We start from the raw sequence: 224,760 nt of genomic DNA, 5'->3' as shown, positions 1-224,760 counted from the left end.
TGCCGGTGGCCTGGGCGGCCTGGCGGTCGATCCAGTCGCCGCCGCGGGCGATCGAGAACTTCATCACCGGGACGGCGTAGTACGCCAGGCAGATGTTCGTCATCCCGGCGCCGAAGGAGACGCCCAGCCCGGTGAAGTTGTTGTCCGAGAGCTCGCTGTAGATCACCCCCATCCCCTCGTTGATGGGTTCGGGATCGAACCCGGTGTCCGACAGCATCGACTCCAGCGTCTTCTGGTGGTACAGCGTCGAGAGCTCCGAGTCGACGGGGTCCGCCGGCGACGAGAAGAAGATCTTCTCGCCCGGCTCCTCCGGCGCGCCGACCACCTGTTCGGTGATGAGCTTGATCATCGGGATCGCCGAGGCCTCCTCGCTGGAGAGGATCCCCTGCTCCATCGGGCGCCGGGTCTCCTTGTTGAAGATGTTCGCAAAGTTCAGGGCGTCGTCGCCGACGACGTACACCTTGTCGTCCTTCCGGATGTGGAGGACTTCGCTCCGGGACAGCATCTGCTCGGCCATATCGCTGTACTCGATCTCGACGAACGAGTTCCGCTGCTGTACGAAGGTGGTTCCATCCCCCTCGGGGCGGGAGGAGATGATGTTCATCGTACCGACGTCTAGTCCTCGGGCCATACGTCACCCTCAGAAGGCGTGGATAAAAATGTTCAGTGCCATCTGTGAACGCGATGACAGCAGCGCGCCGGGCCCACGGTCCCCGCCTCGGCGGCCGGTACGCAGTCGGTTACCGGAACAGCGACCGGACGGTATCGACGATTCCCCCGTCGTCGTCCGTCGATTCGGACTGCTCGCGGGTCGCTCGAAGCTCCGCCAGGGCGTCGGCCTGCTCGTCGGTTCCGGAGGAACTGCTCTCGGTCTTCGGCCCCTCGCCGCGGAGCCCCTGGAGCCCCGCGACCGCGTCGTCGACGCTCTCGCCGCGGGACTCGGTCGCTTCGACCGTGTCGGGGTCAGGGGCCTCGAACTCGTCGCCCTCCGAGGAGCGGATCGTGATCGACCGCCCCGAGTCGCGCTCGACGCCGCCCCAGTTGACCTCCGCGCCCGACATCGCCTCCTCGATGTCGGCCTGGACCTGCTCGTCGGTGACTGTCTCGCCGCTCGACGAGCCGTCCGCGTCGCCGCCAGCAGTCCCGTCGTCGTCGAGCTGTTCCCGTGCGACCCGCCGCCCCGTCAGTTCGGCGTGGTAACTGGAGAGTGCGGTGCCGGCGGTCGCGACGACGACGACCGCGCCGAGCGCGTACACGCCGACGACGGCGCTCGCGTTGGGGTACCACGCCGCCGGATACACCTGTGAGAACCACGCTGTTCCCGCGATACAGACCACGACGCCGATAGTTCCCGCCGCATCGACCCGACGCGAGACGGGCAAAAGCACCGTCACGCCCAACAGAACTGCCGGGATCCCTGAGGCTCCGGTCAGGACCGCCAGCTCCCAGAGGACGAACTTGAACCTCCCCGTCGGGTCGGTGGTGGTGCTCCAGAGGAAGGTCGCGATCGAGACGACGATCAGGCCCACGCCCGCGAAGAAGAGCGCAAAGCCCGCGTACACCGTTCGACTGTCGGTCACCGGCCCGATGAACTGCCGGTGCCACTCGTGGAGGAGTTCCCCGAGACCGTTTCGCTCCATACCTGTACGATTGTGACGAAGCGCAAATAGCTTCGCCCCGCGACAGTCCTCGGACGGGGGACCGTCCCCGTCGAACGGACGGGCCCGTCCGTCCTCCGCCGCCACGACCGCCCCGGTTCCGGGACGCTTTTCGGCGCCGTCCCCCAACTGGGCGTGTGTTCACCGGAATCATCGAGACCACGGGCACCGTGGTCGAGGCGACCGAGGACGAAGGCGGCCGCCGGCTCCGCATCGCGGTCGACGCCGCGGGAACGGCGGCGGCGTCCGATGCCGACGACGACACCGACGCGAGCGTCGCGGACGCTGCGGTCTCCTACGACGACCTCCACCACGGCCAGTCGATCGCCGTCAGCGGCGCGTGTCTCACCGTCGAGGCGTTCCGGACGGAGCCGACCCCCGAGTTCGAGGTGTTCCTCGCGGCCGAGACAATCGAGAAGACCTATCTCGGCTCGGTCGCGGCGGGCGACGCCGTGAACTTAGAGCGCGCGCTCGCGGCCGACGGCCGGTTCGACGGCCACCTCGTCCAGGGCCACGTCGACACCACAACCGAGATCACCGGGATCGAGCGGGTCGGCGACGACTGGCTCTTCGAGTTCGACCTCCCCGAGGACGTCGAGCGGTACGTCGTCTCGAAGGGGTCGATCGCGATCGACGGCATCAGCCTCACCGTCGCGGAGCGCGGCGCCGACCGGTTCGCGGTTGCGATCATCCCCACCACCTACGACCTCACCAACCTCTCGGAGAAGTCCGTCGGCGACCCGGTCCACGTCGAGGTCGACGTGATCGCGAAGTACGCAGAGCGGATGATCGAGGGCTACGCCGACCGCGTCGCCGGCGAGTCGGATTCCTCCCACGGCTAAAGCCGTGGGCTTTCCTCGCATCTCTGTGAGTCGCTTCGGCGGCCTCGCTCACTCGAACTCGGTCAACTCCGACTCGAAGTCGGACTCGGTCGGCGCCGGCCGGTGGGCCTCCCGGTAGCTGTCGCGGTACTGCTGGATCTTCCCGAGTAAGAACAGCGCCAGGATCCCGTCGTAGATGACCACGTAGATCAGGAACGGCGCGAACCCCGAGAGGCCGGTGATCAGCCCGATCACCCCCGACCCGATCCCGACCGTGGCGTTGTACGTCGCGTGGACGAACGCCGCGATCAGGATCCCCTTCACCACGATCGGTCCCCGACGCCCCGGGTTGAACTTCGCGAGCCCGAGGTAGTAGCCCGCGATCGCGGAGTAGATGACGTGTCCCGGACCGGCCAGCGCCCGGATCGCAGTGATCCCGCCGCCCGCCCCGATCAGCCCCAGTCCGAGGTCGAGTTCGGTCGCGGGCAGCTGGCGGGTGATGTACAGCGCGTTCTCGATGACCGCAAAGCCCAGCCCCGCCATCGCGCCGTAGACCGCGCCGTCGAGGACGGCGCCGAACCGGTCGTCGGTGTAGGCGTACAGCCGGACTGCGAGCAGCTTTACGCCCTCCTCTGCCGGCCCGACGACGATGAAGAAGAACAGTATCATCCCGATCCCGCCGAGCCCGCCGAAGAACGGCCGGAGGGCGGTGTTGAGCAGCGCCGCGAAGTTCGCGGTCAGCACGCCGAGCAGGAACGTCGCAACGAGAAGCGACACCGGCTCGCTCGAGGTGACGTCGGTGGAGTAGACGTACGCCGCGAGCCCGACCGCCGGTACGGCCGAAAGCACTGTGAGTAGTCCGATCTCGGGGTCGGTGATCGCCGCGAACCCGCCGATCCCGACGAGGAGGAGGAAGGCGACCCCGATGACGGCCAGCCGGGCGGAGCCGGCGGCCGCCCACCAGAGGATCTCGGCGACCCTGTCGAGTCGGCTCCGGGCCTCCCAGGTAGCGACCTCGTAGAGGTCCATCGAGTCGTCCGCCGCCTCCTCGATCGGATCCCGCGGCTGGCTCATTGCGAGCGGGTTACGCCCCCGCCGCCTAATGCTTTCGGCCCCGTCCTCGGAGTACAGTTCGGATAAGCACGGAGTCGTCACGACTCGGGGGAAGCGGAGACCGGAAGCCCCCGTCGGCCTCCTCCGAGCCCACCCGACGGTGGATCCCCGACCGGCCATCGCCCATCCGAACACCGCGTGCCCTCGTGATCTCCACAGGTTATATATGATCCACCACGGCAGAACAAACAGTGACAGGACAGTTCGCCGGTCGGGGCGGTGGTGTGGTGCGGCCGTCGACGGCGGGTAGGTCGTGATCGTATGGTCTTTGGACTCCCGACCCCGGCTCTCATCCTCGGACTGACCGTGGTGTCGGTACTGCTCATCGTGACCGACAGGCGGACCGCCTTCGAACGGCGGGTTCGGCAGCGGTTCAACATCGACCGCGACTGGTGGGTGCCCGTCGTCGCGTTCGCGGTCGCGGTGGGGCTCTCGATCGTCGGTACGTCGGCGGTCCGGACCGCCTTCGCCGAGAAACTGGACATCATCGTCCTCATCTTCTCGTTCGGGATTATGTCCGAAGGTCTCGGCGTGTCCGGCTTCTTCAGCTATCTCGCGTACAAGATCGTCGCCATCTGCGAGGGCAACTCGACGCGGTTGGTGCTGTATATGTTCACGATGACGTCGGCGGTCACGCTGTTCACGACAAACGACATCGTCGTGCTCGTGTTGACGCCAGTCATCGTGGAGATCTGCTTCCAGGCCGGCATCAGAAACACCAAACCGATCCTCCTGTCGCAGTTCGTCGCCGCGAACACGCTGTCGATGGGGCTGCTGATCGGGTCGCCGACGAACATCATCCTCGCCGAGGAGTTGGGCATCAACTTCTTCGATTACCTCGCGCTGATGATCCTGCCCGCGGTCGTCGCGTTCGGGTCGTCGTTCCTGCTCATCACGCTCATCATCCGGGCGACCGAGAGCGAGCGCACGGGCCTGTTCGACGACCTGCACATCCAGCCGGAGTACTCGATGCCCGACCAGGTCCCCGAGCCGTACTTTACCACTCAGATGCGCAACTGGATCCTCATCTTTGCGACGTTCGTCGTCCTCGTCGCGGTGGTGACGTTCGTTCGGCTGTCGCTGTACTGGTGTGCCATCCCCAGCATCCTCATCGCGCTGCTCTACTGGCAGCGCGCGGATGTCCACGAGGAGCCGGTCACAGAGCCGCTCAAGCGACTTCCCTACGGGGTGTTCTTCTTCGGGATGACGTTCTTCGTGTTCGCCGAGGCGTTCGGCGGGACGCCGTTCGTCGAGACGACAATCATCCCCGCCGTACAGTCCTTCTTCGGCAGCTCGCCGGTACGGTCGGCGGTCGTGGGTGTGTTCGGCTCGGGCGTTATGGTCAACATCTTCAACGACCTCCCCGCCGCGGCGCTGGTGGCGACGGTGCTGTCGCAGGTCGAGTTCGCATCGTCGGTGACCCGAACCATCCTCATTCAGGCCTCGCTGGCCGGCCTCAACATCGGAACCTACGTGACCCAGGTCGGTGCCCTCGCGGGGCTCATCTGGTTCAACCAACTGCGCATCCAGCGGCGTCGCCAGCGGGACACGTTCCCGGAACTCGTCGAGGAGATGTCGTTCCCGGGTCGGGGTGACCTCGTCCGGTACGGCATCCTCCACTTCGTGTTCACCGGCCTCTCGATCGGCCTGTTCCTCGTGTTCCTTTGGGTGTTGCTGTCGGTGTTGATCGGGCCGTACTGACTTCAGTGGCGCCGGGACACGCCGCGGTCGGCGCACCCGTCCCGATCCGGTCGCTCCGCCCCGGTTCGTGGCTCGCTCAGATCCGTGGGAACGACAGGAGGTATTGTCGTCGGTGATCCGGTGGTCACGGGTCGGTTCGTCGAGCCGAACCGACAGCGGAGCGCTGGCGTCGGGGGTTCGATCGAGCGTCAGCGTCGTGAACGGGATGATGTCGTGGCGGCCGTACTCGCGCTGTTCGTCGACGATATCGCGCAACTCCGTGTCCGCCACCCGGTCGGTCGTCGTCTCCATCTCCTCGAGCGTGGCGAGGTCATCGACCCTGAACTCCCGCAGGTAGAACGCGCTCTCGACCGCCCAGTCGACCGCCTCCCGGCGGTCCCACCTGCCCTCCTGGATCAGCTCCTGCGCCGGCCGACTCGTCCGGAACTGCACGAGGTTGTGGAGGAACAGCCGCTGGGTCTGTTTGGTCTGCAGCACCTTGTCCACGGCCAGATACCGGTACTCCTCGTTGCTCGACCCCGGATCGGCCTCGACTCCGAGGAGCACGTCGTTGTGATCGATGTCGGTCGTCGGCCGGTCCAGTCGGTTGTCGATCGCGTCCAGGATCCGGAGGAGCTCCACGCTGGGGTCGGCGCTCGTGTGGTCCAGGAACAGCAGGATCTTGTCGCCCGGTTTCACCTGCCGCGGACTGTCCGCCGTCTCGGAGAACAGCATCTCCAGTAGGTGTTGTGTCGAGCGGTACTCCGCGTAGTTGATATCGCCCTCCGCCTGGGGCGTCACCTGGTTGCTCGAGGTGTACACCGTCAGGTGGCGGTCCGCCTCCGCGGCGTGATCGCCAAACGAGAGGACGAACGCCTCGGCGCGGGCGTTGTAATTGATCATAAATATGTCGCCGCCGGAGGGCTCGGCCTCCGTCCCGTCGAGCGCGTCGTCGCCGCGTTTGGTCAGTTGGACGGTCGCCGTCGCGGTCTCCATCTGCTGGTTGAGATACGCCGAGGAGAAGTCGATCGGGATGCTCGACCCGGACACGTCGGTCAGCAGCCCGTACAACACCCCGATTTCGGACGTCGGTCGCTCGGCGATCGTCCCGGCGAGCCGGAGCCGGATCTCCTCTAAGGCGGCTCGCTTCCGCTCGGCCAACTCCGTCTGGGTGACGGCGTCCCGCCGGTCGAACCGGCGCTCCCGGAACGTCCGGACGTCCTCAAGAGCGGTCAGCTCCGACTCGGTGAGCGGCGCGGCGTCGAAGGTGTAGTTTTCGAGCCCGTACCCGTCGACCCACGCCGGCACGTCGGCGGCGTCGGTGAGGTTGAAGTACTCCTCCAACTCCCGGAGCGGGTCGCCGACGTTCAGCCGGATGAGGTCCCGGACGTCGTCCTGGAAGCTCACCGCGTGGAGGTGGTCGCGGAACTCCGTCGGTTTGAGGCTGTGGGAGACCCCCGTGAGCTTGCGGCTGTCCGACAGCCACACCGTACTCGGCGGGTCGGCCGTTCGGTTGGGGTTGTTCTCGATGTCGTCGATGTGCTGGTTGAGTTGCGTCACCAGCCGGAGGTTGGCGTAGTCGGTCTCCCCCTCGGTGTCCGGGAAGATGTACAGTTCCTCGCTTTCGAGGACGTCGTACTGCTCGAACAGGAGATCCTCGGAGTAGGACAGCTGTTCGATGGCCGTCCGGTAGTCGCGGGTGTCGGTCTCATCGAGCCCCTCGACGAAGCTCCTTGCGTCCTGGAGGTGATTCTCCTTTGCGAACAACACGACGAAGGCGTCCGACTGGTCCAACAGCACCTCGATGAACTCGTCGTACATCTCCCGATAGTTGAACACGATGACCCGGTGGGAGCCGATGTTCCCCTCGGCCATCTGCGTAATGAGCGTCTCGTGGGCCCGCTCGGAGGTGAACCGCACGATCGTGAACACGGACCCGATGACGACTACCGGAAACACCCCCGAGAGGACGAGCGCGACCAGGCTGTTCGGGTAGGCCCCCTGTTGGAGGCCGGTTACGACGAAGACCGCGATCCAGAGCGCGTAGTCGACGAGTCCGGTGAACGCCTGTTCGGTCCCGTACAACGACGTGTGTAGCGTCTCCGCCCAGTAGACGGCGACCAGGAACACCACCGCCAACACTCCGGTGATGATGACGGTGTACGTCTTCCGGTAGCGGATGCTCCAGACGCGGAGGTCGGTCAGAAACCGGAACAGGTCGTCGAGGTGCCCGATGACGATACCCTTCCGCTTGAACGTCCGCGAGAGACTGTACCCGCCCAGACACAGCAGCAGCAGATAGAGCCAGAAGAGACTCCAGGCGAGCAGCCCTGGGGACTGCAGGAAGCCGTGGGTTGTCACGATATGCTCCGTTTGGGCCGGGCGTATGCTTGAAACTTTGTCATACGTTCGGAGATCACCGCGGGGAACCGTCCCGGACGCTGTCGTCGCCGACGCCGATTCCGGGACAGCAGTCGCCGGTTGCCTGCCGTCGGGAGGTTGGGACGGTTCTCGGCGCCGACGCGACTGACGGGATTCAAACCCCGCCGGCCCGTACGCCCGCCCACGATGCATTTCGACCAGCGAACCCAGGCGGCGCTCCGGGACGTCGGCCTCGACGACGCGGCGATCCGGGAGGCGTCCGACGCCGTCGCCGCGGCCGTCGAGCGCGACGCCGACCGCTTGCAGGACTTCTTCGATCGCGACGTGATCTACTCGGATATGGAGATGGCCCACTCGGCCGGCGGGATCAACGAACACGCCGTCGAGTATCTCGACCTCTTCACCCACGGCAGCGACCTCCGCGGCTACCTCCGGTTCGGGACGTGGGGCGTCCCCGTCGAGGGCGGCCGGGTGCTCTCCGAGGAGGTCGTCGAACTCTCGCTCGGCCCGACGGTCCACGACCGGGTGCGGTTTGCGGCCGACGGGGACGCCCTCCGATGAGCGGCGCGGGGACGGGCGATCCCCCCGACGCGGCCGACGGCGGGGTCCCGAACGTCCGCGTCCGCGGGATCTACGCCACCGCCGTCACCCGGCTACTCCTCGACGCCGGCAACGACGTCGTGGGCGCCTCCGAGCCGATCCGCGAGCGGTTCGACGCCGACTTCGGCGACGACCCCCACGACGCGACGGTCGCGACCACCGACGACAGACAGGGCGTCGGCGTCCACGGCGGCGACGACGCGGTCGCGACGGTCGGGTCGGTCCTCTCGGACGTCGGCCGCGACACCTTCCTATGGGACGACCCCACTCCGACCGGCGCGGTGTTCGACGCCCGCGTGACCGACACGCGCGGCTCCGGGGCGGTCTGTAACCTCGGCGACGTGGAGGGGTTTCTCCCCTACGACGCCACCGACGCGTACCTCGAATCCGGCGACGCGGTCCGCGTCCAGGTGCGGGAGAGCGCGCCGCCGTGGGCCGACCGCCGCGCGGACCTCGGCACCGGGATCCGCGCCGCGAGCGGCTTTGCGACCCTGATACGGGGTCGGGAGGGCGTCACGGTCGACACCCGCGACGACGCCGCCGGCCGGGAGCTCGCGGGGATGACCGACCTCGTCGGCGTCGACGTGCCCGACGGGTGGGGCATCGAGTGGTCCCACGCCGCCACCCGCGCCGGGATGGACGCGCTTGCAGCCGCCCTCGACGGCGCGGCCGGCCGGGCGGCGGCGCTGGACGCCACACTCGGCACGGACGCGGGCGACGCTTCGGACGCCGACCCCGACTCGGCGCCCCGGCGCGTGGCCGCCCCGGCGACCGGCCGGTGGGTGTGGTTCGGCCGGGAGTCCCGCGGTGCGCTCGACGACGCCCGCCGCCGGGTGACGCCGACGATGCCCGGCCACCACCGCACGAAGGCTGCAAGCGAGGCCGCAAGCGCCGGCGTCGACCTCGCGGAGGCGCTGTGTGGGTCGGCGCTGGGCGGCAGTTCCGACCGGGATGGCTCCGACGGCGACGACGGCGCGGCCGACGCCGACGCCGGCGAGTTCCCGTTCGACGTCGTGACCCGGCAGTTCGGGCCGCGGGAGGGCGACACCGTCGCGATCACCCACGGGAAGCCGGACGGCCGGGCGTTCCCGCTGGGCCGTGGCGAGGTCACCGACTGGGCGGCCGACGGCACGATCGAGATCACCCGCACGATGTCCGGCAGCGGGACTTACGACGGCCTGGGCACCGACCGCGCGGCCGGCGACACCGCAACCACGAAAGTCCGGGAGGGGCGGTGGTGGTACCCCACCGTCTACCGGAGCGAGGAGGGGGAGTCGAAGGGCACCTACGTCAACGTCTGTACGCCCGTGGAGTGTTTCCCGGATTCGATCCGGTACGTCGACCTCCACGTCGACGTGGTGAAACGCCCCGACGGCACGGTCGAACGGGTCGACGACGACGAACTCGACGCGGCAGTCGACGCCGGGAACGTCCCGCCTGCCGTTGCGGAGAAGGCCCGGTCGGTGGCGGCGAGCCTGGTGCGTGCGCTCTCGGAGTGATACGGAGTACTGTGGTCAGTTACCGGTCATCGCTCACGCGGGATCGCCGATGATCGGTAATTCGTTACAATAATCCGTATGAGGCGGGGAGACGCCCCGCCGGTCCGCTGGCGCCCGCGCCGGCCTCCGGCAGGACGCTCCGCGACCCCGTCGCGCCCCGAGAACAGCAAGTTTATCACTCGCTCGCGGCGAAAGATTCCCCAAGATTCTCTCTAGGAGGTCAATGGTGACACAACAAACACAGCAACCGGAGGTGAACATCGGACTCGTCGGCCACGTCGACCACGGCAAGACGACGCTCGTCCAGGCGTTGTCGGGGTCGTGGACGGACCAGCACTCCGAGGAGATGAAGCGCGGAATCTCCATCCGACTGGGCTATGCCGACGCCACGTTCCGAACGATCCCCGGCGTCGACCCGCCGGAGTGTTACACGGTCGAGGAGACCGGCCCCGACGGCGAGGGGACCGAACGGCTCCGGACCGTCTCCTTCGTCGACGCGCCGGGCCACGAGACGCTGATGGCGACGATGCTCTCGGGCGCCGCGATCATGGACGGGGCGGTCCTCGTCGTCTCCGCCACCGAGGACGTCCCGCAGGCCCAAACCGAGGAGCACCTGATGGCGCTTGACATCATCGGGATCGACAACATCGTCATCGCCCAGAACAAGATCGACCTCGTCGACCGCGAGCGGGCGGTCGACTCCTACGAGCAGATCGAGGAGTTCGTCTCCGGCACCGTCGCCGAGGGGGCGCCGATCGTGCCCGTCAGCGCCCAGCAGGAAGTCAACATCGACCTCCTGATCGACGCCGTCGAGCGGGAGATCCCGACCCCCGAGCGCGACGAGACCGAGGACCCACAGCTGTTCGCCGCCCGGTCGTTCGACATCAACCGCCCGGGCACGACCTGGGAGAACCTCGCCGGCGGCGTCGTCGGCGGGTCGGTCGTCCAGGGCAAACTCGAAACCGGCGAGGAGCTCGAACTCCGCCCCGGCCGGGAGGTCGAGGAGGGCGGGTCCTCGGAGTGGCGCCCGATCACCACCGAGATCCGGTCGCTGCAGGCCGGCGGCCGGAGCGTCGAGGAGGTCCGCCCCGGCGGGCTCTGCGGCATCGGGACCGGGCTCGACCCCAGCCTCACGAAGGGCGACGCCCTCGCCGGCCAGGTCGCGGGCGAACCCGGGACGCTCCCGCCGACCCGCGAGGGGTTCACCATGAGCGTCGAACTCCTGGACCGGATCGTCGGCGAGGACGAGGGGTCCGTCGAGGAGATCTCGACCGGCGAGCCCCTGATGCTCACCGTCGGCACCGCCACCACCGTCGGGTCCGTCACCAGCGCCCGCGGCGACGAGGCGGAGGTCAAACTGAAACGCCCGGTGTGTGCGGAGTCGGGCGCACAGATCGCCATCAACCGCCGGGTCGGCGCGCGGTGGCGGCTCATCGGGATCGGGACGCTCCAGTGAGCCCTCCCGTCCGTGTCACGGAGCACAGTGACCGATCGTGACGCGGACGCCGGCGGACGCGCCGCGACGTCGACCGACGCGACGGTTTCGGCGGACGGCACGATGTCCGAGGACGCCCCGACGGTGATCCTCGACACCAACGCGCTGATGATGCCGGTCGAACTCGGCGTCCGGGTGTTCGACGAACTCGACCGGCTCGTCGGCGACGCCGACCTCGTCGTTCCCCGAGCAGTCCTCGCGGAGTTGGAGAAACTCAGCGAGGCGGGCAACGGCGAGGCGGCGACCGCCGCCGCGGTCGGCCGCGACCTCGCCGCGCGGTGCCGGGCGGTCGACACCGAGGCGTCGTACGCCGACGACGCGGTGGTCGAACTCGCGGCCGGCGACGCCGCGGCCGACTACGCCGTCACCAACGACAGGCCGCTCCGCGACCGGTTGCTCGAACGCGGCGTTCGCGTAATCGGTTTAAGGGGCCGAACCACATTGGAGATAACAGAACCATAACGTATGTACAAACGGGTACGACTCACAGACACGGTAGAGGTGCCCCCGCGGCACCTCGCGGACGTGACGCCACAGCGGGTCAAGCGGCTCCTGCAGGACAAACTCGAAGGCCGGATGGACGAGGAGGTTGGCAGCGTCGTCAGCGTCGTCTCCGTCCGAGATGTCGGCGAGGGGACGGTGCTGCCCGGTCGCGCCGGCGTCTACTACGAGGCGGAGTTCGATGCCATCACCTTCGACCCCTCGATGCAGGAGGTCGTCGACGGGGAGGTCGTCGAGGTCGTGGAGTTCGGCGCCTTCGTCGGTATCGGACCGGTCGACGGCCTGCTCCACGTCTCCCAGATCTCCAACGAGTATCTGGCCTACGACGAGGAGAACCAACAGTTGGCCTCCACCGAGTCCAACCGCACCCTGAGCGTCGGCGACTCGGTCCGGGTCCGGGTGGTCACGAAGAGCATCGACGAGCGCAACCCTCGCGACTCGAAGATCGGGCTGACCGCCAAACAGCCGGGGCTCGGAAAACACGGGTGGCTGGAGGACGAACGGCAGTCCGCAGCCGCCCCCACCGAGGCGGAGGGTGGGTAGATGGCCGAGTCCCGCATCGCCTGCCGGGAGTGCCACTACATCAACCACGGCGACTCGCAGGCGTGTGAGAACTGCGGCTCCAGCAGCCTCACCGAGGACTGGGCGGGGTACGTCGTCATCACCCACCCCGAACGGTCGGAGATCGCCGAGGAGATGAACGTCGCCGAGCCCGGCGGCTACGCGCTGAAAGTCCGCTGACCCGATGCTCTCGCTGCCGTCGGACCTCCGCGAGTCGTTCAAAGAGCCGCTCGGCCCGGTCTACACCGACGCCGGCGCGCTGCTCTCTGACGCCGGCCGCCCCGTGATCGCGGTCGGCGACGTCGTGGCCTACCACCTCCGGGAGGCCGGCTTCCGGCCCGCGGTCGCGGTGATCGACGGCCGGACCGAACGCGAGGCCGTCGACGACGAGGTCCGGGCGGCGCTGTCGGACCCCGAGCGCCGCCGCGACGTCGAAAACGCTCCGGGGACGCTCGGGGAGCCGCTGCTCTCCGCGCTTGCCGACGCCGTCGACGACCACGACTCGGAGTCGGACCCCGTCACGATCGTGGTCGACGGCGAGGAGGACCTCGCGACGCTTCCCGCAGTGCTCGTCGCGCCGCTCGGGGCGACGGTCGTCTACGGTCAGCCCGGCGAGGGGATGGTCCGCGTGGCGGTCACGCCGGACACGAAGGCAGAGATGCGGTCGCTGCTCGAACGGATGGACGGCGACGTCGCCGGGGCACTGGCAGCGCTCGGCGTCGACGCGTAGTCGGCGCACGGAGCCGCGGGATTTAATCCCGTTCCGGCGCCGATCCGGCGTGTGTCCCTGCCGAGAGACGTCCTCCTGTTCAGTACCGTGTTGATGCTGTGGGCGGTGCAGATCGAAGCGAGCGGCTACGGGCAGTCCGGAACGATCGTCCTCACGTCGCTTGTGGTCGGCGTGATCGGACTCCTCGGGAGCGTCGTCGCCACGTTGCGGGCGACGGAGCCGGCCGCGAGGGCCGACGCCGACGAGTCATCCGGACGGCCGTGTTCCCTCGAACGAAATCCTTTTACTCCTTTCCGGTGGAAGGTAGAGTAACTGAACGATGGAAATCGACATCATCTCCGAGGACGACAACCCGATGCTGCATCGGTCCGACGTCCGCTTCGAGATCGCCCACGAGGAGGCGACCCCCTCGCGGCTCTCCGTGCGCGACAGCCTCGCGGCGAAACTGAACAAGGACGCAGACGAGGTCGTCGTCCACGACCTCGACACCAAGTTCGGGATGCGCAAGACGGTGGGCTACGCGAAGGTCTACGAGTCGCCGGACTTCGCCCGCGACATCGAGCAGGAGCATATGCTCGACCGGAACAAGATCGAAGCCGACGCCGACGCCGAAGAGGCCTGAACCGGCTCCTTCTCGATGCGAATCGTCGGACTCGAGGGCACCGCGTGGGCCGCGAGTGCGGCGCTGTACGACGCCCGAACCGACGAGGTCAACGTCGAGACCGACGCCTACGAACCCGACAGCGGCGGGATCCACCCCCGCGAGGCCGCCGAGCATATGGGGAACGCCGTCCCCGAGGTCGTCGCCGCGATCTTGGACGTTGCCGCCGAGAGTGGCGAGAGTGACGCCCCGGACATCGATGCCGTCGCGTTCTCCCGGGGCCCCGGCCTCGGTCCCTGTCTCCGGGTGGTCGGCACCGCAGCGCGGGCCCTCTCGCAGACGCTGTCGGTGCCGCTCGTCGGCGTCAACCACATGGTCGCCCACTTGGAGATCGGCCGGCACCGCTCGGGGTTCGATTCGCCGGTCTGTCTGAACGCCTCGGGCGCCAACGCCCACCTGCTCGGCTACCACGACGGCCGGTATCGGGTGCTCGGCGAGACGATGGACACCGGCGTCGGGAACGCGATCGACAAGTTCACGCGCCACCTCGGATGGTCCCACCCGGGCGGCCCGAAGGTCGAGACGTGCGCTCGCGATGGCGAGTACCACGACCTCCCGTACGTGGTCAAGGGGATGGACTTCTCGTTTTCGGGGCTCACGTCGGCCGCGAAGGATGCTGTCGACGAGGGCGTGCCGGTCGCGGACGTCTGTGCCGGACTCCAGGAGACGGTCTTTGCGATGCTGACGGAGGTTTCCGAGCGCGCGCTGTCGCTGACGGGAACCGACGAACTGGTTTTAGGCGGCGGCGTCGCCCAGAACGACCGCCTCCGGGAGATGCTCCGATCGATGTGCGAGCAGCGCGGCGCCGACTTCCACGCGCCCGAACCCCGCTTTCTCCGGGACAACGCCGGGATGATCGCGGTGCTGGGCGCGAAGATGTACGCCGCGGGCGATACGATCGCCGTCGAAGAGTCGGCCGTCGACCCGAACTTCCGCCCCGACGAGGTGGCGGTGACCTGGCGGGAGGGCGAGCGGTCGGTGGCCCGCGACCCCGCGGCCGCGGGGACGATCCGCGGCGCGGAGGCGACCGTGACGATCGAGGGCGACCGCGTCGTGAAGCGCCGCGTGCCGAAGGCGTACCGCCATCCCGACCTGGACGACCGGCTCCGCGGCGAACGGACCCGCGCGGAAGCCCGGCTCACGAGCGCCGCACGCCGGGTCGGGGTGCCGACGCCCGTCGTCGCCGACGTCGACCCCGAACCCGGCACCCTCGAACTCCGGCGGGTCGGTTCCGACGACCTCGCCGCCGGGGTGACGCCGGACCGGTGTCGGGCGGTCGGCCGCCATCTCGCGACGATCCACGGCGCGGGGTTCGTCCACGGCGACCCGACCACCCGGAACGTCCGGATCGGCGACGGCGACGACGAGGTGTTCCTCATCGACTTCGGACTCGGCTACTACACCGACCACGTCGAGGACCACGCGATGGACCTCCACGTCTTCCGGGGGAGCGTGGCGGGGACGGCGACCGATCCCGAGCCGTTGCTGTCGGCGTTCGAGGCGGGCTACGCCGAAGCCGGCGACGACGACGTCCTGGCTCGACTGCGGGAGATCGAGGGCCGCGGCCGGTATCAGGGGTAGGGTGCGGCGGTCGTCGCTCCCTTCCGCTCTGCGTCCGCCGTCGATCGCCGTCCACCCCTCCCCGCTCCGGCCGCCGATTCCGGGGGTCGGCCCGCAGTGACAAACGATTTACTCCTGCCTGGCGTACCGTCGGGTATGGCAGACAAACCGAAGCAAGGCGAGATCCTCGGCATCCCGTACAACTTCGAGCGCCCCTCGATCGGTCGGCTGCTGTCCTCCCACTGGCAGCCCGGCAACGGGATGCTCGTCCGGAAGCCGTTCGGTATCGGCTACACGCTCAACCTCGCCAGTTGGCGGTCGTGGGTTGTGCTCGCGGTCGTAGGTGTGCTTCTGTGGCAGGAGAACGGCGCCGGCGACGCGGAGGCGGAGCCCGACGACGGCGACGAGGACGATCCGGTCGAAGTCGTCGTCGACTGAGCCGCGGCCGGCGCGGCGCCGACGCGATGCTGACGCCCCGTTCTCAGGGCTCCCGTCCCGACGCGGAACCGACGGGGCTTTCTCCGGCGCCGTCGCAGATCCTCGCGGATGCTCCGCTACGTCACGACCAACTCGGGGAAGGTCCGGGAGGCCCGGGAGTACCTCGACGGCGTCGAACAGCTGGACTACGACTACACCGAGGTCCAGGCCTCGGAGTTGGGGCCGATCGCGGCCCACGGCGCCCGGGAGGCATACCGCCACGCCGGCGAACCAGTCGTGGTCGACGACTCCGGGCTGTTCGTCGACGGCTTCGACGGCTTTCCCGGCCCGTACACCGCCTACGTCGAGCATACGCTGGGGATCGAGACCGTCCAGCGCCTCGCGGCGAGCGAACTCGACGCCCCGCAGCGGGCGGCGTTCCGTTGCGTGCTGGCGTACTGCGACGGCGACGCGTTCGCGGCGACGCCGGACCCGGTCGACCGCGCGGACCGCAGCGCCGCGGCGGCCGCGGGTGCAGAGGACGCCGACGGTGACGGCAACGACCCCGCGGCCGACGACGCCCTCCCGGTGAAGCTGTTCTACGGGTCGGTCCGGGGCCGGCTGGTCGAACCCCGCGGCGACGGCGGGTTCGGCTACGACCCCATCTTCGAACACGACGGGCGGACGCTCGCGGAGATGAGTCCCGCCGAGAAGAACGCGGTCTCCCACCGCGGCCGCGCGCTGGCGAAGTTCGCGGAGTGGTTCCAGAACCGATCGGCCGGGGAGTAGGCGGTCCCTCGACCGTCAGGGCCGGCGTCACTCGCGCCACGGAGGACCGCTGCCGCCGCCCCAGGCGCCGAGTCTATAGCCTTATCAGTCCGACGACCGAACCTCCGGGTATGCATATCGTACCGGACACGAGCGCGGTCATCGACGGTCGCGTGTCCGAGCGGGTCGAGTCGGGCGACGTTGCGACGGTGTCGGTTCCGGAGGCGGTCGTCGGCGAGCTCGAATCCCAGGCCAACGACGGCCTCGACGCCGGGTGGGAGGGGCTCGAGGAGCTCCAGCGGCTCGCCGACCTCGCAGACGCGGGGGCCGTGGAGGTCCGGTACGTCGGCCGGCGGACGAAACCCAGCGAGTCGAGCGGCGCCCACGAGGGCGACATCGACGCGCTGATTCGGTCGGTCGCCGAGGAGGAGGGCGCGACGCTGCTTACCAGCGACGTGGTCCAATCCGAGGTTGCGAAGGCGAAGGGCCTCGACGTCGACTACGTCGAACCCAGAGTCAGAGGCTCCGGCGGGCTCGTCATCGAGGACTTCTTCGACGAGCGCACGATGTCGGTCCACCTCAAGACCGGCACGCGACCGAAGGCCAAACGCGGCGCCATCGGCGAGATGAGCTACCAGACGATCGACGACGAGGTGACCGACGAGGCCACGATGAAGGAGTGGGCCGACGACATCGAGGAGACCGCCCGGAGCAGCCCCGACGGCTTTCTCGAACTCTCAGAGCCCGGAATGAGCATCGTGCAGTTCCGGGACTACCGGATCGCGGTCGCCCGGCCGCCCTTCGCCGACGGGATCGAGATCACCGCCGTCCGGCCGATCGTCAAGACCGACCTGGAGGACTACGAGTTCGCCGACGAACTGAAGGACCGCCTGAAGGAGCGCCAGCGCGGGGTTCTCATCTCGGGGTCGCCCGGCGCCGGGAAGTCGACGTTCGCGCAGGCGGTCGCGGAGTTCCTGACCGACAGCGACTACGCGGTGAAGACGATGGAGAAACCCCGTGACCTCCAGGTCGGCGCCGACATCACCCAGTACACCGCCCTCGGCGGGGATATGGAGAAGACCGCCGACTCGCTCCTCTTGGTCCGCCCGGACTACACCATCTACGACGAGGTCCGGAAGACGAAGGACTTCGGGGTGTTCGCGGATATGCGCCTGGCGGGCGTCGGGATGGTCGGCGTCGTCCACGCCACCCGCGCGATCGACGCGCTCCAGCGGCTGGTGGGCCGGGTCGAACTCGGGATGATCCCCCAGGTCGTCGACACCGTCGTCTATATCGAGGACGGCCGCGTCGACACCGTCTACGACGTCACGACCGAGGTGAAGGTCCCCGAGGGTCTCACGGCGGAGGACCTCGCGCGGCCGGTGATACAGGTCGCGGACTTCGAGACCGGAAAGCCGGAGTACGAGATTTACACGTTCAACCGCCAGGTCATCACGGTGCCGATCGGCGACACTCAAGAGGAGGAAAGCGGCGTCAGCCGGCTGGCCCGCCAGGAGGTCGAACGCGAGATCAAATCGATCGCCCGCGGCCACGTCGACGTGGAGCTACAGGGGCAAAACACCGCGATCGTCTACGTCGACGACGACGACATCTCCAGCGTGATCGGGAAGGGCGGCGGCCGCATCTCCGACGTCGAGGACCGGCTCGGCATCGACATCGACGTCCGGACGCACGACGAGCGACCCGGCGGCCACGGCGGCGGTTCCGGCAGTCCCGGCGGGGGCGGCGCTCCGAGCGGCGGCGACGACGGCATCACCGTCACCCCGGAGGTCACCTCCCGCCACGTGGCGATCCGGCTGGACGAACACGTCGGCGAGACCGTGGAGGTCCGCGCCGACGGCGAGTACCTCTTTACGGCGACGGTGGGTCGCGGCGGCGAGGTCCAGGTCTCCCGCGGCAGCGCCATCGCCGACGAACTCGAAGCCGCGATCGACCGGAAACAGCGGATCACCGTCCACCCGGCGTAGTCGGCCGGATCAAAAACCCGGGGCTACCGCACCTCAGTGGAACATATCGAGCAGGAAGATCGAGAGAAAGCCGACGAAAAACAGCGTCGTCGACACCGGCGTCTCGGGCACCTTCCCGGCCTTCACGAGGAGTTCCTCGGTGACGAGATACAGCAGCGCCGCCGAGCCGAACGCGAGGATGACCGCGATCGGGGCGCCGGTCACCCCCTCAAGCAGAAGCACGCCGCCGGTCACGCCCGACGCGAGCAGCAGCCCGAACACGGCCGGAACCGAGAGCTTCCGGAGCACGCCCATCCCCTGCGGGAGCGCGACGACGCCGGCGACGCCGAGAAACAGCACCTCGATCGCCAGCGCCACCGCGATGATGACGCCGGTGTCGGGGTTGTCGAGGAAGGTGACCCCGATCAACACCCCGTCGATGAGCATATCGATCCCGACGGTGATGAGTAGGCCGGCCGCGCCCGCGAACTGGCCGCCCACGTCGCGCTTCTCGATCGTTTTGCTCAGTCGGTGGATCCCGAGCATCGTCACGACCCCGATGGCGAACCCGAGGACGACGACCTGCGGCGCCCGCTCGTGGACCTCCGGCAGCAACTCCGCGGCGACGGCGGCAGTGACGACCCCGGCCGCGAAGTGTTGGACGTTGCTCTCCATCTGCGGGCCGGGCGGCCGGTAGACGGCGACCACGCCGCCGACCAGGGCGGCCACGACCGCCAGCGCCGTGTACGACAGCGCCTGCACCAGTACCATACGGTCCGATCCAGACCGAAGGCGTATCATCCTGACGGGCGGCGGTCGGGCGGGCCCGCCGCCGGGCCCGCCCGAATCGGTCGATTCTTCCGCCGACCGCGGCATCTGGTGGTATGGACGCAGACACTCCCCCGCCGGAGGTGCTGGACGAGCTGTTCGACACGATCGAGGATCGGAAGGAGACGCTCCCGGAGGGCTCCTACACCGCGTCGCTGTTTACCCACGAGAAGGGCGAAAACGCCGTCTTGGAGAAGCTCGGCGAGGAGACGACCGAGACGATCCTGGCGGCGAAAGACGACGACCGCGAGGAGTTGCTGGCGGAAAGCGCGGATCTGGTCTATCACCTGCTCGTAGTGCTCGCGATGGAAGAGGCCTCGCTGGATGACCTCCGTACGGAGCTCCGGGATCGGTTTTGAGCGTCTACCGGGGATCTGTCGCTTCGTCCACGATGCCGGGTTCGACGGCGACGACGTCCCGTCCGCATAGCCGCCCGAACGTGGCGGCGTTCCATTGCGGTCAGGTCAGGTGTCCGGGCCGAGGGCCGTGACGGGGCATCAACGGCACCGAACGGCCGTCACGCGTTGGAGAGCCGGCCTCGGTCGAGTCCGGGTAATCAGTTTCGTCCTGTTCGTCTGGGTCGGCGTTGTCGTGTGTCGTCATCGGATGGTTGGTGTGCGGCAGTCTGGAGGCTGTGCCACCGTCGGAGTGCTATCCGAGACGTACCAGCGCCATCATCGGCTGAACGACGGCACCCAAACATAATAAAAGTTTATTATCAATTGCGCGCCACACGACCGTCGCCCACTCCGGGTGCAACGGTGCTCGCAACCCTTCGCACCCGAACTCCGGTACTGCGAGCGACGGCCGCACAGCGTCCCATCGGTCGTTGCCGCGCGGCACCGCTGTCCGCGCGGGTGCAGGAACGTTCGGCTATCGGAACCGCACGCCGAGGTCCGACAGGCCGTCGTTCCGCTGGGCGACGTTGATGAGCAGCGGCGTCAGCGACTCCACCTCCGCGGCGTTCGCCAGCCCGCCGGCGTCGAGCGGGCGGATCCCGTCGATGTCCGCCGCCAGCCCCGCGACCGTGTCCTTCGCGTCCTCGTCGTCGGCGAGCAGCAGGGTGTCGACGTCGAGGTCGGCGTTGAGGTCGGCGAGCCGGCCGGCCGCGAGCGAGTGGAACGCGCCGACGACCGGGACCTCGTCGGGCGCAGCGTCGGCAACGAGGGCCGTGACGCTGCCGGCGCTCGGCGGGTGGTAGTGGAAGCCGTCCTCGTCGCGGGTGAGCCCCGCGGCAGGGGTGACGAGGATGTCGCCGGCGCCCACGTTGTCGGCGACGGCCTCGACGGTGTCGGCGACGTGGTACGGCGGGACCGCGAGCACGATCACGTCGGCGCGGTCGGCCGCCATCGCGTTCTCGAAGCCGGTGATCTTCGCGTCGCTGCCGTGCGATTCCAACGTCGCCTCGTAGTCGTCGGCCGCGGCGTGTGCGGCGTCGGGGTCGCGGGAGCCGATCACGACGTCGTGGCCGGAGTGATACCCCCACCGGAGCGCGAGCCCCTCGCCGATGTCGCCCGTCCCGCCCAGAAGTGCGATTCGCATACGTGTCGGTGTGGCTGCGCGCCGCTAAAGGGTTGCGTGACCGGGTACCCCTGCCGGTGTCTCCGGGATCACCGCGTCACCCGCCCGCTCGCGACGCCGACGGTGCGTACACGAGCAGGAATCCGAGCAGCGGCGCGACCACGAGCGTCCCGAAGAGGACGCCGGTCCGGATCCCAGTCCCCACCGGGAGGAGTGACCACGCGCCCAGCCCCACGGCGTCGGCCACGACGACGACCGTCGCGAACCGGAGGAAGTTCCGCCGGACGTCGGTCATCCCGCCACCCCGTTCACGCCGGGCGCTCCCCGCGCCGCCGTGGGTTCAGCCGCTTCGCCCGGGCCGCGACCAGCCACCCGGCGGCGAACGCGGCCAGCCGGGGGCCGAACCCCTCGTACCCCAGCGTCGCCAGCCCGACCTGCCCGCCGGCCGCGACGACGAAGAAGACCACGAACTGGATCGTCTGATCGCCGAGTTTCGCACTCGGCGACGCCGCGTTCCGGGCGAGCCGAGCGGCCACCGGTCCGACGAGGGCGAAGACGACCGCCGCGACGACCGGCCGCGGGACGCCGGTCCCGGCCGGAAACAGCGCGTACGCGACCACGAGCGCCACCACGGCGGCGAAGACGGTCGCCCACCCGAGGCGTTCGACGCGGAGCAGGTCCATCGGTCGTCGTTTGGCGAGCCGAGGAATAAGGGTGTCCGTCGCCACCCACGGCGGTCACGTCTCCTCGCCCCCGAACACGACCCCGGGAAGGTCGTTGACCGTCTCGACGACCGCGTCGGCACCGACCGATTCGAACGCCTCGCGTCCCGATTCCCCGGTCAGCCCGCCGGTGAGCACGCCGATCCCGTGGTAGTCCCGGTCGGGGTCCTCGGCGGCGGCGTTGACCGCCGTCCGCACGTCGTCGAGGGTGTCGCCCGCGAACGCGACCGCCGCCGCGTCGAACCGTTCGGCCAGCGTGACAAGTGCCGCGGGGTCGGGCTTGCCCGCCGCCCAGTCGTCCATCGTGAACCGGTGGCGGTCGGGGACGTCGAGGTCGACGCGGTCCAGCGCGATGTCGGCCTCGGCGGCGGGCCGGCCGGTGAGGACGCCCACCGCTGCGCCCGACGTCAACCGGTCGAGCGTGTCGGGGTCGACCAGGACCGGCTCGTCGTGGATGTAGCCGGGCGCGTCGAACGGCGGGTCGCCGCCCTCCAACTCCCGATACAGGTCGGTGCCGAGATACAGCGCCTGGAACGCGTCGCGGAGCGCCTCCGAATCCCACGCGTCGCGGACGGCCGCGAGGTCGTCGGAAGAGAGGTCGTCTTCGAGGACCGACTTGGCGGCGGCGAGACCGCCACCTGCCTCGCGGATCCGCTCGGCGAACGCCGGGAGGTCCAGCGGGTCGCGCTCGTCGGCGAGGACGTACAGCGCGACCGCGTCGGTCACGTCCCAGTCGTTGTTGAACCCGCCGGCGTCCTTGAAATACTGGACGTCGGCGCGGTCGACCGTCCGGCCGTACAGCCGCTCGACGGACTCGACGATCGCGCGCCGGTAGGAGTCGGCCACGTCGATCAACACCCCGTCGATGTCGAGGACGACCGCGTCCGCGTGCATACCGGCGAGCCGTCGGCCGGCGGCTTTACGTTTGCGTCTCGGCGGGATTTCGCCCGCCCCGAGTTAGGAGATATTTTACCGCGGCGTCGCCAGGGGACAGGTATGAGCGACTACGACCCGCAAGCGCTCGAAGCCCGCTGGCGGGAGCGGTGGGCCGAGGAGGGCCGCTACGAGGCCGACCCCGCCGACGCGGCGGGCGGCGACGACGACCCCACGTTCATCACCGTCCCGTACCCGTACCCCAGCGGCGGGATGCACATCGGCCACGCCCGGACCTACACCGTCCCGGACGTCTACGCCCGGTACCGGCGCCAGCAGGGCGACAACGTCCTCTTCCCGATCGCGTGGCACGTCACCGGTACGCCGATCATCGGCGCGGTCGAGCGGCTGAAGAAGGGCGAGGAGGACCAGCTGTCGGTCCTCCGCGACACCTACAACGTCGCCGAGGACACCCTCGAAGAGCTGGAGACCCCGATGGGGTACGCCCGGCACTTCATCGAGAACCATTACAAGAAGGGGATGCGCGATCTCGGCCTCTCGATCGACTGGCGCCGGGAGTTCACCACCAACGACGACCGCTACTCGAAGTTCATCACCTGGCAGTACGAGACGCTGAAAGAGCGGGGCCTCCTGGAGAAGGGCCTCCACCCCGTGAAGTACTGCACCAACGAGGAGCAGCCCGTCACCACCCACGACCTCCTTGAAGGCGAGGAAGCGGAGTTCCAGGAGTACACCCTGATCCGGTTCGGCCACGGCGACACCGTGGTCCCGATGGCGACGCTTCGGCCCGAGACCGTCCGCGGCGTCACCAACGCCTACATCGACCCCGACGCCAGCTACGTGCTCGCCGACGTCGACGGCGAGGAGTGGTTCGTCTCCGCGCCCGCCGTCGAGAAGCTCCAACTCCAGGGCCGGGAGGTCACCCCGAAGCGCACCGTGGCCGGCGACCACCTGGTCGGCCGGCGGGTCGAGAACCCCGTGACCGGCGACGACGTGCTGGTGTTGCCCGCCGACTTCGTCGACGCCGACAACGCCACCGGCGTGGTGATGTCGGTGCCGGCGCACTCACCCGACGACTACCTCGCGCTCCAGGAGGCGAAGGCCGACGACGACCGCCTGTCGGCATATGGGATCGACCCCGCCGCCGTCGACGAAATCGAGCCGGTGCCGATCCTCTCGGTCGAGGGCTACGGCGAGATTCCCGCGAAGACCGCGGTCGAAGCGGCGGGAATCGAATCCAGCACCGACCCCGACCTGGAGGCGGTCACCCGCGAACTCTACAACAGCGAGTTCCATTCCGGGCGGTTGAACGAGGAGTACGGCGAGTTCGCCGGCGAGGTCGTCGAGGCGGTTCGCGGGCGGTTCCGCGACGCCCACCGGGAGTCGGGGGCGTTCGATTCGATGCGGGAGTTCTCCGAGGAGGTCGTCTGCCGGTGCGGCGGCGACGTCGTGGTCGCCGAACAGGACACGTGGTTCCTGCGGTACAACGACGAGGCCTGGAAGGCGAAGGCCCACGACGCCGTCTCCCGGATGGAGGCAATCCCCGAGAACACCCGCGGGGAGTACGACCACACCATCGACTGGCTGAACGAGTGGCCCTGTATCCGGAACTACGGGCTGGGGACCCGGCTGCCGTGGGACGACGAGTTCGTGATCGAGCCGCTGTCGGACTCGACGATCTATATGGCGTACTACACCATCGCCCACCGGCTGGGTGAGATCCCGATCGAGGACCTTGACCGGGAGTTCTTCGACGCGCTGTTCTACGGCGAGGATGCGGTCGAAGACCCCGACGAGCGGGCGCTGGACCTCCGCGCGGAGTGGCAGTACTGGTACCCGGTGACCTACCGGTTCTCCGCGAACGACCTCATCTCGAATCACCTCACGTTCTACCTGCTGCACCACGCGGAGCTGTTCGATCCCGAGGAGTGGCCCGCGGGGATCGTGATAATGGGGATGGGGCTGCTCGAAGGCGAGAAGATGTCGTCGTCGAAGGGCCACGTCGTCCTGCCCGACGCCGCGATCGAGGAGTACGGCGCGGACACGGTCCGCTTCTTCCTCTTGAACTCCGCGGAGCCGTGGCAGGACTACGACTGGCGGACCGAACAGGTCGAGTCGGTACGGGCGCAGTTGGAGCGGTTCTGGAACCGTGCGGCGGCTATCATCGACGACCCCGGTCCCGACGAGCGGCCGGAGCCGTCCACCGCCGACCGGTGGCTGCTGTCGCGGCTCCAGCGCACCGTCGCCGACGTGACCGAGGCGCTTGACGGCTCCGAAACCCGGACTGCGAGCCAGGCCGCCTTTTACGACTTCGAGGAGGATCTGCGGTGGTACCGTCGACGCGCGGACCTCTCGGCGCCAAGCGCGCGGTGGACGCTACGGGAGGTTCTCGAAACCCGGCTGCGGCTGCTCGCGCCGTTCGTCCCGTTCCTCGCGAACGAACTCCACGAGCGGCTGACGGGGACGCCCGCGGAGGACGCGCCGTGGCCCGAGGCCGACGACGCGTTCCTCGATCGGGGGGTCGAGGCCGCCGAGACGCAGGTCGAGCGGCTGGTCGACGACATCCAGGGGATCCAGCAGTCCCTCCGGAACGCCGACGATGACGTTCCGGAGGCCGACCCCGACCGGATCCGGGTGACGGTTGCGGCCGACTGGAAGCACGGCGTGTTCGGCACCGTCGCCGCGGTCGGCACAGACCAGGGCGCGGTGATGAGCGAGGTGATGAGTGACCCCGACCTCCGGGACCGGGGCGACGCGGTCAACGATCTGGTGTCGGAACTGATCGAGTTCGCACGAGCGCGTGACGCCGACGAACTCGCCGCGCTGTCGGACCTCGACGAGGCGGCGGTCTACCGGGACGCCGCGGACTTCCTCGGCGCCGAGTTCGACGCCGAGATCGTCGTCGACGTCGAGGCCGACGACGAGGCCGGCGCGGTCCCCTTCCGGCCGTCGATCGAACTCGAAGCGGCGTAACCGCCGGCCGTCCCGGGTCCTCCTCCGGCGGACGTGCTCGCCCCGACTCACGAAGGTTTATCACCGTCCGGATAATGAATTTCCACGATGGCAGAGGCAGAACAGGAGAGTCTCGGCGACCTTCCGCCGAGCGCGAAGTTGGTATTCAAGGTGCTCGAATACAACGGCCCGCTGACACAGAAGGGGATCGTCCAGGAGTCGATGCTGTCGGCTCGGACGGTCCGCTACGCGCTCGAACGGCTCGAGGGGATCGACGTCGTCGACGAGGACGTCTACTTCGCCGACGCCCGACAGAACCTGTATCAACTCACCGACGACGCGCCGAAGACCCACCCGGCCGAGGGCGACGCCGACGAGGCGGAAGCCTGCTGCGCCGAGTAGGCCACGTTCCGACCCGCTCGTTTCTCCGGTGAGCCGGCGGCACTGGCTCCGAACAGCGGTGCCTCCGATCACTCAGGATCGCTATCCCGTATGACAGCCACAGCCGAACGCCGGTGGGTCAGACCGGCCGCGCAGGAGCAACGCGAGTTCGGCTAAGCCGAGCGGGAGTGGATCAAGCCGGCGTTGGATGACGCCTTCCGCGACGGGATCGACCCGACTGACCCCGACGGCTCGCGAAAAGTTAACCCGGTCCGGAACCGACTACGGATATGTCACTCTCGCTCGACGCCACCCAGCTGGATCGGTACTCCAGACACATCATAATGGACGAGGTCGGCCCGGATGGACAAAAGCGGCTGCTCGACTCGCGGGCGCTCGTCGTCGGGGCGGGCGGGCTCGGCTCGCCCGTGATCCAGTATCTCGCCGCGGCCGGGGTCGGTCACCTCACGATCGTCGACAACGACGTCGTCGAGCGGAGCAACCTCCAGCGGCAGATCGTCCACGCCGACGCCGACGTCGATCGGCCGAAGGTCGACAGCGCCGCGGCGTTCGTCGCCGATCTGAACCCCGACGTCGACGTGGTAACGCACCGGACGCGACTGGAAAAGGGGAACGTCGCCGACATCGTCCCCGGGCACGACGTCGTGGTCGACGCCTCCGACAACTTCCCCACGCGGTATCTCCTCAACGACTTCTGCCGGCTGGAAGGGGTCCCGATCGCCCACGGCGCGATCTACAAGTTCGAGGGGCAGGTGACGACGCTCGTTCCGGAGGGCCCGTGCTATCGGTGTCTGTTCCCCGAGGCACCCGAACCCGGGACCGTCCCCGACTGTGCGGCCACGGGCGTGTTGGGCGTTCTCCCCGGAACAGTGGGCTGTCTTCAGGCCACCGAGGCCGTGAAGCTCCTCCTCGACGCCGGCGACCCGCTCGTCGGTCGACTGTTGTTTTACGACGCGATGGATCTGAGTTTCGAGACCGCCGAGTACCCGCAGAACCCCGAGTGCCCGATCTGCGGCGACGACCACGTCGACTCGATCGAGGGCATCGAGTACACCTCGGCGTGTGCGGTCAGCGCCGACTGATCTTCGAGGGCTCACGCCCGCCGCCCGCGCGGCACCGATCTAACGCACCGCCGGAGCACCGCCGCCTCTGCCTTCCGAAGGTGCTCGGCCGCGGTCCCGACCGAACAGTCGAGTTCTTCCGCGACCGCATCGAGCGTCGTCTCTCGCGGGTCCGCGTAGTATCCGGTCTCGACCGCGACTTCCAGCGCCGCCAACTGCCGCGGTGTGAGCGCGGCTGTCGGGTCGGATAGCCGTCCGTCGTAGGGACGCACACGCCGAACGGTCACGTCGATCCCGTCGGGCAAGCCGTCGAGCGCCGTGGTCAGTTCGTCGTTCGCCCCGACGAGCGAGACGTCGATCGTACGGTCCGCCCGGTAGATGACCGGCGGCACGACAACGACACCCGTGTCGAGGAACGACGCTGTGAGCCGTGCGTCGGCGGATCGCTGGTTTTCGGTGAGCGCCAGGTGGAACCCACGGCGGCCCTCCGCCGCCGCGGTCTCGTACTCGACGATCGACGGCTGCTCCGCCAAGGCCTCGGTGTAGGCGGCCTCGTCGTCGCCGTCGACGAAGAACACGAGCGTGTTTCGGTCGCCCACCGACGGGTTCCAGTGTCGCAGTCGCGTCTCCCGGAACCCGGGCGTATCGGCCACGAACGCGTGCATCGGGTGGACGTACGTCGGCGAGGGAGCGAGCCGGAGCCGGACCGAGCGCATCAGGCCTGCCCTGACGCGCTACGATTATAAATCACCCTCACAGCTACGGCAGTAGTTCCAGGCGATGTCCCCGCGAACACGTGCGTATGCGACCGCCCTCCACGACCGTTGACGAATCGGTCCCGGCCGACGCGCGGGTCCACCGCTCCGCCGAGGCCGCGATCGACGGACTCGAACAGCAGTTCTCGATCCGCCGCGATGATCACCGCCACGCCCCGGGTGTCGTCGTCCGCGCTGACGCCGTCCGAGACGTTCTCGGGTTCCTCCGCGAGAAAGCGGGGTTCGATCACCTCTCGTGTGTCACCGCCCAGCAGTACGCGGACCGATACGAGACGATCTACCACCTCAAGCGGTACGACGATCCCACGACCGAGCTGAGCGTCGTCGTGCCCACGCCGCTCGGGGAGCCGACGAGCGAGTCGGCGGCGCCGGTCTTCCCGACCGCCGGATGGCACGAGCGCGAGGCCTACGACCTGATCGGCATCGAGTACGAGGATCACCCGGACCTGCGGCGGCTCCTGCTGCCGGAGACGTGGCAGGGACACCCGCTCTCGAAGGGGTACGACAAGGACCGGCCGCAGATCGTTCCCTACACCGAGAACGCCAATCCGATCCAGGACGATGACCGCGCCGGTGACACCCTACATTTGAACATCGGGCCGCACCACCCCGCGACCCACGGTGTCCTTCACCTGGAGGTGACGCTCGACGGCGAGCAGGTCGTCGATGTCGAGCCCGACATCGGCTACATCCACCGCTGTGAGGAGCAGATGTGCCAGACGAAGACCTACCGCCACCAGATTATGCCGTACCCCGACCGCTGGGACTGGGGCGGCGCGGGCCTCCTGAACGAGTGGGCCTACGCCCGCACGGCCGAGCTGCTGGCCGACATCGACGTGCCAGAATACGCACAGATCGTTCGGACGATGGCGGCGGAGCTCTCGCGGATGCTCTCGCACTTCCTGGCCGTCGGCGCGTACGCGCTCGATGTCATCGGCGACTTCACCGCGACCTTTATGTACGCGATCAGGGACCGCGAGCGGGTCCAGAACATCCTCGAAGACCTCACCGGCCAACGGCTGATGTTCAACTACTTTCGGCTCGGCGGCGTGGTCTGGGACCTCCCCGAGCCCCGCGAGGAGTTCTTCGAGCAGGTCTACGACTTCGTCGACGACCTGCCGGAGCGACTGGCGGAGTACCACGACCTCCTCACCGGTAACGAGGTTCTCCAGATCCGGACGGTCGACACGGGCGTACTCCCGGCGGAGACGGCGAAAGCCTACGGCTGTACCGGCCCCGTCGCCCGCGGTTCCGGGGTCGACTACGACCTCCGTCGCGACGATCCCTACGGCTACTACGACGAACTCGAGTGGGACGTGATCACTCAATCCGACGGCGACAACTTCGCGCGGCTCCTCGTCCGACTGCGCGAGATCGAGCAGTCCGCGCGGATCGTCGAGCAGTGTGTCGAGTTGCTCGAAGACTGGCCCGAAAGCGAGCGGGATATCCAGGCGAACGTCCCCCGCACGCTCAAGCCCGACGACGACACGGAGGTCTATCGGGCGGTCGAGGCCGCCAAGGGCGAACTCGGGATCTACATCCGTGCGGACGGCACCGAGACGCCGGCCCGGTTCAAGATCCGCGGCCCCTCCTTTTCGCACCTCCAGGCGTTCCCGGAGATGACCCGCGGTGGCTACATCCCCGACCTGATCGCCACGCTCGGGAGCCTCGACACGATTATGGGCGAGGTGGACCGATAGACCGGGTCGCGCCGCTCCATAGTTGTGGGCGAACAGCCGGCACCTGCGTTCGCTCCCCGCATCGACGTGCCGGGCAACCGCTGACCGACGCGGGGCGGACGTTACGTCACGGCGACGGTGGCCGCGTCATCGTATATAAACGATCGCGGCGAACTCGATGTCGCCGTCCACACCGTAGCGTTTTATCCGCCGCCCGTCCAGGTGCGGATATGGCCTCCCAGGGGATCGTCGAGGAGTTCCTCTCTCTGAAGTCCGACACCGACGCCGACGTCCTGACGATGCAGTGCGGCGACTTCTACGAGTTCTTCGCCGAGGACGCCGAACTCGTCGCCGACGAACTGGACCTGCAGGTCTCACAGAAGTCCTCACACGGGTCGTCGTACCCGATGGCGGGCGTCCCGGTCGACGACCTCACCCCGTATCTGAAGGCGCTCGTCGAGCGGGGCTACCGCGTCGCCGTCGCCGACCAGTTCGAGGACGGTGGGGACCACTACCGCGAGGTAACGCGGGTCGTCACCCCCGGAACCCTGCTCGAAACCGACGACGCCGACGCGCGGTACACCGCGGCCATAGCCGATGGCTCGGCCGACGGCGATCGAATCGGAGTGGCGCTGGCGGACGCGACCACCGGCCAGTTCCTGGTCGCCACCGCCGCCGACGCCGACGAGGCGCTCTCGGAGCTGTACCGGTTCGGGCCCGTGGAGATCCTCCCCGGCCCCGCGGTCCGCGACGACGACGCCGTCGTCCGGCGACTCCGGGAGGAGACCGACGCCACCGTCTCGCTGTTCGAGGCCGACGCGTTCGCCCCCGGACGGGCGGCCCACCGACTTGAAGCCCAGTTCGGCGCGGAGACGCTGTCGAGCGTCGGCCTCGACACCGACGCCGCGGTCCGGGCGGCGGGCGCGGTGCTGGCGTACGTCGAGGAGACCGGTGCCGGCGTGTTGCCGTCGATGACGCGGCTCCGAACCTTCGAGACCGACGACCACCTCGACCTCGACGCCACCACCCAGCGCAACCTCGAACTGGTCGAACCGATGCAGGGCGAGTCCGGCGACACCCTGCTGGGGACGATCGACCACACCGTCACCAGCCCGGGCGGACGGCTGCTCCGGGAGTGGGTGACCCGCCCGCGCCGGGACCGCTCCGAGCTCACCCGCAGGCTCGATTCCGTCGAGGCGCTTGCGTCGGCGGCGCTGGCCCGCGAGCGCGTCCGGGAGGCGCTCGACGGCGGCTACGACCTCGAACGCCTGGCGGCGCGGGCGGCCTCGGAAAGCGCCGACGCCGCCGACCTGCTTGCGGTCCGCGACACCCTCGCGATCCTCCCGGCCGTCGCCGACGCGATCGCGGGGTCCCGGCTCTCGGGATCGCCACTCGCGGCCGTGGTCGACCGCCCGGACCGCGACGCCGCGGCCCGCCTGCGCGACGAACTCGAAGGCGCCCTCGCCGAGGACCCCCCGAAGACGGTGACGCAGGGCGGGCTCTTTCGGGAGGGATACGACGAGGACCTCGACGAGCTGCTGGAACAACACCGCGAGGCCCGCGAGTGGATCGATACCCTCGCCGAGCGGGAGGCCCGGAAACACGGCCTCAACCACGTCACGGTCGACCGGAACAAGACCGACGGCTACTACATCCAAGTGGGAAAGTCCGCCGCCGACGGGGTGCCCGAGCACTACCGCGAGATCAAGACGCTGAAGAACTCCAAACGGTTCGTGACCGAGGAACTCGAGGAGCGCGAGCGGGAGATCCTCCGCTTGGAGGAGGCCCGCGGCGACCTGGAGTACGACCTGTTCTGTGCCCTCCGCGAGCGGGTCGCCGACCGCGCGGCACTCCTCCAGGACGTCGGCCGCGCCCTGGCGGAGGTCGACGCTCTCGCGTCGCTTGCAACCCACGCCGCCGGCAACGACTGGGTCCGGCCCGACCTGGTCGAACCGGGGCCGCTCCGCATCGAGGCCGGCCGCCACCCCGTCGTCGAGCGGACCACCGAGTTCGTCCCCAACGACCTCCGGTTGGGTGGCGCGGGCGGCGGTGACGGTGGCGCGGCAGGCGACGCCGACCCGGGCTTTCTCATCGTCACCGGCCCGAACATGAGCGGGAAATCCACCTACCTCCGCCAGGCCGCGCTGATCACGCTCCTCGCCCAGATCGGGAGCTTCGTGCCCGCCCGCTCGGCCACCGTCGGCGTCGTCGACGGGATCTACACCCGCGTGGGCGCGCTCGACGAACTCGCACAGGGCCGGTCGACGTTCATGGTGGAGATGCAGGAGCTCTCTAACATCCTCCACTCGGCGACCGAGGAGTCGCTGGTGATCCTAGACGAGGTCGGCCGCGGGACCGCCACCTACGACGGCATCTCGATCGCGTGGGCCGCAACCGAGTACCTGCACCAAGGTAACAATCTACTGGTAGATGGGGGCGGCGGCCCCAAAACGCTGTTCGCAACCCACTATCACGAACTCACGGAACTTGCCGAACGCCTCTCGCGGGCAGCGAACGTTCACATAGCCGGTGAAGAAAACGACGGTGAAGTAACGTTCCTGCGGACGGTAAAGAAGGGACCTGCAGATCGGTCCTATGGGATCTACGTTGCGGAGTTGGCAGGCGTGCCAGACCCGGTTACCAGTCGAGCACGCGAGGTTCTCGAATTACTTCAACAGGACAAGGCAATCGACGTACGAGGCGGATCGAAGGGAACAGAGCAAGTCGTATTCGATCTCGGGAGCGGACAGCTCAAGACCGGCGACGACTCAGAGACGACAGCGGAAACCGCCAGTAACGGTGGAGGATTCGACCCCGAAATCGAGGCCGTAGTTGATGAGATACGCGCAACCGATGTGAACGATATCTCACCGCTGGAACTGATGAGCCGCGTGCAGGAGTGGAAGCAAAGGCTCGACGGGAGCTAATAGAGGGTGTTCATATCCGATGAATATGGAGTGTATAGCGGTGATGATAATCGATTATATGTGTCGGCTCAGAGGAGGCCTCGGCGAGCGCGGATCAGTCGGCAGCCACTCTGAATCTACTACTCCGACATTGGCAAGTCTATCGGAGCCGAATTATCAATTTCCCGAATATATACAGCTCCAAGCGATACGTTTACCAGAGCCGGTAAAGTCGTTTGCTGAAGACCCTTCCCGACGTAATATAATATGCCTGATCAAAACCTTTTCATTTGGTTGAACAAAACACGGCACGTGGATGGGTGCAGAGGAAGTCGCGTTCGGTGTAGGAGCAAATCTCATAGCCGCGGGGCTGCTCCGAATTGAAAACATAACCCGTGATGCCCTCCGCGACACGTTTCGGGAGGCAGAGTTCTCGGCGGAACTCGACGACGTGGAAACAATATTCATCGGCGAACTACAGAACCAAGTCGCCGAAATCGACTCGCAACGAGACACCGGAGAGATTGCTGGTGTCGTCGAACGATGGGATTCGGTTGTCCGCGAACTCTACGGGCTCGAAGAAGCGGCAGAGGTGGATGGCGTCGATCAGATACTGTTCAGTAGTGAGCAAGAGGCCGTAGAGGAGATCAGCGCGGCAATCGCCCGTGCTGCTGGCTTTGACATCGCAGACACTCCGCAACTGGAAACAGATCTGATGGCTGCGGTCGCAAGAGCATACCGTAACGCGATAGAAGAGTGCCCTGAAGTGTTCGGTGACTCAATTGCAGAGCAGTTCCTCATTTCATCCGCGATAAAGCTGCACGACCGTCTGTCGGACGTGCAGCGGAAATTGGATGACCTGCACCGGCGGTTCTCCCGACGAGCGTACGACCTGCATCCTGGCAACGAAGCGGGAAAACAACGGGTTGCCGAGAAGGTGCGACAGGAGAATCCACACTCGTCCGAAAACGTCCGGACCGAGTATGTCGACCGACCGGAACTGAAGGACGTCGCGGACGACGAGAGTCTGCTGCTACTCGGGCCGGGCGGATCAGGAAAGACCCGGTCGCTCGTAGAACTCGTGCGCTCACACGAAGGCATCGATCACATCGTTTATCCACGCAGCGTGTTCCAGAACCCGGAGCAAGCCAGCGCGTTCGTCACGGAGCGATTCGAGGGCGACGTGCTTCTCGTGTGGGATGACATCCACAAGGCTAATCCCGAAGAGGATAACACGGTCGTGCGGAGGGTGGTCGAGGAACTTCGCGACCTGTTGGCTCCGGAGCACGAACTGCATATCCTTGCAACCGGCCGAATCAAACAAAAGGATCAGATACCCGGCGATCCGGATGTCGACGACGGACTGTGGCGCGGCGTTACCCCAGTCGAACTGGCGTATCTCGATATTGAACCTCTTGTACAGCTAATCCAGAAGGCAGTGGATGCGTACGAGGTCACCGTGAGTGACGAATCGAGACGAGCTTTTCTTAAAAAGACGCTAGATTCGGAGCCGACGCCGTTGTTCGTCACCTCGGTGCTTGAAAACGCCGGGGAGGAGCTAACCGAGGAGGACGTCGAAGCGCTCCCGGAGACTGCCGTCGAGATTTGGGAGAAGGGGTATCAACGGACCGCCAAGGAGCCACGGAGGGCGCTTCGCTCGATGAAAACACTCGGCGAACTCGCTCCGGGGAGCGTATTCCCCAAGTCGCTGCTTCGTGGCGTGTATTCGGAGGTATTCGATGGCCCCGAAGCCGATTTCGATCAACCGTTTCAAAAGGTTCTCAACGAATACTGGCTCTTCGAGGCGGAAGCCGACGGGGAAACCACCTACGGAATGCACGACGTGAAGCAGGCGGCAGTGGAGGCCGAATCGGATGAGTTCCTCCTGGATAGGCTTTCGACGTTTTTGATCGAGAGCCAGGAACAGTACTTTCGATACGTCTCTCCTCCGACTCGACGAGTTATTCACGGGAACCTCGCAAAACGTGCGGAGGATATCGAATGGGCAGTCAATATAGCGAGAACGCACTACAACTACATTCTCGATCATATCGACGAGGAGGATGAAGTAACGCTATTTAACCTCGGTGTCCTGCTCGACGAGGAGGGTGAGACAGACGAGGCAAAACGCCGGTACAAAGAGGCGATTGAGGCCGACCCTGACTACGCCGAGGCGTACTCAAATCTCGGTGTCCTGCTGAAACAGGAGGGTGAGACAGACGAGGCAAAACGCCGGTTTGAGCAGGCGATTGAGGCCGACCCTGACTACGCCGAGGCTCACGCAAACCTTGGATTCACCCTACTGAGCGGATCCGAGTACGCTCCTGCAATCAAGAGGTTCGAAACATCGGTTCGCCTCTGGCTCAATGCGGGCTCCATCGAGAACGTCATCAACGATATGGGGGCGCTCACTACTGCGCTCGAAGGAGCCGAAGAACGGTCGAGGGCGATCGAATGCTGCGTAACTGCACTCGGAATAGCCGCGAACGCCGGTCTTTCAGAGGATGCTGTCGGATGGGCGTGGAACTATCTCAGTGACAACGCGAGTGAGAAACCATCGGTAACGGTTCGATGCGCCGGTGTAGAAACGATTAGCGGTCGTCTGAACGTTGGATACAATCTATTCTACTTGCTGAGAGAAACCGAGAGAGAAATTGACGGGGAATATGCTCGAATTGCCGACGTGGCCGTCGCTGCGTTCCACAGACTGTCCGAAGCCGGAGACGAGAACGCTGAAACGATCCTGAGCGACGTCGATCCGGACACCCTCTCAGATGCTGCGTACGCGGTGTACTCGTATCTACAGAGCGGTGAGTCCGATCGACGGACCAGTGACGAAGCTTCTACACAGGAATTTGCCCCGTATCCGTTTGCGGCCGATGATCACGACCGGCGGATCGCGAACATATCCCTCGACGAGATCGAGCAGCGGCTGTTCGATACGCTCCTCAGACAGCTCCGAGAGGAGACGTAGCCGTTATTCTCGATGTAGTCCTAACGAGGAAGATCACAAATGAACCGACACCAGTAGATCGTCGTCTCGATCAACGAGGTGCGCGCGAAGACGCTGTTTGCGACCCACTATCACGAACTCACCGCGTTGGCGGACCACCTCGACCGCGTCGAAAACGTCCACGTCGCGGTCAACGACTCGGGCGACGACGTCACGTTCCTCCGCACGATCGAACCGGGGGCGACAGACCGGTCCTACGGGGTCCACGTCGCCGACCTCGCGGGCGTCCCCGACCCGGTTGTCTCCCGGGCCGACGACGTGCTGGAACGGCTCCGCGGCGACGAGGCGATCGATGTCCGGGGGAGCGAGGGCGGGGGCGGAACCGACGCCGGCGACACCCACCAGGTCGTCTTCGACCTCGACGCCGGCGGGTTTCGGACCGACGCCACTGCGGACGGCGGGGAAGCGTCGGCTGACGGGGCCGAAACCCCACCCGACGCCGGCGACCCCGGCGGACCCGACCCGGACCGTGCGCCCGACCCCGCCGCCGAGTCGGTGCTCGCGGAACTCCGCGAGCTCGACGTCGACGAGACCCCGCCGGTGGAGCTGATGGCGCGGGTCGCCGAGTGGCAGGCGGAACTCGACGGGGAGTGACTGCGGAGCCGGCGAGCCGGAACGCCACCGGTACTGATTAGGGACTCACCGACGACACACAGTTAACGGATGTGTCTCGCCGAACGACCGGCCCGCGGTCCCGACGGGAGCGGGCGCGCGGATCACCGACCGACGGCCCCGCACCGAGGGGGGCGCGCGTGACCGACGTCCACCTCGAAGCCACGATCAGCCTCCGGGGGGTCGTCTTCGCCCCCTGCGGCGACGTGCTCGTGGTGCGGCGCGCGACCGACGGCGGGTGGGAGCTTCCGGGGGGACGGCTCGCACCCGACGAGGGGGCACTCGAGGGCGTCCAGCGGGAGATCGTTGAGGAGACCGGGCTCGACCCCGACGTGGGCCGCCCCGTCCACGCGGTGTCGTGGCGGAACGAGGCCGACGAGGGTCGCTTCGCGGTCTACTACTGGTGTGTGCTCGACGACGAGAGGATCGATCCCCGTTCCGGCGTCGATCCGGTGGAACTCAGCCACGAACACACCGACCACGTGTGGCTCCCGCCCGGGCGGGCGACCGAGCGGTTGAGCGACCCACAGGAACAGGCGGTGTCGGCGGCAACGGGGGTGTACGACCCGTGAGCGGCGACGGCGACGCCCCAGGCGGCGACGGCAGCGCCGCCGATGCCGACGACCCGGCGTCGACGCCCACGATCCGCGAACTCGACGACCGGACCGTCCGGCAGATCGCGGCGGGCGAGGTGGTCGAACGCCCCGCCTCCGTGGTGAAGGAACTGGTCGAAAACAGCCTCGACGCCGGCGCCGACCGGATCTCCGTCGCGGTCGAGGCCGGCGGCACCGAGGGGATCCGCGTCCGCGACGACGGCGTGGGGATGGACCGCACGGCGGCCGAGCGCGCGGTCGAGGAACACACCACGAGCAAGATCGATTCCATCGACGACCTCGAAGCCGGCGTCGGGACGCTGGGGTTCCGCGGCGAGGCGCTCCACACCATCGGCGCGGTCTCGCGGCTCACGATCCGAACCAAGCCCCGCGGCGGCGGGGCCGGGACCGAACTCCGCGTCGAGGGCGGCGAGGTGACCGAAGTCGGGACCGCCGGCTGTCCCGAGGGGACCGTCGTCGCGGTCGAGGACCTCTTCTACAACACCCCTGCCCGCCGGAAGTTCCTGAAGACGACCGCGACGGAGTTCGACCACGTCAACACCGTGGTCACCCACTACGCTCTCGCGAACCCCGACGTCGCGATCTCGCTCGAACACGACGATCGGGAGGTCTTCGCCACCGAGGGCCGCGGGGACCTCCGGTCGGCGGTGCTGTCGGTGTACGGCCGGGAGGTCGCGGAGGCGATGATCGAGGTCGGCCGCGGCTCCGATATGGGCGACGGCGGGTCGGCACCGACAGCGGAGGGCGACTCCCCACCGGTCGAGTCGGTAACGGGGCTCGTCAGCCACCCCGAGACCACCCGGAGTACCCGGGAGTACCTCTCGACGTTCGTGAACGGCCGGTACGTCGCTGCGGGCGTCCTCCGTGAGGCCGTCCTCGACGCGTACGGCGGCCAGTTGGCGTCGGACCGCTACCCGTTTGCGGTGCTGTTCGTGGCTCTCCCCGCAAATGCGGTCGACGTGAACGTCCACCCCAGAAAGATGGAGGTCCGCTTCGACGACGAAAGCGGGGTCAAGCAGGCCGTCACCGCCGCGGTCCGCGAGGCGCTCTTAGAGGCGGGGTTGATCCGATCGGCCGCGCCGCGCGGGCGGTCGGCGCCCGACGAAACCGAGATCGACCCCGAATCGCCGGCCTCGGAGGTCCGGGGCGGAGCCGGGCACGGGAGCCCCGATACGCCGTCGCCGGGCGGGGGACGATCGCGTCGCGACGGCGTCGACATCGACGCCGAGGGCGCCCCCACCTCCGATTCCAGCTCTGCGGACGCGGCTGCCGTGGACGACGGCCACGCGCCGCCATCGGGGACGGATCGCTCCGATCCCGACGCCGGCTCCGGGAGCGACTCCGCCCCGGACGGCGACGATCCGGCTGACGACGGCGGCGACGCCCGGACTGTCGACCCCGACAGCGACGACGCCCGGACTGTCGACCCCGACAGCGACGACGCGTGGACGGTGTCACCGGGCGGCTCGGGCGGGGACGACACCGAGCGGGGCACCGGGACGGATCGGGGACTCGGCAGCCAGTCGAGCGCACGCGGGGACGACCCCGGACGGCCGCACGTCGATGCCGAACAGTCAGGCGTCGGATCCGGAGCCGACTCCGCGTCCGCGCCGCAAGAGGACCGATCCGCCGGGGTGCCGACCGGCGTCGTCGGCCCGACGATCCAACGCGATCTCACCGGCGACGCGGCCAGCCTCGACCCCGAGTTCGACTCGTTGCCGTCGATGCGGGTCCTCGGGCAGTTGCACGACACCTACGTCGTCGCCGAAACCGACTTCGGACTGCTGTTGATCGATCAACACGCCGCCGACGAGCGGGTGAACTACGAGCGTCTGCAAGCCGAACTCGACGGCGACGTCGCCACCCAGGCGCTGGCGGAGCCGGTCGACGTCGAACTCACCGCGCGGGAAGCGGCGCTGTTCGGCGAGTACCGCGACGCCCTCGCGGAACTGGGCTTTCGGACCGAACGGGCCGCCGACCGCACGGTCGAGGTCCGGAGCGTGCCCGCGGTGTTCGCCTCGGCACTGGATCCCGAACTCCTTCGCGACGTGCTGTCGGCGTTCGTAGACGACGGGGGCGACTCGGCGGTGGCGTCGGTCGCTGACGAACTGCTCGCGGACCTGGCGTGTTACCCCTCGGTGACCGGCAACACCTCCTTGACCGAGGGGTCGGTGGTGGAACTGTTGAACGCGCTCGACGGCTGTGAGAACCCCTACGCGTGCCCCCACGGCCGCCCGGTGATCATTCAAATCGACTCGGACGAAATTGACGAGCGATTCGAGCGGGATTATCCCGGCCACTGACACCTCGATGCCTCAGATTCGAAGTCCGTGACTGTTCCCCCGACACCGGTTCTCGATATCCCCGGAACAGGGGTGTGGCTCGGAGTCGCCCGCCCCGTCAGTCACGACCGCCGGCCCCAGGCGAGGGCGGCCACGAGGAGCGCAAGCGCCGCGACGAGCGCACCGAACCCCGGAACACTCCCGTCCGTCCCCGTCGACGTCGCGGCACCACCGCTGTCGGCGAAGAGGTCGACCGATCCGACCTCCTCGCCTTCGAGCGACACCGATCCACTCTCGCGCGGCTCGAACGTGATCTCGACAGTCGTGGTCTCGCCGGGATCGAGCGCGACGACGGCAACGGGCGTGGTACGTGGCAGCGTCGCGGTGTGGGTGGCGCCCGCAATCCCGTGTGTGACGTTCGCCGCCGTCCACTCGCCCCCGGCGTACCGCATCACCTGCTGTTCCGATCCCTCCGGCGCCCGGCAACGACACCCGGGCTTATGTGGTCCCTCGGAGAACGGTGGCGTATGACCGACATCGCGACCTTCGGCGAGACGATGCTGCGGCTCTCGCCGCCGCGGGGCGAGCGCCTCGAACGGACCCGCGACCTCGACGTCAGGGTCGGCGGCGCCGAGAGCAACGTCGCCGTTGCGGCCGCGCGGCTCGGCCGCGAGACCACCTGGCTGTCGAAGCTCCCAAAGTCCCCGCTCGGCCGGCGCGTCACTGCCGCCCTCCGGAGCCACGGGGTTCGCCCGGCGGTCGCGTGGGACGGCAGCGAGTCGGCGCGGCTCGGCACCTACTACCTCGAACACGGCGGCGACCCACGCGGGAGCGACGTGATCTACGACCGTCAGGGGGCGTCGATCACGACCGCGACGCCGCCCGAGTTGCCGGTGGGGGCCATCGAGGGCGCGGACCTCTTCTACACCAGCGGGATCACACCCGCGCTGTCGTCGACGCTCGCGGAGACGACCGCGGAACTGCTCAAAGCCGCCGGGGGGACGGGGTCGACGACGGCGTTCGATCTCAACTACCGCTCGAAGCTGTGGTCGCCCGAGGCGGCTGGGGAAGCGTACGAGTCGCTGTTTCCGTACATCGACGTGCTGGTCGCCGCCGAGCGCGACGTGAACACCTGTCTGGACCGCGAGGGCGACGCCATCGAGATGGCCAACGGCCTCATACACGAGTTCGACTTCCGGACGGTCGTACTGACCCGCGGGGAGCACGGGTCGGTTGCGGTCCACGACGGCGAGGTGTTCGAACAGGACGCCTACGCCGCCGACACGTTCGACCCCGTCGGGAGCGGCGACGCCTTCGTCGGAGGGTATCTCGCCCACCGGGTCCACGGCGGCGGCGTCGCCGAGGCGCTCGCGTACGGCGCCGCGGCAGCGTCGCTGACACGCACCGTCGACGGCGACGTCGCGGTCGTCACCGCCGACGAGGTGGAGTCGGTCGTCGACGAGGACGGGGGCGGGCTCTCCCGGTGAGCCGATGACCGGATCCGACCCGACCACCGAGGGGCGGTACCGCGTGCTCGGCCGGCCGCGCGACCCCGCCGAACTCCTGCTCGTGACGGTCGACGGCGGGACCGACCCGGGCGGCGGCCCCGACGCCGGGGAGTCCGACGCGGCGTTCGAACCGGTGTACGTCGACACGACGGGGTACGAGGGTGACCTGGCGGCGACGGTCGACGGGCTCCACGCGGGGATGCTGGTGGACGCGACGTTGGTGTGGCGCGACGGCACCCCGCGGTTCCGTGAGCTCGACGTCGTCGCCGACACGGCCTTCGAGTTCCACGACGGCGTCACCGGGATCTTCGAGGCCGCGAAGAACGCGTGGATGGTCGCGGAGGCCGACAACGAAGGGATGAACGCGCGGGTGACCCGGAACACCGACGGCGAGCCCAACGGCGCGCTCTACGTGTTCGCGAAACAGTCGGGCGCCCGCGACCTCTTCGAGGAGTTCCGCACCGGGGTCACGCCGCTGTCGCCGCTCGTGACCCGGGTCGACGAGGCGGAGTCGGTGCCGCCGGAGGCCGACCAGCCGCGGGCCACCTTCGTGCTCCGTCCCGCCGACGAACCGTTTCTGGTTGTCTACGTGGCCTTCCGGCGGGACGGCGTGCTTGCGGAGACGATGCGGACGACATACGGGGACGGGTCGATCGTCGGCTGACACCCCGTCACACGCCGCGTTCGACGCCCACAGCCACCGGGTGGCGTTATCCGCTTCCCGCGACCGAATTCAGTTTTGACACCGTATTTTTCGTTCCATACCGCTTTTCGCCCGCTGAATATCTCCTTCGATAATCGGTGGCGAGGATACATTACGCGCGCAATCGAACACGTACTCGTGTCGAACTCCGCCGAAACTCCGGGCAGTCAGCCCCCGTCGCACGGCGACCACCGCGGGGAGCGCTCGGCGGAGGCGCCCCCATCGCGCCGGATCCGGCCGGTCGATGTTGCGCTCGTGGCGGTGATTCCGGCGATGCTCGTCGGGGTGTTTCTCCTCCCGATGGAGCTCCGGCGCGACCTGGCGCTGCTCTACACTGAGCCGTCGGTGGTGACGATGTACGCCTCGCACTTCGTCCACCTCGATCTCCCGCATCTGACGGCGAACCTGCTCGTCTACCTGCTTGTGGTTCCGTTCTCGCTCGCCGTGAGCGTCTGGAGCGGGCGGCGGCGGCGGTTCTACGCCGTCGCCGCCGTCGTTTTCGTCGCCTTTCCGCTGGCGCTGTCGGGGCTGAACGTCCTCCTGCCGCGTCCGCGGATCGGAATGGGGTTTTCCGGGATGAACCTCGCCTTTGTCGGGTATCTGCCGCACGTGCTCGCGGACCGCTTCGAGGCCGAGCGCCCCGAGTGGGAGCGGAGCCGTGCGGCGCTGCTCGCGCTGCTGTTTTTCGTCGGCACGGCCGTCGTCACGGTCCGGATCACGGCGTCGATCTACCACACCGCACAGCCGGGGCTCCACTGGCTCGTGGTGGCCGGCGCCGGGAGTCTGGCCGCGGCGGTGGCGCTGACCCGGCCGCTCGTCTCCTGTCTCCGGTCGCAGGGGGTCGCCGGCGCGACGATCCCCCCGCTTGCGGCGCTCGGGAGCCTGCTGTTCGTGCTGCTGATGACCGTCGCGTTTCCCGACGTTTCGCCGGCCGACGGGAGCGTGGTGAACCTCTTCCTGCATTTCCTGGGGTTCAGTTTCGGGTACATCGTCCCGTATGCCGCGTTTCAGGTACTCGGGCTCTCCTTGGGGAGCCGATCCGAGCCGGCGACGGCGCGGAAATGATAGCCTAACGTCCAGTTATAGAATCATTATTGATACTTGGGGGCGTATATTTATATATCCGAAGCACAGACACCACTGGTATGCGGCTGACAGTACCCACCGACTTCGACATCCTCGACGCGTTCGCGGACGGCCGGCGCAACAACGCGGCGAACCTGGCCCACGAACTCGACCGCAACCGGTCGTACATCAACACCCGGCTGCCGGTGCTCGCGGACTACGGGCTGCTCGAACGGGTAGGGCCGGCACCGAAAAGCGGGCTCTACGCGATCACCGAAAAGGGGCTCGCGGCGGCGGAGCACCGCGACGACTACCGGACTGACGGCGTCGACTTCGACGCGCTGGTGGACCAGGCGGTCGAGGCATCGTCGTCATCCTCGCGACCGGCGTCGCCGGCGGACGACTGAGGCGGGGTCGTCGGGGTCGACGTCCCGTTTCTCGATACCGTCGCTTCCGTCGGCGCTCTTGCCGCCCGGTCGCCACGCCTCGGCGAGAGCGTCCAGCGGCCCGCGTCGATCGCCCGCCGGAGTTCGCGGTCGCGCTCGGGCTGATACTGTCGGCTATCACTACGTGACGGGTTTCCACACCCCCGGGGTGTCGAAATCCGTCACGCGACGATAGCCGACAGTCCGAACCACACGCGGCTCGCTCCGCGGGCAACCAGAGATCACGGCGGGGACCGACGGCGACCCGAACGCGTCGGTGGTGACCGTCAGCGAGCCCGCGGCCTTCGACGTGGCCGTGATCGAGGTCGACTCGAAGCTCGGCGTCGTCACCAGCGAGACCACGATCCTCGTCGCCGAGGTGGAGAGCGCCGGTGACCTCGACCTGAACGGAGCGGTCGAGATCGACTACGAGGACGGCACGGCAACGGACACCGCCGACATCCAGGAGGTCAACCTGACGTTCGAGGACGTCCCCGACCCGACGACGGTGACGACTCCGGCGAGAACACCGAGGAAGGCGACGGGAGTGACGCTGGCGGCGATGGTAGCACCGCCGGGAGCGACGAGACTGTCGAACGGGAAACGTTCGGCGTCGCCCCTTCCGTCCGGATCCTGGGGATCGGCGCGGTCTTCGTTGCCGTCGTGCTGGGGCTGACGGTCGTGTTCCGGCGTGACGACTCCTCGCAAGAGCGGCTGTAGGACTCACGGCTGTTCGTCCCGCGTCCCCCGTGCCCGCCTCCATAGCTATCTACCGCTTGCTTTCCTCGTCGAGCCGCGTGGTACACCACGGACAGAAGTCGAGCTCCGGATCCAGTTCCTTGCCGCACTCCGGGCACTCGGTCGCCCCCGCCCCCGTCCCGGTGACGCCGCCCGCTGCGACAGCGGAGCCGCTTCCGGACTCCGACGCCGTCGACGGCCGTTCGCCGTCGCTGTCGCGGGCCTCCCGGTGGCTCATCCGTGCGAGAACGTACGCGTCGGCTACGCTCGCGACCGCGACCGCCAGCAGCGGCGCCAGGGTCGCCACGTCGCCGCCGGAGCCCGAGAGCAACGCCCGCGCGGCCTCCGGCGGCACGAACAGCGCCGACATCGCGACGGCGACGGCGAACCACCCCAGGCCGCGCTTCCAGCGCCGGAGGTAGATGTGACCGAGTCCGGTCGCGAGCGTCCCGAGCAGCGCCGCGAGCCACGGGCGCTTCCCCGACGCCTTCGATCGGCCGACCATATCCCATCGTTCATACGCCGCCGATTAGGCTTTGGGGGCTCGGGCGTCGCAGCCGCCCTGAGGTTTATCATCGAAACCGGGACCACGCCCTGCGTGATCTGAGGCGTGCCCCGCGTCGGGCAGCGGTCGTCCGGCACGTCGGCGCGGGGACCGCGGTGTGCCGGCTGTTTGCCCTCCATTCGGTGCGGTATGATCCTCACTCCGATCCCGCGACTCGAACGCCCGGGAAGTACCGGCCGTGGAAGTCGAACGGCACCTGGTGGGGCAGGGTGGCTCGGGCCCGCTCCTCGAACGTCGACCCGTCGAGAACGATCAGCCGGGAGGCGTCGGCGCCGTCCTCGAGCGCGACCGTCAGCACTACGCCGTCGTCCTCGGCGTCGCCATCGGGGTCGGGCACGAAGATCGGCTCCCCGAAGTAGTCGCCGCCGGACCGGTGTTCGACCGCGTCACCGGCCTCGGCGTCGATCTTCAGTACCCCGTGGGCCCACCCGCTGGCGGGCTGGTCCATACTCATCGCGTAGACGTAGCGGTGGGACCGACACCACCGCGCGGGCGAGACCGTCGGTAGCGCTGTCCCGTCGTCGTAGACGGTCGCACGCTCGACTGTGGCGTCGCCGGGGCCGTATCGCCCGTCGCCGCCGAGCGAGATCGTGAACCGGTCCAGCCGCCCCGCGAGCGTGTCGAGTTCGCCCGCCCGGAGCTCGTCGAGGTACAGCGAGTCGATAGTGGTCGCGTCCGGAACCGTTTCGAGATCGAAGACGATCTCGCTGCCGCCGGCCCGCTCGAAGGCGTTGACGTGGTGGAACCCGAAGATCGGTTCCGCCGTCGGGGTTGCGACCGTCTCGCCGGTGGTTCGGTCGACCACAACCACCCGGGTTCCCCTGTCGGGCTCCCACTCGAACTGCTCGATGAACGGGCCCTGCCGGCCGGGTTTGAGGAACCGCCGGGGATCCAGCCGGAGCGGGAACTCCGTGAGGACGACGTATCGCGGGGTGAGCGCGAAGCTGTGCATATACGCGGGCTTGTCCGTCTCGACGGTCCCGACGTGGACGCGGTCCTGCGGGCCGTCCATCGCGTAGATGTGGTATTTGCTGGTCCGGCCGAACTCGGTGGCGACGTTGAGGAGCCGTCCCGTGGCGGGATCCCGCTTGAGATGTGCACACGAGAGCTGTCCTGTCGGCGCCGACCCATCGTAGGTGACGTGGCCCGTCATCGTGAGGCTGTTCGGGTCGACTGCGATCCACCGCGGCGATTCGGTCAGCGCGAGGAACTCCTCGCCGACCCGCTCGACGATGATGTTGGTGTTATCGTAGGGGCTCGTGAGAAACGTCGCCAGCCGGGAGCGGAGCGTGGTCTCGCCCGTCGCGAAGCCGCCGTCGAACTCGCCGGCTCGGGCGGCCTCGTAGGCCTCGGTCCGGAGAAAGCGGTTCCGGTAGTGAACCTCGCCCCCTTCGGGGTCGAAGGTGAACCGGTACAGCATCGCGAGGCCGTCGAACCAGTGGTCGACGGCGCTGCCGTCGGGAAAGGAGAACGCGCCGGGGCCGTTCCGGATGAGGCTCCCCGTCAGCCACGGTGGAAGCGAGCCTTCGACCGACAGCGACGCCGCGACCTCGTCGTGTAGCGAGTGGAACCCTGGATGCTGCGCCATACCGGACGGTCGGTCCCGACCGGGAAGTAGCCGGTGGCCCCTGTCCCCCGAGACGGTCGGGACCATCGACCGGAAATACGGTAAGAGTTAACACACTCCAGCACACTTCTCGGGTCGTGATGAGCGGCCGGCAATCGTTCGTCTGTCAGGAGTGCGGCTGTCGCGTCTCGCCCGGATCGTTCCGCGCACGGTGTCCCGAGTGCGACGGGAAACTCGGGATCGGCGAGACCGCGCGAGACTGCACAGAGTGAGATGACCCGCCGGGATCGCGCCGGCGACGACCCGTCTGACCGGACTCGTGAGTCCGATCGTGAGCGGCCGCCGAGCGACGACACCTCGGACACCGATACGTCGCCGGACGGCGGACCGGCGTCGGCTGACCCCGGGCGGATCCGGTCGCTGGCGGTGACCGAGAGCGATGTCGTTGACGCGCTCGAAGCCGCCGCGCGCGGCGGTCGCGAGATCGTGCTCCGGGTCACGCCGCCATTCTCCGGACGGATGCGGGCGCGACTCCACGACGCGGGTGCCGTCGACGCCGAGGGCGACTCGGGGACGGGCTATGAGGGAACGACCGAACCGGGAGACGGGAGGGACGCCCCCGACGCGGCGGCAGCGGTGCACGTCCCGCCGGAGCGGTTTGTCGAGGACCCGCCCGCGTACCCCACCGTCGACGACACGGAGGACGAACTCCGAGGCTCGGAAGCGCCCTACACCCGCGAACGCCACCGGGAGCGCCATCAGGCGGCCGTCGCGGAGTGGCGGGACACCGTCCGTCGACGGCTGGCCGAGGAGGTCACACTCCGAACCGAGAAGGGGCCGACGACGGTCGCTGTCGCGTACCTCGGGTGAGTTCGGACCCGCGGTTTTAATCCCGCCCGAGCGGGAACTGGGTGTGATGGTACTGAATCGCCGGGGGGCCGCGGTCGTTGCCGTCGCGCTGTTATTGCTGACCAGCGGGTGTATCGGGTTCCTGACCGGCAGCGAACCGCTCGAGTTCTCCGCGGAGCCGGCTGCCGCCTCCGGCTCCACGGCGACGGACGCGGGCTACGAGTACAACGGCACGCGCGAGCTCACGCTCAATCGAACCTTCGAGGTCGGCAGTCAGGAGCGCCGGGTGATCGCGACGAACCGGATCGCCGACTACAGGAAGAGTATGGAGCTCGGACCGCTCGGCGAGGCGGAAGTCGGCGTGTTCAACGTCGTCACGACGCCGGCCGTCGAGGTCGCCGGCCAGACGCTGAACCCGATCGGGAGCTACTCCAACGCCCGGCTGGTTGAGTTCGTCCAACAGCAGTACTCCGGGCTGGGCGACATCCGCCGGGTGAGCGAGCGGAACATCACCGTCCAGGGCACCGAAACCGCGGTGACGAAGTTCTCCGCGACCGCGACCATCCAGGGCCAGGAGGTCGACGTCTTCATCCACGTCATCAAGTACCGCAACGGTGACGACTTCGTCGTCGCGATCGGGGTCTACCCGCAACAGCTCGAAGGCTCCGAGGAGTCCAACGTCCTCTCGATGATGCGCGCCCTCGAGCACCCGGTCGAGGCGTAGTCGCAGTCCCGCCCGCAATCGGAGGGGACCGTCCGCCGACGAACGGTTTTGTCGCCGCTCGGAGAAGCGTCCGGTATGGCGTCCACGCGACGGATCGGGATCGGACTGGCCGCCGTCTCGGTGCTCGGCTACGCGACCGGCGTGGTCGCGCCGCGAGCATCGTCGGACTGATGATCGGTGTGACGCTGTACGCGATCGGCCGCGAGGACGGTGAGTCAATATGACGCCACGAAGGGCCACCGGAGGGTGTCGCGGGTGATCTCCGCAATCGTCTACGACGCCGACAGCGTCGAACGCTACGCCGTCGACGGCGAGGCCGACCTCGAGGCCGCACGGAACGCCGCCGGCACCACGTGGGTCCGGGTGAGTTCGGCCTCGGAAGCGGAGCAACGCGCCGTCTCCGAGACGTTCGGCCTCCATCCCCTGGAGACCGAGGACGTCCGGAACGACGTTCGACCGAAGACCGAGGAGTTCGCCGCTCACGCCTTCGTCCTCGTGAAAACTGCCGCGCTCGAACGTGGAGAGACCACCCTCGAGGAGGAGATCCGGACCCAACCCACCGGGCTGTTCCTGGGCGACGACTGGATCGTGACCCTGACCGTGGAGGACGACCACGTTCCGGCGGTCTCCGACGTCTGGCAGTCGGTGGAGAACCAGGAGGGTCGGAGGCTGAAGCAGGGGCCCGACTTCGCCGCCTACCGCGTGATCGACCACGTCGTCGACGACTACTTCGACCTGCTCGACAGCGTGGGCGACACCATCGAACTCCTCGAAGACGAGATCCTCTCGACCCCCGACGAGGGGCTCAACGCGGTCCGACGGGACCCCCTCTCGTTCCGGAAAGTGGTCCGGCCGATGCGGGAGGCCGTCGGGGTGTTGGCACGGGGTGACCTCGCGGAGGTGGGGGAACCCACAGAGAAGTACTACCGCGACGTCTACGACCACCTGGTGGAGATCGTCGACCTCACCGAGACCTACCGCGACCTCACGCGGGCCACGCGCGATATCCATCTCAACGTCGTCTCCCAGTCCACGAACGAAGTGATGAAACGGCTCACCGTCGTCGCGACCATCTTCATCCCCCTGACGTTCGTGGTCGGAATCTACGGGATGAACTTCGGCGAGCACGGCACGGACCTCCCGGGGCTGTCGTGGCCCTGCGCGCACCCGGCGGTAATGATGGGGATGGGACTGGTCACCGGCATCCTGCTCGTCCACCTCCGGCAGGAGGGATGGCTCTAATCCCCGCCGGCGGAAGTGATATATATCCTCGGAGTTCCCGTCCTGCTCCGGGTTTACACGTGCTAAACGCCGTTCATTGGCGCCCGTGCATTGATTTTGATGACATTGCTTGAGCGAAATATTTAAATACACGAGACGCTTACAGCTGGTAAGGTCAACCCCGGCTATTTCGTCTCGGATATCGGTTTCTCTCCGGCGGGGGCAAACCGCTTCCAACCATGAGCGACACACAACTCAGAGACCGAACGGAGGGGTACAGCGCGGCACGAACGGACACCGTCGAACACGAACACGAGGCGGAACGCGAGGAGCTCGTCTGCCCGGAGTGCGGCGGCAACGTCGTCGTCGACGAGTCCCGCGGCGAGACGGTGTGTTCGGACTGCGGGCTGGTCGTCGACGAGGACTCGATCGACCGCGGGCCGGAGTGGCGCGCCTTCGACAGCGCCGAGCGTGATCAGAAGTCCCGCGTGGGTGCGCCGACGACGAACCTGATGCACGACAAGGGGCTGTCCACCAACATCGGGTGGCAGAACAAGGACGCCTACGGCAACTCCCTGTCGTCGCGGCAGCGCGAGCAGATGCAGCGGCTCCGGACCTGGAACGAACGGTTCCGGACCCGCGACTCGAAGGAGCGGAACCTCAAGCAGGCGCTCGGCGAGATCGACCGGATGGCGTCGGCGCTCGGACTGCCGGAGAACGTCCGGGAGACCGCCTCGGTCATCTACCGCCGCGCCCTCGACGAGGATCTGCTCCCCGGCCGCTCCATCGAGGGCGTCGCGACCGCGGCGCTGTACGCCGCCGCCCGACAGGCCGGCACGCCGCGCTCGCTCGACGAGATCGAGCGCGTCTCGCGGGTCGACAAGATGGAACTGACGCGGACGTACCGCTACGTGGTCCGCGAGCTGAAGCTGGAGGTCGAGCCCGCCGATCCCGCACAGTACGTCCCCCGCTTCGCCTCCGACCTCGATCTCTCCGACGAGGCCGAGCGCCGGGCGCGGGAGCTGCTGGAGAGCGCGAAGCGCGCCGCGATCCACTCGGGGAAGTCGCCGGTGGGGCTCGCCGCCGCCGCGGTCTACGCCGCGGCGCTGCTCACGAACGAGAAGGTCACCCAGAACCAGGTCAGCGAGGTCGCCGACGTCTCCGAGGTCACGATCCGGAACCGCTACAAGGAGCTTCTGGAGGCCAGCGACGCCGGAGTGGCGGCGTAGGCGACGCCTGCCCCTTGGCGGTACCGTGCACCAAGGTTTATTGACGTACCGACAGTGACCACGCGTATGGTCGAAGCGTTCGTGAGACTGCTGTGTCCCGAATGTTCAAAGAGCTGGCAGGACGAGCCGTCGTCGCTGCCGGGCCACCGGAACAACTTCACGTGTTCGGCCTGCGGCGCGACCCGCCGCCTCGCGGAGTTCATGCGGACCGAACGCGACCTCAACGCGGTCAAACAGTTCGAGTAGCGGTCGGCGTTTACAGGTCCGGAATCGACGAGATCGCCCCGCAGGCGTCACATTTCAGCACCGTCGTGCCCCGCTCGTCGACAAGCTGGGTGTCCGGCGAGCGACACTCAGAGCACGTCACAAAGCCGTCGACGTACGACTCCACGGCGTCGGCGATCCGGCGCTGCTTGAAGTCGCCGGTGAACCGCGCCCGCCCCCGGTCGTCGATCTGTGCGCTGGTGCCGAGCTCCGACTGCAGGAACCGCATCACGTGGTCGGGCTCCCGCGCCAGCCGGTCGTGGACCGCCCCGAAGTTCTCCCAGACCGTCCTGTTGCCCTCCGCACGCACCTCCGGGTCCGGGACCTCGAAGCGTCCCCCGGCCTCGGCGATGTCGGGCGACCGTTCGAGTGCTCGATCGAGTTGATCCTCGTAGTCCATACGCGACCCAACGGACAGCGCCGTGTAAAACGTTCATGTTCCCGACTCCCGACGGCCGGCCGCGCCCGTCGCTGCGGGCCCCCGGGTCGGCGCGTGATACTGTCGGCTATAGTCGCGTGAAGGATTTCGACACCCTGGGGTGCCGAAAATCTTCACGTACTTATAGCCAACAGTATGACTCGGCGCTCCCGATCCTTCATCATCGAACACGGTTAATCGGTCGAATTGGGGCGTTTCGGGCCGATATTCGGGAGAAGCGTGTTAACGATACTCAGGATAGTAATATATCCCTCCAGTCTTAACTACGGATGCTTATGAAAAAGCAGGAGCTCATCCACCTTCACGGCCTGCTTGCGGAGGTACACACACAGGTCGAATCGTGGGACGAAGAGGAAGTACCGCTCGAAGCGTACAACGAACTCGGCGTCCGGCCGACATCGATCCACAAATCGAAAACTGATCACAAGGACGCAGTGTTCCGACTGATTACCGGGATCACCGGATCCTTCGACGAGGAAGAACGGACCCGCGTCGCCGCGACCGCCGACTGACTTCCCACGCGCCGTTCTGCGGACTCCTTACCCCGTTAGCCGTGGTACCGTCGCTCGACGGTAGTCCTCCGGAACCCGCTCCCGCCGACGATCGCCCCTCCCGGCGGCGGTGCCGCGATCCCGTCACCCGTCTTCGACCAGCTCGTCGAACTCCGGGATGAGGTCGTCCTCGCCCCCGTCGGAGGTCGGGTCCTCGTCTCCGGTGTCGGTCCCCGCGTCCGCGTCGTCGCTGTCGTCGGAACCTTCGATCTCCTCGACCGAGAGTACCTTCAGCGGGACGTTCTCCAGCCGCTGGCCGATCTCCTTCCGGGCGATTCGGGAGGCGTGTTCCTCCTGTTCGACGTTGAACACGGTCATCTCCAACTCCAGGGCGACGAGCGCCTCGTCGGCCGCGATGAACGCCGGGGGAAGCTCCTCGCCGTCGGGGGAGGTTCGGGAGCCCATCGAGATCTCGACGTAACTCAGGTCGGGGTTGAGCATCCCGCCGGTCTTCGAGATGGCGATCCGGATGGCCTCCTCGGGCGTCGTCACGTCGTACACCGGAATGGCGGCCTCGACGACGACTCTGCAGTCCATACGGGCAAGTACGGTCGCCGGCGGCATCAAAGGTTCGCCGGTCGTGACAACGTCGTGGGCGATAGACGGGGGCCGGCTGGGCGGTCGTCCGGATCCCGACCCCCTTCGAGACCGCTACGGCGATCGGTTCCGCCGAACGGTGTCACGGAGCTTCCCGCGCATCGCCTCGACGACGGTGCTCCGGTCGTTCCCGCGGCGCTCCGCCACCAACAACGCCCGGAGGTCGTTGGCGCTGGTGACGTTTTCGAGCTGTGCCTCGACCTCGCGTTCGGAGAAATCGGCGGGCTCGAACGGCACCACCGATCCGACCGTGAGCGTCGGCGACCGGCGACCGACCTTCGTGGGGCCGACGTCGTCGCCGGCGCGCTCGTCGGCGGCGTCGAGTTCGACCACGATCCGTGCCGGCGCCTCTATCAGGAAGCTCACCCCCCGAGCGGGGTCCAGCTCGATCGCCTCGGCGTCGAATCCCTCGTCGTCGACGGTGACGAGCTCGGCGTCCTGCCGGGCGGCGTCGATCCGGCCGTCGGGGTACCGGACCGTGACGGCCACCTCGGCGCCGTCGACCTCGTTCCGGGCGGTGTACCGGCCGGGGCGCAACAGCAGCACCGAGAACAGGTCGTCCTCGACCAGTTCGTCGCTGTCGAACTCCCGGCGCTCCCGGCGCTCACCCACCGGATCCACGGTGATCGAGTAGCCGCCGGGGCCGCTCCCGACGTGGAAGACCGCGACGCCGTCCTCGCGGATGCAGTCGAACTCTCCCTCACAGGAGCAGCCCTCCGGGTCGGATCCGGCGTCGGCGTCGTCGAACGACGCGAGGTCGTAAGTCGCCTGGATGGTGTGGTAGTCGTCGCTCACGGCCAGGAGCCGCGAGCCGACGAGTTCGCCGTCCCGACGAACCCTGATCAGGTAGTCGCCCTCGTCGGGGAACCGGTGGACGAGGGTTCCGAGCACGTTCACGGCGGCGCTGTCGGCGCCCGTCTCGGTGAACAGATAGCGGTTCAGCCCGGGTGCGGTAGTGGTGGTCATTGGTACACTCCGACGGTCGCCGTGAGAACGACCTCGGTTTCGGTGAGGTCCAAGTCGAGTGCCTCGATGGGCACCGTGACCGGAATGAGTCGCGGTTCGTTGCCCATCGTCGGGTCGCCCAGCGGCGGCGACCAGTCCAGCACCGGGAACGGGTCCTCGATGCGGAACACCGGGTAGTCGATGAAGTACTCGTCGAGCATTTCGATGATGATTCCGGGGACATCCAGGCTCACCCCGATGATGTCCGAGAGCCACTCGGCGGCGTCGTCGCCGATGTCGAGCGCGTCGCGGATGAACCCCACGAGCGAGCCGGCGATCCCCTCCAGCACGTCGATGGCCCAGTCCGGCAGGAAGCCGACGAGCGCGTCGACGGCCCGGTCGAGCAGATCCTCGACCAGGTCGCCGACGATGTCGGCCACGTCGAAGACGTCGACGTCGAACGTGTCCGGCAGGAGGCTCACGTCCCAGGAGTTCACGAGCGGGGGATCGACCGGCCCGGACTCGCCGGCGGCTTCGAGCGCCTCCAGGGCGTCGTGTTCGTCGACTTGGGCCTGCAGGTAGTCCGTCGTCCGGTTGGTGCTGTACCCGACCAGGAGGTCGGCCAGTACCGATATCTCCGACCGAACCCACCCGAGATCCAGCGTCAGCGACAGGTCCGGATCGGCCTCGAAGAAGCACTTCCGGGGCGCGCGGACGCAGTCGCCGAACCACCCCGGCGTGATGCAGAACCCGCCGATGCAGACCTCGGGGATGTCCAGCTCGAAGTCGAGGTCGAAGGTGTCCCACACCACGTCGAGTTCGTCCAGCTTCACCTGGTCGGGGGTGTCCCGGAAGTCGACCAGCCGGTCGCCGTGTTCGAGGTGGCCATCGATGTCGGCCGACACCGAGAACGCGCCCCCGGCCGTGGACGGCTGTGCCCGGATCCGGGTGACCGACGGGTCCAACAGCGCGGCGACCACGTCGTTGACGCCCGCCTCGGACACCGCCAGCGTGAGGTGGGTCACGGCCCACCTCCCGTCGCGTCGACGTCGAGATCGACGTACACGCGCAGTTCGTCCGCCTCGATGGCGGGGTTGTACGGCACCGCCCCGGACGTGGGCAGTTCGACCGTCGCGGTCAGCCCGCCCAGCGTCAACACCGGGTTCTGCATCGCCAGCGCCTGCTGGACGGTTCGTTCGATGGTGTCGGCCAGCGACGGGAACACGCCCAGCCGGAGGAACACCTCGATGTAACACTCCAGCGAGTGGACGAACCCCGCCGGCAGCGGAAACTCCTCTATCGTCTCGAGGTCGGTCAGCCGGATGTCGTCGATCCCGAACGTCGGGGACTGCGGCACCGTCAGCGGCCCCTCGACGGTCGGCCGATCGACCATCGACACGGTGCCGACGACCTTGACGTCGAGACAGAAACAGCGGAGGCGGTCCGCCTGTGGGACCGCGGGTAACCCGAACTCCGCGAGCAGCGCCTCGTCGTCCATCGCCGCGTCCATCTCGAAGTCCTCGCGGCGCTCGACGTACGACCGGAACTGTTCGATGGCTTCGAGCGCCCCGTCGAGCTCGACGTCGCCGGGACAGCCGAGCCCCGCACACACCGACGCGTTGGCGGCGTACTGCTGGTCTTTGAACGATAGCTCCTCGGTCGGCGGCGCGAAGTCGATGCCGAGGTCGGTCACCTGGACCGCGTAGTCCATCCCGACCAGCCCGTCGGTCCCCACCACCGGGAGCGGCTCCTCCTCTGTCATCAGGGGGTTGTCCCACCGACGGTCGCGCACCTCGGGGGCGTACGGGATCGCCTCGCAGGGCGGGAGGCTCCCGTGACGTACATCCACGTACTCGGGTGGTGGTACCTCGGCGGCGGCGTAGGCTCCGGCGACGACGCGGGCGGTCCCGTAGTTGAACAACGACGGGCGCTTGTGTTGCAGGTGTGTGACGACGCGGTTGATACCCTCCTCGTGGAGCGCACCGTACACGTCGCTGTGGTCAGTGTATGCCATAGTTGCGTACCGGCTGTGTTCCCGATACGCTGTCTCGGACGACAGCAGTAGTAATAACATTATTGATTATTCTGAACTGACGTGAACGGAAATACGGCTATATTGTTGAATTAGCCACTCAAACAAGTGATTCTAAAAATAAAATACGGTACGTTTTATATATGAGATTCGGTATTATGGCCAGCACTGTGTACTCCCACACCCCTCGCGCGGGCGCTTCAGCCCCACCGGTGGCGGGTCGTCGACCCTCCGGTACTGACGCCGGCCGGTGGCGTCCCCCGGACGTTCACTCGTCGCCGCGGGCCCGGAGGTAGTAGAACAGGTACGTCTGGGCGTACCCCGCGTACTCGCCGCCCAACTGTTCCCGGAGCGCCCGCGAGGTTTCGGCGTAGCCGCCGCGGTCGCAGTCGGGGTAGTACTCCGCGACCGCGGTTCGGATCCACGTGTCCAACGGGATCGCCTCCAGGGAGCCGAGCGAGAACAGCAGCACGCAGTCGGCGATCTTGTCGCCGACGCCGACGAACTGGGTCAGGTACTCCCGGGCGTCCTCGTACTCGAGTCCCGTCGCCTCGCTCGGGTGGGCCTCGCCGTCGGCGACCATCTCCGCGGTCCGCTTGACGTACGGCGCGCGGTAGCCGAGTTTGCGGTCCCGGAGTTCGGCCTCGGTCCGCGCGGCCAACTGGTCGGGGGTGGGGAACGCGGGCACCGCCTCGCCGGCGAGTTCGTACTCGGTGCCGAACGACGCCGCGAGCGCGACCGACATCCCGTGGACCCGGGCGACGCGCATCTGTGCCGAGCAGATGAACGAGATCAGACACGGGAAGGGCGGGTCGCGGACCAGCCGCAGCCCGCGATAGGCGTCGATCGCCCGCTCGATCAGGTCGTCGTCGGGCGCAGCATCGTAGATCGCGTCGAGGTCGTCGTCGAGCCGGAGCAGGTGAGTCAAAAGCGGGACGGGGTCGTCGGTCGCGACCCACTCCAACCGGCCCTCGCGCTGCCGCACCCGGACCGCGATCGGCTCCGTCGTGACGCCGTCGATCGGCGGCGCGACCGTGTGGTACCACGCGTCGCCGCCCCGGTTGTCCATTGACTCGTACATCCGCCCGTCCGGGCGGTCCCACAGGTACGACTGGCCGCTCTCTAAGGTCGCCTGGAGGTCGAACGGCCCCGCGATTTCCGAGAGGGGGATCGCCCCCGACTCCGTCGCGGCGGCCGCGTCGACGCCGGGTGCGGATCCGGAATCGGCTGTCATTGGTTCGGGGAGGGACGGGGCGGGTATTGGGGTTTCGGTCGCGTGGGTCCGTCACGACCTCGCCGTCGGGAGCCGATGCGCTCGGGTGTCGATGCGACGGCCGTCTCAGAGCCGGGTGATCCGCCCCTCGGTCTCCGGGGAGATGGGCGTCCGCTCCCGGATCCGGTCGATCACGAGCTGTGCGAGTGACGTCTCACCGCTGCCAGTCCGCGCCGCGTCCGGCAGCATCCCGTACCCGTCGCCGCCGTCGGCCATGAAGTTGTTCGTCCCGAGGGTGTATGTCGCCTCGACGTCCAGCGGCTCGCCGTCGACGGTGACATCGGCCGGGTCGATCCGGTCGCCCGATTCGGCGTCGGGGTCCCACGCGAACTCCATCCCGCTGACCTGCGGGAACCGCCCCTCGAGGCTCTCGACCTCGCTGACGCCGTTCTCCAGGGCGTCGTGGAGGGTCCGGCCGCTCACCTCCAGTTCGATTGTCGTGTTGCCGAACGGCAGGATCTGGCGGATGAGCAGGTCGGTGATGTCGCCCGGCGGGTACAGCGTGCCCGTCCGGATCCCGCCGCCGTTCTGGATCACGACGTCGGAGTCGACGTCGGCCCTGATCGCGTCGGCGACGAAGTTGCCCATATTGGTCTCCCCCGTGCGGAGGTCCTCGCCGACGCAGTTGAGCGGGACCGTGCTCTCGCCGATCACCTCGCTGTCGACCTGGCGCCGGTAGAAGTCGGCGACCGCCTCGACGGCCTCGTTCGGCTCGATCTCCTCCTCGCTGACGTCGTAGACGGTGCGGTCGTACGACTGGATCTCCCCGTCGCCGACTTCGAGGGTGACCTCGCCCAGGAAGTCGTACTCGTCGCCGACGAAGGAGAGGACGGTGTCGTTGACCTCGACCGCCTCGTCGAACTGCTCGGCGGCGTCGTCGCCGACGATGACGTCGATCCCGTCGACGTTGGGGGCGATCTCGTTGCGCGCCAGGTCGTTTGCGACGTGTGACATCACGATCACCACTTCGGCGCCCTCCTCGCGCATCTCCGGGACGACCTCGCTCAACGCCGCTGTCGGGTCCCGCACTTCGGCGTCGCCGAGGCTCGTCACCTGCCTGGCCCGCGGGGTCAGGACGCCCGTGATCCCCACTGAGACGCCGGCGATCTCGACGATGTCGTAGCGTTCGGCGCCCTCCGCGCCGGCGAACGCCTCGCCGGAGGGCTCGTCGACGTTGGCGCTGACCCACAGGAAGTCCTCGGTCTCGGAGACCCGCGTCCGGAGGACGTCCGGTCCGAAGTCGAAGTCGTGGTTGCCGAACGTGTCGTGGGTGAGGTCGCCGGCCTCGAAGGGGTCGACGACGTGCTGGCCCTCGAACTCCGAGGACAGCGCCGACGAGCCCAGGTCGTCGCCGGCGCCCAGCCGTAACGTCCGATCCGGCTCGGCGAGGTCGTCCATCAGCCCGAAGTAGCTCTCGATGTTCTCGTTGTCCTCGGCGCCGGCGGTCCCGAGCCGCCCGCCGACGTGGGTGTCGTGGAGCAGCGTCAAAGACTCCGTCGGGACCGGCGTCGCCGTCTGTGTCGCTGTCTCGGTCGGCGTCTCGGTCGGCGCCTCGGTGGTAGCGTCTCCGTCGCCGCCGCCGCAGCCGGCGAGCGTCGCGCTGATACCGGTGGCGCCGAGGTACTTGAGCAACGACCGCCGTCGCATCTCGTCGTCTGACATTACGGATCGAACGAATCCGGGGGTACTGGTTGTAGTTCGGATTGCGGAAAGAATTGCTAAAAAGTTGAAATAATCGGGGCGATCCGTCGTCTCCCTCGCACGAATCGGTTAATTCATCCAACGATCGGTAACCGCCGAAGACGGACCACCGCCGACGCCGACGACCTGCGACGCCCACCGGGAACTGCACCCGACCGGGGGCGTCGTCGACCCGCGCGAGGATCCGCTCGTAGAGCGCGTTCCGGGTGATCGCGAAGCCGACAACGCCCGGGGAGAACAGGACGCCGGCCGACTGGTCCGTGAGGGCGCCGGCGATCCCACCGGCGGCGACCGCGCCGCACACGAGCCGGAACAGGTTCCGTGCGTCGCCGCTCCGCCGCGTGTTCGACGGCCAGGCGGGGTGACCGTCGCCTCGATCACGAGGTACGCGCCGGCCGCGGCCGACCCCCCGCAAGCGCCGGCTAATTCCGGATCTGCTCGTCGGTCAGCCGGGCGAGCCGCTCGGCGTCGGCCTCGCGGAACGCGGCCTCCGTACACCGCCACGTCCAGTTGCCGGTGGCGGTGCCGGGGCGGTTGAACCGCGCCTCGGCGCCGAGTCCGAGCACGTCCTGGACGGTCGTGAACGCCAGCACGGCGTCGGAGCGCCACACCGCCTCGATCACCGACCAGTTGATCTCCGAGCCGTCGGCGCCGACGTTGTAGTGGAGACAGTCACGCTGGCGGTCGGACAGCGACTCGTAGTAGCCCACGAGGGTGTTGGTGTCGTGGGTCGAGGTGTAGCCGACGCTCCCCTCGGGGTAGTGCATCGGCTGGTACATATCCCCCTCCCGGCACCAGTCGGCGTAGTGGGGCACCCGCATCGACGGGAACCCGAATCGCTCGCGGAGGTCGACGACCCCTTGATCGAGGAACCCCAGATCCTCCACGATGAACGGCAGTTCGCCCAGCTCCCGTTCGACGGTCTCGAAGAAGTCGTGGCCGGGCGCCTCGCGCCACTCGCCGGCCGCGGGGTCGTCGGCGCCGGCCGGGATCGCCCAGAACTCGTCGAACCCCTTGAAGTGGTCGATCCGGGCGACGTCGACGAGGTCGAGCAGGCGATCCAGCCGGTCGAGCCACCACCCGTAGCCGGTCTCCCGGAGGGTGTCCCAGTCGTAGACCGGATTTCCCCACCGCTGGCCGTCGTCGCCGGGGTTGGGCGGCACCCCCGCGACCGCCGCGGGATCGTGCTCGGGGGTCAGGTCGAACGCCTCGGGGCTCGCCCACACGTCGGCGCTGTCGAGTGCGACGTAGATCGGGAGGTCGCCGACGAACTCGACGCCGCGCTCCTCGGCGTACGCCCGGAGCGCGCGCCACTGCCGGTCGAAGACGAACTGGACGAACTCCCGATACTGGATCTCCGCAGCCAGTTCCTCCCGGTGGGCCGATAGGGCGTCGGGGTCGCGGGTCCGGATCGACTCGGGCCAGTCGGTCCACGCGCCGTCGTACCGCGTCCGCAGCGCCATAAACAGCGCGTAGTCGTCGAGCCACGCCGACTCCCGCTCGCGGAACGCCTCGAACGCCGCGCGGTCGTCCGCGGCGGCCTCCTCGCGGAACCGCGCTGCAGCCGTCCGGAGCCGGTCGGTCTTGTACGCCCTGACGCGGTCGTAGTCGACGCGGTCGCCGGGGAAGTCGGGGACCGCTTCGCCTTCGACCGCTCCGGCGTCGAGGTAGCCGTCGTCGACGAGCCGGTCGAGGCTGAGCAGAAGCGGGTTGCCCGCGAACGCCGAATACGACTGGTAGGGGGAGTCGCCGTGGACCGATGCGGTCGGCCCCAGCGGACAGAACTGCCAGTAGGACTGCTCGGCGGCGGCGAGCCACTCGACGAACGCCCGGGCGCCCTCGCCGAGGTCGCCGATGCCGTGTGGGCCCGGCAGCGAGGTGAGGTGGCAGAACACGCCCGCCGATCGGTCGAATCGCATACTCGACCCACCGCCGCGGGGGCATTAAGACTGTGGCACTCGGCGGCGACCGGCCGGACGTCGCTCCGACGGGGACCGCCCGCCGCGCCGAACCGCCCACAGTTAACACCGCCCGGGGCGTTCCCCCGAGCGTGCACCCGAAGACGGTCCTGATCACCGGCTGTTCGTCCGGGATCGGTCGCGCGACGGCGCTTGCGTTCTTAGAGGAGGACTGGGTCGTCTACGCCACCGCGCGCAACCCGGCCGACATCGAGACGCTCGGCGAGGCGGGCTGTCGGATCGCGACGCTCGACGTCACCGACCCCGACGACGTCGGGCGGGTTGTCGAGCGCGTCGTCGACGAGGAGGGCCACCTCTCGTGTCTGGTCAACAACGCCGGATACGCGCAGTTCGGTCCGGTCGAGGACGTCCCGACCGAGAAGGTCCACCGGCAGTTCGACGTGAACCTCTACGGCCCCCACCGGCTGCTGCGGGCGGCGCTGCCGCAGATGCGCGACCAGGAGGAGGGAACGGTCGTGAACGTCTCCAGCGCCGCGGGACGGCTCTCCTTTCCCGGCGGCGGGATCTACGCGGGCTCGAAGTTCGCCCTGGAAGCGATGAGCGACGCGCTCAGAAACGAGGTCGACGAGTACGGCATCGACGTGGTGTTGATCGAGCCGGGGCCGGTCGAGACGTCGTTCACCGAGCGTGCCGAGTCCGAAGTCTACGGGGATGGCGGCGACGACGCGGACGGTGCCGATGTAGACGGCGACGCCGGCGACGGCGACATCCCCGGAATCGACCGCTCCGGCGCCTACGACTCCTTCTACGACCTGTTCTCCGACACCCGGCTCGTCGGCGGCGGCGGACTCGGCGCCATCCCGCCGGAGCGCGTCGCCGAGGACATCGTCGACGCGGCCTCCTCGACGAAGCCGAAGGCGCGCTACCAGCCGGGGACCGCCGCGCGGGTCGGCGCACTCGCCCGCCTTCTCCCGTCGCGGTGGCTGGATACGGGTTATCGGTACCTCCGGAAGCTCTGAGACGGCTTGTTCCGGTGGATTACCCGCACGGGTCCGCGATGACCGGCAACCGAATCGAGGGCGTCGTAGCACTCGTTCAACATCAAACATCGGCCGTCCGAACCAGACGGGCGCTCTACCGCATCGAGTGACGGGTTTCGACACCCCGAGGTGTCGAACGTTCCCACGTAATCATAGTACCGTTTGCAGGTCTTCGCTCACTCGATCGCACGACGGCGTGCGATCGGACGTGCAACCAGTTGCAAACGCCACTATAACCCGCCCGGGGAAGCGTTCTCTAACACCCCCGATTACAGCGGGGTCGACGGCCTACCAGCGGCCCCTTACCCCAGACACGCCGCCACGACGCGCAACGCTTCCTCGCCGCGGACCTCCTCGGCGAGCAGCGGCACCCGCTTTACCTCCCGGCCGCGGAACAGGTCCGTCGCCCGCCGGATCGCGTCCTGTTGGACCTGCCACCGGCGTTGACAGAACTCACACGCCTCCGGGTTCGGCGAGACGACCCACCGGTCGTCGACCGTCGACGCCGTCGCGTCGCCGGGATCCGCCATCACCCGGTTGACGACGAGGGTCTGGACCGGGATGCCGTAGCCGTCGAGTCTGTCGACCAGCCGCTCGGTCTCGACGACGCTCATCTCCTCGGGGATCATCACGACCCGGAAGTCGGTCTTCGCGGGGTCACGGAGCACGGTTCGCAGGCGCTCGATCCGCTCGCGGAGTTCCTCGAGGTCGGGCCCGCCGGCGTCGTCGCCGCCCATCCCGAACATCCCCTTGACGCCCTCCATCACCCCGGAGAACTGCTGGCGGAGCTTCGCGATCCGGCCGAGCATCGAGTCCATCATCTCCGGGAGTTCCAAGAGTCGGAGGGTGTGGCCGGTCGGGGCGGTGTCGACGACGACCCGGTCGAACCGCGGGTCGTCGAGGTACTCCAGGAGTTGCTGCATCGCCGCCGCCTCGTCGGCGCCGGGCATCGCCCCCGGATCCATCGCCCCCCCGAGGAGGTCCTCCATCCCCCCGAGGTCACCGAACGGCGACGTGTCGCCCGGCCCGTCCGCGCCGAAGGGGTCGTCGTCCGGGCCGACCCCGCCGGAGCCGCCGTTCCCGCCGAAGCCGGCTTCCGGCCCGTCCGCGTCCCCACCGACATCGCCGGCCGCGCCCCCGCCGAACGGCCCGGCAACGGCGGTATCGGGGTCGATCTCGGCGGCGTAGAGCGGCATATCCTCGCGGATCCGCGTCGGCTGCGCCGGGACGTCGTAGTCGAGGGTGTCGGACAGCGAGTGCGCGGGGTCGGTGGAGACGACGAGCGTCGCGGTCCCCGCGGCCGCCGAGGACAGCGCCGTCGCCGCCGCCATCGTGGTCTTGCCGACGCCGCCCTTGCCGCCGTAGAGGACGTACTCGGGCGCGTCGATCCCCTCCGGCAGCGTCTCGGCGTCCGTGGCGGTCTCCGGAACGCCCTCGCCGTCGGTCCCGCCGGCGTCCTCGACGGGTTCGACGTCGATGGTGGTGTCCTCCTCGCCCGGGTCGGCGTCTACGCTCCGGTCGTCGGGGTCGGCGGCCTCGACGTCGGATCCTGACATACGGGACGCGAGGCGGCGGGGACTTGTGTACTTCCCGGTCGACGTCAGTACTGTGCAGTTAGAAACGAGATCGTCGGGATACGTGCGAGGACGACCTCGGAAGTCCCCGCCCGACGGTGGACCCTCGGTCAGCCATCGCGTACCTGAGCACCGGCCTGCCATCGGGCAGTGGCCGTCGACTGTCGCGGCGATGGCTACCCAGTCGTCGGAGCTATCCGAACCCGCCGATCCACAGCACCGCGCCGAGCGTGGCGAACACGACGCCGAGAACGATTCCGACGGCGAGTCCGAGGTTACCGCCGATTCCGAGCATCAGGACGAACGCCACCGCCGCCCATCCGAGGACGATCTTCGATTTCCCGAGGGTCGTCAGCGAACGGAACTCGTCGGCGGGGAGCCATCGGCTGCTCATCTCGTCTCCCCGATCGCCGCACGGACGCAAAGACCTGATGGAATCCGGTCGGCCGGTCCCGGACGCGGCGTTACCCACCCTCGAAGTACGCCGCCAGCCGACCTGCAGCCTCGTCGACGCGGTCGGTACACAGCGTAAAGCGGATCCACTCCTCGTAGGTCTCGCCGAACGCCGCCCCGGGCATCGCGGCGACGCCGGCGTCGTCGATCAGCCGCTCGACGTTCTCAAGCGTCCCCGGGAAGCCGTCGAACCGAGCGAGGACGTAGAACGCGCCCTCGGGCGTCGTGTACTCGGCGCCGGCGGCGTCGAGCGCGGCGGTGAAGTCGTCGATCCGCCCGCGGAGGGTGTCGCGGATCGACTCGTAGTACGACGGCGGGGTCTCCCGGAGCGCGGCCGCCACCGCCGCCTGCGCCGGGCGGCTGACCGCGACGTTCACAAGCGTGTGTCTGGTCAGCGCCGCCTCGATCTGGTCCTCCGGAAACACCGCGTAGCCGACGCGGAACCCCGTGATCCCGAGCGACTTCGAGAACGACGTGGTGACGACGACGTTGTCGCGATCGAGCGTGAGCGCGCTCTCGAAACGGCCCGAGAGGTCGAAGTGGTCGTACACCTCGTCGGCGACGAGCAGGGCGTCGAAGTCGGCCGCGACGTCCGCCAGCGCCGCGACCGCGTCGGGGCTGTAGACCGCGCCGGTCGGGTTGTTCGGGGTGTTGACGACGATCGCGGCGGTGTCCGCGGAGGCCGCATCACGCATCGCCTCGACGTCGACGTGGCCGTCCGCGGCGACGGGGACGCGGGTCACCTCCCCGCCGAGCATCGTCGTCCGGCCCGGGTAGTACGGGTAGACCGGGTCCGTCACGAGGACCTCCGACCCCGGCTTCCGGTCGAGCGCCTCCGCCATCGCGAGGTAGTTGGCCTCCGCGGCGCCGTTGGTCACGACGACCCGCGATTCCGCGACCCCGCGTCGCTCGGCGATCTGACTGCGAAGTTCCGGGAGTCCCTCCCGCGGGGGGTACTGGAAGCTCTCGGGGTCGCCGTCGGCGTACTCCTTCAGCCCCTCCCGCAGCGCCGCCGGCGGCTCCCAGTCGGGGTGGCCCGAGACCATCCGCACGACGTCGGTGTCGGCCGCCGCGGCGTACTCGATGACCCGCTGGAAGAGCGGTTCCTCGTAGGCGTCGTCGTCAGTGTCTGTCATCCCGTCTACGTCCGCGGTCGGTCGCGGCCGACCTGTGTCTTTCGACACGCTGCCGGGGGGAGAAGGCTTTTGATCGGAACGCCCTAACACCTACTCGATGAACGACGACCGCGACGACCCGTTCGACGACTTCTTCGAGGGGATCGAGCGGATGATGGACGAGATGACCAGCGACGACGCCGCCGGGTTCGCCTCCGAGACGCACGTCGACGTCTACGACGAGGGCGAGGAGCTCCGATTGGTCGCCGACCTCCCGGGCGTTCGGAAGGAGGACGTCGAACTGAAATGCGACGGCGAGGTGCTCACCGTCACGGCCGCGGGCCAGCGCCGGGAGTACGACGAGCGCATCCGGCTGCCGGTCCGGGTCGACGAGCACAGCGCCGCTGCGACGTTCAACAACGGCATCCTCCAGGTCACGCTGGATAAGATCGACGACTCCGCGTCGATCGACCTCGACTGACGACTCCTCATACGGATTATTGTAGTCAATTGCCGGTCATCGCCCACCCCGTCTCCGGCGATGACCGGTAATTAGTTACGATAATCCGTATCAGTCCCCGTCGGCGGTTCTGCGGATCACTCCCGCCAGCCGGTCCCAGAACCCGGTGTCGTACTTCCCGTCGTCGATGGTCGGCCGCGCGTTGGTCTCGGAAACGACCGCCCGGCCCTCCGAGACGAGCAGGTCGACTCCGAGGTAGTCGATCTCCAGCACGTCGGCCGTCTCGACCGCCAGTTCGCGGAGGGTGTCGTCGACGTCGGCCGCGACGGCGGTCGCCCCGCGGTGGACGTTGTGCTTCCAGCCGCCCCCCGCGTCGTCGGGGTCGCCGTTTTTTCCGTTCACCGCGCCGTCGGGCCGCCGGCGCTCGACCCCGCCGACGACCGTCCCGTCGACCACCATCAGCCGGTAATCGCGGGCGTCGGGGAGGAACTCCTGGAGCAGATACGACTTGTCGCCGGTCGCCCGGAACTCGTGGATCAGATCCGCGTAGTCGCTCACCCCGAGCAGGGAGTCGCGGTCGTGGACCTTCGCGACGCCGATCCCGCGGGTCGCGGAGTTCGGCTTGATTACGATCGGAAACCCGATATCGGCGGCCGCCGCCGCGACCGCGTCGTCGTCAGCGGGGTTCGAGACGACCCTCGTCTCCGGGACCGGGAGGCCGGCCCGCGAGAGCCGCGCGATCACGCCCGCCTTGTTCCGGGAGGTCGCCACTGCGGCCCGCCCGTTCACCCACGGGAGCCCGCGACGGCCGTCGACGACGCCGCCCGCCATCAGCCGCGCGGGATAGACGAACCCCGCGTCGAAGCGCCGCTCCGGGGACGAAGAGAGGTCGACCACTCGTCCCGTCGTGTCGAGGTGCTCGACCGCGATGTCGCGGGCCGCAAGCGGGTCGCGCATTCGGTCGAGCGTCTCGGCGGCAGTGGTCACGGCGAGCCGAAGCATCACTCACACGACGTGGCGGCGGGACAAAAAGCGAGCGGGTGCGGGGGGCTCCGATCCTTACGAGACCAGCAGCTTCTCGCCCTTCTCGACGTCGACCCGGCAGGGTGGCGACATCTTGTTGTACGCGCGACGGAGCGCGTCCTTCGCGACGTCGGCGTCCTCGGGATCGCAGTAGATGGTGAACACCCGCTCGCCGTCCTGGACGCGGGCGGCGGTGCCGACCGGCTTGCCGAACGCCTGGCGCATCCCGTCGGAGACGCGGTCCGCGCCCGCGCCGGTCGCCTGTTTGTTCTCCCGGAGGATCTGGTGGGGGAACTTCCGGAGAACCATCTTGTAGTTGTCCTGACCCACCTCCTTGAGCATCACGCGGTTCGCCGAGAGGCGCGCCGATTCCAGCGAGCCGTGGCGGACCTGACACTCCTCCTCCAGGCGGAGGCTGATGTGGACCGGATAGTCCTGCGGATCGGACTGGAGGTTGCCCATATTGTGCTGTGCGATCTTCGAGCCGGGGATGCCCGTGACGTAGTCGCGTCGGGTGTAGGACGGCTTCGAGAGCTCCCGGTACATCGAGGCGGGTTTTTCGGACATAGTTACTTGTGAAGGACAAGGCAGATTCGGCGTAAAAGCGCTTCGAAGCGTGCGTCGGTTCCGGCGATTTCCCCTCCCCCGAACGCCCGTATCCCGGCTGCAACGCTTATATCGGATCATCGCATAGGTTCGGCCGTGATCCTCGTCCTCCAAAACGAGGTCGACCCCGACAACCGCTACTTCGTCCCGGAGATCCGCCGCCACCTCGCCGCCGCGGGTGCGACCGTCCGGGTCCACCCCTACGCCGACACCGGCGGCCGCCCCGACGCCCTCCGTGACGCCGACGCGGTCGTCCTCTCCGGCAGCACCGCGGGCGTCTACGAGACCGACACCTACCCGTGGATGGACGATCTCGGGGCACTGGTCCGGGAGCTCCGCGACGACCGCGTTCCGATGCTCGGCATCTGCTTCGGCCACCAGCTCATCAACGACGCCTTCGGCGGCCGCGTCGAACACCGCGGCCTCCGGAAGGGGATCGAGACGGTCCGGTTCGGCGACGACCCCCTCTTCGAGGGCGTCGGTTCCCGCGTTCCGATGGTTCACGGCGACTACGTCGTCGAGTTGGGCGACGGACTCCGGCCGATCGCCGACGCCGACTACCACGAGCACGTCGCCACGCGCCACCGCGAGGCGCCCGTCTGGACCGTCCAGTACCACCCCGAACTCACCGAGACGCTGCTTCCGCAGATCGACACGGACTTCGGGTGGCCGACCGACCCCGCCGACCGTGACTTCTCGACGGTGACAGTCGAGCGGACGCTCGCGAACTTCGTCGACCTCGCGAGCGAGGCCTGAGCGGGACGAGCGTCACTCCGCGGCGTCGTCGGTATCAGGCTCGACCGCAGCCCCGTCGCCGTCGGGCGGCGACAGCGCCACGAACTCCAGGCCCTGCTCGTCCAGCAGCGCGGCCGTCCGGTCTGTGACCGACGGCGCCACCAGGATCCCGCGCACGCCCTCCTCGGGGAACTCCTCGTCTATGGCCTCGACGTACCGGCGGAGCTGGCTGGCGGCCGAGGGGCCGACCCGCCGGCGCTTCAGTTCCACTACCACCGGCCGGCCGTCGGCGTCGGCGCCGAAGACGTCGACGGGACCGGCGGCGGTCTCCCGCTCGGTCGCGGTCGGCTGAAACCCCGGTTCGACGAGCTCCGGTTCGTCGAGGATCCGGCTCCGGAGGTCCTCCTCGCTGCCCGTCAGCGCCAGGTCGCTGCGGTCCTGGATCTCGTAGACGGTCAGCTGTTCGAGCCGGCGGAAGTCGACGTCGAGGCGTTCGGCGGGCGAGGACCGCTCGCTCCGGATCCGGAGCCGACCGTCGCGCAGGCTGGCGTACTGCGTACACCCCGGCGGTTGCCAGTTGACCGGCTCCCGGTTCTCGTCGGTGTGGACGAGCACCGTGCCGTCGGGCTTGCAGACGACCAGCCGGTCGCCGGGGCCGAGATCCGACGACGCGCGGCCGTCGTAGTCGACGGTACACCGCCCGAACGCCGTCACCATCCGCCCCTCCTCGAAGGCCGTCTCCAGAAGCGAGAGGGCGTCCCGGTGGGCGGGGCGGTGGAGCGTCGTGACCGACATCGGAGTTCGGCCTGGCGTTAACACCAGCCGGGTAAAAACCGCGCGTCCGGTCGGGTGCCGGTACCGACGCCCGACTGTCGCCGCTACCGCCGCCGCAGGCGGCCGACCGCCGCACGCGACCCCGCCCCGAGGGCCGCGCCGACCGCGTTGACGAGGGCGTCGTTCACGCTCGCCGTCCGGGCGGCGACGGGCGCCTGGAGGAGTTCGACCCCGACGCCCGCCGCCGTCGCGACGGCCACCGTCACGAGGACGGCGTTCGACCCGTCGGGGCCCAGCCCGTCCACGAGGAGCCACGCGAGGACGCCGTACGCCACCAGGTGGGCGACGGCGAACGCGGCCGCGCCGCCCGCGCCGGCCGCCGTCGTCGACGCCCCGAGCAGTTCGAGGATCGCGGCCGGATCGACGAGCGACGCCGCCACGACGGCGAGCGTCCACCCGACCGCGGCGCGGCGCACGCGACGGCGGGCCGGCCCCGTCGCGGCGTCGCCCGACTCCTGGGCGCCGTCGTCGCCGGTCATCGGCTCCCTGCGGGATCGATCGCCCCGGTCACCGGAGTTCGCCGAGCATCCCGTCCAGCATCGCCCGCCCGGATTTGAGCAGCGACGGCTTGGTGAGTTCCTCGACCTCCGAGCGGGTGAGTTTGAAATCGAACAGCGCGATGTTCTCCGCGAGGTGGTCGGGGTCCGTCGTCTTGGGGATCACCGCGACGTTGTGGTGCTGGGTCGCCCACCGGAGCACGACCTGTGCGGGGGTCCGGTCGTACTCGGCGGCGAGCCGCTGGACCGTGTCGTCGCCGAGGACGGTGCCGCGGGCCAGCGGGCTGTAGGCGGTCAGGACGAGTCCCTCCTCCTGACAGTAGCCCAACATTCCGCGCTGGGGCTTGTAGGGGTGAAACTGGACCTGGTTCGTGAGGATCGGCGCGTCGGCCGCGTCGCGGGCGCGGTCGAGGAAGACCCGTGGGAAGTTGCTGACGCCGATGTGAGAGACCCTCCCCTCGTCGACGAGGTGGTCCATCGCGGCCATCGTCGACTCCACCGACACGATCGGGTTCGGCCAGTGGAGGAGCAACAGGTCGACGTAGTCGACCCCGAGCCGTTCGAGGCTGGCCTCCGTCGAGTCGATCAGGGCGTCGTGGCTCGCGTTTCGGGGGGAGACCTTGGTGGTCAGAAACACCTCGTCGCGGTCGACGTCGGCGTCTTCGATCGCCCGGCCGACCTCCCGCTCGTTGTCGTACAGTTGTGCGGTGTCGACGTGGCGGTAGCCGAGGTCCAGCGCGGTCGACACCGTCTCGTAGCACTCCGTCCCCGTGAGTTGCCACGTTCCGAGCCCCACCGCCGGCATCCGTGCGCCGTGGGTTTCCACGTACTCCATCTCGACGCCGTCTCCAGTCATACCCCGATTTGGCACGCCGCTGCCGAGAACGTGTCGGGTGTCGACGACGGGAGCGTCCCCGGATCTCCGGCCACGACGGGCGTTTCGACTCGGAAGGATGAAAGAACGCCGCGTTCGGTCGCCGCCCGGTACGTGACGAGGGGAGCGCGGCAGGGCGCCGCGGTCCGCCTTACAGGCGCTGGAGGTTCGTCGCTCGCGGGCCCTTGTCGGCCTGCTCGATGTCGAACTCGACTTCCTGTCCCTCTTCGAGGTCAGGACCGCCGATGTCCTCCATGTGGAAGAACACGTCCTCGTCAGCGTCGTCCGTCTCGATGAAACCGTAACCGCCCGTATCGTTGAAGAAGTCCACAGTGCCGTTTGCCATTGCACCCGTATCGAGTCCGCCCGGGGGAATAACCCTTGTGCGAGACGGGGTATCACGGCTGATGCGGCGCCGTCGACGGTCGGGCCTCGCCGTCCTCCGGGCGACGATCGACCGCTCGGCGGACCGAACCGCCGGATGTCCCACCCCCGGATCACAACAAATTTCACCGGAAAGGTCGAACGCGCCTCGTATGACAGCCCCGATCCGGGTGCTCCACGTCGACGACGACGCCGAGGTCGCGGACCTGACCGCGACGTACCTCGCCCGGGAGGGTGACGGGATCACCGTCGCGACCGCCACAAGCGCCGACGAGGGGCTCGACCGCATCCGGACGGGATCGTTCGATTGTGTCGTCTCCGACTACGAGATGCCCGGGATGGACGGCATCGAACTCCTGGAGGCCGTCCGCGAGGAGTATCCCGATCTGCCCTTCATCCTCTACACCGGGAAGGGTTCGGAGGCGGTCGCAAGCGACGCCATCTCCGCGGGCGTCACCGACTACCTCCAGAAGGCGTCCGGCACCGAACAGTACCAACTCCTCGCGAACCGGATCAGAAACGCCGTCGAACGGACCCGGGCCGAACGGTCCCGCAAGCGCCACCTCGAGGCCATCGAGACCGCCCGCGAGGGAATCAGCATCCTCGACAGCGACGGAGAGTTCATCTACGTCAACGAGGCGTACGCCGAGCTGTACGGTTACGATCCCGAGGAGATGATCGGGGAACACTGGGAGCTCATCTACCCCGACGACGAGGTCGAGACCGTCCGCGGGGAGGTGCTCCCGCTCGTCGAGGACGAGGGGTACTGGCACGGCGAGACCTCCGGGCTCCGGGCGGACGGGACCACGTTCCCGGAGGATCACGTCGTGTCCCGGACCGACCGCGGTGACCTCGTCTGTACGGTGCGTGACCTCTCGGACCGGCGGAGCCGGCAGGCCGAACTCCGGCTGAAGGACCGGGTGCTCGACGAGGCGCCGATCGGGATCACGGTCGCCGACCCCGCCGCCGAGGACAACCCCCTGATCTACGTCAACGACCGCTTCGAGGAGCTCACCGGCCACGACGCCGAGGAGATCATCGGGACGAACTGCCGGTTCCTCCAGGGGGAACACACCCGCGAGGAGCCGGTGGCGGCGATGCGGGAAGCCATCGCGAAGGGCGAGCCCGTGACCGTCGAACTCCGGAACTACCGGAAGGACGGCACGGAGTTCTGGAACCACGTCACCATCGCGCCGCTCCTCGACGACGACGGGACCGTGGAACGCTGGCTCGGGTTCCAGGAGGACGTCACCGAGCGGAAGGAACGGGATCGGGAGCGCGCGGCGCTGGAACACGGAATCGAGCACATCGGCGTCGGCGTTGCGAGCTACGACGCGGACGGCCGGATCCGGTACGCCAACGAGCAGTACGCGGAGATGCTGGGGACCACACGCGCGGAACTCACCGACAGCTACGTCTGGGAGCTCAACCCGGAGCTCGACGCCGAGCGGTTCGAGGCGTACTGGAACTCCTACGACCTCGGCGAGACACGCGTCCACGAGACCGTCCACGAGCGGGTCGACACCGGCGAGCGGATCCCAACCGAGACCACGACCACCCACGTCCGGATCGACGACACGCCGTTCCACATCGGCACCATCACCGACATCACCGACCGGAAGGCCCACGAACAGCAGCTCCAGCGGGAGGTCGAACGGCTCGACAAGTTCGCGAGCATCGTCAGCCACGACCTCCGGAACCCGTTGAACGTCGCGCAGGGCCGCCTCGAACTGCTCGCCGAGGAGTACGACAGCGATCACATCCCCCCAGCCCGGAACGCCCTCGACCGGATGAACGAACTCATCACGGACACGCTCACGCTCGCCAGAGAGGGCCGGATCGTCGACGAGACCGAGTCGGTCTCGCTGGGGCGTCTCGCCGAGGAAAGCTGGCGGAACGCCGACACCGGCGGCGCCGTCCTCGACGTCGTCGACGACCCGACCATCCACGCCGACCCACAGCGCCTCCGGAGCATCCTCGAGAACCTGTTCCGCAACGCCGTCGAGCACGGCTCGACGAGCAATCGGACGGAGTCCGATGACGCCGTGGAACGCGGTTCCACGAGCAGTCGGACGCAGTCCGACGACGCCGTGGGACGCGCCGGCGACGTCGCGGTCCGCGTCGGCGCGACGGACGGCGGCTTCTACGTCGAGGACGACGGACCGGGAATCCCCGAGGCGGACCGCGAGGGGATCTTCGAGGCGGGCTTCTCGACCGCCGACGGGAGCAGCGGCTTCGGGCTCACGATCGTCAGGGAGATCGCGGAGGCTCACGGGTGGACGGTCACCGTCACCGACGGCGCCGACGGCGGTGCACGCTTCGAGTTCACCGGCGTCACGGTCGAGACGTAACCTTCCCCGGCGGCGTCGGGACGTACCCTCCTGTCTGCCGGCGCCGGGGCCGGGACGGACCTTCCCCACTGACTGGCGTCGAACCGCCGATCCGTCGACTACTCGATTGTACAATAGCAAATACGCGAATTAATTGCCGGTTTTATTGTTAGATATTTCACTCTCGACGCAAAAAAATGGCATTTTGGCGACTGACTCGGGCTCGAACTCGAATCGTATATAAACGACCGTCAGTTGCCGGCAGAATGTTGATAGAGCGTTCTTCGATTTGTTTTGGCATACCATACTGCTCGCCCGCGAGGCGACACTCGTCGTCCGGCGGCGGGGCTATGGGGAACCCAGAATGTCACGAGAAAATCCGTTCACGCGGCGGGCGTATATGAAGGCGGCCACGGCGACGGCCGGGCTAGCCACGATTGCAGGCTGTACCGGCGGCGACGGCGGTGGCGGCGGGAGCGGCGACGCACCGTGGTACGAACAGGAACTCGCGGAAGTGCCGGCCGCGCCGGACGGCGCGCTCTACGAACCCGGCGAGGAGGACACGACCGGAGAGACTATCAACCACCTGACGTGGACGGGCTACGACGCCTCGAACGTTCAGGACCCCTTCCGAAACCAGTTCAACTGCGACACGCAACTGGACCTGTTCACCTCGAACCCCAAGGCGTTCAACAGGCTGGAGTCCGGGGAGTGGCAGCAGTTCGACCAGGCAACGTTCGACATGGCGTGGCTCCCGAACCTCGCGGAGGCGGGCCTGATCCGGCCGATGGACTACGAGGAGTGGAAGCCCTACACGTTCGACAAGTACATCGATATGTTCACCAAAGAGGAGGACTACGCCTTCGCGTTCCTCAACGAGGACGACTACTCCTTCGACCTCGACGGGACGATGTACGGCGCACCCCAGCGGTTCGGGTGGGCGTCGTTCGTGGTGAACAAGGACACCGTCTCCGAGTCGGACTACAGCAGCTACGACGCCGCGTGGATGGACGAGTACGACGTCGGCGTCTACGACCTGTTCTTCTGGGGCGTCCAGATCATCATGCTCCGGGAGGGCATCGAGCCCTACAAGGAGCACACCGACGAGGAGATCGAACAGGTGCGGCAGGCGACCTTCGACCTCTTCGACAACGCGAAGACGCTGTTGCCGGACTTCGCGTCGATGAACCAGGCGATGAAGTCCGGCGAGATCGACATCGGGTTCATCTCCGGGAGCTGGATCAACGGCACCCTCCGGCGCGGGGGCGGCCTCAACTTCCAGGCCCACGTCCCGGAGGAAGGTGGCGTCATCTGGGTGGAGACGACGTGTATGCTGAAGGGTGACCACCCGACGGTCTCCGACAACTATCTCGCGTATATGCAGCAGGGCGAGACCGCCAAGAACCTGATGTGGCCGACCTCCGGCGGGACGAACGTCGTCCCCCACCAGACGGCGATCGACGAACTGAACGACGAACAGCGGGAGGTGCTTCGGGTCGACGAGGTCCCCGACATCGTCGACAACTCGGTCTTCTACACCGGGATCCCGGATCTCGACAAGTTCGAGCCGATCTGGCGGGAAGCCAAATCGCGGATCTGAACCGCGGGACGAGGGTTTCGAGCCACTTCAAATGCTACAATCAACGAATCTCAGGGCGGAATACGGGTCGCTCGTCGCGGTCAACGACGTCGACCTCCGGATCGAACCCGGCGAGTTCGCGACCATCGTCGGTCCGAGCGGGTGTGGGAAGACGACGCTTCTCCGGATGATCGCGGGCCACCAGGAGCCCACCGCCGGGCGGATCGAACTCGACGGGGTCGACATCACCGCCGTCGAGCCGCAGGACCGGCCGACGAGCCTGGTGTTTCAGTCGTGGGCGCTGTTCCCGCACATGACCGTCAGGGAGAACATCGAGTTCCCGATGCGGAACAACGGGCTCGAGGTCGGCGACCGCGTCGAGGACCTGCTCCGGCAGGTGCGGCTGGATCCCGACGTCCACGCCGACAAGAAGGCGACCGAGCTCTCCGGCGGGCAGAAGCAGCGCGTCGCCCTGGCGCGGTCGCTCGCCTACGAGCCGGACATCCTGCTCCTCGACGAGCCGCTGGCGTCGCTGGACTACGTCCTCCGGAAACGGCTCCAACGGGAGCTTGCGGACCTCAACGAGGAGTTGGGGATGACGTTCATCTACGTCACCCACTCGCTCGAGTCGGCGCTTCTGATGAGCGACAAGCTGTTCGTCCTCGAAAACGGCAACGTCATCCAGACGGGGTCGCCCGAGGACATCTACCGGGCGCCGAGCACCAAGTTCATCGCGGAGTTCATGGGCGACGCCAACACCTTCGAGCTCGACGGCGCGACCGAACGCGACGGCAGCTACGAGGTCCACGCCGCGGTCCTCGATCAGACGACCACGGTGCCGTACGATCGCGGCCGCGACACGCCGGCGTACCTGGTCGTCCGCTACGACGACACGACCGTCGGCACGGAACTGACCGCGGACCTCGGGCTCGAGGTCGCAGTCGAGAACGTTCTCGTCCGGGGGAACACGGTGTTGGTCGAGTGTGAACCGGTCGACGCCGGCGGGGAGTACGTCGCGGAGGTGCCGGTCGACGAGTTCAGAACGACGGGCATCGGGAAGGGCGACACGGCGTACCTCCAGTGGGACGCCTCGAAATCCATCCTGGTGCCGGAGTGATCCCGATGTCGACGCTACAGCGGCTCCGAACGCGGTTGGATCGGTCCGACGCCGCCTGGAGCGGGCTCGCCGAGCTGCTCGCTCCGCCGTGGATCCTCCTCGTCCCGATGAGCCTCCTACTTCTGGTGATGTTCGTCGGCCCGATGGTCGCGATCGTCGTCTTCTCCGTTCAGACGGGCAACAGCATCGTGGCGAACCCCCTCCAGTGGTCGATCGCGACATACCAGGAGGTCGTCGGCGGGATGATCTCGGGAGAGGGCGTCTACGGCGACGTCCTCGTCAACACCGTCGCGGTGAGCGTCACAACGACGGCCCTGACGCTCGTGGTGTCGTATCCGGCGGCGTACGCGCTCGCACGGCGCATCGAACGGTACAAGCTGGTCTTCCTGATGCTTTTGATCATCCCGCTTTTCACGAGCGTGAACATCCGGGTGTTCGGGTGGGCGCTGTTTCTCGTGCAGAACGGCGTCCTCGACAGCATCGTGAGCCTGTTCGGCGTCGAGGAGTACGCGTCGCTGATGTACCAGCGCTCGACGATCATCCTGGGGACGACGTACATCTACCTGCCGTTCATGCTGTTCCCGATCTACCTCTCGCTTCTCAGCGTCGAGGACACCACGATCGAGGCGGCGAAGGACCTGGGTGCGAGCAACTACACGCTGTTCCGCCGGATCCTGCTGCCCCTGAGCAAGCCCGGGATCGTGATCGGGTCGCTTTTCGTGTTCGTGCTGAGCCTGGGTGCGAACGTCGAAGCCGAGATCCTCGGCGGCGGGTCGATCTTCACGATCGCGAGCAACATCCAGTACTCCTTCGGCTACTCGCAGAACTGGCCGCTGGGGTCGACGCAGGCGGTCGGACTGCTCATCATCACCGTGGTGTCGGGGATCGTGATCCTCCGGACGATCGACCTGCGTGAGATCGCCGAACGGGGGAACTGAGCATGTCGACACGCACCTGGAGCCTGGACGGCCGCTCCCCGGGGTGGATCTGGTACGGCTACGTCGCCCTGGTGGCGCTGTTCCTGATGATCCCGCTCGTGAGCCTCGTGATCGCGTCCTTTTACGACGGCCGGTTCTTCTCGATCGTCGACTACCAGTTCACCCTCGGGTGGTACGACGCGGCGCTCACCTCCGGCAGCGTCCGTGGGGCGTTCGAGAACACGCTGTTGATCTCGATTCCGGTGACGATCCTGAGTACGGTCATCGGGACCGCCGCGGCGCTGGCGTACACGCGCTATGAGTTCCCGTACCGGGAGACGTTCAAACTGGTCGCGTTGCTTCCGATCTTCTTCCCGCTCATCCTGCTGGGGCTCGGGATGTCGATATGGGCGAGCCAGATCAACCTCGGCTACGGGATCGTGCCGTCGATCGTCGGCGAACTCGTCTGGATCTCCCCGATCGTGATGTTCGTGGTCTCGATCACCGCACTCGGGATCGACCCGAACCTCGAGGAGGCGGCGCGGGACCTCGGTGCCGACACCGTCACGCTCTACCGGAAGGTGCTCCTGCCGCTCGTCGCCGACGGCGTGATCTCCGGGGCCATCTTCGCGTTCGTACTGTCGTGGAACAACTACTACATCGTGTCGTACCTCTCGGGGCCACAGAGCACGATCACCACCTGGATCCACGGCCGGATGACCCAGGGGTTCACGCCGGTGGTGCCAGCGGTCGCGTCGTTGATCTTCTACGTCTCGATCCTGCTTGTCGTCGGTGCGGCGGTGATCGAGTACCGGGAACCCGACGATCAGGCGTGACCGTCGCGCCGGATCCACCTCGAATATAAGGACATACATATCCACTCTAGCACCCAATACACACCCCCCGATACGCATATGTACGCAACTGTGGTTTGTTGCCGTACCTACGGACGGGCCAACATATGCTCGAATACACGTTCAGTATCAGACACAACGGGTGCTGGACCGCGGACCTGGCCGAGTCGTACCCGGGCGTCCGGGCGACGATCATCTACTCCTACCGGATCACCGGCACCAGTATCACGATGATCGAGACCGCCGGCATCGACGAGGACCGGCTCGACGGGCTGGTCGAGTGGCTCCAGGCCCACCCGGTGATGAACTCGAGCCAGCTGGTCACGTACGACGAGACGCGGCGGAAGGCGTTCATCAGCCTGGCGGGCGATTACGACACCGATACCGAGCCCGTATTGAACGTGCTCCTCCGGAACGACTGTTTTCCGACGATTCCGGCGACGGTGGCCAACGGGCGGGAGCACTGGAGCGTCCTCGCGTCGAGCCACGAACAGGTCAGCACGGCCCACGAGGAACTCCGCGAGATCGGCTCGGTCCACGTCGATTCGCTGTGTTCACCCGACCTCGACGTGCTGTTGACCGACCTCACCGGCGTCAAACAGGCGGTGCAGGACCTCTCGCCCCGCCAGCTCGAAGTGCTCTCCCGGGCGATCGAGGAAGGATACTACGACTCCCCCCGGTCGTGCAACATCGAGGAGCTGGCGGCCCTCGACGACGCGAACACCTCGACGGTCGGCGAGCACCTCCGCCGGTCGGAGGCGAAGATCCTCCAGGCGGTCGCCCCGATGCTCGACCGGCCGGCGTCGCCTTCCCGACAGCGGCGACGGAACTAGAACTCCTCGAAGTATTCCTCGCGTTCCCACGCCGACACCTGGTCCATCGAGCGGTCGAACTCGTCGCGTTTCAGGGTCACAAAGGAGTCCACCAGCGCGGGGCCGAGCGCCTCCCGTAGCACCTCGTCGTCCGCTAGGTGGTCCAGGGCGGTCCACAGGGTCCGGGGCAGCCGCTCGTAGGGCTCGTCGTAGGCGTTCTTCGTGGTCGGCTCGCCCGGGTCGGTCCCGTTCCGGACCCCGTCGAGTCCGGCTGCCAGCGACGCCGCCAGCCCGAGGTAGGGGTTGCACGCGGAGTCCGGCACCCGGTGTTCGATCCGCGTTGCCGCCCCCAATTCCGGCGGGAGCCGCAGCACCGTCGAGCGGTTGTCGGGGCCCCACGCGACGTTGACCGGCGCCCAGATCCCGGGCAGGAGCCGCTTGTAGGAGTTGACCGTCGGCGCACAGATCGCGGTCAGCGCCTTCATATGGTCGAGCAGGCCGCCGACGAAGTGGCGACCGGTCTCCGAGAGCCCCGCCCCGTGGGGATGTTTGCCGGCAGGGAACCGGACGTCGTCGTCGTCGCTCCGGAAGACGTTCTCCGATTCCTCCAGGTCCCAAAGCGAGAGGTGGAAGTGGAGGCCGTTCGCGTCTTCGCCAGAATGGGGCCGCGGCATCAGCGACGCCTTGTGCCCGTGTCTGCGGGTGACCGCTTTGAGCATATGCCGGAAGAAGCAGATCCCGTCGGCGGTGGTCAGGGCGTCGTCGTACGCGAGATTCACCTCGTACTGGCCGGGCTGGGACTCCTGGTGGACCCCGAGGACGTCGTGGCCCGCCGCCTCCATCGCCGTGGTCCAGCCGTCGATGAGCGCCGACGCCTGATCGACGGCGCCGAGGTCGTAGGAGCACCGGTCGTTGTACGGCTCCCACCCGCCGTCGCCGTCCGGCGACAGCAGGGAGAACTCGGTTTCGACGCCGGCCATCGCGTGGTACCCCTCGGACTCCAGGTCGTCGAGGACGCCGCGGAGCGCGCTCCGGGCGCAGAGGTCGAAACGCTCCCCGTCGACGGTGGTCAGGTCGGCGAACACGGCCGCCGTGTCGTCGGCCCACGCGACGGGCCGCACCGAGTCGGTGTCCGGGACCGCGAGCATATCCCCGCTTTCGGCGCCGTACCGCGGGGAATCGAGCAGTCCGGGTTCCAGCGTCAGTTCGACGACGCCGTTCGCGAAGCCGACCCCCTCCTCGCGGGCGTCGGCCGCCTGCTCGCCGGGCAGCGTGATGCCGCGTGCGACGCCGTTGAGATCCGTCCAGACGACGCGGACGTCGTCGTACTCCGAGAGCGTGGTCATCGACCCATCCACGTCGCCGTCGGGGTATAGTAGTTCGCCCGTGGGTTTGCGGCCAGTTATCACGCCCCGCCCTGCTGGCTCGATATAGTAGCGTTTGCAACTGGTTGCACATCCGATCGCACGCCGTCGTGCGATCGAGTGAGCGAAGACTTGCAAACGCTACTATAGCCGCGACGCCCGGCGTCGACCGTCCGGAGACGGAGGCGGACGCCTGCCGCCGGACGGCGTCGCGGATTTAAAAGCTCACACATCCCCCGGGTAAGGTTTAGGCGGCGGCTCCGAGAGGGTGGTGTGTGTACTCCTACGATCTGTTCATCGACGGCGGGACGCGATCGACCGCCGACGGGATCGACGTCACGAACCCGGCCACGGGCGGGAGGATCGGCCGGGTCGCACGCGGCGACGCCTCGGACGCCGAGGACGCGATCGCGGCCGCCAGCCGCGCGGCCGACGGGTGGGAACGGACCGCCCCCGCCGACCGCGAACGGGCGCTCCGGACGGTCGCCGACCGGATCGAGGCCGACGCCGACGCCATCGCGACGCTTCTGGCCGAGGAGACCGGCAAGTGCCTCGCGACGGCCGAGGGAGAGGTCGCCGAGACCGCCGCGCAGTTCCGGTTTTACGCGGGCGTCGCCGACAAGGTCCGCGGCGACACGGTCCCCACCGCCGAGCACCGCCTGAACTACACCCGCCGCGTCCCCTACGGCGTCACCGCCCACATCATCCCGTGGAACTACCCGCTACTCCTGGGGACCCGGGGGATCGCCGCGGCGCTCGCCACCGGGAACACGGCGGTCGCGAAGCCGCCGACGCACGCCCCGCTGACGACGATGTGGATCGGGGAGTACCTCCTCGAGGCGCTTCCGGCGGGCGTGGCGAACGTCGTTCCCGGCCCCGGCAGCGAGGTCGGCGCGGCGCTCACGACGGACGCCGCCGTCGACGCGATCACGTTCACCGGGTCGACCGACGTCGGCCGCGGCGTGCTCGAAGACGCCGCCGAGCACATCACCCACGTCGACGTCGAACTCGGGGGAAAGTCGCCCGCGATCGTGCTGCCGGACGCGGACCTCGAGAACGCCGCCCGCGGGATCGTCGCGGGGATCTTCTCGAACGCGGGCCAGAACTGCGTGGCGACCTCGCGGTGTCTGGTCCACGAGTCCGTCCACGACGACCTCGTGGCGAAACTCGTCTCAAAGACCGAGCGCATCACCCTCGGCCCCGGCGCCGACCCCGGGACGGATATGGGGCCGGTGATCTCCGAGAGCGCCCGCGAGGAGGTCCTCGGGTACGTCGACGGTGCGCTGGAGGACGGCGCGACCCTGTTGACCGGCGGCGGCGTCCCCGACGACCCCGCCCTCGCCGACGGCACGTTCGTCGAGCCGACCATCCTCGACGGCGTCGATACGGAAATGGCGGTCGGCCGCGAGGAGATCTTCGGCCCCGTGCTCTCGGTCATCCCCGTCGGGTCGACCGACGAGGCGATCACGGTCGCCAACGATTCGCCGTACGCCCTTGCGGCCGCCCTCTGGACCGAGGGGTTGGACGCGACCCGGCTCGCACGCCGGCTGGACCACGGCCTCGTCGCGATCAACACCTACCCGGTGTCGATGCCGCAGAGCCCGTGGGGCGGCAACAAGGAGAGCGGACTCGGACGGGAAGGCGGCCTCGAAGGCGCCGAGGCGTTCACCACGGTCGACAGCGTCGTCGTGGAGTTCGACGAACTGGCGGAGCCGTACCGATGACCGACACCGTCCTTTTCGCCCGGTTGAAACACGAGACGAACACGTTCTCGTCGCTGTCGACCGGCCGGGAGGCGTTCGCGTCGACTTCCCTCTTTCGGGGTGCGGAGATCGTCCCCGAGTTCCGCGGCACCAACACCGACCTCGGGGGGTTCCTCCGGGTGGCCGACGCTGAGGGCTGGGACGTGGTTCCGACCGTGGCCGCGAACGCCACCCCCGGCGGCGTCGTCACCGCCGACGCGTTCTCGGCGTTCCTCGACCGGATCCTCGACGGAATCGAGGAACACGACCCCGACGCGGTGCTTTTGGGACTCCACGGCGCGATGGTGACCGAGCGGCACCGCGACGGCGACGGCCGTATCCTCGACGCCGTCCGGTCGGCGGTCGGCGACGACGTCCCGGTGATGGCGACGCTGGACCTCCACGCAAACGTCTCCGACCGGATGGTCGCAAACGCCGACGGCCTGTTCGGGTACGACACCTACCCTCACGTCGACATCGGCGACACCGGCGAGACGGCCGCCCGCGCGATGGCGGCGACCCTCCAAGGGAACCTGGAACCGACGGTGGTGATCGAGCGGGCGCCGGTGCTCCCGCCGTTGCCGCCGTTGCAGACCGCGGCGGAGCCGATGGCGTCGCTGCTCGCGACCGCGGCCGACGCCGAGTCCGAGCCGGTCCCGGACGTGTCGGTGCTCGGCGGGTTCGCCTACGCAGACGTGCCGGAGGCGGGGGTCAGCGTCGTCGGCGTGGCCGACGAGTCCGTCGCGAGCGAGGCAGCTGCCGCGTGTGCCGACCTCGCGGGGGCGGCGGACGCGCGGCGCCACGAGTTCGATCGAACCTACACGGGCGTCGACGACGCCGTCGCGGAGGCCGCGGCGTGGGACCGCGACGCTCCCTTGGTGCTCGCCGACATCGCCGACAACCCCGGCGGCGGGAGCGCACAGGACGGGACCGTGCTCCTCGAAGCGCTGCTCGATGCGGGCGTCGAGGACGCTGCGGTCGCCGCGATACACGACCCGGCCGCGGTCGATGCCGCGACGGCGGCCGGGGTCGGTGAGACAGTCACGGTCGACCTCGGCGGCCACACCGAGGAAAACGGCGACCCCATCGCCGTCGAGGGGACGGTTCGACTCCTCTCCGACGGCACCTACCGGAACCAGGGGCCGATGTCGACCGGGCTGGAGGTGTCGTTCGGGCGGACGGCGGTCCTCGCGGTCGACGGGATCGACGTGATCGTCGCCTCCCACCGCCAGCAGCCGTACGACCCCGAGGCGTTCCGGAGCCACGGGATCACGCCCGAGCGCAAGCGGGTGCTGGTGCTCAAAAGCACCGTCCACTACCGCGCGGCGTTCGAGCCGATCGCCGGCGGGGTCAGGGAGGTGTCGGCGCCGGGGCTGTGCAGTCCCGACCTCTCCGCGTTCACCTACGACCACGTCGGGCGGCCGACGTATCCGCTGGATTCCGAGTAGGGGCCCCGGAGCCGGAGCGGCCCGTGGCGTCATTTAAGATCCCATCCATGTGAGACGGAACAGTGATGTGGCGAACCGACGACGGGTCGGGTACGACGCGCCGGGTGGGGGTCGCTGGGGCTCGGCCGCCCGGCGCACGGAGACACGTACGATGACAGAGTCACTCGAATCCTGGAACGCGCCGAACCGGATGCTGTTCGGCTGGGGCGCCGTATCGGAACTCGGAAGCTATATAACGGAACTCGGGGCCGAACACCCGTTTCTCGTCACCGACGAGGGCGTCCTCGCGGCGGGCGTGCTCGACCCCATCGACGAGTCGCTGTCGGCGGCCGGCTTGGACTACGAGGTGTGGTCCGGCGTCCGACCCGACCCGACCGATGAGGTGGTCCACGCCGCGGCCGACGCCTACGCCGCGGCCGGCAGCGACCTGATCGTCGGCGTCGGCGGCGGCTCCTCGATGGACACCGCCAAGGCCGCGAGCATCCTGGCGACCAACGACGGCCACATCCTGGAGTTCGCGGGCAGCGGCAACGTCCCGACCCCGACGCCGCCCAGCGTCTACGTCCCCACGACGGCGGGCACGGGAAGCGAGGTCGGCCACTGGGCGGTGGTCACCGACAGCGACACCGCGATCAAAGAGGAGATCGGCGACCCCCACCTGCTTGCGGACCTCGCCGTGGTCGACCCGGAACTGACCGCGAGCGCGCCGGCGCCGGTCAAGGCCGCCACCGGAATGGACGTTCTCACCCACGCCGTGGAGGCGTACGTCTCGATCAAGGCCCAGAGCCCGACGTCGGCGCTGGCGCTCGACTCGATCGAGAAGGTCGGCGCCCACCTGCCCCGCGCCGTCGAGTACCGCGGTGAGGACCGCGAGGCGCTCACGAAGATGGCCCGGGCGAGTATGCAGGCGGGGATGGCGTTCAACGGCGCGGGGCTCGGCGCCGTCCACGCGCTCTCACATCAGGTGGGCGCCACCTTCGGCGTCCCGCACGGCCTCGTGAACGCGATCATCCTCCCCTACGTGATGGAGTACAACCTCCCGCAGGTCCCCGATCTGATGGTCGACGTCGCCGCGGCGCTCGGCGAGGACGTCGACCGCGCGAAGCCCGCCGACGTCGAGGGACGGAAGGCGGTCGCCGCGGTCCGGCGGCTCGGGGACGCGGTCCGGATCCCCGGGACCCTGGCCGAGACGGACGCCGAACGGGCCGCGACGAGCCGGCTGGCCGAACAGGCGCTCGACGACGGCAGCCTCACCGGCAACCCCCGAACCACCGACGCCGCCGACCTCGAACGCATCCTCGAACGCGCCTTCGACGGGGAACTGGCGCACGTCGACGACTGAGGCGGGGCGTCGCGGTCGACGCTCGCTGCCGGCGACGAGAGCCACGTAACACTCAAGTCGGCCTGTGGCCACCCTCCAAGGGAATGCGCGTGTTCTCGTCGCGACGCGACAGGTGGCGCGGGATCGCCCTGATCGTCGCCGTGTCCGTGGCCTTCCTCGGCCTCTACGTCGCGGCCCGACGCTACGCGCCTTTCGTGTTCGACGCCGCGGAACTCCGGCTGTGGATCGCGCAGTTCGGGATCTTCGCGCCGTTGGTGTTCGTCTTCCTCCAGGCGCTGCAGGTCGTGGTCGCGCCGATCCCCGGCCAGGTGGTCGCCCTGGTGGCCGGCTACCTGTTCGGGCCAGTCGCCGGTACCGTCTACAGCCTCACCGGCGTCCTGATCGGAAGTGCGGTGGCGTTCAGCCTCTCGAAGCGGTACGGCCGGTCGTTCGTCGAGGACATCCTCCACGAGGACGTGGTCGCGCGGTTCGACGACTTCGTCGACACCGTCGGCGTCCCGGGGCTGTTCGCGTTCGTCATCATCCCCGGCCTTCCGGACGACGCGATCTGCTTTCTCAGCGGCCTCACCAAGTGGCGGCTCCGGACGTTCATCGCGGTCCTCGCGGTCGGCCGGTTCCCCGCGTACGTCATCACCGTCTACGCCGGCGGCGAACTCGCCTCCGGCCGGTTCATCGAGGGGCTGGCGCTGATCGGCGTCGTGGTCGCGCTCTCGGCGATCGGCTACTACAAACAGGAGACGGTCCGGGACCTGGTGCAGCGGCTGGAGCCCCGGCTACCGTTTTGAGGCGACAACGGCCGGCTCCCGGCCGTGACCCGCACCTCGAACCGTGGGTCGTCGAACGTGCCGTCGCCGTCGCAGACGACGGTGTACTCCGGGGTGTCGCCCCCGAGGTCTCAGCCGTACGTCTCCTCCAGATACTCGACGATGTCGTCGCTCTCGGGCATCCCCTCGATCCCGTGCTCCGGATCGACCAACACCGGGACCTTCGATTGGCCGCTCACGGACTTCACCCTGAACCGGAGGAACCGGAACGGGAGCACGACGTGGGACTCGTATTCGAGGCCCAACTCCGCCAGCTTCCGCTCCACCTTCGCACAGTACGGACACCCCGGGAGCCGATAGAGTTCCAGCATCCGTCCATCGGACGTGTGGGGCGCTCCCGACAAAAACTCGACGCGGGTGTTCGTACGTATCGACGCTCGGCGGGTGTTCCAACTACCGACGTCCGGCGGATGTTCACAACTGCCGGCGTTCGTACCCGGCGTCGTCCGTCGCGTCGGCGAGCCCCGCAGACCGGCCGAACGTGTCTATACCGTGGCGCCCGAAGCCCGGGTGATGCTGGGCTACGCCGCGATGAACCGGACGCTCCGCGAGCGCGACCCGCCGCGGCGCTGCAACCGCGACATCCGCAAGGCGACGTGGGAGCGGGAGGGCATCGAGCGGGTCGCCGAACTGGCCGAACGCAACTTCGAGGATCTCTATGCGATCCTCCAGTGGAACCGCGAGCACGGGATCGGGTTCTACCGGTGTAGCTCGACGCTCGTGCCGTGGAACTCCCAGTTCGAGCTGTCCGAACTCCCGAACTACGACCGGATCGCCTCGCTGGCCGCCGACTGTGGCGACCTGATCCGCGAGGCGGGGATGCGGCTAACCTTCCACCCCAGCCACTGGTGTAAACTGGCCAGCGAGTCGACCGACACCGTCGAGCGGTCGGTCGAGTCGGTCGAACATCACGGCCGGTGGCTCGACCTGCTGGGGCTGCCACGCTCCCCGCGGCACGCGATCAACGTCCACATCGGAGCGCACTACGGCGACAAGGCCGCCACCGCCAAGCGGTTCCGCGCGGTCGTCGACGGCCTCGCGCCGCGGGCCCGCGACCGGTTGGTCGTCGAGAACGACGACAAGAACTCGCTTTGGGGCGTGACCGAACTCGTCGCCGCCGTCGCCGACCCGGCCGGGATCCCGGTGACCTTCGACTACCACCACCACGGTTTCACGGCCCGCGGGCACTCCTACCGGGAGGGGTTCGCGGCGGCCCGCGACACCTAGGGCGACGTGCGCCCGATCACCCACTACTCCGAGCCGGCGTTGCTCTACGGCGACGCCGACGCCCGGCCACAGGCGCACGCCCACCACGTCGCCGCCGTGCCCGAGTGGCTCCGCGCGAACTCGGACGTGATGATCGAATCCGGCGGGAAGGAGCGCTCCGTGCTGGGGTTGCGGGACTGATATTGTCGGCTACAACTACGTGAAGATTTTCCACACCCCCCGGGGTGTCGAAATCCGTCACGGGACTATCGCCGACAGTATGACCCGCCGGCCGCAGCGGGGACGCTCCGGCGCGGCCGCCGACCTGTCGGGACTCGATGCGATTACCCCCCGCCGGCCGCCAGCAGTTCGAGCCACCCGAGCGGCGCCACGAACCCGACTACGGCGACCAGCCACAGGAGCCACGCCGTCACCGGGAGCCTGTGGGCGCCGATCCGAACGACCACGGCCGCGAACCCGCCGACCACGACCACCTTGGTCGCGACCCACGCCGCCGGGTGGATGCGGAGGAGGGTGCGTACGAGCGCGGCGTCCTCCTCGGCGATCCCGAACGTCGCGACGCCGACGAGCGTCAGTGCCGGATCCCACACGAGGTGAGCGACAACCGCCGCGACGAGGCCTGCGGTTCCGATCCGTGAGGTCCTCTCTGCGGTCCCGTCCATTGTCGGCGTTACGCACGCATCCACATCACCTCGTCGGGCCGACGGCCGCGCCCCCGTTACCCGTCGGCGCGACGGACCGCGAGCGCCGCCTCGCAGACGCACGGCGTCCCGCACTTCGGACACGGGCCGTCGGTGTGGCCGGCGATGGAGCGGGTGGAAACGACGTCGTACCCGTGGGCGGCGAGGAGCCGCTTCGGCGAGTCGGGGCCGCCGTGGACCCACGCGTCGGCGACGAAGGCCGTTACCCCCTCCTCGACGCCGATCGCGTGGAGGGCTTCCAGCAGGCGGCTCCCGATCCCCTCGCCGGTGTGGGCCGGCGCCACGTAGCCGGCGTGGACGAGCCCGTACCGCGACGCCTCCGGGAGCGGCTCGACGGTGTCGAACAGGTGCATCGCGTCGCGAACGGCCGCCCGGTCCCCGGAGACGCTCAGCGCCATCACGCCGACCACCGCCCCGTCCCGCTCGGCGACGCGCACGAACGTGCCGCTCGCCGGATCGTCCGCCGGGAGGTCGTACGACCACCCCTCGGCGAAGTGGGCCGCGACGATCCCGGCAACAGTCTCCCGGTCGGACTCCCGCAGCGGGCGCACCGTCACCATCCGGTTTCCCGGTGGTGCCACAGGGGTATGGCTCTTCAGGTCCGGCCGGCTCGGATTCAGTAGGGATCGAACGCCGGCCGGGTGTCGGCGTCGAGCGGGCAACCGTACTCGGCCCGGAGCCGTTCGGCGAACGCCGTCTCCGGCCGGGTGAACAGGAAGGCGACGCCGTAGGGGCGGGAGTACGACGACGCGTCCGGGGGGTCGGGGTCGAGGAACACCGCCTCCACCGCCGGGTCGCCGATCTCGGGGACGGCGTCGAACTGGGGCTCAAGCGGCAGCAACCCGGTCAGCACGTTGGGCACGAACGCGCCGTTCGGCAGCGGGTCGCGCGGCTGGACGCCGCAGACGCCGATCGGGGTCCCGTCCTCGGTCACGACGGCGTACGCCGGCTCGGTCCGGCCGGGGCCCCAGGCCTCCCGGGCGAGATCGGGGGGATCGACGTCGACGGCGAAGGCGGTGTCCACCCCGCCGACCACGTCGACGGCGGTCAGCCGCCACGGTTCGGCGTCGTCGTCGGGGTCGCCCTCGATTGTCGCCTCGACCAGATCGCCGGTCTCCAGGTCGTCGACCGCGGCCTGGCGTTCGGGGTCGGCGTAGCCCGACTGATAAACCGAGTACAGCGTCGGCGACGCGACCGCCTGGAGGTTGATCTGCGGCACCGACTCGACGACGCGGTAGACGCGGAAGCGACCGGATCGGTCCATACCCACCGACCGCCCCGCGGCGGGCTATGGGTTTCGCTCCGGGGGCCGGAACCCCCATACGACTCGCGCCCCTTCGACCGGTATGGACGCACGCCGGATCGAGACGGCCGCCGACCCGGAGACGCTCGCGGCGGCGTTGCCCGCGACGCCGCCCGCGGGATGGCAGCGGACGGACAACGCCGGCGGCATCGTCGAGTATCGGCTCCCCGACGACGACGGGCTCTGTGCGGCCGGCAAGGTAACCGTCAGGCCCGACATCCTCGGCGACGCCGCGGTCCGCGTCGACCTCGCCAGAGGGTGTCAAAGCGCCGGCACCACCTACTACGACACCGTCGCGGCGGCCGCCGAGGGGGTCGCCGAGACCCTCGAAACGGCGCCCGAAGATCCGTAGTCCGTCCGCCGGGCGGCCGAAGCGCGGGGCGGTCACGCGGCGGTGCGTTGATCAAAACCTATTGCAGTCCCTCGACTGGAGGGTGGTATGGCGAAGTACGTCGGGCTCGAGTGGGCCTCGACCGGGTGGTTCGGGGTGGTCCTCGACGACGACGGGGGGTGGGACACCGGCGTCTACCCGTCGGTCTGGAGCGCCTGGAAGTACCACAGCGACGCCGATCGGATCCTGATCGACGCCCCGATCGGCCTCCCGGCCGACGAGCGGCGGACCTGCGACGTGGCGGCGAGGCGGGCGCTCGGCCGCCGCGGCAGTAGCGTATTCTACACCCCGGTGCGCGAGGCGGTCTACCGGGAGACCCTCGAGGAGGCCAAGGCGGTCAACGAGGCCGCCGCCGACTTCAGCATCCAGAATCAGGCCTGGAGCGTCGTCCCCCGGACCCGCGAGGTCGACGAGTTCCTGGATATGTTCCCCAGCGCCCGCGACCGGCTGGTCGAGACTCACCCGGCGGTCTGCTTCTACGCGTTGAACGGCCGCCGGCCGCTCGACGCCTCGAAGCGAACCCGCGACGGCGTCCACCGGCGGATCGAACTCATCGCCGAGGAGTATCCCGACGCCGGGGCGCGCTGCCGGGCGGCCATCGAGCGGTACACGACGCCGAGTTACGCCCCGAGCGTCGGTAGCGCCGCCGACGTCGTCGACGCTGTCGCGGCGGCCGTGACGGCGCGTCGCGGGCCGGACGGGTGGACGACGCTGCCGGAGACGCCGCCCGCAGACGACCGCGGGCTCCCGATGCGGATCGTCCACCCCGCCGACACCGCCCAGACCCGGCTGACGAACCTGTCGCCGCCGGAGTGAGCCGCCGTCGGGCGAGCCGGAACTGTTTTTCCCTGTCGTGTCGGTCGTTCACACGGAACGATGAACGTTCTCTGTCTCGACATCGACTCCCTCCGGGCGGACCACGTCGGCGCGTACGGCTACGATCGGGAAACGACCCCGAACGTCGACGCCCTGATCGACGACGGCGTCGCCTTCGAGCGCGGCTACGTCGCGAACTCCCCGTGTATGCCGTCTCGGGCGGCGCTCTCCTCCGGGCGGTACGGCATCGCCAACGGCGTCGAAACCCACGGCCGGCAGTCCCAGCAGATGAACCGGCCGGCCGCCCGGACCGACTGGGCGGGGTCGTGGACCGAAAACGAGCCCGACAGACCGTGGTGGACGCTCCCGGAGCTGTGCTTCCAGCACCGGATCCGGACGATCGGGGTCTCGTCGTTCCCGCGGCACCCGGCGCCGTGGTTCTATCACGTCTGGCACGAGTTCCACCAGCCCCAGGAGCCCGACGAGGAGATGACCGTCGAGTGGGGCCACGTCTCCTTTCAGACGCCGCGGGCCGCGGCGGTCGTCGACCGGTCGATCGACGCGCTCGACCGCACCGACGACGACTTCTTCCTGTACGCGCAGTTCTGGGACCCCCACGCCCCGTACAACCGCTCCGCGGACGAGATCGACCGGTTCCGCGGCGGCGACCCGCCGCCGTACCCGACCGCCGATCAGCTCGCGGAACACCGGACGTGGGACGCGGTGCGGTCGGCGACCCATACCGACATCGAGTCCCGTGCGGACCTCGCGGAGTTGATCGCGACCTACGACGCCGAGATCCGGTACGCCGACCGCCACGTCGGCCGGCTGCTCGACTACCTTCGGGAGACCGGCTTGTACGACGAGACCCTGATCGTGCTGACGGGCGATCACGGCGAGGAGTTCGGGGAACACGGCCTCTACCGCGAGCACTGGTCGACCCACGACGGCACCCAGCGCGTCCCGATGGTGATCAAACCGCCCGCGGACGCCCCCGTCGAGGCCGGGAGGCGCAAGCAGCTCGTCACCAACGTCGACTTCGCGCCGACGATCGCTGACTACCTCGGCGTCGACCCGCCAGAACGGTGGCAGGGCCGGTCGCTCCGACCAGTCGTCGAAGACGCCGACGCCGAGGGCCGGGACGCCATCGTCGTCGATCACGGGCTCTACACCGCCCAGCGGGCGGTTCGAACCGACCGCTGGAAGCTGATCCACACGCTCCACCCCGGGATGTGGGGCGGGGTCCTCCCGGAGTACCAGCTGTACGATATGCACGACGACCCCTGGGAGCAGACCGACGTGAGCGACGGCCACCCCGACGTCGTCGATCGGCTGGACGAGCGGAAGCGGGCGTGGGCCGACCGTCACCGTGAGGGCGGTGCCGACACCTTGGCGCGCGTCGCGGAGCACGGCCCCTCGGGATACCTGTCGTTCGCCGACGACTTCGCGGGGGTCTGATTCCGCCCCCCGCGGCCACCGGACGGGGTCTCTCGCGTCCGTCCCCGACGGCACGGGCGTCGTCGGCCGGATATTATCGATAGTGATTTCGCCGCAACACCCTTTTACGCCGCGGGGGAGACCGATCGACATCGCAGGACTGCTGGGTGAAACCGTTGACACGGGAGACTGACGGGGGGCTACGGACCGCTGTCGTCGCGTTCGTGGGCGCGCTGGTCGTGCTGTCGGCGACTGCGCCCGTAGCCGCGGCCACGACGGCGGAGCCGAGCGTCACCTTCGTCGAATCCGGGATCGAAACGGACACCACCTGGACGCCGGCGGAGGGCCCCTACCGGATCATCCAGGACATCGAGATCGCGCCGGGCGCGGCGCTCACGGTCGCGCCGGGCACGCGGGTCGAACTCGCCGAGGACATCACCGTCACCGTGAGCGGCTCGTTCCGGGCGAACGGCACGGCCGCTCGCCCCGTTGCGATCACGCGGTCCGCCGGCGCGGCGGCGGAGCGGCGGTGGGGGAGCCTCCGGTACAACGGGAGCGAAGACAGCTCCCTCCGCCTCCGACACACGGTGCTTCAGGGCGGCACCACGGGCGTCACCGTCGCGAGCCGCGAGGGGACGGTCGAACTCGTCGACTCGACGGCCCGGGACTTCACCACGGCTGGCCTCGCCGTTGCGGGGGCGACCGCGACGCCGCAGATCACGGTCAGGGAATCGACGTTCCGCGACATTGGGGGCCACGCGATCCGGGCGAGTCCGGGCGCGGGCACGACCGATCGGGTCTCGCTGACGGCCGGTCCGGATAGCATCGACGCGGCGGCGGCCCACACTCTCGCGCTGCAGCCCGGCGTCGGCGTGTCGTTCGACTCGATCAGCCTGACGTACAGTTCCGACGGCTCCGTCGCGTCGGTCGGCAACGGGAGCATCGAACGCATCGGGCTCGACCGGAACCGGAACGGCAGCATCGAACGGTCGTTCGGCGAGTCGGTGGCGTCCGTGTCGTCGACGGACTCCCGCCTTGAGATCGCCCTCTCGGACACCGTCGAGCTCCCGAGCGACGGGCAGCTGATCGTCGAATACGACGACGCGGTGAACCCGACGACGCGCGGGATCTACCCCGTCGGCGTCCAGCTCCGCGACGGATCGATCCCGCAGATCGCCGCCGGCGTCGAGGCGAACTTCGTCGTCGGCGGCGTGACGTCGCCGACCGAATTGGCCCGCGGTCCCGAACCCACTGTGGTCGCCGTCGGCGAACCGCCCACCGTCGTGTACCGTCGCGACGCCGACCAGCCCTCGACGAGCGTCCGCCGACTCGTGGTCCTGGGGTCGACGTTCCGCGGGATCGACGGCGCCGGCGTGTTCGTCGCCGCCGATCGCGTCACCCGGCTCTATGCGTCGCGAAACCGGATCGCGGGCGTCGCCGGAAGCGGCGTCGCGGTTCGCGCCGAAACGAGCGAGAGCTACTTCCGGAGCAACGAGATCACGGCCGCGGGTGACGGGATCCGGGTCTCCACCGACGGCACCGCGTCGGTGACGGCAAACGAGAACCGGATCCGAAACGCCCGGACCGGAATCCGGCTCCGGCAACTGGGGGCGGGCAGCCTCGCCGACGGCGACGTCACCCTGCGACGCAACCGACTCTCGGACAACCGGATCCACGGCGTCGGGATCGACACCGAGAGCCTCGAGGTCGCGGTCGCGGCCACCAACAACACCGTCGCCGGGAACGGCCGCGACGGGATCTATGTGTCGGGCTGGCGAGTCCAGCGGGCGGCGATCCGCGACAACGAGATCGTCGGCAACGACGACGCCGGGGTGGCGATCCGGACCGACGCCGCGGCACGTGGCCTCGCCATCCACGACAACACGATCGCCGACAGCGGCGGACACGGGCTCGAAATCCGCTCGGACCTGATCGTCCACGGCGGTACCCTGACCGACAACCGGCTCGCGAACAACGCCGGCGCGGGACTCGTCGTCGCCAGTCCAATCACCCACCGCGCGAACCTCTCGGTCGCCGACAACGTCGTCGCCGCGAACACCTACGGGGTCGTCCTCCGCGGGGTGTTGGGTTCGACGGTCCGCGACAACGCCATCGTCTTCAACACCAACCGCTTTGCGGAGCCGGTTTCGCTCCCGGACGTCGAGCCGGGGACGGGCAGCTACGTCGCCGAGGGCGCCGCCGGCGTGATCCTCGATCAGCGGGCCACCGAGATCCCGCTTTCGGAGCTCGTCTCCGACCCCGCAATCGACGAGCAGCTCAGGGCGGTGACCGTCGACGACGGGGTCGTTGCTCTCCTCCGGACCGACGGGTCGGCCTCCACGCGGAGCGTCGACGCGAGCGCGATCACGATCCGGGCGGCGAGCGGCGAGGTTCCCACCGGGATCGGGGTCCCGAAGACGGGGTCGCCGAACAGCAGCTACCGGTTCACGGGGAACGGCCTCTACGGCCACGAGCGGGGGCTGACGGTCGACGTGGCACCGCTGGTCACGACCAACACCACGGCGCTGGTCCTCACCGATCCGATCCGCACCGTGCACGCCGAGGCCAACTACTGGGGCAACCCGACCGGCCCGTACCACGCCTCGATCCTCCCGGCGGGCGAGGGTAACGCGGTCGTGACGGCGCAGGGCTGGGTCGACTTCGTCCCCTTCCGCGAGACGCCGTCCGGCCCCGAATACAGGCGCCCGACCGCCGCGATCGACGCCCCGACGACCGCGCCGCCGGGCGCGGACGTCCGACTCTCCGGGGACGCGTCGAGGAGCGCACAGGGACCGATCGTCCGGTATCACTACCGGACCGACGGGACCGACCGGTCGGTTCGGGAGCGCCCGACGTACACCTTCGAGATGCCGAACCGAAGCGCCGAGGCGGGACTCGTCGTCGAAGACTCCCTCGGGATCGAGAGCGACGGCACCGCCGTCGCGATCGAGCCGGGAACGGCGACGCCGTCCCCGACGTCGACAGCGACGCCGGCGACCGACACGCCGACTGCGACGACGGCCGCCACGTCGGCGTCGACGCCGCCGCCGACGGACTCCGAGCCGACGCTGCTCGGGAGCCTGGGGTCGATCTGGGGGCTCATCGGCGGCCTCTGTTACCTCCTGGCGCTGGCGTTCGGCGTGTACGGCATCGCACTCACGATCACGAACCGCTCGCCGCCCGTCGACGGGTTGCGGATCCAGGGGCTCGCGGGGGTCGGGATCCTGACGTGGGTCGTCGCCGGGACGTTCGGCCCCGGGCCGCTTCTCACCGTCGGCATCGCGGCCGCCGCCGGGTGGGTCGCGCTGACTGGCGCCGCGTACGTAGTCGTGACGCGGGGGCTGCTCGACGACCTCGTCGGGTGAGAGCGGCGGACGCTGTCCGTCCGCCGCCGAAACGAGCGGGGGTTCGTCTCCAGTAACGTGCCCTCGGGTCGTGGCGGACCGTCGCGTTCGTCCCCGACGGCGTCACTTCCGGCGTCGCCCCCGGCCGAACAGCCGATCGACGAACGACCGGTCGCTCGGGCGCTCCGCCAGGAGGACCGACGCCCCGACCTCGTCGACGACCCTCAGATGCAACGAGTCGGTGACGAGCCGGGCCAACAGCCCGCGCTCGGTGGCCCCGAGCATCACCATCGTGTTGTCGGCGGCGGCGCGCTCGATCGCGGCCTCGACGTCCCCGGAGTCGTCGATTGTCGCGGCCGCCCCGGCGAGGTCGTGTTCGGCCGCCCACTCCCGGAGGAACGCCTCGCCCGCCTCGCGCTGCTGGGGGCTGTCGACGACGTGTAACAGCGAGACCTCCGACCCGACGGTCGTGCCGAGCGCGCGGGCGATCTCGGCGCTCAGATCCGAGTCCGGGCCGCCAGCGGTCGGCAGGAGGATCCGCGAGTAGTCCAGGTCGCGGTCCTTCACCACGAGGAAGTCACACGGCAGTTGGTTCGTGAGTTCGTCCAGCGGCCGTTCCGCGCGGGCCGACGCCCACAGTTCGTTGCGTTCCCACTCCATCACGACCAGGTCGGGGCGGGTCCGGTTCGCCCGGTCGAAGACGTCCTCGAACGACCGGTGGGTGACGATCGTGGAGGTTTCGAGGTCGACGTCGTACCGGTCGCCGATCCCCTCGACGTCCTCGAGCAGGCGTTCGGACTCCGCAGTGATACGGTCACGCTGGTCGTGGCCCGCCGCGCGCCGTCGCTGTTCGGGCGCCTGGACGACGTGGACGACGTGGACGGTGCCGCGGTCGCGGTTGCTGGCGATCGCACACGCCAGGTCGACGATCCCGGTCTCGGTCCGAGGGTTGGCGATCGGGACCAGAATGCGGTAGGAGTCGGGATCCCGCACGATCTCCTCGACGGTGTCGACGAGGGGGACGTACGAGCGTCCCGCGAGCCCGCCGAGCAGCCACTCGCGGACCGACAGCTGGCGGACGTCCTCGAACCGCGCGGTTTCGAGGCGCTGTTCGGTGGTCTGGTAGTAGTTCACCACCGTGACCAGCACCACCCCGCCGATGGTGTTCCCGAGCAGGACGGGGATCACGAAGTCGGTGAACGCGACGAGGACCCCGAGGTCGCCGACGAGGACCAGAAACACCGCCTCGGTGAAGGAGACGACGACGTGGAACAGGTCCCCCAGGGGAATGACGAGGAAGGCGAGATAGACCGTGAGAAACCGGGTGACCGTATCGCGGGCCGCAAAGTTCACCCACACCACGCCGGCAACGACCAGCCCCGCGAACGCGCCCTTGAAGAACAGCTGGAGCCGGGTCACATCGTAGACACCGTGGCGGGCGAACTCCGCCGCCGCGGCCGCGGCCTCGGGTTCGAGCACCCCGCCGAACGCGAGCACGACAGCGCCGATTGCGCCGCCGGCGAAGTTACCGGCCAGGACGATCGACCAGTGGCGGAACAGCGCCGGGATCGACGCCAGCCGTTCGAGCGTCAGCGCCACCGGCGGGAGCGTGTTCTCGGTGTAGAGCTGGTACCCGCCGATGATGATGTAGATGAAGCCGATGGGGTACAGAAGCGCCGCGGCGACGCCGCCGTCGGTCTTCGGGTACATCGACGCGTACACCAGCAGGGTGACAGTGATCGCGAACCCGCCGGCAAGCGCGCTGAAGAACAGTTCCCGGCCGCCGGAGGTGATCTCGTGGTCGGCGTCGGCGACGATCCGCTGGAACACCTCGTCGGAGGAGAACATGTCCGCGATGACGTCGCCGGCGGTCGGGACGCCGTTGTGTTCCCCGCTCTCGCTGCCGCCGTCGGGCGACCCCCTGTTCCCGCTGGAATCGGCCATTGGTTCGTGTACCGTCACACGGGGTGAAATGATTTTGTCTTCGGGATCGGGAGAACGCGAGACGGCGGCCGATCGGGCGGGGTTCAGTGCGGGGGACGGGTGGCGCCCGCGCCGCCTACCCGCGTTCGTCGGCGTGGCGTTCGATGTTCTCCCAGACGGTCGCCATCCGCTCGGCGGTCAGTTCGACGAGGTCGTCGACGGTGGCTTCGGTCCCCTCGGGGCAACACCCGAGATCCCGGATCGCCTTCGTCGCCGAGACGTGATGGACGTGCACCCGGTCGTCATCCTGCTTCTCGTAGACGACGGTCGTACACGGGAGCATCCCGGCGAGGGTGCGGTCGATTGCGAGCGCGTCGCGGGCGATCTCCGGGTGGCAGACGACGAGCAGCGCCGTCCGCTCGACCGCCTCGCCGAGCATCCCTTCGATCATCTCGTCGAGGCGGGTCACCTTCACGGTCTCGAAGTCGGCCAGTTCGTGTTCGAGTTGGACGTGCGGGACGGCGTCCTCGAAGTCCATATCCAGCGTCAGGTGCAACGCCTCCTCGCTTGTCGGCGTGCGGGCGTGGCTCATTCTATCCCGCCGTACCCGGACGCTCCAAATAATCTTTTTTGACCGCGTGGCTCGGTGCGGGGCGTCGACAGCGCCACTCCTTCTCCCGACGGTATGTCTACGGCCGGGGACGACCGCCGGCAGTTGTGACGACCGTATCCAGACCCGGCTCAGCGGTGCGTTCGAGACCGTTCGGTGGCGACGTGCTGAACCGCGTGAAGCCGGCCCGTACCGGGTCGTCGCTGAGGTAGACCCACGCCAGTTCTTTGGTGACGACGAGTACCCGGTGACGACCGCGCGGATCGAGATCGGGTTTCAACTGCAGACCGGTGAGCCACACGAGTACTATTGGTTCAACTGGATCGAGCCAGACCGAAGTCTGCTTGTCGGCTGGCATCAGGACGACACGCACGACGACCTCGGCCCGGTTCACTTGCAGGTGAACGACGGTGCGACACCCGTCGCGCACGAATCAGCGGAATTCATCGACTCACATCCACTGGATGTCGTCGAACGCAGACTCCACTCGCTTCGAGACGCAGCCCTCGCTGTCGAGTGGGAGCAGGGACGACCCGTCGGATTCGATTCCGCTGCCACGGAACGTGAGAGGCCCGTGTTTTGCTGAGTTCTGAGCGACACGAGAAGTCAGGCGGTCACCTATGTACCTGAATATCACACAGGTACGTACGCGAGTACGTTTCGAGATCCTCTACGCAGTCACAACTGAGTGGATCGAAGTGCGGTCACAGTTCCGGCTCGTGGTCGGTAACTCGGTTCCAAGAACCGGCTGGGCGGCTTAGATATTTGAGCAGAGCCAAATTATTTGAATGGGGCAGTGCAAGACCTAATAGAATGGCTGAATCGAACCAGGGATCGTGGACGGAGAGTATGAGTGGGCGTGAGCGCGTCCGGCACGTCGTGGAGCTGCTGGACGAGCCAACTCCAGTGCAGGAGATCGCAGACCGGGCAGACGTCTCGCGCGCAACGGCCGACGATGAACTCCAACGACTCCAGAGTGACGACTGGGTCACGGAAACGACTGTCGACGGGACGAAAGCCTACGATCTGAACCCGGTCCGGATGCTCTTCGATGAGGTGACGGACCTGATTGAAGCCCACTCGCGTGACGAACTGGAAAGTCAGCTCACGGAACTGAAGGAGGAACAGGAAGAGCTAGCGACGGAGTACGACGTGAGTTCGCTTGACGAGTTCCGAGGAGAACTTGCTGACGAGGAGTTCTCGGCTGAGGAGCTTCGTGAGCGTCGCAACGTGACCGCCACGTGGGAGACGATCAACACGGAACTCGGGCTCGTAAAGCACGCCCTCCAACTGTATGACGATGTCATCGAACTCTCGTCACCGCGGACTGACTCCCCCTCGACACTCGCCTAATGGTCGTCTTCCTCGCTAACCGGGCGAACTTACAGAGCAAGCGGCTCCACGACCGCATCCAGAATCGACTCAGCGGCACGTTCGAGAATGTTCGACGACGGCGTGCTGAACCCCGCGAAGCGGGGACGTACCGTGTCGTCGCCGACGTAGACCCGCGGCAGTTCCTTGGAGATAACGAATACCCGGTGAGTGATGCGCGGGTCGAGTTCGGGTTTCAATTACGAACCAGTGACCCGTACGAGTACTACTGGTTCAACTGGATTGAGCCAGAGCGCAGTCTGCTCGTTGGGTGGCATCAGGATGATACGCACGACGACCTCGGGCAAGTTCACCTGCAAGTGAACGATGGGGCAACGGCTGTCGATCATCAACGTGCGCAGTTCATCGACTCGCACCCGCTTGATGTCGTAGAACAGCGACTCAACTCGCTTCCCGATGCAGTCTTCGCTGTTGAGTGGGAGCAGGCACGCCCTGTCGGACTCGATACGTCCGCGTCAGTAGTTGCGTAGTTTCCTACTGCGGGCCGATCTGACTCGATTCAGAAGATGAGTCCTGACTCACGTACATAGGATATGAGTGCGTACACGGGCACGTACCTCGGTCGGAGCAGGATTTTAGGGAGACAGTCACTTTGTCGACGGCATATTTCCACGGGCCTTCCTCGACGCACTCTCGGCGATCCCGAGAATCCCGCTTATCCCCGACCGATTCCAACCGGAGTACCCACCGAAACTTCCGTCCGAGGGAAGCCTCATATTTTGGTTCCATTTCTACGCCGCGACTCAGCGCGGCACGCTGAGTACAAAATGGGCACGCGAAACGGCAGTAGATGAGTTGGAACTCGACACCCTCGGTGAGGACGAGGCAATCCACATCTTGCGATTGGCGAGCAAAGGTGTGTACAATGCTGAGGATATGCCAGGGCAGTGGCTCGACATCTTCGAACGGATGGACAGAGAATCAGTCCCTGGCCTGGACACCGACACCTGCCCTCCTAATATCGCCAGTGGGCACGATCCCTCCAACCGCGCGTAGCTTGCGTCCCCCCCAGATGCTGCAGAAAATCCACTCTCCTGAGCCTCGAAGGGTTCGTGAATAGTCGCTGCTGGAATGTGGATGTTAGTATACGCGGTGATGGAGTGAGTAGCGGATCGAATTCAACGAGTTGGTCGTGAGAAAATCCCGGAATTCTCGCCCGCTCAGCGCCGCAGGCATTTGAACTCTGAGTCTAATGCCGCCTCCCGGATTTGAACTTCCGAAAGACTTCGCGCTGCTCGTCTTTCGACCCCCCGCTCGCTCCGCTCGCGGGGGCGGGGACAGCAATCCTGACCCAGACAGGCGCTTCGGAGAACGCCTATGACGAAGAACGAACTCGAACCCATCTCGCCTGTTGAGGCGAAGGAGATGTACCTCGATGCACGCAAGCACGAGGTATCGAAAAGCACGCTCGACGGCTATCACTATCGGCTCAAACACTTCATCCGATGGTGCGAGCAGAAAGGCATCGACAATATGAACGAGATGAGTGGCCGGAAACTCCAGAAGTTCAAAACGTGGCGACGCGATGACGGCGATCTCAAGCCGATCACGCTTGAGGGGCAACTCGACGCCCTCCGCGTATTCATTCGATGGTGTGAATCCATCGACGCAGTTCAGGAAGGCCTTCACGAGAAATTTGAGGCCTTGATGTCCGATCTCAAGAAGACCGACGAACAGAGCGAAGCCATCCTCGATGGAGAGGAGGCAGAGGCACTGATCGAATATCAGCGGAAGTTCGAGTATGCCTCTCGCCCTCACGTGATTCTTGAGATTCTTTGGCATACCGAGATCCGACTCGGGGCACTTCACTCTCTGGACGTATCCGATTGCGATCCCGAAGCGGAACCTCTCGAACTGACTCACCAGCCTGACTCAGGAACTCCCCTCAAGAACGGCGACGAGGGAGAGCGAATGATCGCGCTCAACGCCGAGGTTTGCCGTGTAATCGAGGATTGGATCGAGCAGAACCGTCACTCGGTTGAGGATGACTACGGGCGAGAGCCCCTTCTCACGAGCCGTAACGGGAGGATGAATCCATCGAGCATTCGGGATACCATCTACCGCGTGACTCAGCCCTGCTACTATTCCGAATGCCCGAAGGGTCGAGATCGGGATACCTGCGACTATGCCGATTATGGGAATTATAGCAAGTGCCCAGTGAACGTATCCCCTCACGCGATCCGCCGGGGATCAATCACTCACTTCTTGACTGAGGACGTGCCGGAGAAGGTCGTTTCTGATCGGATGAACGTGAGGCAGGATGTTCTGGATAAGCACTATGACAAGCGCGATGAGGAGGTGAAAGTAGAGCAAAGACGCGACTACATCAACGGGATTTAGACTGCTGCTCCTGCTCTTATCCAGAACCTTCCAATTCCTGTATTCGTTGCTCTAATCGAGCGACACGGGCTCTAAATTCTCGAAGTTTGGCTTCGGTTTCCTCCATCTCAACTATTCTGTCTTTGATAGCCGCTAATTGACGTGGGCTGAATTCTGTTGGTTTGCCCTCTGATTCGGTGAATCCACTCACTTTGTCGCTCAGTAATCTCACCATCTCTTCGGAACTCATTGGTTTTGCTGAGCGGGCCTTACATTCAGGGCACCCATCAAGGAAATCACCGGGGTCGTTACCGGTTCGAGTGTCTTCATCTTCTAACGATAGCCCACAGAGAGTCTCATCCGCGTCATCCGTTTCGAGTAGATGGTAGGTAAATGAGCTGCCAATCACCACGTAAGTCTCTTCAGATTCCCCATCTAGGGATGACTCCTCTTGACCTGTGAGGGTCTCCTGCATCTCCACACCAGTAGCCGTGGGATTTTCGTTAGTCGCTTCTATCCAGAACTCAATCTCATCGCCTGCCTCGAGATCTAGTTCTCTTCGCTTTTTGTATGGAATGGTTAGGGTATTCCCGCTATTGTGGATCTTTCTCTCCATTGTAGCGGTTTCCCCATTCGCTTCGACTCTGACGCGGACGTTCTCTTTTGGACCAGCGCCAGCTGCTTTGACTTTCGACTGGGGAACAACAATAGTTCCATTAACTTCGTCGCCTCCGTGGGTCTCGGCGCTCCCCTCGCGCATTTCGTACTTTCCGCAGGGGATCATATGCTTGTATGCCTCATCATCCTCACTTTTATTGGCTTGAGCATCTAACGTACTCATTGGCTCTCTCCGTCGGGGGCCCCGTAGGCGGGCCAGTTGGACGCCGGTGCCGCCTACGGTTGTGTTGATTCCCGACAGTCTATATTGTGTGTGACATCACTAAAGTGTTTCCCGCCAACCATCCATCAACCACCACCAGCCCATAGAGAAGATGCCTCGGCAATCTCCATATCCATCAACTCAGGCGAGGATTGAGAATTTGGATGGTGGTTAACAATCTTAACGACACATTGGACTACTCAAAAATATATGTCGGTGATGCTTTCTGTCTGAGTAGATTCAGTTGTAACAGCCATTCACAGCCTTTGATGATTGATTCAATTTTACGGCTCTCTACGCGAGTCTCAGCAATCCCACTATCTGTTGAGCGGGAAACATTTGATCAGAAACTACTTCGCATTCACTCGCGCTCAGCCGCCATAGACTCGATCAGGAATCAGAAGCCGACCACGGATCAAAATCCTCACTCAACTCCTCGAAGGGTGGGATCTCCGAATCAGGTTCAGCACTCTGTTGCGATGATATCCGAGGCCCCCCGGCACTCGAATTCCGGGAATCGCTCTCCTCGCGTCGCCAAGATTCGAACAGGGAATAGCTCGCTATTTAGTCGAGCCCTACCGCGACGAGCGGAGCGAGTCGCGGTTTCACCGGACGCGACCGAAGGGAGCGTCCGGAGGTTTTTCCCCAAGTTTTTACGAGGAGTGGTTCGCCAGAGGCGAACCCGACGAAGTAAAAAGTGGGTGTATGCCGCCTCCCGGATTTGAACCGGGGACAGCTCGATCTTCAGTCGAGTGCTCTCCCAGTCTGAGCTAAGGCGGCGCGCATTCCAGCCGAAGTTGAGTGTATCAAAAAGCGTTTCGATAGCCGAGTAGTCGGGTTGCGGGCCCCCCGTCGACCGGCCTTCCTCCCGGAAGACTGCCTGACACAACCGTCTGTGATGCGGCCCTCAACGCAGTCAAACGACCCCGTTTCGCCGCCGCATCGAACGGAAACCGACGACGGGGGACGTCGAAGCGGATGCCGCCCGCCCGCGAATCACCCCGGACGGGCAGGCCGCCCCGGCGTGGGCCGGACTCGGATGTCGGTCGAGATACGGATGAGTCACCTGCCGCGCCTCGACGCGTTCGTCCCACGATACTTCCGGGAGGTATGTACTTGCAAGCTATCCGATACGGAACAAAACGGGAGCGTTATGTGACCCACGTTCACACGGTGGCATATGTCAGACGCCGACGCGGACGTCGTCGTTGTCGGTGCCGGAGTCATCGGCTCGGCGATCGCCGCCGAACTCGCGCCCGACCACGATGTGCTCGTGCTCGACAAGGAGGTTCCCGGCGGCGAGGCATCGAGCTTAGCCGCCGGGCTCGTTGCGCCGACGCTGTTTATGCATCGGGAACCCGAGGCCGCCGCTCACGCGAACCAGTTCTTCCGGTCGTTCAGCGGGACGGGCGAGTTCGAGTTCACCGAACGTCGCCGCGTCGAACTCGTTCGGCCGCTGGCCGCCGATGGGGCGCGCAGCCAGGCGGCGGAGATGGCGCAGAAGGGCTTTCCCGTGTCCTTCGTCGACGCGGCGGAGCTGGAAGCGGACCACCGGGCGTTCGACCTCTCGGGGTTCGCGGGCGCTATCGAGATCGCCGACGCCGGGTTCGTTGACGATCCCCACGTGTACGCCCGGGCACTTGCGGCGGACGCCGAGCGCAACGGCGCGGCGATCGAGAGCGGGGTGGAGGTGACGGGCGTCCGGATCGACGGCGACTCGGTCGTCGGAGTCCGGACCGACGCGGGGGCGTTCGACGCGCCGAACGTCGTGGTGGCGGCCGGCTGGCGGACGCGGGACCTCGTTTCGGAGCACGTCGACCTGCCCGTCCGTCCGTTCCTGCTGCAGAGCCTCACTATCGAGCCGCCGACCGACCTCGGCGACGGGTTCCCGCTCGGCCGCCTGCCCGCGGACGAGGTGTACTTCCGCCCGCAACACGACGGGAACCTCCGCCTCGGCGGCGGCGAGTTCTTCATCGACGACGCGGAATCGCGGACCCGCGGGGTGGCCGAGATGGCGTGCGACGGCGGCCCCGGACAGACCTTCCAGGAGACCGCCGACACCAACGACGCCAGCGACCGGTTCACCGACCACGTCGCGGACCTCGTGCCGACGTTCCTGCACGGCGTCGACGATCCGGAGGCGGTCAGCTTCGTGGAGACGTGGGAGGGCGTGGGATCGGCAAATCCCGATCCAGCCCCTATCGTAGACGCACCGACGACACCCGATGGACTCGTCGTTGCCGCCGGATTCAACGGACTCGGCATCACGAAATCGCCGGTGGCCGCCGCCGCCGCGCGGGCGCTCGTCACCGGCGAGAGCGCGCCGTTTTCGCTCCAGCCGTACGCCATCGGGAATCGGTCGACGACTTCCCTCGGGTTCACGCTTCAGGACACGTTCGCGATGGGCCGCGAGTGAGCCCCGCATCGACGATGTCGGTCCAGTCGGTGACGTCGACGTTCGACCGTTAGAACAGTTCGGTTGGTGTGGGGTATGGCTCGGGCGGGGTCGAACCTGAGGAAGACGGTCCGGGCTGCTCACTCCGTTGCGCTGCCGGGCTGCGACTTCCAGGGTTCGAACCGCTGCTCGGGACATCGAACACGACTCGCTTCGCTCGTCGGTTCGAGTGGGCTCGGGCGGGTTCGAACCGCCGGCCTCTTCCTTGTAAGGGAAGCGTCATCACCACTAGACCACGAGCCCGCACCTCCAGTCAGTCCGCACACGGGTATAACGGTTTTCAATCGGGGGGAATCCTTTCGTCGGCCACGCCCGAACTCGCCGCTATGATCGACCGGAGGCGACTCGCTACAGCCGCGTTCGTCGTTGTCGCCGTGCTCGTGGCCGGTGCCGTCGTGGTCGCCACGAACCCCGGGCTCGTTCCGACCGGGGAGTACGACCGGACGACCGTCACCGCCGTCGACGGGGAGAGCGGCGAAACGCTCGCGACCGTCCGGGTCCGGGTCGCCGACACCCAGTCGAAGCGCTACACCGGCCTCAGCGACACCGAGTCGCTCGGCGAAAACGAGGGGATGCTGTTCGTCCACGACCGGGAGGGCGAGTACGCCTACGTGATGCGGGAGATGGCGTTCCCGCTCGACATCGTCTTTGTCGCCGCCGACGGAACCGTCACCCGGATCCACCACGCCGAACTCCCCCCGGAAGGCACGAGCGGCGCCGACCTCACCCGCTACCCCGGCCGCGGGAAGTACGTCCTCGAAGTCCCCTACCGCTACACCGACGACCGCGGGATCGAGGTCGGCGACCGCCTCCGGATCCCGGCGCCGTGGGGACCGACGGCCGAGTCCTGAGGCGGGCGAGCCACGCGGGACCGAAACACCGACAGTCCGACCGGCCAATCCGATCGTATGGACGGCCCGACCGCCGACCTCGGCGCGCTCGACGGCTGGCACGCCGAGGGGTACGCCGCGCGCGTCCACTACCGCGGCGCCGACGACCGCTACAGCATCGAGTTCTACGGCCCCTCCGAGTGCGTGCTCTACTGGAAGGTGAAAGGCGACGGCGAAACCGCCGTCCCCGTTGGCCGCGAGACGGTCCCCGACCCGCTTCGGGAGCGCATCCGCAACGACCTCGAGACGGCCGGGATCGACCCCGGGGCCGAACGGCAGTCGTTGTGAACGACGCCCGAAACCCTCCGGCTGTGGAACCCTTTAGTAGCGACAGCACTAGGATACGGTGATGGTCACCCACGCCGACGAGGACGACCCGTTCGAGGAGCAACGCGAGCGGGCGGAGAACCCGATGCGCCGGCTCTTCGACGAGTACGGCCGGGAGAACGCCGTCGCGTTCGTCGTCGGCCTCGCCTCCAGCGTCGTCGCCCGCCTCCTCGATCTGCTTCCCCCCGTCCTGCTTGCGGTCGCGGTCGACTCGATCTTCTTCGACGAGCGGCCCTTCTCGCTGTGGCTCGTCCCCGACGCGTGGCTACCGACGACGCAGGTCGAACAGCTGTACGTCGCGACCGCGTTGATCGCGCTCTCGTTTTTCGGCGGCGCGGCCTTCCACTGGACCAGAAATTGGGGCTGGAACTCCTTCGCCCAGAACATCCAGCACGCCATCCGGACCGACACCTACGACAAGATGCAGCGGCTGAACATGGACTTCTTCGCCGACAAGCAGACCGGCGAGATGATGTCGACCCTCTCGAACGACGTGAACAGATTAGAGCGCTTCCTCAACGACGGGATGAACTCCGCGTTCCGGCTGGGCGTGATGGTCCTCGGAATCGCCGGTATCCTGCTGTACTGGAACTGGCAGCTCGCGGTCGTCACCCTCACCGTGGTCCCGCTGATCGGATTTTTCACCTACCGGTTCGTGCGGACGATCCAGCCGAAGTACGCCGACGTGCGGTCGTCGGTCGGCAAGCTCAACTCCCGGCTGGAGAACAACCTCGGCGGGATCCAGGTCATCAAGTCCTCGAACACCGAACCCTACGAGTCCGACCGCGTCGACGACGTCTCCGAGGAGTACTTCGACGCCAACTGGGACGCGATCGGCACCCGGATCAAGTTCTTCCCCGGGCTCCGGCTGCTGTCGGGGATCGGGTTCGTGCTCACGTTCGTCCTCGGCGGCGTGTGGGTGCTGACCTACCAGGCCACCGGGTCGGCGCCGCTGTTCTTTTCGGGGGGCCTCTCGCCCGGCGAGTTCGTCGGGTTCATCCTCTTTACCCAGCGGTTCATCTGGCCGATGGCGCAGTTCGGCCAGATCATCAATATGTACCAGCGGGCCTACGCCTCCGCTTCCCGCATCTTCGGACTGATGGACGAACCCGCACGGATCACCGAGGACCCCGAGGCCGAGGACCTCGACGTCGACGCGGGCCGGGTCGTCTACGACGGCGTCTCCTTCGGGTACGACGACGGCGAGACGATCATCGAGGACGTCTCCTTCGCGGTCGAGGGCGGCGAGACCCTCGCCCTCGTCGGCCCCACGGGTGCGGGTAAATCGACCGTCCTCAAGCTTCTTCTCCGGATGTACGACGTCGACGAGGGGTCGATCGAGATCGACGGCACCGACATCCGGTCGGTCACCATCCCCAGCCTCCGACGGTCGATCGGGTACGTCAGCCAGGAGACGTTTATGTTCTACGGCACGGTCGCCGAGAACATCCGGTACGGCACCTTCGGCGCGACCCACGCGGAGGTCGTCGAGGCCGCGAAGGCCGCGGAGGCCCACCAGTTCGTTCAGAACCTCCCGGACGGGTACGACACCGAGATCGGCGAGCGCGGCGTGAAGCTCTCCGGCGGCCAGCGCCAGCGGCTCTCGATCGCCCGGGCGGTCCTGCGGGACCCCGAGATCCTGGTCCTCGACGAGGCGACCTCCGACGTCGACACCGAAACTGAAATGTTGATCCAGCGGTCGCTCGACCGTCTCACGGCCGAGCGGACCACCTTCTCGATCGCCCATCGGCTGTCGACGATCAAGGACGCCGACGGGATCGTCGTCCTGGAGGACGGCCGGATCGCCGAGCACGGCACCCACGAGGAGCTCCTCGCAAACGACGACCTCTATGCGCACCTGTGGGGCGTCCAGGCGGGCGAGATCGACGAACTCCCCGACGAGTTCGTCGAGCGCGCCAGCCGGCGGGCCTCGCGGACGCCCGTCGAGGGCGACGCCGACGACTGACGACTCCCCTGTTCACCGAACCGACAGTCCACTCCCACATCTTGACGCGCGTCAGAACCGTTTAGTTGGAAAAGCCCGAAACACACGCCAATGCCTGAACAGACGTTGTACGACCGGCTCGGCGGCCACGACGGGATCCGGGCGGTCGTCGACGACTTCTACGACCGGCTCGTCGACGACGAGATGATCGGGCCGTTCTTCGAGGGATCGGACATGGAACTGCTCCGGCGGACGCAGACGGAGTTCCTGTGTGAAGCGGCGGGCGGGCCGGAGACGTACGACGCCGCGCCCGTCCGCGAGGCCCACCTCCACGTCCCCTTTACCCCCGAGCACATCCAGCGGGCGGTCGAACTCTTAGAGGAGAGCCTCGACGCGTTCGACGTGCCCGAGGAGGACGCCGAGACGGTCGTGGAGGCGGTCGCCGCATACGAGGCGGACCTGCTTGCGGAACCGGACGACGGCTGACCGCCCGGCGCGCCCCGCCGACCCGTCCGGGCCCGGATATCAGTCCCGATACTACCGGATAAAGGTTTAATGGATTCCGGCACGAGCAGCCGGTATGGCCCGTCGGCTCGGCTGCTCGCGCCGCGGCATCTCGCCGGTGGTCGGCACGGCGTTGCTTTTGGCGATCGTCGTCGCCCTCGTTGCGGTCTTCGGCGGGGTGCTGCTCGGGATCGAGATGCCGAACGACCCCGCGCCGCAGTACAGCCACCAGACGGCGTACGTCGCCGACGGCGAGGGCAACACCGCCAACCGCCCGTACGTGAACATCACGCTCACCGGCGGGCGGATCGAGCCCGGCGAGGACTTCTACATCGTCGACAGCGACGGGAACAGCGTCCGGTGGGACGTCGTCTGGACGACGAGCGGCCCGCTCGTGGCCGGCGACTACGCCCACATCGACGGGTTCGGCAGCGACGGAGCGCTCAACCCGGCCTGCGAGGGGGAGATCTACCGGATGGTCCGCCGGCCGGGCGACGGCCAGTCGTCGACGCTCATCGAGGTCGAGATTACGAGGCCGGCCACCGGGCCCGCGACGACGCACTGCTGAGTCCCGGCCGCCCTGCCGTCCCCGCGGCACCGCGGCCGACCTACGCCAATTCCGCCCGTAGCGCCTCGTTCATCGCCGCCACCGGCGCGTCGCGGCCGGTCCACCGCTCGAAGGCCGCCACGCCCTGGAACAGCAGCATCCACGCCCCGTCGACCGTGGTCGCACCGGCCGCCGATGCCTCCCGGAGCAGCCGCGTCTCGACCGGCGTGTACACCGCATCGAGAACCGCCAGCTCCGCGTGGAGGTGCGCCGCCGGCACCGGCGTCTCCTCGTCGTCGGGTTCCATCCCGACGCTCGTCGCGTTGACCAGGATCCCGGCGTCGGCGACGCGATCGAGGGTGTCGAGCCCGCCGGCGGTCGCGCCGGGGACGTCGGCCGCAAGCGACTCCGCACGCTCTTCGGTCCGGTTTGCGATGTGGACCGCGGCACCGGCGTCTGCCAGCGCGAACGCGACCGCCCGGCCCGCGCCGCCGGCGCCGACGACGACGGCGTCGCGGCCCTCGATGGCGACGTCGTGGTGGGTGAACGCCCGCCGCACGCCCGCGACGTCGGTGTTGTAGCCGCGCGGCGGCGACGCCGAGAAGTCGACCGTGTTCACCGCGCCGACGCGGCGCGCCATCCCGTCGGGCTCGACCGCGTCGAGGACGTCCTGTTTGAACGGGATCGTGACGTTCAGCCCCGCGATCCCGAGCGTCTCCGCCGCCGCAACCGCGCCGGCGGCGGCGTCGCGGTCGGGCTCGAAGGTGACGTACCGGGCGTCCATCCCGAGGGCGTCGTACGCCGCCTCGTGCATCGGCGGCGACAGCGAGTGTTCGACGGGGTTGCCGAGGAGGCCGAAGACCTGCATACCCGTCCGTGCCGCCGCGGCGGAATAAAACTCCCTCGCGGGGTGGCCCCGAATCGGCCGGGACCGTTCCGCATCGAACCACAAGAACTACCCTCCGCAGTCCCCGACCCGTAGCCGATGAACCGCCGGCTTCGCCACCCTCTGGTGGCGCTCGTCGTCACTGTCGCCCTCACGGCCCCGTGGGTGGTGTCGTGGGCCACGGGCGCCGCCGAGGGCTTCGGGACGATCACGGTCGTCGGGGTGAGCGGGCTCGCGGTCCTCGGGGCGTCGTTCCTGCTGGCGTGGGGCGCCGAGACCGCCGAGAAGGACGTGCCGCGGGCGTTCGCGATCGCGGTGCTCGCGGTGCTGGCCGTCGCGCCGGAGTACGCCGTCGACGCCCTCTACGCGTGGCAGGCGGCGACGGACCCCGCCCGGGGGAACCTCGCGATCGCGAACATGACCGGGGCGAACCGCATCCTCATCGGCCTCGGGTGGTCCGGCATCGCGCTGTTTTCGGTGTACAAGGCAACCTCGGGCGGCCGCGACGACGACAGCGTGGTCACCCGCGACGGGCGGCTCCGGGATCAGGTAAAACTCGACCCGAGCATCTCGACTGAGATCCTCTTTCTGTTCGCCGCGACCGTCTTCGCCTTCCTCGTCCCGCTGAACGGCGGGATCGACATCATCGACACGGTCGTGCTTGTGGGCCTCTACGTCACCTACATCGCGATCATCGTCCGCGGCGACGTCGAGGAACCCGAGGCGAACGTCGGCGTCCCGGCGTACTTCCAGGCGAAGCGGCAGCGCGTGCGGATCCCGGTCGTCCTTGCGCTGTTCGTGTACTCGGGCCTGCTGATATTCACCGCGGTGGAGCCGTTCGCCCACGGCCTCGAGGACATCGGGTTGCAGTACGGCATCCCCGAGTTCTTCATGATCCAGTGGATCGCGCCCCTGGCATCCGAGAGCCCCGAACTCATCGTGACCGCCTACCTGGTGAACAAAGCGCGGTCGACCGCCGCGTTCAACGCCCTGATCTCCTCGAAGCTGAACCAGTGGACGCTGCTGATCGGGACCCTCTCGGTCGTCTACAGCATCTCGCTCGGAGCGTACGGGGTGCTGCCCTTCGAGTTCAAACAGGCCGCGGAGATCTGGCTGACCGCCGGCCAGAGCTTCTTCGCGCTCGCAATCCTGGTGAACTTCCGGATCAGCGTCCGGGAGTCGCTTGCGCTGCTCGTCCTGTTCGCCTCGCAGGTCGCCCTCGAGTTCACGTTCATCCGGCTGTACCCCGCGGCGGTCGCGGAGACGTACTCGATCTACCTCCTTCTGATCTACACCGCCGTCTACATCGTCCTCGGCGTCGGCCTGCTCGTCTCCCGCCGCCGTGACCTCCGTCATCTCACCCGCGTCACGGTCGCGAACGTCCGCGGGGCGCCGGTTCCGGAACCGCCGGAGCCGGAGCGCGCCGACTGACGCGGCGTCGCCGGGGTCGCGCTCCGCTCCGAGGGGTTTTATACCGAGGAGCGGCCACCCCAGCCCGTGATCGGACTGGTAGTCAGCCGCGCCGACGACGCCTCGGTCGCCATCGGCGAGGCAGTGACGTCGCTCGCCGAGTGGGACGAGTACGAGGACGCAGGTCGGGCCGACGCCGACGGCGGCGGCACCTACCGCCGGCACGGCGACTTCGAGCTCCGGACCTTCGCGGAGTTGCATCTCGAACTCGAGGCGGTCGCCGACGCCTTCTCGGAGCCGCCGGCGTTCGTGGCGTTCCTCTCGCGACACGCCGGCGAGACCGGCCCCCTCCTGACGGCACATTTCACCGGGAACTTCGGGCCCGCGGAGTACGGCGGCGGCCCCAACGAACTCGCGCAGGCGTGCCCGAACGTCCAGCGGGCCGTCGTCGACGCCTTCGACCGGCACGCCCCAGAGCGCTACGGGGTCGGGATCGAGTGCACCCACCACGGCCCCACCGACGTCGGCGCGCCGTCGTTGTTCGTGGAACTCGGGAGCAGCGAGGCCGAGTGGACCGACCCCGAAGGCGCCCGGGCGGTCGCCCGCTCGGTGCTGGAACTCTCGGGTGTGCGGTCGGATGCGACGCCGGAGGCCGGCAGTCCCGCCGGCACCGGCGCGACGCACGGCGGCTCCGGCGACGCCCCGGACCGGACCCGCCACGTCGTCGGCTTCGGCGGCGGCCACTACGCTCCGCAGTTCGAGCGGATCCTCCGGGAGACCGACTGGCGGGTCGGGCATATCGCCGCCGACTGGGGGCTGTCGTCGATGGGCGCTCCGGAGTCGAACGCGGAGGTGGTGGCGGCGGCGTTCGAGCAGTCGGCGGCGACCCGGGCGCTCGTCGTCGACGACGACCCCGAGGTGACGGCCGTGATCGAGGACCTCGGCTATCGCGTCGTCGACGAGACGTGGCTCCGGGAGACCTCCGGCGTCGACCTCGACCTCGTGGCGGCGCTGGAGGCCGAACTGGAACCGATCGACGAGGGGCTCAGGCTCGGGAGCGCCGCGGCCGCCGAGGCGCCAAGCCCCGGCGCGTTCGAGGTGGTCTCCCTCCCCGACGACCTCCTGGCGGAGGCGTCGGGGATCGACCGCGAGGCGGCCGCCGACGCGGTCCGGACGCGGGCGGTGGCGTTCGAGACGGTGGAGGGCGGCACCAAACCCCGCGGCCGGGCGGCCGTCACGGACTCGACGGCCCTCGATGGGGTCGTGACGGCGCTGGCGGACGTTCTTCGGGAGAAGTACGAAACGGTCGCTCGGAACGACGACCGGGTGGTCGCGACCCGGCAAACGTTCGATCCCGCGGCGGCAGCCGAGGCCGGCGTTCCCGAGGGCCCGGCGTTCGGCAGGCTCTCCGCGGGCGAACCCGTGGCGGTCGACGGCCGGACCGTCGCACCCGAGGAGGTCCACGCCGAGGAGACGGTGACGTTTCAGATCTGATACTCGGCGGAGGGTCGTCGCCGTCGCGGGAGACGGGTCGTTCCGTCGAGACGCCCGTATTCGGGTGGCTCAGCGTCAGACGCGCGTCAGACACGAGGGGGAACAGTAATGAGGCTGTGTTTGATACGAAGCACCATACTATGGACTCCATCGTCGACGACGCGATTGACGAGGCCGAGGAGCCGGGTGCGGAGGGTGCGGTCGATCCGACCGAAGGGGACGAGACGGGGGGAACCGAACCGACCACCGACGAGGAACTCCAGGAGATGCTGGTGGACCTCCAGACCGACATCACCGTTGTGGGCTGCGGCGGCGCCGGCGGCAACACGGTCAACCGGATGTACGAGGAGGGCATCGAGGGGGCGACCTTGGTCGCCGCCAACACCGACGCTCAGCACCTCTATCAGATCGACTACGACCGGATGATCCTGATGGGCAAGGAGAAGACCCAGGGCCGCGGCGCCGGGTCGCTCCCGCAGGTCGGCGAGGAGGCCGCCTTGGAGTCACAAGACGAGATCTACGACGCCGTCGAGGGGTCGGATATGGTGTTCGTCACCGCCGGGCTGGGCGGCGGCACCGGGACGGGGTCGGCCCCGATCGTGGCGAAGGCCGCCCGGGAGTCCGGCGCGCTCACCATCGCCATCGTCACCACGCCGTTCACCGCGGAGGGGGAGGTCCGGCGGACGAACGCCGAGGCGGGGCTCGAACGCCTCCGTGACGTGGCCGACACCGTGATCGTGGTCCCGAACGACCGGCTGCTCGATGCGGTCGGGAAGCTCCCGATCCGGCAGGCGTTCAAGATCTCCGACGAGGTGTTGATGCGGTCGGTGAAAGGGATCACCGAACTCATCACCAAGCCCGGCCTGGTCAACCTCGACTTCGCCGACGTGAAGACCGTGATGGAGCGCGGCGGCGTCGCCATGATCGGGCTCGGCGACTCCGACTCCGAACACAAGGCCGAGGACTCCGTGAAGGACGCCCTCCGGTCGCCGCTGCTCGACGTCGACATCTCGGGGGCGAACTCCGCGTTAGTGAACGTCACCGGCGGCTCCGATATGAGCATCGAGGAGGCCGAGGGGGTCGTCGAGGAGATCTACGACCGGATCGACCCCGACGCCCGGATCATCTGGGGGACCTCCGTCGACGAGGACCTCGAAGGCGAGATGCGGACGATGGTGGTCGTCACCGGCGTGGAGTCCCCGCAGATCTACGGCCGCAACGACGACGGCTCCCAGCCCGAACCGGAGCCGGCGGCCCAGGAGGGGGGCGGCACCGAGATCGACTACGTCGAGTAATCCACCCCGACCGACGGTCCGGCCGGCTTCCCGTCTCCCGCGTCGTCTTTCCGCGTCCGTTTCCGACACCCGCCCGCTACGCGCATCGATAGACAGAAAAAGCCCGCCCGTCTACTGCCGGTAAGATGGATGTCAAGTACGACCTGACCAGCTACGTGCGGGTGTTGAAGCTGGCCAGCACTCCCGGCTGGGAGGAGTTCTCACAGATCAGCCTCATCGCCGGCGCCGGCATCGTGCTCGTCGGCTTTCTGGGGTTCCTGATCTTCGCGGTGATGAGCTTCATCCCCGGGGGTGTCTGAGATGCCGATCTTCGCGGTCAAGACAACCGCCAGCCAGGAACGGACCGTCGCGGATATGATCGCCAACCGCGAGGCCGACGACATCCACGCGGTGTTGGCGCCGGACTCGCTCACCAGCTACGTGATGGTCGAGGCCGACAGCGACGGCGCGATCACCCGCGCCTTAGAGGAGATCCCTCACGCCCGCGGGCTGGTCGAGAGCGGCGGCCAGGTCGGGAGTTCCTCGATGGCGGAGGTCGAACACTTCCTCTCGCCGACCCCGGACGTCGAGGGGATCGCCGAGGGCGACATCGTCGAACTGATCGCCGGGCCGTTCAAAGGCGAGAAGGCCCGCGTCCAGCGGATCGACGAGACGAAGGATCAGGTCACGGTCGAACTCTACGAGGCCACGGTGCCGATCCCGGTCACCGTCCGCGGCGACCAGATCCGGGTGCTCGATAGCGACGAACGGTAGTCGGCCGATCGGTTCTTCGGTGCCGCGGGTTACAGCGCGCCGCGTTCCTCGAGCTCCGTGACGACCGCCCGCAGGTCAGCCTCCTCCTCGACGGCCCGCTTGACGTCCTCGCGGGTCCGGACCGCCGAGGAATCGGCGTCGTACGCCCGGACGTACTCCGCCCGCGAGTGCTCCTCGAAGGCGTGTCGGATCGCGAAGTAGCCGTCGGGGACGACGCTCCCGCAGACCGTACACTGGTGTCGCTCGTGCTCGACCGTCTGGTGGATGATCGCCGACTCAACCGCCTCGAAGCGCTCCTCGCACCCGGCGATGCCACACGTCCACAGGGACATACCGGTAGCCACGGGCAAGGGGGACAAAACCGTTCCGGGGTCGGCGCGAATAGCAACCACTAACAGAACCCCGGCCGGATCGACGTGCGTGACCGGGAGCGACGGGGCCGAGGTGGGGCGAGAACCGGGGGCGACGGGGACCCCCTCGGGCGGTCGCCCCGGGAGGGAGACCTTCGTCGACCCGCACGTGAAGGTGCTGAACGAGCGGGTCGTCGACCGGGCCAAGGCCCGCGACCTCGACGTCCTGGTGTATGCACCCCACTTCACCCGCCTGCCGGAGATCCGCGCCCGCGCCGAGCGGTTCTCCGACGACGACCTGCTCGTGGTGCCCGGCCGCGAGGTGTTCACCGGCACGTGGCGAAACCGTAGACACATCCTGGCGGTTGGGCTGTCGGAGCCGGTGCCGGATTTCGTCTCGCTTCCGGGCGCGCTCGCGGCGTTCGACCGCCAGGACGCGGCGGTGCTCGTTCCCCATCCCGACTTTCTCAACGTCAGCCTCGACCGCGCGGCCGTCACGCGCCACGCCGACGCGATCCACGCGGTCGAGACGCACAACTTCAAGACGCTCCCGCGGGGGAACCGTCGGGCGCGGGAGCTCGCCCGGGAGACGGGGCTCCTCGCGTTCGGCTCCTCGTACGCCCACCTGGGCGGGAGCGTCGGCGAGGTGTGGACCGCCTTCGAGCGGGAGATCGACTCGGAGTCGGACCTCGTCGCGGCGCTGCGGACGGGGGCCCCGCGACGGGTGTTGCGGCGCGACTCGCCGGCACACACCTTGCGCGGGATCGCGGAGTTCGCGCATCTGGGCTACGAGAACACCTGGGGGAAGGTCGACCGGCTGTTCCTCTCGGGGACCGAACCCACACATCCCGGGCACGTGGCTTACGAGGGGCGGTTCGACGACGTCCGGGAGTACTGAGTCCGTCTCACACCCCGAACGCGGCCGTCGCGTCCGCAACCGACGTGTCGAGGGCGAACGCGTAGTAGTGGATCGCACCGAGCACGGCGAGTTCGACGATCGTGATCACGATCGTCACCTGCGTTGCCCACGCGCTTGAGGTCGCCACGCCGGTCGGGAGGCTGTACTCGGTGTCGGAGAAGGGGTGAAACAGCGCGATCCCCCGCTTGGAGCCGACCATATCCAGGAAGTAGTGGGTCGCGACGCCGATCCAGACGAACCGGAGGTTCCCGAAGACGAACGGGTACGCGAGGAAGATCCCCAACGCCGGCAGACTGTGTAAGGTCTTCCGGTGGCGGCCGAACGCGGTGTCGACGTCCGGGAACAGCGCACCCAGGATGATCGGCAGGGAGAGTTTCGCCACCGACGCGCCGACGTCGCCGGCGACCCCCGCGACCGACTCGGCGGTGACGGCCCCGTCCGGCCCCGCGAGGACCGGTCCCGCCGTCGGGTCGACGGCGAGGATCGCCCCCAACCCCACCGCCAGCAACGCCCCGTTCAGCACGTGTCCGCTTTTGTTCATCGACTGCGGGTTTCAGCCGCCCCGTTACAAACGTTCCGCCTCCGGGAGTCGGCGCCGTCACCGCGTTTCCCGGTCCCGGCGGCGTCCGGTTACTCGTCCTCGCTTGCGACCGCATCCAGTAGCGTCTCCAGTGCCCGCCGTGCGATCTGCTCTTTGATCCCGATGCGGTCGCCGTCGAAGACGTGGCGGTCGACGGTGGTGTAGGAGTCGCCGGTGCCCCACTCCCCGCGGTACGCGAGGCCGACGTACACCGTGCCGACCGGCTTCCCGGCGGTGCCGCCGTCCGGGCCGGCGATCCCGGTGGTCGCGACCCCCCAGTCGACCCCCGCGGTGTCGCGGACGCCCGCCGCCATCTCGCCGGCGACGGGTTCCGACACCGCGCCGTGGTCGTCAAGCGACTCGCGGGCGACGCCCAGGACTTCCAGCTTCGCGTCGTAGGAGTAGGTGACCACCGACCGGTCGAAGTAATCCGACGAGCCGGGGACGTCGGTGAGGAGCGATCCGATCAGCCCCCCGGTACAGGATTCGGCCACCGCGACGGACGCACCCGCCCCGCGGAGCGCGTCGCCGACGCGGACCTCCACCGGCGGGTCGGAGGCGAACTCTCGCATACCCCGACTCGGTCGCGCGGGGACAAAAACCCACCCGGGCGGTCCGACCGCCCCGGGGGTACAGGCCGGCGACGCGAGGGTCCCCGACCGGGGATGGTGGACTCGTCGGTCGGCTCCGAAATAACGACGCTGTGAGGGTTCTACCCGTCGATTACTCGGCTGCTACCGTCCGGTGACACAGGGATTCAAGTAGGAGGGTGGAGAAGTACTCGGTTATGAGTGAACTATCGAACCTCGATGCGGGCGACGGCGTCGACGAGTCGGCGGTGATCCGGGTCGGCCTCAACGGCTTCGGCCGGATCGGCCGGAACGTCTTCCGGGCGGTCCTGGACGACCCCCGGATCGAACTCGCCGGCATCAACGACGTGATGGACTTCGAGGATATGGCGTATCTGGCGAAGCACGACACCGTGATGGGCCGGCTCGACGACGTGACCCGCGTCGAGGACGCCCTGGTCGTCGGCGACACCTCGGTCCCGCTGTACAACGTCCAGAACCCCGCGGAACTCCCGTGGGACGACCGCGACGTCGACGTGGCGCTCGAATGTACCGGCATCTTCCGCACCAAGGCCGACGCCGCCGCGCACCTCGACGCCGGCGCCGACACGGTGGTCATCTCCGCGCCGCCGAAAGGCGAGGAGTACGTCAAACAGATCGTCTACGGCGTGAACCACGACGAGTACGACGGCGAGGACGTCGTCTCGAACGCCTCCTGTACCACGAACTCCATCAGCCCCGTCGCGATGCTGCTCGACGACGAGTACGGCATCGATTATGGAATGCTGACCACCGTCCACGCCTACACCGGGAGCCAGAGCCTGATCGACAGCCCGATGGCGAAGACCCGGCGGGGCCGGGCGGCCGCGGAGAACATCGTCCCCACCTCCACGGGCGCGGCGTCGGCGACGACGACGATCCTTCCCCAACTGGAGGGCAAACTCGACGGGATGGCGATGCGGGTGCCGGTCCCGAACGGGTCGATCACGGAACTGGTGGTGGCGCTGTCGGCGTCGCCGTCGGTCGAGGAGCTCAACGATACCTTCCGCGCTGCCGCCGATTCCGGGCCGCTCGCGGGCGTTCTGGGCTACACCGACGACGAGGTGGTCTCCTCGGACATCCTCGGGTTGCCCTTTTCCTCGACGGTCGACCTCCGGTCGACGAACCAGGTCGGCGACGGCGGCCTCTACAAGATCCTGACGTGGTACGACAACGAGTACGGCTTCTCCTGCCGGATGCTCGACGTCGCGGCGTACGTCACCGAGTAATCGGGGCCACGGCCGTCCGTCCCACTTCCCGGTGCCGATCCTCCACCTACTTGTGGGCGGACGACTGACCCCCGCCCACGATGTCGACACACGGCTTCGACACCCTCGACGACCTCCCCGCCGACCGGCGCCTGCTGGTACGCCTCGATCTCAACTCGCCGATCGAGGACGGAACTCCGACGGACAACCGCCGGTTCGAGCGCCACGCCGAGACGGTGCGGGAACTCGCCGACGCGGGCCACCGCGTCGTCTTGCTTGCCCACCAGGGTCGGCCCGGCCGCGACGACTTCGTGTCGCTCGACGGCCACGCCGGGATCCTCGCCGAGCACGTCGGGCAGGGGATCGGATTCGTCGCCGACACGCACGGCGAGGCGGCAGTCGACGCCATCGACGCGCTCGACCCGGGGGAGATCCTGCTGCTCGAAAACACCCGGATGTGTGACGACGAACTGCCGGAGGCAGACCCCGAGGCCAAGGCCGACACCGAGTTCGTCCGGACGCTCGCGGCCCACGTCGACGCGTACGTGAACGACGCCTACTCCGCGGCGCACCGCTCACACGCCTCGCTCGTCGGCTTCCCCGAGGTGCTGCCCGCCTACGCCGGCCGGGTGATGGCGACGGAGTACGCCGCAAACACCGCGATCGCGGGCCGGGAGTTCGACGGCCGGGTGACGATGGTGGTCGGCGGTACGAAGGCCACCGACGTGATCGAGGTGATGGACGCGCTGGGCGATTCCGTCGACGACTTCCTGCTCGGCGGGATCGCGGGCGAACTGTTCCTCCGGGCCGGCGGCCACCCGGTCGGGTTCGACCTCGACCCCGAACGGGACCTGTATGACTCCCAGTGGGAGCGGAACCACGAACTGATCGAGGGGATGCTGGATGAACGCGGCGACCAGATCACGCTCGCGACTGACCTGGCGTACGCCGACCCCGACGGAACCGGACGCGAACGCGTGGAAATCGCCGTCGACGACATCGACGAGAAGGAGGTCTCCTTCCTGGACGTCGGGACCGGGACCGCGGAGGCGTACGCCGACGTCGTCCGCGACTCCGCGGCGGTGTTCGTGAAGGGGGCGCTCGGCGTCTTCGAGGACGAGCCCTTTTCGGTCGGCACCGTCACCGTCCTGGAGGCGATCGCCGAAACCGACTGCTTCTCGGTGGTCGGCGGCGGCGACACCTCGCGGGCGATCGAACGTTACGGCCTTGCGGAGAGCGACTTCGACCACGTGTCGATCGCGGGTGGTGCGTACATCCGGGCGCTGACCGGCCGGCCGCTGGCGGGCGTCGAGGCCCTCAAGCGGGCGGCGAGTCGGTGACGGGCGATCGGGCCCCGCCGGCGACCCAGGAGTAAAGCGCTCCCGGCCCGAACCCCCGCCGATGCTGCTCGGTTGCTGTTCGGACACCCACGACAACCTCGCGTTGGCGCGTGGCGCGATCGAAACGTTCGAGTCTGCGGGCGTCGACGCCATCGTCCACTGCGGCGACGTCGTCGCGCCGTTCACCGCCGCGGCGTTCGACGTCGGGATCGAGTTCCACGCCGTCCGCGGCAACAACGACGGCGAGTGGGCGTTGGACGGAACGATCGACGGGTTCGGCACCTACCACGGCGAAAGCGCCCATCTCACCGTCGACGGCGTCGACGTGGCGGTCTACCACGGGACGAGCGAACAACTGGTCGACGCCTTGGTCGACTGCGGCGACTACGACTACGTCGTCCGGGGCCACACCCACGAGCGGACCCACGAGAAGCGGGGCGGGACCGTCCACCTCAACCCCGGCGGCCTGCCGTTCGCGGGCGCCGACGACGCCTACCACGTGGCCACCGTCGACACCGACAGCGGCGACGTGACGTTCCACGAGATCGAGCCGTAGCGCCCCCTCGCAACCGCAGTCGACGCTCGCGGCTACGACCCCGGGAGGATGTCGCCAAGCGCCGCCCCGATGCTCATCGGCACGAACGCGGCGACGACGGTCGCAACGGCGAGCAGCGGGTCCGACCACCCGACGCGCCCCCACGCGGTCATCATCACCAGCGCGGTCAGGAACGACGAGCCGAGCACGCCGACGAGCCGTCGGGGAACGACCCCGAGGATCGGCTTGTACACCCGTACGTCCTGGATATCCGCGACGTAGAGGATCCCGATCGCGAGGCCGATCGTCCCGACGACGGTCCCGAAAAGCGACAGGGGGTTCGCCGCCAGGAACGACCCGACCTCGTTTGTGCCGCCCTCCACGAACATCGGGATCCCGAAGAGCAAGCTGCCAAGGAAGGCCTCCGCGAGGTCCGCGCGGTCGTACCCCTGGATGACCTGCCCGAAGATCTCGTCGTCGTCGGCAGCTAGAACTGCGGCGTTGCGTGCGGCCCGCACCCGCTCTTTCTCCTCGGGGGAGTCGACCGTCTCCGCTAGGACGTCGAACTCCGCGAGGAGCCGTTGCATCTCCTCGTGCCCGTCGTCGAACGGGAGTTCCTCCCCGTCGACGTCGCTTCCGTCGGGGAGCGTCCCGGCGGGCCGGCCTTCGTCGGTCACGGTCACGATCACTCGGCACTCAAACATAAACGTACCCGGTGGCCCCGGTCCGTATCGCCCCGGTTCAGTCGTCGGCAGCCTCGGCCTCGACCTGGGCGTCGCCGTAGCCCGTGGGGTCGCCGGAGAGGCCGACGCCGAGGGTCCGGTTCGTCCGCTCGATGCTCTCGGCGGCGTCGGCGGCGTCGGTCATCGCGCGGATCGCGTCGACGTTCTCGGGGATGACGTCGGACTCCTGGTGGATGGCCTGGAAGAGATACAGGTCCCGGCCCTCCATCGAGATCGATTCGCCCCACACGCAGTTCTCCCAGATGTCGCCGCGCGGGCGGCCGGCGTCGAGCGCGAAGTCCTTCAGCTTCCCCGCGCCGTCGAGCCCGAAGCCCTCGGGGATGACGTACACGCGGGACTCGCCCTCCAGTAGCTGTCGGACGTGGGCGGCGGTCACGTCGGATTCGAGGGTGACGTTGAGCGCGTGGACGTGCATCAGGGTGGCGGGAACCTTCAGCCCCATCGTGTCGATCGCCAGATCGGGGAAGATCGTCCTGACGTCGGGGCCGTGGTGTGACGGGATCGAGATCGGGTTCGGGAGGATGTCGTTGATCGGGCCGCGGGAGTTCTGCGTCGGGTCGCCGCCGCGGCGCACCAGCGTCGCCCGGACCTTCTCGACGCCGTAGGCCTCCGACAGCGGCGCGACCAGCCGCGAGAGCCCCGTCGTGTTACAGGAGACCACCCGGACGGCGTCGGCGCCGCGGGCGTCGTCGTAGTTCGCCCGGGCGTTGAAGCTGGTTTCGGCGACCGCGGCGTCCTCGCCGCCTTGGAAGATCGCGGGGGTGTCGTAGGAGGCGTACATCGTCCTGTTCTCGGCGCCGACGCCCGAGGGGGTACAGTCGACAATCACGTCGGCGTCGGCGACGAGTTCGTCCACGACGCCGGCGGTCTCGATCCCGGCTTCCGCGAAAAGCGGCGCGCGTTCCGGGATCGCGGCGTACATCGGGTAGCCCAGGTCGACCGCGGTGTGGGCCTCGAAGTTGGGCTGGGTCTTGGCGACCCCGGCGAGTTCCATATCCGGTTGGGCAGACACGGCGTCGGCGACCCGCTTGCCGATCGTTCCGTACCCGTTGACACCCACTCGTATCATTACCGTACGGTCGGCGGAGGAGATTCATAGTTATTTCGGAGCTCAATCCCGGGAAATTAACTCCCCGGCGAGTAACGCGGGCGATTGTTCCGGAGCCGAGTACCGGGTGTCGCGCGGTCCGTTCCCCGCTTCCCGCCACCCGATGCCAACCTCTAACTCCGCGGGGACCCGAACACGACCTATGTCGACTGACGGACTCGAAACCGCCGCGACGACGGCGGTCGAGCAGTGTCTGGGGCTCGGTGCCGACGAGTCGTGCGCCGTGATCACCGACGACGAGCGGCGGCCGATCGGTGAGGCGCTCTACGACGCCGCCGCGGCCGTGGCCGAGGAGACGGTCCTGCTCCAGTATCCCCCGGGCGAACAGCACGGCGCGGAGCCGCCGGGGCCGGTGGCCGCCGCGATGGCCGACGCCGACGCCTTTCTGGCGCCGACGACGAAGAGCCTCAGTCACACCCGCGCCCGCGGCAGCGCCTGCGACACGGGCGCCCGCGGCGCCACCCTCCCCGGGATCACCGAGGAGGTGTTCGTCACGGGGCTCGACGCCGACTACGAGGCCATCGCCGCCCACTGCGAGGCGATGCTCGACCGGGTCGCCGACGCCGAGGAGATCCGCGTCACCGCCCCCGCGGGGACCGACATCACCGTCGAGCCCGGCGACCGGCCGTGGCACGCCGACACCGGGATGGTCCACGACGCCGGCGACTTCTCGAACCTCCCCGCGGGCGAGGTGTTCGTCGCACCCGAGACGGCGAACGGGACCTACGTCGTCGACGGGACGATGCGGCCCCACGGGGTGCTCGCGGACGGCCAGCGGCTCCGCTTCGAGGTCGAGGACGGGTACGTGACCGAGATCTCCGACGACGAGATCCGCAACCAGGTCGAGGCCGCCGCCGACGAGGTCGGCCGCGACGCCTACACCCTCGCGGAACTGGGGATCGGCACCAACGTCGGGGTGACAGACCTCGTCGGCTCGGTGCTGCTCGACGAGAAGGCCGCGGGGACGGTTCACATCGCCATCGGCGACAACGCCGGCATCGGCGGCGAGACCGACGCGCCGCTGCACCTCGACGGGATCATTCGGGAGCCGACCGTGGTGGCGGATGGGGAGGAAGTGGAACTTCCTCGATAGCGAGCGGCGACGCCGCGAGCAGGGGCGGTCGTCGACCTCCCGAACGTCGAGCGGTGAACCCGCGAGACGGCGAGGAAGTGGAACTTCCTCGATAGCGACACATCTCGGCCCGCCGGTCCTACGTCGTCTCGGCGACGGACCGTGCGACGGCCACGAGCGTCTCGTTTCCGACCTCGCCGCTCACGCGGTAGGTGTACCCGTCGGCGACCCAAGTTATCTTGACGCCGTCGCCCGTCGACGAGCGCCGCGCCTCGTACGGGCCGACCTGGACGGGGGTGCCCGACGCGCGCTCGGTCGCCTCGCCGAAGACGAAGACCCGGATCCCGGCCCCCGGCTCGGCGTCGGAATCGGAGCGCGCGTACCGGAGGCTCACGACCTCGGGGTCGGTCGACCGATACGAGGCGGCTTCGAGGTCGAACTCCGGCGGCACGTCGGGCTCCGGCACCGGGAACTCGACGGCCTCGGCCATCGCCGAGGCGGAGTCGTAGTTGTCGATCCGCACCTCACGGGCCTCCTCCGGCACCTCCTCTGGGCCGACCCGGAAGGTGCCGGGGTCCAACTCGGGGTTGAGCGTCACGTTCCGGTAGGTGGTGGTGTACTCGTAGTCGGTCCCGTGTGCGACGAACTCCGTGTGTCGCTTGAGCGGGTAGAGGGACTCGGTATCCAGCCACAGCGTCTCCGACTCCAGGGACATGTTCGGCGCGTTCGGCGTCAGTTCCAGCCGGTAGGTCTCCCGGCCGTCGACCGTCTCGGTGCCGGCGTAGACGACGGTGACGGTCCCCTCGCGGTACGTCGCCGAGCCGTTCCCGTCCGATCCTCCAACGGGGACTTTCGGCAGCGACGACACTCCCGGGGTCGCCGTCGGCCGCTCGATCGAGTCGCCGGACCGGGCTGCGCCGATCAGCCGGGGGTACGGCGGATCGTCATCGTCGTCGTCGCTCCCCCTGATCTCCGCCCTGTTGAACCGCTCGGAGGCCGGATCGTAGTACACGAAGGCGGACTCGTTCACGACGACGAACCCGCCCTCCGCGACGAGTGGCGGCCGCGCGTCCTCGGAGCGGTTCACCGAGAGCACCCGCGAGCGGTACGCCCACGGGTCGAGTCGCTGTCGCTTCCGGGTCACGGTGGTGGTCGTGGACCCGTTTCGTTTCTGGACGGTCGTCACGGTGGCGCTGATCGTGTCGAGCGACGCGTACCGCTCGGCCGCCTCCTGTGTGGACGGGAGCTCCCCGTCGGCACCCGCGTCGGGTGCGGCGCCGATCGCGCTGCATCCGCTCGTGACGAGCAGGGCGACCGCCGCGAGCGCCAGGAGGGCCTGCGAACGGGTCGGAGGGGTGCCGTCGTGCTCGGCCATAGACCTCGACGGAACAGTGCCGCCGGAGACAATTAAACGGCGTGCTCGGGTCCAGCGCGTCACAAACGGACCGGATTTTCTGACCCGGAAGCCCGTGGGACTTTTTATTCTCCCCGCGGCCGTGGTTCCGACCCGTGAGCGAGGAGCCCGGCCTTGGTGCGGTCCTCGACGTGCTTAGTGACGAGTACGCCCGGGAGATCCTCGCTGCAACGAGTGTCAAACCAATGTCCGCACAGCAACTCGCCGAAGCGTGTGAGATGTCGGAACCGACCGTCTACCGGCGGATCGAACGGCTTCGGGAGTACGATCTGCTCGGGGAACGTACGGAGATCCGGGACGACGGCAACCACCACAGCGTCTACACCGCGACGCTCTCGGAGCTCTCGGTGGAGTTGGACGAGGGGACGTTCGAGGCGACGGTACAGCGCAGGGACACGGCGTCGTTCCCGGGCCAACAGGAGGACGACACGGCCGACCGATTCGCGAGCATGTGGGAGAACCTCTGATATGGCGGGGATCTCGGTCGTCGTTGAGTGGGCGATCGTCGGCCTGGCGTTCGGCTCGACGCTCGTCGGCGGCTACGTCGGGTATCAGGCGTACCGCGGCTACCGGCGGCACGACAGCCGGGCGATGCGCGCGCTGTCGCTCGGATTGGTCCTCCTGACCACCGTCGCGTTCGGCATCGCGTTCGGCGGTTCGGTCCTGCTCCGACAGGGGTATCTCGCCTTGGACTACCAGCCGGCGCTGACGCTCGTGACCCGGAGCCTGCAGTTCCTCGGCGTCATCCTCATCGCGTACTCGCTTCACTCGCGGGTGTGACCCCTCGACGGCGCGATGCCGTGTGCCCGGCGGCCCCGGGAGGCGGACTGGTCGCCACAGTCCGTCTTCGGCGCCGACGTCACGCGACCGGGCGTATAAACCCACCCCGCAATTTCAGGCCCGGAAACCGCGCGTCCCGACTTTTGTGGGACCGGTCGGTACCACGACTCGATGCACCCGAAGGAAGTCGAGCGAACGCCCCCGCCGACCCGGCGAGTCCTCCGTCGCGCCGCCACGGATCCGAGCGCCTCCATCGACCGGACCCACCCGAAGGTCAAGCGAGTGTGACGATGGCGAGCCTGCTACCCTCCCAACAGCCGGTCGATCCGCCGTCGCCGGACCGCACTGAGGTGGTCGTCGACGGCACCAGTTCGGCCGCGATGCTGTCGACCCTGAGTTCCGAGACCGCCCGGGACGTACTCGCCGCCCTGCGGGCGGACCCGAAACCGCTGTCGGGGATCGCCGACGCGGCCGACACGTCGATCCAGAACGCGCGGTACCACGTCGAGCGCCTCTGTGACGCCGGCTTCGTCGAACCCGTCGACGTGTGGTACTCCCGGAAGGGCAGGGAGATGACCGTGTACGCGGTGACGACCGACCGACTCGTGATCCGGTTCGAGCCCCGCCGCTGACCGGGCGGCGCGGTCGATCCGCCGCCGGCGTGGGGGGACTCCACGCAGGCGGCCCGGAAGAGCGGACTTTTACGCCGCCGCGGGCTACGGGAGCGTATGAGCACGCCAGGGGACCGCCTCGCGGTCGACTGTCCGTCCTGTTCGTCCGCCGAACCGACCGTCCACGAGATCCTGAAGCGGGGCGGCGGCCGCAACACCGTCCGGTGTACCGACTGCGGCCACGTCCACAAGGTCAGGGTCGAATCCGAATCGCGGATCGAACGCGACGTCGTCGTCTCCCAGGACGACGAGTCCTTCTCGACCCGTACGGAGGTTTCGCCAACGGAGACCCTCGCGGTCGGCGAGGAGTTCATCGTCGACAGCGAGGCGGCCATCGTCCAGGTCCGGATCACGGGGCTGGAACTCGGCCCCGAGGAGCGCGCCGAGGAGGCCCGCGCCGAGGACGTGTCGACCATCTGGACCCGCGAGATCGACAACGTCACCGTGAAGACGACGCTCAACCCCAAGGAGGGAACCGGCGACCGTGAGTCGACGCGGAGTTTCGACCTCCAGGTCCCGGGCGATTACGAGTTCGTCGTCGGCGAGACCGAGTCCCTCGGCGACGAGGAGTTCCGCGTGAAGGCGATCCAGGTGCGCGACGACGCCCCCGAGTACCGTCACGGGAAGTTGGATCACGAGGGCGATATGGTGTACGCCCGCGACGTCAACCGGCTCTACGGCACCGATCAGACGACCTCGGCGTGGTCGGCCTGGTAGGGGTTTTCCGAGCCCTCCCTCCGCCGAAAGATTCGATTCGGTGGCGGACGAAAGGCGACCCGTGAGCGACGACCGCGCGGTTGAATACGAGGCGCTCGTCGAGCGGCTCCGCGAGCGGGGCCACCTCAGTAGCGACCGCGTCGCCGACGCGCTCGGTGCGGTGCCGCGCCACGAGTTCCTCCCCGAGGGGATCCGGAGCCGAGCCTACGAGGACCGCCCGCTGTCCATCGGGAACGGCCAGACCGTGAGCGCGCCGCATATGGTGGCGATGATGTGCGAACTCCTCCCCGCCGAGGCCGTCGACGTCCTCGAGGTCGGCACCGGCTGTGGTTACCACGCGGCGGTGACCGCCGAGTGCGTCGACGGCACAGTCTATTCGGTGGAGTACGACGCCGACCTCGCGGCGACGGCCCGCGACGCCTTCGAACGGCTCGGCTACGACGACCGGATCGCCGTCCGGATCGGCGACGGCCGCGAGGGGTGGGCCGAGCACGCCCCCTTCGACTGCGTCTACTGTACCTGCGCCGTCCCCGAGGTCCCCGACGCCCTCCGGACGCAGGTGCGGGTCGGCGGCCGCCTCGTCGCGCCCGTCGGAACCGGCCGGCAGACGCTCGTCACGCTCGACAAGCGCGCTGAGGGGTCCTTCGAGCGGGCCGACCACGGCGGCGTTCGGTTCGTCCGGATCCGGGGGTAGCTCCCGGGGCCCGGGTTCGCGGGTGAACCGTCGATGGTCGGTTCCCACAGACGTGCACCCGCGGAGCGTGCAGTTGATTAGGCCGCGCTCCCGACCTCCGGGTATGGATCCCGGGGACCTGCGCGACGAGATGGTCGACGGCCTCGAGGCGCGGCTCCCGATCGACGCCGCGATCTCGCTGGCGATGCGGACGGTCCCGCGCCGGGAGTTCGTCGACGACGCGCCCTACCGCGGCCAGGGGGAGGACGTCGCCGGCACGACGGTGCTGGCCCCCGAGACCGTGGCGCGGCTCCTGACCGCGCTCGACGTCACCCCGCGGGCGGCGGCGACGCCGGACGCCGACTCGCCCGACGCCGACGCCACCGGCGACGTGCTCGTCGTCGGCGCGGGGGTGGGCTACACCGCCGCGTTGCTCGCCGAACTGGTGGGCGAGACCCGCGTCCACGCCGTCGACATCGACCGCCAACTGGTCTACGTCGCGCGGTCGAACCTCGAATCCGCGGGCTACTCCGGCGTGCTCGTCGACGCCCGCGACGGCGCCGACGGGCTCCCGGAGTACGCGCCGTTCGACCGTATCCTCGTGGAGGCCGCTGCCGTTTCCCCGCCCGAACGCCTCGTCGACCAGCTCGCCCCCGACGGCCGGCTCGTCCTCCCGCTCGGCGGCCCCGACCAGACCCTGGCGGTCGTCGACGCCGCCGGCGGGGTCATAGAGCGGGCCGGCCCGGTCGCGTTCGACCCGCTGCTTGTCGACGGCGAGCAGGGCAGCGCGCCCGTCCGGAACCGCACCGTCCGCGAGGACAGGGAGCGAAGCGAGTCCGACGGCTACTTCGCGAAGACCGGGTGGGAACACGAGTGGATCGACTGGGAGGAAGAGCGGAACCGGACGCGGCGGCGGTGACACTCTGATCCGGGGTCAGGACTTCAGCCCGCTCCCGGTGAGCGGGACCACAACGTCGGCGTCTGGCGCGAGCACCCCACGGTCGCGGTAGGTTTCGAGTGCCGCCGGCGCGATCGCACACGTCGGCTCGGTGTAGAACCCCCGCCGGTGGAGCGCGTCGAGCGCCCGGGTGACCGCCGGTTCGGGGAGCGCGATCGCGTCGCCGTCGGTGGCGTCGATCGCGTCGAGGATCTGTTGCTTCCGAACCGGCTCGCGGATTCGGATGCCGTCCGCGACCTCGTTTTCGCCCGCGGCGGCATCCCGTCCGTGACGTTCCGCAACGATCGGGGCGTAGCCCGCAGCCTGGGCGCCCAGCAGCCGCGGGACCGAATCGATCCACCCGACCGCCCGCAGCGCGCGAAAGCCGCGGTACGCGCCCAAAAAGAGCGTACCGTGGCCGATCGGGAGCACGACCGCGTCGGGTGCGGTCCACCCCCGCTGGGCACAGACCTCGTAGGCGAACGTCGCGGTGCCCGCGAAGAACGCCGGGTTCCACGCGTGGGAGGCGTACCACGCATCCCCCGATTCGACGGCATCGACGCAGGCGTCGGTGACGGCCCCGCGGTCCCCTTCGATCGGGACCACGTTCGCACCTGCCCGCTCGATCGCCCGGCGCTTCCCGGGTTTGACCGACGCCGGGACGTAGATGTCGGCGTCGATCCCGGCCCGGGCGGCGTAGGTCGCGATCGCGGCGCCGGCGTTGCCGGAGGAGTCCTCGACCACGCGATCGACGCCCAACTCGGCGGCGACCGACAGGGTCGTCGTCGCGCCGCGGTCCTTGAACGAGCCGGTCGGCGAGACGTATTCGAGTTTGAACGCGGCGTTCCACGCCGGCGCGTCGACCAGCGGCGTGCGCCCCTCGCCCAGCGAGACCCGAGGGCTCGTCGGGAGGAACCGCTCGAAGGACCACAGCCCCGCCGTGGAATCGCCCCACGACGCCGGCGGGTCGTCGCCGAACTCCGTCCCTGCATCGCCGTCCCACGGCGACGCCGCGAACTCAAGCGGCGCGCCGCAGTCGCACCGCCACCGCCACGACGCGCGGTCGTAGCTGCGGTCGCAGGCCGAACACGCGAGGTCCAACAGGTTGGGAGCCATCCGTTCAGTAGGTGTCGACGTTGGTGCCGACCGAGCAGACGTACTCGCCGGTCGCGACCTGCGGGAGCCGGCGGGTGCGCCAGAAGATGCCGTCGTTGTTCGCGGTCACTCGGGCCTTGGTCTCCCCGAAGACGTCGGTGACCTCGAACAGCAGGTCCCCGGCCGACACCCGGTCGCCGAGGGCGGCGCGGAACCGCACCAACCCTCCGTTGGGGGAGCCGAACTGGTCGAACCCCTTCGCGCGGGTCTGTCGGTCCACGGTCGCCTCGCCCGACAGGAAGCCGTACTCCCGGAGGACGTTGAACACGCCCTCGACGCCGATGTCGATGCTGTCGTGGTCCCAGCCGACACAGCCGCCGAGTTCGGGGTCGATGGTCGGGATCCCCTCGTCGGGGGCCGCGCGGGCGAGTTGGCCGCCGGGGCCCTTCTGGTCGAGAACGTACCCGCAGCCGAACGCCTTCGCGAGTTCCAGACACTCGTCGTGGAGGCGGTGGCGACGACCGCACCGGACCCGGACCTCGTCGATCATCCGCGAGGTCGACCCCTGGTGGAGGTCCAACGCGAAGTCCGCGCGGGTGGCGGCGTCGAACGTCGCCGCCGCGATGCGCTCCGAAGAGGTCCCGTTCTCGTCGCCCGGATACGCGCGGTTCATCTTGGTGTCGTCGATCGGGTTGCGGTGTTCGGCGGTCTGGAAGGCGTGGTAGTTGACGATCCCCACGACGAGGACCGTCCCCGCGAGGTCGACGGGGTCGAGCCGGGGAACCACCCGGTTGATGACGCCGACTCCGTTGAGTTCGTCGCCGTCGGAGGCCGCCTGGATGTAGAGGGTCCGCCCGTCGGTGGCGCCGTTGATGACCGCACAGGGGAGGCCCACGGCCGTCCCGTCGCGGGTCTCGCCGACCGCGAGACGGCCCGTGTCGACCTCTCCGGGGGCTGCACTCGCCGTGCCCAGCGTCGTCATTATTCGATTCTCGAAGCCACCGACCTTTAGGGGTTCGGTCTCGCGTCCGACTGCCCCAACGCGAGGGGTTCGGATCGTGTCAGATTCGGGGGTCGGGACGGTGCCGCAACCGCGAACCGATGCGGATTTGTCGCCGCCATCCCAACGCCGGGTGTGAGCGACGAGGTACCCGAACGGCCGCCGGGATCGGGGCTGATGCAGGCGCTGCGCGTGCCGCGGAACGGCGCCGTCGGCGCCGCGGTCGGCGTCGCGATCGCAGTGCTCGCCTACCTGGCCCGCGTCCTCGAACTGCTCGGCCCCTTCGCGGGGACGCGCGAGTACCCCGGGGTCGGCCCGGAGGGGTGGTTTCTGATCCTCGCGTTCGTGCTCGCGACGTCGACGGCGCTGCTCGTGACCTCGCTTCTGACCGTCGTCGAGGCGGTGCGGCTGGCGCGGCGGCTCTGAACGCTCCCGGCCCTCACGACTCGAACCGCTGTTCGTCGCCGACGAGGTCGCCCAGCCGCTCGGCGCCGGCGCGGGTTCCCTTCGCGATGACGACGTCGCCGGCGCGGAGCTCCGTTTCCGGCCCCGGCTGGACCACCCACTCGGCGTCCGTGTCGCCGCGGCGGACCGCGATCACGCGCATCCCGGTCTGGGTCTTCACCGCCTCCCCGCCGAGGGTGGTCCCCGCGAGCGCCGCGTCGGGCGCGACCGACAGCCGGACGATCACCTCGTCGGACTCCTCGATCGCGGCCGCGACGACGGGGTGGGCGTCGATCCCCCGCAACACGCCCTCGCTGATCTCCAAGGCGGCGTCGGAGATGACCTCCGTCGCCGACGCGAGGTGAACCAGCCCGCGGAGCCGGACCGGATCCTCCACCCGCCCCGCCGCCCGGAGCGTCCACGCCTCGAACCGCGACTTCAGGGCGTCGACCTCCGCTTCCAGCTCCCGCACTTCCTCGGCGACGCCCTCGCTGTCGAACAGCACCGAGCCGTACGCCAGGTCGACCGCGAGTTCGCTCATATCCTTCATCAGGATGATCGAGTCGACGGCGCGTTCGAGGTCCTCGACCGGCGGGTCGACGGGGGCCGGCGGCTCGTAGGGGTCGCCGGTGGCGGCCTCGTAGACCGTCCGGATGCCGTCCTGTGGCCCCCGGAGTAACAGCGAGTCCTCGGCCTGGAGTTCGTCGTCGGAGCCGGGGCTGAGCAGCCACCGACGCTTGCCGGTGGCGGACTCCCGGCGGATCGCGATCACGCGGACGCCCGCCTCGGTTTCCATATTCACGTCGCGGAGCGTCCGGCCGGCGTACGCGGAGTCGGGGGCGACGCTCGCGCGTACCAGCACCTCGACCGCCTCGGGCAGCGCCGTCCGGAGGGCGTCCGGGGTGCCGATGTCGTCGAGGACGACCTTGGCGATGTCGCCGGCGGCGTTGGAGATCTTCTCGGCGGCGCCCATCACGCCCAAGACGGGCGCGAGCCGTTCGGCGTCCTCGGGGCTCCGGGCCGCCATCAGCAGGCTCATCCGTCCCTGGAGTTGGAGGAGGTCGACCCGGTCTTCGAGGTCGAGTACCTCCCGGGCGATCTCGTCGCTCCCGTTGAGGACGGCGGAGTACGAGAGATCGATCAGGAGTTCCGCGGTGTCTTTCATCTCCGCGAGCACCTCCTTGACGCTGACCGGTTCGTACGCCGCGTCCCGTGGGGACATACGTCGGTGTTCGCGGCCAGCACGAAAAACGCTTGCCGGCTGTGCGGCCCCGTTTCCGGAAACGGTAACGCTTTTTCGACGTGGTAGAGAAGTCTGTAGGTATGTCAGACGACGTCCACCGCGGCCTGGAAGGCGTCCTCGTCGCCGAGTCGGAGCTGAGTTACATCGACGGCGACGCCGGGAAGCTGGGATACCGGGGGTACTCCATCGAGGATCTGGCCCGCGAGGCGTCCTACGAGGAGGTCGTCTACCTCCTGTGGCACGGGGAGCTCCCGACCGCCGAGGAGCTCGAAAGCTTCTGTACGTGGACGGCCGCGACCCGGGCGCTGGACGACGAACTCCTCGGGGAGGTCGAGAAACTCGCCGCGGCCGACGAGGTCCCGATGGCGGCGCTGCGCACGGTCGTCTCGTCGCTGTCGGCGTACGACGGCGACGCCGACCACGCGGACGTGACAGACCTCGACGCGAACCTCCGGAAGGCCTGCCGGATCACCGCCAAGATCCCCACCGCCCTCGCGGCCTTCGAGCGGTTCCGGAACGGGGAGGAGGCGGTCGCGCCGCGGGAGGACCTGAGCCACGCCGCCAACTTCCTGTACATGCTCAACGGCGAGGTTCCCGACGAGGTCTTAGCGGAGACGTTCGATATGGCCCTGGTGCTCCACGCCGACCACGGGCTGAACGCGTCGACGTTCTCCGCGATGGTGACTGCGTCGACGCTTTCGGACCTCCACAGCGCGGTCACCTCGGCGATCGGCACCCTCTCGGGGTCGCTCCACGGCGGCGCCAACGCCAACGTGATGCGGATGCTGAAGGAGGTCGACGAAAGCGACACCGACCCACGGACGTGGGTCGAGGAGGCCCTCGCGGAGGGCCGCCGCGTCCCCGGGTTCGGCCACCGCGTCTACAACGTCAAGGATCCCCGGGCGAAGATCCTCGGGGCGAAGTCCAAGGAACTGGCCGAGACCGCCGGCGACTCCCGGTGGTACGACTACTCGACCACGATCGAGGAGTACATTGCCGCGGAGAAGGGGCTCGCGCCCAACGTCGACTTCTACTCCGCGTCGACGTACTACCAGATGGGGATCCCGATCGACGCGTACACCCCGATCTTCGCGATGTCGCGGGTCGCGGGGTGGATCGCGCACGTTCTCGAACAGTACGAGGACAACCGGCTGATCCGCCCCCGGGCGCGGTACGTCGGCGACACGGACCTGCCGTTCCCGCCGCTCGAGGAGCGGTAACCGTCGGCCGGGCTTCGCTCTCCCCTCCGATCAGTCGTCTTCCGTCGGAACGCTCCCGCGCTCCCCGGAGGAGCCTCGCCGCCGCACGCCCCGGAGTCGACCGAGGCCCATCCTGCCCATCGACGGCCGGCGAGGGTCTGAGGCTGACACTCCCGGCGTCACGCGGACCGACACCTCCGCCGTGTGTGACGCGCGGCAGACAACCGTCAGACGGCGTCGACGAGGTCGGCGCTGTCGTGCGGTTTTTACTTCCACCACGCGTGGCGGATGTTTATGTACCACCAGGACATACCGCCAAGTGCACGTCACGCGCGTGCATTCCCCCCTTTCCCCGATTCCCCCAGTAGCGGCGCGACAGGCTCGCCGGCCCCACGGCCGGTAGCGCGTCGCTCTCTCACCGCTGTGTCAGCCGACAGAATTAGGATCTACGGGCCCGGAACCCGGGCGTATGCTCTCTCTCTCCGATGTCGAAGCGGCGCGCGACCGGATCGACGACGTCGTGCGCCGGACGCCGCTGGAGTACTCCTACTCGTTTTCAGACGTCACCGGCGCCGACGTCCGGCTGAAGCTGGAGAATTTCCAGCGCACGGGCGCGTTCAAGATCCGGGGAGCCACGAACCGGATCAAGACGCTCTCGGCGGCGGAACGCGACGCCGGCGTCGTCACCGCGAGCGCGGGCAACCACGCCCAGGGGGTCGCCCTGGCGGCCAGCCGGTCGGGCGTGGACGCGACGATCGTGATGCCGAAACACGCCCCGATCTCGAAGGTCGAGGCGACCGAACGGTACGGCGGGCGAGCGGTGCTCCACGGCGCCGACTACGACGAGGCGCAGGCGAAGGCCCGTGAGATCGAACGTGATAAGGGCCGTACGTACGTCCACGCCTTCGACGACGACGTGGTGATGGCCGGCCAGGGGACGATCGGACTGGAGATCGTCGACGAGTGCCCCGAGGTCGACACCGTCCTCGTCCCGGTCGGCGGCGGCGGGCTGATCGCCGGCATCGCCACCGCGGTCACGGCGACGACCGACGCGCGGGTGATCGGCGTCCAGGCCGAGGGGGCGGCGTCGCTGCCGGAGTCGCTGCGGTCGGGAGAGATCGTCGAGCGCGACTCGGTGAACACCATCGCCGACGGGATCGCGACCCGGAAGGTCGGCGAGCGGCCCTTCGAGATCATCCGCGAGCGCGTCGACGAGGTGGTGACCGTCACAGACGAGGAGATCGCAGTGGCGCTGACGTACCTGCTCGAACGCTCGAAGACCCTCGTCGAAGGCGCAGGCGCGGCGCCGATGGCGGCGCTGCTGTTCGAGGCGTTCGACTACGACGACGACGAGACCATCGTGCCGGCGCTGTGCGGCGGCAACATCGACACGAACCAGCTGACGACGGTTCTCGTTCGCGGCCTCGTTGCGACCGGTCGGTATCTGAAGATCCGAACCGTGCTCCGTGACCGGCCCGGGGCCCTGGAGGAACTGGTCGAGATCATCGCCGCCGAGCGTGCGAACATCTACGCGGTCCAGCACGACCGGACCTCCAGGGACGTCGCAATGAACGAGGCGGACATCGAGATCGAAATCGAGACGCGCGGGCACGACCACATCGACCAGGTGCTCGACGCGCTCGAAGCCGCGGGCTACCAGGTGGAGGTGTTGGCGTGACCGGGCTCCGATCGGCGGTCCTGTGGGGGCTCATCGGCGCGCTGACGTTTCTGGTGCTCCTCCAGGGGGTCAGGCTGTTCGTGGGCTCGGTCGATCTGGGGATCGTTCCCACCGTCGGGATCGGCTTCGCAATCGGGGGATTCGTGACAGTACTGTCGTTCGTGCTCGAACCCCGGCTGGCGGCGAAAGGAAGAAGTTAAACGACTCAGCGGAGTAATCGAAATCGGGCCGGGATGGCCGAGTGGTAAGGCGCACGCCTGGAAAGCGTGTTCCCTCTGGGATCCGGGGTTCAAATCCCCGTCCCGGCGCTCGTATCTGTGAACGAAGTGAACAGTGACGACGCTACAAGGGGATTTGAACCACGCGAGACGAACGAAGTGAGTCTCGCAATCGGGTTCAAATCCCCGTCCCGGCGTCCGCGTCTGCGAACGAAGCGAGCAGCGCGGCTTCTATGCGGGGAGTTGAAGCAGGGAGCGAGCAGGGCGGGATCAAAGGTCCCGCTGGCAGCCGGGCGGAGCCCGGCGACGAAGCGAGCGACCGTGGTCCAAATCCCCGTCCCGGCGCTCGTCGGTGTGAACGAACTGCCGCCGCGTCGTACCACGATTTCGACGGGTTCGTCGGCGCCAAACGGGCACCTTCTCGCCCGTGGGACGGTCTCGCGGTGGTGTGATAGCGACATCGATCCTGGGGCCGCGCCCGACTTCGAGGTGTGCGGTACAACGACGGCGACCGCGACAGCTACCGCTTCAGCGATCACACCGGCGCGGGGCAGTGGGTCTTTCCGACGTTCTACACGTTCGATTTCGACCCCATCTGCACGGCGGGGATGTGTGCCCTCCGGGACGCGGAGTTCTTCGAGTTGGACGACGATCTCGCCGTGCTGGGCGTCTCCGGCGACGGGATCCACTCCCACGAGCGGTTCGCCGAGCACCACGACAGCAACTACCCACTGCTGTCGGACACCGTCAAGGACGTCGCCGATCAGTACGGCGTGGTGCGCGCGGAGTACGAGGGGATGCGTCGGGTGCACCAGCGGGCTGCATTCACCATCGACGACGGCCGGACCGTCCGGTTCGCAACCACGATGGACGCAACCTCGCCCAACGACATCGAACTCGGGCCGATCAACGACGTACTGCGGGGTCTCAGGGCCTGACCCCGACCGTACCCCGATTCCGCGGAGTGTCGAAACGTTCATTACATTGAGTGACGTTGTCACGGTTGACAATGCCTGACACGAAAGCCGGTCGCGAGCGGAAGGGACGGAACAAGCGGAGCCAACTCCAGGAGCAACTGTACGAGGCGGAACTCGACGCGCTGGACACCGACGACGACCTCCCGCCCTTCGAATCCACCCGCGATCGGCCGTTCCTCGCGGACGAACTCCCCGACGGGGAGTGACCGCCGCACGGCGACGACCACGTTCTCCGGACCGTTCGAGGCCCGGGAGCCGCCGGTATGGCCGTCACGAAACCGGTCCCACCGTCTTCCGGTCCGTCGTAGAACCATTCACCGACCAGCGGCCGCCCACCCGACGGAACACATATAAATAGCCGTCGATACCGCTCTCACGCCGACGGGTATTGATACCGGTTCTCACACCAAATCCGCAAAAAACCGGGCGACTCGGCCGAAATGCGTTGGTCTTTCACATACTATCGGACGCGGTCGACCTCGCCGTCCACCACAGGATTTATATAGAATCACAAACAATCAAGCACCGTCTATGAGTCAGCGAATGCAACAGGGTCAGCCGATGATCATTATGGGCGAGGACGCCCAGCGCGTCAAGGATCGCGACGCGCAGGAGTACAACATCCAGGCCGCTCGCGCCGTCGCGGAGTCCGTACGCTCGACACTCGGACCGAAGGGGATGGACAAGATGCTCGTCGACTCGATGGGCGACGTCACCATCACCAACGACGGGGTCACCATCCTGACCGAGATGGACATCGACAACCCCACCGCGGAGATGATCGTCGAAGTCGCCGAGACCCAGGAGGACGAGGCCGGCGACGGCACGACCACCGCGGTCGCCATCGCGGGTGAACTCCTGAAGAACGCCGAGGAGCTCCTCGATCAGGACATCCACCCCACCGCGATCATCAACGGCTTCCACCTCGCGAGCCAGGAGGCCCGCTCGGCGGTCGACGAGGCCTCCGAGTCGGTCACGCCCGACGACACCGAACTCCTCAAGAAGGTCGCCGAGACGTCGATGACCGGCAAAAGCTCCGAACTCGACAAGGAGCTCCTCGCCGAGTTGGCCGTCGAGACCGTTGAGGCGGTCACGGTCGAGGCCGACGACGGCTCCTACGTCGTCGACCTCCAGAACGCCAACATCGAGACCCAGACCGGGCGCGGCACCGGCGAGTCGGAGCTCCTCCACGGAGCCGTCATCGACAAGGACCCCGTCCACGACAATATGCCCTCGGCGTCCGAGCACGCCGACATCCTGCTGCTCGACGAGGCCATCGAGATCGAGGAGACCGACGTCGACACCACGGTCAACGTCGATTCCCCGGATCAGCTCCAGAAGTTCCTCGATCAGGAGGAAAAGGAGCTCCGCGAGAAGGTCCAGCACATCGTCGACTCCGGCGCCGACGTCGTCTTCTGCCAGAAGGGCATCGACGATATGGCCCAGCATTACCTCGCGAAGGAGGGCATCCTCGCGGTCCGTCGGACGAAGAAATCCGACATCGGGTTCCTCCGCGACGTGGTCGGCGGCGCGGTCGTCTCCGACGTGTCGAGCGTCACCGAGGCGGACCTCGGCCACGGCTCGGTCCGTCGTGACTCCGACGACGAGCTGTTCTACGTCGAGGGCCACGGCGACGAGGCCCACGGCGTGACCCTGCTGCTGCGCGGCTCCACCGAACACGTCGTCGACGAGATCGAGCGCGGCGTCGAGGACGCCCTCGACGTGGTCTCGACCACCGTCTCCGACGGCCGGGTCGTCTCCGGCGGCGGCGCCATCGAGGTCGAGGTCGCCCGGCAGCTCCGGAGCTACGCCAGCACCGTCAGCGGCCGCGAACAGCTCGCGGTCGAGGCGTTCGCCGACGCGGTCGAACTCGTGCCCCGCGTGCTCGCCGGCAACGCCGGGCTCGACTCCATCGACACCCTGGTCGAGCTCCGCGAAGCCCACGAGAACGGCGATGTCCACGCCGGGCTGAACGTCTTCACGAACGACGTCGAGGATACCTTCGACGCGGGCGTCGTCGAGCCCGCCCACTCGAAGGAGCAGGCGCTGTCCTCGGCCACCGAGGCCGCGAACCTCGTGCTCAAGATCGACGACATCATCGCTGCCGACGAGCTGAGCACCTCCGGCGACGGCGACGAAGGCGGCGCGGGCGGCCCCGGCGGCGCCGGCGGGATGGGCGGAATGGGCGGTATGGGCGGCGCGATGTAAACGCAGTCGGAGACTGCGTTCCATAGGCCGTCAGGCGTCGCCCAGCGCAGCCGATCCGAGGCCGGCCACACCAACGACCGATCGCCGGTTCGGGCTTCTATTTTTGCCCGACCGCCGAGTGCCTCCACTCCCCGGCTCGATCCCCCCGATTCTGTGTCCCCGAGGCCGTCTCCACCGTCACGACTTAGGGGTCCGCCCGACGACCCTCGGGTATGGAAACGCTGCTGCTGAACGGCGACGACGTCCGGGAGCACGCATCCCTCTCCGAGGTCGTGCCCGCGGTCGAGGCGGCCTTCGCGGCGTTCGCCCGCGGCGACGCGCAGATGCCGGCCAAGTCCTACATCGATCTGCCGGCGTACAACGGCGATTTCCGGTCGATGCCCGCGTACCTCTCCACCCCGGAATGGGACGCCGCGGGGATCAAGTGGATCAACGTCCACCCCGACAACCCCGAGAAGTTCGACCTCCCGACGGTGTTGGGGACGATGATCTACTCCGACCCCGAAACCGCGTTCCCGCTTGCGATCCTCGACGGCAAGGAGCTCACACAGCTCCGGACCGGGGCCGCGGCGGCGGTCGCGACCGACCACCTCGCGGTTGCGGACGCCGACTCCCTCGGGGTCGTCGGCGCGGGCGTCCAATCGTACACGCAGCTCCGCGCGATCGCACAGGTCCGCGACATCGAGCGGGTCGTGGTCGCCGACCGCGACGAGGAACGGACCGCGGCGTTCGTCGCGGCCTTCGAAGACGAGTTCGACGTGGTCGGCGGGTCGATCACGGAGGCGGCGTCGTGTGACGTCCTCTCGACGGTCACGCCCGTCGAGTCCCCGATCGTCCCCCGCGAGGCGGTCGGGCCGCACACCCACATCAACGCCATCGGCGCGGACGCCGCGGGCAAACACGAACTCGACGACGGGATCCTGCTGGACTCGAAGCTCGTCATCGACGATTACGAGCAGACGACCCACTCCGGGGAGATCAACGTCCCCTGGAACCAGGGCGTGCTCGACGACGACGACATCCACGGCTCGGTCGGCGAGATCGTGATCGGGGAGAAGCCGGGCCGCGTCGCCGACGACGGGGTGACGGTCTTCGACTCCACCGGCCTCGCGATCCAGGACGTCGCCGCCGCCCGCATCGCCTACGAGCACGCGACGGCGGCCGAGGCCGGCTACGCCTTCGACTTCCTCGGGGTCGGGTGAAGCGCCTCGCGTGAACGGTGGCCGTCCGGGAGGCCAGCCTCCGAGACGCCGACTCTTCGAGGCTACCGTGACTGCCGGCCGCGACGTCGTGTCACATTCGTGTTCATTGTCTGACGGTAATTTATTGCCTCTGGACCACCCAACGATGCGTATGAGCGGTCAACAGGCCGATTCGACCTCGGACGCCGAACAGGACGGTTCAGCCCCCGCTGACAGCGACCCCACCGACGACACGCCGGACGCAAGCCCCCTCCAGATCGCCCTGCCGGACGGGAGCGCGAGCGTCTCCGACGCGATCGTCACCCACCGGGAGATGCTGCGCGAGCCGCAGGACCACGGCCTCGCGACGGACCAGGAGATCACTCACCTCTCGGAGGCGATGGAGTCGCTGTCGGCCGACATCCAGGAGACGACACAACAGCACGACGAGAGCCGATCGCGGATCGAGGACCTCGAAGACCGCGTCGAAGCCCAGCAGGAGCGGATCGGCGAGTACGAGGAGCTCGTCGAAGCCCAACAACAGCAGATCGACGAACTCCAGTCGATGGTCTCCTCGCTCGCGGGGATCCTGGGCACCGATACGGAGTGGCAGACCTTCGACGACGACGCGTAGTCGGGGCTCGCCGACGCCGGCCCCGCCGTCGCCCGGCACCTTTTATGTGGGTTACCCGGCGAGTGACGGTATGACCTGGGTTCGCGCGGAGTACGCCGGCGCGCTGGCGGTGGTGTCGACGTGGCTCGCCGCCCTCGTCCCGTGGAACGTCACGTACTCGCCGGACGTCTCGGGCGGCGCGGTGCTCTTCGTCCGGTTTCCCTTCTTCCAGCTCCGGTACGCCTTCGGCGTCCCGCTGACGCGGCGGGTCGCCGTCTCGGACCCGCTTTCGGCGGTCGCGTTCCAGGCCGGGCAGTCGATCCAGATCGCGTATCAGGTGTGGGCGGTCGGTGCGGGCGTCCTCGCCGTCGCGGTCGCCATCGCCGTCGTCTACTACCGGTTCGAGGACGCCGTCGAGTCGGGGCCGGTCGACCCGGTCCGGCTGCTCGGGGGGCTGCTCGGACTCTCGGGGCTCGTTTTGGCCGTCTCGACGTATCTGCTCGTGACCCGGGGGTTCCCGGGCGTCCCCATCCCGGTCGGCGTCCTCGTCCTCCTCGTCCTGGGTGGGGTGTTGCTGACGGTCGACCGGGAGTGAGCTGACACGACCCGACGCCGGCCGAGCGTTTATATGCGATCACGGGACCACCGGCCGTGTGCGGTGAGATCTGCCCCGCGCCGGAACGCGATCGTCCGGCACGTCGGCGCGGGGAAGCGGTGTGCCGGCTGTTCGCCATCGATCCCTTTGCGGTGCTCTCCGAGCGCGGGCGCTCGGTAGAGTGTTCCTCCGTACCACTCCCCCCGACGAGTCTCCCCGCCGACCGGCCGACAGTATAAGTCGCTCCGCCGAGAAGCGTCCGTTACGAACTGGGGTACTACTGATGGCACGGACCGACCCGGGCAGCAACGGGGACGAAACCGACGGTGACGCGGATCCAGCCGTGGCTTCGTCGGGTGTGACGCAGTCGGCCGTCGGATCGTCGGCGACGGTCGCGGGCGACGCCGACAGCGACCCGGACAGCCCCCTCGACGGGCTGCGCACGCGGCTCCGACGCTTCGTGAGCGTGCTCCGCGGCTCCTCGCTCGACTTCCGGCCCTACCGCCCCGAGGACGGCGTCTTCGCGTCGTTCGATCCGCCGCCGGGCGAGGAACCTGTCGACCGCTACTGGGTCAACGCGCCGTACGCCTACGTGGTGATCACCTACAACGACGAGGAAAGCGAGCACTACTACCACGCAGTCGAGCCCGAACTCGACGACTTCGAGCTGGAGCTGCTCGCCCGGACGAAGGTCGACATCCGCGATCCGCTCCTCTACAGAACGAACGCGGAGCCGACCGCCGAGGAGACGCTCCAAAACGAGCTTCGGACCCTCCTCGAACAGTACGGGGTGAACGTGTCGATGCGGACGTTTCACGCCCTCCTGTACTACCTGGCGCGGGACTTCCGGCGGTTCGGCCGGATCGACCCGCTTATGAACGACCCGCACATCGAGGACATCTCGTGTGACGGGTACGACCTCCCGATCTTCGTCTACCACGACGATTACACCGACATCGAGACGAACGTGGTCTACGGCGCCGAGAACTTGGACGACTTCGTGATCCGGCTGGCCCAGGAGTCCGGCCGGCACGTCAGCGTCGGCGACCCGGTCGTCGGGACGACGCTGCCGGACGGCTCCCGGGTGGAGCTCGCGCTCGGGGAGGAGGTGACCCCGCGCGGGTCGGCGTTCACCATCCGGAAGTACGCCGACGAGCCGTTCACCCCCATCGATCTGATCGACTACGGCACCTTTTCGGTCGAGGAGATGGCGTACCTCTGGCTCTGCATCGAGAACAACAAGAGCCTCATCTTCGCCGGCGGGACGGCCTCCGGAAAGACCACCTCGATGAACGCGGTGTCGATGTTCATCCCGCCGCGCGCGAAGGTGCTCACCATCGAGGACACCCGCGAACTGTCGCTGTACCACGACAACTGGCTGTCGTCTGTCACGCGCCAGCGCCTCCACGAGGGCAGCGACATCGATATGTACGACCTGCTGCGGTCGGCGCTGCGCCACCGCCCCGAGTTCATCATCGTCGGCGAGGTCCGCGGCGACGAGGCCGTCACCCTGTTTCAGGCGATGAACACGGGCCACACCACCTTCTCCACGATGCACGCCGACAGCATCGAGACCGTCATCAACCGGCTGGAGAACGAGCCGATCAACGTCCCGCGGGCGATGGTCCAGTCGCTGGACCTGCTCTGCGTTCAAACGCTCACGCGGGTCGACGGCGAGCGCGTTCGACGGTCGAAAGCCATCGGCGAGATCGGCGAGATCGACCAGCGGACCGGCGAACTCGACTACTCCCGGGCGTTCACCTGGGACGCCGAGACCGACACCTTCGAGCACTCCGACGCCAACCTCCTCGACGAGATCCAGCGCGAACGCGGGTGGACTCGGACCGAACGCCAACGGGAGGTCCGCCGACGGCAGCGGTTCCTCCAACTCCTCTCGGAGATCGGGACTACTGACTACCGGGAGTTCACGGCCCTGGTCAACGAGTACTACGCGGATCCCGAGCGGGTGATGGACCGGCTCGAAGCCGCCGACCCAGCGGGCGGGGCCGCAAGCGTCGGCGGCGACGTGGGGAGCCACGACGAGGGGGTCGGAGCCGATGACGGCGGGTGAGGTTCTCGCGTACCTCCCGCTCGTCGTCGTCACGCTGCTCGCGGTTCCCGTGGCGCTGGTGCCGATCAGCCCGCGGGCCGAACTGCTGGTTTCCCGGCTCGCGCTCCCGGTATTCGGCGGGTACGTCGGGGAGTCAAGCCCGCGCCGCCCCGACCAGATCCGGCGGATGCGCGCGGCGTTCGTGGGGCAGAGCCACCGGGTGTTTCAGTCCCAGACGCTGTTTATCGCGGGCGCCGCGGGCGTCGCCGGCAGCGTCTACGGTGTCTACATCGGCGCGGCGATCCTCCAGTCGCTCGCGCTCGACCCCGCGGTCATCGCCGGCGTTCTCCCGGCACAGTTGGCGCCGCTTGCCACCCTGGTCAGCGTCCAAGAGCTGTCGCTGCTGCAGCTGTTCGTCCTCCTTTTGATCTCCAGCGGGACGCTCGGTGCTGGGCTGGCGGCGGGGGTCTATTGGGGTCGGTGGACGGTGCTCGACCAGCGGGCCCGTGCCCGCGGCGTCGAGATCGACGCGACGCTGCCGCGGACCGTGGCGTTCGTGTATGCGCTCTCGCGGTCCGGGATGCCGTTCCAGACCGTCCTGCGGACCCTCTCTCACAACGAGGACGTCTACGGCGAGGCCGCACGCGAACTCGGGGTCGCCGTCAGGGATATGGACGCGTTCGGAACAGACGTGCTCACCGCGCTGAAGGGGACCGCCGAACGGACGCCCAGCGAGAACTTAGAGGAGTTCGCGGGGAACCTCGCGAGCGTCCTGTCCTCGGGACAGAACGTCTCGTCGTTCCTCCACGAACAGTACGAGCGGTTCCAAGACGAGGTCGAAGCTCAACAGCGACAGTACCTGGACCTGCTGTCGACGTTCGCGGAGGTGTACGTCACCGTCCTGGTCGCCGGGCCGCTGTTTTTCATCACCGTTCTGGTCGTGGTCGGCCTCGTCATCCAGGACACCCTGGTGGTGATCCGGCTGGTGACCTACCTCGGGATCCCGCTCGCGACGTTCGGATTCGTCGTCTACGTCGACAGCATCACCGAGGGGCTCGACGTCATCAGCCGCAGCGGTACCGAGGAGGACGACCACACGGACGTGAGCGTCGGACGCCCGATGGCGACCGCTCCCGACGAACCCTCGCAGGGGAGCGCCGACGCGCCGGGACTGGCCGACGGCGGCACCGTTCGGGATCGCCACGCCGACCTCGATTCGGACGCCGGCGTCGGCACCGACGCGGACAAGTGGCTGCGGCTCGCGGCCTACGACCGCATCGGCCGGTACCGCCGGACGCTGTCGGACCCCGTGGGGCTGATGCTCGACCGGCCAGTCTACACGCTTCTCGTCACCGGGCCGGTCGGACTCGTGGCCGTCTGGCTGTCGCTCAGAAGCTCGGTCGGCGGGATCGGGGCCCTGGTCGCCCGGCTGACGGGATCGTCGATGTCGGTGATGGAGGCCGTCGGGATCGTCGACGGCCCGATCGTTCTGGCCACCATCCTGGCGCTCGCGGGGATCGCAACCGCCCACGAGGTTCAGAAGCGCCGGCTCCGGGCGATCGAGTCGGAGATGCCCGACTTCCTCGACCGGATGGCGAGCATCAACGAGGCGGGCGCGACCGTCGTCGGGAGTCTGCAACGGCTCTCGAACGCGGAACTGGGGTCGCTCGGCGACGAGATCAACCGAGTGTGGCGGGACATCGAGTGGGGGTCGACCGTCGGCGAGTCGCTGGCCCGGCTGGAGCGCCGGACCGGCGCCCCGACGGTGTCGCGGGCGGTCACCCTGATCCGGAACGCGATGGCGGCCAGCGGCGACATCAGCCCCGTGCTCCGGATCGCGGCCGACGAGGCAAACGAGATCCGGCGGCTTGAGCGCGAACGCAGACAGGAGATGCTTACCTACCTCGTCGTGATCTACGTGTCGTTTCTCGTGTTCCTCGGCATCATCGTCGCGTTGACGACCGCGTTCATCCCCGCGATCGAAGCCGCAGGCGAGGCCGGGAGCGCCGCCGGCGGGGGCGGCATCGGCAGCGGCGCCGTGAGCGGCGTGGACGCGGGCGTCCTCGGCGGGCTCGGGTCCGTCGGGACCGGCGCCTACGAACTGCTGTTCTTCCACGCCGCCGCGATCCAGGGGATCTGTTCCGGGATCGTGGCGGGGCAGCTCGGCGAGGGGACCGTCTCCGACGGCGTGAAGCACGCGACGCTACTCCTGATCCTGACCTACGGCGTCTTCGCGTTCCTGTAAGCCGGGCGAGCAACCGGCGCGACCCCTCCGCCAACCGCCGCGGCTTTCCGTCCCTGGCGTCTGGCCGGCGTATGGACGACGGGCCGACGGGACCGCCGGTCAAGCGGACGTACGACCGGATCGCCGAGCACTTCGCGTCGACGCGGGCGTACCCGTGGCCCGAAGTCACGGCGTTCCTCCGGGACGACGACGACGCGGTGTCGCGGCTCGACGGCGATGCCGTCGACGCGCTCGCGGGCGGTGCCGACCCCGCAGTCGAGGGGGCGAACCACGGCGCCGCGGGCGTCGGTCTCGACGTCGGCTGCGGCAACGGCCGGCACGCCGAGCCGCTGTCGGGAGTCGTCGACCGGGTCGTCGGCGTCGACGTCAGCGCCGAACTCCTTCGGACCGCCCGGGATCGCAACCCGCGGCCACACCTGCTGCAGGCCGACGCGGCGGCGCTCCCGATCGGGTCGGGGACGGTCGACGTCGCGGTGTACGTCGCGGCGCTGCACCACCTGCGCCCGCGGTCGCGCCGGGTCGCCAGCCTCTCGGAGCTGTCGCGGGTACTCGCCGCCGACGGTCGCGCGCTGGTGAGCGCGTGGTCGACGGCCCACGACCGGTTCGACGCCGATTCCGGGTTCGATACGACCGTCCCGTGGACGCTGCCGGGCGGGGAGGCGGTCCCGCGGTTCTACCACATCTACGACCCCGCGGAGTTCGCGGCGGACATCCGCGAGAGCGGACTCCGGGCGGTCGCGTCCGCGGTGTCGAGCGGCAACTGCTATGCGGTGGTCGAAGCCGGCGACTGAGTCGCGCCCCGCGGAGGGTCACGGCTGGCCGACGGCGGCGCACGTGTGCTCTGCGTTTAAGTTCTCCCAGTGGCTACTACGTAGTAGAATGACTGATACCGACGGGGCTCGAGAGTACGAGGTCGTCGTCGTTGGTGGGGGCCCTGCGGGGCTCCAGGCGGCGCTGTACACGACGCGGCTCGGCCACGACACCGCGGTCGTCGACCGCGGCGGCGGCCGCGCAGCGATGATGCTCGACACGCACAACGTGATCGGCGTGACCGAGGACGTCTCGGGCAACGAGTTCCTGCAGACGGCACAGGAGCAGGTCGAGGACTACGGCGGCGACGTCGTCCGCGACCTGATCGTCGAGACCGAGCGGACCGACGACGGCCGGTTCCGGCTGGTCGGCAACGACGCGGAGTTCTTAGCCGACCGGGTCGTCCTCGGCGTCGGGTTCAGCGACGGCCGGCCGGAACCGCCGGTCCCCAGAACCGGGAAGGGGCTCCACTACTGTCTCCACTGCGACGCGTACATGTTCGTCGACCGTCCGGTCTACGTGATGGGGACCGGGGAGGCGACCGCCCACGTCGCGATGATTATGCTCAACTTCACCGACGATGTGGACGTGCTCCTCCGCGGCGAGGCCCCCGAGTGGAGCGACGAGACCGACGAACAGCTCCGGGCCCACCCGATCGACATCGTCGAAAGCGAGATCTCGGGGATGAACAAGAGCGACGACGGCTGGCTGGAATCCTTCGAGTTCGAGGATGGATCCACCAGACAGTACCGCGGCGGGTTCGCGATGTACGGTTCCGATTACAACACGGACCTCGCGACCCAACTCGGCTGCGACCTGAACGACGACGGCACGGTCGCGGTCGACGACAGTATGGAGACGAGCGTCGACGGCGTCTACGCCGTCGGGGACATCACCCAGGGGCACAACCAGATCCCGGTCGCGATGGGGAAGGGCGCCCGGGCCGGCATCGACATCCACTACGACCTGCGGGACTTCCCGCGGGACCTGGAGACGATCCGCGCGGAGGGCCCCGTCGGCGCCGACGAGGTGCCGGGCATCGGCGAGCGGGTCCACGCCGCCGCCTCGGCGTTCGAGGAGGCCCGCGCGCCGCCGATCGAGACGCCGTCGGTCGAGCCCGCCGACGACGACTGATACGGATTATTGGAGTCAATTCCGGTCATCGCCGACCCCGTCTCTGGCGATGACCGGTAATTAGTTACAATAATCCGTATGAAGCGACTCGGAAGGGTAACATCCTTATTCGGGGGTGCGGAAGGGTCGTGTGAGCGCGCCGATGGTCTAGTGGTAGGACCTGAGCCTTCCAAGCTCATGGCCCGGGTTCAAATCCCGGTCGGCGCACTCCCTTCGGTCGTTTGCCGACCGGCGTCCCACTCACTCCGTTCGCGGGACTCCCGGTCGGCGCACCCCCTTCGGTCGTTTGCCGACCGGCGTCCCGCTCGCTTCGTCGCCGGCGCGAAGCGCCGGCTTCCAGCGGGACCTCCGGTCCCGCCCGGCTCGCGTGACTCCCGGTCGGCGCATTTTCTGTCGAGCGAGACAGAGATCGCTACAGAGAGAATTTGAACCGGACGAGTCGCAGCTCGCACAGCGGAGCGAGCAGGATCGCGCCGTTACCGGCGAACCGGACGCCCGGAAGCGCCGCGGCGACTCCCGTACCGACCGTTCCGAGCACCGCCGCCCACGTTGTGGCCCGCGGTTCGAGAGATATGCCGCGGCGGTAGGGACGACTCGCACGTCTTGCACGGCCCGCCGTCCCGCGATCGACCAGTGCGGCCCGCTCCGCCGAACGCTTTTGCTTCGCGCGACTCACGGTCCCGTATGGCGTTCGCACGCGACGACGCCGGCCTGCAAGCCGACCTCGGGGCGTTGGCGTCGCAGATCCATCCGGTGTTTATGTTGCCGCCGGTGGCGGCGAGCGCGTTCGGGGCCGTGATCGCGGGCCGCGTCGCGGTCGTGCCGCTGCTGTTGCACGCCGCGGCGACGTTCTTCGCGGTCTACACCGCCCACGTGAAGGACGGCTACGTCGACTTTCATTCCCGCGGCGAGGACGACGACCACCCGATGACGGCCGCGGGGTGCCGGCGCGCGCTCGTCGGCGCCGGAATCGGGTTCGCGGCCGCCAGCGTCGGCCTCTGGATCGCGGTCGGTCCCTTTGCGGCCGCGCTTGCGCTCCCGATGTGGCTCCTCGGGTTCCTCCACGCCCCGCAGTTCGACACCAACCCCGTGACCACGACCCTCGGGTACCCGCTGGGGATCGCTACCGCCATCGTCGGCGGCTGCTACGCCCAGACGGGGGCGGTCGCCGGCGAGGCGCTCGCGTTCGGGGTGGTGTTCGCGGTCACGCTCGCGGGCGTGAAGGTCATCGACGACAGCACCGACTACGACTACGACCGCTCGATCGACAAGCGGACCGTCGCGGTCGCGCTGGGGCGCCGACGGGCCCGTCGGCTGGCGTACGCGCTGCTGTACGCCGGGTTCACCCTGGTCGTCGTGTTCACGGTCGACGGGCTGTTCCCGACGGCGGCGCCGCTGGCCGCGGTGGCGTTCGGGGGCGTGGCGGCGGTCACCACCCGTGCCGATGCCGAACTGGCGACTAAGCTCCTGATCCGCGGCGCCTACGTCTTCCTCGCGGTACTCGTCGCGAGCGTCTGGTTTCGGCCCCTCGCCGGGGTGTCGCTCCCCGACATCGGCATCCTCGGACCGTACACCTACCTCGCAACCGAGGTCGCGTTCGGCGCCCTGGCGGTTGCGCTCCTCTATCGCGCCGGCGCGCTCCGCCGGGCGGCTCGGACGATCCTCGTCCTGTACCCGCTTGCGTTCGTGTGGGACTGGTACACCCTGACCGTGGGCGTGTTCGCCATCCAACTCCGGACCGGCGTCGACCTCGCCGGCATCCCGGTCGAGGAGCACCTGTTCATGATCGTCGTCCCCGCCCTCGTGGTGGGGATCCACGAGACGCTGTCGGAGCTGTAACCTGCGGCGGCCATACCCTGCGAACTGCAGTCCGCCTGTGCCGGCGGCCACCCCTACGGTGGTAAAGGAATGTGGAAAATATTGATATGCCCTTATATGTGGTTAGTGGCCTCTTACACGTTGAGGAGAAGCGTCATTAGGGGGTGGAACTAGTGGCAGGTATGACCAAGTCACGGGAACACACGACCGACGAGTCCGACGGGCTCGTAGATCCGACGGACGAACGGTCGAACTGCGGTGTCGGTGCGGTCATCGACCTCGACGGCGGCCGATCACACGAGACGATCGCGGACGGGCTCGAACTGCTCGAGAACCTCGAACACCGCGGCACGACCGGCGCGGAGGAAAACACCGGCGACGGGGCCGGGATCAAGGTCCAGCGCCCCGACGAGTTCTTCGATGCCGTCCTCGACATCGATCTCCCCGAGGAGTACGCCGTCGGCTCGATCTTTATGCCGCAGGACGACGCCGCCCGCGAGGGGCTGGTGGCGATCTTCGAGCGCGTCCTCGCCGACCACGGCCTCGACGTAGTACACTGGCGCGACGTCCCGACCGACAACTCGGACCTCGGTGCGACCGCCGTCGACTCGGAACCGAACGTCAAGCAGGCGTTCGTGGTCCCGGACGAGGACCTCGCTTCCGACGAGTTCGACCGGGCGCTCTACGTCGCCCGCCGCGCGGCCGAAAAGGAGGTCGACCAACTCGACTCCGACGGCGCCCAGCGCTTCTACGTCTGCTCGCTGTCGCGGAAGACGCTCGTCTACAAGGGCCTGCTGAAGGGCGAACAGCTCGCCGACTACTACCCTGACCTCACCGACGAGCGATTGAAGACCACGCTCGCGCTGGTTCACGCCCGGTTCTCGACCAACACCCTCGGCGCGTGGCATCTCGCCCACCCATACCGACACATCATCCACAACGGCGAGATCAACACCATCCAGGGCAACATCAACTGGATGCGGAGCCGGGAGACCGACCTCGAACACGAGGCCTTCGGCGACGACCTCGACACGCTGAAGCCGGTCATCAACGATCCCGAGCAGTCAGACACCGCCTCCGTCGACAACGCGATCGAACTGCTGCTCCACAGCGGGCGGGAGCTCCCCCACGTCCTCCGGATGCTGATCCCGGAGGCGTTCCGCGGCGACGACGCGATGAGCGACGAGCGCCGGGACTGGTACGACTACCACGCCTCCCTGATCGAGCCGTGGGACGGCCCCGCGCTGGTGGCCGCCACCGACGGCGACCGCGTGGCCGCCGTCCTGGATCGGAACGGCCTCCGACCCTGCCGGTACGACGTCACCACCGACAACACCCTGGTGATGGCCAGCGAGGTCGGCGCCCTGGACACCGACCCCGCTGAGATCGAGGAGCGCGGTCGGCTCCAGCCCGGCCAGCTGTTCGTCGCCGACCCCGAGGAGGGGCGGGTCATCCCCGACGAGGAGGTCTTCGAGTCGCTGACCGACGAGAAGTACGGCGAGTGGGTCGACCAGGAACAACAGCAGCTCGACGCCCTGATCGACCCCGACGACTACGACCTCCGCGGCGAGGTCGACCACCTCCGGGCGGCCCAGGCGGCGTTCGGGTACACCGAGGATCAGGTGAGCCACCTCATCGAGCCGATGGCCAAGGAAGGGAAAGACCCCGTCGGGTCGATGGGCGACGACACGCCCCTATCCGTGTTATCCGACTTCAACCGGCCACTTTTCACCTATTTCAAGCAGCTGTTCGCGCAGGTCACCAACCCGCCGCTCGATTACATCCGCGAGGAGCTCGTCACCTCCCTCGAGTCGCGGCTGGGCGCCCAGCGGAACCTCCTCGATGAGACCCCCGAGCACGCCCGACAGCTCGTCGTCGACTCGCCGGTGCTGTCGGACGCACAGACCGAGACGATCCGGTCGCTGGGCGACGACGCCGACGACGCGATGACCTCGGCGGTCGTCGACATCACCTACGACCGCGAGCGGTCGCTGGAGTCCGCGGTCGAGCGGGTCCGCGAGGACGCCGCCGCCGAGATCGAGTCCGGCGCCGACGTCGTCGTCCTGTCGGACCGGAACCTCGGCCCCGATCGGGTCGCGATCCCGAGCCTGCTTGCGACCGGCGCGGTCCACCACAGCCTGGTTCGCAACGGGCTCCGGAACCACGCCGGACTGGTCGTCGAGTCCGGCGACCCCCGCGAGGTACATCACCTCGCGACGCTGGTCGGCTACGGTGCCGACGCGGTAAACCCCTATCTCGCCTACCGAACCATCGCCGACATCGTCGCCGGCCCCGACGGCGCCGACGAGGCGGACGCCATCGCGGCGTACACGGAGGCGCTGGAGGACGGCCTCCTGAAGACGATGGCGAAGATGGGGATCTCCACGGTTGAGTCCTACCAGGGCGCACAGATCTTCGAGGCGGTCGGCCTCGACTCGGATTTCGTCGCGGAGTACTTCGAGGGCACGGAGATCCGGACCGAGGGCATCGGCATCGACGTGATCGAGGAGGACGTCCGCACCCGACACACCGTCGCGTACGGCGACGACCCGCAACTCGAACGCCAGGGCGAGTACGAACACCGCTCGGACGGCATCCACCACCAGTGGAACCCACAGACCGTGGGGACGATCCAGCAGGCCGTCCGGTCGGGCGACTACGAGAAGTACCTGGAGTTCGCGGAGATGATCAACGACCAGAACGAGCAACTCCAGACGCTCCGTGGGCTGCTCGAGTTCGACTCCGACCGCGATCCGGTCCCCATCGAGGAGGTCGAGCCCGTCGAGGAGGTCGTCAAACGCTTCTCGACGGCGTCGATGAGCCTCGGATCGCTGTCGCCGGAAGCCCACGAGAACAACGCGATCGCGATGAACCGGATCGGCGGGAAGTCGGGTACCGGCGAGGGCGGCGAACCCCCCGAGCGGTTCGGCACCGAAAAGGAGTGCAACATCAAGCAGGTCGCCTCCGGCCGCTTCGGGGTCACTTCCGACTACCTCACCAACGCCGAGGAGCTCCAGATCAAGATGGCCCAGGGGTCGAAGCCCGGCGAGGGCGGCCACCTCCCCGGCAAGAAGGTCAACGAGATGATCGCCCACGTCCGCTTTGCGACCCCGGGCGTCGGGCTCATCTCGCCGCCGCCGCTCCACGACATCTACTCCATCGAGGACCTGAAACAGCTCATCCACGACCTGAAGGCCGCAAACCCCGACGCCGACATCAACGTGAAGCTGGTCTCGGAGGCCGGGATCGGCACCATCGCCGCCGGCGTCGCGAAGGCGAACGCCGACGTCGTCCACATCTCGGGCCACGACGGCGGGACGGGCGCGTCGCCGAAGACCTCGATCAAGAACGCCGGCCTGCCCTGGGAACTCGGGCTCGCGGAGGCCAACCAGATGCTCCGGGCGACGGACCTCCGCTCCCGGATCCGCGTCACGGTCGACGGCGGGATGAAGACCGGCCGCGACGTCGCGGTCGCGGCGCTGCTCGGCGGCGAGGAGTACGTCTTCGGGACCGCCTCCCTGGTCACCTCCGGCTGCGTGATGGCGCGACAGTGCCACGAGAACACCTGCCCGGTCGGCGTCGCCACCCAGCGCGACAAACTCCGGAACCGGTTCCCCGGCCAGCCCGAGCACGTCATCAACTACATGACGTTCATCGCCCAGGAGCTGCGGGAGATTATGGCCGACCTCGGCTTCCGCTCAGTCGACGAGATGATCGGCCGTCCCGACCTCCTCACCCAGCGGGAGACCGACCACGGGAAGGCCCGCCACCTCGACCTCTCGGCGGTCATCGCCGAGCCCGACGGCGAAAAGCGCCGGAAGACCGAAGAGCAGACCCACCCCGGCGTGGCCGACCAGCTCGATTACGACCTCATCGAGGCGGCCGACCCCGCGCTCTCGGAGGGGACGCCGGTGGCGATCGACCGGGAGATCGGAAACGAGGACCGCGCGGTGGGCGCGACGCTGTCGAACCGCATCTCGAAGAAGTACGGCGGCGACGGCCTCCCGGACAACACCATCCGGTGTCGGTTCGACGGCGTCGCCGGCCAGTCGTTCGGCGCGTTCCTCGCCGGCGGCGTGACGATGCACCTGACGGGTGCCGCCAACGACTACATCGGCAAGGGACTCTCCGGCGGCCGCGTGATCGTGGAGACCCCGTCGAACGCGGCCTACGAGGCCGACGAGAACGTCCTGATCGGGAACGTGGCGCTGTACGGCGCCACCCAGGGCGAGATGTACGTCAACGGCGTCGCGGGCGAGCGCTTCGCCGTCCGGAACTCCGGCGTGAAGGCGGTTGTCGAGGGCGTCGGCGACCACGGCTGTGAGTATATGACCGGCGGCGCGGTCGCGGTGCTCGGCGAGACCGGCAAGAACTTCGCCGCGGGGATGTCCGGCGGCGTAGCGTACGTCTACGACCCCGACGACGAGTTCGCCGCGAAGGCCAACACCGGGATGGTGTCGCTGTCCGACACCCTCGAGGAGTCGGACCGCCGGATGCTGAAGCGCCTCGTGGAGAACCACGCGGCCTACACCGACAGCGACCGCGCGGCGTGGATGCTCGAGTCGTGGGACGACGTCCGCGAGGACTTCGTGAAGGTGATGCCCGACGCCTACGCCGAGGTGATCGAAGAGCGGGCCCGCGACGACGTCCGGAAGGACCTGCCGCCGGCGGCGACGGCGGCCGCCGACGCCGACGAGAGCGAGGCGGCCGTCCAGACCAGCGACGACTGAGCCGCCGCGTTCCGTTCGCGCTCACGGCCGATAGTATATATACGTCGCCACGAAACCCCGGATATGCGACGCGACGGGGGATGCGGGCCGCTACGCGATTCCGAGCGCGGCGTCAGCGAGACCATCAGCTTCGTGCTCGTGTTCGCTCTCGTGATTGCGTCCGTCAGTACCGTCTACGCCGTCGGCGTCCCCGAACTCGAAGCCACCCGCGACGCCGAGCGGGTCGAGAACGCCCAACGGGCGTTCGACGTCCTCGCGGACAACCTCGACGACCTGCTGGAGGGCGCTCCGAGCCGGGGAACCGAGGTGAAACTCGCGGAGGCGACGCTCCGCTCCGCCGACGACGCCCGGATGAACGTCACCGTCGATCCGGACGGTGCGCCCCAGCAGTCCTGGGAGGCCTCGCTGTCGCCGCTGGTGTACGACGTCCAGGCCGGCGGCCAGGTCCGCCTGAGCAACGGCGCGGTGCTCAGAGACTCCGCACGCGGGACCGCGTCGGTGGTCCGCGGGCCGCCGCTCGTGGTCGACGACGACCGCGTTCTGATAACGATGATCAAACAGGAACACGTCGGCTCCGCGGCCGTCGGTGGGGACCGGACGATCCGGGTGCGGATGGCCGCGAGCCGCCCCCGGCGCTTCTACGACAACGAGACGACGGGCTTCGATACGGTCCGCGTGAACGTCACCACGCCGTACACCGACGCGTGGGCCCGCCACTACGAGTCGGTCGGCTTCTCGTGTACCGAGGTCGACGTGCCGGGGCCGAACACCCCCGGACGGGTCTCGTGTACCGTCGACGACGTGAGCGACGTCGACCGCGTCACGGTGGTGTGGCTCCGGGTGTCCACCGAGTTCGAGTGATCCGTGAAATACCGCCGCCGGACGCTCAAAGAGGGGTTTGAGCTTTCCGGGGGTCTTTGTAGGTTCCTACCTACGGATGGTATATGGTTACTGACCAGACGACCCGCGCCCGCACCACCGGGCGTCACGCCCGCCGTTCGTCCGACAGCCACGCCGCCCGGAGCGAGGACCTCCACGTTCGGAGCTACGCCCACGAGTGGTCCTACGACCTCCACGTCGCCGTCGTCGACGCCGACGGCGATGTCGCCTTCGAGGCCGACTACTACCTCCAACCGGGCGACGTCGAAAGCGAGATGGACGAACTCCCGCCCGGCGAGTACGAGGTCCGGGCGACCCTGGACAACGAGACGCGAACGACCGGCCGGTGTCGGATCGGCACCGCCCCCGATCGGACGGCGGTGATCGAGGTCGGCAACGGCGTCCTCAGCCTCACCGAGGGGCTGCCGACCCGGTAGCCGGTCAGTTCAACTCCACGGTCACGTTGTTCTCGGTGACGTGGAGGTAGGTGATGAACGACCCTCCCCCGGCCGTGTCGTACCGGAGCGTCCCGCCCGACGCCGAGGTGTCGATCTGGGTGGTCCCCCGGTTCCCCGGCCCGTGGCTCACCCGGAGGTCGAAGTCGGAGTCGAACTCCGCGAAGTAGTGGCGGGTGAGGATCCGGAGGTTCTGGGTGTCGCCGTAGTCGTAGTTCCTCGGTTCCCCGTCGCTACTGTGGTCGAACGTGGTCGGGTCGGGTTTGACACTCGCCGAGGCGTTGCGATCGTCCCAGTCGATCGCGGTGTCGTCGTCGACGTTGCTCCCGCCATACGTGAACGTCTGCCCGGTGCTCGTGAAGTCGATCTCGATCACGGTGTCGCCGCCGTCGCAGGCGAGTTGGACCGGCCCGGAGTCGGAGGGGATCGAGTCGTTCGACCACATCTGGACCCCCTCCGGGGTTCCGGCGTCGTGGTAGTAGATGTCCATCGCCAGCGTCTCGGAGCCGGGTGTGCCACCGTTGCAGTAGTTGTTTCCGATCCCGTTCGGGACCTCGACGACCGCCTCGTAGGCTCTGTCGCCCTCCTCGATGTAGAACGACGCCCAGAGGTTGTTGAACGTCCCGCTGTCCTTCTTGATCGAGGTCTCGAACTCGGTCACCGAGTGGCCGGAGCCGATCCCGCGGACGGCGACGCCCTCGTTTTTCGCCGGAAGCTGGAACGCGCCGACCTGGCCGGTCGTCTCTAAGACGACCGTGGCGGTCCGGTTCGCGTCGTCGACGGTGACGGTGCCGGTCGTCCGGGTCCGGAAGTATTCGGCCCATCCACGGTAGTACTCGCTGTGGACGGTGACCGACACCGTCCCGTTCCGGACCGGGTTGTCGTACTGCCGGATCGAGCCGTCGGGGTTCGCGACGTCGTACGGCGCGCCGACGCCGTCGGTGTCGGTTGCGACCTCCGTGGGGTAGATCCGGGTCAACTCCCCGTCCTGGCTGACGGTCGCGGTCGTCTCACCGGTGGCGGCGTCGTTCGACCGGACGCGGAGGACCGGCAGCGTCAGGGTCGTGCCGCGGTAGTGGAACTCCGGCGGCGACACCATCGAGGTGCCCCCGTTCTGCTGTCGCCAGACGCCGCCGCCCTGGTAGGCGACGGTCGTCCCGCCGGTCCGGTAGGTGACCGACCCAAGCGACGCGTTGTAGATGGTCTCGGTTTCGTTGGCGGTGTAGTTCGTGTGCGCGATCCTGAGCCAGCCGGTGTCGGCGTCGGTCGCGTAGTCCCCGCTTGTGGTCCGGCCCAGCCGGACGGTCCGGGTGTCGGCCCCGCCGAGTCCGACCACCGCCGCCTCGGCGTCGAGCAGCGTCATAGCGTGTTCGGTCCGGTCCACCGAGGTCTGGTGTTGGATGTCCTCGAAGGCGGTCCCGCCGATCCCGACGACGGCGCCCGCGCCGACCACAGTCAGGGCTAACAGGAGTACGAGTCCGAGGTTCGACGAGACGGCGCGGTCAGTCATATCCGAGTCCCTCCCCGGGTCGGCGCCGCGAGCGACAGCGACCCCGACGGGCCGCCGTCCGAGAGCACGAGCGACGGTCCGGCCGGGTCGAGCCGGACGATCACCCACCCCCCATCGACCGATCCCTCGTCGATGTCGACGAGCGTCGAGACGGTAAGCGTGACGCTCACATCGGTGTTCGCCGAGCGCAGCGTCAGTTCGTGGCGCGTCGGCTGCCCGGCCGGAGTCGCGAGTTGGGTCACCTCGATCCGGTAGGACTCACCCGCCACCCGCGGGGGGAGGGTCACCCCGACGCGGACCGATCGCGACTGTGCGTCCGCCCGTGCGAGCCGGTCGGCGTCGCCGATCCCGGCCGCAAGCTGCTCGGCGACGACGGTGAGTTCCTCGCGGACGACGTTCGTGCGCTGGTCTTGGACGTAGCCGGCGGCGCCGACGAGCAGCCCCGAGACGAGGACGGCCGTGAGCCCCAGCACGATCACGTAGTTCACCGTGATCGAGACGGCGCGGTCGGCGCGCGGGCCCGAAGCGGATCGACCGCCCCGGGAGCCCGTACGTCGCGGCGCGTCCGTCGTCATTCCGGCACCACCCCGATCGTCGCCGCGTAATCGAGTTTTTCGGTCCGATACGTGACGTTGAGTTCGGCGCCGTAGATGGCGTACGTCCAGTACGGTGATCCCGTCCCCGGGTCGTTCAGTCCGGATACGGCGTCGGAGCCGGTCGGCGACAGCGTCGACGGCGGCTCGTCGACCACCATCGTGTAGGTGCCGCCGGCCGCGTCGGCGTCGCGGTAGTCGATGTCGACGCTCCCGGGGGTGTCGTCGACGGGTCCGAGTGCCGGACACGACGCGCCGCCGACCGACTCGTTCGGAACGTCGACCGTGAACGTTCCGCCGGTCACCGACCCGGCGGGACAGACCGTCGACGTGCCGCCGTCGACCACCTCGATCACCGGGCCGGACGGGGTGTCGTAGACGAACACGCTCCGCGTGCCGGCCCCGGAGGTGAGGTTGACGTGGAACACGTCGTCGGCCAGCAGGTTGGTGGGATCGTCGGTCAGCATCGACTCCTCGACGGTGAACCGGATCGAGCGGACGTTCGAGACGCCCGAGACCACGGTCCAGTCGGCCGCGCCGCCGTTGCCGGTGAAGTTCCGCGACGCGTCGTCCTGCCGGATTCGAGTGCCGTTCGTAACCCCGACGACCTCGACGTCCGCGGCGTCACCCGCGACGGCGCGGTGGTACGACGCGAGGTCGTCCCACTCCCCCATCGTCGCGTTGAACGCCCGGTTCAGGTCGGCCGCGGAGGTGTTGTTCCGGCGGTTCACCGACGCGACTGCGTCGACGCCGGCCGCCCGGGATTCGGCGACGTACTCGACGGCGGGCGCGGCCTCGACCCCCGAGTCGCGGGTCGCGAGGTTCCCGGTGTAGATGGCGGTGTTCAAAAGCAGCGCGAGAGCGACGAACACCACCGCAAGCGCCAGGGCTCCCACGAGGAGGAGTTGGCCGCGGTCGCGGTCGAGGGGACGGCTCACATCCGCCATACGACGAGCTCCACCTCCACGACCGAGTACAGCGCCCCGTCCGGATCGGCGTCGGGGACGAGGTACGACGCGTTCGACAGCGTGGCGCTCGCGGGCGACCCGTCAGGCTCCCGCAGCGGGTCGTCGTCGGCGAGGGTAACGATCCGGCTGGCGGTCGAGGCGTGGTCGCTGGGCTGCCCCAGGTCGACGATCGACTGCCGCTGCCTGTCGCCGTCGCCGTCGATGTAGTACAGCGTCAGGTCGAAGACGATCCCCCGATCGAGGAAGGTTCGCTTGAGGGTGTCGCCGAAGGCCGTCGGCGGGGGGCCCTGGACGTACCCGTCGGCGGTGGCGTCGTGCCAGTTGTCCGCCGATTCGTTCCAGTACAGCAGCGTCCGTTCGAGCGTCCCGTTGTCCGCGGCCGCGGCGAGAACGCCCTCGGCGGCGGCGGCCTGCTGGTTCTCGATGTGCTGGCTCGACGTGCTGCCGGTCAGCGGCGTGACCGCCGTCACCTGCAGCGCAAACACCAGACTCGACACGAGGATCAGCGACGCGGTGATCGCCTCGAGCGTGTGGGCCTGTGCGCGGTCCATCACCACGTCCTCACGGTGAGCCGGCGGGGGCGCTCGCCGAGCGACACCACGCGCGTCGCCGACGCGACCGACGTCGTCTCCGGCGGTGTCGGCCCCGCCGCGAGCCGAACCCCGCTGTCAACGACCGACCCGTTGGCGTAGCGGACCGTCACGTTGACGTCCCGCGTGCGATCGAGTGCGAACACCTCCCGCGTGGTCGTCGCCGAGGTGTTGAACGAACACGTCGACGGCGCCGGCCCGCCGCCGTTCAACTGGTCGAAAAAGCCCTCAGTACACGTCTCGTTCACGACGTACGGCTCCGTGGGGTCGCCGAGCCGATCCGTCGACAGCGACGTGGCGATCCGGTCGGCGGTCTGTGGCCCCTCGGTGCTCTGAAACGGCGTGAAGATCGTCGGCACGAACGCGACGACGAACGCGACGACGATCAGAAACAGGCCGATCCCGATCGCGAAGTCGATCGTCGTCTGGGCGCGCTCGCCGGACGCTCCGGGACGCATCACCCCACCACCATCCACACGACCAGCGCAATCGTCTGGAGTACGACCACGAACTTCACGCCGGAGACGATGTCGGCGTTCCGGATGTAGCCGCTGATGAACCCCGACAGCGCGGCCTGGAGCGTGACGGCGTGGAAGAAAAGCACCGAGAGCAGATCGATGTTGATGCCCTCGCCGAAGTTCAGCCCGCCGGCTGCCTCCCCGCCACCGCCGCCCGCCTGCGAGGCCAACCCCGCCATCACGTCGAGGAACTGGGTCTTGAGGATGGCCATCACGCCCAGGAGGGTGAGATACGTCATCAGGATGATCGCCACCTGCATCCGGGTTCGGGACTTCCGCTCGCGCTCGATGTCGTCTTGGGTCTCGGAGGCCTGTGCGGCCGTCGTCAGCACCTCGGTGATCTGGCTCGAAGCCTCCTGGGCCTTCGAGATGAGCTTGACCGTCCGTGCCAGCCGCGGGATGTGGTACTTGTTGTTGAACTCGACGAGGGCGCCGCGGAGGCTCATCCCGTAGTTGACCTTCGCGTGCATCGTCTCGAACTCCTCTGCGAGCTTCCCCGAGGAGGTGTCGGAGACGGTCTCGAACGATTCCAGGAGGGTCTGTCCGGTGTCGTTGGCGCTTGAGAGCTTCCGGAGGGTGTCCGAGAGCTTCCCCACGACGGCGTTCCGCGACCGCACGTTCCAGGAGTGGAAGACGGCGAGCGGGATCCCGACGATGTACACCGGCACGTACCACCACACGAACGTCCCCCAGACCGGGCTGTTCAGCATCCCCTGCCAGGACAGCGGCGCCACCCCGTTCACGATGGCGACCCCGAGCGACGCGAGCGCGGCCGGTACGGTCAGGATCAGGGTGTAAAGCGGGTGATCCCGGAAGAACAGGTCGGGCCGTCGGAGCAGCTGTCCGGTCTTGTACGTCCCCTCCCGGGAGCGGATCCGGTCGAAGACCCGGAACTCGCCGACGAAGCTCTCGATCAGCCCCATATGGATCAGCCCCTCGCGGGTGACCTGCTCCAGGCGGTCCGAGGAGTTCGACGGCTGGAGGTAGCCGTCGCCGGGTTCGTCCTGCTTGACCGTCGAAACGAGCACCAGAAAGCCCACGCCGGTGAGCGGGATGAGCGCGTAGACGGTCCCGAACAGCAGCGTGTCCTGGGCCTGTCCCAGCATACTCATAATCACCAGGATGATGATGAGCAAAAGTGGGAACAACGACAGCGTCATGTACATCTCGCCGAACAGCTCCAGGGTTTCGAGGATCGTCTCCTGCTCCTGCTTGGCCGTCCGGAGGTGTTTCTCCTTTTTGTCGTCGAGGAACCCCTCCATACTCCCGCCGGAGTTCACGATCGAGAGCATGTCCGACAGGAACTGCGACAGCTCCTCCGAGGGGGTCACCATCGCCTGCTCGCGGATGGCGTTCCGGTAGTCGGTGCCGAAGTACTCCGTTTCCCGGACGATGCTCTGGAACTCCTTGGCAACTTCCCCGTAGGTGTCGTCGGCGCGGGCCATCGCCTCCAGGATCTCGAGTTGGTTCAGCCCGCCGACCGACAGCGCGTACATGAACGAGATGGCGTCGGGCAGGAGCATATTGATCTCCCGTTTCCGCTCTCCGGCCGTCGAGTACGGGATCGCGACCACCCCCCCGAACCCAACCGCGAACCCGATCGTCCCGAAAACCAGCCCGGAAACGACGATCACCGCGGGGACGGTGAGCGCGTCGATCGCCTCGGCGGTCGCGGCGTCGGGCACGGGGAGGCCGACGCTGAACGTCTCCGCCGTGATCAGCCCGATCTCGAAGATCGACCACCCGACGAGGGTGCCGAGGAGCCACAGGACGCCACCGGTGATCGCCCCGATCGCGAGCGCCCGCGAGAGGTACAGTTCGACCGTCGCCGACGTTCGGGCCTGTTCGAGCTTCGTCTCGACGTCGCTCACGAAGTCGCCGTTCTCGTCGAACAGGAACTGAAACACCGGGTAGAAGGCGTCCCCGAGGACGTCGGTGCTCCTGTCGAGCTGTTCGCCCTCGGCGTCGCCGACGTCGAGGCTCATCGGTCGCCCCCCGCCGCGTTCCCCCCGTCACCGTCGGCGTCGGACCCGGGTTCGCCCTCGCTACGGGTGTCGACCCCGCCGTCGGAGGCGGCCTGGTCGCCGTCGCCGTCCTCGTCGTTCGGATCGACCGGCTCGAACCCGCTGCCGTCCCACGTGCTCCCGTCGTCGGTTCCGTCGCCGTCGTCGGTCGCGTCCAGCAACTCCTCGATGCCGGCTTCCGCGTCGGCGCCGTCGGACTCCCCGTCTGCCGCGTCGTCTCCAGTCTCGCCGCCGCCCGCGTTCGGCGCGTCCGCCTCGTCCCGCGGGTCCGCGGGCGCGTCGTCCCGGGTTCCGCCGCCGGCCCCGAACTCATCGGCGGTCGACTCCCCGTCGAGCCGCTCGAAGAGATCCACCTCGTCGCCGCCGTCGTCGACGGCCTCCCGCGCGACCGCGTCGTCCGCCTCGTCCTCGGTTGCGGTACCCGCCGGCTCACCCGCGTCCTCGACGGGGTCGTCGCCGGCCGGAGCGGCGGATGGCCCGGTGCCGTCGTCGAGCGCCGGCGGGTCGGAGTCATCGTCGAGCGCAGACGGGTCGGAATCGTCGTCGAGCGCCGGCGGGTCCGCCCGGTCCTCGAGGGCGTCGAGTTCGTGGTGGTCGCCGCCGGTCGCGGCGACGTCCGGCGCGGATTCCACGTCGACCAAGGCGTCTGCGACGTCGACGTCCTCGAGGTCGCGGTAGTCGTCCCACAGTTCCGCCTCGGCTCTCGCCAGGATCTCCGAACACACCTCCCGGACCTCCTCGCCTGGGGTGGGTCGGGGGACCATCTCCTCCTTTTCGGGGTCGACGTCGATCTTCACCGACTCCATCTCCCGGAGGTCCTCTAAGCTGCGTTCGAGCTCCTCTCGGGCCATCAGCGCGAGGATGGTCTCCTCGTCGTTGATGAACGCCTGGAGCGTCGCCGCCACCTGGGTGTAGGTGTTGAGCCCCCGGTCGATCAGGTACGCGAGCACGACACGCCGCTTGAACAGTTCCTCGTCGAGGTCCGCACTGCTCCACCCGCGGTCGAACTTGATGTCCTCCAAGGTGTTCGAAGAGCCCATCTTGAGGAACTCGTCGCCCTCGGCCTGCCACTGGTAGACGTCCTGGACGTTGATCTCGTCGTTCTCGGCGTCGTAGTGGTTGATCTCGGTCAGCGACTTGTTGCGGCGGACCTTGTCGCCCTGCACCCGCGTGGAAGTCTGGATCGACACCAGATCCAAGGCGGTGAACATCGTCTTCGAGACGTTGATCGGGTCGGTGGTGAACCGCTTGAGCACCTCGCCGACGCTGTCGGCGTGGAACGTGGTGTAGGTGGTGTGGCCCGTCGACATCACCTGAAACAGCGTCCGCCCCTCCTCGCCGCGGATCTCGCCCATCACGATGTAGTCGGGGCGCTGCCGGAGCGCCGCCTCCAGCAGGTCGAACTCGTCGACGTCGCCGCCGTCGTCGTCGGTAAACGAGGGCCGCGTCACGCTTGCGACCCAGTTCCGCTGCGGGAGTTCGACCTCCCGGGTGTCCTCGATGGAGACGATCTTCGCGTTCGAGGGGATGAAAAGCGACACCGCGTTCAGCGAGGTGGTCTTCCCGGAGGCGGTCCCGCCGGCGAAGATCAGGCTCTTGTCGTTCTCGATGCAGAGCCACAGGAACGCCATCTCCTCTAAGGAGAAGGTCTTCCAGTTGATCAGGTCCACCGGCGTGAACGGCACGTCCTTGAACTGCCGGATGGTGTAGTTGGTGCCGTGGTCGGAGACCTCCCGGCCGAGCGTCAACTGCGCCCGCGACCCGTCCGGGAGGGTGGCGTCGACCTGCGGCCGCCGCTTGGAGATGCCCTTCCCGGAGCGCTGGGCGAGTTTGACGACGAAGTCGTCGAGTTCCTCCTCGCCGTGGGAGACGTTCGAGATGATCTGCTCGTAGTCGGAGTGGTAGACGAACACCCGGGAGTTGTACCCGTCACACGAGATGTCCTCGACGTTGACGTCGTGTTTGATCCCGTCGATCCGCTCGTAGCCGATGAAGTCCCTGCGGAGCGCGTACAGCAGCTTCTCGACCTGGTAGTCGTTCAGCTCCGCGGCATCCTCGGCGATCACCGCCGGCTCGGGCCGTGCGGCGATGCCGTCCAGCGAGGGATCGGCGTCGTCGCCCGCGCCGCCGCCGAAGAGCCCGTCGAGCCGGCCGCCGAGGGCGCCCGGGGACAGCCCCAGCGACCGCGCGACCCTCGCCAGCTTCCGCTCCGAGCGGTCCGGCGACGGGTCCTCGTCGTCATCGCCGAACCCGATGTCCAGGTCGAACCCCGCGAGCAACCCGTCCTCGTCCCTGTCGTCGGTCGACCGCGCGGGGAGGATCGAGAGCCCTGCGGCGCGCGGATCCTCGGGGACCGCATAGAGGTTGTACCGGTCCAGTAGCTCCAGGGCCTGCCGTTCGATGGTCCGGCGGCGGGTCCCCGGCGCGTCGCTGACCACGCTCTCGTCGTCGTATTTGATCGCGGTCCGGAGCTTCCCGGTCAGGAACTCCACCAGGTCGGCCTCGATCGGGGTCTGGTGGGGCTGGATCACGTAGTACTTCTTCTCGTTTTCCTTCGTGGAGTGGAAGATGATCACGAACGCGTGGGGCTCGTTGACCCAGTAGCGTTCGACCTCCCGGAAGTGGCTCTTCTTCGCGAGCGGGACCGACTTCTCGAGGTCGTACCGGTTGACGACGGTGGTCGCGCCACGGGCGTCGGTGAAGAAGGCGTCCTCGTCGAACTCGGGGTCGACGTCGACCGTCCGCTCGTCGACGACCGCGTCGAGTTCCTCGGCCCGCGTGGCGCCGTGTGCGAGCACGTCCTTGATCGCGTCGGGGTCGAACCCCAGTGCCGCCTCGGCGTCGAACCGCTCGATCTCGCCGTCGGGTCTGCGGGGCCGCGAGCCGTCCGCGTCGTAGTAGTACTCCCGCTTGTAGTGTTCCCAGAGCCACTCGCCTTTGACCACGGGCGTGGTCGCGGGATCGCAGAACGCCTCGAACGCCGCCTGATCGTGCGCCGCGGTCGTTGCCGCCGACTCGACGATCGTCCCCGCGCCGGCGGGGTGGAAGTCGAGATACGCCTCGGGATCGAGCCCCACCTCCGCCCAGTCGGCGCGGGTCGGGGTCGGGATCTCGATCGCGTCGCTGTCGTCCCATCGCCCGGACTCGCCGTCGTCGCGGCGATTCCGCGGATCGTAGCCGCGGTAGAGGGTCTCGATGTCGCTTGCGTCACCGTACTCGGCGAGGAAGTCCGCCCAGGTGTATTCGCCGACCGTAACCCGCGGTCCCGCGTCCGCCGGTTCCGCGGCTGGGCCGTCGGTCGCCTGCTCCGGCTCGCGGATCGCTGGGGCTTCGGCCCCCTCGTCCGCTCCGGATCCGTCTCCGGGTGGTGGCTCGGTTGCCGCTCCGTCGAGAGCAGGCGCCGCCTCGCTCTCCCCCTCCGACGCGCCCTCCCCCTCCCCGGAAGGGGGCGCGTCGTCGTCGGTTGCCATCGTTTCCCGCTCTCCCGCCTCGATGAAAAAGCCTTCCGGCGAGGTATCAGACAGCGTAATCGGAGCGTCCCGGCGGATGGCCGTTCCTAACGGCGCCGACGCCCGGCGTAGCAGGGCTACGCACGGACGAACGCGTACGCGAACGGCACCAGAACGACGCCGACGCCGATGGTCGACAGCGTGAGCAACTGTGCCCCGAGGTAGAAGACGGCCGACCCGATCAGCGCCCCCACGGAAAGCGGCAGTCCGAGCGTGAAAAGCAGCACCAACCCGGGCGATTCGGCGGCGTCGTCGGTGTAAACGGAGATCACGCCCGACAGGAGAAACAGGTGGATGAAGATCGGAACCGTCGCGAGCGCGGCGTACCCCACGTCGACCCACCGTGGCGATACCGTCGTCGACAGCGCGAACTGCCGGAGCGTCGCCACCGCGGTGAGGTAGAACTCCCCGACGCCCTGGACGACGGCGTCCACCGCGCCCGCCGGCGCGCCGGACGTCGTCGCGACGATGATCGACACTCCCACGAACCCCCACGCCATCAGCCACAGGGCCGCTGCGACGAGTATCATACGGTGGCAACCCGACGGGTGGATAAAAAACGCTCCGACCGGGGCCGCACACGGACGCTGTCGGCTGCGGCGGGGCCGCCCCTCCGGCGGACTCCGACCCGACCCATCGACCGTCGCCTGCGCGCCAAATAGTAAGAAATCAGTTATAACCGGTATTTTTCCTTAACCAATTTATACCGTCTAGAAAGCGAACAAAAACGATACAACTCTATTTATAACTATCGTATTATATTCCGAAGATACGAACGAGTCGCGACTCCCGGTCCGTGCTCGTACGCCGTACACTCCCCCGGCAACACGATTTATGCGCGGAGTCTTCGACGAGTACCCCGACCTGAACGTGGTGTTCCAGGAGGCGGGCCACTGGTGGGTGCCGTTCCTCCGGTACCGGATGGACGAGTTCTACGAGATGCACCCCGAGGACGTGAAGATCACCCCCCGGAAGCACGCCGCCGGCGAGGAGTACCTCGACCGGACTCCCAGCGCGTACCTCGACGACAACGTCTACCTCTGTACCCAGCCCTTTGCGATGCCCCGCAACGCGGGCGAGGCCGAGTCGATGCTGGAGTTGAGCCACGCCGAGCAGCTGTTCACCTACTCCAGCGACTGGCCCCACCAGACGCTCGACCCGCCGACGTGGTTCTACACCTCGCGGGCGTTCGACGACGACACCAGAGAGGCCATCCTCCACGGCAACGCCGAGGAGATCCTCGACGTCTGACCCACAATGAGCACGCACCCAGCACGCGACGACGACTTCGTGAAAGTCGCAACGGCCGAGGCGATCGACGCCGGTTCCGGGATCGCGGTCGACGTCGGCGGGATCGAGATCGCGGTGTTCAACGTCGACGGGGAGTTTTACGCCATCTCGAACCGGTGTGCCCACCAGCAGGCCCCGCTGTGTAAGGCTGGCGAGGCGAAGCTCAACGCCGACGACACCTGGACCTCGACCCGCGGCGGCGTGAACGAGGCGGCGTGTACCGTCTCCTGCCCGTGGCACCTCTGGGAGTGGGACCTCGAGACCGGCGAGCACGCGGTGTCGGGCAAGCGGATCGCGACCTTCGACTGTGAGGTCGCAGACGGCGACATCTACGTCGACGCGCCGGGGTAGCGCCTACTCGTCGAACGGCCACTTGTCGCTGCCGGCGCGGGTGAGGATGATGTTCGTCGAGTCCCAGAACAGCACCTCCTCGCCCTCGCCGTTCTCGGCGTGGAGTTCGATGTCGACGTACCCCCGGTCGTCCCGGCTCCCGGAGGCGTGGGTCTCGGGGATCTCGACCGACGCGGAGACGGTGTCGCCCGGACGGACCGGACTCGGCCACCGGAGTTCGTCAAGCCCGAACGACCCCACCGACGCGGTGCCGTTGAGGAACCCCTCGGTCAGGAGCGCCATACACGATCCGGCCGTGTGCCACCCGCTGGCGATGAGGCCGCCGAACATCGTCCGCGCTGCGGCGTCGGGATCGACGTGGATCGGCTGGGGATCGTACCGGCGGGCGAACTCGATCAGTTCCTCGCGGTCGGCGGTGTAGGAACCGAGGTCGTGGGTCTCGCCCGCGTCGATGTCCTCGAAGTACCGGCCCATCTCAGAGGTACGCCTCCTTGACGTGGTCGCTCTCCAGCAGGCCCGTTCCCGTGTCCTCGCGGACGACGCGGCCGTTCTCAAGCAGGTACGCCCGCTGGGCCATCTTCAGCGCGCGGTTGACGTGCTGTTCGATCAACAGGACAGTGATCTCCTCGCTGATCGCCTCGATCTTCTCGAACACCCGGTCGGTGATCTGCGGCGCCAGCCCTTCGGAGGGCTCGTCCAAGGCGAGGATCTTCGGCTGGGCCATCAGCCCGCGGCCGATCGCGAGCATCTGCTGTTGGCCCCCGCTCATCGACGTCGCCAACTGATCGGATCGCTCCTCGAGGATCGGGAACAGCTCGTAGACCTCCCGTATCGTGTCTTCGAGGCCGTCGCGGTGGGTGTACGCCCCCATCTCCAGGTTCTCGCGGACGGTCATATCCCCGAAGAGGTTCCGCTCCTCGGAGACGTGGACGAACCCCCGCTCGACGATGTCGGTCGGGTCCAGGTCGGCGGCATCGGACCCCCAGACGGTCACGCGACCGTCGTCGACCGGGTGGAGGCCGGACATCACTTTCAGCAGCGTCGACTTCCCGGCGCCGTTGGGGCCGACGATCGAGACCACGGCGTCGTCCTCGGAAACGTGGAGGTCGAGATCCCAGATGACCTGGATGTTGCCGTAGGAGACGTCGATGCCGTCGAGTTCGATCACGATTCCTCGGCCCCTAAGTACGCCTCGGTGACCGCCTCGTTGTTCCTGATCTCCTCGGGGGCTCCCTCCGCGATCTTCCGGCCGTTCTTGAGGACGATGATCCGATCTGCGGTCCCCAAGATCGCGTCCATAATGTGCTCGATCCAGAACACCGAGACGTCGCGGTCGTCGCGGAGCCGCCGGATCGTGTCCGATAGCTCCTCGATCTCGCCGGGGGTGAGCCCGCTCGCGATCTCGTCCAACAGGACGAGATCCGGATCCGACGCGACGGTCCGCGCCAACTCCAGCTGTTTCTGCTGGGCGATCGGAAGGTTACGCGCCTCCATCTCGGCTTTGTCCTCCAAGCCGACGAACGCGAGCGCCTCCCGGCCGCGTCGCTCGGCTTCCGCCTGGGAGATCGACTCGTCGGTGCCGAACAGGGCGCCGGCGGCGGCGTTCTCCAGCACCGTCATCTCCCCGAACACCCGGACGATCTGGAAGGTGCGGAGGACCCCCGACCTGGCGATCTCGTGGGTATCGAGCGCGAGGAGGTCCTCGCCGTTGAACGTGATTTCCGACCCCTTTTCGGGGTCGAGAACCCCGGTGATGGTGTTGAAAAGCGTCGTCTTCCCCGCGCCGTTGGGACCGATGAGCCCCACGATCTCGCCGCGGTCGATCTCGAAGTCCACCCCGTCGACCGCGACGAGGCCCCCGAACTTCTTGCTGACGTTCGCGGCCTCGAGCATTGGTTGCTGGATACAGGCTGCCGTCGGGTAATAACGGTTTTGTCTCGGCGAGGGCGATCGCGTCAGTCCGCCTCGGTCTCCACGGGCTGTCCACCGCTGCCGCCGCCCGGCAGGACGTCGTCGTCAAGAACGTCCCGGACGGTGACGATAACCCCGCTCCGGAAGTACAGGAACAACACGATCAGGAGGGCACCGAAAATCGCGGCCCGCCAGTTGGCCGCGTAGTTACTCAGCGCGGCCTCGATGGCTTCTACGACGACCGCGCCGACGATCGGGCCGTAGGTCTGACGGATTCCGCCGACGATCAGTACCACCAGCGCGATCACGTCGACCGCCAGGAAGGTGAAGATCGAGGGCGTGATGTAGGTCGCTTCCCGAGCCAGCAGGGTGCCGGCGATCCCGATGATGACGCCCGCGACGAACCCGGCGATGGTTTTGTACCGGACCACGTCGATCCCGATCGACTCCGCGGCGGTCTCGTCTTCGCGGATCGCCTCGAACGCCATTCCGTACTTCGAGTTGATCAGCCAGATGTACAGCACCATCCCGGCGATCAGGAACGCCAGAATCACGTAATAGAGGACCACCGGCGTCGGGACGCCGGCCGTCTCGGCAACTCCCGAAAGCGAGAACAGTTCGTAGGGGAAGCCGGTCGACCCGCCGGTGAGGTCCCTGGCGCCGACGAACACCTCCGTGAAGACCAACTGGAGGTTCAGGGTGAGAATGGAGATCAGGATGACCGTGAACCGGCGACGGGCTGAGATCCAGCTGACCGACAGCGCGATCCCGCCGCACAGTAGTGCCGCGACCGGGAGCGCCAGCCACGCGGTCACGCCGACGGTGTCGGCGACCAACGCGGTCGTGTACGCCCCGATTCCGCCGAGTCCGCCCATAAACAGAAACAGCTGGTCGTTGTGGCCGAAGACGATGTTGAGCGCGAGCGCGAACAGCGCGAACAGCAGGACCCGCGAGAGCACGCCGATGTAGTACCCGCTGCCGGCCACGGGGATCGGCGCGACGGCGAACAGCACAGCGACGAGCGCGAGCGTCCGAGCGCCCGGGAGGGTGTCCGTGTTCACGACGACATCACCTCCGGACGGAAGAGCAGGAACACGATCGCTGCGCCGAAGAGGATGACCGTCGCGACGTAGGACCCGACGAAGAAGCTCGCGAACGTGTTCACCAGCCCCAGAAGGGCACCGGCGATCACCGCCCCGACGAGGCTCCTGACGCCGCCGACGATCGAGACGATGAGCGCGAAGGTGGTGAACTGGAAGGCGTTACCGACGCCGACGTTCGATCGGGCCGCGACGAGGAGTCCCGCAAGCCCCGCGACTACGGCCGAGAGGACGAACACCAGCGTCCGGATCTTCCGGGGATCGATCCCGACGAGCTGGGCACCCCGTTCGTCCTGGAAGATCGTCCGGGTCGCCTTCCCGAGGAACGTCCGGTTGAGAAAGGCAAACAGGACGAGGAGCACGACCGACGCGACGGCGATCGAGACCACCGAGGTCCCGGTCACGAGCGCCGCGCCGACGTTGACCGGTGGGACGTCGAGCGGCAGGGAGTACCGCGAGGAGACGAAGTTCACCAGCACGCCCTCCAGCAGCACCGCCAGCCCGAGCGTCGTGAAGATACCGAGCAGGATGCGTTCCTCACCCTCGGAGCGATACACCAGCGAGAGCAACGTCCGATCGACTACCAGCCCGAAAACCCCGACCAGCCCGAGCCCAGCCAGTGCCGCGACCGGGAGCGCAACGCCTCCATCCACCAGTAGCGACGCGGAGATGGCCGCGATGACGGCAAAGGCCCCGATCGCCAGGTTCAGCACCTCGCCGAGCCCGTAGACCAGCGTGATCCCGACCCCGAGCAGCGCCAGGGAGGCCCCGAACGCGAGCCCGTCGACCGTGATCGCCGCCAGCGTGCTGACTGATACCATCTACTTACTCCCACTCATAGGGGACGATGACCTATATTTTACGACTTGTGCGGTTCGGAACCGACGCGACGCCGGGTGGCTACCGGCTCGAAAAGGCGGACGGGTGGGTCCGGCTGTCGGCCGCGCTTACTCGGCGGCGGCGATCGCCGGCAGCGGGTCCGTGCGGAAGACTTCCTCGTAGCTGTAGTTGCCGTCGGGGTAGTACGACGGTGCGTCCAGCGAGATCGAGCTGTACAGCTGGATCTGGTTCTCGAGTTCCCCGGAGTCGGCGTACTGGATCGGGTTCGCGAACAGCGTGTCGAACTCGATCGCCCGCGTGGCCTCGGTGATCGCCTGCGGGTCGGCCTCGCCGGCGTCCTCGATGGCTTGGGCGATGAGCTGAGCGGTGACGTAGCCGTAGGCGGTGTGGGTGTTGAACTGGGCGCCGTTGGCCTCGGCGAACCGGGTTGCCACCTCGGCGAACTCGTCGCTGTAGGGGTCCGAGAGGTGCACGTGGGTGAACCCGCGGTTGGCGTTCTCGCCGAGCGCCGACCGGATGACGTTCGGCGGGAACGACGGCCCGGTGACGACGTCGGGTGAGCGTCCCAACTCGTAGAGCTGCCCGGTGATCGACAGCGATCCTGGCGGGTGCCCGCTTGCGATCACCATCTCGACGTCCTCTGATATCTGCCGGACGTACGAGGAGAAGTCGCTCTGTGAGACCGGCGCGACCTGGATATTGACGTCGATGTCGAAGTTGTTCTGGATCCCCGACTGCATCGACCGCCCCCACGCGTAGTCGCCGACGATCGCGGCGACGTTCTCGTAGCCGCGGTCCGCAGCGAGCCCTGCCTGCGCCTGCGCCGTCGGCGTCGCGGGCACGAGCCCCACTCGGAAGGAGTGCCGCGTCTCAGGGGTGATGGTGTCGTTCGAGCCGGCCATGTGCATGAACATCGGGATACCGAGCTCCTGGGCGGTCCGGGAGGTCCGGATCCCGACGTCGGAACTCACCGGACCCGTCGCGGCCGCGATGCCGTCCTGCTCGGCGAACCGCTCGAAGATCGACGCCGCCTCCGCGGGGTCGCTCGCGGAGTCGGCCTCGACGATATTCAGCTCGCGGCCGTCGAGGACGCCGCCGTTGCTGTTGATCTCCTGGACTCCGAACGCCAGCCCCGCGGAGTGGGTCTGTCCCCACGGCGCGAAGTTCCCCGAGAGCGGCTGGACGGATCCGATGTTGATCGCCCCGGAGCCGCCGTCGTCCGAACCGGACGTCGTCGTCATCTCGCCGCCGTCGCCGCCGGAGTCACCGCCGCCGTCGCCGCCGGAGTCCCCGCCGTCGTCGGAGCCACCGCCCCCGCCGCTCGAACAGCCGGCGATCAATCCGATCCCGGCCGTACCGCCGGTTGCCTTGAGAAACGTCCGCCTGTTGACTACTTTCCGTGGCATTATAATCATCATTCACATTGGTTCGGTATTTGAATGTGCCGGTTTCCCGTAGACGTAGCCGGTTTCGGGTTCCTAACCAGGCTCTTAGGCGACCGCAAGCTATTTTATAATAAATCCTGATATCCGAGACAAGCTATGCAGGAGAACGTACCGGAGTCGTACCTCCCCGACGACGGCCCGCAGCTCATCCACCCGCTGCCCGAACTCCACTACCCCGAGGAGATCAACGTCGCGACCCGACTCGTCGACAGACACGTCGAGGAGGGCCGCGGCGACAACGTCGCCATCCGGTTCGGCGACGCGGAGATCACCTACGCGGAGCTCCGGACGCGGGTAAACCGGCTGGGGAACGCCCTCAAAGAGCGGGGCGTCGAACCGGGCGACCGCGTGGTCGTCCGCTTTACCAACCGGCCGGAAGCGGTCGTTTCGTGTCTGGCCGCCCAGAAGATCGGCGCGGTGGCGCTGCCGTCGATGAAGCTCTTGCGCGCGAAGGAACTCGTCCACATCATCAACAACGCGGAGGCGTCGACGGTGATCGTCTACGACGACCTCCTCGACGAGATCGACGAGGCGCTTCCGGATCTCGACACCGTCGACGACGTGATCGTGGTCCAGCGCCACGGGATCGAGCACGACCACGCCGACTACGACGATCTGACCGCGGCGGCCGACGACGACCTCGACGCCCACCCCACGACCCGCGACGACCTGGCGCTGATGCTCTACACCTCCGGGACCACCGGCCAGCCCAAGGGCGCGACCCACACGCACCGGCAGGTGCTCGCGACCGCCGACAGCTACGCGAACTACTGTCTGAACGCCGCCGAGGACGACGTCTTCGGCGGCAACCCGCCGCTGCCCTTCGCCTACGGCTACGGCGACCTGCTCACGTTCCCGCTCCGGGTCGGCGCAACCACCAGCCTCGTCGAGAACGCCGGGCCGGGCGACCTGCTCGAAGCCATCGAGAACCACGGCATCACGGTCCTGTGTTCGATCCCGACCGCGTTCAACCAGATGCTCTCGAAGTTCCCCGACGGCCACGAGAACTACGACACCGACTCGCTGCGGCTGGCGGTGAGCGCTGGGGAACCGCTGACCCACAACACCTTCAACCGGTTCAAGGACGCCTACGGGGTGGAGATCTACGACGGCATCGGCACCACGGAGATGCTTCACATCTTCGTGAGCCACCGCGAGGGCCAGGAGATCGACCCCGGCGCGACCGGCTACCCGGTCCCGGGCTACGAGTGTAAGGTGATCGACCCCGACACCGGCGAGGAGGTGCCGCGCGGGGAGGCCGGACTGCTCGCGGTCCGCGGTCCGACCGGCATCTCCTACTGGGACCGCCCCGACAAGCAGGCGGAGGCGTTAGTCGACGGGTGGAGCCTCCCGGGCGACATCTACGTCCACCGCGAGGACGACCGCCTCGAGTACAAGTCCCGCGAGGACGACCTCATCATCTCCAGCGGATACAACATCCCCGGCCCCGAGGTCGAGGCCGTCATCGAGGAGCGCGAGGAGGTCTCGGAGGTCGCGGTCATCGGCGCGCCCGACGAGGAGCGCGGCCAGATCGTGAAGGCGTTCGTCGTCCCCATAGCGGACGCCAAGGCCGGCGAGGACCTCACCGAGACGATCCAGACCCACGTCAAGAACACGCTGGCGCCGTACAAGTACCCCCGCGCGGTGGAGTACGTCGACGAGCTTCCGCGGACGGAGACGGGGAAGATCCAGCGCGTGAAGCTCCGGGAGCGCGAACGCGACCAGCACGAGGACTGAGCTCCACGGACCCGTCTCAAGACCGGCGCCTCTGCGGCAACGAGGCCGAAGACGCGGCCCCTCCCGACGGTGGAGGTATCATCAGCCACCGTGCGTCCGAAGCTCAGCCACGCGATCGACCGTCCTATTCGGGCACGAACTTCAGCCCGTATCGCGTGACGCCCTCGACGCTGTAGATCCGCCGGAGGTGCCCCGCCACCCCGTCACCGACCGACACCGACTCGGGATCGCAGTCGGTCAACTGCGCGGGGAACCGGGCGCTGCCGTCGCCGTCGGTCGCCGGGGCCTCGACGATCGCGACCGCGAACGGCCCGTCGCGGCGCTGCTGTTCGACGAACTCCGGGGGCGCGCCGCCCTGGCCGATCACGGTGACCGCGACCACCTCGCCGGTCCGAGAGAGGGTCGTCGGCTCGAACTCCGCCCGGGCGCCGCAGTCGTGACAGGCGCCCTCCGGCGGGAACGCGACGGCACCGCACTCGGTGCACCGGCCGGCGACCAGGCGGTAGCGTTGCGGGATCGTCCGCTGCCACGACGGGAGGCTGACGTGGGCGCCGCCGCCCGCGACCTCGGTCTCCCCGATCGTGCCGCGGGCCCGCAGCGCTGCCGGGTACGAGACCCCCTCGCCCGCCTCGATCGCGTTCTCGACGCCGGTCTCGGGCGAGTTCTCCACCCCGAACCCGAGGCCGACGGCCGTCGCGCCGCTCCCGAAGAACCCCGCGACGACCGTCGATCCCGCCTCGACGCGCTCCAGCGCCGCGAGCAACCCGACCGCAACCGTTGCGGCCCCCGCGTCGCCGACGTCGTCGACGACGGTCCCCCGAGCGATGGCGGCGCCGTCGTACGGCAACGCTTTCCCGATCCGATGGGGGATGTCGCCGGTCGGCTGGTGGAGGCTCGCGGCGTCGACCGCGTCGTGGTCGAGTTCCAGCCGATCGAGGGCCGTCGCGACCACGTCGCGTGTCGTCTCCCGCTCATAGGTCGTGATGTCGAGTTCCGAGACGTCGGTTCCGCCGCGCTCTCGGAGCCGCAGGCCCGGGGCGTCACGGGACTCCCGGGCCTCGGCGGCGACCACCACGTCGGCGCCGTCTTCGACGAGGAACGCGGCCGCGCCGGCGCCGACGCGCCGGCCGACCTCGGCGGCGTCGCCACTGGGGGCGTCGGCGACGACGACCAGGGCGGGGCCGTCGCTGTCGACGCCCGAGCACAGCGCCTCGCCGCCGGCGGCGGTGCTCCGACTCGCGGTCGACGTGGGGATCCCGGAGCGGAGGCCGAGTGCCGCGGCGATCCGCGGCGCGAACGCCTCCTCTTCGAGGGGCGGCGTGGTCGTCGCGACCGCGAGGTGGGCAACGGCGTCGGCGCCGCGGTCCCACCCGCCGAGCGCGTCGCGGCCGGCGGCGACGGCCATCGTGAGCGCGTCCTCGTCGGCCGCCGGCACCGCCGCGCGGTCGACCGGGGCGGAGGTACCCCACGCGGACTCGATCTCGTCGCCGTCGAGGCGCTGGCGGGGCAGGTACAGCCCGGTCGCAACGATCCCGCGTTGATTCTCCGTACCGCTCATAGTTCACCCTCCGCGACCCGCTCGAACACGTGGACCGTCACGCCGCCGCCCGAGCCGCCGACGTTGTGCGCCAGCCCGACCTCGGGGTCGTCGATCTGGACGTGGGCGTCGCCGCGGAGTTGCGCGAAGACCTCGACGACCTGGCCGGTTCCGGTCGCGCCGATCGGGTGGCCCTTCGATTTCAATCCGCCGGACGTGTTCACCGGGAGGTCGCCGTCGGGGTCGGTGACACCCTTCCGGAGGAGGTCGGGCGCCTCCCCGCGGTCACAGAAGCCGAGGTCCTCGTAGGCGGCGAGTTCCGCGATCGCGAAGCAGTCGTGGACCTCCGCGAAATCGAGGTCCTCGGGGTCGATCCCCGCCTCCTCGTAGGCGCGGTCGGCGGCCGTCCCCGAGGCCGGGATCCCCGTCAGGGTGTCCCGCTGGAACAGTCCAACTCGGCCCGAGGCCGCACCCGCCCCGGACACCCGGACCGGGGCGTCGGAGAGATCGGCGGCGACGTCCTCGCTCGCGACGAGGACGGCGCTGGCGCCGTCGGTGGTGGGACAGCAGTGATAGAGGTTCAGCGGCGCGGCCACGTCGGGGGCGTTCATGGCGTCGTCCATCGTACATTCGAACCCGAGCTGTGCGTGGGGGTTCTTCGCGCCGTTGCCGTGGTTCTTGACCGCCACCCTGGAGAGGTCCTCGACGGTGGCGTCGTCGTGTTCGCGAAGGTACGCGCTCGCCATCTGTGCGTACACGCCCGCGAAGGTGGTGCCCGAGAGCCGCTCCCACTCCGTCTCGCCGCTGACGCCCAGCCACCACTTGGTGTGGTCGCCGCTCATATCCGTCATCACCTCGTAGCCGCCCGCGAGCACGAGGTCGGCCATCCCGGAGCGGACCGCCATCACGGCCTGTCGGAGCGCGTAGCCCGACGCCGCACACGCGTTCTCGACCCGCGTGGTGGGGATGCCGTGGAGCCCCAGGTGTTCGGTCACGGCGGGGCCGCTCAATCCGAGTTGCCGCCCGCCGACGCCGAGGGTGCCGAGGAACGCCTCGTCGACGTCGTCGGGGTCGAAGTCGCCGTCGACGGTCCCGACGGCCTCGTCGAAGGCGTCGTCGAACAGCGACCGGTAGGATCGGTCCGGAAAGGAACCGAAGTCGGACTGCCCCGCGCCGACGATATACGCATCGGTCATACGCGAACCCCGGCGACGAGCGACTAAAAGGTACGTGCTTCGGATGGATTTATGTCGACACCACGGCGACTCGGGCTATGGTACGAGTCGAGATCGACGGTCGCGTCCACACGATCGCGTTCGACCGGCCCGAGGCGAAGAACGCCCTCACCGCCGACGCGGCAACCGAACTCGTCGACGCGCTGGAAGCGGCGGCGGACGCCGGCGCCCGCGCCGTCGTCCTCACCGGCGACGGCGACGCGTTCTGTGCCGGCGGCGACATCGAGGCGATGGCCGCCCGCGACGAGACGCCCGGGGAGGCCCACGACCGCGTCCGCGAGACGCTCACCGCGTTGATCGAGACGCTTCTCACCCTGCCGCTGCCGGTGCTCGCGAAGGTGAACGGCGACGCCGTGGGCGCCGGCACGAACGTCGCCGCCGCCTGCGACTTCGCGTACGCCGTCGAGGACGCCCGGTTCGGCGAGGTGTTCGGTAACGTGGGGCTGATCCCCGATTCCGGCGGGACGTTCATCCTCCCCGCCTTGGTCGGGCTCCGGACGGCGAAGGAGCTCACGATGACCGGCCGGCTGTTCGACGCGCCCGAGGCCGCGGAGATGGACCTGATCAACCGAGCCCTCCCGGCCGACGACCTCGACAGCGAGGTCGCGGATCTGCTTGCGACGCTCGATCGGAAGCCCACGGAGACGCTCGGACTCACGAAGCGCGGGCTCCACGAGAACATCGGCCGGCCGTTCCGGGACGCCTTGGAGCGGGAGGCGTACCTTCAGGTGCTGGCGTACGGCAGCGACGCCCACGAAACCGGGGTCGAGGCGTTCGGAAACGACGACCGCCCCGATTTCGAGTAGCCGACACCGACTCGGCGCCCCGAGTAGGAGCCGGATACCACCGTTTTTGATCGCCCGACGGCTCCACCGCGTGTATGAGCTACGCGGGCCCGACAGCCCTGTACGTCGACGGCGAGTGGATCGAATCGACCGACGGCGGCACCATCGAAACCGAGGATCCGGCGACCGAGCAGCGGTACGCGACCGTCGCCTGCGCCACCGAAGCGGACGTGTCCGCGGCGGTTGAGGCCGCGGCCGCCGACCGCGACGCGGCGTGGCGGAGCGCCGACCCCAAAGGAGCGCGCGGCGATGCTGGGGGCGATGGCCGACGAGATTGAGGCGATGGCCGACGAGATCGTGCTGGTCGAGTCCCACGACAACGGCAAGACGCCGTTCGAGGCGCAACTCGACGTGGAGATGGTGATCGACACGTTCCGGTACTACGCGGGGTGGGCAGACAAGCTGAACGGCGAGACCGTCCCGGTGCCCGGCGATCGGCTCGATTACACCCTCCGGGAGCCGCTGGGGGTCACCGCACACATCGCCCCGTGGAACTACCCGTTCCAACTCGCCGGCCGGAGCCTCGCGGCGGCGCTTGCCTGTGGCAACACCGCGGTGGTCAAGCCCTCGAAGACGACCCCGCTGTCGGCGCTGTACTACGGGAAGGCCGCCGAGGCGGCGGGACTGCCCGACGGCGTCGTCAACGTCGTCCCCGGCCGCGGGTCGGAGGCCGGGAGCGCGCTGGTCGACCACCCCGACGTCGACCACGTCGCGTTCACCGGCAGCACCGGCGTCGGCAAGAAAATTATGCGCGGCGCCGCCGACAACGTGACCCTCGAACTCGGCGGGAAGGGGCCGAACGTCGTGTTCCCCGACGCCGACCTCGACGCCGCCGCGAAGGGGCGGGATCTTCATGAACTGCGGACAGATGTGCTGGGCGGGCTCCCGGCTGCTCGTCCACGAGGACGTCCGCGACGAGGTCGTCGACAGGGTGGTCGAACGCGCCGAGGCGACGCCGCCGGGAAGCGGCATCGACGACGACGGCCGGATGGGCCCGGCGGTGAGCGAGTCCCACCGCGAGGAGGTTCTTGACTACATCGAGACCGGTATCGAGGAGGGGGCGACCCTCGCGACGGGCGGATCGATCCCCGACGACGCGGAACGGGGCTACTTCATCGAGCCGACGGTCTTCACCGACGTCGACAACGGGATGACGATCGCCCGCGAGGAGATCTTCGGGCCGGTGCTGTCGGTGATCGAGTTCTCCGAGTTCGCGGAGGCGATGGCGATCGCCAACGACTCGCCGTTCGGCCTGAGCGCCGGCGTCTGGACAACCGACCTCTCGACGGCTCACGACGCCGCGAGCCGGCTGGAGTACGGGATGGTCAGCGTCAACGAGTACCCGCAGACGCCGTTCGGGGGCGTCAAGGAGAGCGGGCTCGGCCGGGAACAGGGCACCGAGGCGGTCCGGGAGTACACCCGCTCGAAGACCGTCAACCTGAATCTGGGCTGAGCGGTCGAGACGGGACTCGACAGAACCCGTCGGCGGCGGGCCGCTTGTCGATCGTTCGACCCATCGAAAAATCCGAACGGACGCGGGATGCGGCTTACTCGTCGGAGCCGGGTTCCTTGTCGCCGAGTTCGACGCCGAGGAAGTCGGGGTCGCGCTTGTTGAGGAACGCGTCGACGCCCTCCTCGGCGATGTCGGAGCCCAGCAGCTGGTTCTGGAGCTCGCGTTCGTGTGCGAGGGCGTCCCACAGCGGGAGTTCCAGGCCCTCGTTGACCGCGAGCTTGTTGTGGCCGACCGCGCCGGCGGGCTTCTCGACGATCATCTCCGCGAACTCGAAGACGGCGTCCTCCAGCTCCTCCGGCGGGTGGATCTCGTCGAAGATCCCCTTCTCGGTGGCCTCCGCGGGGGTGAGCTCCTCGCCGGTGACCATCAGGCGCAGCGCCTCCGAGCGGTCGATGTAGCGGGGGAGCAGTTGGGTCCCGGCCTCGCCGGCGATGAGGCCGAGGTGGATCTCGGGCATCCCCACGCGGTAGTCGTCGTCGTCGCCGACGAACCGGAAGTCACACGCAAGCGCCAGTTCGAGGCCGCCGCCCATACAGTGGCCGTCGACGGCGGCCAAAAAGAGGGTATCCGTCGACCGCATCTTCATAATGATCTCCTTTGAGGTCTGGCTGGCGTAGCCGGTCCGTTCGCCGGTCTCCTCTTGAAGGGCGTTGATGTCGTAGCCGGTCGAGAAGACGTCGTCGTTCGCGCTGCCGAAGACGCAGACGCGTACTTCGTCGTCGAACCGAACGCCCTCGACGGCCCGCTGGAGTTCCAGCAGAACGTCGATGTTGTGTGCGTTCACCGGCGGTCGGTCGATGCGCAGGATCCCGATGTGGTCGCGCGTCTCCGTCCGGAAGTATTCGAGGTCGAGTTCGTCGAACGATTTCATTACGTCCGTGGGAACCCTGCCGCGTTACAAATAGCTTGTGAATGTCCGGCTGCGACCGACGAACGCGGGCGGGACCGGGCGGCTCAGCGGTTCGGCCCCACGGGATCCGAACAGCGGGGTCGGCGTAGCCACTCCCTACCGACCCTGCCACTCGGGCTCCCGATCCTGGAAGAACGCGTCGATCCCCTCGTTTTTGTCCTCGGTGGCGAACAGCTGGACGAAGAGTTGCGCCTCGTAGTCGATCCCCTCGTCGAGGCCCGTCCGCGAGGCCGCGCGGACGCTCTCCTTCGCGAACTCCAGCGCCAGCGGGCTCTTCTCGGCGATCGCGCCCGCGAGCTCCGCGACGCGATCGTCGAACGTCTCGGGGTCACACACCTCCGCTACGAGCCCGATGTCGGCGGCCTCGGCGGCGTCGATCAGTTCCCCCGAGAGGATCAACCGCATCGCCCGGCCCTCGCCGATCAGCCGCGGGAGCCGCTGTGTGCCGCCGCCGCCCGGGATGAGCCCCAGGTTGATCTCCGGTTGCCCGAGCTTGCCGCCCGCCTCCGCGATCCGGATGTCGCAAGCGGTCGCGAGTTCCAGGCCGCCGCCGAGGGCGTGGCCGTTGACCGCGGCGATCACCGGCGTGGCGAGTCCGTCGACGACCTCGTAGACGCGGGGGCGGGCGCTGGCCTCGCGCTGTGCCAGCAGGTCGCGGTCGCGGAGTTCGGTCACGTCCGCGCCCGCGACGAAGGCGTTGCACTCCTCGGAGCCGGTGAGGACGATCACCCGCGCCTCCGAGTCCTCGATCGCGGGTAGTGCGGCCTTCAGCTCCGACCGGACGGTCGCGTTCAGCGCGTTCCGGTCGTCGGGGCGGTCGATCGTGACCGTCGCGACACCGCCCTCGCGACCGACCCGAATCGACTCGAAGGACTCGGCGAAGACGTCGTCGCTCATCGGTCCCACGCCCCGCTCATCGCGACGGCCTCGCCGTCCTCCCAGACGTAGAACCCCTCGCCGGACTTCCTCCCGAGCTTTCCGGCCCGGACCTTCCGCTTGAGCAACTGCGGCGGTTTGAACCGCTCGCCGAGTTCGGTGCGGAGGTACTCCAGGATGTCGAGGCGGACGTCCAGCCCGACGACGTCGGTGAGTTCGAGCGGCCCCATCGGGTGGTTGTATCCGAGCTCCATCGCGTTGTCGATGTCGCGGGGGGAGGCCACTCCCTCCTCGACCATCCGCACTGCCTCGACGCCGAGGGCGACCCCGAGCCTGGAGGAGGCAAAACCCGGCACGTCGCGAACGACGACCGGGGTCTTGTCGATCCCCTCCACGAACTCGATCCCGAACGCCCGGGTCGACTCGTCGGTGCGCTCGCCCACGACGACCTCGACCAGCGACATAATGTGAACCGGGTTGAAGAAGTGGAGCCCGATCAGGTTCCCCGGTCGTTCCAGGCTGCTCGCGAGTTCCGTCACCGACAGCGACGAGGTGTTCGTCGCCAGGACGGCGTCCCCGTCCGCCACGTCCTCGGCGTCGGTGAGGACGTCCGTCTTGATGTCGAGATCTTCCGGGACCGCCTCGGCGACGAGGTCCGCGCCCCCGACCGCGGTCGCAAGGTCGGTCTCGCCGGTGATCCTGCCGAGGGTCGCCGCCTTCTCCGCCTCGGTGACCTTCCCGCGTTCGACGCCGCCGTCGAGGTTCGAGCGGATCGCGTCGATCCCCTCCTCGACGATCCCCGACTCGATGTCCCGGAGCGTCACCTCGTGACCCGCCATCGCGCTTACCTGCGCGATGCCGTGGCCCATCGTGCCGGCTCCGAGCACTGTAACGTGCATACGCCGACCGACACCGGGCGGAGACTTAAGCTTTGTAGAAGCGCTGCACACCAAAACCCACAGTACTGCAGCGAGGTCCCGGATCAGTGGGCGTGCGACCCCGCCGGCCGATAGCCGTGCGACCCGATCCCGCCGCCGCGTCTGAGTGCCACGACGGCGTATACATTTCTGTATACAGCGTCGAAACTCACATTCTGCAGGGTCAATCAGGAACGATGGCTCGCTGGAAATCACAAGCGTACACGCGTGATACCGTTCTGTTTCGACTTCCAGAGCCGACCGCTGCCGCCGAAACGTCCGGTGTATACGTGTACGTATACAGCAGCGTAACCGGATCAGGTCCCGGCGGCACTCCGCCGGTCTACGCCCACCGGACACTCGCTGGCGGGCCGCTGGCTCGGAGTCCGACCTGTCGAGTGGTGTTATCGCCGGCAAACGAACGGATGCGTTCGATCGACGCCCGGTTACGGGCTCTCGTTCGAACGGAGCTTCAGGTCCGACCGCGGCTTCGCGACGCAGGTGAGGACGTATCCCTCCTCCTTTTCGCCGCCCGAGAGGAACATCGCCTCGACCTGGTCGGTCTCGCCTTCCTCGACGCGGAGCGCCGAACAGACCCCGCAGACGCCCATCCGACACTGATACGGGAGATCGACCCCCACTTCCTCGGCGGCCTCCAGGATGGGCTGGTCTTCGGGCACCCGGATGGTGCGGCCCTTGTCGACGAACTCGACTTCGTAGGTCTCGACCATGTTAGAGTCGCTGTTCGTAGACGTATTCAACCGGCTCGAGCCCGTGGGATTCGAGCATCGCCGCGGCGTCCTCCTCGCCGGCGAGGACGTCGATGCGGTAGAAGCCGACGTCGCGTGGCTCCTCGGTGAACCACTCGGCGGCGGCGTCCAGCAGGCGGCTCGCGATCCCCTTCCGGCGGTGCTCCTCGCGCACGTACATTCCGTTGATGTAGCCGTGGTTCGCCAGCCGGAAGATGGGGTGATCGCCCATCACCCGGGCCTCGAGGACGCCCAGGAACTCGTCGTTCTCGTCGTCCTCGGCGAGCAGGACCGTCCCGTACTTCGAGTCGACGAGTTGGTTCTCGAAGTACTGCAGCCACCGCTCGTCGGCCTGGTCCGAGTGCTCGTACCGCTCGTCGAACTGCGAGAGGTACGCGGTGAACCCGTGCCAGAGCTCCAGGATCTCCTCGCCGTCGGCTTCTGTGGCGTGGCGCGTTCGGATACCCATACACACCGTACCGGACCGGGTCGTCTAAAAGATTCGCGTTACGAACGGGGGCCGGTAGGCGGCGATCGCACCCTCAAACGCGGGTTGTCCCCACGCGGCATGTTTGGCGTTGTCACCCCGCCACAACGGTTAATATGGTAGAGTCGAACCCTTCGGGTACGGAGACTGATTCGCTATGCCAACAGAGAAACGATTCAAAGAGCAGCTACAGAACGGGCGGATGATCGAGGACGAGTCGGAGATGACCGACGGCTACAAGGAAGCCCTGAAGGGAACCCTGCTGGTCTCCGCCGACACCGAGCTGATGAGCGCCCCGGCGTACTACGAGCAGTCGATGAACGCGCCGACGCTCGACGCCCGGGCCTCGTGTGTGAGCGTGATCCAGGACGAGCTCGGCCACGGCCACATCGCCTACCGCCTGCTCGAGGACCTCGGCGAGGACCGCGAGGAGCTGCTGTACGAGCGTGAACCCTACGAGTTCCGCAACACCTACGGCTTCGACCAGCCGCTGGAGACGTTCGCGGAGCTGGTCTGCTCCCACGGGATGTTCGACCGCGCCGGGATGGTCCTCCTGAGCGACATCGAGGAGCACACCTCCTACGCCCCCTGGAAGCGCGCGCTCCGGAAGGTCGGCAAGGAAGAGCAGTTCCACCTCCGCCACGGCGAGACCTGGATGCGCCGGCTGACCAACAAATCCGAGAAGACCAAAGGGAAGGTCCAGGACGCCGTCGACTGGATGTTCCCGATGGGCGTCGAGTGGTTCGGGCTCCCGGACAGCCAGAAGCGCAACACCGACCAGCTCGACTACCGTATCAAGGGCAAGACCAACGACGAGCTCCGCCAGGAGTGGATGAGCCACGTCGTGCCGCTCGCCAACGAGTTGGATCTCGAGGTGCCCGCTCACTACGACGACGACTCCGACGAGTACGTTCTCGAGTACGACGCCCCCGTCGCGTTCGACGCCGCCAACAAGGAGTGGCGCTTCGAGGAGCCGATCGGCTGGGACGACGTCCTCGACCGCTGGCGGGACCGCGGCCCGGCCAACGAGAAACACGTCAACCTCATCCAGTCCGGCACGCTCGAAGCGGGGGTCTGATATGAGCGTCAACGCCGCGGAGGCAACCGCCGCGGGGGCTCACGCCCGCCCGAGCGAGGACGCCGACGAGTTCGAGCGCGAACTCTGGGCCACCCTCGATACCGTCCCGGACCCGCACATCCCGGTCAGCTTAGTCGAGATGGCAATGATCTACGACGTCGACGCCGACGACGGCGACGTGACGGTCACGATGACCTTCCCGTGTATGGGCTGTCCCGCCTACGATATGATCAAAGACGACGTGCGCGCGGCCCTACGGACGGTCCGCGGCGTCTCCGGCGTCGACATCGAGGTGACGTGGGACCCCGTCTGGTCGAAGGACATGCTCACCGACAACGCCAGAGAGGAGCTCCGCGAGGCCGGCATCAGCCTATGAAGTACCACGTGTTCACCCGGATCAACGCCGGCGACGACCTGATGCACGTCGGGACGGTCCAGGCCGATTCCGACCGGCTCGCGCGGATCTACGCCCACCGGACCTACGACGAGGAGGACTGGGACTTCATCGGCGTCGTCCGCGAGGAGAACCTCATCGAGGTCGAGGAACGGCCCATCCCGGGCGGGAGGTCCCGATGAGCGACGCCGACGGATGGCCGGACGCGGCCGTCGACTACGTCCAGGCGATCGCCGACACCAAGCTGCTTCTCGGCCAGCGCTACGGCGAGTGGATGCTGAAGGGCCCCAACCTCGAGGACGACATCTCGGGGGCCAGCAACGCCCAAGACGAGATCGGGCAGGTGCGACAGCTGTTCCGGCTGCTCAAACGGCAGGGCGTCGACGACGAGTGGCTCGAATCCGAGCGCGACCCAGCGGAGTACGCCAACGCCGCGACGCTGGACACGGAGGCGGCAGCGTGGCCCACGTTCATCGTCCAGGCCGCGCTCACCGACCGGGCGGCGTGGCTGTTGCTCGACGCCATCGACCACGACGACTTCACCGGGATGGTCCAGAAGATGGGCGAAGACGAGTACTTCCACCTCGAGCACCACGACGGCCGGCTGGAGACGCTCGCTCGGGACCAGCCTGCGGCCGTCGAGGCCGCCCTCGAGGAGTACTTCCCGCAGATCCTGGGGTTCGTCGGGCCGGCAGCCTACGACGCGGAGTCGGACCCGCTCGTCGAGGCGGGCTTCACCGACCGCCCGGCCGCGGAGATCCGCCGGGCGCTCACCGACCACTACGAGGACCTCTTCGCGGGCACGGAGGTGTCGGTGCCGCCGCTCGACGACGGCGTCCCCGACCCCGACGAGTGGGACGAGCAGCGCCGCCGCGTCGGCGACGGTCACGTCGATCCCGACGTGGTCGACCAACTGCAGGGCGTCTCCAACCGGGAGTACGTGATCGCATGAGTTCGTCGAACACACCCCCCGAGCCGGACGCCGGCGCCGCAGTCGACGGCGACCGCGAGGACCCGCCGGAGGCGGTCTGTCCGTTCTGCGGCTCGGACGACTCCGAACTCGAATCCACGTTCGGGTCGGAGGTCTCGAAGAGCCAGTACTACTGCAACAACTGCCATACGGTCTTCGAGCGGATCAAATACGACGGCGCGACGCCGCCGACGGGACGCGAGGGCGACGGGTCACGCTGACAACGTTTCTTTTTATTGAGGTGTAGTTAGCGGCGGATCCGTGAGGGAGGCTGCAGAGATGCCCTCGGAAGCCCCCGCGCTCTCGACGGGCGAGACGACGTAAGGACCGCAGGCCGAAGGCCGAGGACCGCAGCGAGTCGCAGCCGTCGAGAGCGCGGCCCCTTCCAGTCCACCCGTGGCGGCTTCTCAGCAAGCTATCGCCCGACGAATCCGACCCCGTTCGCTCGACCCTACAGCCCCAGCGCCTCGCTCGCGACGGTGGTCTTCTGGATCTCCGAGGTCCCGCCGATGATCGAGAGGATGCGGGCGTCGCGGTAGTACCGCTCCAGGGGGTAGTCGGTCCGGTAGCCCTTGCCGCCGTAGATCTGCATCGCGTTCCGAGCGCAGAACTCCGCGGCGTCGCTGGCGGTGAACTTCGCTCGCGAGGACGCGCGGGTGTCGCCGCCGCCGTCGGCGATCCGGACCGCCGAATCGTACACCAAACTCCGGGCGGATTCGAGCGTCGAGTCCATCTCCGCGACCAGCACCTGGACCGCCTGGTACTCGCCGACGGGCTTGCCGCCCTGTTCGCGGTCGCCGGCGTAGTCGACCGCTTCCGCGAAGGCGGCCCGACCGATCCCACAGCCGATCGCGCCGAGCCCCGTCCGGGCCATATCGATCGTGCCCATCGCGATCCGGAACCCCTGGCCGATCGAGCCCAGCAGCGCGTCGGCGTCGACCGCGACCTCCTCGAACGTCGAGTCGCCGGTCACGTGGCCGTGCATCCCGAGGTACTCCCCGCGGTCGAAGGTGAACCCCGCGACGTCCTCCGGGCTCGGCACCAGAAAGACGCTCACGCCGTGGGAGTCCTCCGGTTGGGGGCGTTTCCGCGCGACCACCAGGTGGACGTCGGCGACGCCGGCGTTCGTGCCGAAGGACTTCTCGCCGGAGATCCGGTAGCCGTCGTCGGTCGCCTCCGCGACGGTCCCGAGCTCCGTCGGCGACGAGCCGGCGCCCGGTTCCGTCAGGAGCATCGCGCCGACCGACTCGCCGGCGACCATCTCCGGGAGCAGCCGCTCCTTCTGGGCGTCGGTCCCGAAGTTCAGGACCGGCAGCGTCGCGAAGGTGTGGCCTTGGATGGTTTCGGCGACCGCGCCGCTCTCCTCGGCGATCCGTTCGAGCGCCAGGCAGTACGAGACGAAGTCGCCGCCGAGCCCGCCGTACTCCTCGGGAACCAGGATCCCGAGCAGCCCGGCGTCGCCCGCGGCCTCGACGACGTCGCGGGGGAACTCGCGGCTCCGTTCGATCTCCTCGGTTCGGGGTGCGAGCGTCTCCGCGACGAAGTCGTCTGCCCGGTCGAGCACGTCGTCGTGCTCCTCGGAGAGGGCACGATCGAGTAGCGTCATACCTGCGTTGGCGTCGCGGGGGGACTTATTTATGTCGTGACGGCCGCCGGCGCCGCTCCGTCCGGGTCGCCGTCGGACCCACCGGCCACCACCCGCGTCGGTCGGCGGCGCGGAACTACAGCGGTCCGAACCGTAGCCCGTCCCGATCGGGGCCCGCCTTCGGGTCCGACTCCGCCCGAACGTACCGATCGGGCGCGTCGCCGACCCGCTCCGCGAAGCCGTGGTCGGCCGCGAACGCGAGGTGTGCGGCCGCCTCGCCGGCGCCCATCTTGGCGTGGATCCCCGCCATCCCCCCGAACAGGTCGCCCGCGACGGCCCACGGCGTCCGCCCCGGCGGGTCGGCGGTGTCATCGGGGTCGGGCAGCGCCGCGACCGCGTCCCGGATCCGCTCCGTGTGGTGGTTCCGGATCGTCCGGATCCGTCCCGGCAGGTCGACCGTCGATCCGTGGCCGGGGTAGGCCTGCGGCGGCGGGTCCGCCCCGCCGAACCGCTCCGAGAGGGTATCGAGCGTATTCAGGTACGTCTCCAGCGCGGACCCGAGCCGCGTGTCGCTGCCGCCGACGTTCGGCGTGTACGTCGGGAGGACCGCGTCGCCGACGAGGAGCGCGTCGTCGGCCAGCATCGCGAGGTGGCCCGCGGTGTGGCCGGGCGTGTGGATCGCCTCCCCGCCGGCCACCGACTCGCCGTCGGCGACCGCCCTGACGGGGCACTCGTCGGGCATCGGCGAGGGCGCGTCGCCGTCGACGATCCCCTCGATGGTCGACGCGGGAACGCCCCACTCCCGGAGCCGCCGGGCGTCGCGGTCGAGGCGGCGCTCCCGCTCGGCGGCGTAGTCGGCCACGAGCGGCGCGTCGTCCCGGTGAAGTACCAGTTCCGCGTCGGCAGCCGCAGCCAGCCGGGGAGCCAGCCCCGCGTGGTCGGCGTGCCAGTGGGTGACGACGACGGTTTCGACCGATCCGACCGGCAGCCCCGCTGATTTGAGCCCCTCGGTCAGCGCCTTCCACGGCGACGCGCCCGGCGGCCCGGGGTCGACGACGAGCCCCCGATCCGGCAGGACGTAGGTGCTGTTTTCCCCCTCGGGGCTGGCGGCGGTGTGGGCGATCCGCTCGACGGGAGGCGCCGACATCCGCTACGCTCCCCCGTCGGCGCCGTCGGCGGTCCCGCTCCCGTCACCGCCGCGCGTCGGGTCGTGCTCGGGGCCGTTGTCGAACCCGAGGTCCGTCCAGTCGGCCCGCACGGCCGCCCGGATCTCCTCGGGGTACGTCGCCTCGAAGGTCACCCGCGGCGCGATGTACTCCTCGTCCCACCGGGGGTCCCACGCGGCGTCGACGTACATGTTCGCGCCGGTCGCCCCGTCCCGTCGGTACTGCGGCGCCCGCGCGGCCGGCGCCTCCGGGTCGGAGAACTCCCAGTCGTTTGCGGGGTGGGCCTTCACCCAGACGTCGTCGAAGGCCCGGCCCAGGTCCATCGGCGGCGTCTCGGTGTCGAGCACCACCACCTTGTCGAACAGCCGGGAAAAGGAAAACAGGGTGTTTGCGAGCTGCCACTCGAAGCCGGCGTAGAGCACGTCACTCGCGACCAGGCAGATCCCGAGCCCCGCCTCCGCGGGCAGCGCGAGCCACTCCGCGGGCGCGACCCCCCAGTAGTTGTTCACCCGGCCGTAGAGCCGCGCGGACTCGGTCACCGAGAGGAGATGCCGGCCGTCGGACATCGGCGTGCCGGTCGGCGAGAACGGGACGATCGGCTCCGTCCGCGTCCGGACGTCCTCGACGCGAGCGTCGAGCGTGGCAGTGGTGACGGCGCTCTCCCACGGCGCGGGCGCTCCGGACGGCCCGGCTGGCGTCTCCGGCCCGACCGTCGCCCCGATCACCACCTCGCTCGCCGCTGGGACCGCCCCCGCCGGCGTCGGGGCGACCCCGATCGGCGCCAGGCTTCGGGCGATCCGGGGGGCGCTCGCGACGTGGGACTCCCCCAGCCACCGCATCGTCGCCCCGAACAGCACCGCCGGCGGCGCCCCGAGCGCGACCGTCAGCCGCGTGCCGTCGGGCACGTCGCCGACGGGTGTCGGGACCGAGAGCCTGAGCCCGTCGCTGCCGTGGATTGAGCCGCGGACCGGAACCCACCGCACCGCGTCCGGATCCGTCCGGCTGCCCTCCGGGACCGCCGCGGGCCGGTCGTTGGTCGCCGCCGCATCTCCGCCACCGCGCCCGACCGCGGCGGCCGGGACCGCAGCGACCCCCAGCGTGATCGTCGGCACGTCGGCGCCGCCGACCGCCGGCAACCCCAGCGATCGGAGGTCGGCGTCCTCGGTCGCTGCCGGCTCCGCGACCGGATCCGGGTCGGTCCCGCCGCGTCGGGCGGCCACCAGGGCGTCGAGCACGTCGAGGTAGCTGGCGTCGTGGCCCGCTCCCAGGGCGGCACCGACCCGCGCCCACGGCTCCCGCGAGCGCACCGCGAGCCGGTCGGGGCCGCCGAACGCGCCGCCGACCAGGGTCGCACGGCCGCCGGTGTCAGGCAGCCGGACCGCGGGCCCGTTCGCCCGGGCGGCTTCGCCCGCCACCGCGGCCGCGGTGTCGGCCCAGTGGACCCGCTCGCCGACGGTCGCGATGTCGTCCGCGGCGTCGAGCCGGTCGAGGTGCGTCCGGACGTCAGTCATCGGCGGCCACCCCCGGATCGAGGTCGACGCCGGCGCGGTCGAGCACCGACCGGGCGCGTTCCCTGAGCGCCCCGCGATCGGCCGTCGGCTCAGTCTCCGCCCCGCCGTCGGAGGTGGCGTCGATGTACGCCTTCGCGGTCTTGGATTTGGAGGTCCCGGTCTCGACGTCGCCCTTCTCCTCGGGCGTCTGATAGATGTTCAGCGGCACCTTCGGCATCGTCTCCGCGCCGAACTGGTGGAAGTCCGCGTCGGGGTCGGCGTGGAGCGCGAGCGCCTCCAGTACCTCCCGGGTCGACAGCGGGTCCACCTCGGCGTCGACGAACACGAAGAAGTCGACGTGGAGCATCCCCCAGGTGGTGAAGATGAAGTTCGCGAGTTCGTGGAGGTAGCCCGGCCGGGGGACGTCCGTCGAGACGACGTACACCGACCGCGGGGTGAACCGCCACGGGACGCACTTCTCGACGTCGTACCCCGCCGCGCGGAGCCCGAGCGTCGCGTCGGGGCCGATACACGCCACCTCGGTGGTTGAGGTGGTGTTCAGCGAGTAGCCTACGCCCGACCCCTCCACGCAGAACGGGATCAGCGGGTCCTGACGGTGGGTGACCGCGTCGACGCGGAGGACCGGCATCGACCGTCGCGGGCCGTGCATGTACCCGAAGTAGTCGCCGAACGGGCCCTCGTCCAGCCGCTCGCTCGGGAGGATCCGTCCCTCGATCACCAACTCGGCGCTCGCCGGCACCTTCAGGTCGTTCGTGGTACACTCGACGAGTTCGACGGGGTCGCCCTTCAACCCGCCGGCGAACGCCGCCTCGTCGCTGCCGGTCGGGATCCACATCGACGCGGTGAACTGCGCGGCGGGTTCGACGCCGACGGCGAGCGCCACCGGCATCGGCTCGTCGCGCCGCTCGTACCGATAATAAAACAGGTTCGGGGTCTGCTCGCCGGCCAGAAGCAGGACGCTCGCGCGGGCGCCGTCCTGGATCATCGCGCGGTGTGACGACCAGTCGGTCCACGAGGAGTCGGGATCCGGCGCCACCATCGTGTGGAGGTTCGAGTAGCGCCCGCCGTCGGCGGCGTGGATGTACGGCCACGGCACCGAAAACAGGTCTACGTCCTCGCCGCGGCGGATCACTGCCTTGCAGGGCGCCGCCTCGGCGTCGACGGTGACGGGGTCGACGGGGTTCCGGAGCCGGTCCATCACCGTCCGGTAGTACTCGTCGCCGGTGAGGTCCGGCTGGAGGCCGAGCGCCCGCGCCGGCCGGTCCCACGGCCGCCCACGGGAGCCGCGGTAGGGGTCGCCCACCAGCCGCGCGGGGATCCCGGAGTCGGCCACCGACTCGAAGACCGGGATGCGGTCGTCGCGGTTGTTCGCCAGCATCGTGATCGCACTGGCCTCCAGGTTCCAGGAGACGTCGGCGTCGATCCGGTTCAGTTCACCCACCGACTCCAACGTCCGGAGGTACACACGGAGGCTGTCGGCCGGCCCGTCGACGCTGGCGCTTTCGGTCCCGCCGTCTGTTACGAGGGCGCCGCCGGCGTCCGTCGCCGGGGCGCCGTCCCGTCCGTCGGGAGTCACTCCTCGCGACCCCCGCCCAGTCGGAACTCCGCCTGCTGGCGCTCGCGTTCGGCCCGGAGGTCGACGTAGCGGTCGATCAACTCCGGACGGGTCTCCGAGAGGTGCTCTCTGAGCAGCGACCGGACCGCGGTCGAAACCGAGTCGTACTCGCCGGTCTCGACGAGGTAGGCGACCAGCGTCTTCACGTCCTCCCCGCGGGCGGTCAGCACGTTCGACCCCTCGTGGCTCCGCTCGAAGCAGGCTTCGAGTGTCGCCTCGTCTATGCTCGGTTCGGAGATGTCGGCCTCGATGATCTCGATGTACCACTGCTCCTCGCGGTTCTCGTGTGGCCCCCGGAGGATCGTGAGCGGGTCGGGATCGTCGAGTTCCGCGGCGTCGCGGGCGATCCGCGCCCGGGTGGTGAAGATGTGTTTCGTCTCCCCGTCGGTCACCTGGAGGGTGATCTCGCCGCCGGTGTCGGCGGGCAGGTGATCCTCGGAGGTGATGTACTGGTCGCTCACGGTACCGCCCCGCCGTGACCGGCCAGCGCGTTCATACGCCACAGTCGGGGGGCGGGCGATTATAAACTCTTCCCGACGCCCAGGTCGCCGGACCGCTCACCATCCCTCGAACTTGTCCCGGCGGTAGAGGTCGATCTCGTGGACCGTCGAGCGGTCCTGACCGGCGGCGAAGGCGACGGCGTCGGCGACCTCCGCGGGGTCGGTCATCTCCCCCGGCTCGAACCGCTCGGTGAAGGGGTCGCCCTCCTCGCTTCCGAACTCCGTCCGGACCTCGGTGGGGTTGACCACGCTGACGCCGACGCCCTCGCCGCCGACCTGCCCTTCGAGGCTGTGTGCGAACCCGCGGACCCACCACTTGGTCGCCGCGTAGATCGGGTTGCCGGGCCGGGGGTACTGCCCCGCGAAGCTCCCGACGAACACGAGGTTCCCGTCGGTCTCCCGCAGGTGCGGCAGGGCCGCCCGCGTCGCGAAGAAGACGCCGTCGACGTTCGTCTCCATCATCGTGCGGTACTGCTCCGTCGTCGTCGCCTCGACGTCGCCGCCGAGCCCGAGCCCGGCGTTGTTCACGACGACGTCGAGCCGGCCGAACGTCTCGACCGCCGCTTCGATCATCGCCTCGACCGCCGCCTCGTCGCGAACGTCCGTGGGGACGACGAGCGTTCCGGCGCCGTACTCCGATTCGACCTCCGTAGCGATCGATTCGAGCCGGTCCCGGCGCCGTGCCGCGAGCGCGACGTTCGCGCCCTCGCGGGCGAGTGCGTGCGCCGTTGCTTCGCCGATTCCCGAACTGGCCCCCGTGACGAGGGCAACGTCGTCTTCCAAGGTCACGTCCGGCATCTCTCCGCCGGGGAACTTGAGTTCTCGGTCGACGTGCTCGTGGGGATCACGGTGCCGGTGTTACCGACGTCCGCCGCCCGCTACGGCTCGAACGGCGCCAGCATCTCCGCGGTGTAGGTCGTCGGATCGCCCTCGCGGTCGAAGCAGCCGTACTCGGTGAGCCCCTCGATGCGGACCTCGCCGTCGGTCCGGAAGGTGTGTTCGACCCGGATCGACTCCTCGGTCACGGACTGTACGTCGGTCGTCACCGACAGCGTCGAGTCGAACGCGACTGTCGAGTTGAACTCCCAGTGCCACGACTGCAGGCGGAACGGCTGTCTCCCGCCGGCGACGTCGCTCGGGTCGACCCCTGCGTCGGCGAGGACCGATTCGAGCGCGACGTCGGCGAACCGGGGATACTCCTCGAAGTACGCCAGTTCCGAGCCCTCGATGTGGGGGCTGTGGATCCGGAAGGCGTCCTCGAACGTCGGGTGGTCGGCGGCGCGTTCCTCCGGCCCTCCATCGTCCGTCGGCCCGGGGTCGACGTCGCGGGACTCCCGTCTGCCGTCGAGCCGGTCCCGGACCGCCTCGGGTAACGCGAGCGCCCCGCCCTCGGGGGCGATCGTCACGTGGGTCATCCGGGCGGTCGAGAAGGGCTCGCCGTTTTCGTCGACCGCCTCGTAGACCACCTGCAGGCTGGAGTCACCCACGCGGGTGGGCGTCGTCTCGACGGAGACGGCGTCCCCGAACCTCGGATACCGGTGGACGGTCGCGTCGACGACGACGGGCGCGTAGGGGATGGCGTCGTCGTCGACCAGATCCTCGAAGGGGTACTCGACCGCGGTTGCGAGTTCCTGCGTCGAGACGAGTTGCCAATGAAAGAAGTTGGCGCCGTGGACCAGCGGGCCGGCCAGTTCGCCGAAGCGGACCGGGTGGTCGCGGATGGTTCGCATAGCCCCGGATTCGCCACCGCACGGTAAGGCGGTTGAGATGGCGGCAAACGCTCCCGGTCCTCCGGGCTCCTTCGTGCGTCGCCGTCGATCGGCCGCAGCGCTCCGAGCGTTGGGATCCGGCAGCGACCTCTGACGGATGCTCCTCGAATAACAGAACAAATAACATAAATAAAAATTTATAATGAAAGCAGAAAAACGACCGAAAGACTCCGAAAGCGCATCGAACCGATTTGATGGATAAAACCAAATCGATATTTATTCGAAAACAAAGGGAAAATGTCATTTCTCGTCGACTCCTCAGCCCATCCCGGCCCGACGTCCCGTACGCAGAAGACGCCGACCCACCACGACGGTATCACAAACGGTACTCCGCCCGGTCATTTTATGTGACGGGTTCGGGTAAGAACGGCTATGAGCCACGAGTCCGACGTCGATCGAACGGTTGTGGTATCCGACGACGACGTGCGAGTCGAGAAGTCCTTCGCCCGCGAGGAGTTCCCCGTCCCGGCGATCAAGTTCCGGCTCGTCTCCGGGAGCGACGAGCCGGTCGACGTCCGGTTGGTCGACCGGATCCCCGAGGAGTTTCCGATGGAGGGTATCGGCTTTCATCCCGACTACGAGAGCGACAACTGGACCGCGTACAAGGATCACCGAGTCGAGTACGAGCGGACCTTAGAGCCCGAGGAGTCCACGGTCACGGTGTACGGCATCCGGCTGGAGGAGTCCTCGGACGTCGCGGGCTTCCTCGGCGAACCGGTACTCGAACGGCCGCCGGTGCCCGGGGAGGCGCCGGAGGACCGCCCCGGCGCCGACGTCGACGACATTCTGGGCTCCGACCGGAGCCAGCTCGTCCGGGACGCCCTCCAGGGCAACGGCCGGCTCGCGAATCCGGAGGCGGCGGACGACCCCGGCGTCGAACCGCTGGCCGGCGCCGATTCTGCGGCGTCCGATGCCGACGAGGAGCCGATTGTCGCCGAGCCGGCCGGCAGTGCCGGCGACCCCGCACCCGACGCCGGGGACGAACCGGACGCCCCGGAGCCGCGCGGCGTCGCGTCGGACCTGACACCCGCCGTGGAGAAGGCGCCGGACTCCGTGGCGCCCGTCGACCCGTCGGCCGAAAGCGAGGCGGATACGGACGGCGCCGACGAGTCCGACGCCGGCGAGGACACTGAAGAACCCGACGCTGCCGGCGCGGACGCCGAGGAGCCGGTCGCAGCCGGGGCGGACGCAGCGGCCGGAACGGCAGCGTCCGACGAACCGGACGCCGCCGGGGCGGAGGCCGACGCGTACGTCGACATCGGCGCCGAGGGCGACGCTGTTGCGGCAGGCGGCGCCGCCGCGCCGGACGGCGGGCTGGCGGCGACCCTCGCCGCCGAGATCCGGGCGGGCGAGGTGTCGGAGGCCGACCTCGAAACCCTCCGCGGCGAACTCGACTCCGGGCTCCCACGGAGCGCCGACGTCAGGATCCGGCGGCTGCAGTCGCAGTTCGCCGACCTCGAAGCCTACACCGACGCCATCGAGGAGTTCATCGACGACGAGGGCACCGGCGCCGAACTCGTCGAGCGGCTCGACACCGAACTGGAGGCGGTCACCGCGGAACTCGAGGAACTGCAGGACGGCCTCGACGCCGCGGCCGAGGACCGCGGGGCGATCCGCGACGGGATCGACGCACTCGAGGCGGACCTCGCGGCGACCGACGAGCGGCTGGACGCCGTCGATGAGACCGCCGAGGCGGCCGCAGACGGCGTCGACGACCTCCAGGAGCGGGCCGACGCGATCGAGGGGCACCTCGACGAGGTCGAATCCGACGTCGGCGACCTGGTGGACGACATCGACGACGTCGTAGCTGACCTCGACGACGTCGCCGCGGATCTCGACGACACCGACGAGTACGTCTCCCGGCTCGACGACGACCTCGAGGAGGTTCGTGCGGAGGTCTCCGCAGTCGACGACGACCTCGAGGAAGCCCGGACGTCGCTGTCGGCTGACATCGCCGACCTCCGGGCGGAAGTGGCCGCGCTGACCGACGAACTCGACCGTCTCGACGCGATCGAATCGGAGATCGCCGACCTCCAGACCTTCCGCGACCGGCTCAACAGCGCGTTCGGTCCGGGCGGCGGCGGCGACGCCGACGAGGAGTAACGCCCGGGCGGGTCGGCAGTTCCCCGGCCGCGGAACGTAACCGGTATCACCCGCCGTCACCTGCCTCCGGTAATGACACCGACGGAGGCGGTACGTGTCGCGGTCCCACGGAAGGGGCGACCGCTCGAAGCCGTCCTCGAACGCGTCGCCGACGTGGCCGACGCCGAGACCGTCGCCGACCGGATCATCTCGACGCTCCGCCACGAGAAGGTGATCACGAAGGGCGCGACGACGCCGGAAGCGAACGTCTACGACCGCCTCGCGAGGTACTCCGATCTCGGCGACGACTACGCCCCGGAGTACACGCTGCTGCGCGACGACCGACCGGGGATGCCGCGCCGGATCGTCTTCGACAGCCTCACCGTCGGGATCGACGGCGTCCCGGTCCAATTTGTCGGCCGCGAGGAGCCGTTCCGCGCGCTCCGCACCCACGCCTTCGGGCTGGGGTTCGACAGCGCCGACCTCGTGTTGGAGGAGGTCGTCGAACTCGAACCCGAGGGGCTCGGCTCGATCGCCGACGTCAACGCCCGGATCGACCCGATGAACACCGACGTCCGGGTGGTCTCGGGGCTGGGCGACACCGTGTTCCACACCCTGATGGCGCGGCCGGAGATCCTGCCCCCCGGCGCCGACCTCGACCGGGAGTTCGTCGCGGGCTACGAGGGCGACCTCTGCATCTCCCCGCGCTACGAGCGGCTGGTCGAGGCGGTGCTCGGGACGCGGCCGCTCGACGGCGTCGACTTCGCGTACCCGGGGCCCGACCGCGACGAGGAGGAGGCCGCGATCGCGGATGTCGGGCTCGGCGTCTACCTGACGGTGACGGGGTCGACCGCACGGGACCACGGGCTGATCCTCGGCGAGCATCTGTTCCCCTCGGAGACGGTGCTGATGGAGAACATCGTCGAGACCGACGGCGACGGCCGCGCGGGCCGGGTTCGCGAGGCGCTGGCGGCGGCGGCGACGGAGACCGGGATCGCGGTCTGACACCGACCTTTTGCTGCGGTCGCTCGCTTCGTCGCCGGGCTTCGCCCGGCTGCCAGCGGGACCTCCGGTCCCGCCCTGCTCGCTCCCTGGCAAAAGCTCGGCCAAAAGCCTGCGTCAGGGGCTTTGCCCCTTCCTCGGCCCGCTCGCTCACTGCGTTCGCTCGCGGTACAGCGGTCTGCCATCTCCTGTGGATCTCCTTTTTTTAGTACAGCAGGGCATCATCGCAGAGTTGTTAGGGTGTTTATTTCGCTATTCTACGGACGAATCAGCCGTGCGACCCTGCGTGCGAATATACTGCTGAGATTTCTACCAGATTGCGTTGATGTTACTATCGGCGTGCTGAATACAGCGCGCAGCTCTCGCGATCGATCCTTGCTGGAAACGTCGGGGACTCTGACTCGAATGTGACCCTTCAGGCTGTCTTCCTGAGGACCGGATCCAGTCATAACATACGAGTGGTTCACATTTGAACTACGGATATGCCGCTCGGTCCCTCCGATAGCCACCGCCCATCGAGTTCCTTCTCCGAGGACCACGACAGCGAGGACGAGCCTCTATCTGGTACTGCAGACCAGATTGGTACTACGATTCCCACCCGGACGGTTTCTCGGCGGCGCTTTCTCGCCGGAGTAACCGCTACTGCGAGCGTCGGCCTCGGCGGCTGCACCGCTCGACTCCCTGGCAATGCCGCGAGTGTTGATTCCAGGACCACCCGTGACGGGAACACCCTGATCTGGACCTACCCCGCGGGTGCCGCCGAGAGCGAGCAAGGGTACGAAGGGATCGGCTACGCAGCAATCCGGTTTCAAGCGTTCAATATGGCCGTGGATGCGGACTCGGTGGTTCCTGCCCTGCAGTTCAGGTTGAACTCGACTGTCGCAGACATCGCTGCCGGAGAACCCTATCAGGGATATCAGGCAGACTCGTTCCGGTTTCACATTGGGGTCCCGCGCACTTATGATGGGGCGGCGGGGATCCGAGCGTTCGTGCAACCGCCTCAGTGACCCGACATCCGCACCACGTACGGCTACAACAGTGCTGTGCGAGAACTTGCTGTGCAAGCTCCTGATGTACACGAGGACGGCACGATCATCGTGGAAGGCCGATTCCAGCCGTATGATGCTACGCTGCCCAGCGAACTACATTGCGGGTTCGAGGTACAAGCTTCACAGTCAGGGCCGCTCGGCCGGACGGTACGCGCCGATGGGCGCGAAACGTTCGACGTGTCCGTGATTGACCTCCCGGAAGGGATTACAACAGCATAGCAGTGGAGACCCCTACCGGCCACAAGCAGTCGCCCGGTGGATCATAGCCTTCGCTACAATCCACGATGCCATCACCCCGACGTGGAACATTCGTGGTTCGTTATACTGGCCAACGGAACGATTGATACAATTGGCCGCGTCTCTGCGCCGGCGAATATGTATCAGTGACGTCGGCCAGTATAGGCTTAGGCATTACGAGAGTGTCAGAGAAGTGTTCTCATATCCGTTCTTTGCCGCATCTATTCCGCTCGCTTTTGGGTAGCGGATTGTTGGTCAGACCTTTTCACTGGTACCCTAGACGACAGTGGCGAGTAGCAGCGCGACACTCAGGGTACTTATACCGATACCCAGAATGCTACTGATTCCTTCGTCGCTGGCACTCACCCACACCGCGCTCCCGGTGACCGACAGTGCCATCCCAGCAACGACCAGCGTCTCAGTGGCTTCCTTCTCAAACTGATTGCGGAGGGCCTCTATCATTTATACTGGCACCAGATTGAGATCACATCGAATATAACGATCGCTCCTCCGTAGCGGATCGCTGGTCGTTATGGAGCGGGGTGGTTCGGGACAGATGATCGGCGGATTCGCTCGTGACAACCGCGTCGATCTTCAGTTACTCAGTCCAACGCTGTGACGTAATCGTAAGATGGCCCTCCACCAACAATCGCTTACCCAAGAGCGATTCCACTAACTGATTAGAATGAGCCGCCAATCCCAAGGTACACAAAGATAGCAACTACGGTTGCAATTACGTCAAGCACGAACAGGATGGCGTAGTCCTTCGTTTCTATGGTCGGGTGCCATTCCAGCAGTTACTAAGAAGTTTCGGGGACGATACTTGCTCAATTCGCACGCGAATCTTACAGTCCTTCGACTGGTGGACACCCCAGGAGGTAGTTCAGGCGGCTGTGGCGACGACGGGATTTTATTACTTCCGTCCCCTTGAGTCGGACGTGTCTGGTGTCCTTGAACGAACGAGGGGATGGCTATTCGGCCCAGAGACTCCAGTCCTCCTCGTTGCCATCGTCGTCGCCCTCCCGACCGCCTACAGCGTCCAGCACTGGCTGGACAGCGGGTTCGAGGCCAGTTTCCTCGTGCTGATGGCACTCGGGGTCGGCGTCCCGCAACTCTACGACCGCTGGCCGCACCAGTACGAACCCCCGCTGGCGGTTGCGTGGGCGCTCGCGGCCTGTGCTGTCGTAACCGCCGTGTTCGTCGCTGTCTACGTCGTCGCCAACGGACTGGGCGCCGGCACACCAATCGCTGCAATCGTGGCGCTCCTCGTCGCCGACCTCGGTACGCTCGCAGTTATTAAGTTGTGGACGGGTACAGCGATGTCGGAGTGAGGATTTGCGCCCCGAGGACGCGACGCCAGGAGTCAATAATCAGTGACAGTCGGTTCAGCTCTGATTGTCTGTACTGATTCGACCAATCTGTCCTTTCATACGGATTATTGAAAGACAGTCCGGGACTGACCGCACGCAGTCGTGCGGTCAACCCGGTAAACGCTTACAATAATCCGCATCAGTCGGTCATACCGAATCTGACAGAGGATGCGGAGTTCGAAGCGGTACTGCTGCATACACAGTGTGTATCTCGCAGACAGTTGCGGTCAGAGCAAACCAGTGGAATCGGTCAGTACAGACTTCAAGTATTCCATTGAGGGAAAGGATGTTAATACAGAGACACGGACATAGTTCAGTATGGTCCCGCTACAAATTCCGGGCTTCCCGGAGTTGGCGATAATCGTTATGATGGTAATGATTCCGGTTGCCTTTTTTCATCGCATATAAGATTTTTAGAGGGTATCAGACGTTTCAGGAGGGGCAAAGATAGGTTGAGTTTTCTCGTCTGCTCAGCACGCTCGCTTACTGAACAATCGATTCATCAATAGCGGCGTGGATCAACACTGAGCGAGTGCTGTATACACGCTCTATATTCAGTAGGCAGTTATTGACAATTTACGGATATTATCGTGATGGACGTGATATAGTGTTCGCCTGTACTGAGCGATCCTTTCCCCTGACGTGCGAACTCCCAAGCGACACCCACAACAGTACGCTCAATCCGCCTTCGCCTGCCACTCACGGACGGTGTCGGGGCCGACGCCGTCCACGCGGTCGGCGACCGCGTCGGGTTCGGCTTCCTTCAGCGACGATACGTCGTCGATGCCGGCGTCCTGTAGCTTCTCGGCGGTCTTCTCGCCGATCCCGGTCACGCTTTCGAGCTCCGACCCGCCGCCCTGTTCGGCCTGGTACTCCCGGTAGTTGCAGATCGGACAGCCGAGGTCCCACGGCTCGCGGTCGTCGTCGTAGACGACCCGGAGCTCGGGGAGGTCGTGCTCCTCGCAGGCGGCGTCGGTCACCTCGATCTCGCCGCGGCGCGGCAGGGGAAGCGAGTACTCACACTCCGGGTACCGGGTACAGCCAACCAGCCGCGACCCCGACCGGAGCTGTTTGATCGCCAACTCTCCGCCCGCTTCGGCGCCGCCGCCGCCTCCGTCTCGCGGCGTCTCCGACGCCGCGCCGACCCCGCAATCCGGACACGTGCCGATGACGCGGTCCGCCTGGGCGTCAGCCGCTTCGGCCTGACACAGCGGGCAGCCGTGGACGAACGTCTTCCGACCGGCGAGCATCTTGACGTGCGCGAGGCCGTGCTCCGCGCAAGTCTCCTCGAGCAGCAGGGGCTTCCCGGTCGACGGCAGCGGCAGCGTGTTGGTACACTCGGGGTAGGCGTCACACCCGATGAAGTACGACCCCTGCCGGCTCTGTCGGATCACGAGGTCGCTGCCGCACTCGGGGCAGGCGCCGACCGTCCGGTCGGCCTTCAGCGACTCCCGAAGGTGGTCGCCGACCGCCTCACCCGACTCCATCAGCCCCTCGAAAACCTCCGAAAGCATCTCCCGGGACTCAGTCGTCACGTCCTCCAAGTCGGCGTCGCCCCGCGTGATCGCCTGCATATCCGCCTCGAGTTGGGCGGTCATCTCCTCGCTGACGATGCGCTCGGCGAACTCCTCGGACGCCTCGACGACCGCCCGGGCCAGCCGGGTGGGTCGCGGCGGGTCGCTCTCGATGTAGCCGCGGTCGTAGAGCTTCTGGATGACGTTATGCCGGGTCGACTTCGTCCCCACCCCGAGATCCTCCATGGTCTCGATGAGCCGCGATTGGCCGTACCGTCTCGGGGGCTGGGTCTGCTTGGCCTCGAAGCTGGTGTCAGTTATTGCAAGGGCCTCGCCCTCGGCCACGTCGGGGACGAACGACTCGCTCGCGCTGGAGTAGGGGTAGACCGCGTGGTACCCCGGCTCGACCAGGCGTTTGCCGTTGGCTTTCAGGGAGAGGTCCGCCCCCTCGTCGGCGCCGACGGTCGCGACCACTCGGAGGTGCTCCCAGGTCGCCGGCTCGGCGACGGTCGCGAAGAAGCGGCGGACGACGAGTTCGTACACCTCCCACTCGTCGTCGTCGAGGTCGGCGGCGCCCGGCAGCTCCCCGGTTGGGTGGATCGGCGGGTGGTCGGTGGTCTCCTCGTCGCCCTCGGTGGGGTCGATGTCGTCCTGTTCCAGCAGCGCGTCGGCGTCGTCGCCGAACTGCCGGGTCCCGACGAAGGCGTCGAGCAGCTCGCGCGGATCGAGGTCGTCGGGGTAGACGGTGTTGTCGGTTCGAGGGTAAGTGACGTACCCCGCGGTGTAGAGATCCTCCGCGATGCTCATCGCCCGCTGGGCGGAGTACCCCAGCGACCCCGCCGCGCGGATGAACTGCGTGGTGTTGAACGGCGCCGGGGGGTCGTCGGTCCGGGTCCGCCGGCGCACCGACTCGACGGTCGCGGTCGCGGCGGCTTCGAGCGTCTCGTACGCCTCGCTCGCGGCGTCCTCCTCGGTCACGCGTTCGGCCTCGGTGCCGTCGTCGTCGCAGTAGAAGTACTGCGCCTCGAAAGTGCCGTCGGCGCCGCCCCCGCGCTTCGCCAGGTCGGCGAACAGCTCCCAGTAGTCCTCGGGATCGAACGCCTCGATCTCGCGTTCGCGGTCGACGATCAGCTTCAGCGTGGGGCCCTGTACCCGACCGACGGAGATGAAGTCGTCGCCGAGTTGGCGGGCCGAAAGCGACAGGAAGCGGGTGAGCGCCGCGCCCCACACCAGGTCGACGATCTGTCTGGCCTCCCCTGCGGCCGCGAGGTCGAAGTCGAGGTCGTCGGGGTTCTCGAAGGCGCTTTTGACCTCCCGTTCGGTGATCGAGGAGAACCGCACGCGGTCGATCCGGACGTCGTCGTTGACTTCCCGGACCAGTTCGTAGGCCTCCTTCCCGATCAGTTCGCCTTCCCGGTCGTAGTCGGTCGCGATGACGACCCGGCCGGCCTTGCGGGCGAGCAGCCGGAGCACCGAGACGATGTTCTCCTGGGTGGGTCGCTTGTCGATCGGCGCGTCGATCAGTTCGACCGGCTCGACGTCCCGCCAATCGTCGTACTCCGGCGGGAAGTCGACGCCGACGACGTGCCCCGAGAGGCCGATGCAGCGTCTCCCCCCCCACGTGTAGACGTTCACGCCGCGTCGGCGCTCGGACTCGGCGGACCCGCCGCTCAGGATCTCGGCGATCCGCCGGGCGGCGTTGTCCTTCTCGGTGATGATGAGCTCCGGGCCCTGACTCATTGGGCGGCGGTAAGCGAGGGGGTGGCCTAAACCTTTCGCGGCTGGATCGGCAACAGAGTCGGCAGCGCGGCCGTGCGCGCGAGGTGCGGCAGAACTGCGGACGCCGCCGCGAGCGACCGCCTACTCCTCGAGTCGTTCCCGGAGGAGCGCGTTGACGTCGCCGGGGTCGGCGCTGCCCCCGGTCTTCTGCATCACCTGCCCCACGAGGAAGTTGATCGCGCCGCCCTCGCCGGCGTGGTAGTCCTCGACCGCGCCGGGGTTCTCCTCGATGGCCTCCCCGACCGCGACTTCGACTTCGCCCTCGTCGGCGGTGCCGAGCCCCTCGGCCTCGATCACGGTGTCGGGATCCGTTCCCTCGTCGAGCATCCGCCGCAACACGATCTCCTCGGCGTTCTTGGTCGTGATCTCGCCGGCGTCGACCAGTTCGACGAGGCGGGCGAACTCCTCCAGCCGGTGGTCGACGTCCGTGATCGCCATATCCCGGTAGTTGAGCTCCCCGAGCAGGTTGTCGGCCACCCACGTCGCCGCCAGGTCGGGGTCGAACCGCGCGGCGACGTCCTCGTAGAAGTCCGCGACCGCCTTCGTGGAGGTGAGCTTCGACGCCGACTCGGCGTCGAGGCCGTACTCCTCGCGGAACCGCTCCCGGCGGGCGTCGGGGAGTTCGGGGATGTCGATCCGTTCGCGCCATCCCTGGACCGACAGCGGCGGGAGGTCGGCTTCCCGGAAGTACCGGTAGTCCTTCTCTTCTTCCTTCGACCGCATCGAGACGGTGATGCCACGGGATTCGTCCCAGTGGCGGGTCTCCTGTTCGACCGCCCGGCCGCGCTGGACCGCGTTCTTCTGTCTCGTCACCTCGTAGGCCAGGGCCTGCTCTGCGCCCTTGTGGCTGGAGATGTTCTTCACCTCCGTCCGGTTCGCCGACTCCAACGTGTCGGTGCTGATCTCGCCGCCCTCGCCGACGTCGTCCTCGGGCACGAGCGAGATGTTGGCGTCGATCCGGAGCGACCCGTCGCGGTCGGCGTCGAAGACCCCCAGGTATTCGAGGACCTCCTCCAGTTTCGCGAGGAACGCGCGGGTCTCCTTCGGCCGCCGGAAGTCGGGGTCGGTCACGATCTCCAAAAGCGGGGTCCCCGCGCGGTTGTAATCGACGAGCGTGTACTCGGCGGTGTCGATGCTGCCGCCCTTGTGCTGGATGCTCCCGGGATCCTCCTCCAAGTGGGCGCGCTGGATTCCGATCTCGCGGCGTCGGCCCTCGACTGCGACCTCCAGGCTGCCCGCGGCGCAGATCGGGGCGTCGTACTGGGTGATCTGGAAGTTCTTCGGCAGGTCGGGGTAGTAGTAGTTCTTCCGGTGGAACCGGGTTTCGGCGGCGATGTCGGCGTCGAGCGCCTTCCCCACCTTCACGGCGGCCTCGACGGCCCCCTCGTTGACGACCGGGAGCGCGCCCGGCAGGCCGAGGCAGGTCGGGCAGGTCCGGCTGTTGGGCTCCTCGTCGTCGGCCGGCTCGGTCGAACACCCACAGAAGATCTTCGTGTCCGTCTCGAGTTGGACGTGGACCTCGAGGCCGATGACGGCTTCGAGATCCCCCTCCGAGAGCGCCTTCACGGTCATTACGCCCCGATTCGGCGCACCGCGGCTAAAGCCTAACGGGACTTCGCCCGGCCCGCTCCGAGGCGTGACCGGACAGTCGGACGCGAGGCGCGAGAAGGCGGGCGCACCGCCGGTGAACTATCGAGTAACCTCCGCTTACTTCCCTCCGGCAACCTATCAGTTCCCGACGAGGTGTCTGACGTACGTTTATGTGGCCGGCGCCAACCCATATGGCGTATGACCAATCGCGTGGACGAACTCGAGTCGCAGGTCGCGAAGCTACAGGCCACCGTCGACGGCCTGACCGAGGAACTGGTCGAGACCAAAGAGCGGGTCCGGCTCCTCGAGGAGGCCGTCGACGTGGACCTCACCACCGGGAGCCGGGCGGTCGGCTACGAGCCCGACCCCGAGGACGACGCCCGGGCGGCGTCCGAGACGGCCCCCGGCGGCGGGACCGACCCACTCACCGAGTCGCAGGCACAGACGGCCTCGCGTAGCCAGACCTCCGACACGGGCACCGAGGACGTCGACTTCATCGACGCCGACAGCGACGACCCGATCCCCGACGAGACGACGTCCGACGCGGCAGCGACGGGTGGCGACGGGACTAAGTCCGACGGGGCCGACGATGACGACGACGCGGCGACCGAAGACGACGACATCATCGTCGCATAACCGGGCTCACCGCCCGACACGAGCAACCCATGCACATCAAAGAGCTCGTCCTCGACAGCTTCAAGAGCTTCGGGCGGACCACGCGGATCCCCTTCTACGAGGACTTCACGGTCGTGACCGGGCCGAACGGCTCCGGGAAGTCGAACATCATCGACGGGGTGCTGTTCGCGCTGGGGCTGGCCCGGACGCGCGGCATCCGCGCGGAGAAACTGACGGACCTGATCTACAACCCCGGCCACGCCGACGGCAGCGGCGATGACGGAGGCGAGACCGCCGGCCCCCGGGAGGCCGCCGTCACGGTCGTCCTCGACAACAGCGACGGGACGCTCGATCGCTCGCAGGTGGTCAACGCCGCCGGCAGCGAGGACGTCGGCGGCGTCTCCGAGATCACGGTCAAACGCCGGGTCAAGGAGACCGAGGAGAACTACTACTCCTACTACTACCTCAACGGGCGGGCGTGCAACCTCTCGGACATCCAGGACCTCTTAGCGCAGGCCGGAATCACCCCGGAGGGGTACAACGTCGTGATGCAAGGCGACGTGACCGAGATCATCAATATGACCGCCCACGAGCGGCGGGGCATCGTCGACGAGATCGCCGGCGTCGCGGAGTTCGACGCCAAGAAGGAGGACGCCTTCGAGGAGCTCGACGCCGTCGAGGACCGGATCGGCGAGGCCGACCTCCGGATCGAGGAGAAGGAGACCCGCCTCGAACAACTGGAGGACGAACGGGAGACCGCCCTCGAGTACCAGTCGCTCAAAGAGGAGCGCGAGGAGTACGAGGGCTACCGGAAGGCCGCCGAACTCGAAGACAAACGCGAGGATCTCGCCGAAACCGAAGCCGAGATCGACGACGTGGAGTCCGACCTCGACGCCGAGCGTGCGGAACTCGACCGCCGGCAGGGTCGCGTCACCCGGCTGGACGAGGAACTCGACGGCCTCCGGAAGCAGATCGAGCGGAAGGGCGAGGACGAACAACTACAGATCAAGGCGGAAATCGAGGAGATCAAAGGCGAGATCGACCGGCTGGGGAACGCGATCGAGGCCGCAGAAGACCGGATCGACGACGCCGAAAGCGAACGGCGGGAGGCGTTCGTCCAGCTGGATCGGAAACAGGAGAAGATCGACGACTTAGACGGGGAGATCCGGGAGGTAAAGGTGGAGAAGGCGTCGGTGAAGTCCGACATCAGCTCCCTGGAGACCGACCTCGCCGAGATCCAAGCCGAGATCGACGACGTCGACACCGAGTACGACGAACTGAAGGCCGACCTCGCCGAGAGGAAGGAGCGGCTGGAGGAGCTGAAAACCGACCGGAACGACCGCCAGCGCGAGAAGGATCGGCTGCTCGACGACACCCGGCGCCGGGCAACGGAGATCTCCGAGGCCGAAGACCGGATCGCGGAGCTCAGAGAGACCCTCCCCGACCTGAAGGCCGAGGTCTCGGATCTGCACTCCGAACTCGACAAAGCCGAGAAGAACCGCGAGAAGATCGAGGGGATCGTCGACGACCTCCAGGACGAGAAGTCGGAGCTGAAGTCCGAACTCGACGAGGTCCTCGAGAAGATCCAATCGAAGCAATCCGAGTACGCCACCCTGGAAGCACGCGCCAGCGACGACGGCGACACCTCCTGGCCGCGGTCGGTCACCACGATCCTGAACGCCGGGCGGTCGGGCGTCCACGGTACGGTCGGCCAGTTGGGGGCCGTCGAGGGCGAACACGCCACGGCGTGTGAGACCGCCGCCGGCGGCCGGCTCGCCCACGTCGTGGTCGACGACGACGGCGTCGGCTCCGACTGCATCGAGTACCTCAAATCCCGCAACGCCGGCCGGGCGACGTTCCTCCCGATCACCGAGATGGAGGACCGCGGGCTCCCGTCGCTCCCGAACCACCCGGGCGTCGTCGACTTCGCGCGGAACCTCGTCGACTACGACCCCGAGTACGAGTCGGTCTTCTCGTACGTCCTGGGCTCGACGGTCGTCGTCGAGGACATGTCGACCGCCCGCGACCTGATGGGCGAGTTCCGGATGGTGACGCTGGACGGCGACCTCGTCGAGCGTTCCGGCGCTATGACCGGCGGCTCCGGCGGCGGGTCGCGGTACTCCTTCTCGAAGTCCGGCGGCGGCCGGCTGGAGCGGTTGGCCGAGGAGATCGAGGAGTTGGAGGACCGCCGTCGGGACCTCCAGGCGGAGATCCGCGAACTCGACGAGGACATCGAGGACGCCCGGGGCCGCGCCGCAGACGCAAAGGACCGCGTCCGGTCGATCGAGTCCGAGATCGACGACGCCGAGGCCGACGTCGAGGCCGCCGAGGCCGAAATCGAGCGGAAGGAAGCCGAGATCGAGGAGCTCCGCGAGGCCCGCGCCGAGGTCGACCGGGAGATGCAGGACCTCGACGACGAGATCGAGGAACTGGAGGCGGAAATCCGGCAAGTCGAAGGGGAGATCGACGACCTCGAGGGCGAACTCGCCGACTCGAAGATCCCGGAGTTGACCGCCGAGGCCGACGAGATCCGCGACGAGATCGAGGAACGGGAGTCGCGGATGGACGACCTCGACGCCCGGCTCAACGAGCTCGAACTCGAACAGCAGTACGCCGAGGAGGCCATCGAGGACCTCCACGGGCGGATCGAGGACGCCCAGGAGACGAAGGCCGACGCCCGCGACGCCATCAGGGAGACGGAAGCCGAGATCGAGGACCGGGAGGCCGAACTGGAATCGAAACGCGAGGCCGTCGCGGAGCTCGAAGCCGAACTCGCCGAACTGAAGGCCGACCGCGAGGACCTCCAGGCCACGCTCCGGGCGGCCAAGACCGAGCGCGACGAGCAGCGCGACGCGGTCGACCGGATCGAGTCGAAGCTCGAATCCCTCCGGGAGACCGAAGAGCGGCTGTCGTGGGAGATCGACGAACTCGAAGCCGAGGTCGGCGACTACGACCCCGAAGCGATCCCGGGCCACGAGGAGGTCAACTCGGAGATCGATCGACTCACCGCGGAGATGGAGGCGCTGGAACCGGTGAACATGCTCGCGATCGACGAGTACGACGAGGTCCACTCGGAGTTGGAGGACCTCCGGGAGCGCCGCGACGTGTTGGTCGACGAGCGGGAGGCCATCGAGGAGCGGATCGACCGCTTCGAGGCTCAAAAGAAGGAGACGTTTATGACCGCCTTCCACGCGATCAACGAGAACTTCACCGACATCTTCGAGCGGCTCTCCGACGGGACCGGCGAACTCCACCTCGAGGACCCCGAGGACCCCTTCGAGGGCGGGCTGACGATGAAGGCCCAGCCCGGCGACAAGCCGATCCAGCGGCTTGCGGCGATGTCCGGCGGGGAGAAGTCGCTGACCGCCCTGGCGTTCATTTTCGCGATCCAGCGGCACAACCCCGCCCCGTTCTACGCGCTCGACGAGATCGACGCGTTCCTCGACGCCGCCAACGCCGAGCGGGTGGGGGAGATGGTGGACGACCTCTCGACGGACGCCCAGTTCGTGGTGGTGTCGCACCGATCCGCCCTGCTCGAACGCTCCGAGCGCGCGATCGGCGTGACGATGCAGGGCGACAACGTCAGCGCAGTCACCGGGATCCAGGTGGGCGACCCGGAGGTGCCCGCGGATGACTGATTCCGCCGGCGCGCCGCCCGCGGCGGGTGACTCCTTCCCCAACGGGGTCAGAACCGACCGCGATCCGGGCGGGAACCCCCCGGGGCCCGACGGCGCGGACGACGAGGAAGTCGAGCCCGTCGAGGTCCTAGTCCAACTCGCCGAGGACGGCGAGATCGACCCCTGGGACGTCGACCTGGTGGAAGCGACCGACGCCTTCCTCGAACGCTTAGCGGAGACCGACCTCCGGACGTCGGGGCGGGCGCTGTTCTACGCCGCCGTGTTGCTCCGGATGAAGAGCGACGCGCTGCTCGAACCCGAAGAGGACGAGGAGCCCGAGCCGGAGCCGTGGGAGGCGGCCCTCGAAGGCCCCGGCGACCCGATCGCGGACCGCGCCGACGACGGCGCCGCCGGCTTCGACCCCGTCGACGCCCTCGAGGCGGAGATGGACCGGCGGCTCGAACGGAAACAGGCCCGCGGCTCCCCCGAGACGCTCGACGAACTCGTCCGGGAACTCCGGGAGGCCGAAGGGGAGTCGTGGTGGAAGCGCCACCGCGAGTACGACACCTCCGAGTCCCCGCGTGGGGGCCGCCGCGGCACACAGACGCTCGATTATCGGTCCGCGGACGCCGGTCGCGACGACGCCGAACCGAACGCGGCCGACGTGACCGACACCGCCCACTCCGAGGACATCGAATCCTCCATCGCGGCGGTCCGGGAGGCGATCGAGGTCCACTACGACAACGGCCGCGAGGAGGTGCTGTTCGCGGAGGTCAGAGACGTCGCAACCACGCCGGTCACGACGTATCTCGCCTTGCTCTTTCTCTCACACCGCGGCGCGGTTCGGCTCCAGCAGGACGACCTCTTCGGCGACCTCTGGATCCGCGATCCCGACGCAAGCAGCGGCGACGACGACGCGGACGTGGCAGCCGAGAGCGACGCCCCGAGGGGTGCAGCCGACGACGTGGCCACGCCCGCGGCGGACGACGACTGACTACTCCACGTAGTCCCCGATCAGCGGCTCTAACTCCTCCGTCGTCGATTCCGGGATCGCGTCGTCGGGCGTGTTGATCGTGTTCGCGAGCGCCGAGTGACAGTCGCAGGCGTGGTCCTCCGGGATCGCCTCGATCGCGGCCTCGACGGTCTCCTTGATCGCGGTCTCGTTTGCCGCCGCGTTCTCCAAGACCTCCGCTAAGCTCACCTGGCTGTCGTCGTTCCACACGTCGTAGTCGGTGACGCCCGCGATCGTCGCGTACGCCAGCTCGGCCTCGCGTGCGAGCTTCGCCTCCGGGATCGTGGTCATCCCAACGACATCCCAGCCCTGCGTGCGGTAGAACTCGCTTTCGGCGCGCGTGGAGAACTGCGGGCCCTCGATGCAGACGTATGTGCCGCCCCGAACCACGTCGGCGTCGGTGGCCGATTCGGCGGCGTCTTCGAGGATCCCGTTGAGCTCCGGGCAGTACGGTTCCGCGAACTGCTGGTGGACGACGATCCCCTCCTCGAAGAAGGTCAGATCGCGGTGTTTCGTCCGGTCGTAGATCTGGTCTGGGAGCACCAGCGTCTGTGGGGGCAGCCCCTCCCGGAGGCTGCCGACCGCGTTCGACGCCAGCACGTGCGTGACGCCGAGTTCCTTCAGCGCGAAGATGTTCGCGCGGTACGGCAGCGTCGTCGGCGAGTGCTGGTGGTCGACGCCGTGGCGGGGCACGAAGACGACCTCCCGGCCGGTATCGCCGAACTCCCCGACCGTCGGCGGCGCAGCGGGGCGTCCGAACGGCGTCTCCACGTCGACCTCGCGCGTGTTCTCGAGCGGCAGGGCGTCGTAGATCCCGCTGCCGCCGATGAATCCGATGGCCATACGTGGCGTGGCGTCGCCGCGGCGCTAAAACGTGGCGGCTCCCGCCCGCTCGACCGATCACACCACGACGCCGGTCTGCAGGACCGCGATCACCGCCGTCAGCGTGACCACCGACACCAGCGTCGTCGCGAAAATGGCGGTGGAGACGAACTCCGCGACCGGAACGCTGGCGACCTCGCCCTCGGCGAACTCCCCGACGAGGATGATCGGGGTGACCGCCGAGGGCATCGCGGTTTCGAGCACGATCGTCCGCGCGACCAGCGGATCGGCAAAGCCGACCGCGAGCGCGACGCCAACCCCCAGAACCGGTGCGACGAGCGTCTTCAACGCGACCGCGCCGCCGACCGCCGACAGCGTCGACCCCACGTCGGTCCGGGCGAGTTGGATCCCGACGAGCAGTAGCATCACCGGGATCGCCGAGTCGCCGACCAGCCGGAGCGTCGCCATCACGGAGGTGTCCGCCGGCGGGACGAGGCCCAGCCACCGCACCCCCAGGGCGGCGGTGACGGCGTACACCAGCGGCACGCCGAACACCCGTCGGACGCCGGCCGCGACGCCGCCGGCGCTCCCGCGGCCGGCGATGTAGACGCCGAGGGTGTATATCAGGACGGCCTGCACCGACAGCGCCACCACCGCCGTCGCCCGCCCGGTCTCCCCGAACGCGAAGTTCGAGACCGGAATCCCGTAGTTGCCGGTGTTGGGGAAGGCGGTGACCAGGATGAGCGCCGAAAGCGCAGTCTCGGAGGCCCCGACCGCCCGGCCGGCGGCCTCGGCGACGAGGATCGCCACGACGTGAAACAACACGACGGCGACGGTGATGCGCGCCAGCGTCGACCCCGCCAGCGTCGTGGTCGCGAGGCTGTGAAAGACGAGCGCCGGCGCCAGGACGTAGACGACGACCGTGTTGAGCGCGTCGGTGTCGACGTCGCGAGCCCACCCCAGGAGGTAGCCGACGCCGCCGACCGCGACGATCGGGAGGATGGCGGTCGTGAACACGGAGACCGGAGCGACCACACGGGATCCTCTCGCAGTCGGTACTCAAGCGCTTCGATCGACGGCCGCGTCGTGCGGTTCCGGGTGTGAGCGGCGGGCTACTCCGCCAGCCGCCAGGCGTCGTCGCCGGCGGCCTCGATCACGTCGCGGCGGTGCATCTCCTCGAGCACCTCGTCCATCCGGTCGGGCTGGGCGATCTCCATCTCGATCCGGTCGATGCCGTGGAACTCCGAGAGGTGACGGCGGATCTCCGAGCGCTCGAAGGCCTCCCCGTCGGCCTTCGCCATCACGCCCGACGTGAGGTCGATCATGTCCTCGATGAAGTTCCAGGGATAGACAATCCAGGTCCACTGCTCCAGCCGCTCGCCGACGAAGTCGGGGTCGAACTCGCTGGTCCCCAGAAGCTGGAGCGTGGCGGTCCGGACCGTTCCCGCGTCGCGGTCGGTGACGTACTCGTAGGCGCGCTCGATCGACCCGCCGGTGTCGGCGATGTCGTCGATGACGAGCACGTCCTTCCCCGCGACGCTGCCCTCCGGCATCGGGTACCGGATCTCCGGCTCGCCGGACTTCTCGGCGGTCCCGACGTAGTGTTCCATCTTCAGGCTCGTGAGGTCGTCGAGCCCGAGGAAGTCACAGATACACCGGCCCGCGAACCACCCGCCCCGGGCGAGTGCGACCACCACGTCCGGCTCGAAGTCGACGGCTTTCACCTGGTCGCTCACGTCGCGGCACAGCCCGTAGATGTACTCCCAGTTGGTTATCGTGCAATCGAACTCATCGGGCAGCTCGCCCATACCTATCAGTCACCGTTTGCTACCGATCGAGCCGACGGCTTAATTCGTTCGTCTCGGCGCCCGACACCGTTTAGCCAGGAGTGAGGTCGGGACGAACGAGGGAAAGAGGATCCCGGAAGCCCCCGCGGTCTCGACTCGATGGCTTCGCTGTGGTCCTCGTCGCTCACTCGGTTCATACTGTCGGCTATAGTCGCGTGACGGATTTCGACACCCCCGGGGGGTGTGGAAACTCTTCACGTAGTTATAGCCGACAGTATCACTCCTGCGGTCTCCGCTCACGGGCGCTGTGCGCCCGTTCGCACGGGCCGAGGCGGCTCCGCCACCTCGCGGCTTCTCTCAGTCTTCACCGGAACGCGCCGCGTTCCGGTCGGCTGACGAGAGCTGCGCTCTCGTCAACTTCGTCGGGAGCGCGGCCCCTTCCGGTCCCGCCCGAGAGCGGGTTTCGGGTCGGTCGATGCGTAACTAACCACGACCCGGCGCTTCCGACGAGGACTTTAGGGCCGGGCGGGCGTCAGGTGGGGTATGGACACCCGCCGTGCGCTGCTCGTCGACGCGTTCACCGCCGACCCCCTCGCCGGCAACGCCGCTGGCGTCGTCCCCGAGGCTGAGGGCCTCTCGACCGATCGGATGGCCGCCGTCGCCGCCGAACTCGCGGTCAGCGAGACCGCCTTCCTCCTCCCCTCGGACGACGCCGACCGTCGGCTCCGGTACTTCTCGCCGACGCAGGAGGTCGACCTCTGCGGCCACGCCACGATCGCGGCCCACGCGCACCTCCACGAGGAGGGCGCGATCGACCCCGGCGAGTACACCGTCGAGACCAACGTCGGCGTGCTCGACGTCGATGTCGACCCCGACGGGGTCGTCCGGATGACGCAGGATCGCCCGGAGGTTCGCCGCGTCGACGTCGGCTACGACCGGCTCGGCGACGCCCTGGGTATCGACCCCGCCGCGCTCCGCGACGTCGGTGCGGACCTCCCGACGGCGGTCGCCTCGACCGGGCTCGCCTTCCTGATGGTCCCGGTGAACTTCCTGGAGCATCTGAGCGCGGCCGACCCCGACGACGCCGCGCTCGACGCGCTTGCGGCCGAGTACGACGCCGCCGGCGTCTACGCGTTCACGTTCGACGCCCTGGAAGGCGACTCCACGCTCCACGCCCGCGCGTTCGCCCCGGGGCTCGGGATCCCGGAGGACCCGGCCACGGGAACTGCCGCCGGCGCCTGCGGCGCGTACCTCCGCGAGGTGTCCGCCTTCGACGACGAACTCCCGGCGGAGATGGTCTTCGAGCAGGGCCACTTCGTCGACCGCCCGGGTCGGATCCGGGTTCAGATCGGCGCGGAGGTCCGCGTCGGCGGCCGCGCGGTGACGTCGCTCGACGGACGGCTCGCGGTCCCGCCCGAGGCGGACGACGACATCATCGAGGCGTAGGCGACGCCGAGCCACGAGGCCGCTCTGGCCTCGCTACCCGATGTACCGCAGGTCGTCGTCGGCGGGCATCCCCTGCTGTTGGCTCTGCATCTCCTGGATCTTCTCGACGACCTCCTTCATTTCCTCAGCGCGCTCCTCTAAGGAATCGTAGCCGACCTCGAAGCCGACGACCTCCTCTAAGACTTCCAGCACCGCCTGTGCGCTTGTGGGGTCGACGAGGTAGCCGCTGGTCTCGCCCATCAGACACGACGCGTCGAAGCCGCGGCGCTCGCCGAGGCCCAGGAGGAGGCCGCTGACGCCGACGATTCCCCCCGCGGGCTCGCCCTCCCGGAACTCCACGCCCGCCGCCTTCAGCGGATCGAGCCCCGCCTCGTCGCCGACGGCGCCCAGCACGTCGGGTTCCTCGACGAGTTCGCCGGTCGGGACGCCACCCAGCGCGTAGATGTCGGTGACGTCGAACGACGCGGCGACATCCAAGAACGCGTCGGTGACGTGGTAATGTCCGGAATGGGACTGCGCCTGGTGGTCGCCGGTCAACACCAGCAGGTCGCGGTCGCCGGCGTCGACGGCGTGGAACTCCGCACACGCCAGCGAGGCGACCCCGTCGTCGCCGATCCCGACCTGTGGGGGGAACTCGTCGGAGTGGACCCGGACCGCGAGTTCGGAGTCGAACTCCTCGAGCAGGTGTTCGGCGGCCAGCTTGCCGACGTGGCCGACGCCGGGCAGCCCCTCGATCAGCGCCGGATCGTGGAGCGTCGGCTCCGCGACCGTCTCGACTTCGATATCGTCCATACCCTCACTCGCGGCCGCGGCGTTTAAGAGCGCGTCGGTACTCGCCGTAGGCGTCCTCCGGGTCGAACGGCGCCGGCGCGGAGTTCTCGGCGTCGGCGCCGCACGCCGGGCAGGTGTCGCCGAGGGTGTAGACCGGGCGGTCGTGGGCGTCGCGCCACGCCGCACACACGCGGATGTCCGATCTCATCGGTATCGAAGCGTCCCGGACCGCGATTACTCGTCGTCTTCGCGGCGCTCGCGGTGGTACTCGGCGGTGCCGCCGGCGGCCTCGATCGACTCGCGGGCCCGCCCCGCCGCCGACTCCAGGGCGTTCTCGGCGGTCTTGTAGTCCGGCGCCTGCACCCGGATCCGGTACTCGGGGGAGCCGACGTAGGTGACCTCGAGGTCGATCTCCTCGGGGATCTCGCCGTTGCCCTCCGCGGCCTGCAGCGCCCCGGTGATGGAGTCGACGCCGTCGCCGGTGGGACACCGGAGGTCGACGTAGCCCGTGACGGTGACATAGGGGACCGAGACGTTCTGGCGGGCGGTCTGGACGATCGCCTGGACCTCCTCGTCGTCGAGGTCGACCTCGTCCAACGCCTCGGTGCCGCGGATCGCCGCGGCCTCGAACCCCTCGTAGAGGGACTCGAACTCCGCGAGGATGGCGTTGGCGACGGCGCTGTAGCGCTCGTCGTCGACGTCCTCGCCGAAGGCGATCTCCATCCAGTTGTCCGCCTTCTGCTGGTTCTTCCACTCCTGGATCTTGTCCTTCCGCTGGTGCTCGTTGACGTCCTTGATCGAGAGGTCGATCTGCTGGGACCCCTCGTCGACGTCGAGCACCTTCGCGACGACCGTCTGCCCCTCGCGGACGTGGTCGCGGACGTTCTTGATCCACCCGCTTGCGACCTCGCTGATGTGACAGAGGCCGCGTTTGTTCTCGTACTCGTCGAGGTCGACGAAGACGCCGAAATCGGCGATCTCGTCGACCTCGCCGACGACGAGTTCGCCCGACTCGGGCCAGCCGCTGTACTTCATATAGTGTACCCTCCGGGTATGTGGTTACGCCTCGGCCGAGCGGCGCTCGACCGTCTCGACGACCTCGCCGTGGATCTCGGCGTCGCCCCCGGTGGGCGTCGCGAGCGTGGTCCCGCAGACGGCGCAGTTGACGGTCGAGGAGGCCTTGCCGAAGACGACCTGTTCGTTGTCGCAGTCCGGACAGTGGACGCGGTAGAAGTTCCCCGCCATCGTTACTCCTGGAACCGGAGGCGCCCGGCGCGCCAGCCCTCGCGCATGTGGGCCTTGCCGCAGTCCGAGCAGATGTACTTGAGGTGGGTCTTCTTCGTCGGCTTGTCCCCACCGGGGACCTTCGAGAACTTCCCCGCGTTCCCGATCGTGGACTTGCCCCGTCGGGTCTGTCGTGCGTTCCACTTCATCCCGGTCGAGCGCCCCGTCCGGACCTTCTCGACCTCGTGCTCGTGGTGGCCGTCGCAGTTCGGACAGTACGTGTTGAATCGGCGTGGCATCTCCATAGATATCGACCTTACGTAGAATTCACGACGATCGGTTAAAACCCGTTTGGTTCGGGCCGCGCGCCCGACGCGTCTCCGAAGCGGTTAAGCCCCGACTGTGGCAAACGCGGGGTATGAAGAAGGTCATCATCCGCGGGGACCCCGGGATCGGCCGCGGTGCGATCATCGAGGTCGACGGCGAGGAGGTCGTCTGTTTCTCCCTGGACCGGCAGGCCGACTACCACGGTCCCGACCGTCCGCAACTGTGGTGTACGGTCGGCACCGAAGAGGAGCGCGAAACCTTCGAGAAACGCGAGTTCGTTCCCCACTTCCTGGACGTCGTCGCCGTCGACGCCGAGGCGATCGACGTCATCAGGAAGCGCGGGTCGTAGCGCGGCCACCGCGTCGACTCGCTACTCCTGGCCGTCGGGTAACGCCTCGCGGTCGACCGCGTAGATCGTCACGTCGCCCGAGCGGTGGACCGGTTCGACGCCGGCCATCCGGAACGACACCGATCCGTACCGGGCGCGCTCGCCCGGCCCGACCCAGACGTACTCTACCTCGTACTGCCGGAACAGCGCCGCCCGCGTCGCCGGGTCGCCGGTGTACATCGCGTCGACGTCGCGGACGCGGTCGAGGTACGCCGCCCGCCCGCGATAACCGACTTCGTGTTGCCACCCCGCGACGGTCGGGACGCCCGTCAGGCTCGACGCGGGGTTGGCATTCCACGAGTACATCACCCGTTCGCGGCCGTCAGTGCCGCCGGGGTATCTCGCGGTCCCCGGCGCTTCCAGCAGCGTGGGCTGGCCCTCGCGGGCGTCGACCCACGCGATCGCAGTCGCCTGTTCTGGGTGGTCGGTCCGGACGAACTGCGTCGCGTCGAGCGTGGGGCCGCCTGCAGGGGCGTTCCCGAAGTGTGCACCGACCGCGAGGACGCCGTAGACGCTCGTCGACGCGACGAGTGCGACCACGACCCCGACGACCGCAACCCGTCGCCACGGGACCCCGTCGGCGTCGCTGCCGGTGGTCCCGTCGTCCGCGTCCGACGCGGCCACGTCGCCGCCGTCGGGTTCGATCGACTCCGTGCCGGCTTCCGAACGGACGGCGCCCGTCGCCCCGGCAGCCGGTTCGGTCGCCCGTTCGGCGTCGTCAGCGCCGGCTACCCCCTCGCCGGCCCACAACCCTGCGAGGGCCACGCCCATCGCGGTCCCGAAGAACACCCACACCTGCATATAGGTCTTGAAAACGGTGTTCATCCGGCCCGGCCCGGCCTGCTCGTTCACGTACACCAGTTCGACGAGGGTGACGAGTCCGGCGCCCGCGACGACGAGGACGGCCTCGTAGCCGACCGACTCCGCGGTCCGCAGCGCGACCCACGCGAGGACGAGCAGCGGTACCGACACCGCAAGCGCCGCGAACCCGACCTGTAACCCGACTGCTGCGGCGGCGGCGACGCCCCCGACGAGCACCCACGGCCGGGCGATCCGAACCCGGCCGAGGAGGTAGCCGCCCAAGCCGACGAGGAACGCGCCGTGAATCAAAAGGAGCGGCCCGAGCCCGCTCCGGAGTTCCGGCCCGAGGAGCTCGACCGACCGCTCGCCGCCGCCGGTGGCCGTCCCGAGGAGGAACGGCGCCGCGAGGACAGCCGCAACGATCGCTGCTACCGCGGCGACCGCGAGCGCGCCGCCGATCCGTCGGAGTTCGGCAGTCACTGCCCGAGTGACGACGGTCGTTCCGTCGGTGGCGGCCGCTCCGGCCGCCGGAGCGTCCCCGCCGCCGGGGAGCGACGGTCGGAGCCGCCGCCCGCCGGGGAGCAGCGTCCACGGGCCGGCGGGGGCGAAGACCGCCGCCAGCCACCCGACGGCGAGGACGCTCGGGAAGCTCCAGGTGTCGACGACCGCCTGCCACCCGGCGAGCACCGGCAGCACGACGAACAGGAGTACGCGCCGGCGACGCACCGCCGACGCGGGCGTCCGGTAGTACGCGTAGCCGACCGCCGCCGCGAGCAGCAGGGTCGGCGTTCCCATCATATGAGCGTGGAGGTCGCCGTTCAGCCACGCGAAAAGCGGGAACTCGTTGATCGTTCCCGGGATCACGCGGGAGGCACTCCAGTAGCTGAACGACTCCGCGCCCGCGAGAATGGTCCCGACGGTATAGTCGGTGCGCGCGGCGACGTACGTCGCGGCGGCCCGTTCGAGCGGTTCCGGGAGCGCGAGCAGCGCGAACCGCCCCGCGGTCACGAGGTTGCTCGCGACGCCGACGAAGAACGCGGCGAACCCGCCGGCAATCCGTCGTGACACTCCGCGATCGGCACCGACGGCGGCCGCGAGCTCGAACGCCGCGGTCACGAGGGCAGCGTAGAATCCCGCAAGCGCCAGGTTGTAGCCGAACCGGGGGGGCGTCGCGGTCAGCCACGACAGCAGCGTCGCCGTCAGGTGCCCGCCGTAGTAGTACTTCACCGGCTCGTTGGCGAACCAGACGTCCTCCGGCGGCAGGACGGTTGACCGGTCGAGGGTCTTCAGCAGGCCGAAGTCCAGGAACTTCTCCCCGCCGATCGGGAGCACCGCAGGGTCGAACGCCCGGATCGCGACGACGACCCCAAACCCCAGGAAGAAGACGGCAGCGGCGTCGGTGGCGGCCCCCCGGTCGATGTCGACGGCGAGCCGCACCCGGCGCTCACGGAGCGCTGCGATATCGAGCCCGGCGAACGCGCTGGCGAGAAGCAGCGTCGCGACGCCGGCGGCGAGCGCGACCGGCCCCCACGTTGCGTGTCCGACCCAGTAGGCGGGGACGCTGAGGGTCACGAACGCCGCCGGGACCGCCAGCCCGGCGCCGCGACCGTCAGCCCGGGGCAGCAGCCGAGCAACGAGCGGGAGGCCGAGCGCGAAGAGTGCGGCGTAGAGAACCAGCCATCGGACGAGGAGGGCGTACTCCATTCTCCGTACCGCATCCGCCGAGACCCCGGGGCATACGTTTTTCGCCCGAGCGTCGATCGGATGAAGCGAACAGCCGGCACACCGTCGTCCCCGCGCCGACGTGCTGGACTATCGTCGGGTTTGCAAGTCCCGTGTCGATCGATCGCACGTCCGTGCGATCGGATGCACACTCAGGTACAAACCCGACGATACCGCTACACGGCGCAGGGCAATGCTCACCGCACACGGGCTGTGGGCCCGTGATCAGATATAAATCCCCGCCCGGATTCCCGGTCGCGTCCGGCCGGCCTGCCTCTCTGGAAGCGCCGCCGAGCGGTAGCGGTTCGTTTTTTACACGGGAGCCGGTATTCCGCGGTGATGACTCGCCCCGTCGGGATCGTCGTCCCCGCCTACCGCCCCGACGCCGACCGGCTCGGCGCCTACCTCCGGGCGCTCGCAGACCGGCTCGACCCGGCCGTCGTCAGGGTCGAACTCGACGCGCCGGAGCCGGGGATCCGCGACCGACTCGCGCCCCTTCCGGGGGTCGTCGAGCTCGCGGTCGCCGACCGGAGACGCGGGAAGGGCGCGGCGATCACCGCGGGGTTCGAGGCGCTCGTCGACCGCGTCGCGGTGCTGGGTTTCGTCGACGCCGACGGCAGCACCCCAGCCGACTCCTTCGCCGCCGTCGTCGACCGGGTGCTCGACGGCGGGGCGGACCTCGCTACGGGCTCCCGCCGGCACCCCGACGCCGACGTGCTGTCCCACCAGACGTTCGCCCGGCGCCGGCTGGGCGACGGGTTCGCGTGGCTCGCCCGGCGGTTCCTCGACGAGGCGCTCTACGACTACCAGTGCGGCGCGAAGGCGCTCACGGCCGCCACGTGGCGGACGGTCCGCGAGCACCTCTACGAGCCGGGGTTCGCGTGGGACCTCGAACTGGTTGCGGTCGCGAGCGCCTTCGACCGACGGATCGTGGAGGTGCCGGTCCGGTGGGAGGACCACCCCGAATCGACCGTCTCGACGGTCGGCACGACGCTCCGACTCGGGCGGGCGCTCGTGACCTCCCGCCACCGGGCGCGGCTGCTCCGGGAGGATCGGTTCCACCAGCTTCTCGCCTCGCGCCGGCGGACCGAACCGTCGCTGACCGAACGCCTCGCGGCCGATCCCACAGAGGCCGACTGAATGGTCCGGAAGACGGTCGAAACGCTCGCCTCGGGCGTCCGCTTCGGGCAGTTCGTCTCCGTCGGCGCGGTGGGGGCCGCCTTCGACGTGACGACGACGACTGTGCTCATCATCGGGTTCGGCTTACTGGGGGAGTACGCCAAGCTCGTCGGCGCGGAGGTCGCGATCGTCGTGATGTTCGCGATCAACGAACGGTGGACGTTCTCCGACCTCGGCGCGCCCGGAGCGTGGCCCACCCTGGCTCGCTTCCTCCGGTCGAATCTGGTCCGCAGCGGCGGGCTCGCCGTCCAGTTTCTGATCGTCCGCGGGCTCCGACAGCTCGACGTGACGGTCTCGGTTTTCGGGTTCGACCTCTGGCAGCTGATCCCGATCCCGATCGCGATCGGGGCGTCGGTCCTCCTGAACTACGTCGCCGAAAGCCTCCTCACGTGGCGCGTGACGCGCTCCTGACGGGCTGTGGCAAACTGCCATACTGCGCCCGAAACACAATCCTTAACCGTAGCCCTCGGCTTCGTTCCAGTAGCGGGATGGGATAGCCAGGAGATTCCGCCGGGCTCATAACCCGGAGATCGGTAGTTCAAATCTACCTCCCGCTATGCTCTACCGACTTCACACTGCGAGGCGGTTTCATCGCCGAGCAACTCGTGAGTCCGGTATCATAGAACCGAGTAGATTTGAACCAGGGAGCGGAGCGACCGTGGTTCAAATCTCTCTCCCGCCCTTCCGACCTCACACCTACCTCCTGCTACTCCGTCTGACCTCACAATACGAGGCGTTTCACCCGCTGCACGACCCGACTCAGAAGTCGATCCGGCTGCCCGACGAGAGGTCCCGCTCCTCGGAGAGCCCCGGTTCTGCCTGATCCCACGCCTCGTCGGTCAGGTACACGTCCCCGCCGGCGACAGTCACCTCGAAGGTGTCGAGCACCGCGCCCTCACACGGTCCGTAGTCGCAGTCGCCGGTGGCCTTCGCGAAGGTCGCGCCGTGTTTCCCGCAGACGAGGTCCCCGTTCCGGACGTTCGCGCCCGACCCCTTGTCGAGTCTGACGTCCCGCCAGTGGGGGCAGTAGTTGGTGTACGCGACGATCGTGCCGTCGTCGAGTCTGGCGAGCAGCCCCTCGGTCGTCTCGAACCCCGATTTCGCGGTGAAAACGACTGTGTCGTCGGTGGTGACCTCGTCGGCATCGACGATGCGACAGTCCTCGTCCATATGGACGTTCAGGCCCCGACGCGCTCAAACGTGACGGTTCGGGGTCGTTCAGGCGTCCGTTTGCGTCCCATCGACGCCGTCCCCGCCGCCGGACTGCTCGGGATCGTCGCTCCGGCCGTCCGACAGCCGCTGACCGCCGTAGCACTCGCGTTCGACGCGGGCGTCGTAGAGACGTTGGAGGAGCGTCGTAACCGGGCCGCCCCCGACCTCGATCCCGTCGACCGTCCCGACGGGGCGGATCTCGCGGGTCGTGCCCGTGAGGAACGCCTCCGCGGCGTTCCTGAGGTCGTCGGGCGTGAACGACCCCTCGGTCACGGGGATCCCCTCCGCGTCGGCGATGTCGAGGACCTCGGCGCGCGTGATCCCCGGCAGGACCGGGCCGTCGAGACTCGGTGTGCGGAGGGCGTCGCCGTCGACGAAGAAGACGTTGCTCGTTGCGCCCTCCGCGAGGTGGCCGTCGCCGTCGAGCATCACGGCCTCGTCGGCGTCGGAGACGCGGAGTTCGAGCCGGGCCAAGACGCCGTTCACGTAGTTGTGGGTCTTCGCCGCCGCGGGGATCGCGGCGTCGGGGACGCGCCGGGTCTTCACCGTCTGCAGCGTCGCCGGCCCCTCCCGAACCGGCTCGGCGTTCACGCCGCCGCGCGGCAGCGGCTCGACCTGGATCACGACAGTCGGATCCACCTCGGGGTCGGGCGTGAGCCCTCCCGACCCGACCCCGCGGGTGATCGAGAGCCTGACCGCGGCGTCGGCGAGGTCGTTCGCCTCCAGCGTCTCCGTGACCCGTGCCCCGAGTTCCGTCGGCGAGAGGCCGTGATCGAGCGAGATCGCCGCCGCCGAGTCCGCGAGTCGCTCGGCGTGGTCGGCCCACCGGAAGAGTTCGCCGCCGTAGACCCGCACCGTCTCGAAGACCGCATCGCCGTACAGAAAGCCGCGGTCGCGGACGCTCACGGACGCCTCCGCTGCAGGGACCAAATCGCCGTCGACGTGGTAGTACAGTTCGTCGTCAGCCATCCGCATCCGGTCCGATTCCAGGTACCCACGCGGCCGACGTCACGGCTACGACGCGTCGTTCGCCCGCTCGATCCAGTCGCTCACCCGCGTCTCGGAGACGTCGATCCCCTCGGCTACCTCGGCGGCGTCGGCCGCGGCGAGTTCGCCGACGGTCTCGATGCCGATGCCCTCCAGCCGGCCGGCGTACGCCGGGCCGATCCCCGTGATCGTCTCGACCGACTCCGTGGCGGCCCCCGCGTCGTCGGCTTCGGTCCCGTCGTCGCCCTCGGCGGCCGCGTCGCCCTCGTCGGCGTCCCCGTCGCCGCTGCCGGCCTCCGCGACGGCCTCCGCGGGCTCCTTGCCGGCGTCCTCGTCGACCAGCGTCCCGGTCGACGCCGTCGCGTCGGTCCCGGCGGCCGCCGCGTCGTCCGCCACCCCGGCATCCGCGTCGCCGCCCTTGACCGCGGCCTCGGTCGAGGCGTCGGGGCTCGCCGGCTCGGAGTCGGGCTCGTGTTCGACGGAGACCTGCCCGTCCGAGCGCGATCCGGTCGACCCGGACGTAGTTGTCGACTCGTCCGTCCCCCCGCCGGTGAGCGAGCGTAACGCCGACATAATCGTATCGATGATACTCATCCTGGCGGTACTATGACCGTCGAGTATTTAAAAATCGGTGCGCGGTCCGGCGGCTGTGTCGGCCGATCGGGGTCGTCGGCTCTCGGTCGCCGCCGATCCGTGGAGGCGACCGCCGGCGACCCGGCACACCGCCCGCGTCACGCCTCGGCGTCGCCGTCGGCCTCCGCGGCCCCGCCGTCGGCGGCGTTGGCCGCCTCCTGAAGCAGGCTCCGGATCTCGGGGACCGTCCCCGTCAGGTCGCCCGCGAGGTCTTCGGCGTCCTCGATCGACGTCACGAGCCCTTCGAGCTCCTCGATCTCGGCCTTCAGGTCCTCGGGGTCGTCGAAGGCGTCGGCGCGCTGGCCGACGATGAACGTCTTTTTGGCCTGTCGAAGGTGCTCGGCGGCGTCGCCGACGTCAAGCGCCGAGCGGAGGGTGTTGAGGACGCCGAGGACGTTGTCGGCCTCCACGTCCCACACCGCGTCGGCGTCGGGCAGCGCCGCGCGGGCGTCGTCGAGGTGTCCCTCGACCTCCTCGCGCATCTCCGCGGCCGCCTCGCCGAACAGGTCGTCGTCAGCGAGCGTGCTCTGGTTGCTCATATCCCGCGTTCGACGCCGACGGGATTAAAAACACGCCCGAAAGTGAAAGTGAAACCCGGCCGCTCCGGGCACCGCTCGACCGCGTGATAATGATTACTCTCACCGTTTACCGCCGTTGACGGTGCCGGCGGTAAGAGACGAGAGTAATCATTATAGTAGCGTTTGCAACTGGTTGCACATCCGATCGCACGCCGTCGTGCGATCGGGTGAGCGAAGACTTGCAAACGATACTATATCACGCCTCGACGCCGACGAGTTTCATCATCGGGTAATCGCCCTCCATCTCCATCCGCGTCCGGACGGTTACGCCCGCGTACTCGATCAGCATTCTCACGCCGATGAACCGCCCGGTGAGTTCGGTGTACGCCGCCGACTGGGACTCCAACTCCGCGGCGATGCGGTCGGTCCGGACGTCGACGTCGACGTCGACGCAGTGGGGCTGGTTCTCGATTGCCTCCTCCATCGCCCGGCCGAGGCTCTCGGCGCTGTCGGGGCTCACCGGCGTGCCCGCAAACTGGTGGTACAGCGACCCGAACTTGATCCCCGCCTCGAAGCACGCGCGCTCGGCGTCGGTCGGCATACCCCGGCTTCGCCCCGGGTACCCAAAGGGCTACCGTCGCCGGACGGCCGCCGGGACAAACCGGTCGTTTCTTGCCTCCGCTCGCCCGAGGCTATCTCGAATGGACGACCCGGTGCTCCTGACGGGGGCGGGCGGACGCGTCGGGCAGGCCATCCTCCGGTACCTGGGCCCCGACTTCGAGTGGCGGCTGCTCGACCGGGAGCCGCTCCCGGACCGGAAACGCCCCGACGGCGTCGCCGATTCCGACGTATTCAACGCCGACATCACCGACACCGGCGCGGTCCGGGCGGCGATGGACGGCTGCGGCGCGGTGATCCACCTCGCGGGCGACCCACGCCCCGAGGCACCGTGGGACTCCGTCCTCCGGAACAACATCGACGGGACACGCACGATGTTCGCGGCCGCCGTCGAGACCGGCGTCGGGAAGTTCGCCTTCGCCTCCTCGAACCACGCGGTCGGCGCCTACGAGACCGACACCCGGAAGCCGGACCTCTACCGTCCCGACGACGATTACCGGCTCGACGGCACCGAACTCCCGCGCCCGAGCAACCTCTACGGCGTGAGCAAGGCCGCCGGCGAGACGATCGGCCGGTACTACCACGACCACCACGACATCTCGGTGGTCAACGTCCGGATCGGCAACCTCACCGAGGACCACCCGCCGGTCGACTACGAGCGCGGGCAGGCGATGTGGCTGTCGTACCGCGACTGCGCGCACCTCTTCGAGCGGTGCTTGCTCGCGGACTACGGTTGCGAGACCGTCTACGGCATCTCCGACAACGATCGGAAGTACTACTCCATCGACCGCGCCCGCGACGTGCTCGGCTACGACCCCCAAGACAACTCCGCGGAGTGGAACGGCGACCAGCGGACCGGGTGACGGCGGCCTCCGGGATCATACGGCGGCCGCCCTCACACCTGCCTACGGGCGTGGCCCGTTCCCGGACGGAAGCGAGGCCGGGGCCGGGCGGCTATTCGGCGTCGGACTCGACCAGTTGCCTGATCTCGTCGAGTTGGAGGTACGCGGCGAACGCGAGGATGGTCGCCGGCCACAGGCCGACGAACTGTCCGCGTTCCTTGTCGCCACGGACGTAGTAGAAGTACAGTGCGAGCGCGACGGACCCGATCGACGCGAGCGCTGCGGGGCCGAGGTCTGTGTTGGTGTCTGTAGTCATCGTGCCTCTACCGTAGCATATTCCGCGGCGGTAATAAGCCACGTGTTCGAACGCGCGGCGGCGGCCCGCCGGTCCCGAACCCGTTCGGCCGCCACCCCGGACCGGACCGCGGCGGCTCCGGCCCGGGTCCGCAGGGTCAGTCGGCGTCAGTCCGTGCCTCCCGGAGGATCGCTACGAAGATGACAACCGAGAGGACGAGCATCAGCGCGGCGAACCGGAGCTCCCCGTCGTCGAGTCGATCGGTGGTGTCGGCTAGCATTCGACCTGCTGTAGGGTCCCCGGGCATATGTCAGCAGGGGTCGGTCCTCCTGTGGGCGGACCGGGGTCCGAACGCGGTCGTCGGCCCCGCCCCGACGGTAACCCATTTGGTACTGTGTGACAACACCCTGTATGGACCGCTCGGATCCCGACACGGTCGTGATGGTGGCCGGCATCGTAATCAGCCTCGTCGCCCTCGTGGAGCTGTACCCGCTTTTGACCGGCTCGGACGACGACTGACGCGCGTCGACCGCTACTCGAAGAGCCCCGACGCGTCCCGCTCGGCCCCTCGCCGCCGCTCGACGTGGGCCCGGAGCCGGTCGTAGACCAGCGACCGCCGATCGCGGTCGGCCGCGAAGTCGAAGAGCATCCCGACGAACCCCGGGTCGCGGCGTTGCGGCCGCCGCGACCGACCCTCCCCCTCGCTCGGGGGGCGGTCGTCGTCCAGTTCCGCCCGGGCGTACCGCACCGCGTCGGCGACGATCGACTCCTCGAAGGCCCCGTACTCGGCGGCAAGCAGCGTCGCCGCCGTTGCGACGTGCTCGAACGCGAGGTCGGTCGGATCGAGGGCGACGCCGTCGACGCGGAGCGGGAGCGGGCGGCGCCGTTCGGCGAACTCGGGATCCTCGGCCAGTCGCCGGAGTCGGGTCCGGACGTCGCCGACGTTGACCCCTCGCGCGTCGGCGTCGAGGTCGGCCAGGTAGCCCGCGGCGCTGCCGGCCAGCCGCCCCGCGCCGCGCCAGTTCCGTCGGCGGGCGTGGTAGACGACGGCGGCGTACTGGATCAGGCCGTGGAGCAGGCGCTCGTCGGGCGATCCTTCATCGAGCGACAGCCACACGTCCTCCCAGGCTTCGTGTGCGGCCCGGTGATCGCCCGCGTTGAACATTGCGACCCCGACCCGGAGCGCGTCCTCCACGCATCAACATCGACGGCGTGCGGGTAAATACGCGACGGCATCGTGCCACGCGGTGACGGACTTATCCGGCTGGGGCTCCTATCTGCAGGTGCACTGACTATGACCGACCACCCCGCACGTCCGGTCCGGAGCCGATGACCCGCACGCGCGTCACCTGCCTCGAGTGCGGCACCGAGTTCGTCCGCCCGAACGGGTACCAGGGGAACTACTGCCAGTCGTGTCACGAGACCTGGACCGACGCGGCGACCGCCGAGGGCGACGACGACTCCGAGCCGCGCGGGCCGCACCCCGCAGCTACTTCCGCCACTCGCCAGGCCGACGACGAGGACGACGACGCGCCGTCACGGTACGACGAGGAGTAGCCCCCGCTCGCCGCCGGCCGCTCACCGCGTCACCTTCGACGTCCGCCGGTCGACGTACAGCAACGCCACGAGCCCGAGCGCCAGGATCCCGTAGGCGATCGCCACGATCAGGGCGTCCTGGGTGGTGCTGTACTCGCTGGTGCGGAAGATGATCACTTTCCGGACCACCGCGATCACCCCGGTGTAGATCACCAACCGGACGATGCGCCGGGTGTCGTTCTCCCTGATGTACGCGACGACGGTCTGGTAGACCTCGACGATGATGAGTAACAGGAGTCCGACGTCGATGAACCCGATGACGATGTTGGGGTCCGTGATCGTCCCGCTGAGCGTCGCCTCGGCGATCTGGAGCCCGAGGTCGAAGACGCCGATCGCAAACAGCAGTGCGAACAGCGCACCCGCGGCCACCTCGATGATGTTGACGACGCCGTCCATCTGGTCGACGATGTCGAGGAGCCGCGGGTCGGAACTCTCCACGACGGGTTCCGACGGTCCGCCGTTCGCCGTTTCGCTTGTCTCGTCGCTCACCGAATTGTCCCTCCGGATACCATTTATCGACTGTTGACGCGGCGGAGGGATAAATACACGACCGTGTCGAGCATCGTCCTGAGTGGGTCGCAGACTCCTCGCTACGCTCGTCGTGTAGCGTCTCGCAGGAACGTCCTGACGGAGTCCCCACGAACGGAGTGAGTGGGGGCACGTCAGGTCGTGAACGAAGTGAACGTCCTGACGGAGATTTGAACTCACTCGCTCCCTTCGGTCGCTCGCTGCTCAAATCTCCGATCGAAGTTCCGCGAGACGCGGACTCCTCGCTACGCTCGTCGTGTGGCGTCTCGCACGGACGTCCTGACGGAGTCCCCACGAACGGAGTGAGTGGGGGCACGTCAGGTCGTGAACGAAGTGAACGTCCTGACGGAGATTTGAACTCCGGTCCCTGGCTCCGCAAGCCAAGAGGATAGTCCACTACCCTACCAGGACTCATCTCTCAGTACTCCGGGTTCGCTTATGAGGGTTACGATGCCGCGAGGAGCGTTCGCGACTCCCCGGAGCCCGCCGTGACACAAGGACCCGTTTGTGCCTCCGGTATGGCTTTCGGAGCCGGCGTGCTACGACCGCGTATGCACCGCAGGCGAGTTCTCTCCGGGGCCGCCGCGGCCGCCGCGCTCGCGGCTGCCGGGTGTGCCGGCGGCGGCGACCCGAGGACCGCGACGGACGGCGGCGAGCCTACGGATCGCACGGGAACGGAGACGCCGGCCGACCTCTCGGCGGTCACGTTTACGCCCCGCGAGTCGTGTTCGGATCCGGGCGGGGCGACGGTCTCTCTCGACGCGGATCCGGTCTCGGTCGTCGGCTGTGTGATCGGCAAGAACGGCTGCACGCGGCCGCGGCTGGCGTCCGTCGAGCGCGACGCCGGCGACGTGACGGTCGTCGTCGCCGCCGTCGAGGAGCGCGACGACGACGAAGCGTGCACGGAGGCCCTCGTGAACCTCGGCTACGAGGCCGAGATCGACTACGCGGACCCCCCGACGAGCGTGACGGTCGTCCACGACGACGTCGACGGCCGCCGGACCGTCGCGGACGTCACGCGGTGAGGACAGGGCGATCGCCGGTCGCGTTAAATTTGGCGTGAATTGTGCCGGACAGCGAGAGCTTGGAGCCACGATTCTGCTGTCGGTGGGTCGATATGACTGAAACTCGTTGCAAACGAAGACGTTCGTCGTTCTATTTCCC

220 protein-coding genes, 6 tRNA genes and 3 pseudogenes (1 of these 229 only partly in view) are annotated in these 224,760 nt (G+C 68.3%); 129 read left to right on the top strand and 100 right to left on the bottom strand.

Translation table 11 applies throughout. From position 1 onward, the window contains the following. Positions 1-631, bottom strand: partial view of a cell division FtsA domain-containing protein gene (locus tag H5V44_RS09590; RefSeq protein WP_185192905.1) — the 5' portion only. Its footprint begins 398 nt before the window's first position; only the first 631 of its 1,029 coding nucleotides appear in the window; its start codon is at positions 629-631; the stop codon falls past the left edge of the window. A gap of 109 nt (positions 632-740) precedes the next feature. Next, complete coding sequence (locus H5V44_RS09585) at positions 741-1,640, bottom strand: DUF7139 domain-containing protein (RefSeq protein ID WP_185192904.1); 900 nt, start codon at positions 1,638-1,640, stop codon at positions 741-743. Positions 1,641-1,795: 155 nt separating this feature from the next. Between H5V44_RS09585 and H5V44_RS09580 the strand changes: the two genes are divergently transcribed. Next, positions 1,796-2,500: a riboflavin synthase gene (locus H5V44_RS09580; protein WP_185192903.1), complete on the top strand. Its 705-nt coding sequence runs from the start codon at positions 1,796-1,798 to the stop codon at positions 2,498-2,500. 48 nt (positions 2,501-2,548) lie between these two features. Here the strand turns inward: H5V44_RS09580 and H5V44_RS09575 are convergent, their stop codons facing one another. After that, a complete protein-coding gene (locus H5V44_RS09575; protein ID WP_185192902.1) occupies positions 2,549-3,553 on the bottom strand; it encodes a PrsW family intramembrane metalloprotease in 1,005 nt (334 codons plus the stop codon). 300 nt (positions 3,554-3,853) lie between these two features. On the opposite strand from H5V44_RS09575, the gene H5V44_RS18145 reads away from it, so the two are divergent. The 17 genes from H5V44_RS18145 (at position 3,854) to H5V44_RS09490 (ending at position 18,434) form a co-directional block, all read left to right on the top strand. Next, positions 3,854-5,293, top strand: coding sequence for an ArsB/NhaD family transporter (locus tag H5V44_RS18145; RefSeq protein ID WP_185192901.1), 1,440 nt, complete (start codon positions 3,854-3,856; stop codon positions 5,291-5,293). Positions 5,294-5,413: 120 nt separating this feature from the next. Continuing rightward, positions 5,414-6,016, top strand: a complete 603-nt coding sequence (locus H5V44_RS18140) for a hypothetical protein (protein ID WP_185192900.1) — start codon at positions 5,414-5,416, stop codon at positions 6,014-6,016. Between the two features lie 217 nt (positions 6,017-6,233). Then, on the top strand, positions 6,234-6,545 hold the full coding sequence (locus tag H5V44_RS18135) for a hypothetical protein (protein WP_185192899.1): 312 nt from the start codon (positions 6,234-6,236) through the stop codon (positions 6,543-6,545). A gap of 143 nt (positions 6,546-6,688) precedes the next feature. Then, positions 6,689-7,369, top strand: coding sequence for a hypothetical protein (locus H5V44_RS18130; protein ID WP_185192898.1), 681 nt, complete (start codon positions 6,689-6,691; stop codon positions 7,367-7,369). 471 nt (positions 7,370-7,840) lie between these two features. After that, the gene (locus tag H5V44_RS09550) at positions 7,841-8,215 is read left to right on the top strand and encodes a DUF7532 family protein (protein ID WP_185192897.1); all 375 of its coding nucleotides are present in this window, start codon (positions 7,841-7,843) and stop codon (positions 8,213-8,215) included. Then, positions 8,212-9,753, top strand: coding sequence for a DUF402 domain-containing protein (locus H5V44_RS09545; protein WP_185192896.1), 1,542 nt, complete (start codon positions 8,212-8,214; stop codon positions 9,751-9,753). The genes H5V44_RS09550 and H5V44_RS09545 overlap by 4 nt, the downstream gene beginning before the upstream one ends. A 226-nt stretch (positions 9,754-9,979) precedes the next feature. Beyond that, positions 9,980-11,209: a translation initiation factor IF-2 subunit gamma gene (locus tag H5V44_RS09540; protein WP_185193254.1), complete on the top strand. Its 1,230-nt coding sequence runs from the start codon at positions 9,980-9,982 to the stop codon at positions 11,207-11,209. A gap of 102 nt (positions 11,210-11,311) precedes the next feature. After that, complete coding sequence (locus tag H5V44_RS09535; RefSeq protein WP_185193253.1) at positions 11,312-11,710, top strand: DUF188 domain-containing protein; 399 nt, start codon at positions 11,312-11,314, stop codon at positions 11,708-11,710. A gap of 3 nt (positions 11,711-11,713) precedes the next feature. After that, the gene (locus tag H5V44_RS09530) at positions 11,714-12,292 is read left to right on the top strand and encodes a DNA-directed RNA polymerase (protein ID WP_185192895.1); all 579 of its coding nucleotides are present in this window, start codon (positions 11,714-11,716) and stop codon (positions 12,290-12,292) included. Beyond that, positions 12,293-12,490 carry a transcription elongation factor subunit Spt4 gene (gene spt4 / locus H5V44_RS09525; RefSeq protein ID WP_185192894.1) on the top strand — a complete coding sequence of 66 codons (198 nt, stop codon included), beginning with the start codon at positions 12,293-12,295 and terminating at the stop codon, positions 12,488-12,490. It abuts the gene before it with no gap. Positions 12,491-12,494: 4 nt separating this feature from the next. Beyond that, on the top strand, positions 12,495-13,040 hold the full coding sequence (locus H5V44_RS09520; RefSeq protein WP_185192893.1) for a GTP-dependent dephospho-CoA kinase family protein: 546 nt from the start codon (positions 12,495-12,497) through the stop codon (positions 13,038-13,040). 51 nt (positions 13,041-13,091) lie between these two features. Continuing rightward, a complete protein-coding gene (locus tag H5V44_RS09515) occupies positions 13,092-13,352 on the top strand; it encodes a hypothetical protein (protein ID WP_185193285.1) in 261 nt (86 codons plus the stop codon). A 7-nt stretch (positions 13,353-13,359) separates the two neighbouring features. Beyond that, positions 13,360-13,662, top strand: a complete 303-nt coding sequence (locus H5V44_RS09510; RefSeq protein ID WP_185192892.1) for a 30S ribosomal protein S24e — start codon at positions 13,360-13,362, stop codon at positions 13,660-13,662. Between the two features lie 15 nt (positions 13,663-13,677). Beyond that, a complete protein-coding gene (locus H5V44_RS09505) occupies positions 13,678-15,282 on the top strand; it encodes a bifunctional N(6)-L-threonylcarbamoyladenine synthase/serine/threonine protein kinase (RefSeq protein WP_185192891.1) in 1,605 nt (534 codons plus the stop codon). A 135-nt stretch (positions 15,283-15,417) separates the two neighbouring features. Next, a complete protein-coding gene (locus H5V44_RS09500; protein WP_185192890.1) occupies positions 15,418-15,699 on the top strand; it encodes a DUF5808 domain-containing protein in 282 nt (93 codons plus the stop codon). 108 nt (positions 15,700-15,807) lie between these two features. Further along, positions 15,808-16,467 carry a non-canonical purine NTP pyrophosphatase gene (locus H5V44_RS09495; RefSeq protein WP_185192889.1) on the top strand — a complete coding sequence of 220 codons (660 nt, stop codon included), beginning with the start codon at positions 15,808-15,810 and terminating at the stop codon, positions 16,465-16,467. A gap of 110 nt (positions 16,468-16,577) precedes the next feature. Then, positions 16,578-18,434 (top strand): PINc/VapC family ATPase, encoded by a 1,857-nt coding sequence (locus H5V44_RS09490; protein ID WP_185192888.1) that lies wholly within the window; start codon positions 16,578-16,580, stop codon positions 18,432-18,434. A gap of 33 nt (positions 18,435-18,467) precedes the next feature. Here H5V44_RS09490 and H5V44_RS09485 read toward each other — a convergent pair whose 3' ends face one another. Next, positions 18,468-19,184: a ZIP family metal transporter gene (locus tag H5V44_RS09485; RefSeq protein ID WP_185192887.1), complete on the bottom strand. Its 717-nt coding sequence runs from the start codon at positions 19,182-19,184 to the stop codon at positions 18,468-18,470. 113 nt (positions 19,185-19,297) lie between these two features. Here H5V44_RS09485 and hisE point away from each other — a divergent pair, with 113 nt between their 5' ends. Beyond that, positions 19,298-19,600 (top strand): phosphoribosyl-ATP diphosphatase, encoded by a 303-nt coding sequence (gene hisE / locus H5V44_RS09480; protein ID WP_185192886.1) that lies wholly within the window; start codon positions 19,298-19,300, stop codon positions 19,598-19,600. A gap of 514 nt (positions 19,601-20,114) precedes the next feature. Here hisE and npdG read toward each other — a convergent pair. The 4 genes from npdG to H5V44_RS09460 form a co-directional block, all read right to left on the bottom strand. Continuing rightward, positions 20,115-20,783: an NADPH-dependent F420 reductase gene (gene npdG, locus H5V44_RS09475; RefSeq protein ID WP_185192885.1), complete on the bottom strand. Its 669-nt coding sequence runs from the start codon at positions 20,781-20,783 to the stop codon at positions 20,115-20,117. Between the two features lie 76 nt (positions 20,784-20,859). Beyond that, on the bottom strand, positions 20,860-21,057 hold the full coding sequence (locus H5V44_RS09470; RefSeq protein WP_185192884.1) for a hypothetical protein: 198 nt from the start codon (positions 21,055-21,057) through the stop codon (positions 20,860-20,862). Between the two features lie 13 nt (positions 21,058-21,070). Continuing rightward, complete coding sequence (locus tag H5V44_RS09465) at positions 21,071-21,445, bottom strand: hypothetical protein (RefSeq protein ID WP_185192883.1); 375 nt, start codon at positions 21,443-21,445, stop codon at positions 21,071-21,073. Between the two features lie 54 nt (positions 21,446-21,499). Beyond that, entirely contained in the window at positions 21,500-22,378 is an 879-nt protein-coding gene (locus H5V44_RS09460) for a TIGR01548 family HAD-type hydrolase (protein ID WP_185192882.1), read from the bottom strand. A 102-nt stretch (positions 22,379-22,480) separates the two neighbouring features. Here H5V44_RS09460 and leuS point away from each other — a divergent pair, with 102 nt between their 5' ends. The 3 genes from leuS (at position 22,481) to ubaA (ending at position 26,814) form a co-directional block, all read left to right on the top strand. Beyond that, on the top strand, positions 22,481-25,351 hold the full coding sequence (gene leuS / locus H5V44_RS09455; RefSeq protein WP_185192881.1) for a leucine--tRNA ligase: 2,871 nt from the start codon (positions 22,481-22,483) through the stop codon (positions 25,349-25,351). An 87-nt stretch (positions 25,352-25,438) separates the two neighbouring features. Beyond that, entirely contained in the window at positions 25,439-25,732 is a 294-nt protein-coding gene (locus tag H5V44_RS09450; RefSeq protein WP_185192880.1) for a MarR family transcriptional regulator, read from the top strand. Positions 25,733-26,001: 269 nt separating this feature from the next. Next, positions 26,002-26,814: an SAMP-activating enzyme E1 gene (gene ubaA, locus H5V44_RS09445; protein WP_185192879.1), complete on the top strand. Its 813-nt coding sequence runs from the start codon at positions 26,002-26,004 to the stop codon at positions 26,812-26,814. Between the two features lie 11 nt (positions 26,815-26,825). Here the strand turns inward: ubaA and H5V44_RS09440 are convergent, their stop codons facing one another. Next, positions 26,826-27,509 carry a helix-turn-helix domain-containing protein gene (locus tag H5V44_RS09440; RefSeq protein WP_246403889.1) on the bottom strand — a complete coding sequence of 228 codons (684 nt, stop codon included), beginning with the start codon at positions 27,507-27,509 and terminating at the stop codon, positions 26,826-26,828. An 86-nt stretch (positions 27,510-27,595) separates the two neighbouring features. Between H5V44_RS09440 and H5V44_RS09435 the strand changes: the two genes are divergently transcribed. The 6 genes and pseudogenes from H5V44_RS09435 to mutL all read left to right on the top strand — a co-directional run bounded on the left by H5V44_RS09435 (position 27,596) and on the right by mutL (position 38,696). After that, positions 27,596-29,269 carry an NADH-quinone oxidoreductase subunit D gene (locus H5V44_RS09435; protein ID WP_185192878.1) on the top strand — a complete coding sequence of 558 codons (1,674 nt, stop codon included), beginning with the start codon at positions 27,596-27,598 and terminating at the stop codon, positions 29,267-29,269. 209 nt (positions 29,270-29,478) lie between these two features. After that, positions 29,479-32,175 (top strand): DNA mismatch repair protein MutS, encoded by a 2,697-nt coding sequence (gene mutS, locus H5V44_RS09430; RefSeq protein ID WP_185192877.1) that lies wholly within the window; start codon positions 29,479-29,481, stop codon positions 32,173-32,175. A 295-nt stretch (positions 32,176-32,470) separates the two neighbouring features. Continuing rightward, positions 32,471-35,128 (top strand): tetratricopeptide repeat protein, encoded by a 2,658-nt coding sequence (locus tag H5V44_RS09425; RefSeq protein ID WP_185192876.1) that lies wholly within the window; start codon positions 32,471-32,473, stop codon positions 35,126-35,128. Positions 35,129-35,197: 69 nt separating this feature from the next. Beyond that, positions 35,198-35,761: pseudogene (locus tag H5V44_RS09420) on the top strand (MutS-related protein); the annotation flags it as partial. A gap of 158 nt (positions 35,762-35,919) precedes the next feature. Continuing rightward, positions 35,920-36,351, top strand: a complete 432-nt coding sequence (locus tag H5V44_RS09415) for an NUDIX domain-containing protein (RefSeq protein ID WP_185192875.1) — start codon at positions 35,920-35,922, stop codon at positions 36,349-36,351. Between the two features lie 71 nt (positions 36,352-36,422). Next, positions 36,423-38,696 carry a DNA mismatch repair endonuclease MutL gene (gene mutL, locus H5V44_RS09410; RefSeq protein ID WP_343067731.1) on the top strand — a complete coding sequence of 758 codons (2,274 nt, stop codon included), beginning with the start codon at positions 36,423-36,425 and terminating at the stop codon, positions 38,694-38,696. 101 nt (positions 38,697-38,797) lie between these two features. Here mutL and H5V44_RS09405 read toward each other — a convergent pair whose 3' ends face one another. Then, the gene (locus tag H5V44_RS09405) at positions 38,798-39,127 is read right to left on the bottom strand and encodes a PGF-CTERM sorting domain-containing protein (protein WP_185192873.1); all 330 of its coding nucleotides are present in this window, start codon (positions 39,125-39,127) and stop codon (positions 38,798-38,800) included. Between the two features lie 75 nt (positions 39,128-39,202). Between H5V44_RS09405 and kdgK1 the strand changes: the two genes are divergently transcribed. The 5 genes from kdgK1 (at position 39,203) to H5V44_RS09380 (ending at position 43,052) form a co-directional block, all read left to right on the top strand. Then, positions 39,203-40,162 (top strand): bifunctional 2-dehydro-3-deoxygluconokinase/2-dehydro-3-deoxygalactonokinase, encoded by a 960-nt coding sequence (gene kdgK1, locus H5V44_RS09400; protein WP_185192872.1) that lies wholly within the window; start codon positions 39,203-39,205, stop codon positions 40,160-40,162. A 4-nt stretch (positions 40,163-40,166) separates the two neighbouring features. Continuing rightward, positions 40,167-40,847: a DUF6663 family protein gene (locus H5V44_RS09395; RefSeq protein WP_185192871.1), complete on the top strand. Its 681-nt coding sequence runs from the start codon at positions 40,167-40,169 to the stop codon at positions 40,845-40,847. 177 nt (positions 40,848-41,024) lie between these two features. Continuing rightward, positions 41,025-41,951, top strand: a complete 927-nt coding sequence (locus tag H5V44_RS09390) for a hypothetical protein (protein WP_185192870.1) — start codon at positions 41,025-41,027, stop codon at positions 41,949-41,951. Positions 41,952-42,031: 80 nt separating this feature from the next. Continuing rightward, a complete protein-coding gene (locus tag H5V44_RS09385) occupies positions 42,032-42,358 on the top strand; it encodes an ArsR family transcriptional regulator (protein WP_185192869.1) in 327 nt (108 codons plus the stop codon). A 298-nt stretch (positions 42,359-42,656) separates the two neighbouring features. Continuing rightward, a complete protein-coding gene (locus H5V44_RS09380; protein WP_185192868.1) occupies positions 42,657-43,052 on the top strand; it encodes a hypothetical protein in 396 nt (131 codons plus the stop codon). 93 nt (positions 43,053-43,145) lie between these two features. Here the strand turns inward: H5V44_RS09380 and H5V44_RS09375 are convergent, their stop codons facing one another. Together H5V44_RS09375 and H5V44_RS09370 are read right to left on the bottom strand one after the other, a co-directional pair. Further along, the gene (locus H5V44_RS09375; protein WP_185192867.1) at positions 43,146-43,619 is read right to left on the bottom strand and encodes a zinc ribbon domain-containing protein; all 474 of its coding nucleotides are present in this window, start codon (positions 43,617-43,619) and stop codon (positions 43,146-43,148) included. Positions 43,620-43,815: 196 nt separating this feature from the next. Beyond that, positions 43,816-45,267 carry a carotenoid oxygenase family protein gene (locus H5V44_RS09370; protein ID WP_185192866.1) on the bottom strand — a complete coding sequence of 484 codons (1,452 nt, stop codon included), beginning with the start codon at positions 45,265-45,267 and terminating at the stop codon, positions 43,816-43,818. Between the two features lie 119 nt (positions 45,268-45,386). Here H5V44_RS09370 and H5V44_RS17815 point away from each other — a divergent pair, with 119 nt between their 5' ends. The 6 genes from H5V44_RS17815 to H5V44_RS09345 all read left to right on the top strand — a co-directional run bounded on the left by H5V44_RS17815 (position 45,387) and on the right by H5V44_RS09345 (position 49,515). Continuing rightward, a complete protein-coding gene (locus H5V44_RS17815) occupies positions 45,387-45,518 on the top strand; it encodes a hypothetical protein (protein WP_281381253.1) in 132 nt (43 codons plus the stop codon). A 1-nt stretch (position 45,519) separates the two neighbouring features. Further along, positions 45,520-46,116, top strand: a complete 597-nt coding sequence (locus tag H5V44_RS09365) for a hypothetical protein (RefSeq protein WP_246403887.1) — start codon at positions 45,520-45,522, stop codon at positions 46,114-46,116. 46 nt (positions 46,117-46,162) lie between these two features. Next, positions 46,163-46,819 (top strand): DUF6517 family protein, encoded by a 657-nt coding sequence (locus H5V44_RS09360; protein WP_185192865.1) that lies wholly within the window; start codon positions 46,163-46,165, stop codon positions 46,817-46,819. 255 nt (positions 46,820-47,074) lie between these two features. Next, entirely contained in the window at positions 47,075-48,061 is a 987-nt protein-coding gene (gene corA, locus H5V44_RS09355) for a magnesium/cobalt transporter CorA (protein WP_185193249.1), read from the top strand. Positions 48,062-48,279: 218 nt separating this feature from the next. Continuing rightward, a complete protein-coding gene (locus tag H5V44_RS09350; protein WP_185192864.1) occupies positions 48,280-49,269 on the top strand; it encodes a transcription initiation factor IIB in 990 nt (329 codons plus the stop codon). A 66-nt stretch (positions 49,270-49,335) separates the two neighbouring features. Beyond that, the gene (locus tag H5V44_RS09345; protein ID WP_185192863.1) at positions 49,336-49,515 is read left to right on the top strand and encodes a DUF7836 family putative zinc-binding protein; all 180 of its coding nucleotides are present in this window, start codon (positions 49,336-49,338) and stop codon (positions 49,513-49,515) included. Between the two features lie 10 nt (positions 49,516-49,525). On the opposite strand, the gene H5V44_RS09340 is transcribed toward H5V44_RS09345, so the two are convergent. Next, entirely contained in the window at positions 49,526-49,933 is a 408-nt protein-coding gene (locus tag H5V44_RS09340; RefSeq protein WP_185192862.1) for a translation initiation factor IF-2 subunit beta, read from the bottom strand. A 314-nt stretch (positions 49,934-50,247) separates the two neighbouring features. Here H5V44_RS09340 and H5V44_RS09335 point away from each other — a divergent pair, with 314 nt between their 5' ends. Continuing rightward, entirely contained in the window at positions 50,248-50,484 is a 237-nt protein-coding gene (locus tag H5V44_RS09335) for a UPF0058 family protein (RefSeq protein ID WP_185192861.1), read from the top strand. Positions 50,485-50,607: 123 nt separating this feature from the next. Here the strand turns inward: H5V44_RS09335 and H5V44_RS09330 are convergent, their stop codons facing one another. The 7 genes from H5V44_RS09330 to malQ all read right to left on the bottom strand — a co-directional run bounded on the left by H5V44_RS09330 (position 50,608) and on the right by malQ (position 58,990). Continuing rightward, positions 50,608-51,060 carry a DUF555 domain-containing protein gene (locus tag H5V44_RS09330; protein WP_185192860.1) on the bottom strand — a complete coding sequence of 151 codons (453 nt, stop codon included), beginning with the start codon at positions 51,058-51,060 and terminating at the stop codon, positions 50,608-50,610. Between the two features lie 114 nt (positions 51,061-51,174). Then, positions 51,175-52,086, bottom strand: coding sequence for a hypothetical protein (locus tag H5V44_RS09325; protein WP_185192859.1), 912 nt, complete (start codon positions 52,084-52,086; stop codon positions 51,175-51,177). Beyond that, the gene (locus H5V44_RS09320; RefSeq protein WP_185192858.1) at positions 52,083-53,090 is read right to left on the bottom strand and encodes a hypothetical protein; all 1,008 of its coding nucleotides are present in this window, start codon (positions 53,088-53,090) and stop codon (positions 52,083-52,085) included. The genes H5V44_RS09325 and H5V44_RS09320 overlap by 4 nt, the downstream gene beginning before the upstream one ends. Then, entirely contained in the window at positions 53,087-54,079 is a 993-nt protein-coding gene (locus H5V44_RS09315; RefSeq protein WP_185192857.1) for a hypothetical protein, read from the bottom strand. Before H5V44_RS09315 ends, H5V44_RS09320 begins: the two co-directional genes overlap by 4 nt. A gap of 286 nt (positions 54,080-54,365) precedes the next feature. Further along, a complete protein-coding gene (locus H5V44_RS09310; protein ID WP_185192856.1) occupies positions 54,366-55,331 on the bottom strand; it encodes a DNA-3-methyladenine glycosylase family protein in 966 nt (321 codons plus the stop codon). Positions 55,332-55,436: 105 nt separating this feature from the next. After that, positions 55,437-57,032 carry a bifunctional metallophosphatase/5'-nucleotidase gene (locus H5V44_RS09305; RefSeq protein ID WP_185192855.1) on the bottom strand — a complete coding sequence of 532 codons (1,596 nt, stop codon included), beginning with the start codon at positions 57,030-57,032 and terminating at the stop codon, positions 55,437-55,439. Positions 57,033-57,493: 461 nt separating this feature from the next. Next, a complete protein-coding gene (gene malQ / locus H5V44_RS09300; RefSeq protein ID WP_185192854.1) occupies positions 57,494-58,990 on the bottom strand; it encodes a 4-alpha-glucanotransferase in 1,497 nt (498 codons plus the stop codon). Between the two features lie 131 nt (positions 58,991-59,121). Between malQ and H5V44_RS09295 the strand changes: the two genes are divergently transcribed. Beyond that, positions 59,122-60,009, top strand: a complete 888-nt coding sequence (locus tag H5V44_RS09295; RefSeq protein WP_185192853.1) for an SDR family NAD(P)-dependent oxidoreductase — start codon at positions 59,122-59,124, stop codon at positions 60,007-60,009. Positions 60,010-60,332: 323 nt separating this feature from the next. Here the strand turns inward: H5V44_RS09295 and H5V44_RS09290 are convergent, their stop codons facing one another. From H5V44_RS09290 to H5V44_RS09280, 3 genes are all read right to left on the bottom strand, one after another. Then, entirely contained in the window at positions 60,333-61,586 is a 1,254-nt protein-coding gene (locus H5V44_RS09290) for an ArsA family ATPase (RefSeq protein ID WP_185192852.1), read from the bottom strand. Positions 61,587-61,797: 211 nt separating this feature from the next. Further along, a complete protein-coding gene (locus H5V44_RS09285; protein WP_185192851.1) occupies positions 61,798-61,998 on the bottom strand; it encodes a hypothetical protein in 201 nt (66 codons plus the stop codon). Positions 61,999-62,068: 70 nt separating this feature from the next. Continuing rightward, complete coding sequence (locus tag H5V44_RS09280) at positions 62,069-63,193, bottom strand: pyridoxal phosphate-dependent aminotransferase (RefSeq protein ID WP_185192850.1); 1,125 nt, start codon at positions 63,191-63,193, stop codon at positions 62,069-62,071. Between the two features lie 97 nt (positions 63,194-63,290). Here H5V44_RS09280 and H5V44_RS09275 point away from each other — a divergent pair, with 97 nt between their 5' ends. Beyond that, positions 63,291-63,653, top strand: coding sequence for an Hsp20/alpha crystallin family protein (locus tag H5V44_RS09275; protein WP_185192849.1), 363 nt, complete (start codon positions 63,291-63,293; stop codon positions 63,651-63,653). A gap of 90 nt (positions 63,654-63,743) precedes the next feature. On the opposite strand, the gene H5V44_RS09270 is transcribed toward H5V44_RS09275, so the two are convergent. After that, complete coding sequence (locus H5V44_RS09270) at positions 63,744-64,634, bottom strand: ATP-grasp domain-containing protein (RefSeq protein ID WP_185192848.1); 891 nt, start codon at positions 64,632-64,634, stop codon at positions 63,744-63,746. Between the two features lie 57 nt (positions 64,635-64,691). Continuing rightward, positions 64,692-65,222, bottom strand: coding sequence for a 50S ribosomal protein L16 (locus H5V44_RS09265; RefSeq protein ID WP_185192847.1), 531 nt, complete (start codon positions 65,220-65,222; stop codon positions 64,692-64,694). A gap of 138 nt (positions 65,223-65,360) precedes the next feature. Between H5V44_RS09265 and H5V44_RS09260 the strand changes: the two genes are divergently transcribed. Then, on the top strand, positions 65,361-66,017 hold the full coding sequence (locus tag H5V44_RS09260) for a type 1 glutamine amidotransferase (RefSeq protein WP_394354532.1): 657 nt from the start codon (positions 65,361-65,363) through the stop codon (positions 66,015-66,017). A gap of 12 nt (positions 66,018-66,029) precedes the next feature. Here the strand turns inward: H5V44_RS09260 and nucS are convergent, their stop codons facing one another. The 4 genes from nucS to H5V44_RS09240 form a co-directional block, all read right to left on the bottom strand. Then, on the bottom strand, positions 66,030-66,791 hold the full coding sequence (gene nucS, locus H5V44_RS09255; protein ID WP_185192845.1) for an endonuclease NucS: 762 nt from the start codon (positions 66,789-66,791) through the stop codon (positions 66,030-66,032). A gap of 83 nt (positions 66,792-66,874) precedes the next feature. Then, entirely contained in the window at positions 66,875-67,309 is a 435-nt protein-coding gene (locus tag H5V44_RS09250; protein WP_185192844.1) for a VanZ family protein, read from the bottom strand. Between the two features lie 28 nt (positions 67,310-67,337). Beyond that, positions 67,338-68,162 carry an aldo/keto reductase gene (locus tag H5V44_RS09245; RefSeq protein ID WP_185193248.1) on the bottom strand — a complete coding sequence of 275 codons (825 nt, stop codon included), beginning with the start codon at positions 68,160-68,162 and terminating at the stop codon, positions 67,338-67,340. A gap of 190 nt (positions 68,163-68,352) precedes the next feature. Further along, positions 68,353-68,547, bottom strand: a complete 195-nt coding sequence (locus H5V44_RS09240; RefSeq protein WP_185192843.1) for a cold-shock protein — start codon at positions 68,545-68,547, stop codon at positions 68,353-68,355. A 190-nt stretch (positions 68,548-68,737) separates the two neighbouring features. On the opposite strand from H5V44_RS09240, the gene H5V44_RS09235 reads away from it, so the two are divergent. The 6 genes from H5V44_RS09235 (at position 68,738) to H5V44_RS09210 (ending at position 76,215) form a co-directional block, all read left to right on the top strand. Beyond that, on the top strand, positions 68,738-70,936 hold the full coding sequence (locus H5V44_RS09235; RefSeq protein WP_185192842.1) for a hybrid sensor histidine kinase/response regulator: 2,199 nt from the start codon (positions 68,738-68,740) through the stop codon (positions 70,934-70,936). A 343-nt stretch (positions 70,937-71,279) separates the two neighbouring features. After that, complete coding sequence (locus tag H5V44_RS09230) at positions 71,280-72,515, top strand: ABC transporter substrate-binding protein (RefSeq protein WP_246403883.1); 1,236 nt, start codon at positions 71,280-71,282, stop codon at positions 72,513-72,515. A gap of 31 nt (positions 72,516-72,546) precedes the next feature. Continuing rightward, positions 72,547-73,611: an ABC transporter ATP-binding protein gene (locus H5V44_RS09225; RefSeq protein WP_185192841.1), complete on the top strand. Its 1,065-nt coding sequence runs from the start codon at positions 72,547-72,549 to the stop codon at positions 73,609-73,611. Positions 73,612-73,616: 5 nt separating this feature from the next. Continuing rightward, entirely contained in the window at positions 73,617-74,549 is a 933-nt protein-coding gene (locus H5V44_RS09220; RefSeq protein ID WP_185192840.1) for an ABC transporter permease, read from the top strand. A 2-nt stretch (positions 74,550-74,551) separates the two neighbouring features. Further along, complete coding sequence (locus tag H5V44_RS09215; protein ID WP_185192839.1) at positions 74,552-75,364, top strand: ABC transporter permease; 813 nt, start codon at positions 74,552-74,554, stop codon at positions 75,362-75,364. Between the two features lie 125 nt (positions 75,365-75,489). Continuing rightward, positions 75,490-76,215 carry a helix-turn-helix domain-containing protein gene (locus H5V44_RS09210; RefSeq protein ID WP_185192838.1) on the top strand — a complete coding sequence of 242 codons (726 nt, stop codon included), beginning with the start codon at positions 75,490-75,492 and terminating at the stop codon, positions 76,213-76,215. Here the strand turns inward: H5V44_RS09210 and H5V44_RS09205 are convergent. Next, positions 76,212-77,540, bottom strand: a complete 1,329-nt coding sequence (locus tag H5V44_RS09205; RefSeq protein ID WP_185192837.1) for a glutamine synthetase family protein — start codon at positions 77,538-77,540, stop codon at positions 76,212-76,214. The genes H5V44_RS09210 and H5V44_RS09205 overlap by 4 nt on opposite strands. A 293-nt stretch (positions 77,541-77,833) precedes the next feature. On the opposite strand from H5V44_RS09205, the gene H5V44_RS09200 reads away from it, so the two are divergent. From H5V44_RS09200 to H5V44_RS09185, 4 genes are all read left to right on the top strand, one after another. Beyond that, a complete protein-coding gene (locus H5V44_RS09200) occupies positions 77,834-79,282 on the top strand; it encodes an aldehyde dehydrogenase family protein (protein ID WP_343067710.1) in 1,449 nt (482 codons plus the stop codon). After that, a complete protein-coding gene (locus H5V44_RS09195; RefSeq protein ID WP_185192836.1) occupies positions 79,279-80,748 on the top strand; it encodes a M81 family metallopeptidase in 1,470 nt (489 codons plus the stop codon). The genes H5V44_RS09200 and H5V44_RS09195 overlap by 4 nt, the downstream gene beginning before the upstream one ends. Before the next feature lie 151 nt (positions 80,749-80,899). After that, a complete protein-coding gene (locus tag H5V44_RS09190) occupies positions 80,900-82,090 on the top strand; it encodes an iron-containing alcohol dehydrogenase family protein (RefSeq protein ID WP_185192835.1) in 1,191 nt (396 codons plus the stop codon). 83 nt (positions 82,091-82,173) lie between these two features. After that, positions 82,174-82,875 (top strand): TVP38/TMEM64 family protein, encoded by a 702-nt coding sequence (locus tag H5V44_RS09185; protein ID WP_185192834.1) that lies wholly within the window; start codon positions 82,174-82,176, stop codon positions 82,873-82,875. 110 nt (positions 82,876-82,985) lie between these two features. Here the strand turns inward: H5V44_RS09185 and H5V44_RS09180 are convergent, their stop codons facing one another. After that, positions 82,986-83,225: a glutathione S-transferase N-terminal domain-containing protein gene (locus H5V44_RS09180; RefSeq protein WP_185192833.1), complete on the bottom strand. Its 240-nt coding sequence runs from the start codon at positions 83,223-83,225 to the stop codon at positions 82,986-82,988. A 202-nt stretch (positions 83,226-83,427) separates the two neighbouring features. Here H5V44_RS09180 and uvsE point away from each other — a divergent pair, with 202 nt between their 5' ends. Continuing rightward, complete coding sequence (uvsE, locus tag H5V44_RS09175) at positions 83,428-84,141, top strand: UV DNA damage repair endonuclease UvsE (RefSeq protein WP_246403881.1); 714 nt, start codon at positions 83,428-83,430, stop codon at positions 84,139-84,141. A gap of 6 nt (positions 84,142-84,147) precedes the next feature. Further along, positions 84,148-84,321, top strand: a complete 174-nt coding sequence (locus tag H5V44_RS17545) for a hypothetical protein (RefSeq protein WP_246403879.1) — start codon at positions 84,148-84,150, stop codon at positions 84,319-84,321. A gap of 143 nt (positions 84,322-84,464) precedes the next feature. On the opposite strand, the gene H5V44_RS09170 is transcribed toward H5V44_RS17545, so the two are convergent. Genes H5V44_RS09170 through H5V44_RS09160 form a run of 3 tightly spaced genes read right to left on the bottom strand, consistent with a single transcriptional unit; the run spans position 84,465 to position 86,106 of the window. Beyond that, positions 84,465-84,803, bottom strand: coding sequence for a hypothetical protein (locus H5V44_RS09170; protein WP_185192832.1), 339 nt, complete (start codon positions 84,801-84,803; stop codon positions 84,465-84,467). A gap of 56 nt (positions 84,804-84,859) precedes the next feature. Beyond that, positions 84,860-85,402: a GNAT family N-acetyltransferase gene (locus tag H5V44_RS09165; protein WP_185192831.1), complete on the bottom strand. Its 543-nt coding sequence runs from the start codon at positions 85,400-85,402 to the stop codon at positions 84,860-84,862. Positions 85,403-85,458: 56 nt separating this feature from the next. After that, a complete protein-coding gene (locus H5V44_RS09160; RefSeq protein ID WP_185192830.1) occupies positions 85,459-86,106 on the bottom strand; it encodes a hypothetical protein in 648 nt (215 codons plus the stop codon). An 82-nt stretch (positions 86,107-86,188) separates the two neighbouring features. On the opposite strand from H5V44_RS09160, the gene H5V44_RS09155 reads away from it, so the two are divergent. The 4 genes from H5V44_RS09155 to H5V44_RS09140 all read left to right on the top strand — a co-directional run bounded on the left by H5V44_RS09155 (position 86,189) and on the right by H5V44_RS09140 (position 92,154). Beyond that, a complete protein-coding gene (locus H5V44_RS09155; RefSeq protein ID WP_185192829.1) occupies positions 86,189-86,497 on the top strand; it encodes a hypothetical protein in 309 nt (102 codons plus the stop codon). A gap of 87 nt (positions 86,498-86,584) precedes the next feature. Further along, positions 86,585-87,352, top strand: a complete 768-nt coding sequence (locus tag H5V44_RS09150; protein WP_185192828.1) for a DUF429 domain-containing protein — start codon at positions 86,585-86,587, stop codon at positions 87,350-87,352. A gap of 60 nt (positions 87,353-87,412) precedes the next feature. Continuing rightward, positions 87,413-88,810, top strand: coding sequence for a sulfatase family protein (locus tag H5V44_RS09145; protein WP_185192827.1), 1,398 nt, complete (start codon positions 87,413-87,415; stop codon positions 88,808-88,810). A gap of 155 nt (positions 88,811-88,965) precedes the next feature. Next, on the top strand, positions 88,966-92,154 hold the full coding sequence (locus H5V44_RS09140) for a right-handed parallel beta-helix repeat-containing protein (protein WP_221625667.1): 3,189 nt from the start codon (positions 88,966-88,968) through the stop codon (positions 92,152-92,154). A 102-nt stretch (positions 92,155-92,256) separates the two neighbouring features. Here the strand turns inward: H5V44_RS09140 and H5V44_RS09135 are convergent, their stop codons facing one another. Continuing rightward, a complete protein-coding gene (locus H5V44_RS09135; protein WP_185192826.1) occupies positions 92,257-94,077 on the bottom strand; it encodes a formate/nitrite transporter family protein in 1,821 nt (606 codons plus the stop codon). A gap of 115 nt (positions 94,078-94,192) precedes the next feature. Beyond that, positions 94,193-94,648 (bottom strand): DUF302 domain-containing protein, encoded by a 456-nt coding sequence (locus H5V44_RS09130; RefSeq protein ID WP_185192825.1) that lies wholly within the window; start codon positions 94,646-94,648, stop codon positions 94,193-94,195. A gap of 136 nt (positions 94,649-94,784) precedes the next feature. Here H5V44_RS09130 and H5V44_RS18125 point away from each other — a divergent pair, with 136 nt between their 5' ends. The 4 genes from H5V44_RS18125 to H5V44_RS09110 all read left to right on the top strand — a co-directional run bounded on the left by H5V44_RS18125 (position 94,785) and on the right by H5V44_RS09110 (position 98,398). Next, positions 94,785-95,252, top strand: a complete 468-nt coding sequence (locus H5V44_RS18125; protein WP_394354530.1) for a hypothetical protein — start codon at positions 94,785-94,787, stop codon at positions 95,250-95,252. 263 nt (positions 95,253-95,515) lie between these two features. Further along, complete coding sequence (locus H5V44_RS09120; protein ID WP_394354511.1) at positions 95,516-96,019, top strand: winged helix-turn-helix domain-containing protein; 504 nt, start codon at positions 95,516-95,518, stop codon at positions 96,017-96,019. Next, positions 96,019-96,528 (top strand): hypothetical protein, encoded by a 510-nt coding sequence (locus H5V44_RS09115; protein WP_185192822.1) that lies wholly within the window; start codon positions 96,019-96,021, stop codon positions 96,526-96,528. Before H5V44_RS09120 ends, H5V44_RS09115 begins: the two co-directional genes overlap by 1 nt. A gap of 847 nt (positions 96,529-97,375) precedes the next feature. Next, the gene (locus H5V44_RS09110; protein WP_185192821.1) at positions 97,376-98,398 is read left to right on the top strand and encodes a tyrosine-type recombinase/integrase; all 1,023 of its coding nucleotides are present in this window, start codon (positions 97,376-97,378) and stop codon (positions 98,396-98,398) included. A 16-nt stretch (positions 98,399-98,414) separates the two neighbouring features. On the opposite strand, the gene H5V44_RS09105 is transcribed toward H5V44_RS09110, so the two are convergent. Beyond that, positions 98,415-99,218: a hypothetical protein gene (locus H5V44_RS09105; RefSeq protein ID WP_185192820.1), complete on the bottom strand. Its 804-nt coding sequence runs from the start codon at positions 99,216-99,218 to the stop codon at positions 98,415-98,417. A gap of 745 nt (positions 99,219-99,963) precedes the next feature. Continuing rightward, positions 99,964-100,037 (bottom strand) — tRNA-Phe (locus tag H5V44_RS09100). Between the two features lie 400 nt (positions 100,038-100,437). Between H5V44_RS09100 and H5V44_RS09095 the strand changes: the two genes are divergently transcribed. Next, a complete protein-coding gene (locus H5V44_RS09095) occupies positions 100,438-101,673 on the top strand; it encodes an NAD(P)/FAD-dependent oxidoreductase (protein ID WP_185192819.1) in 1,236 nt (411 codons plus the stop codon). 209 nt (positions 101,674-101,882) lie between these two features. On the opposite strand, the gene H5V44_RS09090 is transcribed toward H5V44_RS09095, so the two are convergent. Further along, positions 101,883-101,955: transfer RNA gene (locus H5V44_RS09090), tRNA-Val, on the bottom strand. A gap of 83 nt (positions 101,956-102,038) precedes the next feature. Here H5V44_RS09090 and H5V44_RS09085 point away from each other — a divergent pair. From H5V44_RS09085 to H5V44_RS09065, 5 genes are all read left to right on the top strand, one after another. Beyond that, positions 102,039-102,563 (top strand): DUF192 domain-containing protein, encoded by a 525-nt coding sequence (locus tag H5V44_RS09085; RefSeq protein WP_185192818.1) that lies wholly within the window; start codon positions 102,039-102,041, stop codon positions 102,561-102,563. 57 nt (positions 102,564-102,620) lie between these two features. Further along, on the top strand, positions 102,621-102,890 hold the full coding sequence (locus H5V44_RS09080) for a DUF7538 family protein (RefSeq protein ID WP_185192817.1): 270 nt from the start codon (positions 102,621-102,623) through the stop codon (positions 102,888-102,890). Positions 102,891-102,951: 61 nt separating this feature from the next. Further along, positions 102,952-104,895, top strand: a complete 1,944-nt coding sequence (locus H5V44_RS09075; RefSeq protein ID WP_185192816.1) for an ABC transporter ATP-binding protein — start codon at positions 102,952-102,954, stop codon at positions 104,893-104,895. Between the two features lie 90 nt (positions 104,896-104,985). Then, positions 104,986-105,360 carry a group I truncated hemoglobin gene (locus H5V44_RS09070; RefSeq protein WP_185192815.1) on the top strand — a complete coding sequence of 125 codons (375 nt, stop codon included), beginning with the start codon at positions 104,986-104,988 and terminating at the stop codon, positions 105,358-105,360. A 94-nt stretch (positions 105,361-105,454) separates the two neighbouring features. Beyond that, complete coding sequence (locus H5V44_RS09065; RefSeq protein WP_185192814.1) at positions 105,455-105,946, top strand: type IV pilin N-terminal domain-containing protein; 492 nt, start codon at positions 105,455-105,457, stop codon at positions 105,944-105,946. A 40-nt stretch (positions 105,947-105,986) separates the two neighbouring features. Here H5V44_RS09065 and H5V44_RS09060 read toward each other — a convergent pair whose 3' ends face one another. Further along, positions 105,987-106,793, bottom strand: coding sequence for a shikimate dehydrogenase (locus tag H5V44_RS09060; protein WP_185192813.1), 807 nt, complete (start codon positions 106,791-106,793; stop codon positions 105,987-105,989). Positions 106,794-106,910: 117 nt separating this feature from the next. On the opposite strand from H5V44_RS09060, the gene H5V44_RS09055 reads away from it, so the two are divergent. The 5 genes from H5V44_RS09055 to H5V44_RS09035 all read left to right on the top strand — a co-directional run bounded on the left by H5V44_RS09055 (position 106,911) and on the right by H5V44_RS09035 (position 111,763). Then, positions 106,911-108,242 carry a sodium:calcium antiporter gene (locus H5V44_RS09055; protein WP_185192812.1) on the top strand — a complete coding sequence of 444 codons (1,332 nt, stop codon included), beginning with the start codon at positions 106,911-106,913 and terminating at the stop codon, positions 108,240-108,242. A gap of 66 nt (positions 108,243-108,308) precedes the next feature. Then, complete coding sequence (locus H5V44_RS09050) at positions 108,309-109,715, top strand: D-aminoacyl-tRNA deacylase (RefSeq protein WP_185192811.1); 1,407 nt, start codon at positions 108,309-108,311, stop codon at positions 109,713-109,715. A 140-nt stretch (positions 109,716-109,855) separates the two neighbouring features. After that, positions 109,856-111,010, top strand: a complete 1,155-nt coding sequence (gene ftsZ / locus H5V44_RS09045) for a cell division protein FtsZ (protein ID WP_185192810.1) — start codon at positions 109,856-109,858, stop codon at positions 111,008-111,010. A gap of 125 nt (positions 111,011-111,135) precedes the next feature. Continuing rightward, positions 111,136-111,309, top strand: a complete 174-nt coding sequence (locus tag H5V44_RS09040) for a protein translocase SEC61 complex subunit gamma (RefSeq protein ID WP_185192809.1) — start codon at positions 111,136-111,138, stop codon at positions 111,307-111,309. Position 111,310: 1 nt separating this feature from the next. After that, positions 111,311-111,763 carry a transcription elongation factor Spt5 gene (locus tag H5V44_RS09035; RefSeq protein ID WP_185192808.1) on the top strand — a complete coding sequence of 151 codons (453 nt, stop codon included), beginning with the start codon at positions 111,311-111,313 and terminating at the stop codon, positions 111,761-111,763. Between the two features lie 29 nt (positions 111,764-111,792). Here the strand turns inward: H5V44_RS09035 and H5V44_RS09030 are convergent, their stop codons facing one another. Then, complete coding sequence (locus tag H5V44_RS09030) at positions 111,793-112,095, bottom strand: DUF7565 family protein (protein ID WP_185192807.1); 303 nt, start codon at positions 112,093-112,095, stop codon at positions 111,793-111,795. 187 nt (positions 112,096-112,282) lie between these two features. On the opposite strand from H5V44_RS09030, the gene H5V44_RS09025 reads away from it, so the two are divergent. After that, the gene (locus H5V44_RS09025) at positions 112,283-113,011 is read left to right on the top strand and encodes a PHP-associated domain-containing protein (RefSeq protein ID WP_343067729.1); all 729 of its coding nucleotides are present in this window, start codon (positions 112,283-112,285) and stop codon (positions 113,009-113,011) included. Between the two features lie 7 nt (positions 113,012-113,018). Here the strand turns inward: H5V44_RS09025 and H5V44_RS09020 are convergent, their stop codons facing one another. Together H5V44_RS09020 and H5V44_RS09015 are read right to left on the bottom strand one after the other, a co-directional pair. Next, complete coding sequence (locus tag H5V44_RS09020; RefSeq protein ID WP_185192805.1) at positions 113,019-113,573, bottom strand: metal-dependent hydrolase; 555 nt, start codon at positions 113,571-113,573, stop codon at positions 113,019-113,021. A gap of 89 nt (positions 113,574-113,662) precedes the next feature. After that, positions 113,663-114,184 carry a CinA family protein gene (locus H5V44_RS09015; protein WP_185192804.1) on the bottom strand — a complete coding sequence of 174 codons (522 nt, stop codon included), beginning with the start codon at positions 114,182-114,184 and terminating at the stop codon, positions 113,663-113,665. Between the two features lie 215 nt (positions 114,185-114,399). Here H5V44_RS09015 and gap point away from each other — a divergent pair, with 215 nt between their 5' ends. The 3 genes from gap (at position 114,400) to H5V44_RS09000 (ending at position 117,324) form a co-directional block, all read left to right on the top strand. After that, positions 114,400-115,449 (top strand): type I glyceraldehyde-3-phosphate dehydrogenase, encoded by a 1,050-nt coding sequence (gap, locus tag H5V44_RS09010; RefSeq protein WP_185192803.1) that lies wholly within the window; start codon positions 114,400-114,402, stop codon positions 115,447-115,449. Between the two features lie 80 nt (positions 115,450-115,529). Beyond that, positions 115,530-116,768, top strand: coding sequence for a phosphoglycerate kinase (locus tag H5V44_RS09005; protein WP_185192802.1), 1,239 nt, complete (start codon positions 115,530-115,532; stop codon positions 116,766-116,768). Positions 116,769-116,829: 61 nt separating this feature from the next. Continuing rightward, positions 116,830-117,324 carry a metallophosphoesterase gene (locus tag H5V44_RS09000; RefSeq protein ID WP_185192801.1) on the top strand — a complete coding sequence of 165 codons (495 nt, stop codon included), beginning with the start codon at positions 116,830-116,832 and terminating at the stop codon, positions 117,322-117,324. A 32-nt stretch (positions 117,325-117,356) separates the two neighbouring features. Here the strand turns inward: H5V44_RS09000 and H5V44_RS17810 are convergent, their stop codons facing one another. Next, on the bottom strand, positions 117,357-117,980 hold the full coding sequence (locus H5V44_RS17810) for a DUF2391 family protein (RefSeq protein ID WP_221625666.1): 624 nt from the start codon (positions 117,978-117,980) through the stop codon (positions 117,357-117,359). A 64-nt stretch (positions 117,981-118,044) separates the two neighbouring features. Then, on the bottom strand, positions 118,045-119,115 hold the full coding sequence (locus H5V44_RS08990; RefSeq protein ID WP_185192800.1) for a type II glyceraldehyde-3-phosphate dehydrogenase: 1,071 nt from the start codon (positions 119,113-119,115) through the stop codon (positions 118,045-118,047). 181 nt (positions 119,116-119,296) lie between these two features. On the opposite strand from H5V44_RS08990, the gene H5V44_RS08985 reads away from it, so the two are divergent. After that, complete coding sequence (locus tag H5V44_RS08985) at positions 119,297-120,247, top strand: aminopeptidase (protein WP_185192799.1); 951 nt, start codon at positions 119,297-119,299, stop codon at positions 120,245-120,247. Positions 120,248-120,365: 118 nt separating this feature from the next. Here the strand turns inward: H5V44_RS08985 and H5V44_RS08980 are convergent, their stop codons facing one another. Then, positions 120,366-121,601 (bottom strand): LolA family protein, encoded by a 1,236-nt coding sequence (locus tag H5V44_RS08980; RefSeq protein ID WP_185192798.1) that lies wholly within the window; start codon positions 121,599-121,601, stop codon positions 120,366-120,368. A 134-nt stretch (positions 121,602-121,735) separates the two neighbouring features. Here H5V44_RS08980 and H5V44_RS08975 point away from each other — a divergent pair, with 134 nt between their 5' ends. The 6 genes from H5V44_RS08975 (at position 121,736) to H5V44_RS08950 (ending at position 125,400) form a co-directional block, all read left to right on the top strand. Then, entirely contained in the window at positions 121,736-122,107 is a 372-nt protein-coding gene (locus H5V44_RS08975) for a helix-turn-helix domain-containing protein (RefSeq protein WP_185192797.1), read from the top strand. A 1-nt stretch (position 122,108) separates the two neighbouring features. Continuing rightward, positions 122,109-122,420, top strand: a complete 312-nt coding sequence (locus tag H5V44_RS08970) for a DUF7521 family protein (RefSeq protein WP_185192796.1) — start codon at positions 122,109-122,111, stop codon at positions 122,418-122,420. 290 nt (positions 122,421-122,710) lie between these two features. Beyond that, positions 122,711-123,052: an ArsR/SmtB family transcription factor gene (locus H5V44_RS08965; protein WP_185192795.1), complete on the top strand. Its 342-nt coding sequence runs from the start codon at positions 122,711-122,713 to the stop codon at positions 123,050-123,052. A 96-nt stretch (positions 123,053-123,148) separates the two neighbouring features. Then, positions 123,149-123,808, top strand: a complete 660-nt coding sequence (locus tag H5V44_RS08960; protein WP_185192794.1) for an HVO_0476 family zinc finger protein — start codon at positions 123,149-123,151, stop codon at positions 123,806-123,808. Positions 123,809-123,869: 61 nt separating this feature from the next. Next, positions 123,870-124,502 (top strand): protein-L-isoaspartate O-methyltransferase, encoded by a 633-nt coding sequence (gene pcm / locus H5V44_RS08955; protein ID WP_343067708.1) that lies wholly within the window; start codon positions 123,870-123,872, stop codon positions 124,500-124,502. A 103-nt stretch (positions 124,503-124,605) separates the two neighbouring features. Beyond that, positions 124,606-125,400, top strand: coding sequence for a protein-L-isoaspartate O-methyltransferase family protein (locus tag H5V44_RS08950; RefSeq protein WP_185192792.1), 795 nt, complete (start codon positions 124,606-124,608; stop codon positions 125,398-125,400). Positions 125,401-125,415: 15 nt separating this feature from the next. On the opposite strand, the gene H5V44_RS08945 is transcribed toward H5V44_RS08950, so the two are convergent. Next, on the bottom strand, positions 125,416-126,534 hold the full coding sequence (locus H5V44_RS08945) for a threonine synthase (protein ID WP_185192791.1): 1,119 nt from the start codon (positions 126,532-126,534) through the stop codon (positions 125,416-125,418). A 4-nt stretch (positions 126,535-126,538) separates the two neighbouring features. Further along, a complete protein-coding gene (locus H5V44_RS08940) occupies positions 126,539-127,495 on the bottom strand; it encodes a succinylglutamate desuccinylase/aspartoacylase family protein (protein ID WP_185192790.1) in 957 nt (318 codons plus the stop codon). Positions 127,496-127,648: 153 nt separating this feature from the next. Between H5V44_RS08940 and H5V44_RS08935 the strand changes: the two genes are divergently transcribed. Continuing rightward, complete coding sequence (locus H5V44_RS08935) at positions 127,649-127,939, top strand: DUF7536 family protein (RefSeq protein ID WP_185192789.1); 291 nt, start codon at positions 127,649-127,651, stop codon at positions 127,937-127,939. Between the two features lie 13 nt (positions 127,940-127,952). Here the strand turns inward: H5V44_RS08935 and H5V44_RS08930 are convergent, their stop codons facing one another. After that, positions 127,953-129,179 carry a potassium channel family protein gene (locus tag H5V44_RS08930; protein WP_185192788.1) on the bottom strand — a complete coding sequence of 409 codons (1,227 nt, stop codon included), beginning with the start codon at positions 129,177-129,179 and terminating at the stop codon, positions 127,953-127,955. Positions 129,180-129,280: 101 nt separating this feature from the next. Between H5V44_RS08930 and citZ the strand changes: the two genes are divergently transcribed. The 19 genes from citZ (at position 129,281) to H5V44_RS08835 (ending at position 151,972) form a co-directional block, all read left to right on the top strand. Further along, the gene (gene citZ, locus H5V44_RS08925) at positions 129,281-130,420 is read left to right on the top strand and encodes a citrate synthase (RefSeq protein ID WP_185192787.1); all 1,140 of its coding nucleotides are present in this window, start codon (positions 129,281-129,283) and stop codon (positions 130,418-130,420) included. Between the two features lie 448 nt (positions 130,421-130,868). Continuing rightward, entirely contained in the window at positions 130,869-132,077 is a 1,209-nt protein-coding gene (ilvA, locus tag H5V44_RS08920; protein ID WP_185192786.1) for a threonine ammonia-lyase, read from the top strand. Then, the gene (locus H5V44_RS08915; RefSeq protein WP_185192785.1) at positions 132,074-132,277 is read left to right on the top strand and encodes a hypothetical protein; all 204 of its coding nucleotides are present in this window, start codon (positions 132,074-132,076) and stop codon (positions 132,275-132,277) included. The genes ilvA and H5V44_RS08915 overlap by 4 nt, the downstream gene beginning before the upstream one ends. A 27-nt stretch (positions 132,278-132,304) precedes the next feature. Then, positions 132,305-132,385: transfer RNA gene (locus H5V44_RS08910), tRNA-Ser, on the top strand. Between the two features lie 401 nt (positions 132,386-132,786). Next, a complete protein-coding gene (locus tag H5V44_RS08905; RefSeq protein WP_185192784.1) occupies positions 132,787-133,233 on the top strand; it encodes a redoxin domain-containing protein in 447 nt (148 codons plus the stop codon). A 71-nt stretch (positions 133,234-133,304) separates the two neighbouring features. Next, positions 133,305-133,478 (top strand): hypothetical protein, encoded by a 174-nt coding sequence (locus tag H5V44_RS08900; RefSeq protein ID WP_185192783.1) that lies wholly within the window; start codon positions 133,305-133,307, stop codon positions 133,476-133,478. 355 nt (positions 133,479-133,833) lie between these two features. Further along, the gene (gene thsB / locus H5V44_RS08895; protein WP_185193243.1) at positions 133,834-135,480 is read left to right on the top strand and encodes a thermosome subunit beta; all 1,647 of its coding nucleotides are present in this window, start codon (positions 133,834-133,836) and stop codon (positions 135,478-135,480) included. A gap of 212 nt (positions 135,481-135,692) precedes the next feature. Next, positions 135,693-136,682 (top strand): ornithine cyclodeaminase family protein, encoded by a 990-nt coding sequence (locus tag H5V44_RS08890; RefSeq protein WP_185192782.1) that lies wholly within the window; start codon positions 135,693-135,695, stop codon positions 136,680-136,682. 151 nt (positions 136,683-136,833) lie between these two features. Then, positions 136,834-137,295: a hypothetical protein gene (locus H5V44_RS08885; protein WP_185192781.1), complete on the top strand. Its 462-nt coding sequence runs from the start codon at positions 136,834-136,836 to the stop codon at positions 137,293-137,295. Between the two features lie 70 nt (positions 137,296-137,365). Beyond that, positions 137,366-137,869: a DUF7549 family protein gene (locus tag H5V44_RS08880; RefSeq protein ID WP_185192780.1), complete on the top strand. Its 504-nt coding sequence runs from the start codon at positions 137,366-137,368 to the stop codon at positions 137,867-137,869. A gap of 283 nt (positions 137,870-138,152) precedes the next feature. Beyond that, positions 138,153-139,940 (top strand): type II/IV secretion system ATPase subunit, encoded by a 1,788-nt coding sequence (locus H5V44_RS08875; protein WP_185192779.1) that lies wholly within the window; start codon positions 138,153-138,155, stop codon positions 139,938-139,940. Then, positions 139,927-142,164 carry a type II secretion system F family protein gene (locus H5V44_RS08870; protein WP_185192778.1) on the top strand — a complete coding sequence of 746 codons (2,238 nt, stop codon included), beginning with the start codon at positions 139,927-139,929 and terminating at the stop codon, positions 142,162-142,164. The genes H5V44_RS08875 and H5V44_RS08870 overlap by 14 nt, the downstream gene beginning before the upstream one ends. Positions 142,165-142,235: 71 nt before the next feature. Continuing rightward, the gene (locus H5V44_RS08865) at positions 142,236-142,955 is read left to right on the top strand and encodes a class I SAM-dependent methyltransferase (RefSeq protein ID WP_185192777.1); all 720 of its coding nucleotides are present in this window, start codon (positions 142,236-142,238) and stop codon (positions 142,953-142,955) included. An 88-nt stretch (positions 142,956-143,043) separates the two neighbouring features. Further along, the gene (locus H5V44_RS08860) at positions 143,044-144,108 is read left to right on the top strand and encodes an NAD(P)/FAD-dependent oxidoreductase (protein WP_185192776.1); all 1,065 of its coding nucleotides are present in this window, start codon (positions 143,044-143,046) and stop codon (positions 144,106-144,108) included. 136 nt (positions 144,109-144,244) lie between these two features. Continuing rightward, positions 144,245-144,315, top strand: a tRNA-Gly gene (locus H5V44_RS08855). 477 nt (positions 144,316-144,792) lie between these two features. Further along, complete coding sequence (locus H5V44_RS08850; RefSeq protein WP_185192775.1) at positions 144,793-145,947, top strand: lycopene cyclase domain-containing protein; 1,155 nt, start codon at positions 144,793-144,795, stop codon at positions 145,945-145,947. Between the two features lie 161 nt (positions 145,948-146,108). Next, positions 146,109-150,656 (top strand): glutamate synthase large subunit, encoded by a 4,548-nt coding sequence (gene gltB, locus H5V44_RS08845; protein WP_185192774.1) that lies wholly within the window; start codon positions 146,109-146,111, stop codon positions 150,654-150,656. 63 nt (positions 150,657-150,719) lie between these two features. Beyond that, the gene (locus H5V44_RS08840) at positions 150,720-151,517 is read left to right on the top strand and encodes a DUF7289 family protein (protein ID WP_185192773.1); all 798 of its coding nucleotides are present in this window, start codon (positions 150,720-150,722) and stop codon (positions 151,515-151,517) included. Positions 151,518-151,600: 83 nt separating this feature from the next. After that, positions 151,601-151,972 (top strand): hypothetical protein, encoded by a 372-nt coding sequence (locus tag H5V44_RS08835; protein ID WP_185192772.1) that lies wholly within the window; start codon positions 151,601-151,603, stop codon positions 151,970-151,972. A 4-nt stretch (positions 151,973-151,976) separates the two neighbouring features. On the opposite strand, the gene H5V44_RS08830 is transcribed toward H5V44_RS08835, so the two are convergent. From H5V44_RS08830 to H5V44_RS08795, 8 genes are all read right to left on the bottom strand, one after another. Next, the gene (locus H5V44_RS08830) at positions 151,977-153,500 is read right to left on the bottom strand and encodes a DUF7289 family protein (RefSeq protein ID WP_185192771.1); all 1,524 of its coding nucleotides are present in this window, start codon (positions 153,498-153,500) and stop codon (positions 151,977-151,979) included. Continuing rightward, on the bottom strand, positions 153,497-154,075 hold the full coding sequence (locus tag H5V44_RS08825; protein WP_185192770.1) for a DUF7266 family protein: 579 nt from the start codon (positions 154,073-154,075) through the stop codon (positions 153,497-153,499). Before H5V44_RS08825 ends, H5V44_RS08830 begins: the two co-directional genes overlap by 4 nt. After that, the gene (locus H5V44_RS08820; protein WP_185192769.1) at positions 154,072-155,040 is read right to left on the bottom strand and encodes a hypothetical protein; all 969 of its coding nucleotides are present in this window, start codon (positions 155,038-155,040) and stop codon (positions 154,072-154,074) included. Before H5V44_RS08820 ends, H5V44_RS08825 begins: the two co-directional genes overlap by 4 nt. After that, the gene (locus H5V44_RS08815) at positions 155,028-155,612 is read right to left on the bottom strand and encodes a DUF7288 family protein (protein WP_185192768.1); all 585 of its coding nucleotides are present in this window, start codon (positions 155,610-155,612) and stop codon (positions 155,028-155,030) included. Before H5V44_RS08815 ends, H5V44_RS08820 begins: the two co-directional genes overlap by 13 nt. Further along, complete coding sequence (locus H5V44_RS08810) at positions 155,612-156,109, bottom strand: DUF7287 family protein (protein WP_185192767.1); 498 nt, start codon at positions 156,107-156,109, stop codon at positions 155,612-155,614. The genes H5V44_RS08815 and H5V44_RS08810 overlap by 1 nt, the downstream gene beginning before the upstream one ends. Then, a complete protein-coding gene (locus H5V44_RS08805; RefSeq protein ID WP_185192766.1) occupies positions 156,109-158,154 on the bottom strand; it encodes a type II secretion system F family protein in 2,046 nt (681 codons plus the stop codon). Before H5V44_RS08805 ends, H5V44_RS08810 begins: the two co-directional genes overlap by 1 nt. Continuing rightward, positions 158,151-161,663 (bottom strand): ATPase, T2SS/T4P/T4SS family, encoded by a 3,513-nt coding sequence (locus H5V44_RS08800; RefSeq protein WP_246403877.1) that lies wholly within the window; start codon positions 161,661-161,663, stop codon positions 158,151-158,153. The genes H5V44_RS08805 and H5V44_RS08800 overlap by 4 nt, the downstream gene beginning before the upstream one ends. 116 nt (positions 161,664-161,779) lie before the next feature. Then, positions 161,780-162,232 carry a hypothetical protein gene (locus tag H5V44_RS08795; protein WP_185192765.1) on the bottom strand — a complete coding sequence of 151 codons (453 nt, stop codon included), beginning with the start codon at positions 162,230-162,232 and terminating at the stop codon, positions 161,780-161,782. A 214-nt stretch (positions 162,233-162,446) separates the two neighbouring features. Between H5V44_RS08795 and H5V44_RS08790 the strand changes: the two genes are divergently transcribed. Together H5V44_RS08790 and H5V44_RS08785 are read left to right on the top strand one after the other, a co-directional pair. Continuing rightward, on the top strand, positions 162,447-162,953 hold the full coding sequence (locus H5V44_RS08790; protein WP_343067728.1) for an amidohydrolase family protein: 507 nt from the start codon (positions 162,447-162,449) through the stop codon (positions 162,951-162,953). A gap of 6 nt (positions 162,954-162,959) precedes the next feature. Further along, complete coding sequence (locus tag H5V44_RS08785; RefSeq protein ID WP_185192763.1) at positions 162,960-163,343, top strand: Rieske (2Fe-2S) protein; 384 nt, start codon at positions 162,960-162,962, stop codon at positions 163,341-163,343. A 3-nt stretch (positions 163,344-163,346) separates the two neighbouring features. Here H5V44_RS08785 and H5V44_RS08780 read toward each other — a convergent pair whose 3' ends face one another. The 6 genes from H5V44_RS08780 to H5V44_RS08755 form a co-directional block, all read right to left on the bottom strand. Beyond that, positions 163,347-163,817, bottom strand: coding sequence for a MaoC family dehydratase (locus tag H5V44_RS08780; protein WP_185192762.1), 471 nt, complete (start codon positions 163,815-163,817; stop codon positions 163,347-163,349). A 1-nt stretch (position 163,818) separates the two neighbouring features. Next, a complete protein-coding gene (locus tag H5V44_RS08775) occupies positions 163,819-164,511 on the bottom strand; it encodes an ATP-binding cassette domain-containing protein (RefSeq protein WP_185192761.1) in 693 nt (230 codons plus the stop codon). Continuing rightward, positions 164,508-165,236, bottom strand: a complete 729-nt coding sequence (locus tag H5V44_RS08770; RefSeq protein ID WP_185192760.1) for an ABC transporter ATP-binding protein — start codon at positions 165,234-165,236, stop codon at positions 164,508-164,510. Before H5V44_RS08770 ends, H5V44_RS08775 begins: the two co-directional genes overlap by 4 nt. 62 nt (positions 165,237-165,298) lie before the next feature. After that, entirely contained in the window at positions 165,299-166,315 is a 1,017-nt protein-coding gene (locus H5V44_RS08765; RefSeq protein ID WP_185192759.1) for an ABC transporter permease subunit, read from the bottom strand. Continuing rightward, on the bottom strand, positions 166,312-167,175 hold the full coding sequence (locus H5V44_RS08760; protein WP_185192758.1) for a branched-chain amino acid ABC transporter permease: 864 nt from the start codon (positions 167,173-167,175) through the stop codon (positions 166,312-166,314). Before H5V44_RS08760 ends, H5V44_RS08765 begins: the two co-directional genes overlap by 4 nt. Positions 167,176-167,301: 126 nt before the next feature. Beyond that, complete coding sequence (locus tag H5V44_RS08755; RefSeq protein ID WP_246403875.1) at positions 167,302-168,600, bottom strand: ABC transporter substrate-binding protein; 1,299 nt, start codon at positions 168,598-168,600, stop codon at positions 167,302-167,304. Between the two features lie 135 nt (positions 168,601-168,735). Here H5V44_RS08755 and H5V44_RS08750 point away from each other — a divergent pair, with 135 nt between their 5' ends. Next, positions 168,736-170,376: an acyl-CoA synthetase gene (locus H5V44_RS08750; protein WP_185192757.1), complete on the top strand. Its 1,641-nt coding sequence runs from the start codon at positions 168,736-168,738 to the stop codon at positions 170,374-170,376. A gap of 124 nt (positions 170,377-170,500) precedes the next feature. On the opposite strand, the gene H5V44_RS08745 is transcribed toward H5V44_RS08750, so the two are convergent. Further along, complete coding sequence (locus H5V44_RS08745) at positions 170,501-171,934, bottom strand: zinc ribbon domain-containing protein (RefSeq protein WP_185192756.1); 1,434 nt, start codon at positions 171,932-171,934, stop codon at positions 170,501-170,503. Next, the gene (locus tag H5V44_RS08740) at positions 171,931-173,109 is read right to left on the bottom strand and encodes a thiolase C-terminal domain-containing protein (RefSeq protein ID WP_185192755.1); all 1,179 of its coding nucleotides are present in this window, start codon (positions 173,107-173,109) and stop codon (positions 171,931-171,933) included. The genes H5V44_RS08745 and H5V44_RS08740 overlap by 4 nt, the downstream gene beginning before the upstream one ends. A gap of 77 nt (positions 173,110-173,186) precedes the next feature. Here H5V44_RS08740 and H5V44_RS08735 point away from each other — a divergent pair, with 77 nt between their 5' ends. Together H5V44_RS08735 and H5V44_RS08730 are read left to right on the top strand one after the other, a co-directional pair. Then, entirely contained in the window at positions 173,187-173,954 is a 768-nt protein-coding gene (locus H5V44_RS08735) for an enoyl-CoA hydratase/isomerase family protein (protein ID WP_185192754.1), read from the top strand. Between the two features lie 74 nt (positions 173,955-174,028). Beyond that, positions 174,029-175,446: pseudogene (locus H5V44_RS08730) on the top strand (aldehyde dehydrogenase family protein). Between the two features lie 94 nt (positions 175,447-175,540). Here H5V44_RS08730 and H5V44_RS08725 read toward each other — a convergent pair. From H5V44_RS08725 to H5V44_RS08705, 5 genes are all read right to left on the bottom strand, one after another. After that, the gene (locus H5V44_RS08725; RefSeq protein WP_185192753.1) at positions 175,541-176,377 is read right to left on the bottom strand and encodes an enoyl-CoA hydratase/isomerase family protein; all 837 of its coding nucleotides are present in this window, start codon (positions 176,375-176,377) and stop codon (positions 175,541-175,543) included. Positions 176,378-176,512: 135 nt separating this feature from the next. Next, positions 176,513-177,313: an enoyl-CoA hydratase/isomerase family protein gene (locus H5V44_RS08720; RefSeq protein ID WP_185192752.1), complete on the bottom strand. Its 801-nt coding sequence runs from the start codon at positions 177,311-177,313 to the stop codon at positions 176,513-176,515. Continuing rightward, the gene (locus tag H5V44_RS08715; protein WP_185192751.1) at positions 177,310-178,191 is read right to left on the bottom strand and encodes a 3-hydroxyacyl-CoA dehydrogenase family protein; all 882 of its coding nucleotides are present in this window, start codon (positions 178,189-178,191) and stop codon (positions 177,310-177,312) included. Before H5V44_RS08715 ends, H5V44_RS08720 begins: the two co-directional genes overlap by 4 nt. Before the next feature lie 464 nt (positions 178,192-178,655). Continuing rightward, positions 178,656-178,940 (bottom strand): 2Fe-2S iron-sulfur cluster-binding protein, encoded by a 285-nt coding sequence (locus H5V44_RS08710; protein WP_185192750.1) that lies wholly within the window; start codon positions 178,938-178,940, stop codon positions 178,656-178,658. A 1-nt stretch (position 178,941) separates the two neighbouring features. After that, positions 178,942-179,427 carry a GNAT family N-acetyltransferase gene (locus H5V44_RS08705; protein WP_185192749.1) on the bottom strand — a complete coding sequence of 162 codons (486 nt, stop codon included), beginning with the start codon at positions 179,425-179,427 and terminating at the stop codon, positions 178,942-178,944. 175 nt (positions 179,428-179,602) lie between these two features. Here H5V44_RS08705 and H5V44_RS08700 point away from each other — a divergent pair, with 175 nt between their 5' ends. Genes H5V44_RS08700 through H5V44_RS08680 form a run of 5 tightly spaced genes read left to right on the top strand, consistent with a single transcriptional unit; the run spans position 179,603 to position 182,108 of the window. Further along, positions 179,603-180,523: a 1,2-phenylacetyl-CoA epoxidase subunit PaaC gene (locus H5V44_RS08700; RefSeq protein ID WP_246403874.1), complete on the top strand. Its 921-nt coding sequence runs from the start codon at positions 179,603-179,605 to the stop codon at positions 180,521-180,523. 1 nt (position 180,524) lies between these two features. Then, entirely contained in the window at positions 180,525-180,899 is a 375-nt protein-coding gene (locus tag H5V44_RS08695; protein ID WP_185192748.1) for a metal-sulfur cluster assembly factor, read from the top strand. Next, complete coding sequence (locus tag H5V44_RS08690) at positions 180,896-181,099, top strand: phenylacetic acid degradation PaaB family protein (RefSeq protein ID WP_185192747.1); 204 nt, start codon at positions 180,896-180,898, stop codon at positions 181,097-181,099. The genes H5V44_RS08695 and H5V44_RS08690 overlap by 4 nt, the downstream gene beginning before the upstream one ends. Then, a complete protein-coding gene (locus H5V44_RS08685) occupies positions 181,096-181,869 on the top strand; it encodes a Phenylacetic acid catabolic protein (RefSeq protein WP_185192746.1) in 774 nt (257 codons plus the stop codon). The genes H5V44_RS08690 and H5V44_RS08685 overlap by 4 nt, the downstream gene beginning before the upstream one ends. Continuing rightward, a complete protein-coding gene (locus H5V44_RS08680) occupies positions 181,866-182,108 on the top strand; it encodes a PaaD-like zinc ribbon domain-containing protein (RefSeq protein ID WP_185193284.1) in 243 nt (80 codons plus the stop codon). The genes H5V44_RS08685 and H5V44_RS08680 overlap by 4 nt, the downstream gene beginning before the upstream one ends. Before the next feature lie 230 nt (positions 182,109-182,338). Here the strand turns inward: H5V44_RS08680 and H5V44_RS08675 are convergent, their stop codons facing one another. The 7 genes from H5V44_RS08675 to H5V44_RS08645 all read right to left on the bottom strand — a co-directional run bounded on the left by H5V44_RS08675 (position 182,339) and on the right by H5V44_RS08645 (position 189,994). After that, on the bottom strand, positions 182,339-183,493 hold the full coding sequence (locus H5V44_RS08675; protein WP_185192745.1) for an acyl-CoA dehydrogenase family protein: 1,155 nt from the start codon (positions 183,491-183,493) through the stop codon (positions 182,339-182,341). Positions 183,494-183,608: 115 nt separating this feature from the next. Next, positions 183,609-184,619 (bottom strand): MBL fold metallo-hydrolase, encoded by a 1,011-nt coding sequence (locus tag H5V44_RS08670; RefSeq protein WP_185192744.1) that lies wholly within the window; start codon positions 184,617-184,619, stop codon positions 183,609-183,611. A 3-nt stretch (positions 184,620-184,622) separates the two neighbouring features. Then, positions 184,623-186,149: a UbiD family decarboxylase domain-containing protein gene (locus H5V44_RS08665; RefSeq protein WP_185192743.1), complete on the bottom strand. Its 1,527-nt coding sequence runs from the start codon at positions 186,147-186,149 to the stop codon at positions 184,623-184,625. Next, positions 186,142-187,614 carry a UbiD family decarboxylase gene (locus H5V44_RS08660; RefSeq protein WP_394354528.1) on the bottom strand — a complete coding sequence of 491 codons (1,473 nt, stop codon included), beginning with the start codon at positions 187,612-187,614 and terminating at the stop codon, positions 186,142-186,144. The genes H5V44_RS08665 and H5V44_RS08660 overlap by 8 nt, the downstream gene beginning before the upstream one ends. A gap of 107 nt (positions 187,615-187,721) precedes the next feature. After that, positions 187,722-188,225: a hypothetical protein gene (locus H5V44_RS08655; protein ID WP_185192741.1), complete on the bottom strand. Its 504-nt coding sequence runs from the start codon at positions 188,223-188,225 to the stop codon at positions 187,722-187,724. 96 nt (positions 188,226-188,321) lie between these two features. After that, positions 188,322-189,062, bottom strand: coding sequence for an SDR family oxidoreductase (locus H5V44_RS08650; RefSeq protein WP_185192740.1), 741 nt, complete (start codon positions 189,060-189,062; stop codon positions 188,322-188,324). 80 nt (positions 189,063-189,142) lie between these two features. Then, entirely contained in the window at positions 189,143-189,994 is an 852-nt protein-coding gene (locus H5V44_RS08645) for an acyl-CoA thioesterase (RefSeq protein ID WP_185192739.1), read from the bottom strand. A 411-nt stretch (positions 189,995-190,405) separates the two neighbouring features. On the opposite strand from H5V44_RS08645, the gene H5V44_RS08640 reads away from it, so the two are divergent. Next, complete coding sequence (locus H5V44_RS08640; protein WP_185192738.1) at positions 190,406-192,136, top strand: hypothetical protein; 1,731 nt, start codon at positions 190,406-190,408, stop codon at positions 192,134-192,136. A 72-nt stretch (positions 192,137-192,208) separates the two neighbouring features. After that, positions 192,209-193,120: a hypothetical protein gene (locus H5V44_RS08635; RefSeq protein ID WP_185192737.1), complete on the top strand. Its 912-nt coding sequence runs from the start codon at positions 192,209-192,211 to the stop codon at positions 193,118-193,120. A gap of 1,559 nt (positions 193,121-194,679) precedes the next feature. Here H5V44_RS08635 and H5V44_RS08630 read toward each other — a convergent pair. Continuing rightward, positions 194,680-194,865, bottom strand: a complete 186-nt coding sequence (locus H5V44_RS08630; RefSeq protein ID WP_185192736.1) for a hypothetical protein — start codon at positions 194,863-194,865, stop codon at positions 194,680-194,682. Between the two features lie 431 nt (positions 194,866-195,296). Between H5V44_RS08630 and H5V44_RS08625 the strand changes: the two genes are divergently transcribed. Beyond that, positions 195,297-195,734, top strand: a complete 438-nt coding sequence (locus H5V44_RS08625; RefSeq protein ID WP_185192735.1) for a hypothetical protein — start codon at positions 195,297-195,299, stop codon at positions 195,732-195,734. Between the two features lie 716 nt (positions 195,735-196,450). Here H5V44_RS08625 and H5V44_RS08620 read toward each other — a convergent pair. After that, positions 196,451-199,027 (bottom strand): DNA topoisomerase I, encoded by a 2,577-nt coding sequence (locus tag H5V44_RS08620; RefSeq protein WP_185192734.1) that lies wholly within the window; start codon positions 199,025-199,027, stop codon positions 196,451-196,453. A 120-nt stretch (positions 199,028-199,147) separates the two neighbouring features. Further along, complete coding sequence (gatB, locus tag H5V44_RS08615; RefSeq protein WP_185192733.1) at positions 199,148-200,638, bottom strand: Asp-tRNA(Asn)/Glu-tRNA(Gln) amidotransferase subunit GatB; 1,491 nt, start codon at positions 200,636-200,638, stop codon at positions 199,148-199,150. Positions 200,639-200,854: 216 nt separating this feature from the next. Between gatB and H5V44_RS08610 the strand changes: the two genes are divergently transcribed. Genes H5V44_RS08610 through H5V44_RS08600 form a run of 3 tightly spaced genes read left to right on the top strand, consistent with a single transcriptional unit; the run spans position 200,855 to position 205,882 of the window. Beyond that, on the top strand, positions 200,855-201,292 hold the full coding sequence (locus tag H5V44_RS08610) for a DUF7518 family protein (protein WP_185192732.1): 438 nt from the start codon (positions 200,855-200,857) through the stop codon (positions 201,290-201,292). A 29-nt stretch (positions 201,293-201,321) separates the two neighbouring features. After that, the gene (gene smc / locus H5V44_RS08605) at positions 201,322-204,909 is read left to right on the top strand and encodes a chromosome segregation protein SMC (protein ID WP_185192731.1); all 3,588 of its coding nucleotides are present in this window, start codon (positions 201,322-201,324) and stop codon (positions 204,907-204,909) included. Then, complete coding sequence (locus H5V44_RS08600) at positions 204,902-205,882, top strand: segregation and condensation protein A (protein ID WP_185192730.1); 981 nt, start codon at positions 204,902-204,904, stop codon at positions 205,880-205,882. The genes smc and H5V44_RS08600 overlap by 8 nt, the downstream gene beginning before the upstream one ends. On the opposite strand, the gene mtnP is transcribed toward H5V44_RS08600, so the two are convergent. The 3 genes from mtnP to H5V44_RS08585 form a co-directional block, all read right to left on the bottom strand. Then, positions 205,883-206,743, bottom strand: coding sequence for an S-methyl-5'-thioadenosine phosphorylase (gene mtnP / locus H5V44_RS08595; protein ID WP_185192729.1), 861 nt, complete (start codon positions 206,741-206,743; stop codon positions 205,883-205,885). 57 nt (positions 206,744-206,800) lie between these two features. Beyond that, the gene (locus H5V44_RS08590) at positions 206,801-207,757 is read right to left on the bottom strand and encodes an AEC family transporter (RefSeq protein ID WP_185192728.1); all 957 of its coding nucleotides are present in this window, start codon (positions 207,755-207,757) and stop codon (positions 206,801-206,803) included. 77 nt (positions 207,758-207,834) lie between these two features. Then, positions 207,835-208,530 carry a phosphoribosyltransferase gene (locus tag H5V44_RS08585; RefSeq protein ID WP_185192727.1) on the bottom strand — a complete coding sequence of 232 codons (696 nt, stop codon included), beginning with the start codon at positions 208,528-208,530 and terminating at the stop codon, positions 207,835-207,837. A 522-nt stretch (positions 208,531-209,052) separates the two neighbouring features. On the opposite strand from H5V44_RS08585, the gene H5V44_RS08580 reads away from it, so the two are divergent. Then, positions 209,053-209,955, top strand: coding sequence for a PhzF family phenazine biosynthesis protein (locus tag H5V44_RS08580; RefSeq protein WP_185192726.1), 903 nt, complete (start codon positions 209,053-209,055; stop codon positions 209,953-209,955). Between the two features lie 33 nt (positions 209,956-209,988). On the opposite strand, the gene H5V44_RS08575 is transcribed toward H5V44_RS08580, so the two are convergent. Genes H5V44_RS08575 through H5V44_RS08555 form a run of 5 tightly spaced genes read right to left on the bottom strand, consistent with a single transcriptional unit; the run spans position 209,989 to position 212,255 of the window. Beyond that, entirely contained in the window at positions 209,989-210,747 is a 759-nt protein-coding gene (locus H5V44_RS08575) for a proteasome assembly chaperone family protein (RefSeq protein WP_185192725.1), read from the bottom strand. A gap of 4 nt (positions 210,748-210,751) precedes the next feature. After that, positions 210,752-210,934 carry an RNA-protein complex protein Nop10 gene (locus H5V44_RS08570; protein WP_185192724.1) on the bottom strand — a complete coding sequence of 61 codons (183 nt, stop codon included), beginning with the start codon at positions 210,932-210,934 and terminating at the stop codon, positions 210,752-210,754. A gap of 26 nt (positions 210,935-210,960) precedes the next feature. Beyond that, positions 210,961-211,761 (bottom strand): translation initiation factor IF-2 subunit alpha, encoded by an 801-nt coding sequence (locus tag H5V44_RS08565; RefSeq protein ID WP_185192723.1) that lies wholly within the window; start codon positions 211,759-211,761, stop codon positions 210,961-210,963. Positions 211,762-211,785: 24 nt separating this feature from the next. Next, a complete protein-coding gene (locus H5V44_RS08560) occupies positions 211,786-211,971 on the bottom strand; it encodes a 30S ribosomal protein S27e (RefSeq protein WP_185192722.1) in 186 nt (61 codons plus the stop codon). Positions 211,972-211,973: 2 nt separating this feature from the next. Then, the gene (locus tag H5V44_RS08555; protein WP_185192721.1) at positions 211,974-212,255 is read right to left on the bottom strand and encodes a 50S ribosomal protein L44e; all 282 of its coding nucleotides are present in this window, start codon (positions 212,253-212,255) and stop codon (positions 211,974-211,976) included. Positions 212,256-212,368: 113 nt separating this feature from the next. Between H5V44_RS08555 and H5V44_RS08550 the strand changes: the two genes are divergently transcribed. Beyond that, complete coding sequence (locus H5V44_RS08550; protein WP_185192720.1) at positions 212,369-212,626, top strand: HAH_0734 family protein; 258 nt, start codon at positions 212,369-212,371, stop codon at positions 212,624-212,626. 21 nt (positions 212,627-212,647) lie between these two features. Here H5V44_RS08550 and H5V44_RS08545 read toward each other — a convergent pair whose 3' ends face one another. Then, the gene (locus H5V44_RS08545; protein WP_185192719.1) at positions 212,648-215,170 is read right to left on the bottom strand and encodes a DUF2298 domain-containing protein; all 2,523 of its coding nucleotides are present in this window, start codon (positions 215,168-215,170) and stop codon (positions 212,648-212,650) included. Positions 215,171-215,527: 357 nt separating this feature from the next. Between H5V44_RS08545 and H5V44_RS08540 the strand changes: the two genes are divergently transcribed. The 3 genes from H5V44_RS08540 (at position 215,528) to H5V44_RS08530 (ending at position 216,924) form a co-directional block, all read left to right on the top strand. Then, on the top strand, positions 215,528-216,328 hold the full coding sequence (locus tag H5V44_RS08540; RefSeq protein ID WP_185192718.1) for a glycosyltransferase: 801 nt from the start codon (positions 215,528-215,530) through the stop codon (positions 216,326-216,328). Further along, positions 216,329-216,778, top strand: a complete 450-nt coding sequence (locus H5V44_RS08535) for a GtrA family protein (protein ID WP_185192717.1) — start codon at positions 216,329-216,331, stop codon at positions 216,776-216,778. It begins immediately after the preceding gene. Positions 216,779-216,849: 71 nt separating this feature from the next. Further along, a tRNA-Met gene (locus tag H5V44_RS08530) sits at positions 216,850-216,924 on the top strand. A gap of 202 nt (positions 216,925-217,126) precedes the next feature. Here the strand turns inward: H5V44_RS08530 and H5V44_RS08525 are convergent. The 5 genes from H5V44_RS08525 to H5V44_RS08505 all read right to left on the bottom strand — a co-directional run bounded on the left by H5V44_RS08525 (position 217,127) and on the right by H5V44_RS08505 (position 220,318). Next, on the bottom strand, positions 217,127-217,537 hold the full coding sequence (locus H5V44_RS08525) for a Rieske (2Fe-2S) protein (protein ID WP_185192716.1): 411 nt from the start codon (positions 217,535-217,537) through the stop codon (positions 217,127-217,129). Between the two features lie 48 nt (positions 217,538-217,585). Further along, the gene (locus H5V44_RS08520; RefSeq protein WP_185192715.1) at positions 217,586-218,548 is read right to left on the bottom strand and encodes an aminotransferase class IV; all 963 of its coding nucleotides are present in this window, start codon (positions 218,546-218,548) and stop codon (positions 217,586-217,588) included. 45 nt (positions 218,549-218,593) lie between these two features. Continuing rightward, entirely contained in the window at positions 218,594-219,160 is a 567-nt protein-coding gene (locus H5V44_RS08515; protein WP_185192714.1) for a helix-hairpin-helix domain-containing protein, read from the bottom strand. Between the two features lie 137 nt (positions 219,161-219,297). Beyond that, positions 219,298-219,738: a DUF5790 family protein gene (locus tag H5V44_RS08510; RefSeq protein WP_185192713.1), complete on the bottom strand. Its 441-nt coding sequence runs from the start codon at positions 219,736-219,738 to the stop codon at positions 219,298-219,300. A gap of 235 nt (positions 219,739-219,973) precedes the next feature. Continuing rightward, positions 219,974-220,318, bottom strand: a complete 345-nt coding sequence (locus H5V44_RS08505; protein ID WP_185192712.1) for a dihydroneopterin aldolase family protein — start codon at positions 220,316-220,318, stop codon at positions 219,974-219,976. A gap of 100 nt (positions 220,319-220,418) precedes the next feature. Between H5V44_RS08505 and azf the strand changes: the two genes are divergently transcribed. After that, positions 220,419-221,198, top strand: a complete 780-nt coding sequence (gene azf, locus H5V44_RS08500; protein ID WP_185192711.1) for an NAD-dependent glucose-6-phosphate dehydrogenase Azf — start codon at positions 220,419-220,421, stop codon at positions 221,196-221,198. 91 nt (positions 221,199-221,289) lie between these two features. Here the strand turns inward: azf and H5V44_RS08495 are convergent, their stop codons facing one another. The 3 genes from H5V44_RS08495 to H5V44_RS08490 all read right to left on the bottom strand — a co-directional run bounded on the left by H5V44_RS08495 (position 221,290) and on the right by H5V44_RS08490 (position 222,667). Continuing rightward, positions 221,290-221,493: a hypothetical protein gene (locus tag H5V44_RS08495; RefSeq protein WP_185192710.1), complete on the bottom strand. Its 204-nt coding sequence runs from the start codon at positions 221,491-221,493 to the stop codon at positions 221,290-221,292. Positions 221,494-221,629: 136 nt separating this feature from the next. After that, positions 221,630-221,752 carry a hypothetical protein gene (locus tag H5V44_RS17805; RefSeq protein ID WP_281381252.1) on the bottom strand — a complete coding sequence of 41 codons (123 nt, stop codon included), beginning with the start codon at positions 221,750-221,752 and terminating at the stop codon, positions 221,630-221,632. A 252-nt stretch (positions 221,753-222,004) separates the two neighbouring features. After that, on the bottom strand, positions 222,005-222,667 hold the full coding sequence (locus H5V44_RS08490; protein WP_185192709.1) for a DUF309 domain-containing protein: 663 nt from the start codon (positions 222,665-222,667) through the stop codon (positions 222,005-222,007). Between the two features lie 134 nt (positions 222,668-222,801). Here H5V44_RS08490 and H5V44_RS08485 point away from each other — a divergent pair, with 134 nt between their 5' ends. Further along, entirely contained in the window at positions 222,802-223,029 is a 228-nt protein-coding gene (locus H5V44_RS08485; protein WP_185192708.1) for a DUF7564 family protein, read from the top strand. Between the two features lie 21 nt (positions 223,030-223,050). Here the strand turns inward: H5V44_RS08485 and H5V44_RS08480 are convergent, their stop codons facing one another. Together H5V44_RS08480 and H5V44_RS08475 are read right to left on the bottom strand one after the other, a co-directional pair. After that, positions 223,051-223,557 (bottom strand): phosphate-starvation-inducible PsiE family protein, encoded by a 507-nt coding sequence (locus tag H5V44_RS08480; protein ID WP_185192707.1) that lies wholly within the window; start codon positions 223,555-223,557, stop codon positions 223,051-223,053. Between the two features lie 377 nt (positions 223,558-223,934). Then, a tRNA-Arg gene (locus tag H5V44_RS08475) sits at positions 223,935-224,007 on the bottom strand. Positions 224,008-224,147: 140 nt separating this feature from the next. On the opposite strand from H5V44_RS08475, the gene H5V44_RS08470 reads away from it, so the two are divergent. Then, a complete protein-coding gene (locus tag H5V44_RS08470) occupies positions 224,148-224,621 on the top strand; it encodes a hypothetical protein (RefSeq protein ID WP_185192706.1) in 474 nt (157 codons plus the stop codon). Positions 224,622-224,644: 23 nt separating this feature from the next. Here H5V44_RS08470 and H5V44_RS08465 read toward each other — a convergent pair. Continuing rightward, positions 224,645-224,760 (bottom strand): annotated as a pseudogene (locus H5V44_RS08465) (IS6 family transposase); the annotation flags it as partial.

The sequence above is a fragment of the Halobellus ruber genome (genome assembly GCF_014212355.1).
Classification (GTDB): Archaea; Halobacteriota; Halobacteria; order Halobacteriales; family Haloferacaceae; genus Haloquadratum; species Haloquadratum rubrum.
Note: the sequence above shows the minus strand (reverse complement) of the source record. Positions and strands in the feature narration are given on the sequence as shown.

What these genes read in the sequence shown, in the direction of transcription:
- H5V44_RS08700 (WP_246403874.1), top strand. Translation starts at nt 179,603, where the DNA reads ATGCCAACAGAGAAACGATTCAAAGAGCAGCTACAGAACGGGCGGATG.
- H5V44_RS08890 (WP_185192782.1), top strand. Translation starts at nt 135,693, where the DNA reads ATGGAAACGCTGCTGCTGAACGGCGACGACGTCCGGGAGCACGCATCC.
- H5V44_RS09035 (WP_185192808.1), top strand. Translation starts at nt 111,311, where the DNA reads ATGCCGATCTTCGCGGTCAAGACAACCGCCAGCCAGGAACGGACCGTC.
- H5V44_RS09425 (WP_185192876.1), top strand. Translation starts at nt 32,471, where the DNA reads ATGGGTGCAGAGGAAGTCGCGTTCGGTGTAGGAGCAAATCTCATAGCC.
- H5V44_RS08750 (WP_185192757.1), top strand. Translation starts at nt 168,736, where the DNA reads ATGCAGGAGAACGTACCGGAGTCGTACCTCCCCGACGACGGCCCGCAG.
- H5V44_RS09105 (WP_185192820.1), bottom strand. Translation starts at nt 99,218, where the DNA reads ATGAGTACGTTAGATGCTCAAGCCAATAAAAGTGAGGATGATGAGGCA.
- H5V44_RS09440 (WP_246403889.1), bottom strand. Translation starts at nt 27,509, where the DNA reads ATGCGCTCGGTCCGGCTCCGGCTCGCTCCCTCGCCGACGTACGTCCAC.
- H5V44_RS08650 (WP_185192740.1), bottom strand. Translation starts at nt 189,062, where the DNA reads ATGCCGGACGTGACCTTGGAAGACGACGTTGCCCTCGTCACGGGGGCC.
- malQ (WP_185192854.1), bottom strand. Translation starts at nt 58,990, where the DNA reads ATGCGATTCGACCGATCGGCGGGCGTGTTCTGCCACCTCACCTCGCTG.
- H5V44_RS08710 (WP_185192750.1), bottom strand. Translation starts at nt 178,940, where the DNA reads ATGGTCGAGACCTACGAAGTCGAGTTCGTCGACAAGGGCCGCACCATC.
- H5V44_RS08570 (WP_185192724.1), bottom strand. Translation starts at nt 210,934, where the DNA reads ATGAGATCGGACATCCGCGTGTGTGCGGCGTGGCGCGACGCCCACGAC.
- H5V44_RS08940 (WP_185192790.1), bottom strand. Translation starts at nt 127,495, where the DNA reads ATGACGACGCTGGGCACGGCGAGTGCAGCCCCCGGAGAGGTCGACACG.
- H5V44_RS09495 (WP_185192889.1), top strand. Translation starts at nt 15,808, where the DNA reads ATGCTCCGCTACGTCACGACCAACTCGGGGAAGGTCCGGGAGGCCCGG.
- H5V44_RS09225 (WP_185192841.1), top strand. Translation starts at nt 72,547, where the DNA reads ATGCTACAATCAACGAATCTCAGGGCGGAATACGGGTCGCTCGTCGCG.
- H5V44_RS08690 (WP_185192747.1), top strand. Translation starts at nt 180,896, where the DNA reads ATGAAGTACCACGTGTTCACCCGGATCAACGCCGGCGACGACCTGATG.
- H5V44_RS08970 (WP_185192796.1), top strand. Translation starts at nt 122,109, where the DNA reads ATGGCGGGGATCTCGGTCGTCGTTGAGTGGGCGATCGTCGGCCTGGCG.
- spt4 (WP_185192894.1), top strand. Translation starts at nt 12,293, where the DNA reads ATGGCCGAGTCCCGCATCGCCTGCCGGGAGTGCCACTACATCAACCAC.
- H5V44_RS08990 (WP_185192800.1), bottom strand. Translation starts at nt 119,115, where the DNA reads ATGATACGAGTGGGTGTCAACGGGTACGGAACGATCGGCAAGCGGGTC.
- ilvA (WP_185192786.1), top strand. Translation starts at nt 130,869, where the DNA reads ATGCTCTCTCTCTCCGATGTCGAAGCGGCGCGCGACCGGATCGACGAC.
- H5V44_RS09230 (WP_246403883.1), top strand. Translation starts at nt 71,280, where the DNA reads ATGTCACGAGAAAATCCGTTCACGCGGCGGGCGTATATGAAGGCGGCC.
- H5V44_RS08715 (WP_185192751.1), bottom strand. Translation starts at nt 178,191, where the DNA reads ATGCACGTTACAGTGCTCGGAGCCGGCACGATGGGCCACGGCATCGCG.
- H5V44_RS08645 (WP_185192739.1), bottom strand. Translation starts at nt 189,994, where the DNA reads ATGCGAACCATCCGCGACCACCCGGTCCGCTTCGGCGAACTGGCCGGC.
- H5V44_RS09335 (WP_185192861.1), top strand. Translation starts at nt 50,248, where the DNA reads ATGAAAAAGCAGGAGCTCATCCACCTTCACGGCCTGCTTGCGGAGGTA.
- H5V44_RS09305 (WP_185192855.1), bottom strand. Translation starts at nt 57,032, where the DNA reads ATGTCAGACGACGAGATGCGACGGCGGTCGTTGCTCAAGTACCTCGGC.
- H5V44_RS08495 (WP_185192710.1), bottom strand. Translation starts at nt 221,493, where the DNA reads ATGACTACAGACACCAACACAGACCTCGGCCCCGCAGCGCTCGCGTCG.
- H5V44_RS08550 (WP_185192720.1), top strand. Translation starts at nt 212,369, where the DNA reads ATGAAGAAGGTCATCATCCGCGGGGACCCCGGGATCGGCCGCGGTGCG.
- H5V44_RS09285 (WP_185192851.1), bottom strand. Translation starts at nt 61,998, where the DNA reads ATGAGCAGCCGATGGCTCCCCGCCGACGAGTTCCGTTCGCTGACGACC.
- H5V44_RS09250 (WP_185192844.1), bottom strand. Translation starts at nt 67,309, where the DNA reads ATGACCGGCGACGACGGCGCCCAGGAGTCGGGCGACGCCGCGACGGGG.
- H5V44_RS09040 (WP_185192809.1), top strand. Translation starts at nt 111,136, where the DNA reads ATGGATGTCAAGTACGACCTGACCAGCTACGTGCGGGTGTTGAAGCTG.
- H5V44_RS09310 (WP_185192856.1), bottom strand. Translation starts at nt 55,331, where the DNA reads ATGACAGCCGATTCCGGATCCGCACCCGGCGTCGACGCGGCCGCCGCG.
- H5V44_RS09205 (WP_185192837.1), bottom strand. Translation starts at nt 77,540, where the DNA reads ATGACCACGCTCTCGGAGTACGACGACGTCCGCGTCGTCTGGACGGAT.
- H5V44_RS08865 (WP_185192777.1), top strand. Translation starts at nt 142,236, where the DNA reads ATGGACGACGGGCCGACGGGACCGCCGGTCAAGCGGACGTACGACCGG.
- H5V44_RS09000 (WP_185192801.1), top strand. Translation starts at nt 116,830, where the DNA reads ATGCTGCTCGGTTGCTGTTCGGACACCCACGACAACCTCGCGTTGGCG.
- H5V44_RS08675 (WP_185192745.1), bottom strand. Translation starts at nt 183,493, where the DNA reads ATGACGCTACTCGATCGTGCCCTCTCCGAGGAGCACGACGACGTGCTC.
- H5V44_RS09575 (WP_185192902.1), bottom strand. Translation starts at nt 3,553, where the DNA reads ATGAGCCAGCCGCGGGATCCGATCGAGGAGGCGGCGGACGACTCGATG.
- H5V44_RS08900 (WP_185192783.1), top strand. Translation starts at nt 133,305, where the DNA reads ATGCCTGACACGAAAGCCGGTCGCGAGCGGAAGGGACGGAACAAGCGG.
- H5V44_RS08885 (WP_185192781.1), top strand. Translation starts at nt 136,834, where the DNA reads ATGAGCGGTCAACAGGCCGATTCGACCTCGGACGCCGAACAGGACGGT.
- H5V44_RS08950 (WP_185192792.1), top strand. Translation starts at nt 124,606, where the DNA reads ATGGATCCCGGGGACCTGCGCGACGAGATGGTCGACGGCCTCGAGGCG.
- gltB (WP_185192774.1), top strand. Translation starts at nt 146,109, where the DNA reads ATGACCAAGTCACGGGAACACACGACCGACGAGTCCGACGGGCTCGTA.
- H5V44_RS09080 (WP_185192817.1), top strand. Translation starts at nt 102,621, where the DNA reads ATGGACGGCCCGACCGCCGACCTCGGCGCGCTCGACGGCTGGCACGCC.
- leuS (WP_185192881.1), top strand. Translation starts at nt 22,481, where the DNA reads ATGAGCGACTACGACCCGCAAGCGCTCGAAGCCCGCTGGCGGGAGCGG.
- H5V44_RS09190 (WP_185192835.1), top strand. Translation starts at nt 80,900, where the DNA reads ATGACAGAGTCACTCGAATCCTGGAACGCGCCGAACCGGATGCTGTTC.
- H5V44_RS08505 (WP_185192712.1), bottom strand. Translation starts at nt 220,318, where the DNA reads ATGCCGACCGACGCCGAGCGCGCGTGCTTCGAGGCGGGGATCAAGTTC.
- H5V44_RS08860 (WP_185192776.1), top strand. Translation starts at nt 143,044, where the DNA reads ATGACTGATACCGACGGGGCTCGAGAGTACGAGGTCGTCGTCGTTGGT.
- H5V44_RS09185 (WP_185192834.1), top strand. Translation starts at nt 82,174, where the DNA reads ATGCGCGTGTTCTCGTCGCGACGCGACAGGTGGCGCGGGATCGCCCTG.
- H5V44_RS09240 (WP_185192843.1), bottom strand. Translation starts at nt 68,547, where the DNA reads ATGGCAAACGGCACTGTGGACTTCTTCAACGATACGGGCGGTTACGGT.
- H5V44_RS09435 (WP_185192878.1), top strand. Translation starts at nt 27,596, where the DNA reads ATGCGACCGCCCTCCACGACCGTTGACGAATCGGTCCCGGCCGACGCG.
- H5V44_RS08870 (WP_185192778.1), top strand. Translation starts at nt 139,927, where the DNA reads ATGACGGCGGGTGAGGTTCTCGCGTACCTCCCGCTCGTCGTCGTCACG.
- mtnP (WP_185192729.1), bottom strand. Translation starts at nt 206,743, where the DNA reads ATGGCCATCGGATTCATCGGCGGCAGCGGGATCTACGACGCCCTGCCG.
- H5V44_RS09500 (WP_185192890.1), top strand. Translation starts at nt 15,418, where the DNA reads ATGGCAGACAAACCGAAGCAAGGCGAGATCCTCGGCATCCCGTACAAC.
- H5V44_RS09510 (WP_185192892.1), top strand. Translation starts at nt 13,360, where the DNA reads ATGGAAATCGACATCATCTCCGAGGACGACAACCCGATGCTGCATCGG.
- H5V44_RS08725 (WP_185192753.1), bottom strand. Translation starts at nt 176,377, where the DNA reads ATGAAATCGTTCGACGAACTCGACCTCGAATACTTCCGGACGGAGACG.
- H5V44_RS09115 (WP_185192822.1), top strand. Translation starts at nt 96,019, where the DNA reads ATGGTCGTCTTCCTCGCTAACCGGGCGAACTTACAGAGCAAGCGGCTC.
- ubaA (WP_185192879.1), top strand. Translation starts at nt 26,002, where the DNA reads ATGTCACTCTCGCTCGACGCCACCCAGCTGGATCGGTACTCCAGACAC.
- H5V44_RS09520 (WP_185192893.1), top strand. Translation starts at nt 12,495, where the DNA reads ATGCTCTCGCTGCCGTCGGACCTCCGCGAGTCGTTCAAAGAGCCGCTC.
- H5V44_RS17805 (WP_281381252.1), bottom strand. Translation starts at nt 221,752, where the DNA reads ATGCTAGCCGACACCACCGATCGACTCGACGACGGGGAGCTCCGGTTC.
- smc (WP_185192731.1), top strand. Translation starts at nt 201,322, where the DNA reads ATGCACATCAAAGAGCTCGTCCTCGACAGCTTCAAGAGCTTCGGGCGG.
- H5V44_RS08880 (WP_185192780.1), top strand. Translation starts at nt 137,366, where the DNA reads ATGACCTGGGTTCGCGCGGAGTACGCCGGCGCGCTGGCGGTGGTGTCG.
- gap (WP_185192803.1), top strand. Translation starts at nt 114,400, where the DNA reads ATGAGTGAACTATCGAACCTCGATGCGGGCGACGGCGTCGACGAGTCG.
- H5V44_RS08965 (WP_185192795.1), top strand. Translation starts at nt 122,711, where the DNA reads ATGGCGAGCCTGCTACCCTCCCAACAGCCGGTCGATCCGCCGTCGCCG.
- H5V44_RS08545 (WP_185192719.1), bottom strand. Translation starts at nt 215,170, where the DNA reads ATGGAGTACGCCCTCCTCGTCCGATGGCTGGTTCTCTACGCCGCACTC.
- H5V44_RS08805 (WP_185192766.1), bottom strand. Translation starts at nt 158,154, where the DNA reads ATGAGCCTCGACGTCGGCGACGCCGAGGGCGAACAGCTCGACAGGAGC.
- H5V44_RS09165 (WP_185192831.1), bottom strand. Translation starts at nt 85,402, where the DNA reads ATGGTGACGGTGCGCCCGCTGCGGGAGTCCGACCGGGAGACTGTTGCC.
- H5V44_RS08580 (WP_185192726.1), top strand. Translation starts at nt 209,053, where the DNA reads ATGGACACCCGCCGTGCGCTGCTCGTCGACGCGTTCACCGCCGACCCC.
- H5V44_RS09330 (WP_185192860.1), bottom strand. Translation starts at nt 51,060, where the DNA reads ATGGACTGCAGAGTCGTCGTCGAGGCCGCCATTCCGGTGTACGACGTG.
- H5V44_RS08735 (WP_185192754.1), top strand. Translation starts at nt 173,187, where the DNA reads ATGGTACGAGTCGAGATCGACGGTCGCGTCCACACGATCGCGTTCGAC.
- H5V44_RS09545 (WP_185192896.1), top strand. Translation starts at nt 8,212, where the DNA reads ATGAGCGGCGCGGGGACGGGCGATCCCCCCGACGCGGCCGACGGCGGG.
- H5V44_RS09180 (WP_185192833.1), bottom strand. Translation starts at nt 83,225, where the DNA reads ATGCTGGAACTCTATCGGCTCCCGGGGTGTCCGTACTGTGCGAAGGTG.
- H5V44_RS08565 (WP_185192723.1), bottom strand. Translation starts at nt 211,761, where the DNA reads ATGAAGTACAGCGGCTGGCCCGAGTCGGGCGAACTCGTCGTCGGCGAG.
- H5V44_RS08825 (WP_185192770.1), bottom strand. Translation starts at nt 154,075, where the DNA reads ATGACGACGGACGCGCCGCGACGTACGGGCTCCCGGGGCGGTCGATCC.
- H5V44_RS09280 (WP_185192850.1), bottom strand. Translation starts at nt 63,193, where the DNA reads ATGACAGACACTGACGACGACGCCTACGAGGAACCGCTCTTCCAGCGG.
- H5V44_RS08555 (WP_185192721.1), bottom strand. Translation starts at nt 212,255, where the DNA reads ATGGAGATGCCACGCCGATTCAACACGTACTGTCCGAACTGCGACGGC.
- H5V44_RS08985 (WP_185192799.1), top strand. Translation starts at nt 119,297, where the DNA reads ATGTCGACTGACGGACTCGAAACCGCCGCGACGACGGCGGTCGAGCAG.
- H5V44_RS08795 (WP_185192765.1), bottom strand. Translation starts at nt 162,232, where the DNA reads ATGATACTCGTCGCAGCGGCCCTGTGGCTGATGGCGTGGGGGTTCGTG.
- H5V44_RS08510 (WP_185192713.1), bottom strand. Translation starts at nt 219,738, where the DNA reads ATGAGCAACCAGAGCACGCTCGCTGACGACGACCTGTTCGGCGAGGCG.
- H5V44_RS08800 (WP_246403877.1), bottom strand. Translation starts at nt 161,663, where the DNA reads ATGGCAACCGACGACGACGCGCCCCCTTCCGGGGAGGGGGAGGGCGCG.
- H5V44_RS08720 (WP_185192752.1), bottom strand. Translation starts at nt 177,313, where the DNA reads ATGAGCGACGACGTCTTCGCCGAGTCCTTCGAGTCGATTCGGGTCGGT.
- H5V44_RS09130 (WP_185192825.1), bottom strand. Translation starts at nt 94,648, where the DNA reads ATGAGCCACGCCCGCACGCCGACAAGCGAGGAGGCGTTGCACCTGACG.
- H5V44_RS09405 (WP_185192873.1), bottom strand. Translation starts at nt 39,127, where the DNA reads ATGCGGTACGCCGGGGGCGAGTGGACGGCGGCGAACGTCACACACGGG.
- H5V44_RS08470 (WP_185192706.1), top strand. Translation starts at nt 224,148, where the DNA reads ATGCACCGCAGGCGAGTTCTCTCCGGGGCCGCCGCGGCCGCCGCGCTC.
- H5V44_RS09170 (WP_185192832.1), bottom strand. Translation starts at nt 84,803, where the DNA reads ATGGACGGGACCGCAGAGAGGACCTCACGGATCGGAACCGCAGGCCTC.
- H5V44_RS09450 (WP_185192880.1), top strand. Translation starts at nt 25,439, where the DNA reads ATGGCAGAGGCAGAACAGGAGAGTCTCGGCGACCTTCCGCCGAGCGCG.
- H5V44_RS08930 (WP_185192788.1), bottom strand. Translation starts at nt 129,179, where the DNA reads ATGTCCCCACGGGACGCGGCGTACGAACCGGTCAGCGTCAAGGAGGTG.
- H5V44_RS09235 (WP_185192842.1), top strand. Translation starts at nt 68,738, where the DNA reads ATGACAGCCCCGATCCGGGTGCTCCACGTCGACGACGACGCCGAGGTC.
- H5V44_RS08535 (WP_185192717.1), top strand. Translation starts at nt 216,329, where the DNA reads ATGGTCCGGAAGACGGTCGAAACGCTCGCCTCGGGCGTCCGCTTCGGG.
- npdG (WP_185192885.1), bottom strand. Translation starts at nt 20,783, where the DNA reads ATGCGAATCGCACTTCTGGGCGGGACGGGCGACATCGGCGAGGGGCTC.
- H5V44_RS08760 (WP_185192758.1), bottom strand. Translation starts at nt 167,175, where the DNA reads ATGGTATCAGTCAGCACGCTGGCGGCGATCACGGTCGACGGGCTCGCG.
- H5V44_RS09020 (WP_185192805.1), bottom strand. Translation starts at nt 113,573, where the DNA reads ATGAACAAAAGCGGACACGTGCTGAACGGGGCGTTGCTGGCGGTGGGG.
- H5V44_RS08515 (WP_185192714.1), bottom strand. Translation starts at nt 219,160, where the DNA reads ATGAGTATCATCGATACGATTATGTCGGCGTTACGCTCGCTCACCGGC.
- H5V44_RS08740 (WP_185192755.1), bottom strand. Translation starts at nt 173,109, where the DNA reads ATGACCGATGCGTATATCGTCGGCGCGGGGCAGTCCGACTTCGGTTCC.
- H5V44_RS08575 (WP_185192725.1), bottom strand. Translation starts at nt 210,747, where the DNA reads ATGGACGATATCGAAGTCGAGACGGTCGCGGAGCCGACGCTCCACGAT.
- H5V44_RS08785 (WP_185192763.1), top strand. Translation starts at nt 162,960, where the DNA reads ATGAGCACGCACCCAGCACGCGACGACGACTTCGTGAAAGTCGCAACG.
- H5V44_RS08670 (WP_185192744.1), bottom strand. Translation starts at nt 184,619, where the DNA reads ATGTCGGCGCCTCCCGTCGAGCGGATCGCCCACACCGCCGCCAGCCCC.
- citZ (WP_185192787.1), top strand. Translation starts at nt 129,281, where the DNA reads ATGTCAGACGACGTCCACCGCGGCCTGGAAGGCGTCCTCGTCGCCGAG.
- H5V44_RS09070 (WP_185192815.1), top strand. Translation starts at nt 104,986, where the DNA reads ATGCCTGAACAGACGTTGTACGACCGGCTCGGCGGCCACGACGGGATC.
- H5V44_RS09345 (WP_185192863.1), top strand. Translation starts at nt 49,336, where the DNA reads ATGGTCGAAGCGTTCGTGAGACTGCTGTGTCCCGAATGTTCAAAGAGC.
- H5V44_RS09065 (WP_185192814.1), top strand. Translation starts at nt 105,455, where the DNA reads ATGGCCCGTCGGCTCGGCTGCTCGCGCCGCGGCATCTCGCCGGTGGTC.
- H5V44_RS09150 (WP_185192828.1), top strand. Translation starts at nt 86,585, where the DNA reads ATGGCGAAGTACGTCGGGCTCGAGTGGGCCTCGACCGGGTGGTTCGGG.
- H5V44_RS09585 (WP_185192904.1), bottom strand. Translation starts at nt 1,640, where the DNA reads ATGGAGCGAAACGGTCTCGGGGAACTCCTCCACGAGTGGCACCGGCAG.
- H5V44_RS08685 (WP_185192746.1), top strand. Translation starts at nt 181,096, where the DNA reads ATGAGCGACGCCGACGGATGGCCGGACGCGGCCGTCGACTACGTCCAG.
- H5V44_RS09270 (WP_185192848.1), bottom strand. Translation starts at nt 64,634, where the DNA reads ATGCTTCGGCTCGCCGTGACCACTGCCGCCGAGACGCTCGACCGAATG.
- H5V44_RS08630 (WP_185192736.1), bottom strand. Translation starts at nt 194,865, where the DNA reads ATGATAGAGGCCCTCCGCAATCAGTTTGAGAAGGAAGCCACTGAGACG.
- H5V44_RS08835 (WP_185192772.1), top strand. Translation starts at nt 151,601, where the DNA reads ATGGTTACTGACCAGACGACCCGCGCCCGCACCACCGGGCGTCACGCC.
- H5V44_RS08840 (WP_185192773.1), top strand. Translation starts at nt 150,720, where the DNA reads ATGCGACGCGACGGGGGATGCGGGCCGCTACGCGATTCCGAGCGCGGC.
- H5V44_RS09365 (WP_246403887.1), top strand. Translation starts at nt 45,520, where the DNA reads ATGACCCGCCGGGATCGCGCCGGCGACGACCCGTCTGACCGGACTCGT.
- H5V44_RS09360 (WP_185192865.1), top strand. Translation starts at nt 46,163, where the DNA reads ATGGTACTGAATCGCCGGGGGGCCGCGGTCGTTGCCGTCGCGCTGTTA.
- ftsZ (WP_185192810.1), top strand. Translation starts at nt 109,856, where the DNA reads ATGGACTCCATCGTCGACGACGCGATTGACGAGGCCGAGGAGCCGGGT.
- H5V44_RS09160 (WP_185192830.1), bottom strand. Translation starts at nt 86,106, where the DNA reads ATGGACCGATCCGGTCGCTTCCGCGTCTACCGCGTCGTCGAGTCGGTG.
- H5V44_RS09245 (WP_185193248.1), bottom strand. Translation starts at nt 68,162, where the DNA reads ATGGAGTACGTGGAAACCCACGGCGCACGGATGCCGGCGGTGGGGCTC.
- H5V44_RS09370 (WP_185192866.1), bottom strand. Translation starts at nt 45,267, where the DNA reads ATGGCGCAGCATCCAGGGTTCCACTCGCTACACGACGAGGTCGCGGCG.
- hisE (WP_185192886.1), top strand. Translation starts at nt 19,298, where the DNA reads ATGGACGCAGACACTCCCCCGCCGGAGGTGCTGGACGAGCTGTTCGAC.
- H5V44_RS08960 (WP_185192794.1), top strand. Translation starts at nt 123,149, where the DNA reads ATGAGCACGCCAGGGGACCGCCTCGCGGTCGACTGTCCGTCCTGTTCG.
- H5V44_RS09055 (WP_185192812.1), top strand. Translation starts at nt 106,911, where the DNA reads ATGAACCGCCGGCTTCGCCACCCTCTGGTGGCGCTCGTCGTCACTGTC.
- H5V44_RS08945 (WP_185192791.1), bottom strand. Translation starts at nt 126,534, where the DNA reads ATGGCTCCCAACCTGTTGGACCTCGCGTGTTCGGCCTGCGACCGCAGC.
- H5V44_RS08635 (WP_185192737.1), top strand. Translation starts at nt 192,209, where the DNA reads ATGACACCGACGGAGGCGGTACGTGTCGCGGTCCCACGGAAGGGGCGA.
- H5V44_RS09275 (WP_185192849.1), top strand. Translation starts at nt 63,291, where the DNA reads ATGAACGACGACCGCGACGACCCGTTCGACGACTTCTTCGAGGGGATC.
- gatB (WP_185192733.1), bottom strand. Translation starts at nt 200,638, where the DNA reads ATGACCGTGAAGGCGCTCTCGGAGGGGGATCTCGAAGCCGTCATCGGC.
- H5V44_RS09290 (WP_185192852.1), bottom strand. Translation starts at nt 61,586, where the DNA reads ATGTCAGGATCCGACGTCGAGGCCGCCGACCCCGACGACCGGAGCGTA.
- H5V44_RS09395 (WP_185192871.1), top strand. Translation starts at nt 40,167, where the DNA reads ATGACCGGATCCGACCCGACCACCGAGGGGCGGTACCGCGTGCTCGGC.
- H5V44_RS09505 (WP_185192891.1), top strand. Translation starts at nt 13,678, where the DNA reads ATGCGAATCGTCGGACTCGAGGGCACCGCGTGGGCCGCGAGTGCGGCG.
- H5V44_RS09550 (WP_185192897.1), top strand. Translation starts at nt 7,841, where the DNA reads ATGCATTTCGACCAGCGAACCCAGGCGGCGCTCCGGGACGTCGGCCTC.
- H5V44_RS09265 (WP_185192847.1), bottom strand. Translation starts at nt 65,222, where the DNA reads ATGTCCGAAAAACCCGCCTCGATGTACCGGGAGCTCTCGAAGCCGTCC.
- H5V44_RS08755 (WP_246403875.1), bottom strand. Translation starts at nt 168,600, where the DNA reads ATGCCACGGAAAGTAGTCAACAGGCGGACGTTTCTCAAGGCAACCGGC.
- H5V44_RS09465 (WP_185192883.1), bottom strand. Translation starts at nt 21,445, where the DNA reads ATGGACCTGCTCCGCGTCGAACGCCTCGGGTGGGCGACCGTCTTCGCC.
- H5V44_RS09060 (WP_185192813.1), bottom strand. Translation starts at nt 106,793, where the DNA reads ATGCAGGTCTTCGGCCTCCTCGGCAACCCCGTCGAACACTCGCTGTCG.
- H5V44_RS09215 (WP_185192839.1), top strand. Translation starts at nt 74,552, where the DNA reads ATGTCGACACGCACCTGGAGCCTGGACGGCCGCTCCCCGGGGTGGATC.
- H5V44_RS09350 (WP_185192864.1), top strand. Translation starts at nt 48,280, where the DNA reads ATGAGCGACACACAACTCAGAGACCGAACGGAGGGGTACAGCGCGGCA.
- H5V44_RS09530 (WP_185192895.1), top strand. Translation starts at nt 11,714, where the DNA reads ATGTACAAACGGGTACGACTCACAGACACGGTAGAGGTGCCCCCGCGG.
- H5V44_RS09085 (WP_185192818.1), top strand. Translation starts at nt 102,039, where the DNA reads ATGATCGACCGGAGGCGACTCGCTACAGCCGCGTTCGTCGTTGTCGCC.
- H5V44_RS08705 (WP_185192749.1), bottom strand. Translation starts at nt 179,427, where the DNA reads ATGGGTATCCGAACGCGCCACGCCACAGAAGCCGACGGCGAGGAGATC.
- H5V44_RS09220 (WP_185192840.1), top strand. Translation starts at nt 73,617, where the DNA reads ATGTCGACGCTACAGCGGCTCCGAACGCGGTTGGATCGGTCCGACGCC.
- H5V44_RS08680 (WP_185193284.1), top strand. Translation starts at nt 181,866, where the DNA reads ATGAGTTCGTCGAACACACCCCCCGAGCCGGACGCCGGCGCCGCAGTC.
- H5V44_RS08770 (WP_185192760.1), bottom strand. Translation starts at nt 165,236, where the DNA reads ATGCTCGAGGCCGCGAACGTCAGCAAGAAGTTCGGGGGCCTCGTCGCG.
- H5V44_RS08620 (WP_185192734.1), bottom strand. Translation starts at nt 199,027, where the DNA reads ATGAGTCAGGGCCCGGAGCTCATCATCACCGAGAAGGACAACGCCGCC.
- H5V44_RS09120 (WP_394354511.1), top strand. Translation starts at nt 95,516, where the DNA reads ATGAGTGGGCGTGAGCGCGTCCGGCACGTCGTGGAGCTGCTGGACGAG.
- uvsE (WP_246403881.1), top strand. Translation starts at nt 83,428, where the DNA reads ATGCTGGGCTACGCCGCGATGAACCGGACGCTCCGCGAGCGCGACCCG.
- H5V44_RS08665 (WP_185192743.1), bottom strand. Translation starts at nt 186,149, where the DNA reads ATGACTGACGTCCGGACGCACCTCGACCGGCTCGACGCCGCGGACGAC.
- H5V44_RS09535 (WP_185193253.1), top strand. Translation starts at nt 11,312, where the DNA reads ATGTCCGAGGACGCCCCGACGGTGATCCTCGACACCAACGCGCTGATG.
- H5V44_RS08980 (WP_185192798.1), bottom strand. Translation starts at nt 121,601, where the DNA reads ATGGCCGAGCACGACGGCACCCCTCCGACCCGTTCGCAGGCCCTCCTG.
- H5V44_RS09145 (WP_185192827.1), top strand. Translation starts at nt 87,413, where the DNA reads ATGAACGTTCTCTGTCTCGACATCGACTCCCTCCGGGCGGACCACGTC.
- H5V44_RS08540 (WP_185192718.1), top strand. Translation starts at nt 215,528, where the DNA reads ATGACTCGCCCCGTCGGGATCGTCGTCCCCGCCTACCGCCCCGACGCC.
- H5V44_RS09075 (WP_185192816.1), top strand. Translation starts at nt 102,952, where the DNA reads ATGGTCACCCACGCCGACGAGGACGACCCGTTCGAGGAGCAACGCGAG.
- H5V44_RS08610 (WP_185192732.1), top strand. Translation starts at nt 200,855, where the DNA reads ATGACCAATCGCGTGGACGAACTCGAGTCGCAGGTCGCGAAGCTACAG.
- H5V44_RS08485 (WP_185192708.1), top strand. Translation starts at nt 222,802, where the DNA reads ATGACCCGCACGCGCGTCACCTGCCTCGAGTGCGGCACCGAGTTCGTC.
- azf (WP_185192711.1), top strand. Translation starts at nt 220,419, where the DNA reads ATGGACGACCCGGTGCTCCTGACGGGGGCGGGCGGACGCGTCGGGCAG.
- H5V44_RS09460 (WP_185192882.1), bottom strand. Translation starts at nt 22,378, where the DNA reads ATGCACGCGGACGCGGTCGTCCTCGACATCGACGGGGTGTTGATCGAC.
- H5V44_RS09375 (WP_185192867.1), bottom strand. Translation starts at nt 43,619, where the DNA reads ATGGTCGGCCGATCGAAGGCGTCGGGGAAGCGCCCGTGGCTCGCGGCG.
- H5V44_RS09470 (WP_185192884.1), bottom strand. Translation starts at nt 21,057, where the DNA reads ATGACCGACGTCCGGCGGAACTTCCTCCGGTTCGCGACGGTCGTCGTC.
- H5V44_RS09155 (WP_185192829.1), top strand. Translation starts at nt 86,189, where the DNA reads ATGGACGCACGCCGGATCGAGACGGCCGCCGACCCGGAGACGCTCGCG.
- nucS (WP_185192845.1), bottom strand. Translation starts at nt 66,791, where the DNA reads ATGTCGGTCACGACGCTCCACCGCCCCGCCCACCGGGACGCCCTCTCG.
- H5V44_RS09015 (WP_185192804.1), bottom strand. Translation starts at nt 114,184, where the DNA reads ATGCGAGAGTTCGCCTCCGACCCGCCGGTGGAGGTCCGCGTCGGCGAC.
- H5V44_RS09030 (WP_185192807.1), bottom strand. Translation starts at nt 112,095, where the DNA reads ATGTCCCTGTGGACGTGTGGCATCGCCGGGTGCGAGGAGCGCTTCGAG.
- H5V44_RS08850 (WP_185192775.1), top strand. Translation starts at nt 144,793, where the DNA reads ATGGCGTTCGCACGCGACGACGCCGGCCTGCAAGCCGACCTCGGGGCG.
- mutS (WP_185192877.1), top strand. Translation starts at nt 29,479, where the DNA reads ATGGCCTCCCAGGGGATCGTCGAGGAGTTCCTCTCTCTGAAGTCCGAC.
- H5V44_RS08810 (WP_185192767.1), bottom strand. Translation starts at nt 156,109, where the DNA reads ATGCGTCCCGGAGCGTCCGGCGAGCGCGCCCAGACGACGATCGACTTC.
- H5V44_RS17815 (WP_281381253.1), top strand. Translation starts at nt 45,387, where the DNA reads ATGAGCGGCCGGCAATCGTTCGTCTGTCAGGAGTGCGGCTGTCGCGTC.
- H5V44_RS09095 (WP_185192819.1), top strand. Translation starts at nt 100,438, where the DNA reads ATGTCAGACGCCGACGCGGACGTCGTCGTTGTCGGTGCCGGAGTCATC.
- H5V44_RS09385 (WP_185192869.1), top strand. Translation starts at nt 42,032, where the DNA reads ATGCGGCTGACAGTACCCACCGACTTCGACATCCTCGACGCGTTCGCG.
- H5V44_RS08830 (WP_185192771.1), bottom strand. Translation starts at nt 153,500, where the DNA reads ATGACTGACCGCGCCGTCTCGTCGAACCTCGGACTCGTACTCCTGTTA.
- thsB (WP_185193243.1), top strand. Translation starts at nt 133,834, where the DNA reads ATGATCATTATGGGCGAGGACGCCCAGCGCGTCAAGGATCGCGACGCG.
- H5V44_RS08820 (WP_185192769.1), bottom strand. Translation starts at nt 155,040, where the DNA reads ATGGCGGATGTGAGCCGTCCCCTCGACCGCGACCGCGGCCAACTCCTC.
- H5V44_RS08875 (WP_185192779.1), top strand. Translation starts at nt 138,153, where the DNA reads ATGGCACGGACCGACCCGGGCAGCAACGGGGACGAAACCGACGGTGAC.
- H5V44_RS08695 (WP_185192748.1), top strand. Translation starts at nt 180,525, where the DNA reads ATGAGCGTCAACGCCGCGGAGGCAACCGCCGCGGGGGCTCACGCCCGC.
- kdgK1 (WP_185192872.1), top strand. Translation starts at nt 39,203, where the DNA reads ATGACCGACATCGCGACCTTCGGCGAGACGATGCTGCGGCTCTCGCCG.
- H5V44_RS18145 (WP_185192901.1), top strand. Translation starts at nt 3,854, where the DNA reads ATGGTCTTTGGACTCCCGACCCCGGCTCTCATCCTCGGACTGACCGTG.
- H5V44_RS09340 (WP_185192862.1), bottom strand. Translation starts at nt 49,933, where the DNA reads ATGGACTACGAGGATCAACTCGATCGAGCACTCGAACGGTCGCCCGAC.
- H5V44_RS09325 (WP_185192859.1), bottom strand. Translation starts at nt 52,086, where the DNA reads ATGACCACCACTACCGCACCCGGGCTGAACCGCTATCTGTTCACCGAG.
- H5V44_RS08585 (WP_185192727.1), bottom strand. Translation starts at nt 208,530, where the DNA reads ATGGGCGAGCTGCCCGATGAGTTCGATTGCACGATAACCAACTGGGAG.
- H5V44_RS09485 (WP_185192887.1), bottom strand. Translation starts at nt 19,184, where the DNA reads ATGGTACTGGTGCAGGCGCTGTCGTACACGGCGCTGGCGGTCGTGGCC.
- H5V44_RS09195 (WP_185192836.1), top strand. Translation starts at nt 79,279, where the DNA reads ATGACCGACACCGTCCTTTTCGCCCGGTTGAAACACGAGACGAACACG.
- H5V44_RS08815 (WP_185192768.1), bottom strand. Translation starts at nt 155,612, where the DNA reads ATGGACCGCGCACAGGCCCACACGCTCGAGGCGATCACCGCGTCGCTG.
- H5V44_RS08600 (WP_185192730.1), top strand. Translation starts at nt 204,902, where the DNA reads ATGACTGATTCCGCCGGCGCGCCGCCCGCGGCGGGTGACTCCTTCCCC.
- H5V44_RS08780 (WP_185192762.1), bottom strand. Translation starts at nt 163,817, where the DNA reads ATGGGCCGGTACTTCGAGGACATCGACGCGGGCGAGACCCACGACCTC.
- H5V44_RS09135 (WP_185192826.1), bottom strand. Translation starts at nt 94,077, where the DNA reads ATGGCCGATTCCAGCGGGAACAGGGGGTCGCCCGACGGCGGCAGCGAG.
- H5V44_RS09110 (WP_185192821.1), top strand. Translation starts at nt 97,376, where the DNA reads ATGACGAAGAACGAACTCGAACCCATCTCGCCTGTTGAGGCGAAGGAG.
- H5V44_RS08520 (WP_185192715.1), bottom strand. Translation starts at nt 218,548, where the DNA reads ATGGCTGACGACGAACTGTACTACCACGTCGACGGCGATTTGGTCCCT.
- H5V44_RS09210 (WP_185192838.1), top strand. Translation starts at nt 75,490, where the DNA reads ATGCTCGAATACACGTTCAGTATCAGACACAACGGGTGCTGGACCGCG.
- H5V44_RS09315 (WP_185192857.1), bottom strand. Translation starts at nt 54,079, where the DNA reads ATGGCATACACTGACCACAGCGACGTGTACGGTGCGCTCCACGAGGAG.
- H5V44_RS08745 (WP_185192756.1), bottom strand. Translation starts at nt 171,934, where the DNA reads ATGAGCGGTACGGAGAATCAACGCGGGATCGTTGCGACCGGGCTGTAC.
- H5V44_RS08525 (WP_185192716.1), bottom strand. Translation starts at nt 217,537, where the DNA reads ATGGACGAGGACTGTCGCATCGTCGATGCCGACGAGGTCACCACCGAC.
- H5V44_RS08560 (WP_185192722.1), bottom strand. Translation starts at nt 211,971, where the DNA reads ATGGCGGGGAACTTCTACCGCGTCCACTGTCCGGACTGCGACAACGAA.
- H5V44_RS08640 (WP_185192738.1), top strand. Translation starts at nt 190,406, where the DNA reads ATGAGCCACGAGTCCGACGTCGATCGAACGGTTGTGGTATCCGACGAC.
- H5V44_RS09005 (WP_185192802.1), top strand. Translation starts at nt 115,530, where the DNA reads ATGTCGACACACGGCTTCGACACCCTCGACGACCTCCCCGCCGACCGG.
- H5V44_RS09490 (WP_185192888.1), top strand. Translation starts at nt 16,578, where the DNA reads ATGCATATCGTACCGGACACGAGCGCGGTCATCGACGGTCGCGTGTCC.